The following is a 230,686-nucleotide window of genomic DNA, read 5'->3' as shown; positions in this document are numbered from 1 at the left end:
AATTCAGTATAAAACCGTTTGGAGCGCGGGTAATCGGAGGCGATGATGGCGACGTGATGGATGCCGGAAATGTGCATGTGCAGTCAGGGAAATAGTGAGCAATGGTGAACATCGGTGATCTGCCCATACTATACCCTGTGACCTGCCATTTATTGACCAAATCCGCTCAGACCCAGCAAGGCTCCCGCTGCCAGCACCCACAGCGGATGTACTTTGCTTTTGAACGTGATCAGCGCACAGGTCCCGGCGATCAGCGTCAGGCCCCATGTGTGGATTGACGCTTCGGTTATCAGCGAAGCGCTGGCCGCCACCAGGCCGACCGTCATCGGCACCAGCCCGGCTTGCACAGTGGCGCGCCAAGGCTTGTCCTTGAAGCGCTGCCACAGATGCAGCACGACCCCTGTCAGCAATGAAGAGGGGCCGAATTTGGCCAGTGTGGTGACCAGCACGCCAGGCCAGCCGGCCACATGCCAGCCGACCAGCGTCACTATCATCATGTTCGGCCCCGGTGCGGCTTGCGCCAGCGCGAACATGGCGCTGAAATCTTGCGCCGACATCCAATGGTGGATATCGACCACCTGCCTTTGCATTTCCGGCAAGATGGTATTGCCGCCGCCGAAAGCCAGCAATGATAGTTGGCTGAAAATAGCTGCCAGAGAAATTAATGTGGCGCTCATGATGGCAGCTTCCAGGTCAGCAGCACGCTGAGCGGCGCCAGCACCAGCATGGTTGGAAGCAAGGGCAGCCGCAGCAGGGCGATGGCGACGAAAAACAGGCCGGCGACGAGCAGCGGCACCGGCTTTCTCAACAGCGGCAGCAGCATCTTTAAGCCCATTGAAATCAGCAAGCCGGAGGCGGCGGCCGCCAGGCCGGCAAACAGATGTTGTATCTGTGCGTCGTTCTGGAAGTGCTGGTAGATCACACCCAGGCCGATCACGATCGCTGAAGGCGCCGCAATCAGCCCCAGCAGCGAGGCGAGGGCGCCGGGCACGCCGCGAAACTGCAAGCCGATCGCCACTGCCAGGTTGATGATATTGCCGCCTGGGAGAAACTGGCAGAGGCCGAGCAATTCCGTGAATTGCTCGGGATTGAGCCAGCGGCGCTGCTCGACAATCATGCGCCGCGCCAGCGGCAGCACGCCACCGAAGCCGATCAGGCCTAGCGAAAGGAAGCCGATGAATAATTCGCGGGTGGTCGGCGTTGCGTTGACCGTGCTTGTGTCGCTGAGGAGTGTTTCGGTAGTCATGATTGGCGTCTGGTTCGGTTGCTGAGACGGTTGCTGCGGTGCTTAAACGTGGGCGACAATGAACAGCCGTTTGAATGGCAGCAGCGTGATGCCGTTTTCGCGTTGCGGGTAAGCCGTACGCATCTTCTCCGCATACGCGGCGCGGAAGTCCTCGCGCCGGTCATCCGGTATGGCCTCCAGGTAAGGCCTTAAACTGGTGCCGGCGGCCCAGTTGGTGACTGCATCGTCGCCGCGCAGCGTGTGCAGGTAAGTGGTTTCCCAGATATCGAGCATGGCGCTGCGTGCGCGCAACATGTCGTAATAGTCCTCCGTGCTCAGGATTCCCGGTTGCTGCCTTATTTTGCTCAGATAAGGCGCGAACGCTGGTGATTGCGCCAGTTCCACCTGCATTTGCCGCAACGGCGCATCTTGCATGGCCGGCATTTGCAGGGCCAGCCAACCGCCGGGCCGCAGGAACGACAACAAGCGCGGAAGCAGGGTGGGGTGGTCGGGAAGCCATTGCAAGGTCGCGTTCGAATAGATTACATCCAGCAAGTTATCCGGCTGCCATTGATTGAGGTCAGCCTGGAGGAAGCGGCATTCCGGCACTGCTGCAGAGGCCGCCGCCAGCATATTGGCGGAGCTGTCGACGCCGAGTACGTCGGCGGCCGGCCAGCGGGCTTTCAATAACGCCGAGACGTTGCCGGTGCCGCAACCGAGATCGACCACATGCCGGGGCTCTTGCTCGGGAATATATGCCAGCAGATCGAGCGCCGGCCGCAGGCGTTCATTGCCGAAGCGCATATATTGTTGAGCATCCCACATGTCTTTATTTGAGTCGGAAGGCGTTGCTGTCGAAGTAGTCATGTTGGTTCCTAGTATTTGTCACAAGGCGATGTGTCAGGATTAACGTGAGCCGGTTCAGCTTAAATTTGTCGCCAAGGCTGAAGGACCAGTGAAAATTGATTCGATAGACGCATGTTACAGAAATTTTAAGATGGTACAAATCGACTTTTTTACCGGCAGCTTGTGATTTATAATCACAAGCATGTCTCGTACACTTCCTCCTCTGCAAGCGCTGCGTGCCTTCGAAGCCGCTGCCCGTTTTGAAAACTTCTCGGCTGCGGGCGAAGAACTCCATGTGACCCATGGCGCGGTCAGCCGTCAGGTGGCTTCGCTCGAAGCCTGGCTCGGCATGCGGGTATTCCATCGTATCGGCAAAAGGGTGCAGCTGACCGAAGACGGCCGCCGCTACCTGCTTACGGTGCAGGCGGCTTTCGATAATATCGCCACTGCCACCAAGCTGTTGCGTGAATCCGGTACGGTACGCGTGCTGCATATCAATGCCTTGTCAACGTTCGCCATGCGCTGGCTGTTGCCGCGCCTGAGCGGCTTCCAGCGCTTGTATCCGGGAGTGGAGCTGAAGTTGTCTACCTCTACCTCGCAACAGCCGTTGGGCGGAGCGGGAGAACAGTTCGATGTCGCCATCCGCCGCGGTCCCGGCCACTGGCCAAATTGCGAATACGGGGAGTTCCTGGAAGAGAGCGAGTTGCCGGTTTGCAGTCCGGCGCTGCTGGCTAGGGCGCCGATCCGGGTTGTCGGGGATCTCGCGGCACATACCTTGTTGCATTCGGATACCCGCCCGGATGCCTGGCCGAAATGGCTGGCGGCGGCGGAAATGGCGCCAGCCTTGTTCAAGAAAAAACAATCATTCGATCATTTCTACCTGACCTTGCAGGCCGCTATCGACGGCCTCGGGGTGGCGCTCGGTCCATTGCCGTTGATTACCGATGAGCTTGCCAGCGGCCGTCTGGTAACGCCTCTGGCGGAGCCCGTGATACGCGCCAGAAGCTACTGGTGGATAGTGGCGCGGCACCAGGCCGATCAGCCGTTGATCAAGCATTTTTGCGAATGGCTGCAGCAAGAAGCGAAACGTTGACGGTGCCGGTTCCTGCTGTACCAGCGTTTACGGCTTCGACGTCAATCTGGCTATCATTGCGCTCACCGCCGCCATTTGCGGACCGGCCTTTTGTGCATAGTTTGCGCCGGTATAACCCCACCAGTCCCAACAGTCTTGCGGATTGAATGGCGCGACCGATGCATTCACCTGCGGATATAAAACCACAATATTGTTGCTGTCGGCCCAGCTGTTGTAACTGGTCTTCTGATAAAAATCGTTGCCGACCGTTTTCGCCGACTGCGTACAGCCGTGGAACGCCACATGGATCTTGCATGCGCTTCCTTGCCTGCAGGCTTGTGGGATATAGGCGAAGGCCTCATCCGCCATGCCGGTTTCGGCGCTGGCGAATTCACTTTGCTTGAAAGCGATGAGTTGTCCGCCCAGATTGTTCGACGGCGGTTTCAACCGGCCGTAAATGTGTTGCAGCAACGCACCCGGCTGATCGTAGTTTTGCCCGCCAACCGAGCAATGACTGATATAGGGAGCGGCATTGGCGCCGCAGTCGTTGCCGAACGATGGTGTAATCAGGGCATGACCGGCCGGCAGCTGGTTCAGGTACAAGAGACTGGCATCTGGCACGCCGGCCTGTTTGAAAAAGGCAACAGCGCTATCGACGGCCTTTTGCAGCACCAGCGTATCCTTGGTGCCGCTGAACAGGTAGATACGCCGTTTGCGCAAATTTCCGACCGCGTCGATCAGTCCGAGCGCTGCAAAATCCTTAGCCGCAGCCAGCATGAGCGCCGGCTCTGGCGCAACGCCGGGAACCTGTCCCATGCAGATATTGGCATTGAGCAGGTTGCCGGCGGCACAGTAGTAGGGGCCGCCGGCGACCACCCCGGCGCCGATCACCGAAGCCGAATAGGCAACCTGATACTGGACGGCCATGAACGCGCCCGACGACAGGCCGGACACCGATGTCTGGAGCGGATCTGCCGCGAGCGCGGGCAACGGCACGGCGACCAGTTTCGAATCGGCCCGGGCGCGCCCACTGCAGGCGACGATCACGAGTAATAGTGCGGCAACAGCTAGAAATGCGCCGGGCCGCAAGGTGCTTCGCGGTTTCCCGCAATCATTGATGTTTCCCATTGCACTACCTCTTTGTGTGACCATCGTTTCGGATTGGATGCGGTACTTTATGAAATTTGTCTTCTAGATAAGATGTTCAAATTTGGATGGCAGCATAAATTGTATGAGTTGCATGGATAGCATTCCCCACATAGTGATGCATAATGGAAACATCCGTGTTGGATTCAGAGCGGATATATAAAAAATAAATGAGGAGACGATTCATGCGTTTTATTCAACTGATCCGGAAGTCAACATTGTTTGGAGTTGCATCACTCAGCCTGGCCCTGGCCGCTTGCGGCGGCAGTGACGATGCGCTGACGCCGCAGTCGCAGGCGTTTACCGCTGATGGCGGCGTTTCCGCGTTCTATCGATGGAACGGGACAATCCCGAGTACGCCAGGCGTATTGCTGCAGCAGGAGCCGTTGCCGGCGACCCAGGTGTTGCCTAATGCTGCACAGGGTATCCGGATTTTGTATAGCTCGACCGACGGTGACGACGGCAAGACTGCGAACTATGTTTCCGGTGACTTGCAACTGCCTAAAGGCCAGCCGCCAGTTGGCGGCTGGCCGGTGATTGCGTGGTCGCACGGCACCGTCGGTGTGGCCGACATTTGTGCGCCGTCATGGACCGGGCGCGATTCGCGCGATGTTGATTATCTGGACGCCTGGCTGGCGCAAGGCTATGCCGTGGTGTCTACCGATTATCAAGGGCTGGGGACGCCCGGCCTGCATCCGTATCTGCATGCGCGCGCGGAAGCCTACAGCGTGCTGGACAGCGTCCGCGCGGTCATCAAGAATTTCCCGCAACTTTCCAGTTCCGTGGTGATAGTAGGGCAGTCGCAGGGCGCACAGGGAGCCATCGCTACCGCCGCCTATGCACCTGCCTATGCGCCAGAGCTGAAACTGCTGGGGACGGTTGCTACCGGCGTGCCGTATCAGCTGGAAAGCGTGTTGGCCTATCTGAACGCGCTGACGGCGCAGGTTCCGACTACCGGCTTCACGTCCGTCCTGGGTACGCTTGAAGCCTATGCCTGGCTGGGATACGCCACTGCAGAAAGGGTGGTCCCGAATTTCCTGCTGTCGGATCACCTGACGGTCAAAGGCAAGGCGTTTTACGCGGTGGTGGCGAGCCAATGCCTGGGGCCGATCGAGGACAACATCAACCAGAACAAATTGGTGACTTCCGACGTGTTCAACGCTGATGTGACCACCTGGGCTACGCAGACCCTGCAATACTCAAACTATCCTACGGTCAAGTTCGCGGCCCCTGTATTTGTTGGCACAGGCACCCTGGATACGGATATTCCTACGGCGGTCCAGTATCTGTTCGCAAAAGATGCTTGCGCCGCCGGCAGCACTATCGAGCAGCATTACTATGCGGGCCAGACCCACGATAGTACGGTGCTGGCGTCACTGGTGGATTCACAACCCTTCGTGCAGAAATTGTTCGCCGGCCAGCCGATTACTTCGAACTGCGCCGCGCTGACGCCACCGCCCTAATGCGCCGGTTTGGCTACCAGGTCCATGCGCCGCTGCAGCCGCGCCTGGGCATCGGCGTCGCCTGCGGCTTTGGCCCGTTGCGACTGCACGCCCAGCCAGGCCAGCAAGGGACGGCGCCAGCCCTGGGCCGAGGCGGTTTCGGTCGCCGTCGCGATATCTGCAGGCGTCAGCCGGCCGCTTTGCAAGAGTGCGCCAGCGGCCACCAATTGTGATAACGGATCAGAGATTTCTCCCAACCCGCCAGTACTCACCACGGTTCTGTGTTGCGGCGGCAGCAAGCCGGCATCCAGGCCTTGCCATTGGCCGTTCAGGTAAGCGGCATAGCTGCGCTCGCCGACGTCGGCATCTTGCGCCAGCGGCTGGAAGCCGGCGCAGTTGTCGAACTCCAGGCTGGCGACGCGTGTAGCGCAGCGCGTCAGTTCGACCCGGGCTACCAGGTCAGGCCGGCCGGTACTGGCGACGGCGTTGCGGGCTCGGGCAAATTCCACATCGGCGACACGGGTGTCGCCAGTGAGGTAAGCCGATGAAAAGCTTTGCAGCGAACTGTAGGCATTGCCTTGCCAGTCAGGTTGCGGCGGCTGGCTGCTGCATGCGCTTAGCGTCAGGGTGAACAGGCCCAGCAGATAGCAATAGGAAATTTTCATGGCAGTTTGAGCTCTGTATTACGGGCGAAAGGCCATTTGCGATTGATTTCATCCACCAGTTGCGTCACTTTGCGCAAGCTGGCGTCGACTTCGGCGCGCAGCGCACCCAGGTCGTTGCTGGCGATGCGGGCATTGCTGCCTACCGCCTGTGCCTCCGCCAGCACGGCGTCGACTTTCTTCAAGCTGTTGCGGGCGTCGCTCAACACGCCGTTGAGCTGGACGATTGCGGCTTGTGCGTCGTCCATCACGCCAGGCTTGCCGCCAGGTTGGCCGAAAACGCGCTGGTCGGCCTTGGTCAGCAGGGCGTTGACGCGATCCAGTGTGGCGATGATTTTCTTGGCGTTTTCATCGCCGCCCAGTGCGCCGCCGAGTACGCCATACTGGCCATTCAGCCTGCCGGTCACCGCTTGTACGTTGGCCAGGCTGGTGCTCAGGCTGGAATCGGCGGCGGTGATGGTTTGGAGGTTTTCCAGCAATTCGCGGGCGGTCGCTACCAGTCGCGGAATTTCCGCGGCGGTATCGCCGCGCAGGACCGTGCGTTCCGAATCGGGCGGCAGCAGCGGATCGTCCAGCACGCCGCTGAAGGCACGAATCCGGGTATCGCCGACCAGTCCGCGTTCCAGTGTGAAAACGCTGGAAGTACGCAGCCAGCTGGCGTCTTTGCGCGGCACGTCGATCAGGATGCGGGCTTTGCCGTCCGGGCCCAGATCGATGCGCTGCACGCGGCCGATCGGGAAACCGGAGAAAGTCAGGTCCATGCCGACCAGTACGCCCTCGGAATCGTCGGAGATCAGCACCAGTCGCTGGGTGCTTTCAAAGACGCCGCGCGCGTACATCACATACAGCACGAAGCCGCAGACCAGCGCGGCCATCAGGGCCAGCAACAGCATTGCCTTGAATTCGACATGGGCCGGCGGCTGAACAGGAGGAGAAGAGTCGGGAGCGGAAGAGTCAGGAACAGGCATCATATTTTTTGCTCAAATGTATTTCACTGCCAATGCCCCGACCTCGATCAGGACCAGCACAAACAGCAGCCGCGTTGCACCTGGCTGCAAAGTGGAGGAAAGATTGACGTTGCGGCGTGCGCCTTCCAGGATCGCCGCTACCGGAATTACGGCGACCGCCATCCCGAATAGCAGCGTTTTTAACGCAAAACCGATCGTTACCACCGGATCGAAGACACGGCCGACGGTGCGCGTATAGTCAAGCAAACCCCACGGCGTCATTCCATAGACGTTCACGTAAGCCAGCAGCAGTACGATCATGCCGCTTACCGTGGCCAGGGTCGCCACCGAGAAGGCGCTGGCGATCACGCGCGGAACAAGGTCCAACTGCAATTGCACAATGTCGAACTTTGCCGAGTTTTGCGCCGCCACGGCAGTGGCTAGCGGCGAGCCAGCGGTATTGAACGCCAGCCCCGCGCGCAGCGCCACGAACAGGGCGGCGGACAACGGAATCAGTTCAAGCACCAATACCCGCACCACCATTTCCAGCGCATAACGCGACAGGCCGTAGCTGAGGGCAGTGATGATCACGATCCGGATCAGCACCAGGCTCAGCAAGGTCGACAGCAAGGTGAACCAAGGCAGGATTTGCCAAGTGCTGGTGTAGATGTATTTATAGGTGGTGCTGCGATTGGCGCGATGATAGGTCGATGGGGAAAATCCCATCACCAGCGCGATGCCAGTCAATTGCAGCGTGGACCACCAACTGCTTGCGGCGCGCATGAATGCCACAGCCCATTGTTCAGGTTTCAGGTAGCGGGAAGAAGTTGGATGCATGTGTTCCATGATAACGCAGCAGCTATGGCAACGGTCCCAGAGATTTAATCGGTAGACAATCTCCGGCCTGGACTGCGGAGATAACTGGTGCCGTTGGATAAAGGATAATTCGTTTATGATAAGGCTGTCCGTTCGTTCCCGGGCTTCATTTTACTGATTGGAGAGAAAAATGATGACACTGTCATTGCTGAAAAAAATCTCTGGCGTCGCCGGATTCGCGATGATTGGCCTGTTGGCCGTCAATCCTGCGCAAGCCCAGTCAAACGCATCGATCGACGCCGCCGTCGCCACTGCTTCGACTTGGGTTGCACTGGCTGACAGCAATCAAACCGAGCGCATGTGGTCGTCAAGCGGGCCAACCATGCAAAAAAGCATCAGCAAGGAAGACTGGCTGAAATACCTGGCAACGGTAAAGACGGAATTGGGAGCTTTAACCAACCGCCACTGGGAACAGATCGTTCATGTCACCAACCCGGCTGATTTGCCACCTGGCGAATATCTGAATGTCGCTTTTGCCTCGCGTTTCGTTAACGCGCCGGCGGTAGAGAAAGTCTCGCTGGTGCAATCTTCAGGCAAATGGATACCGATAGGCTACGTGATTACAAAATTCGTGCCCGCGCCTGCTGCGCCTCCAGCGCCGGCTCCAGCTGCTGCTGCGCCCAAATAAACGGAGCGAGAGAGCGGGAGGTCGGGATACGCAGAGTTAGCCCGATCTGCCGCTTTTGCTTTTTCATTGGATATTTGTCCGATGCCAAAAATCAGAATTCTTGGCCGGATAATCGGATCATCATTTCGCCGATGTCGAAAGTTCTTGCGGCAGGCGGCGCCATTTGCGGCGCAATTTTTTGAAGAGAAAAAATGCCGCGGCCCGCAAGTCGAAACGCTACAGCAGCCTGCCGATTTGCAATGCGGTTCGACTACGTTGGACCAGCGGCGAGACAGTCGCGAGCATAAACAATAAATAGCCCGCATAGACAATCATCGGTGCCGCCGGCGCCAACGCTTCATCTGGTCATCAGGCTGCGCCGCGGTAAGAGCTGATATCTGGGGTAACCCGCTGCGGTCCCTGCAACTGGACGGATGGTTTTTGCCTTTGCGTATCGGCGACTTTTTCTACGCCGTCTGCGCTAATGGCTTCAAGGAAAGACAACACGTTACGGTAATAATCAACGCGCATTTCCGCTTCGAGCAATTGTCGTTCCGCTTGATACAAGGCAAGGCGGGTATCGCGAAGTTCATTTTCAGCCAGCTTTTCAGGCGTCAAAATATACTTCGTCGCCAGTCTGTTAAGCCATCCCATGTCGGCACCTCTTATGTATGGAGACGATTTGATCTTAAATCGTTCTGTACTCGGAAAGCTGATATTTGACATGATTTAACTATATTGTTGCGCAATTTCCACGCGTATATTTACGGGGAACAACAATAAATAACTTGCGGGAAAATATTCTGGAAAAATCAAGAGCGGTACCGCACATATGCGTGCGATTTGCGAGCCGTCGCGCGAATTTGTCACGCGGATTCAATGCATCATCAATTAAAAACAATCGTCATTGCAAATTTGGTTGCGTTGCGCTAATTCGTCCCGTGGCCATCGGACAAGATGCATCAGGTCTCACCGATTGAACGTCATTCAGTGCACCAGCAGTGGGGCATGGTAAGACTTGACGCGATCAAGCTTGGCCGCATACAGGTCATGATCATTGCGGGTCGTGCTGTTCTCCATCGCGATGCTTAAATGCTTTGCCGCCTGATCGATTTCTCCCAGCCGCAGACAGGCGATGCCCATCCAATATTGGAATTCGTGATAATACGGATCGCGTTGAATTTCCTTCGCGAATTGCAATTTTGCGGTCTTGTAGTCTCCCGCCCGCATCGCCACCATGCCCTGGTTGAATGCCTGGAACGGAGCTTCCGGCTGCAGGTGTGTCAGCTTCGCGCTCAGCGCGTTTGCCTCGCCGCTCCGTCCCAGATCGTTGAGGACATCGATCAGGTTGGATATGACGACGGTATTGTCCGGTTCGCGTTCAAGCACTTGCGCGAAGCTGCGCTCGGCCTGCTGGAGATTGCCGTGTCGCTCGTAGACCACACCCAGCGTATTGTATGAGGCAAGGAATGTGGGATCTTGCCGGATGGCTTCGCGCGCCCACCAGTAGGCATCATCCAGCTGATGCGAGGCCAGCGCTTCGGCGGCCTGGTTATTCATGTACATGGCGACGATGGTGTTTTCGCCGATATCCCGCCGGTCTTGTCCGGAAATTTCTTCCGGCGGCAGGAAATCAATAGTCAGCAAGCTGCTTTGGTCGAAGCGCGTACGGACGTCTGACAATTTTTTCCCGAGCGTGAGATTGACGTGTCCGCTCGCAAAATAGATATTTTCATTGCGCGTCCAGGATTGATCGATCAATACCCGCTGGTACTGGATGGGTAGTTCCAGTTCCTTGGCGAAAGCGGCGGTCATGATCACCAGCGACAGGCAATTGCCGGCGCGGGCTTCGAAGGTTTGTGCCGCATTGCGGGTGCGCTCGGAGTTGTAATCAAGTTTCAGCTGTTTTTTGTTGTACAAGGCGTCGAACAACCCCTGTTGCAAACCTTTGGTGTGCATCTGATAGGTCATTTCCTCGCTTTTCAGATACTGTTTCATGGCCGGGCTGAGCGCGAACACATCATCGACGCTGATGCGTTGCGAGGAAGCGGCGAATAGCTGATCGCTGAACAGGTTATCGGCCCGCGGCGCCTGTGGCGCAGAGATGCAAGAGGCCAGTATCAGGCAGAAAGGCAGCACTACCCAGTTTTTCATCTGAAGCCACCTATGAAATAAAGGCAATTCAGTATCGAGGCACACTCTGCAGTATAGGGGCACACTCTGCGTGCCGCCAGTCCTTACCTTTGCCTGATGTACTCAGGCGCACTCAGGCTGGATGCCCCATGATGTAATGTTCCAGCTGCTGAATGATGAACTGCTGTTCGGAGATCAGGTCTTTGACCAGGTCGCCGATGGAAATCAGGCCGACCAGCTTGCCGTCGTCAAGGATTGGCAGATGGCGCAAGCGATTCTCGGTCATCAACGCCATGCATTGTTCATTGGTGTCCTGCGGACGCACATACATGACCGAGCCGGTCATGATGTCGCTGACTGAAGTATCGGTCGACGAACGCCCTTTGAGTATCATCTTGCGGGCATAGTCGCGCTCAGTGACGATGCCGACAATTTCGCCTCCTACCGTCACCAGTAGCGCGCCGACGCTATGGTCAGACATCATCTTGATGGCGTCAAACACCTTGGCTTCAGGAGCGATGGTGTAAATAGCCTGGTTCTGCTTGCCCTTGAGAATTTGTGCGACGGTTTTCATCTGCGAGTCCCTTCAGCCTAACCTTGCATGAATGTTTCCCGGGTGTTCTTAAGTGAGAAAGTAGCCCTTTCGTATGCAAATTGCAAGGCTCTTCTGCGGGGCGCCGGCCATTGGCAGCCACTGACAATTCTAACAGTACAAAGAGGCTGGCTATTCCACTAATATTGCATTAAGGAAATTTAATTTAACCGACCGCCTGACGACGACCTGTGGCAGCACTGCACTGTCACGCCAGGGCGCTATCGCTCACAACCGCAGGTTTCACTATTTTTGAACATGGATTCGGTGGCTGCCTTGCGCTTTACTGCTGTACTGAAAAAAATACGTAACGCATTTACCGCAATGATCGCGCAGCGCAAATCAGATATGCGCCTGGCGATCTTTCTGTTCGCCACTGCGTTGATCGCCAGCATATGGGCGCTGACGTTATATGACGGTATTGAATATGACGGCATTGAGCGCGAATTCGCAAGCCAGGAGTCTGTGGTTAACCGGCAGGCGGCTTCGACTGATGCGGAGCAGGTCGCTATGCTTGATGCAACGCAGTCCGCTGGTCACCGGCTGGTGCACCAGCGGCGCGTCTATGGCATGGCGATGTTTGCCACAGGTGTGGTGTTGATATTCACCATGTTTATTTTGTTCCTGACAAATGGATTGATCAGGACGCGCCGCGCCGCAGCATTTTCGAATCAAGCGAAGTCGCAGTTCCTGGCCAACGTATCGCACGAGTTGCGAACGCCCCTGAACGGCATTTTGGGTTACGCCGAGTTGTTGCGGGAGGATTTAGCAGGAACTGACGAATGGCATTTCGCCCAGGCGATTCATGACAGCGGTACGCATCTGTTATTGCTGGTTAATTCCGTGCTGGATCTGGAACGCATCGCGGCAGGGAAAATGGAAGTATTCCTCGCAATGGAAAATCTGCGCGATCTGATGCAGCAGATTGTTGCGGGACATGCTTCCACGGCAATGCGGAAAAATATCGGTTTGCGGCTGGCGCTGAGCCCCGGCTTGCCGCATGAAATTGCCTGTGACCGCAGCAAAATCGTCAGGGTGCTCAACAATTTAATCCACAACGCCGTGAAATATACCAATCAAGGCGCGGTGACCGTACGGGTTTTTCCAAGCGGAGGCGTCCTGAAATTCAAAGTGATCGACACCGGTGAAGGCATTCCTGCCAGTTTTCAGAGTGCTATTTTCGAAAAATTCACTCAGGTGGACGGATCAGACTTGCGCTCGCAGGCGGGGAGCGGAATGGGCCTGGCGCTGGCCAAGGAGCTGGTGAAATGCATGGGGGGCACGATTGGCGTGCAGTCGCGTCCTGAACGAGGCTCCATATTTACTTTTACATTGCCGATGCAGCCAGCGCAGACACACAGGTGAAGGTACGATGAAAAACATACTGGTAGTGGACGACAATCCACTGAACAGCAACCTGGCCAAGGTGATCTTGACCCGGGCCGGCTATTCGGTGCATGTTCTTACCTGTGCTTCAGAGGCGCTGCACTACCTGAACAAAAATATTGTGGATGTCATTTTGACTGACATCGGCATGCGAGATATCAATGGCAAAGAATTTTGTCACATCGTCAAGAGCCGCCTTAATCCGTGTGCGCCGCGTGTGGTCGCGTATACCGCGTTCGCCATGGAGGAGGAACTGGCGTCGTTCAGGGCGGCTGGCTTCGACGCCATCGTGGTCAAGCCGGCATCGCGCGTGCAGATATTGGCGGCGGTGGATCCTGACTATGCGTTTTGAATATTCTCCCTGCTGCTCCAGCGATGCGTAGCGATATAAGGAAGCCCGGTCATGTTATCCCGCGCTTGTAGCCACTTTAGTCCCGAGATGTTCTTGAGGCACGCTTATCACGATAGCGCCGTCTGCGCGGAACTGTGCACGCTGTTCCTGCAGGTAGCAGGAGAGCAATTTGCGCGGCTGGAATCAGCGGTGCAAGCCGGGAACGTGGCCGCAACCACGCACGAATGCCATGCCCTCAAAGGTTCTTTGCTGATTTCCGGCGCGCATGCGGCAATCGGCATACTGGATCATATCGATGCCGAATTCAACCGACAGAAACTGGCGTGTGGATCGGTCCGTTTTGCAGAATTGAAAACCGAGATTGCCCTGACGATGGAAGATGTCAGGAATTTTCTCGCCCGAAGCGAACGGCCGGCCGCGCAGTGTTGACGACATGCTTGTGTTAATCCGGTCTGCGGCTTCTGATTTGTGCCGCAGCGGCAGGGTGACCCGAGAGCAGTTGGGCGGCATCGTCGATCAGACGCTGGGTCGGTATGGGCTTGGTGAATGACGCTGCCAACAACATGGCAAAACTGGTGGCGATCAGGACGCGATTGAATTCAGGTTTAGGCAGATTTTCAGCGCTGTGCACAAAGGCAAGGCAGACGGCGCTTCCGAGCAGCCAGCCGCTGAGCGCTTCGCTTATCGAATGGAACTGCAAAAGCACGCGCGAAACGCTGATCAGTGTGGCCAGGCACATCCCCAGCAATACAGCCCACCAGCGGGCTGCAGGAGCCTTGGGCAGCAGCGCAAGATAGAAAATGACCGGGATAATTGCAGCCGAGCGCATTGCGTGGCCGCTGAAGCCAGTGAAGTCGATCGCCTCTATGCCGATGCCCCAGCCGACAAATGCGATCTTTGATGCCGCGACCAGGATCAGGCCGCCGGCAAACAGCAGGCACCAATAGAGAAACAGGCGACGGGCGTCGCCGGTGATCAGCCATATCGCAATCGCGACGGCTGCCGGAAGCATGACATTACTGCTACCGATTTTGGTGATTTGCATCCATGTAAGCATAGGGATCACCGCCCGGGATATGGCGGGAAATACCGGTTTCCTGATGTGCGGCGATGCAGGATCATGCGCCTGCGTTCAGGCGGCTTTGGCGTGCCTTGCGCGCAGCGCAGCCACGCAAGAAGCCGCGCAGTTCTTCGAATACGATAGGTTTTTGAAAATACAGCACCTCATCCGGCAAGCCGCCGCGTGCTTCGAGGGCGTCTCTGCCAAGTGTGGTCAGGATGGCGATGTCGATATGCCGGAGTTCAGGTTTGGAGAGCACTGTTTTGACGATCTCATAGCCATCGATGCCTTCCATGACGATATCGAGCAGCAGGATATCGTATTTGCGCTGGGCGATCTCCATCAGCGCCTGGTAGCCGTTTTCACAGAAACTGATGTCGAGCGGAATATCCCAGGAAGAAATCTGCTTTTCATACACCTTCCGCTGCAGGGCATTGTCTTCAACAATCAAGGCGCTGAGCGTTGAAGACAATGAGCCTTTGTCTTCCAGCAGGTCGCTGCGCTCCGCCTTGAGTGCATCCACCGCCTCGCGCGGGATGCGTCGGTGTCCGCCCTGGGTCTTCCAGGCAACCAGGATTCCGCGTTCTACAAGTTGCTGGACTGAGGTGACGGAAATCCCCAGCAGGCGGGCGGCTTCTTGCGTCGTGACATCGCTTTGATTGAGTTTCACTGCTGGCATCGGGTAATTGATTCGGTTAAGTATTTTATCAAACTATGAAATGCCGATCATCCATAGCGGCGAATGGTTTTCGTGATTCCAGTTGCAATGAGCCCTCGCGCGCCAACCAAAGGCGCCAACCTGAATAACCGGTCCCAGGCCTCAGGCGACTCGCGCTCGCACACATAGTAAGTCCTCTGCGCTTGCCGCAACAACATATCAATGCTTGCAAGACATGCCTGGCAGCATTGGTCGCGGAATTCGTCTTGTTCGTCCGGCAAACGTTTTGGTGCAATGCAATTAAAAATCTCTATTAAATTCAATTTTAATTTGTTATATTTGGCAATGTAACGAATATATTGTTTTTGGTGATTTTATTTATTCCTTCCTGAACAGGCAAATGCTTCAGGCAAGGAGGCCGTCCATCCAAAGCTCATGTGCCAGGGGAAATTTCGTTTCCGATACCCCCGGTATTTTTCCCGGCGATTGCCGGGTGATTTTTACGTGTGGGTTCAATTGAATAAAACAATCGTCCTGTTACTCCTGTCCTTAGCGCTGAGCGGCTGCGCGCTGGCGCCCGGGATGCGATTCGATGCGCAGGGGGCGATTGATGCCACCGATCCGGATTCCAGGCCTGTGGTCAAGCCGATTACGCTCAAGCTGGTGCAGCAAGAGCGCGCTGAACGCTTGCAGCAGGCACAAGCCAACATGTCGTATTACCAGGCCTTGCTTGAAAAACCCGAACCCTATCGGATCGGCGTGGCTGACGTCCTGTCCATCATCGTTTGGGATCACCCCGAGCTGGTGGTGCCGAACCTGACCTACACGATCGGCGCCAGCGGCGCCGAAATAGCCAACGTCGGCCTCGCCGCGCAGACGCTGCCTGGCTATGCGGTGGGCAACGACGGCAATGTGCAGTTTCCCTACGTCGGCAGGTTCAAGGCCGGCGGCCTGACAGAGCCCGAAGCGCAGCAGCAATTGATGGCTTTATTGAAGAAATATATCCGCGATCCGCAAATTACCTTGCGCGTGATCGGCTATCGCAGCCGGAAAATTTATGTGGATGGCGAGGTGCGCAGCGCCGGCGTCAAGGCGATTACCGACGTACCGATGTCACTGGCGGAGGCGCTCAACCAGGCCGGCGGTATCAGTCCGTCCGGCGATCCCAGCCGTATCACGCTGACGCGTGACGCCAAAAACTATCGGATCAGCATTCCAGAATTGGCGGAGCACGGAATCAGTCCTTCCAAAATACTCTTGCAGAACGAAGATTTGCTGCGGGTCACGCCGCTGACCGACAACCAGATCATGGTAGCGGGTGAGGTGAGGGATCCGCGAGGAGTACCGTTGCGCAGCAATGGCCGCCTTACCTTGAGCGATGCGCTGAGCCAGGTCGGCGGCGTGCTGGCGGAAACCAGCGATCCGAGCGCGATCTACGTGGTGCGCGCGGCGCCCGACGGCACCATGCCGGAAATCTTCCATCTGGACAGTAAGTCGCCGGTGAGCCTGGCGCTGGCAGAAAATTTCGAGCTGCAAGCCAAGGACATCGTGTACGTCGACGCCCCGGGGCTGGTGCGTTTCAGCCGCATCATGGCGCTCTTCATCGGCAGTTCGACCAATGCGGTCAACTACCGGAATGCCGTGGACAAGAACAATTGATCAAATCCATCCTTATCGTTTGCATCGGCAATATCTGCCGCTGTCCCATGGCGGTAGCGACGTTCGCCCGGAAATTGCCCGGCGTGCAGATGAGCTCGGCCGGCATCTATGCCGTCGCCGGCGCGCCGGCCGACCCTTTCTCCGTAGAGCTGATGCGCCAGCGCGGGATCGATATCACAGCACACCGTGGGCAGCAATTACGGGCCTGGCACTGCGAGTCGGCAGATTTGATCCTGGTCATGGACAAGCTGCAGAAGCAGTTCATTGAAAAACATTACCCCACCACCCGCGGCAAGTTGTTTCGTCTTGGGGAGTATGGCCAGTTCGATATCTTCGACCCGCATCAACAGTCGCGCGGTGAGTTTGAACGCTGTTTAACGTTGATCGATCGAGGTGTCGACGAATGGGTGGCGCGGATAGTGGCAAGCCGGTCGCCGCATTCGTCATTGCGCCACGGCCCGGTACAGACCGCTGATTGACAAACCATATCATCACGAATTTATCAATGACCAAACTTACGCAGCCACTGCACATTACCGCAGGCAAGGACGACGAGCTGGATCTCGCGGCATTGCTCGATGTACTGGTCGACAATCGTCGGATGATCGCTATCGTGACCAGTGTTTTCTTCTTGATCGGAGCACTCTATGCGTTTCTGGGTACGCCGGTGTATCAGGCCGATATCCTGGTCCAGGTCGAAGACAATTCTGCCAGCGCCGCGGCCAGCAATATGCTGGCCGACATGTCGTCTATGTTTGATGTCAAATCGACTGCGGCTGCAGAGATTGAAATACTCGGTTCACGTCTGGTGGTTTCGCGCTCGGTAGACGCCTTGCATCTGTTTATCGATCAGAACCCGAAATACTTCCCTCTGATTGGCGGCTGGATTGCGCGCCACAATAAAAAATTATCGACCCCCGGATTGTTCGGCTTTGGCGGCTACGTATGGGGTAACGAGAGCATGGATGCGGACATTTTCAATGTGCCGCAGGTACTCGAAGAGAAAAAATTCAAACTCGAAGTGCTGTCGCGAGGGCGCTATCGGCTCACTAGCGGAGAATTCGATAATGTGTTTGAAGGCAGCGTCGGCAAGCTGGAAAAATTTACGGTTGAGGATGGCGATCTTACGCTAAGAGTCGCCAATATCAATGCCCGGCCCGGGGCAGTGTTCAGATTGGTTCGCAATGCAAGATTGAAAACCATCCTCGACCTGCAAGACCAATTGGTGATTGTTGAAAAAGGCAAGCAGTCGGGTGTGATCGGCGCCACCTGGGAGGGACCGGACGCGCGGATCGTGAGCGAAACACTGAACCAGATCGGCCAGCAATATGTGCGGCAAAACATCGAACGCAAATCCGCCGAGGCAGCCAAATCGCTGGATTTTTTGAACGAGCAGATACCAGAACTGAAAAACGAACTGGAGCTTGCGGAAGACCGGTATAACGCCCTGCGCAACAAACTCGGCAGCATCAGCATGAGCGATGAAGGCGCAATGGTGCTGAAAAAAGCAGTGGACACGCAAACCGAGCTGCTGGAACTCAAGCAGAAGCGCAAGGATCTGGCTATGCGCTTTGCCGAGTCGCATCCATCCTTGAAGGCGGTCGATGCACAAATCCAGGCCTTGAACGGCGAACAGGGAAAAGTCAACGGCCTGATCAAGCGTTTTCCAAACAATGAGCAGGATGTACTGCGGTTGACGCGCGATGTCACCGTCAACACCACGCTGTATACCGGGCTGCTCAGCAATATCGAACAGTTGAAGCTGGTCAAAGCCGGCAAGATCGGTAATGTACGGCTGGTCGATGTCGCCGCCTTGCCGGAAATTCCAGTCAAACCGAAAAAGCTGATCGTGCTGCCGGTTGCCTTGCTGCTCGGCTTGTTCGGCAGCATAACGGCGGCTTTTGTCCGCAACATGTTGTTTAGCGGAGTGACTGACGCCAACGAGATCGAGCAGCATACCGGCCTGAGCGTCTATTCGACGATTCCTCGCAGCGACGCACAGCTGGCGCTGAGCAGGCAGGCGAGAACCAGGCCGCACGAAGTGTCTTTGCTAGCGGTGGCGCAATCCAACGACCTGGCGATAGAAAGCCTGCGCAGCCTGCGTACCGCGCTGCAGTTCGCCATGCTGGAAGCAAAAAATAATATTGTGCTGCTGACCGGCCCGGCGCCTGGCGTCGGTAAATCGTTTATCGCGGCAAACCTGTCTGCGGTGGTGGCGTCGTCAGGCAAACGCGTGCTCCTGATCGACGCCGACTTGCGCAAGGGGCACCTGAATGAATATTTCGGCTTCGAACGCGACGGTGGCTTGTCTGAACTTGTGTCTGGCACCTTGTCCGTGTCGATTGCTATACACAAGGACGTCGTCGCGGGCCTGGATTTCATGTCGACCGGAAAATTGCCGCCCAATCCGGCAGAACTGCTCATGGCGCGTAGCGTCGGCGAGATGCTGCAAACCGTGGCCCGGCAGTATGACATCGTCATTATCGATTCGCCGCCGGTGCTTGCGGTGGCAGATCCGGCGATTCTGGCCGAGTTTTCCGGCACGACCTTTCTGGTGGCCCGCTCCGGCGTCACGAAAATCGGGGAGATCCTGGAAACGGCAAGACGTCTGGTGCAAAACGGCGCGCACCCGAAAGGCGTCTTGTTCAATGGCCTGGATCCCAATGTCGGCAGATATCGCTACGGCTCCAAATATGGGAGCTATCGCTATACCGCCTATTCATACAAGAAAGGCAAACCTCTCACTACCTGAAAGCCCCGCGAACCGGGGAGGGAAGGCATGAGAACAATGCTCGCTTAGCCGTTCTTTCTCCCAGGTTTCTACCGGCGTCAAATTGATGAAGCCCAAGCCATGAAAAAATTCAGCGCTTTATTCCAGGTTATTTTCGAACAGGCGATCTTTACTCTGTCATTTTTTTGCACCCAGACGTTACTGGCCAGATATCTGAGCGTAACGGGTTTCGCCTCGTTTTCTGCGGTGTATTCGGCGGTAATTCTTTTAAACATCATCCACGGCTGCACCGTGATGGAGCCGTTGCTGGTTTTCTCTAAATCGGATCATTTCATCAGCAAGTCGCTGTTAATGCAGTTGCACGTGCCGCTGGCCCTGGCCAGCATTCCGGTAACGATATACCTGATAGTGCATATCCCCAACTCGCCGCCGTACTTTGTGCTGGCGCTGGTACTCGCGTTGACCGGCTTCATCGCTTACTGGACCGTGCGCTCCATCGCTATCCTGGAAAACAAGAGTCTGAAATCGGTCATTCCGGCGCTGTCGCAGTTTGCCGGCGTCTGCCTGGCAATTGCCCTGATTCCAAAGAACAGTCCATATCAGCTGAATGAAGTGTTGATATTCCTTGGGTTGCCGTTGCTGCTTGCGAGCAGTCTGATTTCCCGCGGCATGTCGTTAAAGAGCGAACAAGTCGGCAACTCGCCACTTGAAAAAACACCTTGGCTGAGTTTTGGGCTGAACAACACCTTCAGCCAGATCCTGGTGTGGGCCATGACGCATGGTCTGGTGATTTTTTACATGTCGCGCCAGCAGGCAGAACTGGCTGCCAATTTCCGCGTTGTGATGACCTTGGTGCTGCCGGCGCAATACCTGAATATCGCCATTTCCAACTACCAGCTTCCCAGGTTGTCGCGTCTTGCGGAGGAGCGATCAAGCAAATTTTCGGCGATGGCGCGCACCTTTGTACTGGTCACGCTGGGATTCAGTCTTCTCTATAGCTTGCTGATGTGGGCAGCGGGGGAGTCGCTGGTGGGACTGCTGTTTGGCATCAAATACGCCGGCCTTAACATGCGCGACTACGTTTTGTTTCCAGTCATTTTCGCCGCCATCCAGGGGGGACGCACAGTCTTGAAGGCGCTCAGGCTGACGCACTACGCCAGCTGGGCGGTCGCGGTCGGCTTCCTGTTTTTCCTGTTCGCCTTTTTCCTCAACGGCAATCGCTCGATCAGCAACGTCTTGATTCCCACGGTATTCGGCTTGGGGGCGGCCGCAATCATCATGTTTTACCAGATCAAGAAAAGTCTAAAGGCCATCTATTTATGAAAATCGTGATTTGCGCAGTACCGTATAGCCCGAATCTGGGCGACGGCGTGATATATGAAAACATCCGGCAGTTGCTCACCGAGCTGGCGCCGGCGGCGCATATCAGCGCACTCGATATTGCCGGGCGCGATGGCTATGACGCCTCTACCTTGTCCAGAAGGCCTTTAATCAACCGCGTGCCAGGACGACTCCGACCGTCGGTTGTTTGCGCTTATTTTTGCTTGCAATACTGGTGGCGCTGGCGTCATAAATGGGCCGAGCAGCTAGCTGACGCCGATCTTATCGTGGTTGGCGGCGGGCAGCTGTTCATGGATGCGCACTTGAATTTCCCGATCAAGCTGTTTCTGCTTTCAAGAACCATCAGGGCGATAGGGAAACCGGGAAAGGTGGCCATTTTTTCAGTGGGCGTATCGAAACGGATGTCCAAGATCGGCGCCAACCTGTTTCAGCGCGCTGTCAGGAATATGGCGCCGATGCGTATCAGCGTTCGGGATTTGCTGTCGGCGCAGCACATGAAAAAATATCTGGCGATCGATGGCGATGTTTGCATTACCCCTGATCCGGCGATTTATTCGCAGCGGACTTTTGCCCAAAGCGGCCTCACGGCGCATACGGGAAATGTGCTCGGCATTTGCATTTCCTGTCCGCTGGAAGTCAATCACGGCATCAAGAGCGAGGCGGCATACGGCCTGCAAATTTCAAGGTTCTTCGAGAATCTGGCGCGCCAGGCGATGGCGGCCGGCTACGTCGTCAAATTGTTTACCAATGGCGCTCCCGAAGACGAAGCATTCAAGGACGCGCTGGCGGCAGGCCTTGGTATGCAGCAGATCGTCAATATGGCGAGGGCAAGTGCGCCGGCCGAGCTGGTCGCCAACATCAGCACCTGCGACTACATCATCGCGCACCGCTTGCACGCCAGCATCGTCGCCTATGCCTTGGACATACCTGCGATCGGGCTTAACTGGGACGTCAAGGTCAAATCTTTTTTTGAGCTGATCGGCCGCAGCAGGTTCTTCATCTCTTCGCCGATACCGGATGTGGAAGATACGCTCGATCTGCTCAGTCACGCCCGCGAGTCATGCGCCGGCACGGGCAGGGCGCGACTAACGCTCAGGCTCAAAAAGGAAGTATCGGCGTTGCTGAATTCCTCCGTTTATCAAGGATCTGCCGCAACTACGACGCTCTGGACAGCCGTCAACGCCGATTATGAAAAAATTATATAGCACGCGCATCAATCCGGAGATGCGTGTCATCTGCGCGATTTTCCTGTTGCTGCTAAGCGGCCTGATCTATTTTTATCAGCGGGTTTTTCTCCCTGATTATTTCTTTATCGATGAAAAGACCATCACCGATTTGATCAGGTATACCGATCTCGATATCTCGCTGCAGGATTCGTTTACCAGCACCGCCATGGTGTATGCCGTGATTGGGCCGGAATGGTCGCAGATTCTGCTGCTGCTGGCGACTGGGGCGGTGATTGTCTACGTATGCAAGAGATCTTATCGGCTGATTGATCTGCTGTTTGCGTTTCTCCTGATGCTGTCGTTCGCACTTTTCAATCTTAAATTATCGAAGGAAGTCATCGTCATTGTCCTGAATCTGGTGGCCTGTTCGGTATGCGCCATGCAGCTGTCGAACCGCAAGAAGATGATGATTATCGTTTCCCTGTACCTGCTCTATGCATGGAAATTCCGTGTGTACTACGCCGTCATCGCCGTCTTGATGCTGGCCCTGCATGTGGTAGCCGGCAGCCGTGGCAAGCTGCGCGTTTGCCTGATCGTCGGAATGCTCTTGCTCTGTTGCGCCATACCGGGCGATTTCTGGGACCAGTTGCAGCAGGCGCGCGATGTCGCCAATGCAAATCGAGAGGGCTTGTCCGACTCCAAGACGATGTTCACCAATTTCCTGGCGCCCAGCGGCGTGCTGACGGTGCTCCCGAACGCCTTGTTCGCGGCCATGCGCTTTTATTTCGCACCGCTGTTTTCTGTGCGCGCGCAGGAAATCATCCTTTCCTCGACGCTTTGGCTGCTGACCCTGGTCATGTTCAAGAGAGGCAATCGCAGTCACCCCTTGTTTCTATTGGTAGCCGCCAATTTTGTGATCCAGACTTTTTTCGAGCCGGATCTTGGGTCGTTCTTCAGGCATCTGAGCGCCTACGCCTTTTGTGTTTTCGGAATCAGATATCTCGCGCCGGATGATGAGAACCCGTCACCGGAACCGATCGCACCAGGCCAAGCTGCTTTTACGAGGAGATTTGAATGAATCGCACGCGACCATTGCACATCCTGAACGTAGCCGAGACCATCAAGGGGGGGATTGCCACCTATCTCGATATGCTGGAACATTTCAGTGGCGATTTCAATTGCAATTTCGAATACCTGATCCCCGCCGCGCAAGCGGACCAGATTGCTTCGAAGCGGATTCAGCCGCACGCCTATTCGCGTAAAGGCTTGGGGCCGTTGCTACTGGCGGCGGCAATCGTACGTCATGCCAGGCAGCGCAAACCGGATGTGGTCTACGCGCACAGCACCTTCGCCGGCGTTGCGTTGTGCCTGGCCAAGCCATGGCTCTCCCGCAATACAAAGACAGTGTATTGCGCGCATGGCTGGGCCAGCTTCCGCGATCGTAGCAAGCTGGTGATAGGGCTGAGCCGGATTATCGAGCGGTGCATGTCTTACATCCCTGATGCGGTGGTGAATATTTCCCGTCACGAGCACGAGATCAATCGCAAACACGGCTTTTCCAGGAAAAACGTGTTGATTCAAAGTACCGTACTTGACAGGACTTGCCCGCGTGAGACGCAGCTCCAGTCCGGTGAGCAATTGCACATTCTGTTTGCTGCCCGCCTGGACTGGGAGAAAGGCTACGATATCCTGGTCGAAGCGATCCATATCCTGCAAAAAAGCAAACCGGATTTTGTCTATCACATCGTAGGCGACGCTGTCCTCGGTAATCTCAAGATCGAGAAGATCGTCGCCGGCAATGTGCACTACTATGGTTGGGTCGATCATGCCTTGATCGACAGTTTCTATGACCGCGCCAACGTATTCATTGTGCCTTCACGCAACGAAGGATTCGGCTTGACCGTGCTAGAGGCATTCCGCAGCGCAGTGCCGGTGATCGCCAGCGACCGTGGCGCCTTACCAGAGATCGTTGAACATGCCGTGAACGGTCTGGTGTTCAATTGCACCGCAGCCGATCTTGCACAGAAATTGCATGATCTGGATTTACCCACCTTGCGCCGATACGGCGACGCTGCGCGCCATGCTTATCAGGAGAAATTCGCGCCGGCCAGGTTCGTGGCCAGCTACCAGAATTTGTTCGAGAAGTTGCGAACCACCATATAAATTCTATCGTTTCTTGCTGCCGCAGCTGTTATTTTCTATTGAGGAGCGCACATGAAGGCAGGTATAGGTTTTTCTCTCAAGGTGCTGGTGCTTTGCATGTTCGCCGGCGCTCGCGCCGAGGCACTTGAACTGGACAATATCCCGTCGCTCTATCCGACCGCCATCAGCATCCAGATCGATCCGGCGCGGATATCGGAAAGGGATTTGCAACTGATCAAGAAGGCGGGTTTTGAATATGTGCGTTTCGGCGTGCGACCACCGATTGCCGCCATTTCGGGTAGAAATCCTGATTACGCCGGCTTGCTGCTTCGCCTGCGTGCTGTACAGCTCAAGCCGATCCTGACGCTATTCGGTGGTCCGGACGTATGGGGCGAGCAAAGTTCCGCAGTCGCCAGCCGCCAGAAGGCCAGCCAGTCTGCCAGTTCTTTTTCAAATTTCGCCGTAGGCTTCATGGGGCAGCATCCTGATCCCGATATTTTATGGGAGCTATGGAATGAACCCGAAATCACGACTTTTCTGAAACCTGAATTATTGCGCCCGGGATTGGTGCCTTCGGTGCAGCAAATCTGCAGCGCTTTGCAAAGCCAGGGAAGTTCTCATCCGTATAAAGTGTTCGGCTTCGGTTTCTCAAAAATGCCACATGCCAACTCCAGTTCTCCCTACGATGAGTTACTCGATGTATCACTGAAAACCTGCCTGAGCGGCATCTCCATACATCCCTATCGCCAGAAGCCGGAGTCGTTGATCGGTGATTTCGCGGAAATCCATCAGGTGATGAACAAATATGAGAGAAGCAGCGCGCCGGTGATCGCCTCGGAGTGGGGGTATTCCAGCGTCGCCCCCACGCGCGATCAGGGCGAACAGGCCTTGTTGGTGTTAAGGGAATATCTTTCCAGTGTTTTTGTCCGGTTGTCATTGCTGAATATTTACGCCTGGAAGGATGCAGGGCATGACTCAAGCGCGATTGAGGACAACTATGGCCTCGTCGATGTGGATGACCAGCCGAAACCGGCTTTGTTAGCCATGCAGCATTTGCTTTCCAGAATCGGCCAGACGCAACTGCTCTCGGCCAAGGCCAATGGCAACGACTACCTGCTGACGCTGGGCAGTCAAGCTGCAACAAAAGAAAGGCGTACGGTGTATATAGCATGGAGCGGGGCGACACAGGGCGGGGGGATTTACCGGTTCGCCAGAAATGGCGCCAAGACTTGTGTCATCAGCGAGTTTCTGCCTGGGCAGGTCGACAGGGCGTGCCCCGCAAGTGGCGAGACGGTGGAGCTGAAGGCGGGCCCGGCACCGCTTGCGCTAACGCTTTCGTTCTAGAGTGCGCAAGGTCTGGCGGGACCGGATGGCTCAGCCGCGGGCATCAATATGCAGCGGCGCCGGTCCAACCCCTGAAGGCGGTCCAGACCAGGATCCGGAAATCCATCAGGAACGACCAGTGCTGGATATAGTACAGGTCAAACTGGACGCGCTTTTCCATCTTGTCTACGGTGTCGGTTTCCCCCCGGTAGCCGTGGATTTGCGCCCAGCCAGTGATCCCCGGTTTCACCCGATGGCGCACCATGTACATTTCCAGCAGCTTTTCATAGAGTTCGTTGTGTTCCAGCGCGTGCGGCCTGGGGCCGATGACGGACATGTCGCCCAGCAGCACGTTGATGAACTGGGGCAGCTCGTCCAGGCTGGTGCGTCGTAAAAACTGTCCGATCCGGGTTATCCGGGGATCATTGTGCGTGGCTTGCGTTATCTTGTTGTGTTCCTGATGCAGCTTCATGGTGCGGAATTTATAGACCATGAATTTTTTTCCGTTGAGGCCGAGCCTTGCCTGTTTGAAGAATACCGGGCCGGGAGACGAGTATTTTATGCAAACTGCGATGATCGCAAACAGCGGCGCCAGGCACATCAGTGCCGCCAGAGCGAACAATTTGTCCAACAGATGTTTGACGATGGCGTGTACGCCACTCGGCGCCGGGCGATTTAGTTCTACCGCTGGAATCCCCAGAAAATTGACGGCCTGGTTGCTGAGCATTTGTATTCCCGATGTGTCGGGCACCCAGCGAATATCCACCAGCGTGTTGCGCAGGCAGTGCTGCAGTTGTTTCAACTGAGGCGCGGCGCTCATTGGCAAGGTGATCCAGATTTCATGAATATCATGTGACGCCACATAGTGATGGATCTGATCGTAGCCATGGATCTGGTCGATGGCGGGGTCTTGCAATTTGTTCGCTTGTTCTCTGGTTGCGACAACGGCGCGCACGTCATAGAGCGCGGCGGCATTGCGCAGTGCGCGCCTGTGCATTTCCTGGCCAGTGGGACCGTAGCCGACAATTACTATGCGCCTGCTGTTAAAGCCACGCTTGCGCAGGTGGCAGGCCGAGGCGTAGGTCAGCAGCCGATGCAGGGCCAGGAAAGCGATGCTGATCAGATACCAGTACACCAGCCAGCGCCGCGACAATCCGCCCACGCCATGAATCATGAAACTGAGAAAATATCCCATTAACAATATGGCGCCCCAGGCAGAAGCCAGCCGCGTAAAAAGCATCGGCATTGACCATTCTTGCCACGATGTGTACAAATTCAGTTTTGAAAAAGTCAACACGCCAAGCGCGCAACAAAAATACAAGAGCACCAAGTGGATCGGAGCCGTTGTGGTCAGCGCCGAATTGAAATGGAAGTGGCCGGCCAATCGGGCGGTGGCGCTTAAGATGAAGGCGTCAACCAGCCATTGCGGCAGTTCGAACGCAAGAATCCGTTCAAACACGATCAAAGGTTTTGAGTTTGCCATGGCTTTTAGAGAAAAAATCCAATAAAAAGGCGCTTGATTTCTTGGGCGCAAACCCATGCCAGGCTCTTTACCGAAGAGCTAGATTCCTGTTTGGCATGGAGCGGTCGCGATGTCGCTGGAAGTTTCACGCATTAACGTGACCGGCGATTTTTGTCGCCAGCAGTGGAAAAATAACTGCTGGCAACTGATGACTCATCATAAACGCCTAATTCGTTAACTTCAATGAATTTAACGAATTTAATGAATTATGTTTTGTTAAATTACCGGAGCGATAGGCGGAAATAAAATGGCGCGCTTTATGAACGAATTGGGTGAATTGGATTTCCTTGTCACAAGGGGCTCTAACCTTGGATTTCTTCATTGGCTACGCCAGATGGATTGGCTCTAAATCAGAATTTTTGACGAAGCAGCGCCAAGCGCGGCCAGGGTTTAGCCGCCGTGGTGTAGACTTTCGACACCTGACCATTTCCTATACGGAGCACACATGAAACGAGTAACCGGTATCGGCGGGATCTTCTTCAAGGCCAAGGATGCGGAAGCCATGCGCGCCTGGTATAAAACCCATCTCGGCATTGATGTACAGGACTGGGGAGGTGCGTCGTTCGACTGGGTGGGAGATGACGGCAAGCCGGCTGGCGGCTCGACGATCTGGAGTGTCTCCGCGATGGAGAGCGACAATTACGCACCCAGCACCGCGCCGTTCATGATCAACTACCGTGTCGCCGACCTGGATGCACTGCTGGACGCCTTGCGTGCGGAGGGTTGCAATGTGATCGGCAATAGCGAGGCATCGGAATATGGCAAATTCGGCTGGGTGCTGGACCCGGAAGGCAACAAGGTTGAGCTGTGGCAGCCGCCGTCCGGGCAGTAACGCGCAGCAACAAAACACTGCTCAAATACCGCGGGTGAACGGCGATCGATGAGCACTACTGCTTTGCCGGATAGCGGCAGAGCAGTGATTTAGGGAAAGGCTAATGTCTCGTCTTTCCCGATAAAATTTTTCCCGCGCGCGCCTTGCATCGCCCGGTTCACTATTTGCCGTGCCTCTTCGGGGGCGACGCCGTAGTCGGAAAAATCGGTCTTGACGTCCAACTGCTGGAGAAAATCGCGCAGCCGCTGCTCCGCGTCGTCACGGCTCAAGCCAAACGCCTGTTGCAGCACAACGTCACGATCCGCTTGCGCGCCCCAGGCCATGCGCAACACCATCGGCAGCGTGAAAGAGCAGGCAATTCCGTGTGGCAGCCCATATCCGAGCGTCATTTCATAAGAAATGGAATGCGCCAGCGCGGTCTTGGTGTTGGAGAATGCCAGGCCGGCCTTGAGGGCTGCGAGCGCCATCGTCGAGCGCAGCGCCTGGTTGCCAGGATCGTCGACCAGCGCCGGCAGGCAAGACAGGATGTCCTGGATCGCTGAAACTGCATAGGTGTCGGAAATCGGGTTGGCGTTGACATTCCAGACCGATTCCAGTGCATGCGACAACGCATCCAGTCCGGTGGAAATCGTGACCTGCAGGGGCAGCGTCAACATCAGCTGCGGATCGACCAGCGCCGCTTGGGGCCAGGTGCAGTCCAGGTGCAAGGAATACTTCTTCTGGTTGGCCGCGTCCCAAATCGTAGCCCAGGGCGTGACTTCGCTGCCGGTGCCTGCGGTGGTCGGGATGGCGACCAGTTTCTTTGCCTTGGGTGGAGTGAACGGCTTGCCATCTGCGAGTAGCGCCAGCAACTCCTGGAAACTGCCACTGACAGTACCCACCAGCAGCGCCTTGGCGGTATCGATCACGCTGCCGCCGCCGAGCGCCACCACGATGTCGCAGGCTTGCTCTTGACGCCAGAACTGCTCGTACATCGCCGCTAGTCCGGCAACATCGGGATTGGGCTGGATATCATCGATGACATAAGAGAGGCGGTCGCCCAGCAACTCAGTCATTTTAGCGACCAGTCCGAGCGTGCGTGCTTCAGGGAAAGTCACCAGGACCACTTTTCCCGCGCCAAGAATTTGCGGCAGATCCTGCAGGCAACCGGCGCCAAAATGGATGGCCACCGGGTTATGAAATCGTTGCGACATTGCTGTTCCTTGTTTCGACCAACTCCGAGCTGCATGCTCAGTCAAGCCGGGGAAGTTATCACAAACGTTTTACCGCACAATGACAGGAATCCGTCGGCGGCTTGTTTTTTTAAAAAGCCTGTGGTTTTGGGGCCGTGATGGGTAGAATCTATGCAGAGTACAGTTCGAAAGAAGTTAACCATTTAGCTATTCGAAGGAAAATCATGCATAACGCCGCAGCAGAGAAAAAACAGCAAAAGCTGACAGAAATGGTCGAATTCGCGCGTGATCGTTTGCCGCCGGAAGTGTTTGCAACCATGCAACCATTCCTGGCTGAATACTACTCACAGGTTGGGGAAGAACAGATTTTGAGCCGCGACATCGCCGATTTGTATGGCGCGGCAGTGGCGCATTGGCAATTCGGCCGGCATTTCACGACCGGCGCGCCACGGGTGCGGATCTATAATCCGCGCGTCGACGAGCATGGCTGGCAATCTGGCCATAGTGTCATCGAGATCGTCAATGACGACATGCCTTTCCTTGTGGACTCGGTCAGTACAGAGATCAATCGCCTGGGCCTGACCTTGCACGCAGTGATTCATCCAGTGTTCCGGGTCTGGCGCGATGCCGGCGGCCAGGTTGAAAAAATCCAGCGCGCCAGCGAACCCGCCAACAAAGGTAACGAGCAGGCCCGCCTGGAATCGAACATTCATATTGAAATAGACCGCTGCACCGAAGCTGCGCGAATGGAGGAAATCCGCGAGGGCGTGCTCAAGGTGCTGGGCGATGTCCGTGCCGCAGTGGAAGACTGGCGTCAGATGATGGCCGCGGCCAGCGGCGCGATTGACGATTTGAAAAAGCAAGATAACAGCGATGCCGCGCTGAAAGGCGAAATCGCCGAAGCGCGCGCTTTCCTGGAATGGATGGTGGACGACCATTTCACCTTCCTCGGCTATCGCGATTACGAACTGATCGTCAATGCCGGCGAAAACTATCTGCAGGGCGTGCCCGGCTCCGGCCTTGGGATATTGCGCGATAGCTTGCGCGTTTCGGACGGCGCTGACATGACCAAGCTGCCGATCAGCGCGCAAGGCATCATTGATGCGCAATCGCCAATTTTCATCACCAAGGCGAATTCGCGCGCCACCGTGCATCGTGCAGGTTATCTCGATTATGTCGGCGTCAAGCGCTACGATGCAGCCGGCAAGGTGATCGGCGAACGCCGTATCGTCGGTTTGTACACCTCGACCGCGTACATGGTGCCGACCAACGAGATTCCGCTGGTGCGGCGCAAAGTCGCCAAGGTGCTGGAGCGCGCCGGCTTTGTGCCGAAGGGACATTTATCCAAAACTCTGGCCACTATCCTGGAGCAATTTCCGCGCGACGAGCTGTTCCAGATCGATGAAGATGAGTTGTACGACACCGCCACCGGCATCTTGCGGCTGGAAGAACGCCAGCGCACCCGCTTGTTTGTGCGGCGCGATGCGTTCGGCCGTTACGTATCCTGCCTGGTGTTCGTGCCGCGCGACCGCTTTAATACCGAGTTGCGCGAGCGGATCCAGGTCTTGCTGCTGGAAGCCTTCAACGGTACCGGCATCGAATTTACGCCTTTGCTGTCGGAATCGATGCTGGCGCGGATCCAGTTTACCGTCCGCACCGAACCTGGCACTGTCACCGACATCAATGTCGAGCAGCTGGAAGCCCGCATTGTGGCAGCTACGCGACGCTGGCAGGACGACATGGCGGAAGCCTTGCTGGAGCAGCGCGGCGAAGAGCAGGGTACCAGCCTGCTGCGGCGTTATGCGACTTCTTTCCCGGCCGGTTTCCGTGAAGATTACGCGGCGCGCGCTGCAGTGCACGATATCGTCTTGCTGGAGGCGGCGCAGCAGAATACCGGCCTGGCCATGAGCTTGTACCGCCCGATCGAAGCCACGCCGGCGTCCTTGCGTCTGAAGATTTACCGCGCAGGCAAGCCGATGGCCTTGTCGCAAAGCCTGCCGATGCTGGAACACATGGGCGTCAAGGTCAATGAAGAGCGGCCTTACCGCATCGAATTACAAGACGGCGAGCCAGCCTGGATCCACGATTTCGGCATGCAGACGGCCGATGACAGCGAAGTGGAGATCGATAGTATCAAGGGTGTTTTCGAAGATGCTTTTGCCCGCGTCTGGAGCGGCGAAGCTGATAACGACGACCTCAACCGCCTGGTGCTGCGGGCCCGGCTTAATTGGCGCGAGGTGACAATCTTGCGCGCTTATGCGCGCTATCTGCGGCAAGTCGGTTCGACGTTTAGCAATGCTTATATCGAGCAGGCGCTGACCGCCAATCCGGCGATTGCACGCAAGCTGGTGGAATTGTTCCTGGCGCGCTTCGACCCGGCGCAAGCCAAAGGCGCGGGCGCACAGGCTAAAGTCGACAGCTTGTTGAAACAGACCGAAGAAGCGATGGACCAGGTCCCCAATCTGGACGAAGACCGCATCCTGCGCCAGTTCCTGGGCGTAATCAGCGCCACCTTGCGCACCAATTATTTCCAGCGCGGCGCCGATGGCCAGCCGAAACCATATCTGTCGTTCAAGTTCGATCCGTCCAAGGTGCCGGGACTCCCTGCGCCCAAGCCGATGTTCGAAATCTGGGTCTATTCGCCGCGCTTCGAAGGCGTCCATCTGCGCGGCGGAAAAGTGGCGCGTGGCGGTTTGCGCTGGTCGGACCGGCGCGAAGATTTCCGTACGGAAGTGCTGGGCCTGGTCAAGGCGCAGATGGTCAAGAATGCGGTGATCGTACCGGTAGGCTCCAAGGGCGGTTTCGTGCTGAAAAATGCGCCCCCGGCCAGTGATCGTGATGCTTATCTGCGCGAAGGCGTGGCGTGCTACCAGAATTTCCTGCGCGGCTTGCTGGACCTGACGGACAACCTGGTCGACGGCAAAGTGGTGCCACCGCAAGACGTGGTGCGTTACGACCCCGACGATCCTTATCTGGTGGTGGCGGCCGACAAGGGTACCGCAAGTTTCTCGGATTACGCCAATGCTGTTTCTGCCGAATACGGCTTCTGGCTGGGCGATGCCTTCGCTTCCGGTGGCTCGGTCGGTTACGATCACAAGAAAATGGGGATTACCGCTCGCGGCGCATGGGAAGCCGTCAAGCGCCATTTCCGCGAAACCGGCCTGAATACGCAGGAACAGGATTTTACGGTGGTCGGCATCGGCGACATGTCGGGCGACGTGTTCGGCAACGGTATGCTGCTGTCGCGCCATATCAAGCTGCTGGCAGGCTTTGATCATCGCCATATTTTCCTCGATCCGACGCCCGATACGGAGGCCAGCTTTGCCGAGCGCGAGCGTTTGTTTGCATTGCCGCGCTCCAGTTGGACCGATTACAACAGCAGCCTGATTTCGAGCGGTGGCGGGGTTTTCCCACGCACCCTCAAGACGATCGCGCTGACGCCGCAAGTGCAGGCGATGCTGGGTGTTACGGCAACCGAGCTGGCGCCGACTGAACTGATCCGCGCAATCCTGCTGGCGCCGGTCGACCTCTTGTATAACGGTGGCATCGGCACCTATATCAAGGCTACGCGCGAAACCCATGCCCAGGTTGGCGACCGCGCCAACGATGCGATCCGCGTCAATGGCGCCGAGCTCAATTGCAAGGTGGTGGCAGAGGGTGGCAATCTCGGTGCGACCCAATTCGGTCGTATCGAGTTTGCGCAAAAGGGCGGGCGTATCTGTACCGACGCAATTGATAACTCGGCCGGCGTTGATTGCTCGGACCATGAAGTAAATATCAAGATCATGCTCGGCCTGATAGTGAGTGAAGGCGAAATGACCGAGAAGCAGCGTAACAAGTTGCTGGCGGAAATGACGGAAGAAGTCGGCTTGCAAGTCCTGACAGATAACTATTACCAGACGCAGTCCTTGTCGGTGGCGGGGCGGCGTGCCGCCAGCCTGCTGGAGCCGGAAGCGCGCCTGATCCGTTTCCTGGAGCGCGCCGGCCGGCTCGACCGCGTTGTTGAGTTTTTGCCGTCGGAAGAAGAATGCGCCGAACGCAAGACGGCCAGGCAAGGATTGGCGGCGCCAGAGCGTGCGGTGCTGATGGCGTATAACAAGATGTGGCTCTATGAAGAGTTGCTTGCATCGGCATTGCTGGCCGATCCGTTTATCGCAAGTTCGCTTTCTTCTTATTTTCCGCAACCGCTGCGTGCGCGTTACCCCGACGCCATGCGGCGACATCCGCTGGCGCACGAAATCATCGCCACCTATCTGGTGAACACTCTGACCAACCGAGTCGGCGCCACGTTTGTCTACCAGCTGGCGGATGAGAGCGGCGCCAGCCCAGCCGATGTGGTGCGCGCCACGGTGATTGCACGCGAAGTATTCGGCTTCGAGGAAATCTGGCAAGACATTGATGCGCTCGATAACCAGGTGCCGGATGCCTTGCAGGCGCAAATGTTTATCGATGTCGGCGGCTTGATCGAACACGCCAGTTTCTGGTTCCTGCATCGACATGCACAGGAAGCGTCGATTGAAGCCACGGTGGCACGCTTCCGTCAGGCCGCCGACCAGTTGGGGCCGCAACTGGTCTCGCTGCTGGATGCTTCCGACGCAGATGCACTCAAGGCCAAACGCGATGCCTTGATACAAGCCGGAGTGTCTGAGCAATTGGCGCGACGGGTGGCCAGCGCCGAACTGATCGGCGCAGTGCTGGACATCGCCGAAGTGGCAGCTTCTACCGGTCGCAGCCTGGAACTGGTCGCGACCGTTTATTTTGCGCTCGATCTCAATCTGAATTTCGGTTGGATGCGCGAGCGGGCCAATGCCTTGCCGGTGGATTCGCATTGGCAGACCCTGGCGCGGACGGCACTGCAAAGCGATCTGACAGGCTTGCAGCGTGCTTTGAGCGCAAAGGTAATCCAGCTATCGCCTGCGCTGGAGCAATCGCAAGACATGATTGAAGCCTGGCAGGCTGCCAGCAGGACGCCGCTGGAGCGCTATCGCCGCTTGCTGACCGATTTCCGGATGGGCGGTAATGTCGACCTGGCCATGTTATCGGTGGCGGTGAGGGAAATGCGGTCGATTGATGCCGCAACCAACTGAAATATCGGGGAGAGCGATGCAACTGCGCGTACAGCCTGAGGCTCTTTCTTCGTTTTGAACAGACAGGTACAAAGGGGACGTCATGCCATCCATTTTGTTCGAGACCGACCGTAGCATCTGCACTATCACGATGAACCGGCCACACAAACGCAATGCGGTCGACCGTTTGATGGCCGACGAGCTGCATCAGGCGTTTGAGCGTTTTGAAGGCGACGCCTCGCTGAAGGTGGCGGTATTGACTGGGGCCGGCGGCAATTTCTGCGCCGGCGCCGATCTGACCGCCATTTCCGATCCGGCTTTGCGCAATGAGCTGGATGCCGATGGCGGCGGCAGCGGTCCGATGGGGCCGACCCGCATGGCGCTCTCCAAGCCGCTGGTTGCCGCCATTAACGGCTGCGCGGTTGCCGGCGGACTGGAGCTAGCGTTGCTTGCCGATCTGCGGGTAGCCGATGACGATGCCGTATTCGGCGTATTTTGCCGGCGCTGGGGCGTGCCTCTGATAGATGGCGGCACTGTGCGTTTGCCACGGTTGATTGGCATGGGGCGGGCGTTGGACTTGATCCTGACGGGACGGCCGGTGGCTGCGGCGGAAGCGTTGGACATGGGGCTGATCAACCGCAGTACGCCGGCTGGCGGAGCGCTGCTGGTAGCGCAGGATCTAGCGCGCCAGATTGCGGGTTTTCCTCAGCAATGCATGCTGACCGATCGTCATTCCGCATACGAGCAATGGGATTTGCCGCTGGCTGAAGCATTGCGGCGCGAGGGCGCACACGGCGTGCCGATCGTGTTCGGCGAGGGTGAAGATGGCGCATCGAGGTTCACGCTTGGCGCCGGCCGGCACGGCCGTTTCGTTGGTTGAATACTATCCAGAAGAGCCGTGCCTGTGCCCCAGTTTGAAACGGGTAAATTTTTCAATCAGCGCAGCGCCGTCGCTCATCAGGAAGTTCTCGAAGGCGATCGCCACCGGCGGCAACTGCTTGTTCTGACGATGTACCACGTACCAGTTCAACATCGCCGGAAAGCCCTGGACATCCAGCACCACCAGATTGCCAACCTGCAGCTCCAGGCTGATTGTATGGACCGAGAGGAAGCTTACCCCCATGCCGGCGATCACGGCCTGCTTGATGGTTTCAAAACTCTTGATCTCCATGGCGACCTTGATCTGTTCAATTTGCTCGCCAAAACTCTCCTGCATCGACTGCCAGGTATCCGACCCACGCTCCCGCACGATAAACGGTTCACGCAGCAAACGGGTTCTTGAAATGTTTTTACGGGTGGCCAGCGGATGCTCGGGTGAGGCCACGATAACGTAAGGATGGGGCGCGAATGCTTGCCGGATCATGCCTGCATCTTCAGGTGGCCGCACCATGATCGCCAGGTCGGTCAGGTTGTCGTGCAGGTTGCGCAGCAGTTCTTCGCGATTATGGACAGTGAGCTTGAGGCTGACATTCTCACGGCTGCGCTGGAATTCCGCCAGCAACCGCGGGAAAAAATAATCGCCGGCGCTGATCACTGCCACATTCAACCTGCCGCCGGCGACTCCTCGCAGTTGCGCCATGGCGTCTTCCGTCTCGCGAAACTGCTGGATGATTATCCGGCCGTGCCGCAGCATCTCAATGCCGGCGGCGGTCAGGTAGATTTTCTTTCCCAGCTGTTCAAACAGCGGCATGCCTGCATGTTCCTCAAGCTGTTTGACTTGCAGCGAAACCGCCGGCTGGGTCAGATGCAATTCTTCCGCCGCGCGCGAATAGCTTAGATGGCGTGCCACCGTTTCGAAGGTTTTCAGTTGTCGCAAAGTGGCGTTTTTCATTCTGCTTGCGCATCAACGCATAAGTGATTGCTAATCGTTTTACGTAAAAACTTTAACTGTTTCCGATCGCAGAGTTTCCCTACCATGGTTTCACATCTGCAGAGCGATGCGGATGAATCCAAGCGCTGACGCGCTTCACCTGGAGGAAAACCATCATGGCTAGCATCACGATCGATCCGGCTTTTATTGTTCCATCCCTTGCCCCATCCGAAGAAGCATCGCTGTTTGCTTACAACGCGGCCTTTTACGAACTTGGCCTGAGCTGGCATTGGGATGCCGATACCTATAACTCTTTGTTGGCGCATTGCGCCGGCAAACACTTGGTCGGCGCTTATGTCGAGCTGCATCAGCCGCATTTGCTGACTGCCTACGACGCGGATTTTTTAATCGGTGCAATTGAAAGCGCCAGGATCCGTTGCCTGGAAAAGCTCGATGCTTGCGGTTCCCGGCCAAGTCTCAACGTGAACTGGGCTGAAGTTCAGCGCGCCGAAATCGGTATCTGAATAGTAGCCGCTATTCGAGGCATGCAATCCACCTGGCGCGGCTAAAAATTCCGCAATCTTGACCGTCGTCAAGGTTCCTTGCAACAAGTCCCCGCACAATCAGGCCAGCTTATCTTGTGCGCCATAGCTGTAGCTTCAGCTGATCATCGGTGATTTCCATGAGAGAAAAAATGATAAGGCATTGGCTGAGTTTCATGTATCAGGACCATATCCGCTTTGGCACGCTTGAGGATAAACGCATCCAGCTTTGGGATGGTTCCATGTTTGAACATCCGGAGCCAAGCGGCGTTTATCTGAATGCCGGCGAAGTCGATCTGCTGACGCCGACGTCACCCAGCAAAATCCTGGCGCTATGGAATAACTTCGGCGCGCTGGGCGCCAAGCTGAACCTGTCGCGGCCAGAGGAACCCCTGTACCTGATCAAGTCGCCAAATTCATATCTGAAGCCGCAAGGAATCATTCGCCAGCCCGCGTCCGGAGGCAAGGTGGTGTTTGAAGGCGAACTGGGAATCGTGATCGGCAAGACTGCCAGGCAGGTCTCTCAGGCGGACGCGGAACACTATATTTTTGGCTATACCTGCGCTAACGATGTCACTGCGGCCGACGTCCTCAATCGCGATCCGTCGTTCGCGCAATGGGTGCGCGCCAAAGGCTGCGATACCTTCTGTCCTTTCGGGCCAGTGGTGGCCAGTGGCATTGATCCCGGCACGCTGAGAGTCAAGACCATATTGAATGGTGAGTTGAGGCAGGACTATCCGGTCAGCGACATGCTGTTCTCGTCCGCGCAACTGGTCAGCCTGATATCCCACGACATGACGCTGTACGCCGGCGATGTGATTTTATGCGGCACCTCTGTCGGCGTCGGCTCCATGAAACCAGGCAGCACGGTGGAGATCGAGATTGAAGGCATAGGAAGATTAAGCAATCGCTTTGAATAGCCAAGGCAAGGCTTCCCGGATTTCTTATTTCAACTACGGAGCAATCATGAAAATCGCAATTGTGGGAGCGGGAGCGATAGGCGGCTATGTCGGCGCCAAATTGTCGCTGGCGGGAGAGGACGTGACCTTCATGGTGCGCGGCGCCAATCTCGAGGCTATTCGTCGCAACGGCATGAAGCTGATCATGGAAGACGGTTCAGAGCACGTCGCCGGCCAGGTCAATGCAAGCGATGATTATCGGCAGGCAGGCCGGCAAGATCTAGTGATACTCGCACTGAAGGCGCATCAACTGGAAGCGGTGAGCCACGAGTTGCACCATCTGTTGGGGCCGGAAACCGCTATCGTCACCATGCAGAACGGTATTCCATATTGGTATTTCTACAAAACCGGCGGCACGCTGGAAGGCAGCCGTTTGAGCATGGTGGACCCGAGCGGTGCGATAGGCGAAAAGATCCCGCCGTCGCGCGTCATCGGTTGCGTGGTATATCCGGCTTCCGAACTGGTCGCGCCTGGCGTGGTGCGCCATTTCGAGGGTGAACGCTTTCCTTTGGGCGAGCTGGACGGTTCTCACAGCGAACGCGTATTGCGCATTTCGGCGTCCTTCACCAAGGCCGGTTTCAAGGCGCCTGTGCTGGATGACATCCGCTCCGAAATCTGGCTCAAGCTGTGGGGCAACCTGAGTTTCAATCCGATCAGCGCCTTGACGCACGCAACCCTGGTTGATATCTGCCAGTTTTCCTTGACGCGCACACTTGCTGCGGCGCTGATGACGGAGGCGCAGACGATTGCACACAAGCTTGGCATCAGTTTCCGCGTGCCTTTGGACAAGCGCATCGCTGGCGCCGAGAAAATCGGCAAGCACAAGACGTCGATGTTGAAAGACGTGGAAGCGGGCAGGGCGCTGGAGATCGATGCGTTGGTGGGATCTGTGATTGAGCTGGGACGCCTGACCGCAACGCCGACGCCGCAGCTGGATACGGTCTACGCGCTGGTGAAGTTGTTGGGAAAGACTTTTGAAGAAGAGCGCGGACAGTTGCAGTTACGGCGGGTGGCATAGCAGAAAACTAAGAGACTGTTGTAAATTTAACCTGGCGTTGTTGCTTCTCCTGGTCGTACTACTCGTACTGTCTTCGTCGAAGCGCCTAGCCATCTGTGTTTGCAATAGCCTCTAAATCCGCCAGCGGCGCACAATCTTGACCGGCGTCAAGGAATGGTCTGGAAAAGCACCGCAAAATCAGGCATCGCACCCTGCGTGCGCATTGCCGAAATCCCGTCAGCTGTCGCAACAGATAAAAATATAAGCAGCCTAAAATATCAGGAGACAAGACGCATGGAAACCAGTAATTCCAAGAGTGCCGCTAATCGGTGGATTCAACTGATTATCGGCATCATCTGCATGGGCTTGGTCGCGAATTTGCAGTACGCATGGACCTTGTTCGTGACGCCGATGGATGCCAAGCACCATTGGGGGCAGGCGGCGATTCAACTGTCATTCTCAATTTTCATTGTGACCGAAACCTGGCTGGTGCCGATCGAAGGCTGGCTGGTCGACAAATTCGGGCCTCGCCCGGTGATTGCGGCAGGCGCGATTTTTGCCGCCGCCGGCTGGGTGATCAATTCGATGGCGACCAGCCTGTTCGAGCTGTATGCGGCGGCGATTATCGCCGGCATCGGAGCCGGTTGCGTGTACGGCACTTGCGTCGGTAACGCGCTGAAATGGTTTCCGGATAAACGCGGCCTGGCGGCGGGCATGACGGCTGCGGGTTTTGGCGCCGGCGCCGCCGTGACAGTGATCCCGATTGCCAACATGATCCAGAGCTCCGGCTATGAACGCGCTTTCCTGTTTTTTGGCATCTTGCAGGGCGTCTGTATTTTCCTGCTGGCGATGCTGATGGTCAGGCCGGCGCCGCCGAAAGGGATTGTGGTGTCGAAAAAACTCACCATGACCAAGATCGACTACAAGGCCGGACAAATGATCAGGACCCCGGTGTTCTGGGTGATGTACCTCATGTTCGTGGCGGTGGCAGCAGGCGGTCTGATGGCAACGGCGCAACTGGCGCCGATCGCCAAGGATTTCGGTATCGCCAAATTACCGATCACCTTGCTTGGCGTGACCTTGCCACTGCTGACCATGACGCTCTCCATCGACAACTTGTGCAACGGTTTCACTCGTCCTCTGTGCGGCTTTATTTCAGACAAGATCGGTCGCGAAAATACCATGTTCATTGTCTTTGTCGGCGAAGGACTTGCTTTGCTGGGCTTAATGCAATACGGCCACAATCCCTATGCATTCATGGTGTTCGCCGCCCTGATATTCTTGTTCTGGGGCGAGATATTTTCCATTTTTCCAGCGATTTGCGCCGACACCTTTGGCAGTAAATATGCATCGGGGAATGCCGGTACGCTATACACCGCAAAGGGAACGGCGGCCTTGCTGGTGCCGCTGACTTCTGTGCTGTCGGCAGGTGGTGCCTGGGATCGGGTCTTCATCATTGCAGCCGCTATTACCATCGTCGCCGGTCTCTCCGCCAAGTTGGTATTGGCGCCGATGCGCAAGCGCTGGGTGGAAAAGTCGGTGCCGGAGGTCGTCGTTGCACCAGTGGCGGAGAAGCGCGTCAACGGTTCTTCGGTGATTGAACACTCGGCTTAGGTTGGCTATTCTGTCATCTTTTAATCACGGCGACGTTGTGCGGCATACGCGCCTCTGCTCAGAATGTTATAAGAAGGCGACATAACTTGATTCTGGTGCGACGCAGAAATTTTGCAATACAGTTTGCCGCAAGAACCGCATTTAAACCATGAGTACAAACAAAAACAGCCAATCTGAGATTGACTGTCTTGTACTGCGCTTTACATGCGGTGGGTCGGTGACGCTACCGCATTGGCTGCTGCCGGGAAATTACATGCCCCAGGTATAGGCAGCGTTGGCCTTGTCGCTGCTGCTTTCCGCATCAAGCGATTCGCGCAAGCTGATGCCGAACACGACAGCGGCTACAGCGTAGGCAATGCCTGCCACTTTTGCCGAAAAACCTGTACCGTTCGCGGAGGTGAAGCTATTGGTTGCTGTAGTCATGGAGATGCTCCTGTCAAAGTAAAAATCTTCTTATGCTGCTTTGCATTATAGAGTTTGAATATTAATTCTTCTAATGACATTATCCGATAACTGGTATGTCACTTGTCAATATCTTGCGCTGCAATATAAGCAGACAGGCGCGGAATACAACACCATGGCCGCAATCGGTGCGGTTAGAACGGGGATGATTTCACAGGTGCAATTTGGTTATAGGACTAGCCGCTGATGTTCATGCGCTGGGTATGGGTCCATTGATGGTCGTAGTCCGAAACCGTCGAATTGTAGGTGCCGTACGTCATGCCTTCGCCCGGCCAAGGGTTCATGATATAGAGGTAATTCACACCATTCACGGTCTCATAGCCGCGGCCGACCATGATATGGCCGCCGCCATTGGTCCAGCCGTAGCGCATGACAAATGGCCGGTTGGCGCCGATGTCACTGACCACATGCGCCCATGACAGATAGTTTGTCAAGGCAGTATTCGGCACGCCCCAGGCGTTGAGAATATCTTGCACACTGCCGTTTCCGCCATACATGCTGTTGGGCTGATTGGCCTGGCTGTTCCAGTTGAAATTGTTGTTGCCGCAGGCGTAATTGATGCCAAACGCCCAGTTGACGATACTGCACTGGCTTGGGCTTTTTTTGTAGAAATTCAGAACTGCTTTACTGGCGCCGGCCCAGCACCATTCGCTGTGTTCTTGCGTGGTCAGCGGGACATTGATTGTTTTTGATTCGGCGAATCCGATTGGCGCCAGCAAAAAAAGGCCGATGCTAATGATCACGCGGCTGGAGATTCTTTTCACATTATTCACGTTAACTCCTGAAAATATACTTCAGATTATTTAGTCGACGCTGCCGGACAGGCAGGCTAATGACAACAACTGCCGTCAATACGATTCAACGGAAGTTAGCGATATTGGCCTTCACTGCTGCGCGCAATGGTTCCACGAACTGGCTTGCATCCAGCAAACCGCTGGTTGCTGCATCGGACGCATTGCCGGCTTTGTTGGCACGCTGTTGCAGCAACAGTGTTTCCCGGGCCGACTGCAGAGGCGCGAAGCGGGCTGTTGCGCCATTGTTTGATCCAACTTCGAGAAAGTCGGAGCGGGCTTGATATATCCGTATGAAGCGCAGGTTGGAATGATCGGCATTGCCATGGAAGCGCGTCAGCGCATCCACATCCTTGGACAAACCTGCAGCGCCATAGGCAACGGTTTGCCATGTGCCGTTGACCTTTTCCACGGTCACCAGGCCAATCGGGCGCTGATTGCGGTTGATGATAAAGCGCCAGGTCCCGGTTGATTTTGCCATGGCGCTGAAGTCGCTACGGCCCGCCAACAGATCTTTCGGATCGACCGTGTAGACCGGAAAGCCGTAGCCGATACTGGCGTCTTTCAGATCCTGGACATCCGTCACGTCGAGTGGAAAGCCTTCAGGCAAGCTGCCGGAATGCGCTTGGATCTGATATTGCACGAATTCCGCGAAACCGCGGCTGGCAGCAGCGCTGGCATCGTTTCCTTCGGTTTTCTGGAGTTGCTGTGGCGTTTGCGTGAGACTTGCTTGTGCATGGAGCGGCGTTTGCATGGCCAGCAAGGTGGCGCTGAACAGCAGCGCCTGGACGACAGGTTTTACGTGCATCGTTGATTTCCTCCCATTTGTGATCGACAAATTTCCTGGAAAAGCGCGCTGACTCGGTCTTTGAGCACTACTAGGGCGCAAAGGAAAATCGCCAGCGGCTCCACCAATCTACGATGGCGTAGCAGGGATAAACAGCTGTCAGAGTTGACAGCCTGTCAGGGTTGCCGGGGTGCGGCGGAAGGGCGGAAGGGTGTATGAGGGCTTAAATTTTTCCCTGATGCTTCAATCTGCTCAAGGTTTCCGCGGAGATGTTGAGATAGGTCGCCAATTCCTTTTTAGGAATGCGGTCATAGAGCTCGGCGTGTTTGCGTAAAAACCTGTGCACGCGGCCGGGAGCATCCAGCAGATGCAGGGTAATGGTGTGCGCCATGATCTCGCTCATCAGGCGCATCACTTCATATTCAAAGGTTTGTTTGAGCTGGGGATGGCGCTCCATGAAGGCCGCCCATTGTTGCAATGACAGTTTGGCAACCCGCGCCTTGGAGACGCAGACGATGCTGTAAGGCGCGGGGGTTTTCAGACGCCAGGCGGCGTAGCTGGTCTCCATGTCGCGCTCGTCGGCAAAGCGCAGGATCATTTCCTTGGCTTGCTGATTGGTGACGACGCGCTTGAGTATGCCGTCGAGGATGAAATATTGCTCCATTTCATGTACGCCCTGGCGCAGCAGGATTTCGCCTTTGCCGCCATCCACCACGATCAGCTGGGATTCCAGCTCAAGCATTTCGCTTTCGCTCAATGCCTTCAAAACATTATTTTGACGCAGTTGCACGCGAATGATGTTTTTCTCTGAGTGGTTTTCTATGAGGCTCATGTAAGAAGTTCAACGATAGTCGGCGACGCTAGGGATCCCCGAAGATGATGCGGCAAAACTTGACCGAGGTCAATGAAGAGTAGAGGGCCCAGTAGCTAAGATGGCATCAAGCAGTGCAACAAGAAAACCCAAGAGACAACCGACAACAGGAGGAATGATGGCAGCTGTGATATCCGAGCCGAAAGTGGCAACCAGTACGACCGCTGACGATACGCTCAAACGCAAGAGCCGGGACGCCGGCGTGGTGTCCGGCGGTCATCTGGTCGCCCGGGCGCTGAAGAACGAAGGTGTGGACACCATCTTTACCCTGTGCGGCGGCCATATCATCGATATCTACGACGGTTGCATCGACGAAGGCATCCGCATTATCGATGTCCGCCATGAGCAGGTTGCGGCCCACGCCGCCGACGGCTATGCGCGCCAGACCGGCAAGCTGGGCGTGGTGGTTACCACCGCCGGCCCGGGTTGCACCAACGCCGTCACCGGCATTGCTACCGCTTTTCGCTCGGAAAGCCCGGTGCTGCATATCGGCGGCCAGGGCGGTATCACCCAGCACATGATGGGATCGCTGCAAGATTTGCCGCATACAGAAATGATGCGGCCGATCACCAAATTTTCTGAAGGTGTGCGCTCCACGGAACGCGTGGCCGACATGGTGTCGATGGCGATCCGTGCGTGCTTTGCCGGCGCGCCTGGTCCGGCTTACCTGGAAATCCCGCGCGACGTGTTGGATCGTGAAATCGAGATTAGCAAAGCGGTGATTCCGGCCGCCGGCCAATATCGCGCTTCAGTCAAATCGCTGGGCGACGTTGCCGATATCGAGAAGCTGGCCGATATCCTGGTGCAGGCGGAACGTCCTGTGGTGCTATACGGTGGCCAGGTCTGGTCTTCGCGTGGCCACAAGGAGGCGATCGACCTGGTGCGCGGCCTGGATATTCCGGCCTATTTCAACGGTGCGTCGCGCGGTTTGCTGCCGCCGGGAGATCCGCACCACTTCGACCGTACCCGCCGCGAAGGTTTCGATAAAGCCGATGTGATCCTGATTGTCGGCACACCTTTCGATTTCCGCATGGGTTACGGCAAACGCCTTGGGCTCAACGCCAAAGTGATCCAGATCGACCAGGATTACCGTACCGTGGGCAAGAATCGCGATATCACGCTCGGACTGGTGGGAGATCCCGGCACCATTCTTGGCGCAGTATTGCAAGCCGCCAGCGGCCGCATCAACAAGGGTGCCCATGAAAAGCGGCGTGCCTGGATGAAGCAGCTGCAGCAACTAGAAGCGACCGCCACCGAAAAGCTGATGCCGCTGTTCAAATCAAACAGCTCGCCGATCCATCCTTACCGCGTGGCCTATGAAATTAACGAATTCTTGAACGATGACACCATCTACATCGGCGACGGCGGCGACGTTGTCACGATCTCGGCGCAAGCAGTGCGGCCGCGTAATCCGGGGCAATGGATGGATCCGGGTGCGCTTGGCAGCTTGGGGGTCGGCACCGGCTTTGCAATTGCAGCGGGCCTTGCCAATCCTGAGAAGGAAGTGATGTGCTACTACGGCGATGGCGCTTTCAGCATGACTTCCTTCGACATGGAAACCGCCAACCGCTTTGGCGTGCCCTACATCGCTGTCATCGGCAATAACTCGGCAATGAACCAGATCCGCTACGGCCAGCTGGCCAAGTACGGCGAAGAGCGGGGCAACGTCGGCAATCTGCTGAGCGATATCCCTTACGGAAAATTCGCCGAGATGCTAGGCGGTCATGGCGAAGAAGTACGCGATCCGGCGCAGATCGCCGGCGCTTTGCAAAGGGCGCGCGACGCCGTGCGCAAGACACGCCGTTGCGCCGTGGTGAATATCTGGGTCGATCCTGCCGTGTACGCACCGGGAACCATGGCGCAAACGATGTACAAATAAGCCGGCCGGATAGGAATGAACGACGCTGAACAATGCATTAGATCAATCAGAACAGGAGTTTGAAATGAGCAAACCACTAGACGGCATTCGTATTATCGATTTCACCCACGTCCAGGCAGGCCCGGCATGCACGCAATTGCTGGCCTGGTTCGGCGCCGACGTGATCAAGGTCGAGCGCCCCGGCTCGGGCGATGTCACCCGTTCCCAGCTGCGCGACATTCCCGATGTGGATGCCCTGTACTTCACTATGTTGAATAGCAACAAGCGTTCGCTGACTCTGGACACCAAAAAGCCGGAAGGCAAACTGGTTCTGGAAAAACTGATCAAGGAATCCGATGTGCTGGTGGAAAATTTCGGCCCGGGAGCGCTGGATCGCATGGGTTTTTCCTGGGAGCGTATCAACGAACTCAATCCGAAGATGATCGTGGCCTCGGTCAAAGGTTTCAGCGACGGCCACCATTACGACGATTTGAAGGTCTACGAAAATGTCGCCCAATGCGCTGGTGGCGCTGCGTCTACTACCGGTTTCTGGGATGGTCCGCCAACTGTCAGCGCAGCCGCTCTGGGCGACAGCAATACCGGCATGCACCTGGCGATCGGCATCCTGACTGCGCTGATTGGCCGCGACAAGACTGGCAAGGGCCAGCGGGTAGCGGTCTCGATGCAGGACAGTGTTCTCAACCTATGCCGCGTCAAGCTGCGCGACCAGCAACGGCTGGATCGCCTCGGTTTCCTGGAAGAATATCCGCAATACCCGCACGGCACCTTCAGCGACGTGGTGCCGCGCGGCGGTAACGCCGGCGGCGGCGGGCAGCCGGGCTGGGTGCTCAAATGCAAAGGCTGGCAGGAAGATCCGAATGCATATATCTATTTCACGATCCAGGGCCATGCCTGGGCGCCGATTTGCAAGGCAATCGGCAAGGAACAGTGGATAGACGATCCGGCCTATAACACGCCGAAGGCGCGCCAGCCGCACATCACTGAAATTTTCGATACGATCGAAGCCTGGTTGCAGGACAAGACCAAGTTTGAAGCCGTCGACATATTGCGCAAATTCGATATCCCTTGCTCTCCGGTGCTGACCATGAAAGAACTGGCGAATGATCCATCACTGCGGGCCAGCGGCACCATCACCGAAGTCGATCACAAGGAGCGCGGCAAATATCTCACCGTCGGCAGTCCGATCAAATTCTCCGACCTGACGCCGGAAATCACCGGTTCGCCGCTGCTGGGCGAACATACCGACGAAGTCTTGGCCGGCCTCGGCTACAGTGCGGGACAGATTGCGGAATTGCATAGTGCGCAGGCGGTCTGAACATGCTGTAATGAACGTCGGATAGGCAGGAGGGGCGGCGTCCATGGCGGACGCCGTCTTTACATTTGTATCACTTGACTTGGATAAGGAGTACGACCATGAGTACTGCAATCGATCTCGGGCAACTGGTGCAAGCCGTCGGCGATGCCATCGTGATTTCCGACGCCAAAGGCGCCATCACTTTGTGGAATCCAGCCGCGCAACGGATGTTCGGTTTTACCAGTGAAGAAGCGTTGGGAAAGTCGCTCGATTTGATTATTCCGGAACGCCAGCGCCAGCGTCACTGGGATGGCTATCAAAAAACCATGGATACCGGAATCACGCGCTACGGCAATGATGTGCTGCGCGTGCCGGCGGTGCACAAGGATGGCCACACTTTGTCGATCGCGTTTACCGTCGCCTTGTTGTATACGCCCGAACATAAGGTGGCGGCTATCGTCGCCGTTATCCGCGATGAAAGCAGCCGCTTTGCCGAGGACCGCGCCTTGCGCAAACGCCTGGCGGAACTGGAGGCCAGGGTAGCGGCGCAGGCGACTGAATCCAGCTAAGATCGTACAAAACAGTACCGGCGACACGGTGAAAACGATAACGATAAACAGGAGATTTACATGAGCAAAGCACTGGATGGCGTGCGCATTCTTGACTTCACCCATGTCCAGTCAGGGCCGACCTGCACTCAACTGCTGGCCTGGTTCGGCGCCGATGTCATCAAGGTCGAGCGGGCCGGCGAGGGCGACGCGACACGCGGCCAGTTACGCGATATTCCCGGCGTCGATAGTTTGTACTTCACCATGCTCAACCATAACAAGCGTTCCATCACGCTGGATACCAAGAACCCCAAGGGCAAGGAGGTGCTGGAAACCCTGATCAAGGAGTGCGATGTACTGGTAGAGAACTTCGCACCGGGTGCGCTGGATCGGATGGGCTTTAGCTGGGAGCGTATCCAGGAATTGAACCCGCGCATGATCGTTGCCTCGGTCAAGGGCTTCGGCCCCGGCAAGTACGAAGATTGCAAGGTCTATGAGAACGTCGCCCAGTGTGCAGGCGGCGCAGCGTCCACGACAGGTTTCGATGATGGCCCGCCGATGGTCACTGGCGCCCAGATCGGCGATAGCGGCACCGGCCTGCATCTTGCGCTTGGTATTGTCAGCGCTCTGTATCAACGTCATGCCAGTGGCCGTGGCCAGAAAGTGCTGGCGCCGATGCAAGACGCTGTGCTTAACCTGTGCCGCGTCAAGCTGCGCGACCAGCAACGGCTGGAACGTGTCGGCAGCATGCAGGAATATCCGCAATATCCTGACAGTAAATTCGGCGAGGCCGTACCGCGCGCGGGCAATGCTTCCGGCGGCGGCCAGCCCGGATCGATCTTGAAATGCAAAGGCTGGGAAACCGACCCCAATGCTTACATTTATTTCATCACCCAGGGCGCGGTCTGGCCGGCGGTCTGCAAGGTGATCGGCGAGGAGGGCTGGATCACCGATGACGCCTACGCGACGCCAGCGGCGCGGCTGCTGCATCTGAAGCCGATCTTTGCCCGCATCGAACAATGGACCATGACCAAAACCAAGTTCGAGGCGATGGATATCCTGAACCAGTACGATATTCCCTGCGGTCCGATCCTGTCGATGAAGGAAATCGCTGAAGAGCCATCGCTGCGCGAGACAGGCACGATTGTAGAAGTCGATCATCCGACGCGCGGCAAATATCTGACGGTAGGCAACCCGATCAAGATGTCGGACAGCCCGACCGAAGTCACCCGTTCCCCTTTGTTGGGGGAGCATACCGAAGAGGTGCTGGCGCAACTCGGTTATGGCAAGGATTACATCGCGCTGTTGCGCGAAGAGAAAGTCATATAAGACAATTCCGGGCTTGAGCAGCCCCTGTTTTATCGCATTGATACGCATGGCAGCGCAATTATTACTGCTGTTATCCAATTTTGTTTATGGATATACTCCCCCTCGTCGCCTTTGATTTAACATTTCAAATAATCAAAATAGGGGGAGGTACATGTTGCTGAAATCAATTGTAAGAACTTCACTGTTTGCGGCATTGCAACTGGGGCTGGTGCTGCAAGTGTCAGCTAAGGACGCTACTCAGAATGCAGCGACGCAGGACAGTGTCGCCAATACGGCCGTCTCCACGGCAGTAGTGAGCGATGCCGATTTTCCGGCCGCAGGTAAAGCGGTTGAAGTGGTGTTTGGCGACGCGATCATTGATTTGAATTTCAAGGATCTGACTACGCTGTCAATTTTTTGCCGGTCCGGCATATTCAAAGGCATTACCGAAACAGTGCAATACACGGCGGTCAAGATCCGTCCCCAGGTCTACATGGTGTATTGGCATGAGCCGGAATCGAAGCTGAATGTGGTGCATGTGGAAGACTTTGAACATGGCACGGTGTACACGAATGTCACCTATCCTGATGGGAAATTTGTTCACTTCAAAGGCACTATTAAAATTGTCGGGAACGCAAAATAACTTTTGCAAGACAATCGGTTTATTGCTGTTAAAAAAGAGCTGCTCTGGACTAGCCGGAGCAGCTCTTTTCTTATGGGGAAGGTTAGGGTCTAAGCAGTCTGAAGCTTGGAGTGCTCAAGCAGGACAATCTCCTGTGCGACGCTCCAGGCATCGTTGGCGGCGTTTTTCCTGCCGGCGACATGCGCTGCGAGCGTGGCGCCGTCGAGCAGCATGACTATTTGCCGCGCCAGTTTCATGGCGACGGTTTTCCCGACCAAGGGGTCCAGTAGGTTCTTGATAAGGTCGGTCAGGCCTTTTTTCTGACTGGCGGCAGTGCGCAAGATGGCGTTGTCGGAGCCGTGGAATTCGGCGGCGGCGGCGGCAAACATGCATCCGGTAAAGTTGACCTCGCGAAACCATTTGTCGTGCCACATGAACACGCCGTGCAGTTTTTCCATCGGTGTATCGAATTTTTCGAGAAACAGGGAAAGCGAACTCGCGCACATCTCCATGCGTTCTTGCAATACCTCGACCACCAGTTCTCTCTTCGACGGGAAGTATTTGTATAACGTCATCTTGGCTACACCTGCCTCCGCCAGGATGCGGTCTATGCCCACTGCATGGTAGCCATCTTGGGAAAAGAGCCGGGTTGCCGTATCAATAAGTATCTGTCGTTTTTCTTTCATACGAGTCATTGATTTGAGGTGGTGGTTACATTACTAGACATGCAATAAGCCGATAGCACACAACATGGCAAAGCGACTGCCGGACAAAGTCTGTTGCAATCGGTACGATATACAGCACAGTATATTAGCTCAGTATTTATTGTCGCTGATGCAAGTTAATTGCCGGCAGTCAAAATTGGCTGAAAACGGCATAAAACGGTGCGGAACAGCTATCATTGGCGTTTATACCAGATTCTGATATTTCAATTATATGACAGACCTGTCTGTTTAAATTTAAGATATTATAAAAATTTTGTGGGGGCGTGCTTCAGCCGCTTGCATAAAAATAAAGGGTGGCAATGGCAGTCACGGCTTAAACACTATTCTGAGGAAGTTACATGAGTTATTCAACCGTAGCTAATTCGCAAACCACAGAAGTGGTTCATGGAGCGAATCTTCATCATGACGTCTATGAAAGCATCCGGCGGCCGGATCTCGATCTCCCCCTTGATACGATTGTTTCTTTCCTGGTAGCAGATCCAGAACTTGAAAATCGCTTCGACAATGACCGCGAACTGTTCAATCTCTTAATGACAAAAGTCCGTTCGACTCTGGCGACGGCGCTGGCTACAAATGACGATGATGCACTTTGCGTCGTGCACCGGACACTGTTCGTTCTACTGGATATGCATGTGGCGTCGGCCACCAGTTTTGCTGCAGCCAACCAATCCAATCATTATCTGCAGCAAATGCGCAATGAAATCGAGCGGGCCTGGCTGGCTTCCAGCGATTCTTCGCCATTGGCGCGTATCGGGGCCAATATGCCGCTCACCGATGCCTTGCGCGCTCTCTGGAATGAGCACACGGTCTCCAATCATCCTTTGTTCGACTATCTGGAAACTACCGCTTCGCATGGACAGTTCGTCGATTTTTTCCGCAGCGATGCAGCGCTCAATATCCGTTTCTTTGACCTGATCGCGTTGATTCTGGTTGGCTCCGACGAAATCACCCGCAAGGAACTGGTGCAGAATTTGTGGGATGAGTCGGGTAACGGTAACTCCACCAGAAGCCACGTCAACCTGTTTCGCAAGCTGCTGGATATGGTCGGCGCTGATAACGTTGAAGACAATCATGCCTCATCGCTGGGCTGGCAAGGCCTGGCGGGGCACAACCTGTTCATGCTGACCTGCCTGCAACGCAAGCATTACTTCAAGGCAATCGGCATCATGGCGATCACTGAATTGCTCGATCCGCGCCAGTATGAAAAGCTGGTGCATGGCTGTCATCGCATCGGCCTGGGCAAGGACGGTGAAGTCGACTACTACAAGGAGCACATCAGCATTGATATCGTCCATGCGCAAGGTTGGCTGGAAAACGTGATTGTGCCGCTGGATGCGAAGTATCCTGAAGCGCGCGGTGAAATCCTGCAAGGCGCGATGTTGCGCCTGAATACCTGCCAGGACTACTACGATGCGTTGCTTGAAATGCTGCAAACACATTCTTCAGTAGTGCACCAGGCTTAATAAACCCGTAGCGTGGCATCAAAGCAGGGCCGTCAATGAAGTAATTTCATTGACGGCTTTTTCTTTTATTCTTTTACTCTCTTGCGTTCTCGCCTTCAGGCCCGGATTGGCGCGCCGAGTCAAATCGGAAATCGCATTTCGATCTGCAAAAAAACAATAAAATAGCAGTTTTGTTAATGAAAATGAAATATCAAGGAGCGGTGCCGGATTGAAGCAATGCTAAAATTCTGAATAGAATCATATGCTTGCAGAAAGCACCTGGAGCCGTGGGAAAATACGCTGTTGCATCGGCCTGACTTATGGTCGAATAGCGAGCTGGACAGTTGGTTTCTACCGACATATTCGATATCGGATACGTCAAAGTATGTATATTTTAATAATACAGCCAAGATGGCAAATGGGCTTGCAATTCTGGTTGCAATGAATGTTTTGCAGTTAGTGTTTCGCAATGAATGTTTTTAATTAATGTTTTTAAAACAGGAGATAGCATGAGTCAGGTTAAATATACGGTTGAGCATGAATGGTTGCGCGTCGAGGCTGACGGCCTGGTCACGGTCGGTATCACCGACTTCGCGCAAGGCCACCTGGGCGACCTGGTGTTCGTGCAATTGCCGGAAGTGGGCGCCGAACTGGCCAAGGGCGATGAAGCAGCAGTGATCGAATCGGTCAAGGCCGCAAGTGAAATCATGATGCCGGTTGCCGGCGTGGTGACTGAAATTAATGAAACATTGGCCGATGAACCAGGCAAGATCAACGAAGATCCTCTGGGCGCGGGCTGGTTCTTCAAGATGAAAGTGAACGACGCGGCTGAGTTGAACAGTTTGATGGATGAAGCGGCTTACGCTGCCATGATCAAAGGCCAGGCTTAAGCACCACGCAATTTTACTGTTCACAATTGAAGGAAGCACCCATGACACAATCACGGCCTGCTCTTGAAGATCTGGCGCAACACGCCGATTTCATTGAACGCCACATCGGCCCGGATCACACCCAACAAAAGGCCATGCTGACGATGCTCGGTTTCGATTCCATCGAAGCATTGATCAATAAAGTAGTCCCCAGCGCCATCCTGGAGCGCAATCGGCTCGCGCTAGGCGCACCGCGCAGCGAAGCGGAAACACTGGCGGCGCTGCGCCAGATCGCTAGCAAGAACCAGCTATTCAAGTCGCATATCGGCATGGGTTACTACAACTGCCATACACCGACCGTCATCTTGCGTAACCTGCTGGAAAATCCAGCCTGGTATACCGCGTACACGCCGTACCAGCCTGAAATTTCACAAGGCCGTCTGGAGGCGCTGCTGAATTTCCAGACCATGATTACCGACCTGACCGGGATGGAAATCGCCAACGCCTCTTTGCTGGATGAAGCCACGGCCGCGGCGGAAGCGATGACGTTCTGCCAGCGCCTGTCCAAGAGCAAGAGCAACATATTCTTCGTTTCGCAAGACTGCTACCCGCAAACCATCGACGTGCTGCGCACCCGCGCCGCGCCGATCGGCGTCGAGGTAGTGGTTGGCGATCACAATAAAGACCTGGAGCGGCTCGACTGCTTCGGCGTGCTGCTGCAATATCCGACATTAAGCGGTGAAATCCACGACTACGCCGACACCGTGCGCGTCGCGCATGGCAAGCAAGCGCTGGTTGTGGTCGCGGCTGATCTGCTGGCCTTGACGCTATTGACGCCACCGGGCGAATTCGGCGCCGATGTGGTGATCGGCAGCGCCCAGCGTTTCGGCGTGCCTCTCGGTTACGGCGGCCCGCACGCAGCGTATTTTGCAACCCTCGATACCCACAAGCGCGTGATGCCTGGCCGCCTGGTCGGCGTCTCCATCGACAGCCGCGGCGAGCCGGCTTACCGCCTGGCGATGCAGACCCGCGAACAGCATATCCGCCGCGAAAAAGCCACCAGCAATGTCTGCACTGCGCAGGTGCTGCTGGCGAATATCGCCAGCATGTATGCGGTTTACCATGGCCCGCAAGGCTTGAAAACGATTGCGCAGCGCGTGCATCGTCTCACCGCCATCCTGGCTGAAGGCTTGCGCCAGCTGGGGCACGCAATCCCGGTCGCCAGTTTCTTCGACACTCTCACTGTGCATACCGGTGGCCATACCCAGGACGTTCATGCGGCGGCGCGCAGCCAGATGATCAACCTGCGTCCGATTGACGACGGTAATGTCGGCATCGCTTTGGATGAAACGACGACCCGCGCCGATGTCGAAGCGTTGTGGAGTATCTTTGCGATCGGCAAGCCATTGCCGGCATTCGACGCGTTGGAAGCCAGCGCCGCCGAGAAGATTCCGGCCGCACTGGAACGCAGCAGCGCCTATCTGACGCATCCGGTATTCAACAGCCATCATTCCGAAACCCAGATGCTGCGCTATTTGCGTGCATTGGCAGACAAGGACCTAGCGCTGGACCGCAGCATGATTCCGCTGGGTTCTTGCACCATGAAGCTTAACGCCACCACTGAAATGATTCCGGTGACCTGGCCTGAATTCGGCTCACTGCATCCGTTTGCGCCGCTCAACCAGGCTTTGGGCTACCAGCAACTGGTGAACGACCTGGAGCAGATGCTGTGCGTGTGCACCGGTTACGATGCGGTATCGCTGCAGCCGAATGCCGGTTCGCAAGGCGAATATGCCGGCTTGCTGGCAATCCGCGCCTATCACCAGAGCCGCGGCGAAGGCCAGCGCAATATCTGCCTGATCCCGAGCTCCGCCCACGGCACCAATCCTGCTACCGCTCATATGGCCGGCATGCAGGTCGTTGTGGTGCAGTGCGACGAGCAGGGCAATGTCAATGTCGGCGACTTGCGCGCCAAGGCTGACCAGCATGCTGGCGACCTGGCTGCGCTGATGATTACCTATCCGTCTACTCATGGCGTGTTTGAAGAAGCGATTGGCGAGATCTGCGAAATCGTCCACGCACACGGCGGTCAGGTATACATCGACGGCGCCAACATGAATGCGATGGTCGGCCTGTGCGCACCGGGTAAATTCGGCGGCGACGTTTCTCACCTGAATCTGCACAAGACTTTCTGCATTCCGCATGGCGGCGGCGGACCGGGCGTAGGCCCGATCGGCGTCAAGAGCCACCTGGCGCCATTCCTGCCGGGCCATCGCATGATGGAGAGCGGTATTGCGCCGGTATCCGCGGCGCCGTGGGGCAGCGCCAGCATCCTGCCGATTACCTGGGCCTATATCACCTTGATGGGCGCCCAGGGCCTGCAGCAGGCCAGCGAGATTGCCATTCTCAATGCTAACTACATCGTGCACCGTCTGGCGCCGCATTATCCGATCCTCTACACCGGCAGCAACGGGCTGGTGGCGCATGAAGGCATCATCGACCTGCGGCCGCTGAAGGACAAGACCGGTATCACGGTGGAGGACGTCGCCAAGCGTCTGATCGATTACGGCTTCCACGCACCGACCATGTCGTTCCCGGTCGCCGGCACATTGATGATCGAGCCGACCGAAAGCGAATCCAAGGAAGAGTTGGACCGCTTCTGTGACGCCATGATCGCCATCCGCGAAGAAATCCGCGCAGTCGAAAACGGTGACATCAAGGCAGAACAGACAGCCTTGCGCCATGCGCCGCATACCGCGCAGGACCTGACTGACGAATGGTCGCGGGAGTACTCGCGCGAGCAGGCGGTGTATCCGCTGAAATCGCTGCGCAAGGATAAGTACTGGCCGCCGGTCGGACGTATCGACAATGTGTACGGCGACCGTAACCTGGTTTGCTCCTGCCCGCCGATGTCGGACTACGAGTAATACCAAGCCGGTCTGGCGGAATACATGTTCGCCAGACCGGTGTTTTACCGTTACCGACACCGTACGATACGGACCGTACTACACGGCGCGTACCACCATCAAAAGGACAATTTCTCATGAGTGATACCAGCAGCGCGGCAGCCTCGGCTCGCACCGCGCTTTATGATTTGCATCTGGAACTCGGCGCCAAGATGGTGCCGTTTGCCGGCTACGACATGCCGCTGCAATACCCGAGCGGCATTCTCAAGGAACATAAACACACCCGCGCCGAAGCCGGGCTGTTCGACGTTTCGCACATGGGCCAGCTGCGCCTGAGCGGGCCGGATGCCGCGGCGGCGCTGGAATCGCTGGTGCCGGTCGATATCGTCGACCTGCCAGCCAACCGCCAGCGTTACGCCGTATTTACCAATCCACAAGGCGGTATCCTGGATGACCTGATGGTCAGCAACGGCGGCGATCATCTGTTCCTGGTGGTGAACGCCGCTTGCAAGCAGCAAGACACCGCGCATTTGCGCCAGCACCTGGCTGGCCGTTGCGAGATTGAAGAGCTGACCGACCGCTCGTTATTGGCTTTGCAGGGCCCGGCTGCGGCAGCAGTGCTGGCGCGTCTGGCGCCTGAATCTGCAAATAACCCTGCAAAAATGGTCTTCATGCAAACCGGCAAAGTAACGCTGGCCGATGCCGAATGCTTCATCAGCCGTTCCGGCTATACCGGCGAAGATGGGTTCGAGATTTCCGTACCAAACGCCCAGGCTGAAAAGCTGGCGCGCTTGCTGTTGGCGCAGCCGGAAGTGGCACCTATCGGTCTCGGCGCGCGCGATTCTCTGCGCCTGGAAGCGGGCCTGTGCCTGTATGGTCACGATATGGATGTGTCGACCACGCCGGTTGAAGCCAGTCTGACTTGGGCCTTGTCAAAGGTGCGGCGCGCGGACGGTGCACGCGCTGGCGGCTATCCGGGCGCAGCGCAAATCGAACAGCATCTGGCGCAGGGTGCGAGCCGCAAGCGGGTCGGGTTGTTACCGCTGGAACGCATGCCGGTACGCGAAGGTGCGGAACTGGTGGATGCCGACGGCAAGGTGATCGGCAAGGTCACCAGTGGCGGCTTCGGGCCAACGCTGGATAAGCCGGTGGCGATGGGGTATGTCGAGGCGGCGTTCGCCAAAATCGGCACGCCATTACATGCCATGGTGCGTGGCAAGGCGGTGCCGGTCGAGGTCGCCGCCATGCCGTTCACGCCGGCGCGCTATTTCCGCGGGTAGTCCAATCAGTCAAATCACGAAGAAACCGTGCGTGCCGTCCGCGGCCAATTGGGCTACCAGGCCGTATTCCCAGTCCAGGTAGGCTTGCATCGCGGCGACCGGATTGTCGGTGCCTTCATATGGCCGGCGATAGCGGTCGATACGGGGCGACGCCAACGCGGTTTCTCCGGATTCCAGCGGCAATCCGGCGGCAATCCATGCTGCCGTGCCGCCTGCTAGTACAAAGACAGGACGCTCGGTCAACTGTTTCAGGTCGCCTGCGGCATAACCCGCCAGCAGGCTACTGCCACAGGTCAAGACATAACGTTGCGCGGATGGCGTTTGTTGTAGAGCCGAGGCCAGTTGCGAACGCAGTGTAAAGCGAGCGCCGGGAATGTGCTGTTTGACGTAGTTGGCGCTGCTGGTGAAGTCGAGCAGCACGGTGCCGGCGCTGTTAGGGTCGTTATCCTTTAACCATTCAGCAAGCTGAGCGGCGGCCACCGATTCGAACGGCGGGGCTGGCGGCAATGCCTGCCGTGGCAAGCCGGCCTCACTGAAATCTGCCTTCTGCAATCCGTCCAGCACATGGACTTCCCAACCCATCTGCGCCAGCCATGAGGCGCTCATGTTGGCGCGGACACCATCATCGTCAGCTAGCACGATGCGGCCGCCGCGCACTGGCGCCACGTGATCTGTTTCTTGTACCAGCTGACCGCCGGGTGCGGAGCTGAAGCCAGGCAAATGGCCAGCTATATATTCCTCCGGCGTGCGTACGTCAAGGCAATAGGTAGTGCGGCCGGTCTCTTGCTGCCAGCGCGCTGATGCCGCGAGATCGGCCCGGCCGACTTTCGCGCGATCTGCGACTTGCCTGGCGGACGCTACTGCCTGGATATGCTGTTCAGATCCTGTCTCGGCGTGCACGTGATCTGAGAATCGCTGCGTTTTCCCGTGTTCCAGTTGCTGTCCGGCTAAGGTCCAGCCTATCGTGCCATTGCGCAGGGCGCTGACTGGATTCGGAATGCCGGCGTTAATCAGCGACTGGCTGCCGATGATGCTGCGCGTGCGCCCGGCGCAATTGACGATCACCCGGGTTTCCGGGCGTGGGGCCAGCGCGCGTACCCGCAACACCAGTTCGGCGCCGGGCACGCTGATCCCGCCGGGGATGCTCATTGTGTTGTATTCCTCGAAGCGGCGCGCATCGAGCACCACCACGTCTGCCTTGGCATCTAATAAAGCTTTGACTTCAGGCGCCGACAAAGAAGGCGTATGACGTTGCGATTCAACCAGTTCTCCAAAGGCTTTGCTGGGCGCGTTGACGTCGCGGAAAATCTCGCCACCGGCATCGCGCCAGCCTTGCAAGCCGCCTTCAAGTAAATGTACGGCGCTATAGCCGAGTTGCAGCAAACGCTGCGCGGCTGGCAACGCTAAGCCTTCGCCATCGTCATAGACGACGATGAGAGTGTCGCGGCGCGGGATCCTAGCGTGGGTTTCCAGTTCAATCCGCCCCAGCGGCAGGTTGGCGGCAAACAGCGGATGCGCTTCTGCAAATGGCGCCTCTTCGCGTACATCCAGCAAAGCCAGTTCCTTGCGGGCCAATAGTGCAGCGCGGATTTGCGTGACGGAGAGGGTGGCGAAGGAAGTAGCTATTTCTTTGTCGATGGTGGTGGTCATTGGTTTTTCAGTTCGATGGAACGGTCCCAGATGTTCGGCAGATGGGAGTTGGAGTAGCCGGAAATAAAGGATTTGCGGCTGCCATCCTCACCATACACCGAACGTTTTACCGCGCCGATGTTGGCGCCATAAACATGGATGCTGACCGATACGTTATCCGCAAATGCATTGCGTACCTGATGGATATCGCCGACGGTCGGCGATACCGCCTCAACCGTGCCCGGCAACAGCTTGACCGGCTCTCCATCCGGCCGCAAGCGGCCATCGGCAGACGATTTGTAGGCTTGCGAATATTCGGCTCCGCGCAACATGCCGATCAGGCCCCATACCGTATGATCATGGATGGGTGTCGTCTGTCCCGGCCCCCAGACGAAACTGACAATCGAAAAACGTTCAGCCGAATCGGCGTGCAGCAGATATTGCTGGTAACGCTCGGGTTGGGCCTGTGTATAGACATCCGGCAGCCAGTCGTCCACTGCGATCAGTTGTTGCAGCAGTGCACCGCCTTCGTGTAGGAGACGGGCTTCGGGCGGCCGCTCGTCGAGCAGCGCCGCCAGGGACCGGATAAAAATGCGGAGCCGGCCAGGATTGGGGGAGGGAAAAATGTTTGACATGCTTGGCTTTGTGTTCAGTGATGCGCGGTGGGAGATTGACGCTCTCGACATTCTAGTCGATGACGCAGGAAACGCGCTCTAGAGAGATGCGCCAGGCCGGTTCGAATCCACGCTGCGCTATCGGTTTCTTGTCCAGTAGCGGCGTCACGGCGCTTAGCCGAGAATCAGTTATTGAGAAAAAACTATTTATCCGCACGGATTTTCAGGCCGGCACGTCGCCTTCGACGGTGGTCCGGTAAAGGGTACGGCGCAGATGCTGCGGTGTGATGGCAGCGTAGTGGACTGTGCTGCGATTATCCCAAAACACCATGTCACGCGCACGCCATTGGTGGCGGTAGACGTTCTCGGGACGAATCGTGTGTTCATGCAGGAAGCGCAGCAAGGCATCGCTTTCATCCTTGGGCAAGCCGATGATGTGCGACGTAAAACCCTCGCTGACAAACAGCGCCTTGCGACCGCTTTCAGGATGCACGCGAATCACCGGATGTTCGACCTCGGGCACTTCGTCGATCTGCTTTTGCGTCAGGTCGGCGCGCCAAGGGGATAATTTTTGCAAGCGGCGATAGCGGTAAACGTAGGAGTGGACCGCACGCCGGCCTTCCAGTAGTTGCTTGACATCGGCGGGCAACGTGTCATAGGCATTGAACATATTGGCGAACAGCGTATCGCCTTGTTCAGCAGGTAATTCCTGCGCATGCAGCAACGAGCCAAGGCTGGGCTTGGGCATGTACGACAGGTCAGAATGCCAGTCGGCGCCTGCATCCACCAGGCCAATCGGCTTGCCGTTTTCGACGACATTGGAAACGATCAGAATCTCGGGGTGGCCGTGCAGGTGAAAGTGGTTCAGCACATGGACTTGCAGCGATCCAAAGCAGCGACTGAACGCGATGTGCTGCTCCGGCGTAATGCGCTGTTCGCGAAATACCAGCAGGCCATACTTGACCAGGGCCGAGCGGATGCGCGCCAGTTCTGTTCCGGACAGCGGCATGTTGAGATCCAGGCCGGTGATTTCTGCGCCCAGCGGGCCGCGGACAGGCTTGATCTCGAACTCTTGAGAGGAAGCGACGGCCGGGCTTGGTGCATCAATGACAATAGACATAAGATGGCTTTGGTAACGAAACGGGTGCATGGCTGTTGCAGGCTGCGCTTGCCAAAAACAACATTACACTCGCTTCAGGGCAGTTGCCGCAAATAATGGATTCGCATATCCATATACCTCGTCTTACAAATTCACAAATGGCGCTAGCGCTTTGCCGACACCAGCGAAAACATGGCGCCCTGCGGATCGAAGCCCTGGACGATCCAGCTGCCGCCGGGAACCTGGTGCGGCCCCATGATGATCTTGCCGCCGCCTTCGTTGACGCGCTCCACGGCGGCGTCGATGCTCGCGACATTAATGTAATAGAGCCAGCACGGCGCAGGCATGTCTGGCATCTTGGTCATCATGCCGCCAACCGCCGGGCCGCCGGTGGAGAAAGTCTGGTACGCGCCCATTGGCCCCATGTCGATCGCTTCTTCCTTGCTCCAGCCGAACAGGCCCGCGTAGAAGGCGAAGGCGCTTTCCTGATCGCCGGCATGCAATTCGTGCCAGCCGATATGGCCAGGCGCGTCGGGTGCTGCTGGCGCTGGCTGGGCATCGCTATTGCCTTTGAAGAGAAAGAAACCGGCTCCGTGCGGATCCGCTGCCACGGCAAAGCGGCCGACGCCGGGAATGTCTGTCGGCGGGCGGCGGATAGATCCGCCTGCTTTAGTTACACGGGCCGCGTAGTCATCGACATCGCTGACCGCGATATAACCCATCCAGCAAGGTTTGGCGCCCATGGCGCTGGCTTCTTCCGGAATTGCCATAAGGCCGCCGACCATGATGGCTCCGGCCGAAAGTACGGTGTAAGCGGGGCCGTCCATGCCGGCGTCCTGCATATTCCAGCCGACTACGCTGCGATAGAAGGTTTCAGCGGCCTTGGTGTCGCTGGTCATGACGTCGTACCAGACGAATTTTGAGGGTTTTTCCTGGTTGCTCGGCATATCGGCTGATTCCTTTAATTGATGTCGATGGTGATGGCATGAGCATACATGGTCAAGCAGGTCACCGCTTCTCGGCGCGCGTCATTGCCCATCTGTGTAGTCGATAGAACTACCTTATACCAAGTGTCTGCCATGTTAAATGGCGAAAATGCAAATGATGAAATTGTCGTGCCCTATACATAAATATACAAAGGAAAACTACCAAGTTTTCCTTTGTATCTGCTAAAGTGGGGACATTCACCGAGCCCGCACGTTAAAACCATGACCACTCAAGAACAAGCAAACAATCCCGAAGCCACGCGCGCAGCCGTCATGGCCGGAGAGTTGCGCGTCCTGCTCGGCCAGTTGAGCCGGCGGCTGCGCGAACAGAGCCATGCGGGAGATTTCACAGGCTCGCAGAAGTCGGTATTGCTCCGGCTGGAGCGCGACGGTCCCGCAACGGTCACCACGCTGGCGCGTGCGGAAGGCGTCCGGCCGCAATCGATGGGCGCCACCGTGGCGACGCTGGAAGCAGCGGGGCTGGTGAGCGGAGCGGCCGACCCGGCCGACGGTCGCCAAACCATTTTGTCGCTGACCGAAGATTGCCGCGAAATGTTCAGGGTCGGCCGGGCGGCGCGAGAGGACTGGCTGTTCCGCGCCATCCGCACAAAATTTGCAACGGCGGAACTGGAACAGCTCGCGGCCAGCGTCGAATTGCTGAAGCGCCTGGCCGAAGCCTAGCGCACATTATCTATTGCAGCCGTTATCCGGCGCGCAATCCACGTACCTGAAGGAGAATCTCATGGCAGTCACCATTCTTGATCCGAACACCGCGTTGATCCTTATCGATTTGCAGCAAGGCATTCTCGCTTTGCCTATCGTCCATCCGGTCCAGCCGGTGGTGCAGCATGCCAGCGAACTGGCGGAGGCGTTCCGCCGGCATAGTGCGCCGGTAGTGTTGGTGACTGTCACCGGCGCTGCGCCAGGGCGAAACGAACAAGTGCGCAACAACGGCGCGCTGCCGGCCAACTGGGCCGAACTGGTGCCAGAAGTGAACCAGCAACCGCAAGACCATACCGTCAGCAAGAAGACCTGGGGCGCATTCACCAACACCGGCCTCGACCAGCATCTCAAACAACTCGGCGTGACTCAGGTCGTTATTGCAGGTGTCGCTACCAGCATCGGCGTCGAGTCGACCGCGCGGCAGGCGCAAGAACTGGGCTTCCACGTCACACTGGCGATTGACGCCATGACCGATCTTAACCTCGATGCCCACGTTAACAGCATCACGCGGATTTTCCCGCGGCTGGGCGAAACCGGCAGCACCCAGGAGATCATCGCGCTGCTGGACCGCAGCCGCGCATGAACGCGCCGGCGATCCGGATTAACGCCAAGCCAGCGCCATGATGACCGGTACTTTTCGCTCGCTGAACGGGTTCAATTACCGGCTGTGGGCTGGCGGCGCGCTGGTGTCCAATGTCGGTACCTGGATGCAGCGCACCGCGCAAGACTGGATCGTCCTGACCCAGCTGACGCACAATAATGCGACTGCGGTGGGTATCGTCATGGCATTGCAGTTCGGCCCGCAGGCATTGCTGCTGCCGTTGACCGGTTTCGCCGCAGATCACTTCGACCGTCGCAAACTACTGATTGTCACGCAGGCCGCGATGGGCGCATTGGCTTTGGGGCTGGGCATCCTGACTGTCGCCGGCGTAGTCCGGCTATGGGAGGTATATCTGTTTGCGCTTTTGCTGGGCTGCGTCACCGCCTTCGATGCACCGGTGCGCCAGACCTTCGTTTCGGAGCTGGTGGCAGAAAGCGATCTGTCGAATGCGGTGGCATTGAATTCCACTTCATTCAATGCCGCACGCATGATCGGTCCGGCCATCGCAGGCGTTCTGATCGCTGTGGTTGGCGCCGGCTGGGTGTTCCTGATCAATGCGGCCTCGTTTGCCGCAGTGCTGGCGTCACTCAGCATGCTACGCATCGGCGAACTCCATCTGCGGGCCAGGGCGGCGCCGGTCCGTGGCAGCCTGGTTGCTGGTTTTCGCTATATCTGGCAGCGGCCTGACTTGAAGGCGATCCTGCTGATGTTTTTCCTGATCGGCACCTTCGGCCTTAATTTTCCGATTTTTATTTCAACCATGTCGGTCAGCGTGTTCCATGCGGGCGCGCATCAATACGGTTTCCTGTCGTCGATCATGGCGCTGGGATCGGTGACCGGCGCGCTGCTGGCTGCGCGGCGCGAGAAGCCGCGCATGGCTTTTTTGCTGGCGGGAGCGGCGGTCTTTGGCGGCGGAGTGACGCTGGCGGCATTGATGCCCAGCTACGGGTTGTTTGCCGTCGCCCTGGTGATCATCGGCGTGGCTGCGCAAACCTTCACCACTACCGCCAATGGCGCGGTGCAGCTGTCGACCGAGCCGGCCATGCGTGGACGGGTAATGGCGATCTTGCTTGCGGTGGCCTTGGGCGGTACACCCCTCGGCGCGCCGGTGATCGGCTGGGTCGCCGATACCTTCGGCCCGCGCTGGGCATTGGGCGTCGGCGCGCTGTCCGGCTTTGCGGCGGCGATGGTTGGATTGCATTACCTCATGAAGTACCGCCAGTTGCGGGTGCGTATTGTCGGCGGACGTCTCCGTTTCAATACCGGCTGGCCCGATCCCATGGCTACGCTGGTGCCAGCCGAGTCGCGTGCAGCCAGGCAGGAAACGAGCTAACCGCGCTGGCTCAGCTCAAGGCGCCTCGGCGCAAGCGGCTGACCCAATCCAGCAAGGCATCCGGCTCGTCTGCAATCTCGGCCGGCACTTCATAGTAGCTGCCCACTGTCACCGTTTTTTCCTTGGTAGCGTAACGGAATGGCTGACAGCCGCGCGCCTCGAACGCTGGGCGACTTCGTTCATCCACACGCAGATACAGCGTACCCTTGATGACAAAGGCAAATTGCAGCTTGTCGATACTCAACCCGGCGCCGCCGAAAAAACGGGATACCGTAATTTGTCCCAGAGGGGCAAGGAATTCGGCCAGCTCCAAGGCTCTGGCGCGTGCTGTGTCTGTACTCATGGTGTCCGCCGACTAGCTGATCTGATGAAACAAACTGCCAAAAATAGTGCGGGAATTATTGCATATTGCCTTATTTAGAGTTGACGCTTTGCTCTGCACCGGGCTGGTAACCGTCATTCAAGGTTTTCAGAAACGCCACCATGTCCTTGATTTCATCCGCATTCAACGCAGGCGCATCGCCGTGCTTGCGGTCGAATGGCGCATCCACGACATCGACATTTTTCTTGTATTGCGGCGGCAGGTCGTCGTACTTGTCGATGCTGCCGTCCTTGCGCTTCGGATACCATTTGCCGGGGTCGGTTTCGCGTTCCACGTAAAAATGCAGCAGATCGTCGAGGTTCTTGAACACGCCGTTATGGAACAAAGCGCCGCGCGTGGCGCTGTTACGTAGCGTCGGGGTCTTGAACAAGCCACAGTAGGACGCTTGCTTCTTGTAGTTGCTGCGCATGGGACCGCACAAGCCGAGGTCGTAGTGCTTCGGATCACGATTGGCCAGCAAGTCCTTGTTGCGCGGACCGGCCAGCGCTTCGAACTGGTAATCGGTAAACGCCGGCGGAAACATGCCGTCGCGTGAGGGCTTGTCGATATGACAGGAGGCGCAATTGCCCTTTTTGGGACCGTCGAACAGCTTGAGGCCGCGGCTTTCTTCCGCGCTCAGCCTGGCCTGGCCTGCCAGATAGTAATCATATTTGCTGTCATAGGGATGAAAGCTCGGATCTTCCATCTGGAAGCGCCCGAGGGCAAACAAGGCTTCGCTCAGCGCCAGGCCAGAGTTATCGAACACATTGGCGCCGAACAGTTTGCGCAAATCTTCCGCATACGGCGCTCGCCGCAATTTTTCCAGCAGTGCTGCGGCGCTCTTGTTGTCCATTTCATTCGGGTCGAGGAACGGCCCTTGTGCCTGGTTCTGCAAGGTGTCGGCGCGGCCGTCCCAATCCAGGCCGCCCATCGGTACATTGGCTTCTGCCGCCAGCAACGCGGCATCAGGCTGGGTGCTCTTGGCCACAGCGGCAACCTTGATGTCGGTCGTTGTGGCTGGCGCCGCATCGACAGCGTCGCTATCCGGCATCGATTTGTTGGGGCCGATGGTGAAAGTCGGCGTGTGTTCCAGATAGCGCAGCGAAGGCACGGCGCGCAAACCCTGGCGATCAAGCTTGGGGCCGCCCAGCTGCACCGCCAGGTTATTCGGCGGCGCGTAGGCATGGTCTGGGCTGTGGCAGGAAGCGCAAGCCAGTTTTCCGGAGCCGGACAAGGAGGGGTCGAAGAAAATCTTTTTGCCGAGCTGGGCGACTGCGCTTAACGTAACCGGATGAGCGACGCCGGGGGCAGCCTGGTAGGTGGGAGCCACGGGAGCTACGGGCACCATTACAGGAGGAGAGGCAGTCGTCGCCGACGCAGATGGCGTGGCGCGGTCGCAGCCGGCCAATGCCAGCAACAGGCTGGGAGCTGCTAACAATAAAGTGGGGTAGCGTTTCATCAAAGCTATGGTAAGCGGCAAATTGAGGAATATCTGCGCAGCTATAAAAAAGTGTCGGCGGCGCTGCGCAAAAAGCACAGCACCGCCGCAGACTATGGCTTGAAACAGGCGTTATCCGCCTGGCTGCTTACATTGGCAAGCCGGTAGAGGTATTGAGATTCAGCTTCGGTGTGCTGCCGCCGTTGGTGAAGTCGAACATGTTCTGGATCGAACCGGCGATAGCGTCGAACGAGCCTTGGCCGATACGGGCGCCACCGAGCCAGTTGTCTTCAACGAAGCGCAGTACCGAAGACTGGTCGGTCACGGTATGGTCGACGAAATTGGCTTTTGCATATGGCGAAACCACCACCAGCGGCAAACGTGGACCATAACCGCAACGGCCTTGCACCGGCGTGCCGTTGATGCCATTCAATGGCGTGCCGCTGCCGCAAGTGCTGGCGCCGTTCAAGGTGTCGGCTGTCGAAGTCGAGCCATTGACGATCTTGCTGACGTGGTCGTACCAGCCGTCGGAATCGTCATACGCCATGATCACGACGGTATTGGCCCAGTCTGGCTGCTGTTGCAAGAAGTTGACCACCTTGGTGATAAACGCTTGCTCATCCAACGGGTTTGAATAGCCTGCGTGGCCATCCTGGTAACCCTGGGCCTTGAGGAAGCTGACCGAAGGGAAATTGCCGGCAGCGACCGCAGTGAAGAAGTCGTTGGTGTCGTACTGGTGGTTGGCGCCGCCGTCATTGCTGGTGCCGATTACCGCCACCGAACTAGGGCGGACATGTTTCGGGTTGGCTGTCGACGCGTAGTACTGGAATGGCTGGTGATGCGGAATGTAGTCGGCTGTGTAGCCGTTCAGCACTGTCGAAAATGAACTGCGGGCGCAGCCGGTGGTGCCGTTTGCGTTGGTTGCAGTCAGGTCGAAACCGCCTTCAAACCAGCCCCAGCTGACGTTTTTCGCATTCAGCAAATCGCCGATGTTCTTGCCGCTCATGGTGCTGGTGCTGGTCGTCGAGGAACAGGTATCCGCGGACGGATCGATATCGCTGATCATCGTTTTGCCGCCCTGGCCATCGGCAATCAATGCCGTGCTATTGGTGCCGACCACTTGCGTCACGCCGTTGGTCTGGCCGGAAATCAGATTAAGCGCGCCAGGGGTCGATGGTCCGAACTGGGTATCGAAGGAGTTGTCGCTCATGGCGAAATGCTGGGCATAGTTCCACAGGGCCGTGACGGTATTGCCGTCGTAGTAACCCATCACCAGGCCCTTGGTATAGAACGGACCGGTGCCGGTGCCGCTCGAAGCGGTGCCGGTATTTTTCGGGAACAGGTCCATGGCGCCTCCGTTGTAGGCGTTCTGTTCTGCGGTGTAGCCGTGGTTCTGGTCGGCGGTCAGCGCTTGCGAACGGTCCAGGCGGAACGGGTTGGCCGCGCCGGTGCCGTTGGCAGTGTTGGTCGAGTTCGGATTGGCGGTCAGCAGGGCTGGCGTCAGACCGGCCACGGTTGGCGTGCCGCTGGCGGCGGTGAATGCCGGTTCGCCCGTCGGGTTGGTGGCGTTAGGGTAAGTGCCGAAGTAATGGTCGAACGAGATGTTCTCGCCGAAAATGACCACGACGTGTTTGATCGGGGTCGCTGTCGCCAGCGCGTCTTGCGCGCTGACCGGTGTCTGCGTCAGGTTGCTGCTGCTGCCGGAGCCGCTGCAGGCTGCCAGGCCGGCCAGGAACAACGCCGCCGGGATGGCTTTCATCATATTCTTATTCATGCTTTCCTCTGGTGTGCTGGGTGTTTGCTACGTAACTGCGAGCGACGATAGCGCAGTTATATTTCAGCTCCGTGACGGAAAATTTGGTGTGGGAAGCCTGCGACGGTGCGCATTTCCGCTGCCTTTGGCGATTTTCTGCGCAAGATCGGTGCAAACGGCCATCAGCCAAAGCAAACCAGCTTCAGTGGGATGCTTACGAGAGGTTCATACATTCCTTTTCACAACTTGCGTCGTCACAAATTGTTACACTATTTATGCTAAAAAATTAATAAAACAACAAACTGTGCGATCCGGAAAGACGATCCGCGCGCAATCGCCAACAGCTTTGGCGTGAAATGAAAAAAGCGATATGCCGTCAAACGGCGTACAGTACTGTTCAGAGGCAAGCCGGTCTTGCCCGCACCACCAGGTTGTCGCGGTTTGTAGCAAAGCAGATATTGCTAGCCATCATCTACGACGGTACAAGGAATGAGGCTGCAGTATTTATCCCGTGGGTCCACATGGAGGAGATAAGCATGCCAACAGTCTTTAACCTGAATGGAAAGAAGGTATCGGTAGAAGCTGAGCCTGATACGCCGTTGCTGTGGGTGATTCGCGATGAGATCGGCCTGACCGGCACCAAGTTCGGCTGCGGCGTTGCCTTGTGCGGCGCCTGTACGGTACATCTGGACGGCCAGCCGGTGCGCTCTTGCCAGACCCCGGTTTCGGCGGTGGCGTCAAAAAAAGTCTCGACCATCGAGTCGCTCTCCAAGGACAATTCCCATCCCCTGCAAAAAGCCTGGATCGCCCATGACGTGCCGCAATGCGGTTACTGCCAGTCCGGGCAATTGATGAGCGCCGCGGCGCTGCTGGCCACCAACAAGAATCCGAGCGACAGCGATATTGAAAACGCCATGAGCGGCAACATCTGCCGTTGCGGAACCTATAACCGCATCCGCGCCGCCATCAAGAGCGCTGCCGCCGAAATGCGGAACAAGGCTTGAGGAGACTGAGATGACGACTACTCGACGCGATTTCCTGAAGACTTCCGCCATCGCCAGCGGCGGCCTGACGCTTGGCATCATGTTGCCCGGACTGCTGGACGAAGCGCAGGCGGCCGGTACGATCTACACTCCGAATGCCTGGGTGCATATCGCCGACAACAGTAGCATCACGCTGATTTCGGCCCGCTCCGAGATGGGACAAGGTGTCTATACCGCGCTGCCCATGCTGATCGCCGAAGAACTCGGGGTCGACGTGCGCAAAGTGAAAGTGGCGATTGCGCCACCCAATGCGGTGTATACCAATTCACTGCTTGGCGCCCAGATTACAGGTGGTTCGACTTCCGTACGCGATGGCTGGGAAAAACTGCGCATCGGCGGCGCCCAGGTGCGCACCATGCTGATCAGCGCCGCCGCCAGCAAGTGGCATGTCGATGCGGCTTCGTTGCGGGCAGAAAACGGCATGGTGCTTGGTCCGAACGGGAAGAAGGCCAGCTTTGGCGCACTGGCTGAAGCTGCTTCCAAGCTGCCGGTACCGACAGACGTGCAATTGAAAGACCCGAAAGATTTCAAGATCGTCGGCAAGGCCACCAAGCGTCTCGATACTCCAGCCAAGGTCAACGGCAGCGCTGTCTATGGTATTGACGTCAAACTGCCGGGCATGGTGTATGCGTCGCTGGAGCAGTGTCCGGTGATCGGCGGCAAGGTGCGCAGCTTTGACGGCGCCAAGGCGCGCGCAATGCCGGGCGTGATCGATGTGGTGCAGATCGACGATGGCGTGGCGGTGGTGGCAAACACCTACTGGCGCGCAAAAAAGGCGCGTGAACTGCTCACGGTCGAATGGGATGAGGGCCCGGTCGCCAAGCTGGACAATGCCGTCATGATGGCCGGCATACGCGCTGCCGAAAAAGATGCAAAGGTAATCAGCATCAAAAAGACCGGCGACGCCGCAAAAGCCATGCAAGGCGCGGCAAAGACCATCAGCGCCGAGTACCAGTCGCAACTGCTGGCGCACGCCACCATGGAGCCGCAAAACTTTACAGCCGATTTCCGCAACGGCAAATGCCTGGTGATCGGCCCGACCCAGTACCAGCAGGGCGCACAGGGTGCGGTGGCCAAGGCGCTCGGCCTCAAGCCGGAAGACGTGGACGTGCAAACCACTTTCCTGGGCGGCGGTTTCGGCCGCAGGCTGGATGTCGACTTCATCGTCCAGGCGGCGCAAATCTCGAAGGCGGTCGGCAAACCGGTCAAGCTGCTCTGGACCCGCGAAGACGACACCACGCATGATTTCTACCGGCCGATGGCCTTGCATCGCATGAAGGGCGGTTTCGACGCCGATGGCAAGCCGGTGGCGCTGACCTTCCAGCTGACCTCGCAATCGGTGACCCAGCGCGCCTTCGGCCTGCCCAAGGATACGCTTGACCCGTTCATGGCGGAAGCGGCGGTGGTCGGTTATGGCATTCCCAACATGGCGCAGGACCTGATCATCCATGACGCCGGTTTGCGCGTCGGTTACTGGCGTTCCGTCAGCCATGCGCTGAATGCGTTCGCCAATGAAAGTTTCATCGACGAGATGGCCGCCGCGGCAGGCAAGGATCCTTATGCTTTCCGGCTGTCGTTGCTGGATCAGCAGCCGCGCTTCGCCAATGTGCTGAAGCAGGCGGCGCAGAATGCCGGCTGGGGTACGCCGTTGCCTGCCGGGCGCTTTCGCGGCATCGCCTTGATGGAAGGCTACGATACCTATATGGCGCAGGTGGTTGAAATTTCCATGCACGACGATCATGAAATCAAGGTGCATCGGGTAGTCGTGGTGGCCGACCTCGGACATATGGTCAATCCGGATACGGTGGAAGCGCAACTGCAGTCGAGCATTGCCTTCGGGCTGTCGGCAGCGCTGGGAGGGCAGATCACGCTGGAAAAAGGCCGGGTCCAGCAAACGAACTTCGGCGATTATCCGGTGGTACGGATGGTGGATATGCCGAAAGTCGACGTCACGCTGGTCGCCAGCACGGAAAAACCGGGCGGCATCGGCGAACCGGCTACGGCGCTGATCGGCCCGGCGGTGGCGAATGCGGTGTTTGCCGCAACCGGAAAGCGGGTACGCAAGATGCCCTTGTCGCCCGACAACATCAAAGCCGCCTGACCGGCATTGGCTGTGTGGCTGTGAGCAAGCCTGCATTGGCGCAGGCTTGCTCAAGTCCAAATATGGCAGTCTGAAGACAAATTCTGAAGTGCAATAATTGCTTACAATTGTTCACGCGCCAGATACAAAAAGCTCCCCCTTGCAATCAGCGATTTACATGATGCATGTCTAATGCCTACTAATCATCGGACACTGACGATCTAGTGGCATTCGGCCGTCGAATTAATCGCATAGGGTAAATGGCGTGGGTAAAATTTTGTCGGACCGGGCGGGCTCAGGTTTCCCGTTCAGGACAGCTGCATTCTGGCTGGGATTGGTGTTGCTGGTGGCCGTTGCCGGCGCTGCTTATTACTGGTGGGCCAGTATGCGGGCCAAACCGCAGTATGTGACGGCCGGAGTGACGATGGGCGACATCGAACGCTCCGTCAATGTCACCGGCTCAATCAATCCACGGGTAACGGTGCAGGTCGGTTCGTATGTGTCGGGCACCATCAAGTCGCTGTCCTGCGACTACAACACCGAAGTCAAGGCCGGCCAGATCTGCGCCAAGATCGATCCGTCGACGTTCCAGGTGATCGTCGACCAGAATGCAGCGCAACTCAATAGCAGCCGCGCTCAGTTGCGCAAGGACCAGGCGGCGCAGGCGTACGCCAAAGCGGTATTCGAACGCGATGGCAAGTTGCTCAAAGACGGTATCGTGGCTCAGGAAATCGTCGATAACGACAGCAATGTATTCAAGCAGGCCAGCGCCCAGCTGGATCTGGACCAGGCCGCGATTGTGGCGCAGGAAGCGTCGCTCAAATCGGCCAAGGTCAACCTCGGTTATACCGATATTGTCTCGCCGGTGACCGGCACTGTGCTGACCCGTAGCGTCGATGTCGGGCAGACAGTCGCTTCCAGCCTGCAAACCCCGACCTTGTTTTTGATTGGCAAGGATTTGACCAAAATGCAGGTCGACGCCAATGTAAGCGAAGCCGATGTCGGCCGCATCAAGGAAGATCAGGACGTGACCTTCTCGGTCCAGGCCTATCCCGAAAAAACCTTTGAGGGCACGGTGAAGCAGATACGCCGCGGCCCGATCACGGTGCAGAACGTGGTGACCTACGATGTGGTGGTCGCGGTTGATAATCCGGAATTGCTGCTGTTTCCGGGAATGACTGCGGATGCAGAAATCGTCACCGATTCGCGAGAAAACGTGCTGCGGATCCCGCTGGCCGCGATACGGTTTTCACCAGAGCGTGCTGATCGTGGCGGCGATGCCGGTTATGTCCGAAGCGGTAATCGCGATGGCGATCACGCCGGAAATCACGCTGGCAAAGACGGAGCCATCCGGCGCGATGTCGCTAGCGCATGGGCCAGCCGTAATCAGGGTGGCGCGCAAGGCGAACACCGGCGTGGGGACCGTAACAGTATCGCTGATCAGGCAGGCGAGCAGAAGGGCAAACAGGATAAGCAAGATCAGGCTGAAGACAAGCAGAATGATTCTGAATCGACGGCTGCGCAGGAAAAATCCGCGGCATCGCACGGAAAGCACGCCAGGGTCTGGGTCTTGCGCGACGGTGCGCCGCATCTGGTGCGGATCCAGACGGGGCTCGACGATGGCGACCTGGTGGAAGTGATCAAGGGCGACCTCAAGGCCGGCGACAAGGTCATCGTCAAGGAAGTGCGCCCCGTTGAGGCCAAGAGCACGCCGGTGCAATCGCCGTTCGCTCAGTCCGGCGGCCGCCGTGGCGGGTTCGGGCGGTGATGAGCGCGAACCTGAACGCCGGCGTCGCACCAGGCAGACAACCCGACCTGGTAATCGACGTTCGCAACCTCACCAGGACCTACCAGCTTGGTTCGCAGGAGGTACACGCTTTGCGCGGCGTCAGCCTGGCGATCGAACGGGGCGAATTCGTCGCTATCATGGGCGCGTCCGGCTCCGGCAAATCGACCCTGATGAACCTGATCGGCTGCCTCGACCAGACGAGCGGCGGTACTTATTTGTTGGAGGGCGTAGATATTGCTGCGCTGGACGAACAGGCGCTGGCCAAGATACGCAGCCGCCGCATCGGTTTCGTGTTCCAGAGTTTCAACCTGCTGCCGCGTACCACGGCGGCCGAGAATGTCGCGTTGCCGCTATTCTATTCCGGCCTGCTGGCCGACGGCGCGCATCGGGTACGGGAAACATTGGCTTTGCTGGGGCTGGGCGAACGCCTGGATAACCGTCCCAATCAGTTATCAGGCGGGCAACAGCAACGGGTGGCGCTGGCACGGGCGCTGATCAATCAGCCGGCGATTTTGCTGGCCGATGAACCGACCGGCAATCTCGACTCGACCACTGCCAACGAAATCATGAACACCTTGCGCGACCTGAATCGCGAGCAGGGCTTGACCGTGATCCTTGTCACGCATGAACAGGAAATGGCGGATTTTGCCGACCGCATCATCACTCTGCGCGACGGTCTGGTGCTCTCCGATATACGCAAAAACGACGCGCCGACGCTCGTCAAGGGAACAACGCAACCATTGCCAACTGAAGCAGCATCTTCCGGTTTGAGCCTGGCAGAGCTGTTTTCTTTCCTGTCGATGGCCTTCATTGCAGCCTTTAGCGCCATCGGTCGCAACAAACTGCGCTCGGCGCTGACCATGCTCGGTATCTTCATCGGCGTTTGCGCGTTGATCATCATGCTGGCGGTGGGCGAGGGCGCACGGGCGGCGGTGCAGGAACAACTCAAGAGTCTCGGCACCGACCTGCTGATTGTCTTGCCCGGTTCTTCACGGGGCGGTGGCGTGCGTGGCGGTTCGGGTAGCGCTTCTTCCCTGAAAGTAGCCGATGGCGCCGCCATTCTGGAGGAGGACCCGGCGGTGGCGGTGATCAGCTATGTCAACCGGCAGTCGGCGCAGGTCGAAAACGGCGACGAGAACTGGTCGACCAGCGTCCAGGGCGTCACTCCGAGCTACCTGGCGATCCGCAACTGGGGGCTGTCGGCCGGCAGGCTGATCAGCGAGACAGACGAGCGCGAGGGCCGCACCGTCTGCATCCTTGGCCAAACCGTGGTGGACAACCTGTTCGGCGAAGGCCAGAACCCGATCGGCGCCACCGTCATCGTAAAAAACGTGCCGATGGAAGTGATCGGCGTGCTGGCGGTCAAGGGGCACTCAGCCTCCGGCCAGGATCAGGATGACGTTGCGCTGATTCCTTTCCGTACCTCACAGGTAAGGGTGCTGGGCGTGGCGCAGCCTTCGGTGGCGATGACGCAGGGCGGCACGGTCTATCCGGCGCCGCCCAATCCGTTCAACATTCAGGCCAAGCTGCAAGGTTTTGTGCAGACCATGTATATCCAGGCGCGCGGCGCCGATCAGGTCAAGGCTGCCTTGGAGCAGGTGACGCAGACACTGGAGCGACGCCATCGCATCAAGCCTGACCAGAGCGACGATTTCAGCGTGCGCGACCTGACCGAGATTGCCGAAGTGGCCGATGAAAACAGCCGCGTGATGGAATTGCTGCTGGCGGCGATTGCGTCGATTTCTCTCCTGGTAGGTGGCATCGGCATCATGAATATCCTGTTGGTGTCGGTCACCGAGCGTACCCGGGAAATCGGCATCCGCATGGCCATCGGCGCGCGCCGCTTCCATGTGCTGTTGCAGTTCTTGATCGAGGCGACGTTGCTGAGCCTGATCGGCGGCGGCGCCGGCGTGCTGGCGGGTATCGTGGCTTCCAAGGTCATCGCCCACGTCGCCGGCTGGCCGACACTGCTGCATACCAGCATCATCATCGGCGCCTTCTGCTTCTCGGCCGGCATCGGCATGTTCTTCGGCTTTTATCCGGCGCGCAAGGCCTCGCTGCTCAACCCTATCGATGCATTACGTTATGAATAGTCATGAATAAGCAGGTTTTTATCATTTCCGGGGTTGTGTCCTCGGCAAAGCGCCGTGGCGTCGGTGGCTTGCTGGCGGGGTTGGCGTTCGGTTTGGCCGGCTGTACCGCAGGGCCGGATTTTGTCCGTCCAGCTGCGCCGGCCTTCAGTACTTACGACAACGATCAGGCGCCTGCGGCCGGCTCGGCCAATCCCTCGCTCGCCGTGGTCGGTGCGGGGCAAACCTTGCCGGCGCAATGGTGGGAGTTGTTGCAAGCACCGGCATTGCCGGCTGTTCTGGATCAGGTGGTTGCGGCCAACCAGACCCTGGCGGCGGCCCGCGCCACACTGGCGCAGGCGCAAGAGGGTATCGTGCAAGCGCGCTCTACCTGGTTTCCGGTGCTGAGCGTCGGCGCTTCCGCCGGGCGCAGCATTTCCGGCAACGGCGGCAATCAGTATACTTTCCGGCCTTCGAGCACGGCCACCAACCAGTTCTCGCTTGGTCCGCAGATCAGCTATACCTTCGATATCGCCGGCCAGACCGCCCGCACCGTGGAACAGGCCAAGGCCAATGCGGAAGACCAGCACTACCAGCTGGCGGCGGCCTATCTGACGCTAACCAGTTCGGCGGTGACCCAGGCGATTACACTGGCGACTTCGCAAAAGCTGCTGGCGACGACCGAAAGCCTGATCAAGAACGATGAAAAGAATATGGAACTGGTGCAGAAATCGTTCCAGATCGGTACGGCGGCGCAAACCGACGTGCTGACGGCGCAGTCTCAACTGGAGAACGATCGCACCCAGCTGCCGGCCTTGCACCAGCAAATCAGCGTGGCGCGCCATGCGCTGGCGGTGCTGGTCGGGCAGGCGCCGTCGCAATGGCAGACGCCGGATTTCGATTTCGACAGTTTCAAGATGCCGCAAACATTGCCGGTCAGCCTGCCATCGGAACTGGTGCATCAGCGTCCGGACATTCTTTCGGCTGAGGCCATCTTGCATGCTGATAGCGCCGCCATCGGCATCGCCGCCGCGCAGTTGTATCCAAGCCTGACGCTGTCGCTCTCGGATAGCTATCAGTCGACGCTGATCAATACACTGTTCAATACCGTAAACCGCTCGCTGAGCGCCGCCACCAGCGGCAACTGGACCTTGTTCCAGGGTGGCTCGCTGGCGTCGCAAAAGCGCGCTGCCGAAGATGCCTACGATGCCCAGCTGGCTACCTACAGGCAAACCGTCCTGACTGCTTTCGGCCAGGTCGCCGATGCGTTGCGGGCCATCGACAACGATACCGAATCGCTCAGGCTGGCGCAGAACGCCATGACGATCTCGACCACCTCGCTGCGCCTGCAGCGCGCCAGCTACAGTGCCGGCAAATCGAATGTGCTGCAGCTGATTACCGCCGAAAACGCCTATGCCCAGGCCAGTATGAACCTGGTGCGTATGCAAGGGCAACGCCTGCAGAATTGTGTAGTGCTGTTTGCCGCGCTGGGCGGCGGCTGGGAAGGCAAGGCCGGCATCGGCCTGCCTGCGGATAAGCCTGCGCTGTAGGCAGGCTTGGCGAGCAATGTTGGTCAGACAGCCGGCATCTTGCGGAAAGCGATCGCCAACCGGTTCCAGCTGTTGATGGTATTGATGGCCAGGCTCAGGTTGACCATTTCAGCGTCGTTGAACTGGGCGCGCACCAGGTTGTAGTCTTCATCCGGCACATGGGTCTGGGCAATCAATGTCAGGGATTCGGTCCAGGCCAGCGCGGCGCGTTCACGTGCGGTAAAGAACGGAGTTTCGCGCCAGGCGGTGACGCCATACAGGCGGCGCTCGGTTTCACCGGCCTTGCGGGCGTCCGCAGTATGCATGTCGATGCAAAATGCGCAGCCGTTGATTTGCGAAGCGCGCAGTTTCACCAGCTCCAGCAGCGATGGTTCCAGTCCCAGCTTGTTGACTGCGCCTTCCAGAGCAATCATGGCTTTCATCACTTCTGGCGAGGCTGTGTAGAAATCGATACGTGCTTCCAAAATACTCTCCTGTGCATTGTTAAGTTGGCAAGTTACGTCGGTAAGAGACTGTATGATAGGGGGCGCAGGCAGGCCTGTGGATAACCAATTCGGCGAAAAAACAGGAGACCACTGGCGGCCAAATTTGCACTGGCTGCGCGGACATGCTAAAACGCTGGGCTGCATCTGAGTTGTATTTGGGCACAGATGTTCATCTGTTTTGTGCTGTGGAGCAGTTATGGAATTACATGTCGTCATCGACGGGGACAAAGACCTGGCGGGCCAGATTTACCGGCAAATCAAGGAAGCCATCCAGGCAGGTCGGTTGGCGGCAGGCGAACAAGTGCCTCCATCGCGTTTGCTGGCCCAGCAGCTCAAGGTGTCGCGCAAAACCGTGTCGGAAGCCTATGCACGGCTGACCGTCGACAAGCTGCTGGTTGGACAGATCGGTAGCGGCACTTTTGTCAATGAGGTCAATGTGCAGGGCCCGCCGCGCGCCCGGCAGTTTGCCAGCAAGGACTTGGCCGGCGCCGCTGCCCTGAAAACCTGGCTTGGGCGCTCAGTTCCGCTGCCGCCGCCGGGATCGGAGCGGCGCTCAGGCTATGATTTTGTTGGCGGCGGCGCAAAGGGTCATTTTCCGGTGAGCGAGTGGCGCCAGTGCGTCCTGCACGGCTTGCGCAAAAGCCAGGCCGACCGCAGTTTTTATTCTTATGCGGAAGGCTTGCCAGTATTGCGCGAAGCTATCGCCCGCCATACTTCGTTCGCACGCGGCGTACAGTGCGTGCCGATGGATGTTTTGGTCACCAACGGTGCGCAGCAAGCCATTGATCTGATTGCCCGTGTTTTGCTGGAGCCTGGCTGCACGGTGGCGGTCGAAGATCCTGGATATCCAACGGCGCGCATGGCGTTCGCTAGCCAGGGCGCCAACATCGCCAGCATTCCGGTGGATGACGAAGGCATGATCGTTGATCAGATTCCTGACCGGACGCGCCTGATCTATGTCACCCCGGCGCATCAATTCCCGCTCGGCATGCCGATGAGCCTGGCGCGCCGCAAGGCGTTGTTGAAACGCGCCAGCGAGCTGGGTGCGATCATCATCGAAGACGACTACGACAGTGAATTCCGCTACGAAGGAAGGCCCACCGATTCTTTGCAAAGCATGGATAGCGAAGGATTGGTGGCGTTTGTCGGGACTTTTTCCAAGAGCATGCAGCCGGAATTGCGCCTCGGCTACCTGATTGCGCCGCCGGCGATCCGCGAAGCGGTGGCCATCGCCAAGCATTTGTCCGACTGGCATGCGCCGACCATGCTGCAATGGGCGCTGGCCAAATTCATCGATGACGGCTATCTGCAGAAACACATCCGGCGCTGCCACGCGATCTATGCCAGCCGCCGCGCGCAATTGCTGTCGCGCTTCGCTACCGACCTGGCGCCATGGCTGCAACCGATCGCCGCTACGGCCGGCTTTCACATGACGGCGCTGACCAGGTCGGATATCGACATTCCCTTGTTGCTCAAGCTGGCGCGGCGGGTCGACGTCGGCCTCTATTCCACCGATGTCTTCTATCACGAGATTCCACCCACGCCGGGCTTGTTCTTTGGCTATGGTGCTATTGAAACCCTGGATATTGCGCCGGCGCTGGACAGGGTCAAGGCGATTCTGACGGAAATAGCTTAATCAGATCCATCGTGATGCGCCTTCCCCTCAGCATGTCGTTGATAACGGAAAGGCGCAGCGAGCACGTTGTCAGGAAACCACCGGTTTTAGCGTATTCACCGCGACATTGATCGTGGTTGCGATGGCTGCCGGATTGGCGATAGCACCGGCAGCCGTCAACGTGCGATCGACCTTTTTGAACACCACCGTAAACGCGTCCGGCGTTACCGTCACCGATGCATATCCTTGCGCGTCATGATCGGCCAGCACCAGATCGGGATTGTTCAGCTTGAATACCGTATCGAACACCGCAGGCGAAGAAACCAGCGCCGCGCGCGGGTCGTTGGCCGGCAGGCCTGATTTCACATAGCTGTAGAAGGAGGAACTGCTGATGCCGGCGGTTACAAAATCTACCAGCACCGGCACGCCTGTAGTCGGATCGGGGCCGCGCACCACGCCGCACTGGTAGGCGTGCAAATCACCTGTGATGGCCATGACGTTCTTGATGTTGTTGTTTGCCAGGAAGCCCATCAGGTCGGCTTTCTGGGTTGGGTAGCCATCCCATGAGTCGCAATTGGCGATCAGCTTGGGATTGCTGTCGACCGGCGCCAGCGGAGCGACCGGATCAATCCACAGGCGGTTGAGCATGACTTCGTTGCCCCAGACTTTCCAGGTTGCAGTGGAAGTTTGCAGGGTGTTTTTCCACCATGTGGTCTGGTCGGCGCCAAGCATGGTCGGCAGTTGATTCTGATGCGCGGCCGCGTACTGCTGTTCGGCGCTGGCGAGCGTGGCCTTGTCGACGAAATAGCGCACGCCGATCGGGCTGCTGGTTTGCGACGCGCTGCTTGTCTGGCTGGTTTGCCAGCCCACCGGATGCTGGGTGCGGTACAAGCGCTCATCGGTCATGACCAGATGCACTAGCTGGCCGAAGTGGAAATCGCGGTAGATGCGGATATTCTGGAAGGATGGATTGTTCAGGTCGAACGAGACGTCGCCCATGTCGACCGGCGTGTATTCGAACCATGCCTGGTTGGCTACGCGCCGGCGCGATAACTGCTCGGGGTTGTCGAGCGTATAGGTTTCGTGATCCTGCCAGCTGTCGTCTGTGAATTCGTGGTCGTCCCAGATGGCGATCAAGGGGAAGGCCTGATGCAGCGCCTGCAGCCGCATATCGCCGCGATAGGTGCGGTACAGCGTGCGGTAGTCCGCTAGCGTGGTGGCGTAGTTGCCGCCGGCTTGCAACGGCAGCGGCGTGCCGTCGGGCAGCTTGATCGGCGGGTGTGCGCTTTCGACCGAGCCAGCCTGATAGGCGGCGCCCACTGCTTCGTAGATGTAGTCGCCCAGATGCACGATAAAGTCGAGGTCGGTCTCTTGCGCCATCAGCGCTAAGGCGCCCCAGTGATTGATCGACCAGTCCTGGCAGGTGAAGTAGGCAAAGCGCACGCGGCTGTTGCTGCTGCCGGCGGAAGGAGCCGTCTTGGTCTTGCCGGACGGGCTGGTGTCGGTGTCGGCGACGAAGCGGTAGTAGTAGGTGGTGGAGGGCGACAGACCGGTAATCTTGGCGCGTACGGTGTTGTCGTAGACCGGATCGGCGCTGAGCTGGACTTGCGCCGCCATTTGCTGGAAGCCGGCATCGGTGGCGACATCTAGCCGCACATTGATGCTGATTGCGCCACCGGCGGCAGGTATGACGCGGGTCCAGAACACCGCGCTGGTGTCGCGTGGATCACCGCTGGCTACGCCTTGCGGGAATGTATATGCGCCGCTTTTCCCAAATGATGCATCTCCGCTCCCGCCGCCGCAGCCAGCCAGCGTGCCGGTGGCAGCCGCTACGGTAAAAAATGTAGTGCGTTTGATAAACTCCCGACGATCCATTGTGTCTCCCTCTATTTTTTGTATTTAGAAAATTTTTCAGCTATCGGCGTTGTGCAGCTGGCTTTGCGCTGCGACGCCTGGTGTCCGTTCGTATTCAGGCGGCCCCCAGATATGTTTCAGGCGTTCGGTCGGTTTGCCCGGCTTGCCTACGTCTTTCCACATATCGATGAATTCGTGGAAGTTAAGCGTCAGCAAGTTGTGGCTATATACCTGCCGCTTGATGCCGTAATCAACGGCTTCCTGCTCTTCCACATAGGTGCCGAACAGGCGGTCGAAGACGATCAGGACGCCGCCATAGTTCTTGTCGATATAGCAATCGTTGCGGCCATGATGGGCGCGATGGTTGCTGGGCGTATCGAATATGTACTCCAGCACCGGATGCAGCTTGCCGACGCTTTCGGTGTGGATGAAAAACTGGTACACCAGGTCGCAAGCGTAAAGAATGAACACCACGGCTGGATGCACGCCAAGCAACACCAGCGGCATGAAAAACAGCCACCAGCCCGTAATCGGATACAGCATCGACTGCCGCATGGCGGTGCTCATGTTCATGTGCTCGCCGCTGTGATGCACCACATGGGCGGTCCAGAACCAGCGCACGCGGTGACTGCAGCGGTGGAACCAGTAGTAGCAAAATTCGACGGCAAGGAATATCGGCAGCAGGGTCCAGGCGTTGATGGGGATCGTGAAAAAGCGATGGCACCAGAACCAGAAAACCGCCGCGCCGACGAACAGCACGTGCACCAGCAGCTCGAAAAGCTGGTAGCTGCCGCCCAGATTGACATTGGTGAGGATGTCTTTCCAGTAGAACTGACGCCGGCCGCCGCGCTTGCGCATGACTTGCCATTCGATGGCGAAGCCGACCAGGAACAGAGGCGTCATGCCAATCAGCACCACCTGCTTCCACTCTATGTGCGCGCCGAAGGTGGCTTCCATCCAGCCGATCAGATCCATCATGAAGTACCGCTCCGTGTACAGTGTCGATTTGTTGCATATTAGGACTGGGGTTGCCGAAAGGCTTGACCGCGCCAGACAATTATTTGACAATTCTCGCCATGTCTCTCATCACACCGGTCCAGCCGCTTCGTGGCGTCGTGCCTAGCACCTACGTCAGGCTGCTGTATGAATACCTCGAAAAACAAGGAGTGGCGGCGGCCGCCTTGCTGGGAGTGGCAGCGCCGGAAGCAGCGGATCGTGGCTTGCAGCGCTACCCGGTGACGCGCTGGCAAGCGCTTCTGCAACGTGCCGCCGAGCATTTGCACGATCCCTTGCTTGGCTTGCGCCTGGGCCAGAGCATTACGCCGGCCCATTTCGGCGTAATGGGCTATGTGTTGCTGGCTTGTCCCAATCTGGGCGCAGCGCTGGCCCGCACGCTGCAATACCAGCGCCTGCTATACGACGTCAACCCGATGCGCAGCGCGCTGGAAGGCAGCGACCTGCTGCTCGAATGGGGCGTCGACCAGGGCCGCCCCGGTCCGCTGGTGGATGAATGCGCCATCACCGCGCTATTGCAACTGGCGCATAACGCCACTGGCCGCCGCGTAGTGCCGACCCAAGTCTGCTTTGTGAATCCGACGCCGGTCGATAGCAAACCCTATCGCGACTGGTTTGGCTGTCCGGTACTGTTCGACCAGCCGGTCACTTCCATCCACCTCCCGCAAATTTTGCTGGCTTTGCCGCTGCGCCAGCCGGATACGATTCTGCTCAATGTCTTGGAGCGGCAAGCCGAAGGTTTATTGGCGGAGTTGCCCCCTACGGACGACTTCGAACTGGCAGTGCGGCGCTGCATTGCACGCCTGATCCGCGAAGGACAGGCTGAACTGGAACTGGTGGCGAACGAATTGCATGTATCGGCGCGCACCTTGCATCGCCGGCTGGAAGCCAGCGGGATCAATTTCAGGGAGTTGCGAGAGAGTATCCGTCACCGCCTGGCCGAGCATTATCTGGCTGACCCGCGCCTGCAACTGGCGGAAATCGCCCAGTTGCTGGGCTATTCAGAGCAAAGCGCTTTTACCCGCGCATTCCGGCGCTGGAGCGGCTGTACGCCGTACGGCTATCGGCAGCGTCAGCCGGTTCCCCTCGGCGAGATACCACAAGTTTTGGTTTGAACGCTTCTTCCAAATGAAGCATGGACAGGCCCCAATCTTGTCGTTTTCAGACAAAAACCTGACGTAATACATTAAATAAATTAAATCATCAGTAATCAATAATGCATTGATTATTAATGGTTTGTTTTTGAATGTAATGTCGCCTTTTGCTCCGATTCCTTGGCGGTCATGAGGACGTAACATAAAAAATATAGCCTGTCGGCAAATTTAACCATGACCTCCCGGAGAACCATATGGCGCAAAAGAGCAGACGTGACTTCCTGGCCTTGACGGCTAAAACGGCCGCTGCTGCTGCCGCTGCAGGCGTTTTTCCTGAAACGATCCGGCAAGCGCTGGCGGTGCCGGCAAACTGCAAGACCGGCACGATCGCCGACGTCGAACACGTCGTGATTTTCATGCAAGAGAATCGCTCTTTTGACCATTATTTCGGCAAGCTGGCCGGTGTGCGCGGCTTCGGCGATCCACGCGCCATCTCGCTGCCAAGCGGACAGTCGGTGTGGTATCAGCCGAACGGCAGCTCTTACGTGCTGCCTTACCATTTCGATGCGAAGGGGACCAACGCCACGCAAGTCGGCCTGAACCATAGCTGGAAGGGTTCCGAGACTACCTGGAAGAACTGGGACGCCTGGGTGCCGAAGAAAACCGCCTACACCATGGGCTACTTCGACCGCGGCGACCTGCCTTTCTATTATGCGGTGGCGGACGCATTCACCATCTGCGACGCTTATCACTGCTCGATTTTCGGTCCGACCGATCCGAACCGCTTCTATGCCTTGTCCGGTACTGCCGGCGACAACATCACCGGGCTCAATGACGGCAACCTGTACAACGCCAATCCGATCTATAACGGCGACATCAACAACGACGATATCAGCGCCGCAACCACTGCCGCCGCGCCTAACTGGAAGACCTATGCGGAAGTCTTGCAAGCCAACAACGTCAGCTGGAAGGCTTACCAGGAGTTCGACAATTATGGCGACAACTATCTCGCCTATTTCAAGAATTTCCGGGTCGAAAGCGACGGCAGCCGCCTCAAGACCAGTTCGCCCTTGTATCAGAACGGCCGGGCGTTGGCGGACGGTTCAACCCAGGCCAACACCGCCGGCACCAAGGGTGATTTGCTGATCAAGGCCTTCAAGCGCGACATCGATGGCGTCAACGGCAAGACAGCGCTGCCGCAGGTTTCCTGGATTTTTGCGCCTTATGAATATTGCGAACATCCGGAGGCATCGCCAAACGCCGGCGAAGATATCGCCTCCCGGTTGCTGGGTGCGCTGGCAAGCAACCCGGAAGTATGGTCGAAGACGGTGTTCCTGATTAACTATGATGAAAACGACGGCTTTTTCGATCACGTGCCACCGAATGTTCCGCCATTGAACGCGGACATGGGCCAGACCACGCTGGCTGACCCAACGGTAGGCGAGCTGTACCAGCAAGTACCGAAAGGACTTGGGCCACGGGTGCCGATGCTGGTGATTTCGCCATGGAGCCGCGGCGGTCGCGTCTGCTCGCAGCTGTTTGACCACACCTCGGTGCTGCGCTTCCTGGAGGAATGGCTGGTAGAGGGCCGCGGCCTGGATCGCGACAAGGTTACCTGTAAAAACATTTCGCCATGGCGCAGGGCAGTGTGCGGCGATTTGACATCGGCATTTGATTTCAAGACCCCGAACAAGGCATGGCCGCAAATTACACCAGCGGCGCCTTACCATAAGGTCGATTCGACGGTAAGCGCCACGCCGCCGGCCGTGCAAACCTTCCCTGTTCAAGAGTTGAACCGCGGTCCACGACCGGCCTGCCATTTGCCGTATCAATTGCATGTCGATGCGCAGTACGCCGCACAATCCGGCCATCGCGAACTGTCGCTGACATTAGGCAATACAGGCAAGGCCGGCGCCGCTTTCATCGCCTATTCGAATCTGCGCCAGGACGGGCCGTGGCATTACACGGTGGAAGCCGGCAAGGTCCTGCGCGACGTCAAACTCGCCAACTGGACAGGCGACCAGTACGAATTGCGCGTACACGGCCCGAACGGCTTCTTCCGGGAGATCAAAGGCAGCTTTGCTGTCGCCGGCGCAGTAGCAGCGGCCAAGCCGGAAGTCCAGGTGCGCGACGACTATGAACGTCATGCAATCACCCTGGTATTATCCAACCACGCCGGGTCGAAACCATGCACTTTCACGATCACCGCCAACGCCGGTCCGTCGAGTGGTTTCCAGGGCTCTTATCCGGTGGCGGCAGGTCGGGTGCTTAGATTGATGGTGCCGCTCGGTGCGGCCAAAGGCTGGTATGACTTCAGCATCAAGGCAGATTCCGACGCAAACTTTTTACGCCGCGTCGCCGGCCACGTCGAAAGCGAAGCCCGCAGCTGGACCGATCCTCAAATCGGCGTAATTGCGCCATCGACACTGTCGACGGCGACGCCGCGCATACGCCAGGGCAGCAATATCGTATTCAACTACAGTACTGCGGCCCAAAAGCAGAATGCGCGCAACTGGATCGGCGTGTTTCCAATCTCCAGCACAGTACCTGACCAAGCCGGCTACAAGACCTATAGCCTGTATGAGTATGCCACCGCGCTCAATGGCCAGGTAACGCTCAAGACCCAGGGGCTGGCGGCAGGATCCTATAAGGTATGGTTTCTCGCCAACGATGCTTATGCTGAACAGCTGGCCGGTCCGGTTGTGTTTACCGTGACGGCCTAAGGTTGAGCGGGGCGCTGTTCGGGCCGCTTCGCGGTCGGTGCAATTGCCCCATACATTGCACCCCGAAACGGCCGGTCAGCTTGTCGTGGAATCCGCCCAACGACTGAAAGGCCGGCGGGGCGGCGCCTTACTCCCTTTCTGTGTCAGGGCAAACAGGGTATCGGTCTGTCCGCAGTTATCCCGCTCGGGGAGGGCATGCGCTGCAGCTTGGGTGAGCTTGTGCCATGATTGGCGTGCCAACGAATGCATCAATCAGTTTGCCGCCTATGAATGGCGACTTTGAGCCTGGCTACCAAAAGGAAGAAATCATGACATCCAAGATCGTCAAAATCCCCGGCCCCGATCATCCGATCTCGATCAAGGCGAGTCCATCGCGCATCGTAATTACCCTTGGTGGCCATGTCATTGCGGATACGCGCAAAGCATTGACGCTGCAGGAGGCAAACTACCCGGCTGTGCAATACGTGCCGAGGGAGGATGTCGATATGGCCCTTCTGCAGCGGACAGAGCATGCGACCTATTGTCCTTACAAGGGCGATTGCTCCTATTACAGTATTCCGGCCGGGGGCGAGCGCTCGATCAATGCTGTGTGGTCCTATGAGGCCCCGTATGCGGCAGTTGACGCTATCAGGAATCATCTTGCGTTCTATCCTGATCGGGTCGACGCGATTGAGGAACGTCAGGTTTAAGTTGAAAAACGGCGGCTGGTTATATTTTAATGGGTTGTACCGGCACAATGCCTGGCCGCGTAACAAGTGCGCCAGTTCAATCATTGCGAGGGTGAAGCAATTCAGCGACTCCGCAATCGCTAAAGCTTGCGCCGCCGGATGAGCTTGCCGCTGCCGAATCGCTGCCTGGCCGGGGTATTATTGGTAAATTTCAATTCGGACAACTCGGCCTGCGTAGCTTCTACACGTTTGTTGGCATCTGCAAGCGATTCTTCAATGGCGCCTAGCCGGCCTCGCGCGCCTGACAAGTCATTTTCCAGTGCAGCTATTTTTTCACGATAGGCATGCGCAGCAGATTTTCCTTCGGCTTCGACTCTGGCGAATTCAGCCTGCCATCGTTTTGCTTCGCCACGCGCCCGGTCGATTTCAAGCAGGCTGTGCTTGCGCAGTCCATCTAGCTCAGCCAGGCCCGCCGCATGCTCTTCGGCCTTGCGCCCCAGATCTGCGATCAAACCGACGATACGTTCATCTTTTACCAGCAATATGGCACGCTGTTCGGACAGGCTTTCTTCCAGGCGCTTGATCTGTTCGTCACGGCCAAGCAGGGCGGCGTTGGCAATCGTCAGCTTGCCCTTGATCTCATTGGCGATCTCGATGGCCGCCAGCGTGTCTTCCTGCGCCAGGTCGATCAGCTTTTCGCTTTCGATTTTTTCTGCCGCCAGCGATGCGCGTTCCGCAGTGAGGGAGTCGTTCGCAGACTCCACAGCAAAACGCCACAAGTCGCGGGTGAGGGCGGCCACAGCATCGGGCAGGTCGGCTACGCTCTTGTCTCGTTTTAGCTTAAGCAGATCGGCGTACCACTCGCTGATGTCCTTTTGTACATCGCCGTCCGAGCCTTTCTTGGCGCCGGTCGTTGCGATCGTCCATTCGCGCACCAGGCCGATAGAGGGTTTTTTTCCTTGCGCGGCAAGGGCGTCGCAGGCGGTCCAGCTGAGATTTTGGCGGTCGGACATGATTTTTCCTCTAAAAAGAGCATTAACCAGGATATTTTACGCAAATTTCCGATTTTGGTAATTTAAATTACGTAAATTAATAGTAATTAAAATTACGTATTGATAAATTTACTCGAGATTACGTTAATAATCTCGAGTATGTTGATCGCCGTGATATTCTGATGCTTTTCCAGGAAATACTCTGTTTTTTCTCTCTTTTTCTTCGCAACAAAGCTGCTTATGAATGGTTTCGCGCTGATAGATCTGGATCCGCTGGATAGAACCGCTCAGGCAGCCGAGCTGACTTTGGATCTGTTCGCCGGCGGCGAGCCGGAGCCGCTGGTGGCGGCGCGCTCAGACTCGGAACTGGCCCGGGCCTTTTTGTACAGCAGCGAGCTGTCTGCAAATTCAATCAAGAGTACAAAAAAAGAGCTCGGACGCTTTCTGTTGTGGTGCCAGCATCACGGCAAGATGCTGTATCAACTGCATATAGAAGACTTGATCGCCTACAAGGCTTTCCTGAAAGATCCGCAACCGGAGGGGACCTGGGTTTCGTTCACAAAATGGCCGCGGAATGACGAACGCTGGCGGCCTTTTTCCGGGCCGCTTGGAGACCCGAGTGTTCGGCAGGCTTTTCGGGTCGTGAAAGCATTGCTGGAATTTGCCAAGAATGCCGGTTACCTGCGGCGTAACGCCGGCGCGCTGGTTAAAAACGTCAAGACAACGCGCGATGCAAGGGTGACACGCTATTTAAGTCCGGATGCCATTGGGTATGTACAAGCGAGCCTCGATCTGCTGCCCGCGACAACGCCAACCAGGATCAAGGCCAAGGCGCGAGACCGGTTTTTATTTGTGAGCTACGTCGCAACCGGCGCACGGTTATCTGAGTTGACTGCCGCAAAAATGGGGGCGATGTATACCGAAGGGGACGGACGCTGGTGGCTCGACGTCATAGGCAAAGGGTCAAAGCCACGCAGATTGCCGGTGACGCCCGACATGCTCGACGCGTTCCGGGAGTATCGCAAAGCATTTGAACTGGCGCCCCATGCAACGCGCGACGACGCCACGCCGTTGGTGCTTGCCACCCGTGGACAAGTGCTCGCAGCAGTCACAGACGAAGCTGCATCGAATGCAATGAAATCACTGTTTTGGGCCGCAGCCGCCTTGGCGGAATCGACGAGCGACGCGGATAGCGCCTCGGCCTTGCGCCAGGCATCGGCGCATTGGTTGCGGCACACGATGCTCACCACGCACGCGAACAACAACGTCTCGCTGAAGGCGCTGCAAGATACCGCCGGCCACGCCAATATATCGACGACGGCCGTCTATCTTCATAAGAGCGATAAAGAACGTCATGACGAACTGATGGGATCACTTAATCGCAGCCGCAACAGCTAATTCGCAACTGACAACAACCGGCCCGGCTATTTAAAGCGGTAGCTGATCGTGACGAAGGCCATATCTTCCGTCTTGCGGTTGACGATCGGGCTGTCACTGACGGCGCTGCCCAGCCATTTTCGTTTAAGCGTCAGGTTTGCCACCAAGTGCTCGCTGAGCGGCGTTTCCAGGCTCAGGCTGAGAATCGGATTGGTGGAAGCGCCTGCCTGATAGGCATGGTAGCCGCTGGCGGCCGATTCGGCTGGCGTCACGCCGTAGAAATAATTGTTGTAGCTGCTGCTGCGGTGCTCTACGCCGGCTTGCGGATAGAACGTGACCGGCCCAAGTTTGAATTCAGCGGCATAAATGGCTTCCAGCAGCGTGCCATGCGATTTGTTCATATCAAAAAAGCGTTCAGGAAAAAAGCGCCGAAGGGCGTTTCCTGGTACGTGCCGATACCGAGCGGCACGGAATTCGAGCGCTTATTGATGCCATTCTGGGCGTCGATGCCATCGAAATTGACCCGTCCAGCCAGTTCCAGGTAGCCATCGCCGATTTTGAAAGTCTTGACGCCAAAAGTGTCAAGGCGCGCAAAAAAGCGCTGGTAATCAAAATAGGCATAGGGCAGCACGTTGGTCTGCCTGCTCTTACCGAGATAGTTGCGCGGGGTATTGAAGACGCCAAGCCCCAGGTCACCGCTGATGTGGTCCGGAAAGTCGGATTGTGGCTGTGGCGGCGGGGCTGACTGTGCGAAGGCGTCAGCGCCAATCATGAGGGAAAATAGGGAAAGAGCAAGCAAGCCTGGTTTTGTCATCGTGGTTCTTCGACTAATCTGGGGTGGCGATAAAACGCCAATCTTACACGGACTTGCTATCCGGGAAGATGAAGGTTTGACGTCAGGGACGCCAAACCATGCCCTACATGCTCACAATGTCGAAGGCAATTTCGCCAGGTAACGCAGCCCCGTGATGCTGGGGAAGAAGCAATAGGCGCCGCCGCGCGTGGTAATGGTGCGGGAAAAGCCTTCCAGCAGCGTGTTGCCGGAACCGTGCGGGCCTTTTCCTGCCAGGGTAAAAGAGCTGTCCACCGGATCATTGATTCCCAGGAAAACGTCATGGCCAGTAATATTACTGACCGCATTACCGTCATTTGATCCGCCAGGGCCGGTTGCGGCTTTCACAAACAGGTATGTATCGTTCCAGTCCCTGGTCACGAATTCGAACTGGTTGAAGATGCTGGCGTTGATAAAGTAGCCGGTCAGGCCGCGCGGCGCATTGACGGGATGTTGTGGGTCGTAAGCGGGCCCGTAAGGCATGGCGCGCCGTACAATCCGATGGTTGGTGCTGCCGCGGGTGCCACCGCCGTTGACGTCGCCGTTGCGCGGATTGTTGCGTCGGATATGTGAACCTATCGGGCAGGTCAGGCCCAGGGTGTCGTCGCTTGGCGCTACGCCGGTGACATAGTTGAAATTGTTCAATTTCGATGGCGGCAAGACTTCGCCCGGCGCGTCCGGCATCAGCTCCAGGGGGTTGCCGTTGCGCCAGCGCCCGCATATCTTGGCCGCCAGCATTTCAGTATCAAGTCCGGTTTGCTCGGCGTATCGGGCGAGTATGGCGTCGAACCCGGCGACATCCTGCTCCAGGATACGAAACGCCGCGTAGCTACTGTTAGTCGACAGCTCGGGCGGCGATACCGTGTAGCTGCCATTGATTTCGTTCTGGTAGCCAAGCAGGAATTCACCGGTCTTGACCGCAGGCTGATCGTCCGGCGCTTCACGTTTGGTCGCCGGGGCGCCGATCACGGTTGGCTGCGCAATGCTGTCGCGATAGCCGAAATGGACTTTGTTGTCGGGCAGGGCATGCGCATCCTGCGCGTACAGTTCAGTCATGCAGCCGTTGAATGCGGCGCGCAACTGGGCCGATATCGATTCCAGTACCTCTGCCGATTCCGTCACCCACAGGCTCAGCAGTACGTGCACCTTGGCGCCGTCCTGCAATCCGCCTATCCAGTTTTGCGGCGCGCTGGAGCCAATGTCGCCGACAGCCTCTGCGCTGGCGGAATTGGTCGCGCCAAGCTGGAACGAATGGTCAAATGTGGCGAGTTGCTTGGCGTTGATGCCGAGCCTGGCCAGGCCGGGGCAGGTAAAGCTGATGTTGAGAAAGCAAGGCGGCTTGGGCTGGATGTGCCTGGCCGTGGTTATTTTCGGCAGGCCGTTGCTGCCGTCGACTAGCGCGCCGATCAGCCTTCCCGCGGCCTGAGGATTCGTGATGGAGAGAATGAAGTGACGCGCCATGTCGACGCGATAGCCGCGCAGAATGGTGCCTTGTACGTCGTCGTAATCGATTACAGGATCGGCCATGCTGTTGCTCCCGGCGTTGAAATCAGATTGGAAGGCGCATGAGAGCGGCGCAACGCCGGTTCTCATGCAGGGCGTAGCGATGGCAAAAATCAGAATGCGGCGCGGATCTGCTGCACTGTCTGCGGATAGGCCGCGTACAGCGTATTGTTCGGAACGTGTTGTGAAGCATCGTTGACGGTAATGTAGGCCTGGAATGCCGCGACATTGCTGGCCACCGGGATCAGCGCAGCCCCGCCGACGACAAATGACAGCAGCTTGTCGAACACGGGGCCCAGTTGCCCGACAAAATCACTGATATATGAATTGAAATTGCCGTCGTACTCGGTGACGACGCCGATCAGCAGTGTGTTGGACGCAGCGCCGGTGGGCTGCAGGTTGGGTTGCCCGCGGTCCAATACCAGAAAGCGAGCGAAGTGGACTGTGCCGATCGTATTGAGGGCGTCGTCGATTTTTTGACTATTGCCTGCCAGCGCAGTGGCAATTGTATCCAGGCTGGTTCCAGGGATGACGGGCATCATCAGCGTGAGTGGACTGGTCATGTGAATTCCTTTTTTGGTTGTGGGTGGGAATAGCAACGAGCGTGTGCCAAAGCGACCAAAGATTGATGTGCAACTGAAACAGCAAAGCCGGTGTGCGGCGACAAGTGTTTCCAGATCCGCTGCGGATTTGCGGCTACCGTCGAAGTGTTATGTTGCTTCAGTGAAATTATCGACGGTAACAGATGGTGCATCCATTAAACATTCACCTCAAGCTGTCAATAGTGAGAGTGGACAGCCTGAAAATACCCTGAATAAATCAAGCCGCCGTGCGGCCATGACCTCTATTTTCATAGGGAAGAGCGATTTTAACTATTGCCACCTGTCACTTTTTATAGGATGGCAAAACGTTTTTTTTCAGATATATCTATTGGACATTCAAAAACCGCTGCGCCCGACTGCTTGTCCAGCCTGCATTGTGTTTTTCTCAAGGCCACGTGGCAGCCAGACGCCGGAATCGTAACGTTGTCCAAATGGGAGAGACAGATGGTGAATAACCTTGGAAAGGCATCAACACGCTGGGCGCGCGACTATGTTTTCGATATCTTGAGCGAACTGGGCATCCACTATATTTTCGGTGTGCCGGGGACCAATGAAATCCCGATCATCGACGGCGCTTCGTACCCGGAAAACGAGGTGGAATACATAGAATGCCTGCATGAAAACATCGCACTCGGCGCTGCCATGGGATCGGCGCGCATGACCGGCTTACCCGGGGTGCTGGTGGTGCATGTGACGCCCGGCATTGCGCACAGCATCGGCAATCTGTTCAATGCCGCGCGCTCGCAAGTGCCGCTGGTGATCCTCTGTTGCCAGCAGCAAAATGAATTGGTGACCCAGGAACCCTTGCTGGCGTCCAACCTGGTCGATCTGGCCCGGCAATACACCAAATGGGCGCATGAAGTGCGCGCCGCCGAAGAACTGCCGCTGGTCCTGCAACGAGCCTTTAAAGAAGCGATGGCGGCCCCGAACGGTCCGGTTTTCGTATCGATTCCGTGGGAATTCACCATGCGCGAAATCGGCCCCGATGACCGCATCAAGGGCGTCACGCGCATTTCGCCGAATTTCACGGGCGACCCGCAATCGATCGCGCAAGTCGCGTCGGCGCTCAAGGAAGCAAAAAATCCGATCATCATTGCCGGCGATGCGGTCGGTTACGCTGACGCCTGGCCGGAAATACAGCAGCTGGCAGAGTTGATCGGCGCCCCGGTCATGCAACAAACCTTTAGCAGCGTGGCTAATTTCCCGAACGACGACAGCCATTGGCAAGGCGAGCTGCCGGGTACACAGAGTGGCGTGCAAAAAGTATTCCGGGATCACGACGTCGCCTTCCTGTGCGGTTTCAGCAACCAGGCGCAGATCACGATCTTCAAGTATTCGGATGGCGCGTTGATTCCGCCAAGCGTCAGGCAGGTTTACCTCACTAACAATGTCTGGGACATAGGCAAGAATTATTTTGGCGAAGCGGCGGTATTTGGCGGCATCAAGGCAACGCTGCCGCTGATCAATGCGCTGGTGGGCAGCGCCCCCTCTGCGGAAGCTGCCGCACGCAATGCAAAACTGGACACGCTGGCGGCGCAGCGGCGAGTGCAGTGGGATGCGTACTTTGTCAAAGCGCTGGCGGCGCCGAATATCATGGCGGTAGTGATCGCCCAGGCGCTGCGGGAAGAAATCAAGCAGCGCAGTCTGGATAAAAAATTCGTGTACGTCCATGAAGCGGTGTCCGATCCTGCGCCGTTCCAGTACCTGTTGCCTTTCGGGACCAAGGGCGCGGCGCCGATCAGCTACTACTGCGTTGGCGGCGGTTCGCTGGGCTGGTCGATGCCGGCCTCGCTCGGCATCAAGCTGAGCGGGCAAGGCTGGCAAGCAATCGATACCGAGTTTGTGGTGAATGCAGTGGGTGACGGCTCGTCGCTGTTTTATCCGCAAACCTGGTGGACTGCGGCGCACCGCAAGCTGGCGGTACTGTACATCATCACCAACAACCATGAATACCATACGCTGCAAAACGGTTTGCAGCAGCTGGTGGCGTCGTATGGCAGCGCCCCCGGCTACGAATGGCATCCCAAGGATAACAATACCGATCCGTCCTACTTGCGCATACAGAGTCCGGTGATGGATTTTGTCGCCATCGCCAAAGCGCTGGGCGGCCTGTCCGGCGAAGTGGTGACGACGCCGGAGCAGGTGAAGGGGGCGGTGCGGCGCGGCATGGATCATGTTTTGCATCAAAAGCAGGCTTATATCCTTGACATGCGCACCGACCAGAATCCGCCGCCACCGCCTAACCTGGCCGCCAACGCTGGCACCCAATCCGGAGCGCCGCTGCAGCCTGCTTTGAACGTGTTCCATCAGCAAAGCACCTTACTTAATGCCAATGCCGCCAATGCCGCCAGTTCAGGCGACAACGACAATACACCAGTGATTTTCTAGGGACGTCGCAGCCAATGTAGTACTCGGGCAAGCCTGGGCATGTGCATGATTTGAACGGTGGGCTCCCGAGATTCGTTTTTCCACTTACTTACAATAAAAAGGATTACGTATCATGGCAGATGAAAAAATCGATATTGCTATCATCGGCGGCGGTGTTTCCGGCGTATATAGCGCATGGCGGCTGAAGCAAGCCAATCCAGGCAAGAAAATAGTCGTGTTTGAAGCCAGCGACCATATCGGCGGACGCTTGTTGTCCGTGGTGCCGCCCGGCATTCCCGACATGGTGGCGGAACTGGGCGGCATGCGGATATTGCCGAAGGTGCAGCCGCTGATTACCAATTTGCTGAAAACGCTCAACCAGCTGCTGCCTGATACTCAACAAATTACGACCTATCTTTTCCCGGTCGATGAGCCGCAAAACATCGCTTATCTGCGCGGCGTCTATCTGCGTTTGTCTGATTTCACGGCCAAGCCAGATGAAGTCCCGTACCGGCTCGGTTTCCCGAACCATGGACAGAGCGCCGGGTCCGTCGTGATCAACGCCATCGAGCAGCTCGTGCCAGGCATTACCAATCCAGACCTGACCGAAGACCAGCGCCGCGACATGGCCCAGCAAGCCAGTTTTGCCGGAAAACCGCTGTACCAGCAGGGGTTCTGGAACGTGCTGATGCGGGTATTCAACGGCGAATCGTATCAATACGCGCTGGACGCCGGCGGCTATGATTCGACCATGAGCAACTGGAACGCCGCCGACGCCATTCCCTGGTATCTGTCCGACTTCGGGGTCGCGCCGGTCTACAAAGGGTTCACCAAGGGTTTCCAGGAAGTGCCGCTGACCCTGGCCAGGTTGTTCGCCGATGCGGGCGGCGAAGTCCGCTTGAACAGCAGCGTGTCGGCGTTGCGCAGCCTGGACGGCGCGGTGGAGTTTCATGTCGACGGCAGGTCGGTGGCGGCTGGTTCGGTGATTCTGGCCATGCCGCGCCGCGCACTGGATCTGCTGGCCGACAGTAGCCCGATCCTGCAGGAAATCAGCGGTTTGATCGCGTCGGTCACGCCGCGGCCCCTGTTCAAATTATTTACCACCTATACCAATCCCTGGTGGCGCGCCGCTGGCTATACCAAGCCTGACGGTAGCGTCGTGGCGGTGGAAGCAGGGCGCAGCGTGACCGATATTCCAGTCCGGCAAACCTACTATTGGCCAAAGAGCGATGGCACACCCGCAAAGACCGGTCCGGCCATGTTGCTAGCGAGTTATGACGATGGCGACAATACCGGGTTCTGGGACGGCCTGCGGCCGCAGCGGCATCAGCATAAGCCCAAGGGGCAATATGTGGCCAAGGTGAACGAGCCGTTCATCGCCGAACACCGGAAGCCGAACCTGGAGCTGACATGGGACCAATACCAGGCGCCGTACCGCATGGTGACCGAAGTGGCGCGCCAGCTGTCGACCATGCATGGCTTGAGCTATACGCCGAAGGTGCAAGAAGCCTGCTTCCGCGACTGGGGCGATGATCCGTTCGGCGGCGGCTGGAATAGCTGGAACATCGGCGTTAAGAGCTGGGAAGTGAAACATAAAATCGTCCAGCCGCTGGGCCAGCAGCCTTTGTATATTTGCGGCGAAGCTTATTCCGATGCGCAGGGATGGGTAGAGGGAGCGCTGCAGACGGCAGACCTGATGCTGGCGAAATTCGGCCTCAATGCATTGAAGGGCTAAGTGTGATGGCGAGCCGCGCTTGCATGGACTAGCGCGGCTCGCGTATCACAGCTCACATATCACAGCTCGCTCATCACAGCAGTTTTTCACCGAGGTGTTGAACTGCCGTCAAACAAGCGTATCTGCTTGCCAAGGTTTTAATGCATGGTCCAGTCGGTCACTTTGATGACGGCGGCATCCGCATTCTTGAGATCGGTTTCGCCTTGATTCAGCAGGGTGCTCCATTCTTTCACGCGGTTTTTCCCATTTGGCGGCTGATTGTACTGGTGAGTGTCGACGATCTTGCTGCGTTGCGCATAAAAGCTGGTCATGAAGGTTTTTTCATCGGTGCTTTTACCCGAGCGCGACAGGACGCCTTCCAGCGTTCCGGAGTCGCCGCTGGCACCCTGGTTCAAGGCCGTATCGACAAACGAGCCGATGGTCAGCGCCGTCGTGAAACCGCGCTGGCGCGCCTGTTGCAGGCTGTACTTGATGTAGACGTTGTAAAAGGTGCGCCACATGGCTTCGCGCCATGCGGCGTTGTTTTGCAGCGCCGCGATCTTCTTGTAGAAATCAGCCTTGCTGTCGGTGATGTTCAAGATCGCGCCTTGCATGTTGCCATGCGCGCCGGCGCGCGCCAGGCCGCCTGCGATCGAAGGATTGGCTGCACCGCTGGCGGCGTCGAATTCCTTGAACAGCGCCGGGCCGTCCGGACCTCCATCGTTAGGGCCGCCGGTGGTAGCGCCAAAAATCCCAATGGTATAACCGCGGTCGTCATTGATGTTTTCGCAGTAACCGTAGTACTTGGTCCAGTCAAGGGAGTCCTGTTCCGGCTTGTTGATCAGCTTCATGATGTTGTCCCACTGTTCGCCGTCAAGACCGGTATTGGTCTTCAGGAATTGCAGCGTGGCCGGAGAGAAGTTCGCATCGTGACCGTTGGCCGCGGCTTTGGTTTGTTGGCAGCTGGCGCCGGTCACCCATGGTTGCGCCGCAGTTCTGGCGCCGCTGCTGCTGGCCGGATTGTTTCCCTGGGTCCAGTAGGCGGCGCTGTAGTTGACGCCGTTGTAGCTGACCTTGTTGCCTGCGGTGTAGACCGCACCGTCCACCCAGGCAGCGTCGCAGGGTGCGATCCTGGCATCTAGCCTGGCTTGGTGGCCCGCAGCCAGGCCGTGCGCGCTGGCGTTAAGGGACAAAGCCAGCATGCCGCAGGAAAGCAGCAGGTATGTCGATACTTTCTTCATGGGTAAATTCTGCAAAATATTCTCCAGATAATGAATGATGTCGTGGTTGATAAATTTTATTGAGGCAAACATTTGTCAACTACAACAATCCCCGAGAGATAAACCCACGTCTTTCTTTATTGTGCAAACCGGACTGGGCTGGATAAGACGTTGGCGCTATTGCCATATTATTTTTTTTGCCGCTCAAAGACCCAGCGCGGAGATGAACTTGTTGGTGTAGCTCAGCGTTCCTGCCTTACCGTAGTTATTGCAAGTGTCGGAGGAGTTGTTGTCTGATTTCGCCGGGGCACAGTCCCTGTCGCGTGCGAAGGCCCAAAAATGAACGCCGCCCAGCTTCTTCGCCAGTGCATAGTTGGAGACGGTAACGGCATCGGCCAGGGTGAAGGTTTCGTCGATGCTATCGTTACCGCCTATCATCGGCGTCACTTCGATCTGGCTGTATGGCACTTTCCAGTGGTTGTGCAGGCTTTCGGCGGCGCTGACGGTCGATTGGCCCATATCGCATTTGCCGCTGCCATTCAGAGTACACAGTGAGGAATTTTCCTGGCCTGAATCGGCAAAATCCATCGTCATCAGGTTGACCGTGTAATTCTTCAAGCCGTAATTCTGGATTGCCGTCATGACTTTTACACCCATATCCCCCAAGCTCTGGCTTTCATTGCCGCCGTCTGTCGCCAGCGTGAAGCTGTAGCGCAGGTTCGGATAGGCCGCTTGCGCTGCAGCAACGCGCGCAACCAGGTTGTTGATGTCGCTTTGGGTTTGGGTGTTCTCGATATCGAAGTCGATGCCGAGCAGGTTTGCGCTGTAGTAGGTTTTGATGAATTTCGCGAAATTGGCGTCCGAGGTACAGGTGAAGTTGGCTCCGGCGCCACCGGTCGAGACGATGTACTTCTTGCCGGCGCTGACAAAGCTTGCCACATTGGCCTTGGCAAATGCCGCCGCCGATACGCCGTTCCAGTTTTCGCTGCCGCAACTGCCAGTGGCAAATGCCCAGGTTACTGCGTTCAGCTTGGCTGGCATGGCCTTGAGCAAGGTTTGCGAGCTGCCGGTCACGGCGGTGTTGAGCTGATCGCCGCCGGTGTCTCCGGAGTAAAAATAAGGGCTGTAGATGAGGCCGGTGAAGGAGGGGGGCGTGGACGAACCGCTGCAAGCAGTTGGTTGCCAGTACCAGGTGCTGATGGTCGGGTCGGTGCCGTCGCTACCGCTGCTGCCTGCGTTGACTTCTTTATAAAACAGACCGTTGGCCGGGTATCGGACGATTGCGCCCGGTGCGTAGTTGATCCCGTCGGCCCAAGTACTGTACTGGCAACTGGCGGCCGCTGTCTTGCTTAATACCATGTTTGATGCTGTGCTTAATGCGGCCCGTACGCCGACGGTGCTGCCCGCAGTGGAATCCTGTAAGCCTGCGCCATGCGCAGTGAAGGCCGCGGTTGAAAGACAGATTGCCAAGCCTTTTATCATCTTCAGTTTCAATTTCTTCTCCTGGGTAGAGTGGAGCGGCTGGCGCAGCGGGTGCGCTGCCCGGAGCCGCCGGGTGAAATCGTGAAAAAACTGTAGCCAGCAACCGGATATCCAGCGAATCCTCGGATGCCAGGTGCATCTGAATGAATGCGATAAATTTCCCACGGGAAATATCTTGTTACGAACTGTAGGGATCCGAAAAGTGAATGTCAACCTGTATCAAAGTGGTATTGGCAAATAAAAAAATCACATTGATCCGGAATTTTCAAATGCGCCTGCAAACCATTGTTTGCATTGGTTTTTATTTAACTCGTAGGACCTGTTGTTTTTGCAAGTGGCCTTATCGTAATTTTTGCTGGGAATGGAAAAGGTGAGGGAAATAACTGTGAATTTCCGAAGATCGTGATTAAGTGGTTTTGGAAAATGCATCAATAGAAATTTTCTAATTGTTTTTCCAGCAAGTGATCGCATGACCTGTTTGTCGGGGTTGGACTAGCGATTCCAAGCCTTGAACTATTTGTTAAATCTTGCCCTGTGCCCATTTTTATCAAGTCGGAAACAATATTCGATTTTTTCGATTGTTGACAGGTAAATTTTCCGTTTTTCTTTTGATTTTATGACTCATATACTTCCACTCAACAACTTTTACATACGAAGTTGGAGCGCAACATTCCTATTTTTTGAATAAGTTATGGTTGTCGAAAAATTCGCACATATTTTTAACAGAAAACCGTAGTGCCATATCGGCGCTGCACATGCTGTCCACGCATTTCGCTCATATATCTTGCCCCTGATACAGGGATAAATTAACTCTCAGATGGAGTTTCAAATGAAAAATCCGAAACATGAATTGCTCACCCCCGATAACTGCGCATTGATCTTGATCGATCATCAACCCCAGATGACCTTTGGCGTCGCCAATATCGATCGTCAACTGTTAAAAAACAATGTATTGGGACTCGCCAAATCGGCTAAGCATTTCAAGGTGCCGACGGTGCTGACTTCGGTCGAAACCGAGAGCTTTTCCGGTTACATCTGGCCTGAATTGCTGGATGTATTTCCCGGCCAGCGGGTGTTCGAACGGACCAGCATGAACACCTGGGATTCGGAGGAGGTAAAGGCCGAACTCAAGCGTATCGGCCGCAAGAAGCTCGTTATCGCCGCGTTATGGACAGAGGTTTGCCTGAATTTTCCGGCATTGGAAGCCATGGACGATGGCTATGAAGTTTATTTTGTCGAAGATGCCTCCGGGGGCACCTCCGTGTCCGCCCACAATCTTTCCATTCAACGCCTGATACAAGCGGGCGCAGTGCCCGTGACATGGCAGCAGTTTTTGTTGGAAATGCAAAGGGATTGGGCCAAAAAGGAGACTTACGACGGCACGATAAAAATCGTTCAGGAGCACTCCGGAGCGTATGGAGTTGGCGTCGAATACGCCAAAACCATGGTTCACAAGATGCCGCCAACTCGCAAGAACGAAGCCTGATACCGGGCGGTGAAAGGAAGAGTATTCATTCGAGGAAGGATGAATACTCATGCCGGAATATTGCTATGAAATAGCTAAAAAAAGCCCGAGCACAGACGAGGAATCCATTGTGAAAATATATGTTGTTTCAGCCCTTACCGGGGTATTGGTTGGCATCATTTACGCCTTGCTGAACGTGAAGTCTCCAGCGCCCCCAGTGGTTGCCTTGCTGGGATTGCTCGGCATGCTCTTGGGGGAGCAGGTCGTTCCGCTGGCAAAGCGCCTTATTTACAAAGAAGAAGTGAACGTAGCGTGGTTCTCCGGTGAATGCCTGCCCAAGATCACAGGAGTATCGCGTCCCTCCGGACCTGTTCTCGAAGAGAGCAAGGATAAGAATTCGGTCGGGTAAGCGCTACGCACCGTAGCGGCCCAATATCGGCACTGAATCGGCTGCGATATTTTCGACCTGTCATCAGGAGACAAAAAATGTCCGTAACAATCAACACAGGTCCGCGCTGGCGAATCATTCTGGAGAAGCCTTTATGGCATTGGCTGGCGTTGCTTTTGCTGTGCTCTGCCTATCTGCAGGGCGGCATCGACAAAGCCTTCGACTTCAATGGCGCCTTGGCTGAAATGCAGCATTTTGGCCTCGCGCCTGCGGCGCCGCTGGCTATAGCTACGATTATCGGCGAGTTGGGCGCTTCAGCACTGATATTGACCGGCGTTTACCGTTGGTTCGGAGCGCTCTATCTGGCATGTTTTACATTATTCGCAACGTTCATCGCCAACCGTTTCTGGGAATTGAGCGGGCCGGAACGTTTCATGACGGCCAATTCCTTTTTCGAGCATCTTGGATTGACCGGCGGGTTTCTGCTGGTGGCGTGGCTTGACCTTAAATCACGCGAAGCGACGCCGGTTGCGGTTCAGCGATAGATTCTTACTTTCTATTCAAGGAATTCAATCATGCAAATTTCTTCACTGTATCGCCGCATCATTACCATTAGCCTGGTCGCGACAATAGCCTGCGGCTTCACCGCTCCGGTATCGGCCAAAGCCGTCGCCAAGCCCGTCGCCGCTACAACCGAGGTCTTTGTCGGGCCACAATATGACACCACTCATGTGTATGTCTCCAACGACGATATTGACGCATTCGTCAATAGTTTCATCGCCACATTTGGTGGAAAAGCCTCGCCGCGCGCGGTCTTTACGGTAACGCCGACGCCGAGCAAGACGGCGTCGCAATATGTGCAGACACCTGTCGGCATGCTGTCAGTGTTCGCCTTCCAGACACCGATTCCCTACGGCTTCGGCGAGGAGCGCACCGGCTATCTGGTTACCGATATCGATGCTGCCGTGAAAGCAGCTACCGCTGCCGGCGCTGACGTCACGGTGGAGACATTCGACGATCCGATCGGCAAGGATGCATTGATCCAATGGACCGGCGGCCTCAAGATGCAGCTGTACTGGCACACCAAGGCGCCTTCCTACGCGCCGCTGGAATCGGTACCCGATAATCGCGTCTACGTATCGCGCCTGGCCGCAGATAAATTCGTGTACCAGTTCGTCAAATTTTCTGGCGGCAAAGTCGTGGCCGATGATCGGCAGGCCGATGGCGGCCAGATCGGCCGTCCCGCAGACAAGATTCGCCGTATTCACATCACCTCGGGCTTCGGCAAGATGACGGTGTTCGCGACTGATGGCAAATTGCCCTATCCGTTTGGCCGCGAGACCACCGGCTACGAAGTGAGCGACCTTGCCGCAACTATAGCCAAGGCGACTGCGAACGGCGCCAAGCTGCTTTCGCCTGCCTATAAGACGGACTCAGGCAATAGTGCAGTGGTGCAGTTTCCAGGAGGGTATGTCGCCGAGATTCACGATGCCGCAAAATAGCCGTATTAGCCGTATCAATGGACGCCAGCGCAGCAAGGTTAGTCGTGGCTACCTGCTGGCGCTCATCGCAGGATGCATTGCGGCGCAAGAAACCCCGGCCCAAGAGGCGGAATCCGGGACGGGGGCGTCTTGTGCGGTACAGCGGCCCGCGATTAATTTCAACCGCTGGAATGAAAACTGGGGCGTCCTGGCTGATCCTTGCCTCCCCAGAAAACCATTCGACGACCTCAAATACATCCCCTTGTCCAGTGATGGGGTTTCCTATCTGTCGCTTGGCGCCGGTCTGCGTGAACGTCTGGAAACTGTCAATTCCGCATTGTTCGGCATCGGTACAGGGCATCCGGACTCGTATGTGATCCAGCGCGCGCAACTGCATGGCGATCTGCGTCTTGGCGAGCATGTGCAGGTGTTTGCCCAGCTTGAGGATGCACGGCCTTTTCAGAAGAATACGGTGAGTCCGGTGGACAAGAACCCGTTGGATGTCGAGCAGGCATTCATTGTCGTCACTGAAAAGGTTGGCAGCGATACATTCAAGGCGCGCATCGGACGGCAGGAAATGGCGTTCGATCTACAGCGCTTCATCTCCGTACGGGACGGGCCGAATGTCCGCCAGTCCTTCGATGCCCTTTGGGGTGACTGGGAAACAGGGAGCTGGCGCACCATCGCCTACTTGACGCATCCGGTCCAGAATCTCGACGCTACGACGTTCGACGATGTATCAAACCGTCATCTTGCTTTCAACGGCATACGTATCGAGCGCAAGCATATCGGCCCGGGCGACTTCTCGGCCTACTATTCCAGGTACAGCCGCGATGGCGCCAAATTCCTCGACGCCAGCGGCGACGAACGGCGTGACGTTGTCGACGTTCGCTATAACGGTGCTGTCGAGCGGATTGATTGGGACGTCGAGATTATGGGGCAGGGCGGGCGCGTCGGCGACAAAGCCATCTCCGCCTGGGCGCTCGGTTCGCTGGCCGGGTATACATTTTCCGGCCAGCCCGGGAAGCCGCGCCTAGGCCTGCAGTTCGACCTGGCCTCGGGAGACCGTCATCCGGGCGATGGCCGGATCGGCACCTTCAATCCTCTTTTCCCAAACGGCTACTATTTCACGCTGGCCGGCTTTACCGGATACAGCAACCTGATCCACGTCAAGCCATCCATCACATTCAAACCGGCCGACACAGTGACGGTACTGGGCGCACTCGGCCTGCAATGGCGGGAAACCGTAGCCGATGCAGTCTATGCGCAAGGTTCAGTGCCGGTGCCAGGCACCGCCGGTCAAGGAAGCCGCTGGACCGGGATGTACGCACAGCTGCGTACCGATTGGGCTGTTAGCGCAAATGTCGTCGCTTCGGTGGAGGCGGTGCATTTCCAGGTGGGCGACACAATTCGCCAGGCTGGTGGCCGGAATGCTGACTATCTTGGAATGGAGTTGAAGTTTGGTTGGTGAAATTTAGTCAGGCATGGAACAAAATGCAGAACATTTATGTAACCATGCCTACTAAATTACTCAACATAGAGATCCAGATCACACTATGCACCGCTACAAACGGCTATTGACTGTTGTCCTTTTCCTCGCACTGCTATTCGCCTTATTTCAAATCCTGGGCCTGAGAGAGCACTTTAATTTAGTGTTTCTTCATCAACAACTCGTGGACAATAAAATCCAGGGCTTACTGCTCTTTGTCTTGCTGTTTTCCCTGGGTAATCTGATCCAGATACCCGGATGGATATTTTTAGGGGCGGCGGTGCTCGCCCTGGGCAAAGTCTGGGGTGGTTTGGCAACCTATATTGCGGCGCTCATCTCCTGCGTCTTCACGTTCCTGACAATACGCTACATCGGTGGCGATGGAATGCGGGAGCTGAAAAACCGCTATGCAGTGAAGATATTTCAAACCCTAGATACGCATCCGATTAAATCCATCGTTTTGTTAAGAATATTATTCCAGACGATTCCAGCTCTGAATTATGCGCTGGCTCTGTCGGGGGTGAGGTTCTATATGTATCTGATCGGGACAGTTCTCGGCCTGCCATTGCCGATCATGTTGTACTGCATTTTTTTTGATTACATTGGTAAAGCGTTGCATATCGTTTAAGCCGCCATTCGAAGTCTCCGGTCCCCCAATCAAGACCGGGTGAATTTTCTTTGCAATATGTACCTAAAGATGATGGGGAGGGGAGGCAGCGTTTTTCGCCATCAAAGCGCCTTTGCCCGGCATACCCCATCGCCAAGGAGAATGAAATGCACTTTGCTCTTACCATCGGTCCATTGCGCGGCCTTCTAACATCCCAGATAACGCCATGATTGCCAAACGCTTGCGGGTGCATGGGTTGGTGCAAGGTGTCGGATTTCGTTTCTCTGCGATGCATGAGGCCAGGCAGTTAGGCGTCAACGGCTGGGTGCGGAATCGACTGGACGGCAGCGTAGAGATCCAGGTCGAAGGCGGCGCCGACGCAGTCAACGCGATGATGCGCTGGGCCGCGCACGGGCCGGCTAGCGCAAGAGTGGTGCGGCTCGAAGTCCGCGATGAAAAATTGGAAGGGTGCAAAGATTTTAGCGAACACGCTACGTACTAGCGAGCTGGCCGGGCCGGCTTATTCTGATACCGATTGGTGTAGAATCGGAGCTCCTTTGCATTCCGTGAAAATGAAATGGTGAATATTCATGTCAGAAATCCCAGCTTGTTTTTCGCGGCGCGCTTCAGCTTTTTCAAGATAAAACCGCCAGTAGCGCCAATGTGCCGAGCTCTCTTGTCATGACAAAACTATGAACACGATGGTGCGCGCGGGGGTTCTTACCGGCTACTTCGAGGTGGCGCGGCAGATCGGATTCAACCCGCGGACTGTGTTGCCAAAATTTGGATTGACCCGCACGCTGCTGGAAAACCGCGACCAGCAGATTCTCTTGGATAAGGCAGTGGGTATGCTGGAAGCCACGGCGCAAGAGTCTGGTTATATGGGCTTTGGGCTGCACATGGCCGAGTTGCGGCAATTGGCTGATATGGGCGGTGTGAGTCTGGTGCTGGCCCACCAGCGTAACCTGCGCGATGCCCTGCAGACCACCATTCAGTACCGCCACCTGCTGAACCCGTCCCTGGCACTGTTCGTCGAGAACGCTGGCGATACGGTCATCATTCGTGAAGAAATCGTGACCGACATACCCGTGCCCACACGACAGGCTACCGAACTCGCAATCGGCGTGATGTTTCGCCTTTGCGTGACCTTGGCCGGAACGCAATGGCATCCGCGCAGCGTCAACTTCACACACGACGCGCCTGCCGATCAGCAATTGCACCGGCGCTTTTTCCGATGCCCCGTCGTTTTTGGCAGTGAATTCAACGGCATCGTCTGCAACGCCTCGGACCTTGACCTTGCCAACCCCATGGCGGACCTCGCGATGGCCGGCTACGCCCAGCGGTTTCTGGAGACGATTCCGAGAGCCTCCGAAGCGTCCATCCTGATGGAAGTACGCAAGGCCATCTATCTGCTGCTACCCATGGAGCGTGCCACGATTGAACAAATCGCCCAGTCCCTTGGAATGAATGTGCGCACTCTGCAGCGACGCCTGGAAGATGCGGGGGAAAGTTTCTCTGGCCTCATCAATGGCGTACGCCGCGACCTGGTGGTGCGCTACATGGAGAATCCGCGCTACTCCGTCGGACGGATCGCGGCACTGCTGGGTTACGGCGCTCCAAGCTCGTTCACGCGGTGGTTCATTTCGCAATTTGGCGTCGCGCCGGCGGTGTGGCGAGTAAAAAAGGGCTGGGCGACAACGGACCGTCGCCTTAAACAACCTCATTAACGCTTGCGTTGGGCGACTCTGATGCGTCTTGCGCTACGCGGATACGGTTCGACCGTCGTCAATGTTCCAGCATCTGGATGAATTGCTCGGCCTGCGGCCACTCGCCAAAACCGGAAGCAGGATTGAGGTGACCTACCGCGCCGACATTGACTAACTCGCTGCCCCAATCGCGCGCCATTTGCTCTACGCTACCCAGGGAGGCGAGGGGATCGTTGGTGCTGGCAGCTACAATGCTCCTGAAAGGCAATATTTTGCTTGGCATCGGCAGCCAGCCATTGGCTTCCAGTACCTCCAGTGCAGGGTAGCCAGGAGGCAGCGGCGCTGCAAAGTCCGGCGGCGCCGCCAGCAAGGCGCCTTGAATGTCTGCGGCGTACTTTTGCGCCCAATGCATCAACATGACGACCCCGCCACTGTGCGCCACTACAATTACCGGCCCGTCAATCGTTCTCATGGTGCGTTCAACGGCTTCCACGCGGGCTTCGCAACTCAACTTGTCAGTTTCCAATGGTGGTACTGAAACCACCTTGCGCGCTACGGAGAGCTTGGTTTCCAGATGTGTCTGCCAGTGATCGGCAACGTGATCACGCAGGCCGGGTACTATCAGAATGGTTGGTTTTTCTTGCGTATTCACGCCTACCTCACTTTATTGGTGGCAGCTTCAAATCTGCCGAAAAAACGATTTCACCCGTTATCGGGACAGCTGGTCTAAACGTGCTGACATTTACCCGCCGCATGCGCAGTCGTGTTTTGGTCTGCATCCAGGGCAATGCCAGATACTGGAGCTGCATCTTTGTCGTAGCTGCGTGCAGCGGCCATGAAGAACACGGCGGCCAATATGCTGAATGCAGGAATCATTGCCATGGCTTGGTGCAGGCCCCATATGTCGGAGAGCGCCCCCACGAGGAAAGGCCCCACGGCAAGACCGAGCAGATTTTGAAAAAGCGACAGCACGGCCGCACCAGTGGAACGTACGCCCGGATGGACGACGTCCATGAGCACGCCAACCACGACACCGACCGAACAGGTCATGAAAAACCCGCCCGCGATGATCAGCTTGAGTTGTGTAGATCCGTCTAGCGGCGCATTGAACGCATACGCCAAAATCGCCAGCGACACCAGGCACAGCGCGCTCAGCATCGGCAATTTGCTGCCGGGGCGGCGAATGGACAGCCGATCAATTACCACGCCCCACAGGAAGCCGCCGAACGCACCCGCCAAAATCACCAGGGCCGCTTGTTTCCCCGCTTGGTCCGGTGCAATTCCATGAAAGCGGTTAAGGTAACTTGGCAGCCATGACCAGATGGCCGACACCACCAGCACTTGCATCGCTTGCCCAATACAGATCCACCGCAAGGTGGGCGTGCGTGCGAGGGTACTGAAGATGTGTTTGAGCGTGCCACCGATGGACTGCGTGACCTGATTGAGCTGGGGCGTGAGTGTCACCGTTTTGTAGTCGCGCACTAGCAAATACAGCAAAGCCAGCGCCAGCCCCGGCACACCTACCACGCCGAAGGCTGCTTTCCAGCCCCACTTGGCGGCGATCACGCCACCCAGCACCACCCCGAACACCGAGCCCAGAGAAGCGGCAGCAAACAAGGCTCCCATCAGTGCGCCGCGCATCCGCTTTGGAAATACGTTGGAAAGCAGGGCAGAGCCCACTGAACCGTAACCCGTTTCACCCAAACCCACCACCGCCCGCGCCGCGAACAGTTGCGCGTAGTTACCAGCGAACATGCAGTAGATGGTAGCCAGGCTCCAGGTGGTGGCCATGACAACAATGCTCTTGACGCGGCTCAGCCGGTCTGCCAGCAACGCCACCGGGATGCCCCCCATCGCCACCACGATGGAGATGATGGAAACCAGGCCGCCCAATTGCTTGTCGCTCAGGTTCCACGCCGCCTTGATATGCGGGAAGAGCGACACGATCACTTGCCGGTCCATGTAATCGAACAGCATGAGGGCGAAGGTCATGGCAAACGCGAACCATGCTTGCTTTTTTCCGATCAGGTAGCCGTCTTCCGGGGGCGACCCGGTATTGGTCAATGGGGGCATCATTTTTTTGTCTCCTGCTTTTTATAATGAGGACATACGCAAAATTGCGCCAGCGGCCTTATACCACCTTGCATCCTTGCCGCGCAGCTTCACTGTCTGCGTCGGCATGCCTTGCTGGCGGAACGTTGCGAAAGTCTGGATAGTGTGACGTCAGGCCGTCTTGCGCAAGAAGCCCTGATGGGCCCCGTGGCGGTTCGGCGCGAAGCCATTGGCCAGCAGGCTTTCTTCCACCGTATCGTAGAAGACGCCGATTTTGCTGATCTCGCGCGCCTGCTGAGCTGTCGCTATCTCGCGACCGAATTCACGCGAGATGCGCACCAGTTGCTCAATCTGTGCAACGGTCGACATTTTTCCCGTTTGCGCCTGGTTCCAGATATTGTCCTCGATACCACAGCGTACATGCAGGCCCATCGCAATGCCCATCATGTTGACCGGCAGCACGTTGCGCATCGAGCTCTCCACTGTGACCACCGCACCGTCCGGTACGGCACGCATGAAGTTGGCCAGAGTGTAGATGTTAGGCACGTCCATGCCGCCGCCGATCGCCACCCAGTTCATGACCAGCGGGCCATTGTAGATGCCACGGCGCATCAGCCGCTCTACCGAGTCGAAGCTGTTGCTGTTGTAGCACTGGAAGGCGCTTTGGATGCCTGCGGCCGTCAGACGACGGACGTGCTCTTCCACCCAGCCCGGCTGCGCCGGCACAGTCATCTCCTTGTAGGCGTTGTAGACGTCAGGGTCTCCCATCGAGGTGCCCTTGGTGTCTTTGTAATCCCAGTGCTCGACGACGTTCATCTGTGAGGTGTTCACCGTCACCGTCACCTGATCAGGCTTGGGATCGAGTTCGGCCAGCATATGGCGCGTGTCGTCGCTCAGCCACTTGGCGGCGGCGCCTTCCGATTCCGGCGCGAAGCTGATCGAGCCGCCGACCTGAATGATCATTTCTGGCACGGCCTTGCGTACACCGGCGATCAGTTCGTTGAACTTGGACAGGCGCTTGCTGCCCTTGCCGTCGAGTTCGCGCACATGCAGGTGCAGCACGGTGGCGCCGGCGTTGTAGCAATCCACGGCTTTCTGGATCTGCTCGTCCATGGTGAGCGGAATGTCCTCAGGAAAGTCGGAGGGCACCCACGACGGTGCATAGGGCGCGGCCGTGATGATCAAGGGTTGCTGGTTTTCGGTAAAGAGGTGGCCGTCAAGGAAGTTCATGGGGTATCTCCAAAAAATGATTGATGTGTAGGAACGTCAGAAAGGCTTGGTGCCAATGATTCCGGCACGTTCCATCTTGCGGTGGCAGGGGGGGTAGTCCATCACTGCGTAATGTTGGGTGGCGCTGTTATCCCAGATTGCAATGCTGTTGGGTGACCAGCGCCAGCGCACTTGAAATTCCGGGATATAGGCTTGGCTGATCAGATAACGCAACAGCTCAGGCGCTCCAGGGTTGGCATCCTGGCCATAACGCACGCGTGCCGGCGTGTGAAAATTGGTGAAATGCGTGGTGAAGGCGTTTACATACAAAATCTTTTCACCGGTCTGCGCGTGGGTACGCACCACTGGGTGCTCTGCGTCTGGAAATTGCGCTTTGAGGGCCAGGCGTTTTTCAATCGGCATGGCCGCGCCGAAGCTGGCTTCGATGCTGTGGCGCGCGCGCAGGTCTGCAATTTGTGTTTTGACATGCTCTGACAGATTTTCATAGGCCAGCACCATGTTGGCCCACATGGTATCTCCGCCAACTGGTGGACACTCGAGACAGCGCAACACAGCACCGAACTGGGGTGCTTCACGCCAGGTGGCATCCGAATGCCAGGCGTTCTCGTAACGGTCCGCAGGCTGCTCCGGGGTTTTGTAGATACGCACCAGGCCGGGGTGGTCCGGATCGCTTCCCACTACCGGATGGTCTTCCAGTTCGCCGAAGCGGTGCGCAAACGCCAGATGGTCGGCGCGGCTGATATTCTGGTCGCGCAGAAAGAGTACCTTGTGCCTGAACAGGTTAGCCTTGATTTCGGCGAAGAGTCCGTCATCGCGCGCCGCATCGCCCAGATTCACGCCGATCAACTCGGCGCCAAGGGCGCAGGTCAGTTGTTCAACTCGCATTTTTGTCTCCTCGCATGAGGTTTAAATGATGAAGATGGAGGACCCGGTGGTCTTGCGCGACTCCAGGTCGCGGTGTGCCTGCACGGCGTCCTGCAGCGCGTAGCGCTGATTGATCTCGATCTTGATGCGGCCGGCTTCAATGTGGTCAAAAATTTCATCTGCCAGCGCCGCTTTTTCTGCCGGGTCGGCAATGTAGTCGGCCAGCGCAGGGCGTGTTATGAAGAGCGAGCCTTTCATCGCCAGGAGCTGCGGGTCAAAGGGCGGGATGATGCCGGAGGCGGTGCCCACGCAGATCATCAGGCCTCGGCGCTTGAGTGAATCGAGCGAGGCGTTGAACGTGGTTTTGCCCACGCTGTCCATCACCACGTTGACACCGACGCCGCCCGTGATTTCTTTCACGCGCTTGGCCACGTCCTCATGGCTGTAGTTGATGGTGTGGTCGCAGCCATGGGCACGCGCCACGGCAGCCTTTTCTTCGGTGGACACTGTGCCAATCACCGTCACCCCCAGCAACTTGGCCCACTGCGAGACGATCAGGCCGACACCTCCGGCAGCCGCATGCAACAACAACGTGTCACCAGCCTGGAACGGATAAATGCGACGCATCAGGTAGGCAGAGGTCAAACCGCGCATGGTCATGGCCGCCGCGGTTTCAAAAGAAATGGCATCCGGCAGCTTGATTAGCGGTGCCGCTGGTACGAGGCGCTCTGTGCTGTAGGCGCCCAGCGTGTTGATGAAACCGGTGTAGGTGACGCGGTCGCCCACCGCCACGTTGGTCACGCCGTCGCCCAGGGCCAGCACCTCGCCGGAGGCCTCTACGCCGATACCATTGGGCAAGGGGATGGGATAAGTGCCATTGCGAAAGTAGGTATCGGCAAAATTCAAGCCTACCGCCGCATGGCGCAGGCGGACCTGTCCTGGGCCGGGGTTGCCCACCTCAACATCTTCGTACCGAAGAACGTCGGGACTGCCGGTTTCGTAAAAGCGTACTGCTTTGACCATTTTGTGTCTCCTGCGGGTTGTTTGTTGTTCGTATATTGATACGTGAACTAAATATAGGAGAGCCAGGCCGCAATCGCTTCACATTTGACGACATGCACTTCACATTTGACGACAAAATATCGTTTCCAGTAGGGATAAATTACCACGCCTCAAAGGGCAGGACATTACGGAGCCGATTTGTGCTCCGTGCAGAAAGTAACGACTTGGATAAGTGGCGGAGGGCCGTCCCGCTTAACACAGCAATACGCCGGGATAGCCCGTTTCATGGGGACTCTCGCTAAAAACGCTGTTCCCCGAGTTGTACCCGTTGCCAACACCGTTTCCGGCAAGTGCGTGTCTCACGGATATGGATGAAATGTATTCCAGATATGAGTGAATAAAACCCGGCTGTCATGAAATGCAAAATTGGCGTCATGAAATGAAAAGTAATTGTCGTTAAATGAGAAGCGCCGGTTTTTTCAATCCCTTAAATTTTGCACTAGCCGATTAACGCCTTTAACAATAAATAAACAGGAGACAGGCCATGGCCAAAGCCATGCGTTTTTATGCAGCCACAGGTCATGAGGACCTATGCTACGAAGATGCCGAAGTCGGCAGTCGTGGGCTGGAAATCCTTGTATTGCGGCCATTCCTGCTCATGGGGGTAGCGTCGGCCAGCAACGACTCGGGAGCGCAGGCATGACATCAATACTGGATATCGACGTCACGTTCGACCTGGTCTGCCCCTGGTGCTTGATCGGCAAGCGCAACCTGGATCGCGCACTGGAATCCGTGCGCAAGAGTTATCCGGGCATCATGGTTCGTATTCACTGGCATGGAGTGCAACTGTTGCCAGACGTACCGTCAGATGGGGTGCCTTTTGCCAGCTTTTATGAAAAAAGGCTAGGGAGCAAGGCAGCGGTGCGTATGCGCCAGGCCCAGGTGAGCGACGCGGCGGAGCGTGCCGGACTGACGATCAGGCTGGATCGTATCTCCTTGTTTCCCAATACAGGCAAGGCTCATCGTCTGCTGAAATTCGCTGCAAATAGTTGCGATACGACGCAATATGAAGCGTTGCTGGAACGTCTGTTTGCGGCCTATTTTGTCCACGGGGAAAACATCGGCGATGAAGAAACACTGATAAAAATTGCGCAAAGCTTCGGTTTGAGCCCGGATAAGCTGAATTCATGGCAGCACGAAGACGCAGCGTCCGATATCGGCCAGTCAACGCATTCCGGCGTGCCATTTTTTGTTTTCAATCAACGATACACCTTGGCGGGAGCACAACCGCCAGAGACCCTGTTCTCCTTGATGCAGACCCTTATCGAAGTGGAGTTTGAGCACGACACGTTAATTCCAGCTACCGCTTAAGGTCCATCTGGCGCGGAGGGAACATAGCCCCGCGTCTGCTTTCGGCGAATGGTCCAGTTCGATTGAGTAAGAGTCCTGAAGGATGAAGCGGTTTTTTGACGACGAAGCACCCGGACAGGCGCAGACCGGTCCGGTTTATAACTACCAGGAGACAAAATGAAGTTGAAATTGATAGGCATGACAACAATGATTCTGTGTGCTGGCGCGGCACAGGCGCAAACTTCGGTGACGCTGTACGGCGCGATCGATACAGGCCTTATGTACCAGAACACCACGGCCGCCAACTTTAGCCAGAAGACGCCGGATACCGGCACCACTTTCCGCTATAAGGATGCCGGCATGTACGCCAGTACCTGGGGTATGAAAGGAAGCGAAGACCTGGGCGGTGGTTATCACGCCAACTTCAGGTTGCAAGGAGCGTTCAACAGCGGCTCGGGCGCTGTTGGTCTGCCGGATACCACCGGCACCGTCGCGGTATTCAACCAGGTCACCAGCGTTGGCCTGTCCGGTCCCTTCGGCTCGGTCGATGTGGGTCGCCAGTATGCTGCGATGGCCTGGGCGCTGGTGGACACCGATGTGCGAGGCGCTGAATATTTCGGCAGTGCTTTCACGGCATGGATAGGCATGAACACTGTCGCCGGCTGGCTAGGCAGCAATACCAACGGTGCGGTCGGTGCGGTGTATGACAGCAACGCGATCATCTACAAAACGCCGAATTTCAACGGTGTCACGCTCAGCCTGGAGTATGCGCCGGGCGAAGTCGCGGGGAACAACACTGCCGGGTCGCGCGAATCGGCCGTATTGCAATACGTAAACGGTGGCTTGCATCTGTCGGGAGTTTATTACAACGCCCATGACACCAATCTCACGCCAGCCAGCCCCGCGCCAAGCGGCGTCGACAATAACCGTTTCATCCAGCTGGGCGCACTCTATGACATGGGTTCGTGGATCATGTCGGCCTCGTATAGCAACGGTAAGACGAAGTCCCTGGCGCCGTACAGTTCTGACATCGATATGTATTCTGCCGGCCTGGGCTATCATTTCTCGCCAGTGTTCAAGATCACAAGCGGAGTTTATTATCTAAAAGATAAAAATAATTCACTCAATAAATCGACATCCTATGCGCTCGGGGCCGAGTATCAGCTCTCCAAGAGGACCACGTTGTACGGCGATGTAGGGCGCGTCGACAACAAGGGTAATATGAACCAGACGCTCTCCTACGGTTCGCCGGTGGCGCAGGGTCTGGCGACCACCGCAGTCATGCTCGGGATGCGCCACACGTTTTGATCCTTGGCTGTCATCGTTGGCAGACCCGCGTAACGAAGCCCCCATCGCCGGCCGTTTGATGGTGATGGGGGGGGTAGGTGGATTGCAAAAGAAATGCTGTTTGTAATGAAGGAACTGGCAAACCTGGATCAAGTCGCCGCAGTGCAGGGCGTTGTTTAGGCGAGAGCCAAAGGAGAAAATGATGCAACGAGAAGTCGTGGTAGTTAGCGGTGTACGTACCGCCATCGGGGATTTCGGCGGCAGCCTGAAAGATTTTTCACCAACCGAGCTTGGTGCTGCCGTCGTGCTCGAGGCGCTGGTCCGCGCGCAAGTCTCGGGAGACGAAGTGGGTAACGTCGTGTTCGGCAATGTAATCCAGACCGAACCCAAGGATATGTATCTGGCGCGCGTGGCAGCGCTTAACGGCGGCGTCGCCGAACATGCGCCGGCGCTCACGCTCAACCGCCTGTGCGGCTCCGGCCTGCAGGCCATTATCTCTGCCGCACAAGGCATTTTGCTGGGCGATGCCGATATCGCCATTGGCGGCGGTGCGGAATCCATGAGCAGGGCGCCGTTCATATCGTCCGACATGCGTTTCGGTGCGCGCATGGGCGACTCGCGCTTGATCGACATGATGCTGGGCGCTTTGCACGACCCATTCCACGGGATTCACATGGGCGTCACCGCAGAGAATGTCGCGCAGAAATATGGTATTTCGCGCGAAGAGCAGGACGCCCTGGCGCTCGAATCCCATCGGCGCGCAGCGCATGCGATCGAACAAGGCTACTTCCGCGACCAGATTCTGCCGATCAAGCTGAAATCGAAAAAAGGAGACATCCTGTTCGACAAGGACGAGCATGTACGCAGTCACTCGAGCCTGGACGATTTCACCAAGCTCCGTCCGATCTTCACCAAGGAAAACGGTACTGTCACTGCGGGCAACGCGTCGGGCATTAACGATGCCGCCGCTGCGGTCGTCCTGATGGAACGCAGCGTCGCTGAACAGCGCGGCCTGAAACCGCTGGCGCGCCTGGTCTCCTATGCCCATGCGGGCGTCGATCCGAAATACATGGGCATCGGTCCAGTGCCGGCGACACGTAAGGCGCTCGAACGCGCCGGACTCACGGTCGCCGATCTCGATGTGATCGAAGCCAACGAGGCGTTCGCTGCTCAGGCATGTGCTGTCACAAAAGAGTTGAGTCTTGATGCCGGCAAGGTAAATCCAAACGGCTCGGGCATCTCGCTTGGCCACCCGATCGGCGCCACCGGTGCGCTGATCACGGTGAAGGCGCTGTACGAACTGAGGCGCGTTGGCGGTCGTTACGCACTGGTGACCATGTGCATAGGTGGCGGCCAGGGCATTGCCGCCATATTCGAGCGGATGTAAGCGTCGCAATGATGGCGGGGATTTGTGCAGCAAAGCCGATCAGCTTCGCTCAGTATGAAACCCTGCGCTATCGTCCGGACGTCAAGCGGTCCGGATCGAGATAACGTTCGACAAGGCGAGACCAATACGCCGCGCCAACCGACAGATTCTGATCGTTGAAGTCGTAGTGCGGGCTGTGCAAGGTCTTTCCTTGATCGGCCGGACCGTTGCCCAGGCGGAGGAAGCAACCAGGACGAGATTGCAACATATATGCAAAATCCTCGCTTCCCATCAGCATATCCATGTTGTCGTCCACCGCGTCCGGCCCAACCAGTTCCCTGGCGACCTCAATGGCAAAGCGCGTTTCTTCATCGGTATTGGTGACAACCGGATATCCTTCGACATAATTGATCACGGCTTCGACGCCAAAACTCCGGGCCTGCGCAATCACGAGCGCGATGATCCTGTCCTTCAGCAAAGCGCGTACTTCAGTGGAAAATGAGCGTACGCTCAAGCGCAGTTCGACCTGATCGGGTATGACATTGGGAGCTTCTCCCCCCGCGAATTTCCCGACCGTGATCACGGCCGCTTTCGTCGGGTCGATATTGCGCGACACAATGGTCTGCAATCCCATCACAATGCTTGATGCGGCGACGATAGGATCGTGCGCGAGATGTGGCCTGGCCGCATGGCCGCCCTGGCCGACGATCTTGATATACACCCGGTCGCCAGCCGCCATGAAAGCCCCGGAACGGGACATGAAGCTGCCGGCAGGCTTGCCAGGGTGGTTATGCAGGGCAAACACGGCGTCGCATGGAAAACGCTCGAACAGTCCTTCGGCGATCATCTGTTTTGCACCGCTGTCGAAGCCACGCTCTTCCGCCGGTTGAAAGATCAGGTTCACCGTGCCGTTGAATCGCTTTGTTTGGGCGAGATGCTTGGCGGCCCCCAATAGCATTGCCGTATGTCCGTCATGACCGCAGGCATGCATTCTCCCGGGATTCTTGCTGGCGTACGCAAACGTGTTCGCCTCGCAAATCGGTAGCGCATCAAAGTCTGCCCGAATGCCGATCGAGCGGCTGCCGCCGCCGACTGTGAGCGTTCCAACTATTCCTGTTTGCGCGATGCCACGGTATACCTGATAACCATATGCCTGCAACTGATCGGCCACGAGATCGGAAGTCTCGTATTCGGCAAAGGCCAGTTCGGGATTGCTGTGCAATTGTTGGCGCAAGTGTGCGAGATCCGCCTCCTGATGCATGAGGTCGGTCAGTGAAGTAAAGGGCTTGGATGGCATGAAAACCTCAATAAGCGATTTAAGCGATTGACGAAAGAGGGCGGTCGCGCCGGCAGTACGCGTATAACCCGTGCCTGGGCACAGCATGTACTAAGAATCAGAAGGGGCCCCAGTGGATGAGAACGCCTGCGATCAGGGTGAGAATGCAGATAACGCCCCATAGGAAGATGAGCGGCATGACGAAACGCACCCATTGTCCAAAGGGAATGCGTGCGGTGGCGAGCACGGCCATCAACACCCCGGATGTCGGATTGAAGCAATTCATGATTCCTTCACCCAAGAGCACTGCTTGCACCGTGACCTGGCGCGTCAGATGAAGAGCATCGCCCAGCGGTGCAAAAATGGGGATCAATGCCGCCGACTCGCCCGATCCTGATGAGATCGCGATATGCATGACGGCAGCGCTCAGGAACATGCCGATGGCGGCAAGGATAGGGTGGAGTGGCGCCAGTATCTCGGAAAGCAGGTTGACCATTGGATCGAGAATCTTGCCGTCGCTCAGTACGGTCGAAATGGCGCGGGCAAGACCGACGATCAGCGCCCCATGGATCAGTTTCCCAGACCCTGCCAGAAATTCGTCTGCGATCTGAGTCGGCCCCATCCTGCAAATCAGGCCGGATCCGATGGCGATGATCATGAACATCGAGATCATTTCAACCTCACCCCAATGCAGCTTTACTGCACCAAAAACGAAAGTGCAGAGAGCGAGGGTGGAAAATGCGATCGCGGTGGTTTGCCGCCGCGTCAGCTTCGCACCGGGCTCCATGGGAGCCGTCGCGAGAGCATCGTTTTCGGTGATCAAGAATGTCGACGCATGCGGATTTCGCCGGTACGCCCGGACGTTGGCAATGAGAAACCCGATTGTCGCAATGACAAAGAGCAGGTATACCACGGCGCGAAATCCGATGCCGGAGAACATGGGCAGTTCGGCCAGACGTTGCGATATCCCTGTCGTTGCCGGATTGAGGACGGCGCTGTTGAAGCCCGAATAGGTCCCTAGGTAGATAAAGGCCACGCCAAACACAGCGGGTAGCCGCAATGAACGCGTGATCAGGAGGCCCAGCGGCACGAACGCGACCACCGAGTTCGTGACGACTCCTACCGTTCCCAGCAACGAGAAAATGATGCAGACGGTGAAAATAACCGAGGCATCCTGTACGTTTGATCCGGTACCGATCCGGCCAAGCGCAGCCTTCACCGCCCCGGTCTTCTCCAAAATGGCAAGGGCGCCGCCGGTAAACAGAATCAGGAAGATAATCGGCGCGGAAATGATCAAGCCATGTGCAATGGCGACGAAGATCGCCCCAGGACCAATCCCGCTTTGGGGCACGCGCTTAAGGCTGTGCGGAACGACAAAACTGATGCCGTTCTTGACCACGCGATCGAATTCGCCCGCCGGGATGATCCATGTAGCGATGGCTGCCAACAGCAATACCGCGAAAAGCAACACATAGGGGCTGATTGCTACGTGCGCGCCTTTCTCTCTTTCGCGCATGGCCGCAGCCACCTTGTCCGACGTAGTTCTGCTCGAATCCATTCTGTCTCCTCCTGTTGCTTCCGGGTAGTCACGGCAGACCAGCGAGCTGTAGCCGTCCGCTGATCGACAACCCCGCCGTGCCTGACGACCCTTTGACAAAGGTCATTCCGCGTATTTGAATGCCGCTGAATATAAACCGAAACCGAGTTCAAAACAGATATCTGAACCTGCTAGAATGTTGCGTCCGGCGCAACAGGAGATGGCGATGTCTATAGAAGATGAAGATATTAGCGAGCGAACAATCGAGTACTTGCGCGCAGTGGAGAAACATGGGGGCATGCGCCAGGCCGCTGTGTTTCTGGGGGTGAACGTGTCGACTATCAGCCGGCAGATTGCGGCGACGGAACGCCGTCTGAGACTGGCGCTGGTGTCGCGGCGGGGGCGAAGCATCTCGCTCACGCAAGTCGGGCTTGCCACCGTTGAATATGGTCACGAACGAGAGCGCCATGCGAAACGCTTTCGCGCCCAGATCGCCGAATACCGCGATCTCAGGCGCGGGCATGTCACGGTGGCGGTTGGCGAAGGCTTGGCCGGCAGCTTGATTTCAATGGTGATCAAGCGTTTCCATCAGAAGTACCCGGATATTGGCATGCACATCCGTACGGGGCCGCTGCCGGAGTTGATTCGCATGGTGCGGGACGACGAAGCCGACATCTGCGTCTCCATCGGCACTTCACAGGATGCCCTCTTGAACGCGCGCTTGTTCCAGCGTGAACCGTTGTGTGCAATCCTGCCCGTCGGCCATCCCCTGGCTTTGAGAACCTCTGTACAGATCGAAGAACTGGTACACGAGCCGCTCATCTTCATGACGGACAAATTCGCAGTCCAGGGTTATATCAATGCCATGTTCTGGGACGCCGATCTGAGCGTCTCGCCCATGTTTACCTGCGATCTCTTCACCATCGCGTCATCGCTGGTGGCGCAAGGGATGGGCGTCGCATTCATGACGAAGCTGGCGGCGAAGGAGAGGGTGGACGCAGGGCTCGTGGCAGCTGTGCCTATTCTGCACCCCATCGCTAATACGTTCGATCGCTATGTGGCGACTCGCGTTGGACGAAAGCTCAGTCCTGCTGCCAATTTCCTGTTGCGAGAAATTGTGAACCTCATGTCTTCCGTCTAGGAAATGATCTGGTTGCGTGTCAGGTTTAGATAGATCGGACCATGTCGGAATACCTCGATGAGTTTGGCAGGCGAGGGTGGGGCTATGGATGGTCGGACAATACCGATTAGCGAAGCACTACAGGATCTGGCGGCGACGAACTTTTCCATTTCTCCACCGGCCAGACCGCAGTCTATTCCGTGCTTATGAAGGCATGGAATCGAGAAACACATAGAGCGCCGCGATCTTGCCATCGCGTACGATGATCACATCTACGCCTGTATATTCAGGTGCTTCGCCGCGCTGGCCAGATCCCCAGGCGAGCCGGCCAGCGTTGTGGAGAGCCTGAGGTTCGCCATGCGCGGTGTACACGAAATGCGGGTGAGTCGCGCGGAGATCACCGGCAAATTTGTCGAGGGCTTCACGCCCGGTAAATGCACCTGGCGGTACATACAGCGCACAGTCTTCGGTAAAGAGTTCGTTGATTGCCGCACGCCGGCGAGCGGCGTCGCCCTCGCCAAAAACTTCCTGCAGATTGCGACGAAGCAGTTCGTGAATACGGTCATTCATGAGATTTCTCCTTAGAGGCTTTTGCAAACACACCTGGCGTTGTTGTTTCTCCCAGACGTACCAGTCGTACTAGTCGTACTGTCTTCGTCGGAACGCCTAGCCATCTGTGTTTGCAACAGCCTCTTGGTCAGTGATGGTCAGTGATTTAGATTCAAAAGAAACGTGTTGAAAAGCAATCCATCCTCAGTTCGCCCCCAGGACTGGTTTACGCGCGGTCAAACTCGCGAAGCGGGCGTCCAGGCTCCATGCGCCAGCGCCAAAGGCAGTGATCTGCAGCAGGCCGCCAGCCATCATCACGTTCTTGAGAAAATGGATCATTTGGTTCTGGTCTGCAAAGTTATTGTGAAAGAAGAACGCTGTCCCCAAACTGAATACAGCCATCACTAGCGACGCCAGACGAACTTGGTAGCCCGAAAGTAACAGGCCGCCGCCGCCTATTTCGATTAACACTGCAACGATGTACGCAAGCGTCGGCGCGGGTAGCCCGACGGCCGAAATGTAGCCAACCGTCGCGGCGTACGCGCCTAACTTACCCAGTCCGCTCATCAGAAACGGCGCACCGATCAGGATGCGGCCCAGTAGAGGTATAAATTTATTGCTTTCCATAACAATCTCCTTAAATGAAAAAATGAAAATGCTTCGGTGGATAGAAAAAGTAATTCTTAGCCGGCTTCCACCATTACCAGCTCAGAATCTTCGAGAGCCGACACATCGACAGCGTCAACGTTCGTGATTACAGCCCCGTCCAGCGCACCCATGAGCGCACCTTCAACTTCGATTCGCCCCGAGGCAACAACGAGATACACGCTGCGAGACGGATCAATAGGCTGGCGAACACTTTCGCCGGCCTTGAGCGTTGCACCGAGCAGGCGCGCATTTGCCCGAATCGGCAAGGCCTCCTTGTCGTCGGCGAATCCGCTGGCCAGCACGGCAAAACGTCCGGAACGGTCACTTTTCGGGAATGTCCTGGTACCCCATTGAGGCTTGCCGCCGCGCTCTTGCGGCAGCAACCAGATTTGATAAATCCTGAGCGGCACATCGCCTTTGTTGAACTCGGCGTGGCGGATGCCAGCTCCTGCGCTCATTACTTGAATATCCCCAGCCTGGATCGTTCCTTCTGAACCCAGGTTGTCGCGGTGCCCGAGCACGCCTTGGCGGACGTAGGTGATAATTTCCACGTCGCGGTGCCCATGCTGGGGAAAGCCGCCGCCAACGGCGATCTCATCGTCGTTCCAGACGATTAGGGAACCCAATGCGCCATGTGCGGGATTACCCTCGGGACTGACCTGAAAGTGATATCCGGCGCGCAACCAGCCGATGTCGGCTTTGTCCAGCGATTCCCAGCGTCGATGCGAAATCATGTTTTTCTCCTGAGTGACCGGCCCTCAAGGGCCGGTGGAACGGACGGCGTGCTTATCGAGCAAGCGCCATGGTTTTTTCGATAGCCTTGACAACAGCTGGCCGCGCCAAAATCTCTGCGTACCAGCGGTTGACGGATGGAAATTTGTCGAGAGATACCCCGACTGCCTGGTGGCGCCAAATCCAACCGAAGTGCGCAATATCTGCGATGCTGTACGTATCGCCCGCGACATATCGGTGATACTTCAGACCGTGATTGAGCACCCCTAAAACCCTTTCGACCTCCGAAAGCGCCCTTGCTTGGGCTTCGGCTTGCGGCGACGATTGGATCGCGATTACAAATGCCTGCAGGAACGCCGGACTGACGCCGGACGCATGAAAGAACAGCTGCTCAAAGACCTTGCCTCGCAAGGAAATGTCTTTCGGAAGAAGTTGCCCACTCTTTTCGGCGAGGTAAACCAGAATCGCCGCAGACTCGCTCAGCACGACATCCGTGCCTTCAAGAATGGAGCGGTCGACGAGAACCGGCACCTTCTGGTTGGAATTCATGGCTTTGAAAATATCGGTCTTCTGCTCGCCTTGGCGCAAATTGACAGGGATGAGCTGATAGTCGAGCCCCATCTCCTCAAGCGCGATCGGCACTTTGAGACTATTGGGCGTGGCATATGCGTGAACTTTTAGCATGGTTAATTCCTCCTTAGGTTGCAAAGTCGGTGATGGCGTGAACCCATAGAGGCAATATTAGGATCGCAACGATCGTTTGCATATATCCTGTTTTGCAAAGAATCATTGCTCCAGATAGAATGATCGGAACAAACTTTGACGGTGTGACTCTTGTGGACCAAATCTCAGATCTGAATGATCTTCGCCTTTTCGCCGAAGTGGTCGAGCGCGGCAGCTTCACCGCAGCCGGACGCAGTCTCGGCCTGCAGACGTCGAAATTGAGCCGGCGGGTCCGGGCCTTGGAGGAGGAACTCGGCGTACGTTTGCTCAATCGCACCAGCCGCAGCCTGTCATTGACAGAAACCGGCCGTCAGTTTCACCAGCATTGCCTGGCGCTGGTTGCCGAATCCAAGGCTGCCAAGGAGATCGTGGACCAGACGCGCGCCAAGCCACAAGGCACCGTTCGTATCAGTTGTCCGGTAGGACTGCTGAACTCCGGTATCGCCGAGATCATTTCCCAATACACGCTAGATAATCCGCAGGTCCAGGTACTGATCGACGCAACCAATCGCCGGGTGGAAGTCATCGAGGAAGGCTTGGATTTCGCGATTCGCGCGAGGCAGCCGCCTTTGGAGGACACCGACCTCGTGGTGCGGCACCTGGGATGGTCGACCTTGGTTCTGGTTGCCAGCCCAAGTTTGATTGAGCAACATGCAGTCCCGGCATCGATCGATTCGCTGAAGGACTGGCCGACGCTCGCCATGGCCAACAGCAGCGAGCGGTATATGTGGAATCTGGTCGATGCCGGTGGACAAGCATACTCGTTACTCCATAAGCCGCGATTGGCGACAGACGACATGTCCAGTCTGCGAATTGCAGCGACGCTAGGTGCTGGCGCGGTCATGCTGCCAAGGGAGTTTGTGGGCGATGACGTGCAGGCGGGTAGATTGCGGATATTGTTGCCGCACCTTTCCTCAAGGGCAGGTCTTGTGCATGCGATTTTCCCTACGCGCAGAGGGATGGTTCCTGCTGTGCGCCACTTGCTGGACGCACTTGCTAGCGGATATGAGAAGCTCAGCCAAAAGTGGCCGCATGCAGGACAGAAGTAGCTGCCCGGGCTTGAAGATCAAGCCCGGTACACCAGGAATGGGCTATCCAAGAATCTGGTCAAAAGATATCGAGTGCGGAGCGAGTAAAACGCTCGATGAACTGCATCAATTCGTGCGCGGCGGTGGCGGCCCCGTTACTATCGCCTTCTGCGATGGCGTTCAGGACTTTGGAATGCAACTCGGCGCCTTCGACGTAAGCTCGATTCTGCTCAATATGAAAATACCAGAATCGCCTTGACTGAGCGTGGATTGACTGCATGCTGGTGACCAGCATGCTGTTGTGTGTTGCGAGAACTTCCGCCTCGTGAATTTCACGGCCAACGTGAATCCAGTCATCCATGTTTTCCCGCTCGGCAGCATCAATCATTGCTTGCGCAAGTCTGCGCAGATTGGTACGTTCCCCCGATGTCGCGCGTAATGCGGCCGACCTGGCCATCAACTCTTCAAGGGGCCGTCTGACTTCCAGCAGTTCCAGTTGTTGCCGGATATCTATGCCCGAAACCAGCGTGCCGCGGCGCGGCAGCATTTCCACAAATCCGATTTGCCGCAGCCGCTGGAGAGCTTCTCGTATCGGCGTGCGTCCCATGCCTAGTTCGACCGCAAGCTGTACTTCCGAAATCATCGATCCGGGCGGGAGGCGACGTGTGACGATCATTTCTTCAATCTGGCTGAATGCCACATCGGTCAGCAATAGCTCGGGTGAATTCGGCGTTTCGGATTTGGGATTTTCTTTTATTGGAAGGTCATTGTTCATCGCGGCATTTTACAGTGTTGCGTCAATTCCAGCATGCCTCGTTATACTCAAAAACGGGACATCTGTCCCGTTTTTGAGCTTCAAACAAATATTAGTTTTGCAATAGTTCTTTGGCCATTACACTTTTCTCATCAGAGGATTCGGTGCTGGCTCGGGGCGCACGCACAAAAAACGCCACCGCCAGTGCACCTGCCAAGGCGACGCCGCCGCTAAGAACGAATGCGCTGGTGAAAACCTTGGTCCACTGCACCAGGAACCCGGTCAATATGGGGGCAAGAATGCCTGCGGTGTTGGCCAGCAAGTGCATGAATCCGCCAACGCCGCCCATGCGCCCAGGTTCGACCGTATCCAGAATAATCGCCCAGTACACGCTAAGTGTCAGATTCATGAAAAATACAGTGGTGGCCATCAAGGCAACCGCCGCACCGACACTATCGGCGGTGCCGGCTAGCGCCACGCAGGCAGCGGCAATTAGCAGACCGCCGACGATCACGATCTTGCGTGATTTCAGGGCATTTCCGGTCCAGCGGAAAATCAGGTCGGAAATGAAGCCGCCTAACGCGATGCCAATAAAGCCAAGCACCCACGGAATCACGTTCACGATACTCATCGAAGACAGGCTCAAGTGTCTTTCCATCATCAGGTAGCTAGGGAACCAGGACAGGAAAAAATACAAAATATAGGCATAGCCAAAATACGCGAGCGAGGTTGCCAGAATCGTCGGACTCTTCAAATACGCCATCAAAGGCATGTTGGGGAGTACTTCAGCGGTATCGCAGGGGGATTTTTCCGATGCCGGCAATTTTCCGGCACCGCGAATCCAGCGGTTTCCTTCTGGCCGGTCGGAGGAGAATATCGTCCACATCAGCACCCATAGCAAGCCAACCACACCGATGATAACAAAGGGTATGCGCCAGCCCCAATGGACAGCCATCAGTCCGATCACAGGTCCTGCAAGTGCGGCGCCCAGTTGCAGGCCCGAATTGGCAAATCCAACCGCGGTAGTCTGTTCCTTGCGATCGAACCAGCCACTGATTATCTTGTTGATACAGGTGGCCAAGGGACCTTCGCCAGCGCCAAACACGACCCGGATAACCAGCAGGCTGAGGAGGCCGGAAGCAACCGCCGTCAGGCTGCAGAAAATCGACCACAAACCGATCGCTACAATCAGCACCCGTCTTGCGCCAAAACGGTCGGCCGCCCATCCGCCGATAAAGCAAAACAGAGCATAACCTACAAAAAATGCGCTGAAGACGATGCCTAGATGTGCCGGATCCAAATTAAACTCTTTGGCGATTAATGGTGCGGCAACCGAGAGTGCTGCACGATCAAGATAGCTGATCATGCAAGCAAGGAATAACATGAAAACTATAAACCAGCGGAATTTCATCTTTGTCTCCTCCGGGGCCGTTATGCCGGCCCGTATATTTTCCTGCCAATCCGTCGGGCAGGGATGTGCGAGTTACCGGAAGCGGCGCGAACATCGCGCAAAGCAGGCCCCCATGCTGAGTACTGCTTTACCGGTAATTTGTCTCGATATGTGATTTGCCGCGACAGCAAATCCTTTCTTCAGAACTGACTCCTAGCCTGAACGCTTCGATTAAATACCTCCGCCCGGTGCAGGATCAAATAACGAAGCATCCATCAGTGGCAGCGGATCCAGGATATGGTGTGGCGCGAAAGCCATATGGTCGAGGATGTCCCGCTGCAGGTCGGCGCCGGGGGCAATTTCAATCAGCACCAGGCCTTCCCGGGTCACTTCAAAGACGGCGCGTTCGGTGACGATCAGGGCAGTTTGACCTACGGCAACTCCCTTTCCTACCGAGTAAGTGATGCTTTGCGCCGTATTGACGAACTTGCTGACCTTGCCTTCTTGACGAATCGTCATGCATCCGCCGTCGTAGCCGATGTCCAGGCCGCCGGTGGTAAAAGAACCGGTAAATACCAAGCGCTGGGCATTTTTCGCAATATCGATGAAACCACCGGCGCCTGGATTGACCTTGCCGAATTTGCTGACATTGACGGTACCGTGCGAATCGTATTCGGCGAATGCCAGGGCGGCGAAGCGACACAAACCGCCATCGATCACATCGAATTGCGTGACGCCGTCGATCAGCGCTTGCGGATGAAGATTGGCGGAGAACTGCCAGCCATTCATCACGATTCCTCCATATGAACCGTGTTCGGTTGTGAACCAGTAGTCGTCCGAACCTGTTTCCGGATCGATCAGTCCCTGTTCAGCCATCACCAATGGTACATCCGCAGCTGCGCCAAAGCCGAAAATCGACAGCTCATGTTTACGCACTTCCATCGCAGCACGGCGAGCAATCACCTTGTCCGGCCCGAACGGGATCTCGGGCAGACCGGTGCGGGGGCCATTCGGATGCAAGTAGGCATCGTTGTATGGCGTATCGGTACTCATCATCATGTCCGGCTCTACTACCAGCGTATCGACAAACATGCCTGGCAGCCGGATGGCGGTAGCCAGACGCTCGCCGCGCGGTACGATTCTGCGAACCTGCGCAATTACCTGGCCGCCGCTGGCCTTGGCCGCAAGAGCCAGCGCCAGGCTGGACGACACCAGCGGTTCATCTTCAAAGGAAAGATTGCCGAACTCGTCGGCGCTGCTGGCGCGAATGATGGCGACGTCTACTGACCAGGTCGGGTAGAACAGCAACTCTTCGCCGTTCAGGCGAATCTTTTGAATCAGATTATCTTCGCAACAGTTGGTAAACTTGCCGCCGCCATTATCCGGATCGGCGTAGGTGCCGAGTCCTACCCGCGTGATATAACCCGGACTCTTGCGAGCCACCTCGCGCAACCAGTGCATGGAGGCGCCAATCGGCCATGAATACGCCTCAATCCGATTTTCCTGGATCAGTTGCATGAGCGCCGGGCGCTTCCCGGTCCGTGGATCGACCGGGTTGATGTAGGATCCCGAAACAATCCGTTTCATCAATCCTTCCTGGGCAACGTGGTCCATGCCGCGGATATCAACCGCATCTCCGGTTCCGCATGGAAAATAAAATGTCAGATTGCGCGGCGATGCGGTTTCTCGGAAACGCTTGCCAAGCGCCGATAACGTGGCATCCGGAACTACCCAGCCGATCACGCCGACGGATGCGACGGTTTGTCCATCCTTGATGGATGCTACTGCTTGCGCTGCAGATAATATTTTGCTCACGATTTCACCTTGAATTTTGAGAGAAGGGCTTGTGCAGTGCCGCCTTCGCAATTGCTTGCAAAATGTTGGGTCGCCAGGCGATCGAGCCGCTCTCCATCGTGAGTGACAAAAGGCTCGAAGAAGCGTTTTGTTGAAGTAATCGCCTCGGCAGGCAATGCGGCCAGCCGTTGTGCCAATGCCAGTGCATCCTGATCGGCGTTGCCTGCTTGCGTCAGGTAGTCTGCAACGCCGAGACGGTGTGCTTCATTACCGTCGATCGGGTCAGCGGCCCAGGTAAGAAGCCGCGCACGGACCGCGCCGACACGTGCAAGCAATGCTTGAAGTCCCCATGGCGGCAGCCAGCCGTTCGGCACTTCGGGAAGATGCCATCGCGCGTTTGAAGCGGTAACCACGACGTCGCAGGAAATGGCGAGAACAAAGCCGCCGCCAAGTGCAAAACCTTCTACAGCGGCAATCACCGGCTTGGACAGCCCGGCAATTGATCGCGCCACTTCGGCGGTCACCAATTCTGAATCGCACATCTCTTGAATCGACATTGTGCTTAATTCTTTCAAGTCGCTGCCGGAGCAGAAGGCCGGTGCGGCGCCAGACAGGACAATTGCCCGAACAGCAGGATCCCTGTCGGCTGCCTGCAGTGCATCTTTCAGTTCTTCGATCGCCTTGCTGTCGAGTGCGTTACGACGCGCTGGACGATTCAGGGTCAGGTGACGAACTTGACCGATGTTGTTAATGATCATTAGCAATTTCTCCTTTGATATTGATTAATCTGTGTTATTTAAAACAACTGCGCACCGTTCTTTTCGAGTGCTTCGCGGATTTCCTGGGGATCTACGGTGCGCGGTTCGATTTTTTGTCGAACAGCAAGAGATGCGGCATGCCCAATCGCATGGCCGTAGGAAAAACATTGGGCGGTAACGCGTGCCGATGCCACTGCCTCGTGTTCCGCTGAGAGGCATCGCCCAGCCACCAGCAAGCCTTCGCCACGCGTGGGAACGAAGCAGGAGTAGGGCACTTCGTAGTAGTCGTCCATAATCCATTCGACCTTCGGCCTGGCGCCACTGTGCAGTTCAATTGGCCAGGGAGAACGTGCGATGGCGTCGGAAAATTTGCGCGCCGCCAGTACATCGTTGTTCATCAGTTTCGTGACGCCCTCGATCTGCCTGGTCTGGCGTACACCGACCTGAACACCGGTGTCGTTGATGAAGGCGTTTTCGCATCCGGTAACATATTTCTTGAAGAACTCGGCATATGCACTCACCTGGCGCCGGCCATTCAGTTCTGCATCGGTGAAATCGCGATAGAAAAGCGGATTGAGCTCGCGGCCGTCATCGCCAGTTATCCGGGTGCAATTGCACAGCAGCTCGCCTGGGCGCGTGGTCGGAAATAGCCAGATTTTCGAGCGGGGAAGGTTGTCGCCTGCCGACTGGCGTTCACGTATCAGTGCGGATACGGCTTCGCCCATGATCGTGTCGTCGCCATAAGTTGCGGTAAAACGTTCGACGTCCACGCCAAGCAGGCGAAAGATCATGGTGGGATTCTGTACGTGTCCATGGTCGCCGACGAAGCTATCAAATCCCGCCATCGCCACCAGGTCGGCGTCGCCGCTCGCATCAATGGTTACTTGGGCGCGAATCGTCAACGGACCTTGCTTGGTCCATGCCTGGACGCCTTCGACGCGCTCTTTGCCGTCGAGCAGAGTGCCGATGGCGACAGCATGAAAGATCACCTGAACACCGATTGCCATCAGCAGCGCGTCCGCAGTATCTCGCCATACCAGCGGATCATGGACGCGCGTCCACGTTTTCCCGTAGCGCAATGGGGGACCGAGTCCTCCTCGGTCCTCCAGCATCTTGCAGAACTCTTCAGCGAAGCCAAACACTACGGTTTCTGGTTTCGCGCCGATCCGATCTGTTGCCAAATACATCCCACATACCGTGCCTGACAGTCCCGCAACAGCCCCCCCTCCACAAAAGCCGTAGCGTTCCAGCAGCACCACGCGCAAACCCTGGCGCCGGGCGGTGACCGCCGCTGCAACTCCCGCTGCGCCACCGCCTATCACCAGGACATCGCAGTGCAGGTCCTTAACTTTTCTAACGTCAATTGCCCGGTCATTCATCTGTTGCTCCTTGTCGTCATCTGATATGTCAGATGTCGACAATACTAGGACGAGCAAAATGAACTGTCAATAGACATCTTGAAAAATCTAAAATCAAGTGGATTGCACGGGAGGATAGCGAGGGGGACTCTATGAATTTTCTCTTGGGCCGGTGAGCGTCATCACTGGTTCAAGACACGTTATTGTCAAATAACTACCAAGCCGACAGTGAGTAAAATTAATCGAAACTATTACGCAATAAATATATAGAGCTGACCAAAAATAGTTCGAGATTTGGGCGTCGGCAAAGCGGATGACCTTATAGGGCTTTGATTATTTTCATAGTGTCGCCTCGTCCTGTCGTAAGCCATGTTTTAGGCGGAGTGTGCGATTTATATTTAACTGCTCAATAGTCTTGTCGCGTTGGTCGTCGAGAACAGGAATGATGCGCCGCCTTGAACTGACTCAGCAAGCCGCAGCCAAACGGATGGGCATTACCCAGCCGAAGGTTTCCGACATGATGCGCGGCGACTTTACTAACTTGCCCGAGCGGAAATTGATGGATTGCCTAAATCGACTTGGCGATGACATTGAGATTAGAGTAAAACCCGCATAGCATCACTCGAACATTTGATGTTGGCTGTCGTCTGAAAATGAACAAGATCGATACGAAAAACCGGGACGTAACAAAATCCTGCGTGAATTTGTTTGCGGAGCCCGGTCTCTGCCAACCGAGCGCGCATGCATTTAAAAGAAGCTTTCAGAAAAAGGAATAGGGCGTCGCACTGTCGCTGCAGCAAGTGACATAGTCAATTCCGTTTTCACGGAGATTATTGCCGGCCGCAAGCATCGGATTCGCACCAGGACTAGATGTCATATTCTGGTCGTCAACGAGGAGGCGGCCGCTGACCATAACAAAACTACGGCAGTGCCGGCCCGTGCATACAAAACCACCTCACTTCCCGTTTTTATATTGGAAATGGGGTTGCTGCTCATGGCATGGCGACTTGCAGTAATGGGACTATTCATGAGGTGAAATCTGGAAAATTTTATTACAGATCTTGTTCAATGACGCTCTCGTGGCACAAAGCCCACTTTGCCTTGGCCTTCAAACGTTTAATCTGATACTCGGCTTTTGAAGCTGATGATCTATCCGGATACTCAATACTCTTCAATAGTCGAAGAGGGCGGTGCGATTTTGTGTATTTTGCTCCTTTACCGCTGACATGCGCAGCATAACGCGCTTGTACATTCACTGTGATTCCGGTGTAGATGGAGCCATCCTCACACTCTATTAAATAAAGATGCCACGCTGTATTTTCGGTTGCGACGTCATTCATAGGTGTAGCAAGTCGCATTGAGGCATCGGACGTGGATGTGTACGGAAACAGACGTTTATTTTTCCCATGGAATTTTATTTGAAAACAATTGAAAAATGACATTTTTTGACATTGGACCGTATGAGGTCACTTCGGCAATGATATTGCTGTTAATAGTGATTTGGAGATTTTCAAATGGAAAAATATCTGGACGATCCGATACTTGATGAAAGTATCCAGAGAATTTTGGGATTGGCGACTCTGTCACTGTATGGTGAATCCGTCGAGTTTGCTGTTGAAAAAATCGTCAACACTATGAGGCGTTATTTAGTACTGACGAAGTCGGGTGATCCCCTAAAGAATCTGAAGCGCTATAAAAACAGCTTGGTGAATCTGGCGTTCGATGTGCATCCCTGTATGCCGGATTATCAGCGCACCATTGCATATGCCGCTTCGCTCATTGTGGTCGATGAAGTTGTCGCCACCAGCATGACGAAATTTACGCAAGTAACTACCGATCAGTAAGAAGTCCAAGCTATACGGCACGAATCAAAGCTTGACCCCTAGATGATTTCTACCGGCACCTGCTTCATGCAGATTTTTAGAGAAAACGAAAGCTTCATTCAAATAACCAGATTAGGCTGGCGTAATTGAAAAATATTAAAATGACTGCCATCCATCACGCAGAGACTGTCCCGTATTCGTCAAATATTCATACTGCGTTGGCAGTACTGGCGAAGACGGATTTATGGCGTTATAGCTATGCGCCACCATTGCATCGGCTACTTTGGCGTGCGGGAATTCAAGTTCCACCACCTCATTTAGCTACCATTGTGTCGAATGTTTGTTTATTTTCCCCTTGGCTTTGTATCGTATGGGGTACGTTCACTTGGTATGCATTTTTCTCATCAAGTGGCGTGCCGCTTATTTTTTTTGTGGTTGTGGCCTTATTCACAGGTGTGGCTTGCGGCTTTGGTTTGGCGATCTTGTATCAGGAATCCTCCCGCAAGCGCGGTTTGCCAGTGTGGGCCGATATCAAATGGATAGCTCATCAGCGCGTGCTCAATGATTTGCAAGATGGACTAGCAACACATCCCGAATTAACGTTAGACCGGTAGCACTAAAACCTAGAAAAGGCCGGGCTGGATAGCGATATCCAGGCCATTTTTTTCGCCACCTTTTCTTCCAATCCTTCCAGATGTACACGGGAGATCCGCGTCACCCTCCGCAGAGCCGACCGATAGCTGGTTTTCATTCTGGATCGTCCTAAGGTATTTGACGGTTCGCAGTTTGCTAAACATCACCGTCTTCTGCCGTCTGATTCGCCTCTGCTTGCCGTGCAGGTTTTTGCGCTGCTGCGGGCAGCGTAGCTGGTGTGATTCAACGCACGCTGGCCGGCTATTCTTTGCGTCCGCAATATCCGGGCAATCTTGCACGTGATATCGCACCGCGAGTCACGTTGTAGTTTGACTTACTGCAGCCGAATATCTGAATCCAGCTGTTTGCCGTGATTGTTGTCCAATTTATAGATTTCGACTTCGGTGGTGCCTTTGGCGATGAAATCCAATTGCTTCGCTGCGGCGTAGGAGACATCAAGGATGCGTTTTCCAGTATATGGGCCGCGGTCAGTTACCTGGAGTATCACTGTCTTATTGTTACGCAGGTTGTGTACCAGCACCCATGTTTGCAACGGCAGGTTTGGATGCGCCGCAGTCATCGCATACATATTGTAGCGTCCGCCGTTGGCCATTTTATGTCCCTTAAAACCTGCACCGTACCAAGATGCCTTACCGCGCTCAATGAAAATACCGAGGCTGGCAGGTGGGCCGACATCGCTATCAGGATGAGTATCTTTGCTCGGCATCTCCAAGCGTCCTGGCGATAGACTCGACAAGCTATCGGACGCCGGTGGAAGCCACAATTCGTGATCGATAGGCTGCTTGGGAAGTGAGCTAGCTGCAGATATACCACCTGAAGTCGCTGGCGTACTTATCGAAAGCGCAGTCACTTTGTCAGCATCTATCGTTGAACCGGTCGAAGTAACAGCGCAAGCTGCCAACAACCATATGAGGCAGGTATAACCAGATAAGCGTATGGAGTAGCGAACGGCACCATATATATAACAACTTGCCTTCCGTAGCCGCAGCCGAACTTCGAAAATAGGAATTAACATTTTCGGAGTCTAACATCGCTTAATTATCAATTTTGTTACAGATTGTGAAGCCACATTATTGTCGATACACAGGACCAGTTTTCGATGTCACCGAGAAGGAAGTCGTCAGAGGACGCAGTCCAAGAATCAGCAGCACGCTGGCCCGAAGGTGGCGCCAGGAAAGACAAAGCAATGAACTTTGGGATGGCAGACGCGATAGACGGCGGAACGACGCCGATTAAACAAAATGAGCAACAAGGAAAGATGCCATTTATGCAGATTGTGCTGAGGCAACTAATACGCATACCAGTTGTTTAACGCAACATCCAGTAAAAGTAAACTACCACATCTTCGCATAATTTGTATTATGTAAAATAAAGAGTGCCGCCACTTAGTAAATAATTAATGCCCACGTGCAACCAAGCATGCGGGCATTTTTTATAACTAGAGGGAAATAACAATATGCTGTATCCGAACAAACGCTACGGGAATCCTGAGGAACTGAAATACTGGGCAATGGGCATACCGCTCAATCAACTGGCCCACCGGCTACGCCGGAGCGAACGATGCATCAAAGACTGGCTGACTGGCAGAGAAAAAATACCGTTCTGGGTACCGGAACTGCTCCGGCTTCAAAACATGGAGCATGAACACATCATGTGGCAGATGGGGATCGCGCCACTACGCAAGAAACTTGGACTAGTCGATAACGGCCAGATCATCCTGCTTCCAGCGCTGAAACCGAAAAGCACAGCCCCGGAGGTTCGTAAAGACATCACTGAGATGACGCTAAAGCAAGCAAACGTCTAACGCTCTGGGCACGCAGATTGATAAGCTCTCAAGCGCTGATCATACGACAGCTGCATAGCACGCCGTAACACAGCAGGCTGAGGTAGCTCAGAATGCCGATCTAGAGCAGCCTTACGCTCAACTAGATCGGCTTTAACTTCAGAGCAACGCTCAAACTGTTTCGATTGATCAGATTGAGCAAGCATTCTAGCGAACTCATCATCTCGACGTTTAAAATCGCCTGTCTGAGCATTCGCAAACAGGCACACAAGAGAAAAACTGAGACACCAAGCACCACGCATAACATTCCCATTCGCTGTAACGAAAAAGTTATTTTATAGCAATACTCAGAAAGGACACAGATTTACCGGAGGCCCAGACCTTGGCGCTGTAGCCAACCAGACCGTTTGCAATGCGTTGTTACACCATGTCTGCACACCATCGAGGCCGAATTCAGCAGCCACAGCAAAGGCTGTTTGGACAGCACCGAGCATGTCCGTCGAGGAAATACGCCATGTGTTCACCTCTGGCAGCACAATCCCCCTGGAGCGAAAATACCGCTTCTGATTGATGTCGCGGCAGTCCATCTCCTTTGCCACATACTTGGCAATATACGCAGCTAGCTTGTGCGCACCATTCCTGCCGAAGCCGAATTTGTGTGGGTCACGAACGTTAGCCTGCCCCATTTGCTGGCCGGTCTGACCGAGGCCGACTATGGATTGCCAGATCGAGCGCAGGAGGGTGTATGACTGGCGACCATGGACCGCCACATGAAAGTGAATTGCGCCCCGCTCTTGCTGCTCAATGACCGCGACATAGTGAAAATCTTTGACCTTACCCACACGCCTGACGAACGCCTTGAAGTCTTTCAGCGCCCTATCACGGTCCGTCATGTTTTCACGGTACGTTAGCGTAACAAGGCGGTCAGCGTTTATCTCCTTGCAGCACAAGCGCACATTCTTTTTTGCACGACGACCAGCATCAGCCTCATTGCGCTCACGCTTCTCAGACGTACCACGCTTTGAGACCGGCAGCGGCAGCATTTCACGGCCTATGAAGTGTTTTTCCTTGGATATCGTTATTTCCTGCTGGCCGTTGGCAAAAATACGCTGACGAGCTGTATAGCTATCCTGCCAGCCGTTGCCGTCATCAGACCACCAGTGTGGTTTTTCTTGAGGGGTTGTAACGAAAGAGCTTGACGACTCAATTGAATCGAGGTGAAATTCGGTCATACGGTACTCCAGCTGTAACTGGTTTATCGGTGGCCCCGCAGTGTTTCGATCACTGCGGGGCTTTTTTATGTCTGCTGCAAAAATCTGAACTTCTGAAAGTCAACTTCATTTGCCTATCGGCTGAAACCCCTTTGTTTGCCTTGTGTTCTTAAGTGTCCGTAATACAAGTTTAGCGGCGCTTCGCGCCGCCGCAACCTCACCCCGCGCGAGCGGGGGGCAGCGTTATGCGGCCTCGCTACACACCGCACCTCTTCAACTACAACCCAACGTCAAAACCGTCATCAGTGTGAGCGAGGGGTTATTACGTGATGCACCTCTACCCTTCCCCACCGCCTGCGGACTGCACGACTAAAAATCCCCCTTGCGTCGCCTTGTCGCGACTACCTGCACTTGCACAGAACACCAGCTATAAAAACCTTTGGTCTTGCTCAGATGGGGATATTTTGCCCTGCGGGCCGTCTCTACTCACCAACCGTGACAGACCTGGTGTGACTCACCCTGGCCAAGTCACAGGCGCCGAGTCACAGTGACCCACCGACCGCCAGTTGCACCAGGTCAGTCACACTTCGACGCTGCACACGCTTACGGCAAGCAGGAATGGCATAAATAGCCTTACCCTCAACAGGACGACCACAACCACAACCACACAACCGGACCGCATCAGGCGAAGACGCACGCAAGATCGCACGAGCCAAGGCTCTCGCCATATTTACAGGCACGCCATTACCAACAGCGCGATACCTAGCAGATAAAGTCAACTGATCAAGCGAAGGAGCCTGAGTTAAACCTTGAAGACCGCAAAATTTTTCCCAGTCACGACGACCCATCTGAGCACCCTCAGAAGCTACGCAACAAGGCTGGAAAGTCGTTGACTTCGGACCACGAGGAACAGTGATAACCAAACCATCGCGGTGACCAAACTGAAAATGGCGGTGCCGATTCTGGTCCAAACCAACCTCTCGAGCGTTCAAATCAATACGTTGGTGCGAATAGCCATCAATATGAAGATCAGGAACCCCGGGGACATTTTCCATAAGCCACCAGTCAGGCCGGGACTCACATACAACGCGCTCAAACTCTCTGATCATCTCCAATCCGTAACCAGTAGGAGCGCTACGACGCGCTTTAGAAAAATCAGGACAAGGCGGACCACCGAACACACCATCGAAACGACCTGGAGGAACATGAAAAGCACGAATATCGCCGCCAAACAGAGGATCAGGACCACGAACAACAGAAAATCCCTCCTCCTCGAAACCGCGCCCAAACAAATCAATACCGGGGAAAAGAGAGAGCAATAACTGTGACCGAGCGCCTGTGACACGCGCCGGCTGAGTCACACCAGGTCTGTCACACTGTGACTGAGCTGGTGTGACGAACCCTGGACCAGTCACACCAGGTAAGTCACAGGTGAAGATATCGTGCAATGACCTCATCACTACGAGCCATCACGTTTATTACGTGAGAGAAAGCGGCGATAAACAAGCAAGCGATGATGCACACGCTCAAGAACACAGGTCAAAGGCCGAGCAGACATCAGGCCCATCACGAACCCAGCGCCACCTACATACAGGCCCAACAACTTGAAAGCCTGCTGCAAGTCAGCAAGAGAAATTTGCTCCATCATTTTGTCCCCACAGGGCGACCAGTACGCTTACCAAGGATGCCGTAACCATCCTCAGTTTCAAACGACACCACAGACGGTCCAGAAACAGCCACAGAACCGTTTGGCGAGACAGGTCTTGCACCGGCATCAGCACGAGCAAGCAAGGGTTCAGAACGCCTGTTATTACCGCCCTTGTCGTCAAAATCAACGAAGTAGCCACGAGCAACGATGTCGCGACACAGCAGGTCCGGCACGTTCATTGGCGTTGCTTGCTGGGTGAAACAACTGCATTTATCGTGATTCGAAATGCAAGCGGCCGGCACTGGCGCCGTAACCGGTTTGGTCACCTCATCATAGGCAGGAGCAGTTGCCGGAAGCCCTGCCACACGCGGGGAGCGCATGAACACGTATTCCTTAGCATCAGCCGCAGGGTCTAGGTATTTTTTGCCGTCAGTCGTCGTTTGCGAAGGTGCCTTAGTAGCTGTATCAGAGCCAGAATTAGCATGATTTTTATCCAGTGAGTCCGATTGATGCTTCATATACTTGACCGCCGCCACGACACTGCCAACACCAATAGCGAGTAGCAACGGAATCATATAAACGATTTTCGGGATACGTTTTTTGATGTTGTGTATCTCAGCGCTTTTGTAGAGATTGAACACGTCTTTGGGATAGGCGTAACCACGCTGCAACGCAGTCTTGAGGGACGCCTTTGAATCAGGGTCGCCGCACTTCGTCCACTCAAACAACGTCGCGCGATTCAGGCCGAGAACACGCACCACATGAATGTGCCGGCTAACGAGTTTGCGAACGTTCGGGTCAAGCAGGCCGGGGTGCTGCGTAACAAGAATACCGTCATGGCCGAGCTTGCGATGCACTTCAAAGTAACGAACATTCGGAGGCGGCGTTTTGGTGGAAGAGCGAGGCGGGAAGACACGCTGGCACTCATCGATGAACACGACAGCGCCTTTTGGCAAATCGATCAACGGCGATATCTCACGCTCCATCAGCAAATCGCCGCCGGTAACTTGTTCGTTAGGGTCAAGAGCAGTGAAAGGCAATTTCAGTTCCGGCACACCTGACACATACAGAGGACGCGGGACCATCACGCCATCCACCTGGTGCATGAATTCCTTGCTGCGAAGCAGATCGATAGCCATCAGCGATTTACCCGAACCGACAGCGCCAGTAATGAGCAGATAAGGCATTACGACTTCCCCTTTGTCAGTGTTTTTGTGAGAGAGCCAGAAGCAGACAGACCGGACAGCGTAAGCCGCATGACGACAGCGGATAGCCCTATGTTGATGACGATGCCAAAACCGAACAGGCCCATCAGGTCCATCACAGGACCAACGTTTGCGAGGTTCTGAAAAATGAACGCTCTCACCTGAGTGACCAGCGCAGAGACGCCGGTAAAGGTCACCGCGCCAATCGCCAATGCGGCCAACACACGATAGACAAGGTTTTCAGCGACAGACACCAGCACACCGGCAATCAGTGGGCCAAGCCAAAGGACGATAGGCATATCAGACTCCCCCGTAGACAAAAATGAGCGCAGTGAAAGCTGCGACGGCAATGAGAATTGGTTTCAGAATGGCGGCAAAGCCGCATATAGCATCGAAAGGAATGTTGAAAGAGCCGCCCATAGGCAGCGCCACAACGGCAGGCGCAGGGCAAACACCACGGATTGAATCGGAAGTGTCAAACATCGAGACATTGACCGTAGTGGCGTTTTTAAAAGGGTCTTGAACGTTATCAGTGCCATCAATCGCAGCCTGCCCGACCTGAGTCAACTTGTTAGGAACAGCGTTACCGCAGTATTCAAGCTGCTGTTGACGCAAAATTGCACACTGAATTGCATCACCAGTACAGGCCGATCCAACGCCAGAACCCGAACACGCCGCACCTGTCACTTGAGAGTTTTTGCACACATTCAGTTCTGGATGGAGCTTGCACAGATCATTTTTATTCTCATCAGGATTACCGTCGCTTTTACCAGCATTGCCGGATGGAGTATTGCCAGTGTTCTGGCTCGTAGTGCAAGTCTTACCGCCATCCGTACCAGTGGTACACGTCGTAGTATTTGTAGTCGTACTGCCATCTGTATTTGAATTAGACGTAGTGCCCTTGGTCGTAGTCGATCCATCTGGATTCGTCGTAGAGGTCACAGCGCCGGTTCCAGTGGTCTTGTCTGGCACGATAGGAGACGTTCCACCGCCAGAACAAATTCCACCACCAGCAGCATCTGTACCAACGTTCGACGTACCAGCGGGACAGCCCTGATTAGTCGGATCACCCATAGGCGAATTGCGCGGAATCGTTGGTCCATCCGGCGGAGAAAACGCATCGTGATAGCTAACCGATTGACCAGTCTGAATACCAGTGAAATCACAATACAAACTATATGGCATCGTGTCACTTTCACCCCTAGAGTAACAATCGATAGGCGTCACATTAGACAAAGCACAGCCGCTATCATCACTAGGAATAGGCCGCTGAGACTTATAGCCACCAAACTTATTCGGATTCATGGTCGCGGTTTGCTGAGAGAAATTAACAACCGTTCCAGCTGTACAAATAGGAGCAGCGCCGACGCGAATGAGGCGATCAATCACGCCGTACGACTTATCAGCCGTGTTTTGCTGGTAGCAATCGGCATGAGTATCATCAATCGATACGATTTTCAAAAACACAAATATCGGATTATGAATATTCGCAATCACAGACGCACAAGCAGCCGAAGGCGTTGCTCCCGACCCAGCATGCTGCGACCCCGACCAAGAATATCCGGCCGCGTGAGACGGCTTATGCACGCACATCATCACCAGCGAAATGCACACGCCGACAAAAATTCGCTTGAAAATGCTACTCATGAAAAGAGAATCCAGAACGCACCGGCATAAGCGATAAAAACGATGTATCCAGCCATGATGTTTTCCAATCGGATAAAAAAAAGGGACGAGGCGCAAGCCCCGCCCCACGGCCACACAGAAACCGAATTAACGGCTCTTGATAAAACCCATCAGCGACTGGTACGCAGCAGGAGCAGCCGCGATAGTCATCTTGGCGACGCCGATCAGCGCGATAGCAGCCAGACCGCCCATGATGTAAGTCACGACAGCCGACACGTCAGGACCGCCGTCAGCATGCGCCAAGCCGGTAGCCGACGCGGTTACAGCGATCACAGTGGTGGCGGCAGTAGCGCGATTAAGCTGTTTAGCAGCCAGAGCACGCAAAAATTCAAGTTTCGATTTCATGGGAATTTCCTTTAGTAGAGATGAAGAAAGTAAGATGTCGGAAAAGCCACGCAGCACCCCAGAGCAGTGCCATAGCACCAGTGATTTGCATGGAATCGGCCACCGACAACGGCACGAATATGGAAGACGTGTACTCGACATAGCCGACAGTGCCGGTACACACCTGAGATGAAGCCGCACCCACCACACTGACATCAGGGACAGTGTCTTGTGTACAGGTGAGCACGTAGACGGTCATTTACCACTCCCCTGCCATGCCGCCAGCCAAGCTGATCGTGAGAAAAATAATCTCACCGGCAAGCACTGAAACCACGGCCGCATCACGCAACAGATCGAGCTGAGACTTGACAAGGAAGGAGGTCATAATTAAGCCGCCTTAGGAGCCTGAGAAACGTTTGCAGCAGGCTTAGGCTCAGCCACCAAGGTCATGACCGCAACAGCAGACTCGACGCGTTTTTGCTGCGAAATGGCAACCTCAAATTCAACGTCATACAGGCCCGGCTTGATGTCCATGTACTGCTTTGGGAGCAACAACTCGCCAACCAGCGGAACAACAACGCCCTCACCGTCAACCTTATGAACGATGCATTGCGCCATGCGCATGTCGTAGTCGTTACCAGTTTTTTTCGAACGGCCTGCATTGGTTACAACGTGTAAAACTTGGATTCTGCTTTTCATGGTTTTCTCGCCTCTAGACGGATTAAATGGATGTGCTATTGTTTACTCACTAGCAGATTTCTACTTAGCCGAAATCGGCTAAGTGAGTTCATATTAGCTGAATTCGGCTAATCAACCAATGAAAGATTTCTATGAATTACGCTGATTTAATAGTGAAAGCATTGGATGGTGCATCCATCAATGCAAAAGCGAAGGAGTGGGGAGTGCCACAGAAAACACTGGAAAGCTACGCAAAAGCCAAGACCCTACCCGACTACGACACAGCGCTGATGATGGCAAACGCGGCAGGCATCGGAATTGAAGAAGCATTCAAGATGCTGGCGAAAGAGGCGAAGCTACGAAAAAAGAATGCTAAACAGATCGCAGCCGCTGAGAAGATCAAGAAAAATTTTAATGCCCTTGCATCGTATGTCCGCACACGGTTCAGCCACAGCTAAACGTGACGATGCAAGGTAAGCGCGGCACTCTTTGTATTATGTAAACTAACATATCCAGCAATATCGTCTGTTTCTCTTGGTCAGTGTCTGAAGCAATTCCCTGATGACAGGCGCGACAACTAGTAGTATTGCCGGTATCGACTTCAGCAAATCAAATACCGACGGGTTCTCAACCAGACTTGGCACATACGGCTGACTGGGCGGTATTGTAGAGACGCACGAAGCTGGCGTTCACAGTGAAACACTGTCATACACATGGGCTATTGATGCGATCTCCAGTTAAGTAATGTAATTAATTGACACTCATTCCAGTGGTGTGACACATCCGCACTAGCAGAGGAACACCTATCTTCTTGCAACCCCGACGAATATGACTGGTAGTTGATCCCGCAACTACTAGTTTTCTGCCTAGGCCGGCATCTGTTCTGACACTTAGTAGATTTTTCAAAGCGTCCAGCAGTCGATGGATGTCATCACGATTCGCCATGAATAGACGGATCATTGCTCTGTGTGGCGTCGCTAAAACACGCTAACTGGCTTCCCTGCCCTTCCGGATTCAGCGCACTGAAAAATGATACTGTCCTGAGCCAGCCTGATAGACCGTATAACTGTCCTTCTCATAAAGGAATTGCGCACCATCCCCTTTGATCTTCCGCTTTTTCAGAGTAGGAACCCAGATTTCGGCATCAGTATTGACCGGGATGCTTGCGTCGAGACTTAAATGCTCCCCGTCTTCCATCCAACGAACTTCTATCGGGCCATACGGTGAGTCATATCGACTATTGGCATTACGCACCTTATCATCGGGACTAGGTCTGATGACGATCTTCTGAAAGCCTGGGCTACCAAGACGTATTCCTGCTATGTTTTGGTACATCCACTCACCGACGGACCCATATGCGTAGTGATTAAAGGAATTCATACTCTCGTCCTGAAACGCTCCGTCTGGCTTAATCGAGTCCCATCGCTCCCACATCGTTGTGGCACCTTTATCGATCTGGTAACCCCAAGAAGGAAAGCTGGTCTGTAGAAGCAGTCGATAGGCGACATCCGTATAACCGTTTTCCGAAAGCGCAAACAGCAGCTGCGGCGTGCCAAGGAATCCAGTGGCTAAGTGCCAGTCTTTGTTTTTTATCAGGTCGACTAAGCGGTCGGCAGCTGACTTTCGCAATGAAGTTGGTAAAAGATCCATAGATAGAGCCAACACATAAGCAGTTTGGGTATCACTTACGAGTTTTCCGTCCGTAAGGACGAAGGAGCTATTAAACGTATTACGGATTTTTGCGAATAACTCTTCATAGGGAGCTGGATCCTTTCCCAGAATGCGTGCGGCCTTAGCAACAATTGCGGCACTATGGGCGAAAAATGCTGTGGCGATTAAGTCTTTAGGTGTTTCATCGTTGATATTAAGCCAGTCCCCATATCCAGTTTCAGGCCTCAGATAGTCGGTGCTGTTTTCTTTCAGATACAAAAGCCATTTCGTCATGGCATCAAAATTCTGTTCAAGTATTTGTAGATCCCCGTAGCGCTCATATAGGATCCACGGGACTGTTACACCAGCATCCCCCCAACCTGCTTCGGCTTCGCCTATGCCAAGCCCGTCCACATTTGGCGCTACATTCGCAAAGGCTCCTTTAGGTGACTGAGTATCCCGAAGATCGGTTAGCCATTTGCTGAGAAATCTTGCTGATTCCATATTGTAAGTTGCTGTCCCAGCAAAAGCAGCGATATCACCGGTCCATCCAAGTCGCTCATCGCGCGCCGGAGTATCCATCGGAGTCGATAGAAAATTACCGCGCTGGCTCCATGTGATGTTGCTTTGCAGTTGGTTCAACATCGGCACATTGGTTGTGAAGGACATGGTGAAGGGCGCGGCGGTATGCAATACGCGACCGATAATTTCTGGTTGAATATCAGAGCCCGTCACTTCGACATAACGGAAACCATGAAAAGTAAATGACGGCTCAAAAACCTCAACACCCATTCCTTTCAAAATATAAACATCAGTCGCTTTTGCTGTGCGAAGATTGGCAGTGTATAAGGTGCCGTCGCTATTTAGTACTTCTGCGTGGCGAATCGAAATCACTTGCCCCGCCTTTCCCGAAACGCGTAATTTCACAGTTCCGACCATATTTTGGCCCAGGTCAAAGATGTACATGCCAGGTTTTTTCTCGGTGATTGCCACCGGCTTAAGTTCGCGCTCAATACGGACGGGGGGATCGACCTGGGCAACTAGCCGAGTCCTCACGTCCTGCTTGACCGCAACAACCTTCCATTCGGTATCATCGAAATTTGGTAAACTCCATCCGGGAGTTTCGTTGCGAGCATCGTAGTGCTCTCCCATAATGAGGTCAGAATAAACGATTGGTCCTATCTTGCTCTTCCAGCTATTGTCGGTAACTATCCGTTCAATGCTGCCATCTGAATAGCTCAATTCCAATTGGCTTAAAAGATATGGCATGGGTCCATATTGACCAGGGCCAAACGATCCAATGTTTCCTGCGTACCAGCCTGGTGCGAGAGTGACGCCGATAGCGTTTTCCCCGGGGTGAACAAAATCAGTGACATCATAGGTTTGGTACTGGACGCGCTTGTTATAATTGGTCCACCCGGGCGCAAGGAAGTCGATTCCTACCCGATGCCCATTGATCTCCGCCTGATACAATCCAAGCGCAGTCACATATAATCTGGCAGCCTTGATTTCTTTAGTTGCCAAGAATTCCTTACGCAACTGCGGGCTAATATCTTCTTTGGTTTGCGAGGCCGTGACATCCCAACGGATCTTGCGATTTCCTGCGGTTGGTTTGCCATCAGCATAGGCTTTACCATAGCTATAGCCCCCTCTATCGTAACTCCACCACCCAATCTGGCCAGTAGGATCAGACTCCTCAAGATAATACTTGCCAGGCAAAGCAGGCTTGTCAAGTTTGAGTGTCGCCCATGCGTTGTCAGGGTGATTGTCAAAGCGCTGACTTGCTATCAAATGACCATCCGGCCCTCCCAAATACAATGAAAGAGTCATACCGGAATTCGTTGTGACAAATGTAGGGATGAGCGCAGCAGCCGAAGTAAACGGTTTGTCTGAGATGAAGCTTTGCCCCTGCGTCCGGCCTTGCGTGAGTAGCGCAGGTACGTTGTATTTGCTCAGCTCGGTGGGAAGTGCTAGAGGGCGATCAAGTCCGATCCATTGAGCATGCCAATCCTGCTCCGACAATAATCCCATTTCCCACCATGACGGTTTGCTCCACGCAGAAGTATGTCCGTGAGAATCCCACACCCGAACAGTCCAATAATATCTAGTCCGTGATAGTAACGGGGGCCCGCCATACGGCACTAATACCGACTGATCCGTATCAACTTTTCCGCTATCCCAAATGTCTGGCCGTGCAAGTAATGGCAAACTCGACGCCACTTTTACTTGATAGGCACTCTGCTTTTGATTACGTTCATCGGAGCCGAGAATCCAACTCAGTCTTGGTCTCGGATTGTCAATGCCAAGGGGATTAGAGCTATATTCGACTGATGTACTCGTGATCAAAACGCCTTCTTCTTCGGGAAGGTTGATTGCTAGGCAAAGCGAATGCACGGCCAAAGCAACGATGGCCACGATCAAATTTTTTATTTTCATATATACAGAATTTGGAGCAAATCTGTAGCGAATATAAGCGGCAGTTATGCTGCCATTTATGACACAGACTTATATGATAGATGTTCAATAATGCAGGTGATCCATACGGCGGAGCTCCCTCGGGCAATACAGTTTACCTCTTCTGGTGGAGGTATTGTAACAAGATATATCAAATTCGAAGCAGCCACTGCAATGAAAAATTTCTATACCACGAAAAATCACGAGGCCACAGATTAGGTTGGTAGTGGTACCCCATTCCATCTGGAAAGACGGTTCGTAAAGTTATATCGGTTAGTCACTACAGTCATTAGCGGTGTACCGCGTGCCTTTGATAAGATTCAGATTCTCCAAGGTCACACAAACAGACTCTGCTCCCCTGCTTAACGCTTTTCGCCAGAAACATCTATCGTGACGCGACGATCTGGTTGCAGGCAATTGATGACCGCTGCCGTTCTCCCTGTCTCGCATTGCGTAATCGGCTGGCTGGCGCCCAGGCCTTGGACACTGAATGCACCGGGTTCAATTCCCTGTCCCACCAGATAATCGCGCACGGTGGCGGCGCGCGCCAGCGAAAGCGTCTGGTTCGATTCTGGCGAACCGATACGGTCTGCATAGCCGGTCACCACTATCTTGCTTAAACTCACATAGCGAGATTTGATTTTGGCAGCCAGATCACCCAAGGCGGTCCGACCGGACGGCAATATGGTGTCCAGGCTGGATTTTGCGAACGGAAACAAGGTGTCTACGGAGAGAGCAAATTTTTCCTGACCCGCGGCGAGGGCTACCGGTGCAGCGACGGCTTCGGGTGCAGCTGGCTGTTTCAAGAAATCCGCGCAAGCCGGGTCTTTCCAGTACGTGGCCTTCACCAGCTTGTGGTCATCGAATTGCACCTGGTATTGGCATCTGACAAATTCATAGCCTTTTCCGGTACGGAAGTTAAAAATATAGTTCCATTGACGGACTCCAAATACGCCTTCGCTAAAATGCGGTTCCTGCAACAAGGCATACATCTGGTTCTTGCTTAATCCAGGGATAACCTGGCGCAGATTGTCAATGTTGACGAATGTGCCTTCTTTCAGTGACGCGCTGTCAGCATCCGGGAATTTCACCGTGCCGTCGTCTGCTGCAAGCGCATTGATGCTCGCAAATGCCAGGCACATGCCGCCTAGCAGGCCTATTATTTTGTTGTTCATTTTATTCCCTTCAATGGCTCTATGTTTGCAGCAGAGTGGCTCCCACCACCCTGCTGCGTGAAGTGTCAACCGCAAAAACAGATGGCTACCATTGATAGCCCGCAGAGACAACGCCGCCCGTCTGCCCCGCACTGCTGCTGGTGATCGCCGCCTTGTATACCCATTTGTTATTTTCAGAGATCGTAGATAACCCCAGGGCAAGTCCGGTCTGCCCTTGCCAGCGGCTGCCGGCCACAGCCACCATGCTCTTTCCAGGACCGGTCGGCTGCGGCAAGCCTCCTGCAGCCATCGCCGCCGCAATGCCGCCCGTGGCAGTTCGGTTGTTCTGATCGATTTGGCTCTGCAGTTGATTAACTTGCTGATTCGTGTACAGATTAGCTTGCGTCACAGCGCCTGCGACGCTTGAGTTCAACTGTCCGACATTGATAGCATCAGTTGCATTAACCCCCGCTGCGACATTCGTGATAGTGCGTTCATTGCCAGCGGAACCGACTGAGACGCTATTTGCCTGGTTGGCCACCGAATTGGCGCCTAACGCCACCGAATTGTTCGCCGTTGCCTGAGTCCCGGCCCCAACCGCAGTAGCGTTGGGGGCTGTGGCAGAGGCCCCTGCACCGGTAGCCGTTGTGGCTGCAGCATTCGCCACAGCGCCCTGACCAGTGGCAGTCGAGTTCTGGCCGGTAGCAACAGCATTGGTACCTACCGCAAGCGAATTGCTGCCTGCGGCTCCCACGTTGCCGACAAAGCTGCTACCTTCGCTGGATGTCACCGGCGCCTTGCCGCCTGCGTTGTTGATTGTCGTCGACAGACCTCCCAGAGTACTGTTAGTGGTGCTGAGTCCGGTGGACAAATTCGAGATGTTGGTGATCGCGGTATTCAGTTCGCTGGCTACCGAATATAACTGGCTACCATTCACTGCGTCGGTGCTGGTTGCCGTGATCTGGCCTGCCGCCACGTTCGTCACCTGGCGCGCCGCGCCGGCAGAACCGACGCTGACCACGCCGACTGGCGTACTACCAGCGAAGGTGCCGAAGGTAGTCATCCCCACTGTCACGGAACTCACGGCGACCGCCGCTGCCGTCGTCGCATTGGCGCCCAGCGCCACCGAATTGGCGATGCTGGAAACTGCGTTGGGGCCGATCGCCACGCTATTGGCGCCAACCGCAATGCTGTCCGGATCGGTGGAGTTGGCATGGAAATATTTGATGCCTCCACCGTTATTGATATTGTTGATAGTATTGCCAATGTTGTCCACCGCAGTGTTGGTCGCGCTCAACTGTGAACCGTTGACGGCATCGGTGCTTGTGGCGCTGAGCCGGCCGGCAGCAACATTCGTGATGGTACGTTCGTTGCCTACGCTGCCTACGCTGACCGTTGACGTCGGTGTGGCGCCGGCAAAGTTGTAGGTGGTGCCATTGATTACCGCACTTGGCGCCGCTATCGCTGCTGCCGTGACCGAACCCGAACCCAGCGCCACATCGCCAGCATTGTTAGCCGTTGCCGTATCGCCGAAGGCTAATCCACCGGCAGCTTTTGCCATTGAGTTGTTACCCAATGCGACAGCGCCCTGTCCGACCGCACTGCTGCTGTTCCCCAGCGCAATCGCGCCCTGACCGGTGGCCGTGTTATTCGCGCCCATCGCCACTGCCCCTGTTCCCGTCGCTATGTTCGGATCACCAATCGCTACCGCGCCGTTGCCGCTGGCGGTATTGCCGACGCCGATCGATACAGCCTGACCGCCAGTCGCCGTCGCGCTTTGGCCGATGGCGATTGCACCGGTTGAATTTGCGATTGCACCGGTTCCCTGAGCAATAGAATTGCTACCTGTCGCCTGTGCACCCACTCCCAGTGCAACCGTATTCACATTGCCAGCCGTCGCATTCTGACCAACCGCGATTGCACCGTTCGCGCTGGCGGTAGAACCATCGCCCATCGCTACCGCACTCGCACCCGCCGCCGTCGCATTCGTGCCTGCAGCCAGCGCGTTGACGCCCGTCGCACCGTCATTGTTATAGTTGCCTTGTTGCGTGCCGTTGTCGTTCACACTGTAATAGTGTGTCTTTGCGGCATTGATTGCCGTGGAAGTCGAAGTCGACAACGCCGCCACATTGCTATTGGTCGTACTCAAGCCCGTCGATAACGACGTAATGCCAGTCGATAGCGATGTGACGTTGCTATTGGTCGTGCTCAACCCTGTCGACAAGGACGAAACATTGCTGTTCGTCGTGCTCAGGCCCGTTGAGGTTGAGGTCGACAAACTATTGATCGCCGTATTCGTGGCAAACAACTGCGAGCCGTTGATCGCATCCGTACTCGTCGCCGTTACCTGGCCCGCCGCCACGTTGGTCACCTGGCGCTCAGAACCTGGCGCACCGACGCTCACCACGCTCGCCGGGGTCGTGCCTGCATAGTTGTACGTTACGCCACCAATCGCCCCCGTAGCCGTCGGATTTGCCGCAGCTGTCACCGAGCCGGAACCCAGTGCAACCGCATTCGCATTGCTCGCCGTCGCGTTCTGACCCACCGCGACTGCACCGCTCGCGCTGGCAGTCGAACCGTCACCCACCGCTACCGCGCTGGCGCCTGCTGCCGTCGCATTCGTGCCTGCAGCCAGCGCGTTGACGCCCGTCGCACCGTCATTGTTATAGTTGCCTTGCTGCGTACCGTTGTCGTTCACACTGTAATAGTGTGTCTTTGCGGCATTGATCGCTGTGGAGGTCGAGGTCGACAACGACGCCACATTGCTATTGGTCGTGCTCAGGCCCGTCGATAGCGACGTAATGCCAGTCGATAGCGACGTGACGTTGCTATTGGTCGTGCTCAAGCCTGTTGATGTCGAAGTCGACAAACTATTGATGGCCGTATTCGTGGCAAACAGCTGCGAGCCGTTGATCGCATCCGTACTTGTGGCCGTTACCTGACCTGCTGCCACGTTAGTCACCTGGCGCTCAGAACCCGGTGCACCCACGCTCACCACGCTCGCTGGGGTCGTGCCTGCATAGTTGTACGTCACGCCACCAATCGTCCCTGTCGCCGTCGGATTTGCCGCAGCGGTCACCGAGCCGGAACCAAGTGCAACCGCATTCACATTGCCGGCCGTCGCATTCTGACCAACCGCGACCGCTCCGCTCGCGCTGGCCGTTGAGCTGTCGCCCACCGCTACCGCGCTGGCGCCCGCCGCCGTCGCATTCGTGCCTGCAGCCAGTGCGTTGACACCCGTCGCGCCGTCGTTGTTGTAGTTGCCCTGCTGCGTACCGTTATCATTCACACTGTAATAGTGTGTCTTTGCGGCATTGATCGCTGTGGACGTCGAGGTCGACAACGACGCCACATTACTATTGGTCGTACTCAAGCCGGTCGATAGCGACGTAATGCCAGTCGATAGCGACGTAATGCCAGTCGATAGCGACGTGACGTTGCTATTGGTCGTGCTCAGGCCTGTCGACAGCGAGGCCACATTGCTGTTGGTCGTACTCAGACCCGTTGAGGTTGAGGTCGACAAACTATTGATCGCCGTATTCGTGGCAAACAGCTGCGAGCCGTTGATCGCATCCGTACTTGTGGCCGTTACCTGACCTGCTGCCACGTTAGTCACCTGGCGCTCAGAACCCGGTGCACCCACGCTCACCACGCTCGCTGGGGTCGTGCCTGCATAGTTGTACGTCACGCCACCAATCGTCCCTGTCGCCGTCGGATTTGCCGCAGCGGTCACCGAGCCGGAACCAAGTGCAACCGCATTCACATTGCCGGCCGTCGCATTCTGACCAACCGCGACCGCTCCGCTCGCGCTGGCCGTTGAGCTGTCGCCCACCGCTACCGCGCTGGCGCCCGCCGCCGTCGCATTCGTGCCTGCAGCCAGTGCGTTGACACCCGTCGCGCCGTCGTTGTTGTAGTTGCCCTGCTGCGTACCGTTATCATTCACACTGTAATAGTGTGTCTTTGCGGCATTGATCGCTGTGGACGTCGAGGTCGACAACGACGCCACATTACTATTGGTCGTACTCAAGCCGGTCGATAGCGACGTAATGCCAGTCGATAGCGACGTAATGCCAGTCGATAGCGACGTGACGTTGCTATTGGTCGTGCTCAGGCCTGTCGACAGCGAGGCCACATTGCTGTTGGTCGTACTCAGACCCGTTGAGGTTGAGGTCGACAAACTATTGATCGCCGTATTCGTGGCAAACAGCTGCGAGCCGTTGATCGCATCCGTACTTGTGGCCGTTACCTGACCTGCTGCCACGTTAGTCACCTGGCGCTCAGAACCCGGTGCACCCACGCTCACCACGCTCGCTGGGGTCGTGCCTGCATAGTTGTACGTCACGCCACCAATCGTCCCTGTCGCCGTCGGATTTGCCGCAGCGGTCACCGAGCCGGAACCAAGTGCAACCGCATTCACATTGCCGGCCGTCGCATTCTGACCAACCGCGACCGCTCCGCTCGCGCTGGCCGTTGAGCTGTCGCCCACCGCTACCGCGCTGGCGCCCGCCGCCGTCGCATTCGTGCCTGCAGCCAGTGCGTTGACACCCGTCGCGCCGTCGTTGTTGTAGTTGCCCTGCTGCGTACCGTTATCATTCACACTGTAATAGTGTGTCTTTGCGGCATTGATCGCTGTGGACGTCGAGGTCGACAACGACGCCACATTACTATTGGTCGTACTCAAGCCGGTCGATAGCGACGTAATGCCAGTCGATAGCGACGTAATGCCAGTCGATAGCGACGTGACGTTGCTATTGGTCGTGCTCAGGCCTGTCGACAGCGAGGCCACATTGCTGTTGGTCGTACTCAGACCCGTTGAGGTTGAGGTCGACAAACTATTGATCGCCGTATTCGTGGCAAACAGCTGCGAGCCGTTGATCGCATCCGTACTTGTGGCCGTTACCTGACCTGCTGCCACGTTAGTCACCTGGCGCTCAGAACCCGGTGCACCCACGCTCACCACGCTCGCTGGGGTCGTGCCTGCATAGTTGTACGTCACGCCACCAATCGTCCCTGTCGCCGTCGGATTTGCCGCAGCGGTCACCGAGCCGGAACCAAGTGCAACCGCATTCACATTGCCGGCCGTCGCATTCTGACCAACCGCGACCGCTCCGCTCGCGCTGGCCGTTGAGCTGTCGCCCACCGCTACCGCGCTGGCGCCCGCCGCCGTCGCATTCGTGCCTGCAGCCAGTGCGTTGACGCCCGTCGCGCCGTCGTTGTTGTAGTTGGCTTGCTGCGTACCGTTGTCGTTCACACTGTAATAGTGTGTCTTTGCGGCATTGATCGCTGTGGACGTCGAGGTCGACAACGCCGCCACATTGCTATTGGTCGTACTCAAGCCCGTCGATAGCGACGTAATGCCAGTCGATAGCGACGTGACGTTGCTATTGGTCGTGCTCAGGCCTGTTGATGTCGAAGTCGACAAACTATTGATGGCCGTATTCGTGGCAAACAACTGCGAGCCGTTGATCGCATCGGTGCTCGTCGCCGTCACCCGGCCCGCTGCCACGTTCGTTACCTGGCGCTCGGAGCCCGGCGCACCGACGCTCACCACGCTCGCCGGCGTCGTACCGGCGTAGTTGTACGTTACGCCGCCAATTGCCCCCGTAGCCGTCGGATTTGCCGCAGCTGTCACCGAGCCGGAACCCAGTGCAACCGCATTCGCATTGCTCGCCGTCGCGTTCTGACCAACCGCGATTGCACCGCTCGCGCTGGCGGTCGAACCGTCACCCATCGCTACCGCACTCGCACCCGCCGCCGTCGCATTCGTGCCTGCTGCCAGCGCGTTGACGCCCGTCGCACCGTCATTGTTATAGTTGCCTTGCTGCGTACCGTTGTCGTTCACACTGTAATAGTGTGTTTTTGCGGCACTAATCGCTGTGGAGGTCGAGGTCGACAACGAAGTTACGTTGCTGTTGGTGGTGCTCAGGCCGGTCGACAGCGAAATGATACCGGTCGAGGTGGAAGTCGACAGTAAAGCGACGTTACTATTTGTCGTACTCAAGCCCGTCGACAGCGACGTGACGTTGCTATTGGTCGTGCTCAAGCCTGTCGACAGCGAGGCCACATTGCTGTTGGTCGTACTCAGGCCCGTTGAGGTTGAGGTTGACAGGCTATTGATGGCCGTATTCGTGGCAAACAGTTGCGAACCGTTGATTGCATCTGTGCTTGTCGCCGTCACCTGACCTGCTGCCACGTTCGTCACCTGACGCTCGGAGCCCGGCGCACCCACGCTCACAACACTCGCCGGCGTCGTGCCTGCGTAATTGTACGTCACACCGCCTACAGTCCCCGTCGCCGTCGGGTTCGGCGCCGCTGTAATCGAACCATTCCCCAGCGCCACGTCGTTCGCATTGTTTGCTGTCGCTCCCGAGCCCAACGCCACCCCGTTAGCACCCTTCGCCGCAGCGGTATCGCCCAACGCCAACCCACCAGCGACCGACGCCGTACTGTTGTTACCCAGCGCGACCGAACCCTGGCCGATTGCATTATTACCGCTACCTATTGCAACGGCGCCATTGGCAGCAGTAGCGCCACCTGTATCGCCAGCTGCAATGTTATTTGCCCCCATCGCTACAGCACCTGTACCATTCGATACATTCGGATCACCGATCGCCACAGCACCATTCCCCGTGGCCTTTTGACCGCGGCCGATTGCCACTGCACCGCCTGCAGCAGTGCTGGAATTGGCAGTCGTGCCGGAAGAACCTATCGCGACGTTTTGCCCAGTCGCGCCACTAACTGTGCCATCACCCTGCGCAATGCCGAATGCACCGTTTACTGTGGCGCCGCGCCCCACTGCTATGCCTGAAGTAGCAGCCGCGACAACAGATGACTGGCCGCCAACTGCAACTGCATTCTGCGCCGCTGCTACCGCACCTGCAGTAGCATTCGCGCCGATTGCCGTGGCGCCTGCGCCAGAGGCCGTGGCGCCATTCCCCGCAGCAAGGCTGGCAGCCGCACTCGCGTTCGCGTTCATGCCAAGCGCGGTCGCATTGGCGCCAGAAGCATTAGCGAGTCCGCCCACCGCAGTTGTTCCGCTAGCCAATGCATTAGCATTATCGCCATATGCTGTCGCTGACGCGCCATTCGCGTGCGCAGCCGAACCCATTGCCGTCGCAGCACCTGGGGCCACAGCCAAATCGAGTGGATTAATGCCTGCAAAATTACCAACATTTGACGGGTTACTTTTCTGAAATATGTAATTACTTCCAGCTCCTTGTGCGCTCGCTGCAGCACCGAATGCTTGGTCTTGGCTATTAGACGCAGTGGAATTCGTGCCAATACTCGTCGCTTCAAATGCCAGCGCCCTCGCTGCTGGCCCAAGCGCGACAGAAAATGCACCGTTAGCTAAAGGTTTGACACCGTTAGCCACCGCTCCAATCGCTACGGCGTCCTGATTATTTGCATTGGCCCCGTTCCCGATGGCAATACCACTGAGGGCATTCGCCGTCGCGTTCAATCCCATTTGTAGCCATTGCGCACCACCAACAATAAAGCCACCTGGCGCATTCATTCTGATCAAGCCAGTAGCACCGTTCGTTCCCATATTGCCAAGACTGATGAAGGCGGCACCATCAGATGCATTACCTTCCGCGAGAATCAGACCAGAACTCCCATTACATTGATCTTCAAAGCCATTGCTTACAACTGCTGCCCCCCACGCAGCTGAATTATTTGCTGATCCGACATAATTACCGGCCGATGTACAAGATATTACAGATCCGGCCCACGCAACATTGACCATACTTCCCATAAGGAAGATAGATGCAATACATCTAACAATCGGTTTCACAAGAAAATTTTGCCCTATCACGTCGGACAATCTAGTCGCCTGGAACCTACAGATATTAGTCTTTCCTTTTCCTTTGCTCTTCGCCAACTCGCCAACCACACAATAGTCACCAGTGACTTTGCTCCAGATAATTCGATAAACTTTATTCATGATTGGCTCCTGGCCAGAAATATTAATAAAAATACAATTTTGTAGCCAGTCGCATGATCGCCACAGTGCTACACAAAAACAAACAGAGACGGATAATTTATTTTTTGGCTGGTGCGGCTATCACGCCGGACTGATAGCCCACTGGGGTCCAGTGCTCGCTCGACCAAACAAGCGACACCTTTTCCCACGCCGGTGCATTGACATAGCCGGACAAGAAAGCGACGCTGGCCAATTCGCCTTGAGGCAAGCTAGGGTTGTCGATCTGATGCCCCATCGCTTGCCAAGTGCGCAGCTCGGGCGGCGGTCCTAGCCGGCTGCGCATGTTTCGATATATTTGATCCAGGCATTTTGTTCCGACTGCCGTTTCATCAGCGCGCCGCTTTGTTCCCACATTTTTCCGACCTGATTTTTGTCGGCCAAAGTAAGCCATTGTCGAGCCACTTCGATAGCGTTATCGGCGGATACCGTTTGCACTGATGTGCGGCCTAAAACATGATGCCGAATACAAATAAAAAAGTGAGTGCAACACCACGACTGACAAGCACAGATGGAAATAAATTGGGTCTTACGATAGACCATTGTTTCTCGAGAAAAACGTTCATTTTGATTACCTTGCTTTTTGAATGATTGCCGCATGGAATGATTTGAAATGAGCAATCAAACCATTGCATCGAAAATCGCCGCTGACTTTTACATATGAGAAAGTTAATCTAATAATGTAAAAATAATCAGATGGGTGAGAATATATATGATAATTTTTTAACATGTACATCGCTCAACAGTGATTAACTAAATCATCAAGAAGTCGTAAGCATTTGTTGTTTTCGTGAGCATTTGTTCATTTGTTGTTTTTAAATGAAAAGAAAATACATTTAGTGGCGCTATATGTTGACCACACATCGAAGGAAACGGGTTTCCTGGCGGAAATTACACGCACTTCGCAAGAGATAAAGGCAGATGGGGCAGATCGCTCGATGAGGAAGAAAGAAATTGCTTTTCGTCGATGCAAAGTCACTGAAAGTTGGCAACGATCAATTGACGAAAATCATTGATCGCTGAACTCCGTTTTCTCAAAAATCAGGCAGGTCACATGCTCTCAATGAGAGCGTGTTGACCTTCCCCCTTCTAAGTATCCCAATGTAAAGTTAGTGACTGAGCTGATGGAGAGCGAGTCATGAAGAAATCGAGATTTACGGAAGAGCAGATCATTGGAATCTTGAAGGAATCCGATGCGGGCATGAAGGTGGCTGATTTGTGCCGCAAGCATGGTATTTCAGACGCGACGTTTTACAACTGGCGCAGTCGATTTGGCGGCATGGAGGTTTCGGAAGCCCGGCTACTCAAGGCGCTTGAAGAAGAGAATCTGAAGCTCAAACGTTTGGTCGCTGATCAGGCCTTGGACATTCTCGTGCTGAAAGATGTTTTGCAAAAAAATAATATCGCCCGTGCAGCGTAAAGAAATCGTAGAGCGGGTCATTACGCAATACGATTTGTCTGAGCGGCGGGCCTTTATCGAGCACCGCAATTTTCATAGATTTCTCGATACCAGCAAGCAAAAAGCACACAAGCGCTGTTGCTTATCAAAATTATTTATTTATTCTTGTTTTGAGTTGCTGATGCAGTTTCAATTTACGTTGCTACGTACCCTACAGGAACCCATTGTCCTGAAATTAGTAAAAGCGATTTTTTCTATAGCCACTCCCCAGGTGGCAAATCGGTCAGGCATCGTAATGCGTACCAGTTGGACCCATTGTCGACCGTTGATTATTTCCATTTCCTTCCGTACTGTTGCAGTTAATTTTTTAAGAAAGAAAATTAAGTCATTGTTCTCTTTCAAGAATGGAGAAATGTGGGGATTAACATCAATTCTTTCATGTGACAATCGCATAAATTGTGGTTGAAAAAACGTTGTGACATCAATGAGACTCTCTTCACTTACGTCTCTCCCACGACTTCAATCTCAACCCGTCTATTAGGTTGCAAGCATTGCACGAGTTGCGGCGTAATTTGCTGACCTGGACATTGAATTACCGGCTGCGATGCTCCGGCGCCGTACGCCCGTATCAATTTATCGTCCAGTCCTTGTTGCGCCAAATATTTACGAATCGTCTCTGCCCGTGCCTTTGAGAGCGTAAAGTTGGCTGTCTCGGTACCAATCCGATCCGTGTGTCCTGTTACAACTATATAACTCAAATTAACGTTTTCCTGTTTAATTTTAGCAACCATGCCATCGATTTTTTCGCGCCCTTGGGTAGTCAAATCATTGAGGTCATATTTCCCAAATGCAAATAACCCATCCGACGAAAGCGTGACACGCTGATGGTATGACTTATCAACAGTGGGAACTACGGTTACGGCGGCGGCTGAGCTAATGTAGTTATTACAGTCAGGGTTTTTCCAGCGCGTAGACGTGACACGATCGTCCGAATCGTAGTTAACTCTGAATTGACAAGTCACATATTCATTGTCTTTCCCAGAATAGAAATTGAACGCATAGTTCCAGACATGTACTGCAAAAAGTCCTTCGCTAAAATGAGGGTTGCCAATTTCCAAGCGCACCTGATCCTTGCTTAAGCCAGGCCTGATGCGCTTGACGTGATCCGGGCTCACAAAATCTCCAGTCTTCAAATATGAACTTTCCAGTGATGGGAAATTCGATTCATCAGCGTCATCAGCGATCGCGGTAAAACACGTGATAGAGAGTGCGAGCACACACACAAATCGCCAAATAGTATTAATTGAGAGAGGCATCATCACTCCTTGGTAAATTGATCAGATTGATCAGAAAGCAGATAAGACGCACTTGTGCGCCTATCCCCATATGTATTTTTACTCAATGAAGCACTCCTGAGATACCGACTCGTGCTGCTACACCACCATAAGTTGTGCCAGAAATTCCGCCCGAGATGCTCCATTGAGCATTGTCTGAGGTTCTACGCAACGATATACCGAGTGCACTTTGGTTTTGGTAGTAACCGACACCTGCGGCGTACGTCCATTTTCCCGGTACATATGGCGCACTTTCCAACGACATTGCCGCGGCTACACCGGCATAAGCCTTCTTAGCGACATCGTTAATGTTGTTCTGCAATTGCATTGCAATTCCATTGGTGTATTGGTTGGCTTGCGTTACCGCATCACCTAGGCCAGAGGTCAACTGTGACACATTGACGCCGTCGGTAGGGCTCACACCAGCGGCAACGTTCGTGATGGTGCGTTCATTGCCGGCGGAGCCGACTGAGACGCTATTTGCCTGGTTGGCCACCGAATTGGCGCCTAACGCCACCGAATTGTTCGCCGTCGCCTGGGTCCCGGCCCCAACCGCAGTAGCGTTGGCGGCTGTGGCAGACGCCCCTGCACCATTCGCCGTTGTGGCTGCAGCATTCGCCATAGCGCCCTGACCAGTGGCAGTCGAGTTCTGGCCGGTAGCCGTGGCATTGGTACCTACCGCAAGCGAATTGCTACCTGCCGCTCCCACGCCGCCGACAAACTTGCTGCCTTCGCTGGATGTCACCGGCGCATTGCCGCCGGCATTGTTGATTGTCGTCGACAGGCCTCCCAGAGTACTGTTAGTGGTGCTGAGTCCGGTGGACAAATTCGAGATGTTGGTGATCGCGGTATTCAGTTCGCTGGCCACCGAATATAACTGGCTGCCATTCACTGCGTCGGTGCTGGTTGCCGTGATCTGACCTGCCGCCACGTTCGTCACCTGGCGCGCCGCGCCGGCAGAACCGACGCTGACCACGCCGACTGGCGTACTACCAGCGAAGGTGCCGAAGGTAGTCATCCCCACTGTCACGGAACTCACGGCGACCGCCGCTGCCGTCGTCGCGTTGGCGCCCAGCGCCACCGAATTGGCGATGCTGGAAACTGCGTTGGGGCCGATCGCCACGCTATTGGCGCCAACCGCAATGCTGTCCGGATCGGTGGAGTTGGCATGGAAATATTTGATGCCTCCACCGTTACTGATATTGTTGACAGTATTGCTAATGTTGTTCACGGCGGTGTTGGTCGCGCTCAACTGCGAACCGTTGACGGCATCGGTACTTGTGGCGCTGAGCCGGCCGGCTGCGACATTCGTGATGGTACGCTCGTTGCCTACGCTGCCTACGCTGACCGTTGACGTCGGTGTGGCGCCGGCAAAGTTGTAGGTGGTGCCGTTGATTACCGCACTTGGTGTCCCTACCGCTGCTGCCGTGACCGAACCCGAACCCAGCGCCACATCGCCGGCATTGTTAGCCGTTGCCGTATCGCCGAAGGCCAGTGCACCGGCAGCGTTTGCCATTGAGTTGTTACCCAATGCGACAGCGCCCTGCCCGACCGCACTGCTGCTGTTCCCAAGAGCAATTGCGCCCTGACCGGTGGCCGTGTTATTCGCGCCCATCGCCACTGCCCCTGTTCCCGTCGCTGTGTTCGGATCACCAATCGCTACCGCGCCGTTGCCGCTGGCGGTATTGCCGACGCCGATCGATACAGCCTGACCGCCAGTCGCCGTCGCGCTTTGGCCGATGGCGATTGCACCGGTTGAATTTGCGATTGCACCGGTTCCCTGAGCAATAGAATTGCTACCTGTCGCCTGTGCACCCACTCCCAGTGCAACCGTATTCACATTGCCAGCCGTCGCATTCTGACCCACCGCGACCGCACCGTTCGCGCTGGCGGTAGAACCATCGCCCACCGCTACCGCGCTGGCGCCTGCTGCCGTGGCATTCGTACCTGCAGCCAGTGCGTTGACACCCGTCGCGCCGTCGTTGTTGTAGTTGCCCTGCTGCGTACCGTTATCATTCACACTGTAATAGTGTGTCTTTGCGGCATTGATCGCTGTGGACGTCGAGGTCGACAACGACGCCACATTACTATTGGTCGTACTCAAGCCGGTCGATAGCGACGTAATGCCAGTCGATAGCGACGTAATGCCAGTCGATAGCGACGTGACGTTGCTATTGGTCGTGCTCAGGCCTGTCGACAGCGAGGCCACATTGCTGTTGGTCGTACTCAGACCCGTTGAGGTTGAGGTCGACAAACTATTGATCGCCGTATTCGTGGCAAACAGCTGCGAGCCGTTGATCGCATCCGTACTTGTGGCCGTTACCTGACCTGCTGCCACGTTAGTCACCTGGCGCTCAGAACCCGGTGCACCCACGCTCACCACGCTCGCTGGGGTCGTGCCTGCATAGTTGTACGTCACGCCACCAATCGTCCCTGTCGCCGTCGGATTTGCCGCAGCGGTCACCGAGCCGGAACCAAGTGCAACCGCATTCACATTGCCGGCCGTCGCATTCTGACCAACCGCGACCGCTCCGCTCGCGCTGGCCGTTGAGCTGTCGCCCACCGCTACCGCGCTGGCGCCTGCCGCCGTCGCATTCGTGCCTGCAGCCAGTGCGTTGACGCCCGTCGCACCGTCATTGTTGTAGTTGCCCTGCTGTGTACCGTTGTCGTTCACACTGTAATAGTGTGTCTTTGCGGCATTGATTGCCGTGGAAGTCGAAGTCGACAACGACGTCACATTACTGTTGGTCGTGCTCAACCCTGTCGACAGTGATGCCACGTTGCTGTTCGTTGTGCTCAAACCTGTTGATGTCGAAGTCGACAGACTATTGATCGCCGTATTTGTGGCAAACAGCTGCGAGCCGTTAATTGCATCCGTGCTCGTGGCCGTCACCTGACCTGCTGCCACGTTGGTCACCTGGCGCTCAGAACCTGGCGCACCGACGCTCACCACGCTCGCCGGCGTCGTACCGGCGTAGTTGTACGTCACGCCGCCAATTGCCCCTGTCGCTGTCGGATTTGCCGCAGCGGTCACCGAGCCGGAACCCAGTGCGACCGCATTCACATTGCCGGCCGTCGCATTCTGACCAACCGCGACCGCTCCGTTCGCGCTGGCGGTCGAACCATCGCCCACCGCTACCGCGCTGGCGCCTGCCGCCGTCGCATTCGTGCCTGCAGCCAGTGCGTTGATGCCCGTTGCGCCGTCGTTGTTGTAGTTACCCTGCTGTGTACCGTTGTCGTTTACACTGTAATAGTGTGTCTTCGCGGCACTGATTGCCGTGGAAGTCGAAGTCGACAACGACGTCACATTGCTATTGGTCGTGCTCAAGCCCGTCGATAGCGACGTAATACCAGTCGACGCTGAGGTAGACAGTGATGTGACGTTGCTATTCGTTGTGCTCAGGCCTGTCGACAGCGAAGTGATACCGGTCGAGGCGGAAGTCGACAGTGATGCCACGTTGTTGTTAGTTGTACTCAAGCCCGTTGATGTCGAAGTCGACAGACTATTGATCGCCGTATTCGTGGCAAACAGCTGCGAGCCGTTGATTGCATCCGTGCTCGTCGCCGTTACCTGACCTGCTGCCACGTTGGTCACCTGGCGCTCGGAGCCTGGCGCACCCACGCTCACCACGCTTGCCGGCGTTGTGCCTGCATAGTTGTACGTCACGCCGCCAATCGTCCCCGTAGCCGTCGGATTTGCCACAGCGGTCACCGAGCCGGAACCCAGTGCAACCGCATTCGCATTGCTCGCCGTCGCGTTCTGACCAACAGCGACTGCACCATTCGCGCTGGCGGTCGAACCATCGCCCACCGCTACCGCGCTGGCGCCTGCCGCCGTCGCATTCGTGCCAGCAGCCAGTGCGTTGATGCCCGTCGCGCCGTCGTTGTTGTAGTTACCCTGCTGTGTACCGTTGTCGTTCACACTGTAATAGTGTGTCTTTGCGGCACTGATTGCCGTGGAAGTTGAAGTCGACAACGAAGTTACATTGCTATTGGTCGTGCTCAAGCCTGTTGATAGCGACGTAATACCAGTCGACGCTGAGGTAGACAGCGATGTGACGTTGCTATTCGTTGTGCTCAGGCCTGTCGACAGCGAAGTGATACCGGTCGAGGCGGAAGTCGACAGTGATGCCACGTTGCTGTTAGTTGTACTCAAGCCCGTTGATGTCGAAGTCGACAGACTATTGATCGCCGTATTCGTGGCAAACAACTGTGAGCCGTTGATCGCATCCGTGCTCGTGGCCGTTACCTGGCCTGCCGCCACGTTGGTCACCTGGCGTTCAGAACCTGGCGCACCGACGCTCACCACGCTCGCCGGGGTCGTGCCTGCATAGTTGTACGTCACGCCGCCAATCGCCCCTGTCGCGGTCGGATTTGCCGCAGCTGTCACCGAGCCGGAACCCAGTGCAACCGCATTCGCATTGCTCGCCGTCGCGTTCTGACCAACCGCGACCGCTCCGTTCGCGCTGGCGGTCGAACCGTCACCCATCGCTACCGCGCTGGCGCCAGCTGCCGTCGCATTCGTGCCCGCAGCCAGTGCATTGATGCCCGTCGCGCCGTCGTTGTTGTAGTTGCCCTGCTGTGTACCGTTGTCGTTCACACTGTAATAGCGCGTCTTCGCGGCACTGATTGCCGTGGAAGTCGAAGTCGACAACGACGTCACATTGCTATTAGTCGTGCTCAAGCCCGTCGATAGTGACGTAATGCCAGTCGACGTCGAAGTTGACAGCGAAGTCACGTTGCTATTTGTGGTACTCAAACCTGTCGAGGTCGAGGTCGACAGCGAAGTCACGTTGCTGTTGGTGGTGCTCAGGCCTGTCGATGTCGAAGTCGACAGACTATTGATCGCAGTATTCGTGGCAAACAACTGTGAGCCGTTGATTGCATCCGTGCTCGTGGCCGTTACCTGGCCCGCCGCCACGTTGGTCACCTGGCGCTCAGAACCTGGCGCACCGACACTCACAACGCTTGCTGGCGTTGTGCCTGCATAGTTGTACGTCACACCGCCAATCGTCCCTGTCGCCGTCGGATTCGACGCAGCTGTCACCGAGCCGGAACCCAGTGCAACCGCATTCGCATTGCTCGCCGTCGCGTTCTGACCAACAGCGACTGCACCATTCGCGCTGGCGGTTGAACCGTCACCCACCGCTACCGCGCTGGCGCCTGCTGCCGTCGCATTCGTGCCCGCAGCCAGCGCGTTGACGCCCGTCGCACCGTCATTGTTGTAGTTGCCCTGCTGTGTACCGTTGTCGTTCACACTGTAATAGTGCGTCTTCGCGGCACTGATTGCCGTGGAAGTCGAAGTCGACAACGACGTCACATTGCTATTGGTCGTGCTCAAGCCCGTCGATAGCGACGTAATACCAGTCGACGCTGAGGTAGACAGCGATGTGACGTTGCTATTCGTTGTGCTCAGGCCTGTCGACAACGAAGTGATACCGGTCGAGGCGGAAGTCGACAGTGATGCCACGTTGCTGTTAGTTGTACTCAAGCCCGTTGATGTCGAAGTCGACAGACTATTGATCGCCGTATTCGTGGCAAACAGCTGCGAGCCGTTGATCGCATCCGTACTCGTGGCAGTCACCTGACCTGCCGCCACGTTGGTCACCTGGCGCTCAGAACCCGGTGCACCGACACTCACCACACTCGCCGGCGTCGTGCCGGCGTAGTTGTATGTCACCCCGCCAATTGTCCCTGTCGCCGTCGGATTTGCCGCAGCGGTCACCGATCCGGAGCCCAGTGCAACCGCATTCGCATTGCTCGCCGTCGCATTCTGACCAACCGCGACCGCTCCGCTCGCGCTGGCCGTTGAGCTATCGCCCACCGCTACCGCGCTGGCGCCTGCCGCCGTCGCATTAGTACCTGCAGCCAGTGCGTTGACACCCGTCGCGCCGTCATTGTTGTAGTTGCCCTGCTGTGTACCGTTGTCGTTCACACTGTAATAGCGCGTCTTCGCGGCACTGATTGCCGTGGAAGTCGAAGTCGACAACGACGTCACATTGCTATTGGTCGTGCTCAAGCCCGTCGACAGCGAAGTGATACCGGTCGAGGCGGAAGTCGACAGTGATGCCACGTTGCTGTTAGTTGTACTCAAGCCCGTTGATGTCGAAGTCGACAACGATGCCACATTGCTGTTGGTGGTGCTCAGGCCTGTCGACAGCGAAGTGATACCGGTCGAGGCGGAAGTCGACAGTGATGCCACGTTGCTGTTAGTTGTACTCAAGCCCGTTGATGTCGAAGTCGACAGACTATTGATCGCAGTATTCGTGGCAAACAACTGTGAGCCGTTGATTGCATCCGTGCTCGTGGCCGTTACCTGGCCCGCCGCCACGTTGGTCACCTGGCGCTCAGAACCTGGCGCACCGACACTCACAACGCTTGCTGGCGTTGTGCCTGCATAGTTGTACGTCACACCGCCAATCGTCCCTGTAGCCGTCGGATTTGCCGCAGCTGTCACCGAGCTGGAACCCAATGCAACCGCATTCGCATTGCTCGCCGTCGCATTCTGACCAACCGCGACCGCTCCGTTCGCGCTGGCGGTCGAACCATCGCCCACCGCTACCGCGCTGGCGCCTGCCGCCGTTGCATTCGTGCCAGCAGCCAGTGCGTTGATACCCGTTGCGCCGGTGTTATTGTAATTTCCTTGTTGCGTACCATTGTCGTTCACGCTGTAATAGCGCGTCTTCGCGGCACTGATTGCAGTGGAGGTCGAGGTCGACAACGAAATGACATTGCTATTGGTCGTGCTCAAGCCCGTCGATAGCGACGTGATGCCAGTCGACGTCGAAGTTGACAGCGAAGTCACGTTGCTGTTGGTGGTGCTCAGGCCAGTCGAAGTTGAAGTCGACAGCGATGCCACGTTGCTATTCGTTGTGCTCAAACCTGTTGAGGTTGAGGTCGACAGCGAAGTCACGTTGCTGTTGGTGGTGCTCAGACCAGTCGAAGTTGAAGTCGACAGCGATGCCACGTTGCTATTCGTTGTGCTCAAACCTGTTGAGGTTGAGGTCGACAGCGAAGTCACGTTGCTGTTGGTGGTGCTCAGACCTGTTGAGGTCGAGGTCGACAGCGATGCCACGTTGCTGTTCGTTGTGCTCAGACCTGTCGAGGTCGAAGTTGACAACGAGGCCACATTGCTATTTGTCGTGCTCAGGCCCGTCGATGCAGAGGTTGACAGGCTATTGATGGCCGTATTCGTGGCAAACAGCTGCGAACCGTTGATTGCGTCCGTGCTCGTCGCCGTCACCCGGCCCGCTGCCACGTTCGTTACCTGGCGCTCGGAGCCCGGCGCACCCACGCTCACCACGCTCGTCGGCGTCGTACCCGCATAGTTGTACGTCACACCGCCTACAGTCCCCGTCGCCGTCGGGTTCGGCGCTGCTGTAATCGAACCATTCCCCAGCGCCACGTCGTTCGCATTGTTTGCTGTCGCCCCCGAGCCCAACGCCACCCCGTTAGCACCCTTCGCAGCAGCGGTATCGCCCAACGCCAACCCTCCAGCGACCGACGCCGTACTGTTGTTACCCAGCGCTACCGACCCCTGGCCGATTGCATTATTACCGCTACCTATTGCAACGGCGCCATTGGCAGCAGTAGCGCCACCCGTATCGCCAGCTGCAATGTTATTTGCCCCCATCGCCACAGCACCTGTACCATTCGATACATTCGGATCACCGATCGCCACCGCACCATTCCCCGTGGCCTTTTGACCGCGGCCGATTGCCACAGCACCGCCTGCAGCCGTGCCGGAATTGGAAGTCGTGCCGGAAGAGCCGATCGCGACGTTCTGGCCGGTCGCGCCGGTAACAATACCGTCCCCCTGTGCTATGCCAAAGGCGCCGTTGACTGTGGCGCCGCGCCCTATCGCAATGCCTGAAGTGTTTGCCGCGGCGACAGCTGACTGGCCGCCGATGGCGATCGAATTTGGCGCCGCGGCCGCTGCGCCTGCGGTCGCATTCGCGCCGATTGCCGTGGCACCTATACCGGAGGCAATGGTAGCGGCGGCGCCTGTGCCGCCCAATGCAGTCGCGTAATTCGCCGTAGCGCTGCTGTTAGTGCCTAAGGCTGTTGAACTGGTCCCTGTAGAACTAGCCCCGACGCCGATGACGATGGCGCCCGTTCCGGTGGCGGTCGTGCCGTTATTGCCTATGGCGATGGCATTGGTGGCGGTAGCGGTGGTCTGGCCGCCGATTGCAGTAGAGTCCTGGCCAGTAGCCCCCGCCTGCGTCCCGACCGCAAGACTATCGCCAGTGTTGGCGACAGGTGAAGAAGCAACGGCCCCTAACCCGATCGCGATGGCGCTGGCACCAGTGGTGGCGCTAGCTTGATATCCAATCGCGATATCGCTGGCCGCCGACGCATTGGCGTAGGCGCCGAGAGCCACCGAATTCGTGCCTGAGGCCGCAGCCCCCCTGCCGAAGGCGGAAGCATTGATGGCGCTAGCAATGGATAACGCCCCGACCGCGACGGAATCGGTGCCGCTAGCATTGGCTTGCGTACCGACCGCTGTCGCAACACTTCCTGCTATGCTCATAAAACCCAATGCCGTACCGTAGTCCGCGGTGACCTGAGTACCCGCACCGAACAAAGTTACGGCAAGATGATTATTTCCAGTGGCTCCGCAACCGGCAACCGTTGAGAAATAACCGTTGCCGTCAGTCTGATAATTCGTAGCCGCTAAGCCAGGCGCCGTAAAGGTCGTACCATCTGCACCTGTGTAGGTGGGGCCACAACCAGAGCCGGCGGAGTTGTAGATCGTACCGGCATATCCAGACATAGGCAGTGCCATGGCCAATGCAATTATCAGAGCTTTTAATTGGAATAATCCCCCTGTCAAGGTGCCGGGTGGAGAAAACATCGACGATTCCGCAGCACGGCCTTTTCCCCGTGTTTTCGCCAACTCACCTACTACACACAATTGACCTGTGGATTGACTCCATATAACTCTGAAAATTTTATTCATTTTGATCACCTTGCTTTTTGAAGGAATGCCGCATGTAATGGTTTCAACCGAGCAATGAAACCATTGCATCGAAAATCGTCACTGACTTTTACATACGAAAACATTAATCAATAAATGTAAAAATGATCAGATTGGTCGTAATGTATCTAATAATTTTTTATTTGTGACACAATTAAACAATGCTTAACTAAATCATCAGGAAGCCGTAAGCATTTGTTGTTTTTGAATGAAAAGAAGATACATTTCGTGGCGCTATATGTTGGCCACACATCGAAGGAAGCGGGTTTCCGGGCGGAAATTGCACGCACTTCGCAAGAGATAAAGGCAGATCGGGCAGATCGCTCGATGAGGAAGAAAGAAATTGCTTTTCGTCGATGCAAAGCCACTGAATATTGGCAACGACCGATACCTTGCCAATCTCGTGTTTCAAGCTGTCGAAAGAGCTCCCGTTCTCAGTTCAGCTTTTGCTTTTGCTTTTGTTTTTTCGGAAGATAAAAAAACACTTTTTCATGCACGGAAGGATATTCTGGATGTTGCTTAAGCGGCGCGTATTCCAATGCGTTCAGTAAGATTGGCAATGATCCACAACCCAGGCTGGCGGCTTCCTTTACCCGTGCCATTGCCTCGTCAACCAGCCCTAGAGCGATCAAGGCTGCCCCATGCATTACACGGGTGCCGGCATTTTCCTTCGATTGCGCTGCAATAATTTCCAATGCACCGGTACGATCACCGCAACGTGCAAGTGCGTAGGAAATCATTCCGGATGCGCCTGCCCATGATGAGCGGGTTACCGCCAATTGACGCGCTGCATAGGCAGTTTCAGGCTGTGGATCCATCAATGCCAACGTACTCAACAGATACATATAGGCTTGTGGACTTTCTGGATGCGATGTATAGGTGCTACGGGCTTGCGCCACAGCGCTTACCGGATCTCCGCTAGCAAGAGACGACGCGCGCGCTAGCATCACGGATATATTTGGCGAGAATGGATTCAGTTCGCGAGCAGTATCAAACGCGTCTACTGCTTCAAGTGGGGCATTGATTGCCAATAAATGCTGGCCGTAATGAAAATAAGTGAGAGCGTCATTGGACGACATGCGCAACGCTTGCTGATGCCTGAGCCGAGCTACATCGAAGTGCCACTTGCTGTCAAGCAGATGCGCTATTTGCGATTGCAAACCTGGCGTCTGAGGCGCAGCAAGATGCATCGATTCCAGCAACGCCAGGCCATCGTCGATCAATGATTGCTCCACTTCCACGCCGTAATTAATTTTGTCGGCCATGCATTGTGCTAACGTCAGTTTTGCGGCCATGTATCCAGGCGCCTGGGAAATGACCTTTATCAGTATTGATTCTGCCTGGGTAAGCGTTTCCAATGAGCAATGAGCGAGCAATTGTTGCGCGTAATTGCAAGCCTCCGCCAATGCGGGTTGAATTCTTGCCGTTTCAAGCATCCGAGAATGTACGGATGGCGGCGAAATCTTCGGGGGATTCGCTTGATCAGGCAAAATTATCGCGCGATATCCTCGACCGTAAAGAGAGTCGATCTGTATCGTGCCTAAATGGGAAAGCATGCGCCGCAGTTGTGTTATGCAGCGTGCGAGACTTTCATCTGACATGTGACCGGCCCATACACCGTGGGCAAAATCCTCTTTTGAAACGGTTCCCGGCCACGCTTGAAGCAATAGTCGAAAAACACCGCGTTCCTTCGGAGGAAAATAGAGCAGAGAATTTTTGTAGAAGATTAAACCGTCTTGATCTACCTTGAATCCCACGGAGACCGGATCTATATCCGTCGTTCCGCGATATCGGGTCTGCATGTTTATTTTTTCTACAACTGTTGACATAGTTCTGCTCTTTCTGCAAGCCACGAGAAAGCGGGCAATCAATAACGAGTACTAAGATCGATGGATTAACATTTTTCGCGGGAATATTTTCATCTGACTGTTTCTTAAAAGATGCGTCAAAACAGCCATCGTCAAAATGATCAGAAAGGCATAAGGATGCGTCTCTCTTTTTATCATTCATGCATCCCCGATGCAGCATACTTGCTGGTTTGCATCGAAAGGGGCAACCACGTGCAGGCCACGGTTCTCCAATATGGTGAGTACCCAGCCTGGCTTTGTTAGAGGCTGTTGCGAACACACCTGGCGTTGTTGCCCTTGCAGGGCGCGCCAAGGCTTGCAAGCCCGGGCCGTTCCACAGGCGGACGACAATGTCGTCTGAAATTCCTGCTACACTCTCCTGGCCGTACTGCTCGTACTGTCTTCGTCGGCGCGCCCAGCCATCTGTGTTCGCAACAGCCTCTTAGATATTCGTGGATCAAGCAATCTCTCTTGCATATAATTTTTTGTGGTTTCTTCTATACAGTCGCCATTCCCTGCGCTGCGAATACAAATCAGCGTAATCGGCAATCTCGGTCAGCATCCGCAACAGGTCGGGATCCTGGATCCTGCTTTGGAGAAGAAACCGCCAGAAATTACTCTCAGTCCAACGGCGGAACCGCATATAAGTTGCATTCCATTTGCCGAATTGTGGCGGTACGCTATGCCACAAAGCCTTGTTCGACACTACCCATAAAATGGCTTCGATGAACAGGCGATTGTCCTTGGCGCACATACCGGGGCCACCTGGTCTTCCGATCAAGATCGGCTCCAGCTGCGACCATTGCTCATCGCCCAGTTTCAATTCATATTCTTGTATCTGATTCATTGGAAGACTTTACTGAAAATTTATCCCGGCAATAAAATATCGCCAGCTTGAGACGTATATTTCACGCCGTCGCTACCCGGAGCAACACCTAGTCAATACGAGTACTCCAGATACGCTTGCACTTCACTCTTCTCCAACCACCTCGACTTCAACGCGCCGGTTTGGCTCCAGGCAGGTCAGCAACGCTGTCGTCTGCACTGCGCCTGGGCACTGCACCAGCGGCTGTCTGCCGCCTAGCCCGGCAATGCGGATAATCTTGGCGTCAATGCCGTACTGAGCCAGTAATTGACTAACTGCGTCGGCACGCGCCAGCGATAGTTCTATCTTGTATGAATCAGAACCGAGGCGATCGGTATATCCCGTCACGACCACGTAATAGAGGCGCCTGAAGTTGCGTTTGATGTCAGCCGCAAGATGCTCAACTTTCAAACGCCCTTCAGGCCGCATATCATTCAAAGAACTGCCTTCTGCACCAAACAAGCCATCTGTTCCCAAGGTCAATTTCTGCGGCGCTATTGCTGCCCTGGCGGGGGGGGATTCGACCGGCGGCGGCTCGACCAGCAATGCGCAATCCGGGCTGCGCCAATACATGCCGTTGACGCGTACACTCCCGTCGAAACGCACCATGTATTGGCAGGTCACATCCCCTGGCCCCTTATCGGTTCGAAAATGAAAAACATAATTCCACTCCCGTACGCCAATAACGCCCTCACTAAAATGCGGTGATCCTAGTAATTCACGGACCTGGTCTTTATCCATGCCAGTCCGCATCGCGCGCAATGCCTCGATGCTGGGAAACGAACCATTCCGCAATGTCGCGGAACCTGGATTAGGAAAGTCCTTGTCCTTGGGCGCTGCAAGACTGGCCGGCTCTCGCGACATGTCTGCCAGGCCTAAGCCGGCACAGCCGGCGAGCAGGAAAGTACCCAGGATCGCTGCGGAAAACAATAACGACTTTATCGCCATCCGCGAGATTGCAGACCGTCCTTGACCAACCATGATTTATCTCCTGAAATTGCCCCACTAGCCCTGACATTTTCAGCTTGACGATACTGCTAGCCGCCTTGTCTTGAGTTTGCATGGAGCCTATGTTATTAAAGAAAAAGTCCAATGAGCGCATTTTGCGAGAATTTATCAGAATCGAATTCTGCTTTATGATGACATCGGACTGCAAAAATAACGTAAACATGGCGTGACCCGCTAGTCCAGGGTGAGCGGGCTACAGATTCTGACAAATTCTCGCGAGATAACCATAATGGCTGCCATGTTTTGTATGATCCTCTACCCGACGCAAGAAGCAATAGCCGACGATTTTTTTCCGTGACAGATTTCGATGACCAGGAGTTATCTTTAAACAACTCGAGACCTTGCTGCATGACTGAGATTAGTATGTATTCATTTCATGCAGTGTTGCTGGCTACAATCATGGCAGCGGCCTTTCTTCACGTACTTCTTAACTGACTCCGCCACGATGCGCATCGCCGTACTTGAAGACGAACCAAACCAGATGGAATATCTGGTGCATACCCTCGAAAACCAGCTTGCGCTGGACGACGAGAACGTCTCATGCGTGACGTTTGAACGCGGAGAAGCATTGCGCCGGGCCCTGCGACGCGAAACCTTCGATCTGCTGGTGCTGGACTGGAACGTGCCCGACCTTGACGGCGTCGAACTGCTACACTGGCTGCGTCAGTATCAGCAAAGTGAAACGCCGGTGATCATGCTTAGTTCGCGCTCATCGCAGCACGATGTCGCCAACGCATTAGGTATAGGCGCCGACGACTATATTGTCAAACCGCTGCGGCCACTGGAACTGGCCGCCCGGATCCGGCGCCTGTTGCAGCGTAATCGCCCGCGCCCGACGAAATCTCTGGAGCGTTACGGCAACTGGATATTTGACCGGCCATCGTCCAGCGTCAGCGTCGAGCAGGATGGGGAAAAACAGCACTTCGAACTGACCGAGCGCGAATTCAGACTGGCGCTCGCTTTGTTTCGTAAGCTGGGCCAGGCTGTTTCACGCGCCTATCTGATGGAAAGCATGGGGCATGACGGCGAGCTGTCGACCCGTGCGCTGGACAGCCAGATTTATCGCTTGCGCGCGAAACTGGGTTTATATGCTGCCCGCGGCTTACGCTTGCAGACTGTTTATGGCCAAGGCTATCGACTAGAATCAACCGATGACAACCACCACAATGAAGTTCCACCTGCTGTTTGACCGATCAGGAAGAGCCATGCCGGCTGCGGTCCCGGCCTCTCTCCGTAATCTGTTGCTGTTGTTATTATTGATCACGCTGGCGGGCCAGGCCTTCGCGCAGCAAGGCCAGACCCATGTGGTGCGTCCCGGCGACACTTTGTGGGATATCTCGCGTCAGTATGAGCAATCGCCGCTGCACTGGCGGCAAATACAAAAGGACAATGCTGTGCAGGTTCCGGAACATCTGAAGCCGGGCCAGGTGCTGATGTTGGGCGGTAATGTGGCGATAGTGGCGGAGCTGACCGGCTCGGCATGGCTCACGCGCGGTAACGCGGCACAACGGCCGCTGGCGCGTGGCGCAGGGGTGCAGGCAGGCGATGTGCTGGTCACGGAACACGACGCATTTTTAAGCATGACCCTGGCGGATGGCAGTCATGTTGTAGTGCCGTCCAGCAGCGCTCTTAAGGTACTGGTGATCAACGGCCAGGTAGTACGCTTCGAGTTATTGAGCGGACGTATGGAATCGCATGTCGAAAAGCAGAACGGCAGGCACTTCGAAATCCGCACTAAATCGGCAGAGCTCGGCGTGCGCGGTACGCATTTCCGGGTACGCGACGAAGACAATGTCGTCGCGGTTGAAGTCATCGAAGGCAAAGTGGCCGTCGACGAGCTAGCGGCAGATCCGCGCAACCTCTTGGTCGGCGTAGCGCACGGCTCATTGCTGTCCGGTAGCGAAGCCTTGCAATCGCACCAGCTCCCGGCTGCGCCTGAGCGCCTCGAAAGCGCAATCGATGGCGACATCCTGGTCGCGCCGCAAGCGGATGCGAGCGGTTACCGTCTGCAGCTCGCGCGGGATGATGGTTTTCTGCAGCTGGTGCACGAACAGCGCTCCATTCTGCCCCGCTTCACCCTGCCCGATACGCTGGCGCCGGGTTTCTATCATCTGCGCCTCACTGCGTTCGACAAGCGTCAGCTAGAAGGCTTGCCCAGCGACAGCACCGTATATGTCGCCGCCAGCGCCTCGCGGCGCAGCGGCGCCGAGAGCCTGGGGGACGGCCGCTACAAAATACGCTGGCCGGGGCGTTCGGGACAGACATTCAGGTTTGAACTGGCCCGCACAGCGGCATTCAGTCCCTTGCTGGCCCAAGATCCTGCTTTTTATGGCACCACCGTTACGGTAGGGCCTTTCGTCGTACCAGGGAAATATTATTGGCGCAGCACGGATATCAGCACCGGTGCGGCGGACTCAGCCGCCGCGTTATCTTTTAGCGGCAGCTTTGAAGTACCTGCTCCCTAGTCGCCGATGAAACATCGCTTCCTGATCGAATTGGTGCTGATTGCCTTGCTGCTGCCGCCGCTCATGATGTGGCTGGGCCAGCGACCGGGACTGGTACAGGCCGACCTGGCGATATACGATAGCTTGATCAAGTTTGATATGCATGAACCGTCGCACGATATCCTGCTGATCGGCATTGATGAACGCAGCCTGAACGAACTTGGCCCCTGGCCGTGGTCACGCAGCCTGCATGCGCAACTACTGCAACGCCTGTCTGCGTATGCACCGCGCGCCGTCTTGCTTGATTTGTTCCTGGACCGGCCCGGCGCTACGCCTGAAGCTGACCAGGAACTGGCGATGGCGATGCGAAAGCTGCCTGTTTTTTTGCCGCTGCACTATGTCGAACTGGATGACAACACGGCTGACGCTGCCCGCTTCAGGCCACCGCTAGCCGAGTTTGCACTCAACGCCAAAGGGATTGGGCACGTCCAGCTGACTCCCGACACCGACGGTATCGCCCGACGTCTGTTTCGCCAAGAAGGCGTCGCCGGCAACCTCCAGCCATATGTCGGTGAACTGATCGCGTCGAACCGCCGCACGTCAGCTGACACCCTATTGGAACCACCCAGCGCCGTTGGCTGGCAACGACGGGGACCATTCGGCTTCTCCCTTGCCGGCAAATCCAAGACTTATCGTACCGTGCCCTATGTCAGCGTCTTGCGCGGCGAAGTCCCGGCAGAATTCCTGCAAGGAAAAATCCTTCTGATCGGCGCCGTGAGTGGCTCCGGCCTGGACAATGACGTGCCGGTCGCGGGCGTAGGGCCGCAGGCGCGCATATCAGGTCTGGAACTGCATGCGAACGCAATCGATATGCTTCAGCAAGGTCGCGCAATCACTTTTGCGCAGGGACCGCCGCTAATGGCATGGACCTTCTTTCCAATCCTTCTGGCGCTCCTGTTGTTTCTGCACACCCCGCGCAACGCCCTGTCCTTCGCCTGCTGCGTCGCTTTGGGCTGGCTGCTGCTGTGCGTGGTCAATCTGCTCTGGAGACATTACTGGTTGCCACCTGTCGCACCGATACTTGGCGTGGCCATAGCCTATTTTCTTTGGAGCTGGCGCCAACTCAATGCGCTGCTGCTATTTTTTGGGGAACGGGTCGGCACCCTCAATGCTATCCCGGCCGGTGCTTTTGAGCCTGCGCCTGGCGCTATGTCATCGGCGCTGCATACCGTCGAAAGCCAGACGCAGGCACTAGACCGTGCGATCGACAGATTGTCTCAAATGCAAGTTTTGCTGAGCAAAGGGTTGTGGCAAATGCCGGTCGCTGTACTGATCTGCCAGGACGACGGCAGTATCAGCCAAAGCAACGCCGCTGCGCAACTGCTGCTGGCGCCTGCATTGACACCGTCGGATGTGGCACATGATCCGTTGCGCGGGCGCAGCTTGCCAGCATTGCTGCATGAAATCGCCAGCAGCCGTCCGCAACCGGAGATTCACTGGTCGCAGGCGTTCAGCGGTGAATACACCACTGAGCAGGGCAAGGTGTTCCGGCTGCGTATGGCGCGGCTTGATAGCAACGATACCGTCCCGCGCACCTGGCTGGCGGTTCTCCAGGACTTTACCATCGAGCGCCTGACACAACGCAAGCGCGAGCAGTGGCTCAGCTTTGTTTCCCACGACCTGCGCAGCCCGCAAGTATCGATCCTGAGCCTGCTGAATCTTTACGAACAGCCCGGATCCGGTATCGGCGTCGACCGCCTGGTCCACGATATTCGACGCGAAGCGCAGCGTACACTAGGATTGGCCGAAGGTTTCATGGACCTCGCAGAAGCCGAATCCGGCGACTACCGTTTCACAGAGACCCAGGCTGGCGCCATTATGCTGGATGCCGTCGACCAGGCTTGGTCTTACGCGAAAGTGCGAAGAATAACATTGGAACCGGAACTGGGCGAAGATAATTGTCCAATCCGGGTGGATCAGGTGATGCTGGCGCGCGCTCTGCTTAACCTGCTCAACAATGCAATTCGGCATAGTCCGCCGGACAGCACGGTCCGCCTTGGCATAGAGGTGGCGGTCGATACTGCCGAAGTCGTGCTGACAGTGCGCGACGAAGGTGACGGAATCGAGGCAAAGAAACTGGCGCGGTTGATGTCGGGCTCGAATTCCACAGGTCACGCACATCGCGAAGATGGACCGCAAGCTGCTCGCAGTCGCGGCCTTGGGCTCTCCGTCGTACATGCAGTAGTCAAGCGGCACCATGGCTGGTTTGATGCGCAGAGCATCCCGGGAGCCGGCACAATTTTTCGGATTGGACTACCGTTGTTCGATGACGGGAGCCGAGAATAATTAAACAGCTACAGTCCTCACCTCTCGTGCAAACGCTTGCCTGGATCTAGTCAGGTCTCAAGCCTCAATCCTCAATCCTCAATCCTCAATCCGGCTAATCAGCGTAGCTATGCGCAAATATCTTTGCGTGCACGGCTGGATAGTCCGGATGCAGCTTGAGTAAGGAATTTTCCAATGAATTTACTAAAATCGGCAATGGGCCACAGCCATTATTGGCCGCTTCCTTGATCACTGCCATGGCCTCGTCAACACGCCCCATTTCAATCAAAGCTGCAGAATGCATCGCTCGAATACTGACATTTTCGCCTGCCTGCGATGCGATGACACCCAGCGCACCTGCCGAATCATTGCAGCGAGCAAGTATGTAAGAGATCTTTCCTTCCCAAAATACTGCAGAGGGAGCCGACAGTAATATATGCCGGGCTGCATGAGCTATTTCTGGCTGTGGATCTTTTAGCGCCAGCGCACAAAGCAAATGTAAATAGGCATGCTGGTTATCTGGATACATGCGACATGTACTGCGGGTCTGCATGACAATGTCGGCTGGATCGGCGCCAGCAAAAGTCATTGCACGAATAAGCATCAGTGATAAATTCGGTACAAACGGGTTCAGTTCGATGGCACAACGAAACGCGGAGACTGCTTCGATGGGAGCATTGGTTGCCAACAAATGCAAGCCGTAATGGAAATGCGTGAGCATATCTTCTGGCGCAGCACATAAAGCCTGTTCGTGCATCAACCGAGCCTCGCCAAACTGCCATTTGCAATCAAGCAGGTGGGCTATTTGCGATTGCAGGCCTGGAGTCTCAGGCGCAATGTCCACCACTTGGTCAAGGATTTTCAGCCCGTCTTCAACCAGCGCAATATCGGCGTCCACGCCGCAGCTGATTTTGTCAGCCAGACATTGCGCCAGTATGAGTTTGGCGGCCATGTGGTAAGGGGCGCGAGAAAGCACAGCTCGGATCGTTGATTCTGCTTGCTGAAAAGCCGCTACCGATCGATTTTCGAGTAATTGTTGCGCATAGACACATGCTACTGCAAGTGCGGGATGAATTTTTGGTGTATCGGACGCGTAGCTTGCATTGAACTGTTGCGCTGGTTTGGGCGCAACCACTTTATCTGACAGAATTGTTAGGCGATAGCCTAATCCATATAAAGAGTCGATTTGTATGAGCCCAAAATGCGAAAGCGCGTGGCGCAGTTGCGTCACGCAGCGCGCAAGACTTTCATCGGACATATGCCCTGCCCAAATATGCTGCTTGAACTCATTTTTCGAAACCACTTTTGGCCATGCATGCAGCAGGAGCTTTAGAACACTTCTTTCCTTCGGCGGCAAATAAAGTGGTGATTCTTTGTAAAAAACAAGTCCATTGTTATCTACCGTAAAACCAGCAGATACAGGATCTATGTCAGGAATCTCGTGAGATGAAGTATGCATTTTTCATATTTCTATGATTCGCACATTTAAGCGATTATTTAATCCACTTATGCTTGCAATTCGGCTTGCTGCACCAATATTATGCGCTTACCTCATTTTGGTGCAAAGAGCGTGCCAACTAAAGAAATCAGTCCCAAAGAGGGAGGTATTTCGCATTCAATACCTCTATGACCGAGCAGCTAACAAATAACGAATAGGCTACTGAAGTACCCGCAATCGTCGGTACTTTTGATGGGCGCTACGTTACATGTAACGTAACGCTAATTCGTTTTTTTGTCCCCTCCAGAATTGTCTCTTCTTGTAGCTACATTGTTGCAGTTCATTTGGAACTGCGCTAGAGCAGATGTTGTTGCATTTAAATTATTTCCATTGAGTAATGTTTCTTCTGTGATACATTAACTAAAGAATACATATCGATGTTGACATGTATTCTTTTTTCTTTAATTGACACAGGCACTATTCACATTGAAAGGTCACAGCAATGAAGATTCTTATGAGCATCAAGAACAAGTTTGCACGGGAAAAAAGCCTGAAGGACTATGCTTGGTATATCTGGTATTGAGCCGCTGAGCCGTATCTGAATAACAGGTTACGGCGATGACTTACCCCGCGTCCGCTGCAGCTTCTATCGGTCCGACGGTCGCGGGACTCCCTATTTTAGAGATTATCGACAGATATGCTCACCACAGGCACTCGCACCACCGTCTTTGCTCCCAGACTCCAGGCTCTGTTGAACGATCATCGCGGCATCGACCTTCTCCGGCTGGATGCCAATACGGTAGGCGTCGCCGCTCCAGCGCTGATCGATCAGATCCTTAGCGCCAGGGCCGCGACCGAATTCGAGCGGCCGACTTTCAAACCTCTCCACGGCCGCTCTATCCCGCGCGACTATGCCTTGAAATCGATGCAAGCCATCGGTCGCGACGTGCGGACGGCGATGAAAAAGCAGCAACCTGAAAAGATCGATCTCTCCGGCGAATGGCCGCACGTCGGCCACGTCTTTCTACGTGATTTGATCCTCGGCGGCGACCCTTACCGCTTGCGTTTCTTGATGGATCGCATACTTGAATTGACGCCCAAACTGACCTGGGCGGTCATCGCCACCGGTGCGCTGACTTCTTTCAAGCTGCAGCCCGGAGCATCCGCCCTCGCAACTTTGACCGCCAGCGCGTCGACCTATGCCGATCGGCGTTATGCCATGGGCCTCTATCGACGCACTGCGGCTCCGGTATGTTTCACGATCTCGACGCTAGTCGCCAACGCACTCTGGCTAGGCGCGCCCTTCGACGACGCCATGTCGAACCGGAACATCCTGTATGAGGCCTTGCGACTGTTGCCGCCATCCTGGAACATCCTGCGCAACGCCTCCCCCGAGTACTGCGCCCTCGATTCTCGGATTGGCCCGGACGACGATGTCTTGATCTTGCCACTGGTCAGTCACCGCGACACGGCCCTCTGGGACGACCCTGAAGCGTTCCGCCCAGAGCGCTGGAACAGCCTCAACCCCGACGACCATCCTGGCTTTTTACCGTTCGGCCATGTATCCGAAAGGTGCTGGGGTCAGAACATGGTGATTCCCCTGGCGGAGATGCTGCTCAATATCCTGCGCAACGACGGCTTTGCCGTCAGCCCGCGGCAGACTGTCGCTACAGTACCTCTCGCCGGGCTTCTCGGCGTCTCGGAAGTCAAGATCAGCCGTAGGTGATGTTCGCGCCGACGAACTGTTGATTTGAACTGAAAGCTGACTCACTTCGCTGGATAATTTGCATCTTAAATTACCCCGCGATTACCCCGCGTTTTGACTGACTTCAAACGGCCGAGGCTTTTCATGATCTCTTTACCGAGAATCAAGCAGGATTGATCTGCAAATTGTTACTATCAGCATTCAACCAGCCCTGATAGAAGCCGTTCATCATGCCCAAGCCCGCTGTTCGCGCCCTCACCTCCACGCTGCCAAAGGCGCTGCCCGACGCTTTTTTTGATCGCGACGCTCAAGTGCTGGCCAGGGATCTACTCGGCAAAGTCATCCGCCACCGGGTCGGCGAATTGTGGCTCAGCGCCCGCATCATAGAAACCGAAGCCTATTATCGCGACGAAAAAGGCAGCCACGCGTCGCTCGGATACACGGAAAAGCGTAAGGCTTTGTTTCTGGATGGCGGCTACATCTATATGTATTACGCCCGAGGTGGAGATTCCCTTAACTTCAGTGCCCAGGGCGCAGGCAACGCAGTACTGATCAAATCCGCACATACGTGGACTGATGAGTTGAGCGGGTCGGCGAGCCTGGCGCAGATGCAATTGAACAACCCTGACGCTCAAGGCCGTCCACGCCCTTCGCACAAGCTGTGCGCCGGGCAAACTTTGCTATGCAAGGCACTGGGTCTGAAGGTGCCTGTATGGGACGCCAAACGCTTCGATCACGCAGTACTGCTGGTGGAAGACACAGGCCCGGTGCCGGACCATATCATTCAAACCACGCGCCTGGGCATTCCCAGGGGACGTGATGAACACCTGATGTACCGCTTCGTCGATGCGGCCTATGCGCCTTATTGCACGCGCAACCCGTTGCGCCGGGGACAGGTCGAGGGGCGCGATTACTTTTTGCTGTGAGCGTCACTTGAAATGAGCACCAGCGTCAACAGGCTGATCACAAAAGCTTCAAGGTAGCGAAAACCGCATTTTTGCAGTCACAACCCAAGGAGATAAAATGCTCAAATTCCTAGCTGGCGTCATTGGTGTAATCGCACTGGCACAGCCAGCCGCGGCGCAGGTCCAGCCGTTTCCACCGGCATTTCGTACGCAGGAAATCCAGACCGACGGCGCCACACTTCACGTTCGCGTTGGAGGACACGGTCCGGCCGTAGTGTTGATCCATGGCTTTGGAGATACCGGCGACATGTGGGCTCCCCTGGCAACTGAGCTAGTTCGCGACCACACGGTTATCGTGCCGGACCTGCGCGGCATGGGGCTGTCATCGCATCCTGCCGACGGTTACGACAAAAAGACGCAGGCCGCAGATATCCGGGTCGTCCTTGCCACACTCGGCGTTGATCATTCCGCGGTCGTCGGACATGACATCGGCACGATGGTTGCCTATGCCTACGCCGCCCGCTATCCGGACAAGACAGACCGGTTGGTCGTCATGGATGCGCCGGTTCCGGGCATTGCACCCTGGGATCAGATCGTACGCAGCCCTGCACTCTGGCATTTTTCGTTCGGCGGCCCTGATGCGGAAAGGCTGGTGGCTGGCCGTGAACGTATCTACCTCGACCGATTCTGGAATGAGTTCGCAGGTGATCCCTCCAAAATCAACGAGGCAACGCGAGTCCACTACACGGCGTTCTATGCCCTGCCCGGCGCCATGCACTCTGCATTTGCACAATTCCTCTCAATTCCCAAGGATGCCGAAGACAACAAGATATCGATGACAACCAAGCTGCCTATGCCGGTGCTTGCAATCGGCGGTGCGAAATCGTTTGGCGCGAACGAAGCCGTCGTTATGCGTAACGCTGCGGTGAACGTGACCGAGCTTGTTGTGCAGGATTCGGGGCACTGGCTCATGGAGGAGCAGCCGCTTGTGACCGTCACAGCAATTCGCGGCTTTCTCAATCCCAAAAAATAGTATTCGAGAGCCGTGATAAATGGGGGCAAGCTATCAACCAGCCAAGTTACTCATTTCTTTGCTCCAGGTGGTTGCCCCCTACTACTGCATTGTATTAAAGTATTACATCACTTTTATGATGTAATTCATTGTTTTTAAAAATATACATGATGTTAGGGACTGTATGTCTTGGCCGCGTTCTGGAAAACGAAGCACGAATGACCCAGAAAGCTAAAACTGGCATAACCCTATTGCACGTCGGTCAACAACCTTGTTGTACTATGGCTATCACAACAAGGGGCAACATGAAAAATCCGCTATCAATGACCATCTCACTGCTGCTGGCAACTGGAATTGTGGGAACAGGTATCTATGTCATGTCGAGATCAGTTTCAGACATATCGCCAAAAGTCGGCGCAGCAAAAATGGCTGGAAAAAGCGAGAACCTAACTGTCGAGCATTTCAAGCCCGACGCTAGCGGAACAGAGACCATGGAAGCACATCCGGCTTTGTCAAGTGGAATAGTGAAATGCGTTGAAAACGGCAAAGCCACCTATAGCAACCAACCATGCGGGACAAACTCAAAAACACAATTTGTGGACCTGCATGATACGCATGGCGTTGTCTCGCCAACCGCAGAACAGGTTGCCGCAGCCGACCGGCGGATAGAGGCCAGAAAGTACGAAAGTGGACCCAGCGTGGTAAGCAGCACTTCGACAGCCCCCCAAAGAAACTACTTTACCTGCGCCGCACTTTCAAGCCAGATAAATAGTATCGACGAAGCGACGCGAAACCGCATGGATGCATATCAGATGCAAGAACTGCGAATACAGCGCTCGGCAGCAAGAACACAACAATACCGGCAAGGATGCTGATCTAAAGAATGATCAGGCCTGAACCAGTTCGGGCTGAGCAGAAGCCTGCCAAGCCGCAGCAAAGGCATGCGGCTTTATATGTCGCAGTAAGGATTCGGGCAGCTCGACCAGTCCGCGCTCTATCGCAACGCTCACAGCCTCGGTCCGACAGCCTGCGTCCAGCTTGGACATGATTGACTGAACATGGGTTTTTACGGTGCCAACGGCGATATCCAGGCCACGGGCGATGGATTTGTTGCTCTGTCCTTTGGCGAGTAGCTGTAGCACCTCACCTTCTCTGCCCGTTAACATATCGCGCTCGGCCACTTGCGCCAACTGTCGCAGGACGGGAGCGCACATGTAGTTGCCGCCGCACGCTAGTGCGCTAATGCTCGCCAGGAGGTCGTGAACCGGGGATGTGGTCAGCAGAAAACCGTGGATGCCGTGTTCCAGCGCCATCAGAATAGCGTGCTCGCGTACCTGTGACGTGATGACCAGGATCCTGGCGGACTCAAGGCCATGACCAGGAGAAAAGTCTCTTCGCCCCTCGGCAAGTTTCGTCGCGGTAAAACTATCGGCTATGACAACATCGATTTTTCGGTGCACCGAGATAAGTTCTGCGTTAACAAGCTCGATATCCGGCTCTTCCGCTAGCGTCGCATTTACTCCAGCCTGAAGTAGCGGCGCTGCGAGGCAAACCAGTACGGCAATCCGTGTTTTGTCCCGCTCATGCATTTCGCTCCCCTTCTCGGTTATTCATGGCAGATGGTTATATCTCCATCTTTACCAAGCGACGGCGAGAAGTCGAGTTATGCATTGTTTGCTTTTGCGAGTTACAGAAAATGGTGAGCGCCAAGAACCTCAGACAACAAACATGCTTTCCATGCCATAGATGCAATTCGACAATGGAGGTCATCGCCGAGCTCTGACCAAGAAGGACTTACACCAGAAGGCTGCGCGCCAACACCAGGTCTTGTGATACCTCATCACCTGCGTCAATCAGGTATGGCTGAAGTATGCGATGTGCGTCCTCGGTACGGTCGACGCCGATTAAATGCTGGGCAAGGGAGACCGCCGCCCTGACCTCGCCCGATTTAGCGCCCTGAGAGCGAGCCAGTCCGATAGCTTCGAGATAACTTTTTTCAGCTTCATCGGGACGACCTGCCGCCGCGAGACAATGTCCACGTGCCGCAAACAGTTCGGGCATGCGCAGGAAATCTCCCTCGGTACGGATGAGCTGCTCCACCTCATCGCACATCCCAAGGGCCGCGGCATGCAGCGACATGGCGGAAAGCCCCCTTGCCACTATGACCAGGGAAAGAGAGGTCACTAACTCATACCGGCAATCGTGAAGCACTTCGACCGCGCTTTTGATGCGTTCAATACCTTCGTTGACGCGTCCCCTGGCAATCAGAATCTGGCCACGCGTGATGCTAACGACATTGAGGTACGGGATAAGGGAATGGCATTTAGCCACACGCTCCACTTCTTCGACGATATCGTGCAATCGGTTGACATCACGGCCCCAAACGAACACCGAACCTGCCCAGATAAGCGCAATGCAATACGTGACCGCATGCCCGGAGTCGCGTGCCTTCTCCATGGTCTCGCCGGCGATGGCCCTGGCTTTTGAATAGTGGCCGGTGAGCCACAGGCCGCGCGCCAATCCGCACAACGCCAGGATGTGGAAGTCGAAACCAAGCGTTGAAGTGGAAAAGGAAGAGGCGCCCGCTCCGTAAGAAATGCAATCTTCCCAGTGCCGATGTGCTTCGTTGAGCTTGCCAACAAGTTGAAGCGCCATGCCCAGAAGCGAGTTGACGGTGGCCTGCAACTCCGGATCATCGAGTCCGGGCAGGAGAGATTCGGCCTTTCTGGCTGTCGCCAGTGCATCGGTATATTTCCCTTCTCGATGCAGCAGAACCACATAACCGTTTAACAAGTGGAGAGTGCTGCGCACATCGCCCAGGTGTTCGGCCACCTCCAGAGCGCGGGTAAACGCCCTGGCAGCATCGCCACCTCTGTTCCCGGTCGAATAAATCAATGATTGGCCAAGCGCACCTTGAAGTTGTACTTCAACGTGCGAGCCCAACAACGATGGGGGGAGCTGCAACAGGGCAGCTCGCGCCCAGCGTGCACACTCGTTAACCTGAGACAGTTGCAGCAGCAGTGGACAAAGTGCAGCTGCGAGCCTGACCGCCCCCGCCGTCCGGCCGCCGTCTCGAAAATGCAACTCTAACGCCGCGCGCAAGTTGGGCAATTCCGTTCGCATAACATTGAGCGCCTCTCGTTCCAGGTTTTGCGTCAACCATTGCTGCGCCCAGGCATCGAAGTACATGGCAAATCGCTGGCATACGTCTGCCTCTTCCTCTAAATCAGACAGTTTTTTCCTGCTGTATGACTTGGTTGTGTCCAGCATGCTGTAGCGAAGCGCAGGGCCGCCCGCATCGACGGTAACCAATGATTTTGACACCAGGCTGGCAATCAGCTCAATGCCAACAGTCCTGTCGCAGTCAGAACAACACACCGCGATAGCTGCGTCGAGAGAAAAGGTGCCAGCGAATACCGAGAGTCGGCGAAGTAGCTGCTTTTCGTCGTCATTCAGCAGATTAAAGCTCCAGTCGAGCGTCGCGTTGAGCGTTTGGTGACGCGGAACGGCGGTGCGCCTTCCATGCCACATCAACCTGATGCTTGCATCGAAATGCGAGGTGATGGCCTTCAAGCCCAGGGCTTCTATTCGCCCAGCCGCCAGCTCGATAGCCAATGCAATGCCTTCCAGTTCGCGGCAGAGTTGCGACGCCAGAGGGGCATCGCTATCCTTCAGCTCAAATCCGGAACCGTTTGCGGCCGCGCGCTCTACGAACAGTTTGACCGCAGGATATGCCAGCGCTGATGCGGCGGTCGTTCCTTCGCCATCCGGCGGGAACCGCAGTGGTTGCAGGCGATAGACAAACTCCCCGTGAGCGAGAAGCGGCTCGCGGCTGGTCGCGAGAACGTGAACTTGAGGGCAGCCGCGCACCACCACTTCGGCAAGCTCCGCAGCTTCGCCGATAACGTGCTCGCAGCAGTCCAGAATGATGAGCGACTTCCGGTCCGACAAGTGTGCTTCCAGGGCGGATAAATCGTCTAAGCGGTTCTGCAGTCCGACAGCGCTAGCCACGGTCGCACGTATCAGTCCAGCCCCGGAAGTGGCGGAGAGATCGACGAAATGCACATCGCCGTCAAAGTGCATGGCCGCCATCTGGGTCGCGGCGATTGCCACGGTTGTCTTGCCGATGCCGCCGGCGCCGACAACCGACACAAACCGGCGCTGCAGCAGATTGCCGACGAGCGCACGCACCTCCTCGTCGCGTCCGAGGATGGCGGTCGCCAGCGCCGGCAAAGGTTTTACAATATTTGGTGACGCCGGCCTGATCTGAGCCGCCAGCTCCTGGCGCTCAACGCGACCAATGAAGGTATAACCCTTGTTGGCCGTATTGACGATGTAGCGGGTGCCGCCTCCCACGTCCCCGAGGGCCTTGCGTACGGCGACCATGTGAAACCGGAGGCTGCCCTCCTCGACCACCATGCCCGGCCACACGCGCGCGATGAGTTCCTTCTTGCCGATTGTCTCGCCGGCGGATTCCACCAGTACGACCAATATATCGAGCGCACGTCCTCCGAGCCGGACCGGCACGCCATCCCGCTCTAATAGGCGTTCGGATGGCGACAGCGTGAACGGGCCGAAGGCGGCGCGCCACTCTGTATGTAGTCTGGATTCACGGTGCATCTCGGTTCGGCATGGTATGGCTGGGTTAGTCACCTGGAATTCGTATTCTAGCCGACGCATGTTGCTACCCGCCAATTTTTCTGACGTCTGGTTCGGACTGCCCTTGCCGCGTCACCAGGATAAGGAGCCGCGCGATTTTTCCTTCGCAGAAGGAGAAAATAAAGTTCAGAATCAAAGGGTCAGGCAATCCGGTTTTATCGAAATCGCCCCCAACTTGAGCCGAAAGAATGATGTCGCCGAAGTGCTTTCTCGCTCCCAGGACTTCCATGCAGAATCGTTCGCCCACGATTTCGCGGCGAACCCAGTCCTCAATCGCCGCTTTGCCCCAAAAATCGCGCAACTGATCGTTTACGTGCGCATCCTGCTCGAAAAGGTCGACCAGGCGGCCGGCATCAAAGTCATTGACCGCCTCCACAAAGGAAACAACGATATCGCCAGCGATACCGCGCCAAGCTTGCGAACGTTGATTCGGTTGGACCATGATTTTTCCCGGAGCCTACATTGCCGTCGTGAGCTCAACCTTATCAAATTTAACGCAGCCAGTTGTTATACCTTGTTAGTACTTGGCACGGGGCGCCTTGGATATCTGCTCTATGCCAAAAGACATAGCCAATCTGGGCGATGGATATTCTGGCACCCTGCATCAAACTATGGTCGTGCGATTGACCTCGAATAGCTGTAAAGAACGCGGGGATGCACGTCCATTAATCTTTTTAGATGAGGTGTCAAATGCAAGCAAACTCTTTGTCTTCCTGGCGTACCATGCTCGGCGTGCTGGGCTTTTCTTCGCTGACTCTCGGTATCATGGCGCAAAGCCCTGCCGCCGCTGCCGAACGCGTCAACAACGTGGTGCTGGTCCATGGCGGCTTCGTCGACGGCGGTGGCTGGGAAGCCGTGTACAAGCTCCTGAAGGCCAAAGGTTACAATGTCAGCATCGTCCAAAATCCCACGACGACGCTCGCCGCCGACGTGGCTGCGACCAAAGCCGTGCTGGATACCCAAGACGGCCCGGTAGTCCTGGTCGGCCACTCGTACGGCGGCGCAGTCATCTCTGAGGCCGGCAACGACGCCAAAGTCTCGCGCCTGGTCTACATTGCGGCGTTTGCCCCGGACAAGGGCGAATCTGTTCAAAAGCTCATTGCCAATCCCTCTCCTGGTGCTCCGGTGCCGCCTATTCTTGCGCCGGTTAACGGCTTCCTGATGCTGGACAAGGCGAAATTCGCGGCTTCGTTCGCCGGCGACGTGAAACCGGAGCGCGCTACTTTCCTGGCCAACGCGCAAGTGCCGTGGGGCGTAGAAGCGCTGGGCGGAGAAGTAACTACAGCCGCATGGCGCACCAAGCCGAGCTGGTACCTGGTCACCAAGGACGACAAGATGATCCCGCCGGACGCGCAGCGCGCGATGTCCAAACGTGCCAGCGCCACGGTCGTTGAAACGCCAGGCAGCCACGCCATCTATGAGTCTAAGCCAGAGACCGTGGCGGCTCTCATCGAGAAGGCAGCTACGTTCCAGCATTAAGCACAAGGCGCAATCTGCAAAACGCCCTTTTGACTTCGGTCCAAAGGGCGTCTTTCCTAGAGTTGAGAATTAAGTCCATCAACGAGAAACGATATTTTCCGTAGAAAGGTCAGGAACAAGCAAGCAGACCTTTAGCACACCGGTCAGCCAGTCCGCGAATACCTGAAACTTGCGTGACAAATGCCGGCGATGCGGATAGAGCAAGGTCATCGGCATCGGCGCCGCGCGATAATCTCGCATCACTTCGACGAGTTCGCCTGCGACCAGATGTGCTTTTACATCATAAGCGGGAATCTGGATCATCCCGAGCCCTGCCAGGCAGCAAGCGATGTACGCCTCAGCGCTATTAACGGTAACGCGGGAGGATATCAATAGCGTGCGTACCTCCCCTTCTTCAAGCCATTCCCAGGGATGTACACGGCCGCTTGATGGCGACGCATAGTTGACTGCCAAATGTCCGCCAAGATCCCCTGGAGACAATGGCGTGCCATGCATTGCCAGATAGGAGGGACTGGCGACATTAATGAGAGGCAGGCTGCCGATCGAACGGGTCACGAGGCTGGAATCGTGTAAAGGCCCCACACGCAGCACGCAGTCCAATCCGTCCTCCACCAAATTCACCGCCCTGTCCGTCATTCCGATGTCGATATCGATGTCGGGATAGAGAGCAAGGAATTCCGGTAGCGCTGGAGCGATGATGAGCCGCCCGATACGGCCCGGCACGTCGATCTTGAGATTGCCGCTGGGCTTGATTGAGGTCTGTCGGAACAGGTTCTCGGTTTCCTCGACGTCGGCGATTACCCGCAGGCATCGCTCGTAGAAGGCCGCACCGTCTTGGGTCGTTGAAACCTGCCGTGTCGTACGGTGCAGAAGGCGCGCGCCAATCCGTGCTTCCAACTCCTGGATCGCCGCAGAGACAGATGAGCGTGGCAAGCCGAGCGTATTTGCAGCGCGGGTGAAGCTTGTGCAATCGACCACGCGCACGAAGATACGAAATAGATCAATACGGTCCAAGTGCGCCCCAGAAGATGTCGCCGTCAACTCAGCGCCAGAAGGCGCCTCAATAAGTAGATCACCCGTGTCAAATCACTTTTGCTGACTGGTGGCGTTCCCGGTTCAAAGTGATTTTGGTGGCTAATTGTTCGTTATTTCTGACATGTGTAGCTAGAAATAGCATCTTTATATCGTCATTTTAATCGATATCATTTTAATAACCCAAGAGGCCCGTCTTGTGGCATCTGGAAACCGGAGAGTCAAACCATGAGTAAACACGCGATCAAAGGCAAGACAGTTCTTATCGCAGGCGGTGCGAAAAACCTGGGCGGATTGATTGCCCGGGATCTTGCCGCACAAGGTGCCCGAGCGATTGCCATTCATTACAACAGCGCTGCCAGCAAGGCAGAAGCGGATGCAACTGTCGCTGCTATCCAGGCCGCCGGGGCTGAAGCGGTTGCGTTTCAGGCTGACCTGACTACCGCTGGCGCGGTCGAGAAGCTATTCGCCGATACCATCAGCGCCATTGGCAAACCAGATATCGCTATCAATACCGTCGGCAAAGTGCTGAAGAAACCTTTCGTGGAAATCAGCGAGGCGGAGTACGACGAGATGACTGCGGTGAATTCAAAATCTGCCTTCTTTTTCATCAAGGAAGCCGGCAAGCATCTCAACGACAACGGCAAGGTCTGCACATTGGTGACCTCGCTTCTCGGCGCCTACACACCGTTCTATGCCGCTTATGCCGGCACCAAGGCGCCGGTAGAGCACTTTACCCGTTCCGCTTCCAAAGAATTCGGTGCGCGCGGGATCTCTGTGACGGCGATAGGCCCAGGTCCGATGGACACACCGTTTTTCTATCCGGCCGAAGGCGCTGATGCGGTGGCCTACCATAAGACAGCAGCCGCACTGTCTCAATTCTCAAAGACTGGCCTGACCGATATAGAAGACATCGTGCCCTTCATTCGCTTCCTCGTTTCCGATGGCTGGTGGATTACCGGACAGACTATTCTCATCAACGGCGGCTACACCACCAAGTAATTTAGAGGCTGTTGCGAACACACCTGGCGTTGTTGCGTTGGGGCGGCCATCCGCTCCTAGCCATACCGCTCGTACTGTCTTCGTCGGCGCGTCTAGCCATCTGTGTTCGCAACAGCCTCTTAGCAAGCATTGACTGCGTGCGCTCCGCAGCTTCTCTGGTGAGCCGCGCTTGTCTTTGTCTGCGCGTGGCGCATCGGGTATCTGCCGCCCTATTCCGCACGTAAAGCCGTTGCGACCGGTAATCGGGTGGCGCGCCATGCCGGCATGAAGCCGCCAATGAGACCGATCGCCAGAGCCAGCAGCATGCCCTGCCCCATCAATGCAGGCGTAACGCGGAAGTCGAACGCGACCTGGCTGAAGTTTGCTCCAAGCGTCGCTGCGGTATAGCCATTGAATATCAGGTAAGCCAAGGCCGCACCGATGGCGCCGCCGATAAAAGCCAAAAAAATGGCCTCCAGCAAGACCGAGATCATGACAGGCATCGCGCCAAAACCGATCGCCCGCAGAGTGGCAATCTCGCGGCTGCGCGTCGAGATCGCGGCGTACATCGTGTTCAATGCGCCAAATACTGCGCCGATCGCCATGATCAATCCCACTGTATAGCCGAGGATACTGATTAGCTTGCTCATCGCCTCGGACTGCGACGCAAAGTATTGTTTCATCGTTGAGACCTTGACCTGCAGCCGCGGGTCGGCAGTGAGAGCGTCTTTGAACGGCGTCAGCGCCGCATTGTTTTCCAGGGCAACACTGACCGACTGGTAGCCGTCGCGGCGATATGCGCTCTGTACAACTGCTGCGTCCGCCCATAACTCGGATTCATTCACGCTGCCACCGGCTTCGAAGATGCCGACCACAGTCCAGTCGGCATCGCGAAATGCAAGCCGCGATCCAAGTTTCAATCCCTTGAATTGCGCCGCTGCCTGTTTGCCGACTATGACTTCACGCGTGCCGAAAGTAAACAAGCGGCCTTGTACTATCTTCACTTCGGGCCGTAAAAGAAAGGCGCCCGGTTGTACGCCGCGCACCGCGGCGTTTGCCAGCGTACCGGTACTTGCCTTCGGTAAGTCTGCGATGACCAGGAGTTCTGCCGCGACAATCGGTTTGCCGTCGGGGCCGCGCCGTACGCCCGGAGCGCCACCGATCACGTCTGCCTGCTCGCGACTTAAACCGCTGGAAAGTTCAGAAGTGGCTCCGCTACGCATCACTATCGCACGGTCTTCATAACCGGCTTTGCCTAGCGTGGCGCGAAAGCCCGCTCCCATGGATAAAATCGCCGTCAGCACGCCGACTACGCCGGCGATACCGACCACAATCACCAGCGAGGGGCCGAGCCGCTGGGGAACATTTTTCAGGTTCATCCAGGAAACTTGCACAATTTGACTTAGCCAGGCGAGCATCGCGCTTACTCCTCAAAACCTACGAACGGCAATATTATGCCCTTAAGGCGTCGACAATCTTGAGACGCATCGCCTTGAGCGCAGGCGCGAGTCCGACCAGAAGTCCAAGCAAGAATGCGAATAAGAAACCTTCGGCGACAACCCGCCAGCTTACCCGGGTGATTCCGAAGCCGGATAACGATTCTTTCATCGCATCGATGGCGAACACCGCCAGCAGCAGGCCGATCGCCGCGCCGAGGACGGACAAAAGCAATGACTCCAGCATGACCAGCCACCATACCGCCTGATTGGAAAATCCCAATGTTTTCAAGATACCCAGCTCAGGAATGCGTTCGCGCAGCGCCTGGGACATGGTGTTCCCGGTCAATACCAGGATCGTGAAAAAGACAGCGCCGAGGATGGCGCTGACGATGAGCGCAATATCGCCGAACTGCTTGGCGAAGCCTTGTGCAAACGCTTGTTCGGTCTGGGTTTTTGTCTCATGTCCGGAATTGTTGAATTTGGCGTCGATCGCCTTGCCGACGGCATCCGAGTGCGAACGATCATCTATTTTCACCAGAAACCAGCCTATCGTTCCTTTGCCATATTGGCGCGCTTCGTCGAAATAGTCGTAGCGGAACAGCAGCGCCGAATCGCCATTGGCCAGATCTTTGGTGTTGTGAAAAGTGCCGACAATATCGAAGGTCCACGTCAGCGAACCGTCTGTCTTCGGCCAGATATCGGCCAGAAGCGGTACTTTGTCGCCGACCTTCCAGTTCATTTGTTTGGCCAGTGTTTCACCGACCACTGCGCCAGTGCGATTTGCGTTCCATGCGGCGCGCGTCTCCGGGCTCATTTGAAGTTCCGGCGCAATTTTCAGATATTCGTCCGGTACAACCGGGAACACCGCGAAACGCGCCGGTTTGTCTTGATAACTGCCGCCGAACCAGCTTGCAAACGCCACCGCCTTGACCCCCGGCACCGCTTCGATTTGCTGCTGAAAGGCGATCGGCAGCATATCGATGATCGAATATTTCGAATTGGTGATCATGCGGTCGGCATCGGCGTTGTCCGCACCGCCATTGAATGCTTGGCTCACCGCCTGCAACAATCCGAACAACAGGAACGCGACGATGATCGATAGCAAGGTAAGGATCGTGCGGGCTTTCTTGCGAAACAGGCTGGCCCAAATAAGCGAGAAATATTTCATGATAGCCGGCGTTTCACGCGACAGGATCGGTGACCAGCGTGCCCTTGTCCAGATGGACGATGCGACTGGCATACTCTGCCGCCTTAGGGTCATGCGTGACCATGATGATGCTCTTTCCGTGTTCGCGATTGAGGAGTGTCAATAGCGACAGGATTTCATCAGCTGACTTGCGGTCCAGATCGCCGGTCGGCTCGTCGCACACCAGCAACTGCGGGTCGGAAACGATGGCGCGCGCTATTGCCACGCGTTGCTGCTGCCCGCCCGACAATTCGCTCGGTTTGTGTTTGCCGCGATCGGCCAGGTTGACCAGTTGCAGAGCGATTTCGGTATTGCGACGGCGTTGCGCCGCAGGCAACTTGGTGAGCAGCAGCGGCAGCTCGACGTTCTTTTGCGCAGTCAGCATCGGCAGCAAGTTGTATGACTGGAAAATAAATCCGATGTGATTTGAGCGCCAGTGCGTGAGCTTGTTCGATCCCATCTGGTCGATACGATTGCCGCCGACTTCGATCTGGCCGCCGCTAGGCGAATCGAGTCCGCCAATCAGATTGAGCAGCGTTGTCTTGCCCGAGCCGGATGGCCCCATCAGGCAGACAAAATCACCCTTGGGAATATCCAGGTTAATGCCATGTAATACTTCTATTTTTTCAGCGCCGCGCTGATAGGTTTTGACCACGTCGCGAATTGAAACGAGAGTTTCCATATTCATCATCCTTGATCTGAAATCAAAACGAACAAATCAAAACAAACGTCAGGGCGCGCTTCCTTCGGCCGGCGCAATATGTATCTGTACGCCGTCGGCCAGGTTGGGAGATGGCGATACTACCACCGTTTCACCGGCATTCAAGCCGGCCAGCACCTGGCGGTCCTCACCCATTGAACGCCCTACCTTGAGCGCGCGGCGTTCAATTTTTTGTTCAGGGCCGACTACAAACGCAACCGGCTTGCCATCGCGCTCACCGATTGCGGTCGCCGGTACGCGAACCCCTTCGTTGATATCCGCTCCGGTCGATTGCGCCGCGTCTCGAAAGCTCACTTTGACGCCCATTTCCGGAACGATACGCGGATCCTTCACCAGCAAGGCGATGCGTACCTTGACGGTTGCCTTGCTACGGTCAGCGGAGGGAATGATCGCAATCACCTCGGCTGGAATCTTCCAGTCAGGATAGGCGTTGAGGATCGCATCCACTGGCATTTTCGACAATACGCGGCCAATATAGGCCTCGTTCACGTCGACCTCGATTTCAAGCGAATCCATGTCGACCAGGGTGCCAATGCCGGTGCGGGTGAAACCCCCGCCCGCAGAGAGTGGAGAGACGATTTCGCCAGGTTGGGCCGCCTTGGCGATGATCACCCCCGAAAACGGCGCGCGTATCACGGTATTGTCGACCCCGTCAGTGGCAACGCGCACCTGATCGGTGGCGACCTGTATGTTTCGTTGTGCGGTATCGAGCTGCGATAGCAGCGAATCGCGTTGCGAAATATACTGGTCCAATTGCGCCGGCGCGACGAATTTGCGCGCGACCAGCTCCTGATAGCGAACGACATTTGCTTCGGCCAGCTTGAGTTGTGCGCGCAGGCTGCCTATCTCGCTCTTTGCAACCGATAATTGGGAATCGGCCAGCGCGCGCTGGGCATCGGCGTCGATCGGATCGAGCGTTGCCATCACTTCTCCGGCCTTGATGTGCTGGCCTTCTTCGATCATGACCTCTTTCACCTTGCCGGTGATTTTCGAAGAGACCGTCGCCATGCGCCGCGCGGTGACGTAGCCGGTAGCATCCAGCACAGATGCGTTGGCGCCGATTTTGGTCGCAACCGCAGTATGAAACTGCGCGACTGGAGTCTTGATATGCGTCCATGCCGCATAGGCAGCCGCGACGAGCAAAACGGCTACGCCAAGGCCGACCCACAGCGCGGTTTTCCGAGGCGTCTCCGACGGCGTACGGTCGATGCGAAGCTTGTCGAGCAATTCCCGGCTATTTTCCGTCATATGATTCGTCGATTCACAAGGTCCTGGTGTTTTTGCATGACACTCCTTGGAACAGCTATTTGTGCAAATTCTATATCTTTTTCTTGGATGCAACTGCGGATTTTTCTAGGGCAGCGCGAGTGGCTTCTAGCAGGCTGAGTTCTCAGATTACATTATTTTGATGCCATAACGTATTGTTTTAAAATAATTTTTGTTCGATTTCCATACCGCGAACGCAGCTCTACATCGGCGACTATTGCTGAACAAGATGGCAACATGAATGCTTAAATTTCTGGTTCAGGCAGTCGTATCCCCCAAGCGGCCACCAGACTCTGTCACCAAGCTCACCAAGCATTAAGAGGCTGTTGCAAACACACCTGGCTTGCAAGCCAGGTGTGTTCCGCAGGCAGATGATAGTGTCGTCTGAAACCCCTGCTACACCCTCCTGGCCGTACTACTCGTACTGTCTTCGTCGGAGCGCCTGGCCATCTGTGTTTGCAACAGCCTCTAAGTACAACTGTTAACGCGGTGGCGCGCATCAAAGCAGCTCAGCGACGACGGCAATCCGACAAATCTCAGGCGTAGCGCTATTTCCGACTGCTGGTCAGGAACTGCTGTAGTCGCTCGCTTTTAGGCTGCTTAAATACCTCGCTAGGATGCCCTTCTTCTTCGATGCGCCCTTGATGCAAGAACACCACGTGGTTCGATACATCGCGTGCGAAGGCCATTTCGTGCGTCACCACTACCATGGTGCGCCCTTCTTCGGCCAGGGCCTGCATCACCTTCAACACTTCACCGACCAATTCCGGATCGAGCGCCGAGGTCGGTTCGTCGAACAGCATCACGTCCGGTTCCATCGCCAACGCTCGGGCGATCGCCACGCGCTGCTGCTGGCCACCCGAAAGATGCGACGGATAACTGTTTTCCAGGGTTTGGGCCAGGCCGACCTTTGCCAGGTATTTGCGGGCCCGAATCTTGGCCTCGTCGCGGCCTACGCCTAACACGTGCATCGGCGCCTCGATGATGTTCTCCAGCACCGTCATGTGTCCCCATAAATTGAAATGTTGGAAGACCATGGCCAGTTTGGCGCGCATTTTCTGCAATTGCCGTGGATCTGCAGCGCGCAGCGCGCCCTTCTTATCCAGCTCGGTGCGAATTTCCTCATTATTGACGACAATGCGTCCTGCACAGGGCTGTTCAAGGAAGTTGATACAGCGCAGGAATGTACTCTTACCGGATCCGCTGGAGCCAATAATGCTGATTACATCCCCCGCCTTGGCTTTTAACGAGACCCCTTTGAGCACTTCATGCTGACCATATTTCTTGTGCAGGTCATCCACGGTTAATTGATACATAGTCATTCTCTCCAATTCAATCAATGCCCCTGAGGCTTCAAAAAGGCTAGCCAGCGCATTTCACAGCGGCGGAACAGCCATACCAGGGTGAATACGATCACGGCATACAGCACGGCGGCAATACCGAACGCGTCAAACGAAGCGTAGGTTGCCGCGTTCACGTCACGGGCGACTTTGAGGATGTCGGGCACCGTCGCGGTAAACGCCAGCGAGGTGGAATGCAGCATCAGAATGATTTCGTTGCTGTAGTAAGGCAAGGCGCGACGCAGCGCCGACGGCAGGATGATGCGGCGGTACAGCGTGAATGTAGACATGCCGTAGGCGCGCGCCGCCTCAATCTCTCCATAGTGCATTCCTCTGATCGCCCCGGCGAGAATCTCGGTGGTATAGGCGCAGGAATTGAGGGCGAAGGCCAGCAGCGTGCAGTTGATTCCTTCACGGAAGAAGGCGCCCAGCAACGGCTGGTTGCGCACTACATCCAGACTGTATATCCCTGTATATAAAATCAGCAGCTGGATATAGAGCGGCGTGCCGCGGAACACATAGGTATAGAACCATACCGGCCCGCGAATCCAGCGATGACGGGATACCCGCGCTACCGCCAACGGTACTGAAAGCACAAAGCCGATACTGACGGAAGCAACCAGCAGCCACAAGGTCATGGCGACGCCGGTCAGACGATAGCCATCGCTCCACAGATAGGCTTTCCAGTATTCTTGCAAAATGTCGATCATAGGTCCGCTTTCCTGACGCCTGCGGAATAACGCCGCTCTAGCCATAACAAAACACCGCTCGATACCGTGGTGATAGCGAGGTAGATCAAGCCGCCTACGATGCTGAAGAAAAACAGCCGCATCGAGCTTTTGCCGGCATCCTGCGTCGCAGTGATAATGTCAGCCAGGCCGATGATCGAGACCAGGGCGGTCGCCTTGATCAATACCCGCCAGTTATTGCCTATACCGGGCAAGGCGAAGCGCATCATCTGTGGAAACAGCACACGGCAGAATACTTTCCATGGCGTCATGCCGTAAGCCATGGCCGCCTCGATCTGGCCACGCGGCACCGTCTGGAATGCGCCGCGAAACGTCTCGGTGAAATAAGCACCATAAATGAACCCTAGCGTGATTACCCCTGCGAAAAATGGATTGATATCGATCTGATCCGTGTGTAGCGATTCGGTGAGCTGGTTCAGCAAGATCTGCAAGCTGTAGAACAGTAGCAGCATGATCACCAGATCCGGAACGCTACGGATCAAGGTCGTGTAGGCAGTTGCCAGATGACGCAGCGGGCGGTGACGGGACAGCTTGGCGGTAGCACCGATCAAGCCGATCAGCACCGCCAGCAGCATCGAAAGCAATGCCAGTTTGATGGTTTCCAGCGCACCTTCAAGAATGAGCGGACCAAAGCCCATTAAAAACATGTCCTGCCTCCTTTTAAATAAAATAGGACTTACGCAAAACCGCCCTGGCCGCGTTGCATCTCGTAGCCGACCATTCGTACTGTCTTCGTCGATGCCCTTGCCAGGCGCATACCCGCCTGCATGCGGGTATCGTGGCGCAGGCGGACAGCATGCTGTCCGAATTCCCTGCTACTCCCTTGCCAGGACGATTTCTCGTAAGTCCTGTGAAATTCGCCCGCTAAATCCATTTTTGGCAGCGATTGTTGCGTTCATTTATGTTGTTTAAGAACCGGCCACGTCTAGTACAAGATTTGTACTGGACGTGGCCGGTTTTAAAATGAATGCTGGATGCCGAAATCGACCGCATTGATGGAATCGCCGGAATCTCCGGTCTTTGTGCGGGCGGCGTCGGTGTACAGGTAGGTCCGTTTGGAGAGGTTGTACCAGTAGCCAATCGAGGCTTTTTTGTCGGATGCATGGCCGTCTTGCCTGACCTGCGCGTAACCGGCTTTCACATTGCCGGGACCGGCAACGACGTCGGCACCGACGCTCCAGCCCCTGGTCTTCGGATTCAGTGTCACGGTTGCGCTCTGGTTTTGCTGCGAGTACGAAGCCATCAAGTTGGCCGAGCCAATCTTGTAGGAGCCGGCCGCTTGCCAGAACTTGGTGCTGAGCGCGTTGCGCTCATAACCGAGCATTGCGGAAACAGGGCCGTTGTTATAGGTGCCGGACACCGATACAGGGTTGACCGGCAAATCGGTGGTAGCGATGCCAATCGGCTCTCTGCTTGCGACAGTCGCGTTCAGTTGAAATCCACCCATCACTGGCGTGTTGTAGAACAAGGCGTTGGAGAAGCGATTTGCTGAGTTCGACGGATTAAACGGATCCGAGTCGTAGTTCGCCGTCTGAAAATTGATCAGCGAACCCACTGTGTTGGTGAAAAACGGATCATAGTCCGCATTGGGATCTTGCACTGCAGTCAAACCTCGCCCCAATCGGATGGTGCCAAACGCACCGTTCAGGCCGACACGGGACTGTCCCTGAAATAGAGGACGCTGGCCATTGTTCTCTAACGCGCCGGTACCAGGCTCAAAGCGCATTTCCAATTGAAACAAGGCAGAAAGACCGCCTCCCAGATCTTCCGTTCCCTGAAAGCCAAGAACGTTGTTTGCGCCGCGGTCAAGGATCACTGCGTCATGGCTTTGCTTGATTGCGCCAATATCCATCCGGCCGTAAATGGTTAATGCAGTTTGTGCGTGCGCCACGTCTGCAAAGGTGGCGATTGCAGCAAACATGGGTAAGAATTTCTTCACTATCGTGTCTCCCGGAGTTGTTTTTGTCAGGACTTACGCAAAATCCCACCAGCGGCGTTATGCCTCCTGGCTGTACCTTCGTACCGTCTTCGTCGGCATGCCTTGCTGACGAAACGTTGCGTAATCCCTGTTTGTTATTTTTTTTAAAAAAAAGCAGGCATATTGCGATGCAATAGCGGCAGCTGCCCAGCTCCACTGTTCTGCCTGGCTTACTTCTAGGCTTACTTCTAGGCTTACTTCTAGGCTTACTTCTAGGCTTACTTCTAGGCTTACTTCAGGTCTGGCTTCAGCTATTACTTTGCGCCGTAGACATCGAAGTCAAAGTACTTCTTGTTGATCCGGGCGTAAGTACCGTTGGCGAGGATCGTAGCGAGAGCCTGGTTCAAATCCTCTCGCAAGGCCACGTCTTTCTTGCGCAAGCCGATGCCATCCCCGAGGCCGAAAAACTTTGGATCCTCCAGAGCCGGACCAGCGAACATGAAATCCTTACCCTGCGGCTTATTGAGAAAGCCATCGCTGGCTGCAATCGATGCCTGCAACGAAGCATCCAGACGTCCAACAATCAGATCCTCGTACACCTGGTCCTGGCCTTTGTAGGCAATCACATCGACACCGGCCGGCCGCAAGACAGCGAGGGCATAGGCTTCCTGGCTAGAACCCTGCGCCACGCCGACACGCTTGCCTTTCAGGGATTCTGCAGTCGGCAACAAATCGCTCCCGCGCTTGACGACCAGTCGTGCCGGCGCATTGGAAATCTTGTTGGTGAACGCAATCTGTTCCATGCGTTTTTGATTGATCGTCATGGATGAGGCGATGGCGTCGAATTTCTTTGCCAGCAGGCCCGGAATCATGCCGTCAAAACTGATTTCAACCCAGGTGCATCGAGCGCGGAGCTCGGCGCAAAGCGCTTCGGTAATCTCGACGCCAAAACCGGTGAGCTTGCCATCTGCGGTCTTGAATTCCAGCGGCGGATAGGTCGGATCGATACCAAGCTTGATCTCCTTGCCAGACCAGTCTGCGGCGTTGACGGAACCGGAAATGGCCAATAAAGCGAGCGAAACTGTCGTGATGATTTTTTTCATGAAATGTCTCCTTAGATTTATGTGTACTGCCCGACTGCTATCTGCGTAGCGATGTTTTATCCTTGCTTCTGCTTCTGCTTCTGCTTCTGCTTCTTCCCTTCCCTGTCGGGACAAGAAGCAATCCTGTGTGTGCCCGCGTGTGCAGGGTCAGACCAAAAAGCGCTCGGCCAACTTGACCCAGTAACTCGCCCCGATTGCCAGGCAGGTGTCGTTGAAGTCGTAACCCGGGTTGTGCAGCGTGCAGCTGCGTTCACCATCGCCGTTGCCGATGGTGATGTAGCTACCGGGACACCTCTCCAACATGAAGGCAAAATCTTCACTGGCGGTAAAAGGGCGAAGATCGTCGATTAATCCGGCATCACCAACCCATTCATGCGCCACTTTGCGGGCAAACCGGGTTTCGGCTGGATGGTTGACCAGAACCGGATGACAGCGGAAATAGTCGATCTCGGCGCGGGCGCCAAAGCTGGCCGCCTGGCCATGCACCAGTTCGGTAATCCTGAGTTCAAGCAAATCACGCACTTCGGCTGCGAGTGCGCGAACGCTCAGAGACATCTCGGCCGATGGAGGAATGACGTTGGATGCAACGCCGGCGTGAATCGAGCCAACGGTGATGATCGCCATTTCTTGCGGGTTGACGTTGCGCGACACGATGCTTTGCAGCCCCATCACAATCGATGAGCAAACCACCACCGGGTCGATCGCCTTGTGCGGTACCGCGCCATGTCCGCCTTTGCCGACCACCCGTATAGTGACGGTGTCGGCGGAGCTCATGAACGGGCCACTCAAAAAACCTAATTGGCCAGCCGGATAGCCTGGCACGTTGTGCATCGCAAATACCGCGTCGCAAGGAAATTGCTCGAATAAACCGTCTTCCAGCATCTTCCGCGCGCCTCCCAGCCCTTCTTCTGCGGGCTGGAAAATCAGGTGAAGCGTGCCTGAAAACGAGCGGGAACCAGCAAGATGCTTGGCTGCCGCCAGCAAGGTGGCGGTATGGCCGTCATGGCCGCAGGCGTGCATCACCCCGTCTATCCGGCTCGCATATGGCAGGCCAGTCGTCTCCTGGATTGGCAGCGCATCCATATCGGTGCGCAACCCAAGCGAAGGACCAACGCCGTTTTTCAGCGTCCCGACCACTCCCGTCCCGCCCAGACCACGCGTGACCTGGTAACCCCAGCTTGTCAGAAGCTCCGCAACCAGTGCGCTGGTAGCAAATTCTTTGAAACCGAGTTCAGGGTGGGCGTGGATGCGGCGGCGAATTGCGATCATGTCTTCCTGGATGGCCGCAATTCCGGGCAGGACAAAGGTGGCATTCATCAATGGATTCCTCGGTAAGATCAATCAGACTGTATCGATGGCAAGGCGATGCACCTTTCGATGCCGCCAATCGCCAAATCACAACGTGGAGCCGATCTTAGTCAACAATGTATGCACTCGTAAGCCGCAATTTCGTTATGATGACAACCAAACGTTGTCACATGAGGCGCAAATTGAAACTGCATCAAATACAAGCAATGGTCGCCAGCGCCGAGACCGGCAGCATACGGGGAGCGGCCCGTTCGCTAGGCATCTCGCAGGCCGCCGTAACGCGGGCGTTGCGTGAGCTTGAGGCCGCCCAGCAACTGCCGCTGCTGATACGCAGCCCCGCCGGCTTAAGTTTCACGGAGTATGGAAAGGTGCTGCTTGCGCACGCCCGGCTGGTGTTGAACCAGCTGCATCAGGCGCAGAGCGAACTGGACCAGCTACGGGGTCAAGCCGAGGGACGTCTTTGCGTCGGCATTACACCTTGGGTCATGCTTACCTTTCTGCCTGAGGCGGTATTGCAATTCCGACAGCGCATGCCGGAGGTGCGGCTCGAATTATTTGAAAGTTTGATGCCGGTTGCCCAACCGTTATTGCGCGACGGGAGTATGGATTTTGCAATCGGGCCGCTGCTACCGTCGATGGCGGCCCAAGAGTTTACTTGCGAAGCTGTGCTCAATTACGAAACGACGGTACTGGTACGGCGCGGTCATCCCCGCCAAAAAGCCCGATCGATCCATGATCTGCTTGACCAGGACTGGGTGTTGAATTACGCCCCGGACGGGTACGATGCGCTGATGGATTATCTGTTTTGGCGGCATGACGCCCGCATCGATGAAAAACGCATCGTACTAGCACAATCCGTGACGATGCTGCAGTCAATGGTCGAGCATGCCAGCATGTGCACCTGGTGCCCCACCATTTTGAGCGTCGTTCCGCCTTTTCATGATCGCGTGGTGGCGGTACCGCTCATTGAACAGTTCGAACCCCGACAACTCTGCGTTATCACGCGCCGCAGCAGCACCCTCAGCCGCGCAGCCGTCTGTTTTATCGATTGTCTGCTACAGGTTATCCGTCGCCATTCCCGCTCTGCGAAAAAAGAAGACCAACAATTGTTCAATACGTTAACTTTGCTGGTTTGAATTGAGCCGGGTTGAACGCGCCTCGTTATATACAGGTGCAACCGCTGCCCTGCGCCGCCTGAATTTACTCTCGTCTTTCGCTTGGTACAAGTGATCTTTTTGATATCAACAAAAATACAAATTGATGCCTTAGCTTCTGCACCAAAGACTTAATTAGGACTAAAATTGGTCTTTGCAAGAAATCAACGGAGCTTATGTCATGAAATTTTCTACTCAGGTAAAGCCCATCAGCTATCTCAAGAGTCACACCGCTGAGATCGTCAGGGACATCACTGAAAATCGCGAGCCACTGTTGATTACACAAAACGGTGAAGCCAAGCTGGTCGTGATGGATGTGAAGAGCTATGAAGAACAAGAAGAAACACTCGCGCTACTGAAAATCCTGGCTCTTGGCAATCGTGAAATTGAACAAGGAAAATTTCGAGATGTTGAAGACGTGTTTGCCGATTTGGACAAGGCAGATCGCTAATGAGTGGCAAAGTGAAATCCGCAGCAACGTTCAGAGTTGTGCTTCTTGATTCGGCAGAGCAAGACCTCAAAGAACTAAAAATCTATGTCATCAAAAATTTCTCGCTAAAAACGTGGCATAGCACTTTCGAAAAAATAAAAGAAGCCATTCGGAACTTGCAGCACTTTCCACAGGCAGGACTCATTCCAGACGAAATTGAGAAACTTAACCTGACGCAATATCGTCAAGTGTTGTCTGGCATGAATCGCGTTATTTACGAAGTTAGGCAAGAGACCATTTATGTTCATGTCGTTGTAGACACGCGCAGAGATATGAATGCATTGCTGACACGGCGATTATTGCGAATCAGATAATAGTAAAAAATTTATACAATGGAGGTCGTCCCAGAAAAGTGACGTGCTCAACGACCAAGGCACGGAGATCCGCCCAAATTAGTGGAGATCGCATCGCATTGGGATCACGTAGACAAATTTCGTTTTGGCACTCCACATCTTGTTGCTCCTCGGGATAGCCTCGAAAGTGGAGCTGAACATCGGCGGCTTGTTGTCATCAATCATCGTTCCATTCCGTAGTCGTGTGGTCGCCACCTTCAGTATCTTGACAGGTTGAACACGGCGCATGCCGAGCCGAGAACTACATCAAGCCCATCTCGGTGGCGTATTTATACAGGTCGACATCGCGCTCGATACCCAGTTTTTTCATGGCGTTCATCTTTTGCGAGCTGACCGTCTGCTTGCTGCGGCTTAACCGTTCGGCGATTTGATTCACCGTCAATCCGGAAACCAGCAGGCGTACTATTTCCACTTCCCGCTTGGTGAGTTTGCTCGTTGTGCGGCCATCTGCCTGGCCGATTCTCAGCGCCTGCACGATCGTATTCATTGTCGGAGAAAAGTATTCGCCGCCTGAATGGGCAATATGGATGGCCGGAACTAGATGGGAAGAATCATCGGATTTGCTGACCGCGCAGCGAATATTCACGGTGAGCAAGGTTTGCAGCACGGCGGGATTATCCATCATCGTCATGACGACAATGTGGATGTTCGGATAGCGCCGCTGAATAAACTCGAAGAGCGCGAGACCGTCGCCGTATTCGCCCTGAGGCATCGCATAGTCGGTGACAAGTACATCGCATGCCTGCTGGTCGAGCAGTTCGATGAGCCCGGTGGAGTTTCTCACCGCGCCTACAATTTTGATGGTCTCAATTGCAGCAAGCTCTTGCTTGATACCTTTGAGCACCGCTGGGTGGTCGTCTGCGATGACGACACGTATTGAGAACGAATCCATACCCTGCCTATTATCCCGAGTGATTGTTTGCTTTTTATAGCAATTTAAAATTTATGTGAAGAAATACTGTCAATGTTACTTTATTTTTGAAACCGAAAGTCCCTGTCGCTCCCAGCACTCCCGCATCTCCCGCTTGCGCAATGGCGATGCAAAAATAAACTGATTCATCGCACGCGTGAAATGCTTTGCCTCCGTATCGGAAAGACGGGAGTAGCCGAGTAAAAGCTGGGCAATTTTTGGCGATTGTTCCTGTTTCATCTTGCTATACCTGTCTGTAAATATTTTTTTGGTCTGACAGCGATCTCATCCTGCAACAAATATATAGGGGATCGGATGTAATGAAAATTAGACAAGTATTAAAACTAATAGAAGTTAATAAGGACTAGTCCTAAAGAATTCAAAATGAGGACTTTTTTTAAAATAAATCCAGCTATTGTATAAATACAAAGTTAAACTCATTTTCAGGAAAAATACTTGTCACAACCCAATGCCATTCTCAGTCAACAATAAAGACTTACTCCAAAGCGCCGGCAGAGTTGCTGCGTCTGTAAAGAAATCAAGCGTACTCTGGCTGCTCAACCGCTATCAGCGCGGTTTGTTGCGGGGTGGCGCCATTGCGTTGACCATCGCCATCCTGGCCGCCAACGCCTTTGTGATATGGTCCTACGTCAAGGACTACGTTGCTGATGCACACTACGTTTACCTGACATACAAGAATGCGCTGCTGATCGATATCGAGACCAAGAACGCGGCAATCCGCCGTGGCGCGATTTACTCTGAAATGCTGTGGTCCGACTCCCCTCAACAGAATGCGCAGGTGATGCGTGATTTTTCCGAACATGGCGGTCGTGTCGTGCTGCAAGCCAGCGACAAAGTAACTCCGCAACTCGCCCTGGCGCAGATTAGCGATGCGCGGCCGACGGCTTCATTCGCCAAATACCTGTCGTTCGCCGAAGAGTTGGGCTATCCTAGCACCGTTAGCGCACGGCAGCGGAAAATACCGCTGAACGCGTATTACTACAATCCGGATCACACGTTTCTTTCCATCCTGCCGGCTCCCGCCGGTGATCCGCTTAAAATGACCGGCGCCAGGAATGTCACTGAACTGATTGATCGCATCGCACCCGATATCGGGGATCCACGCAGCTCTCCGGTAGTACGAGGCTTCCGCGAACCGCATCGTATTATCTGGCTGCCTGTCTCACGCGATCCGTTTACCGGTGAATACGTTTTCAGAGTGGTGCAACCGATGTTTGACGACAACGGCCACCTTTTCATGACGTTTGTCAGCGCCTTGCCAGCCAAGTTCTTGACGGATAAATTCCATCAAGAACCTTACGACGGCAATTTCATGATCCTTGACGAGAGCGGCAAGACCATCGTCAATGCATGGCATGATTCGGTGGTCGAACCGGGCTTGAGCCAGCGCATCATCGATTCCAAAAGCTGGCAGAAAACACTCAATACGCCCGACTATTTCTATCACGACGGCGATTTCACCATCAGCGAATCGCTGTCGGATACCGGATGGGTATTGGTTTATGCCTCTTCATGGCGTACCTTGCTGGTAGCACTTCTACCTAAATTGCTTCCTTCTTTACTCGGCACGCTGGGGCTGATCACCCTGCTCTGGATTTTCGTGCTGCTGTTCGACCGCAAAATTCTCATGCCGCTGTTTCAGCGTTCGCAACGTGTGTTTGAAAGCGAAAACCTGAACCGCACCATCATTGACGCGGTACCGGTAGGCTTGAGTTTATTGTCGATCCGCAGCGGCGAGACCTTGCTGCAAAATGAAACGATGCAGTCCTATGACAATCCAAAGCATCCGCTGCACAGGCAATTCCTGAGTTTATATTGGGACATGCAGAAGTCCTCGGACGGCACGTCACTCAAGCAGGCGAAGGACCATACTCTTGCAGTCACATTGGCCGATGGAACAACGTCGCATTTGCTGGCAAACCTGGTCAAGACCAAATATCAAGGCGCAGAGGTACTGCTCTGCAGCTTTTCCGACGTCACCACGCGCAAGCGCCTTGAAGAAAAACTGGACGAAGCGCGTGCGGCCGACGAAGCTGCCAACCAGGCCAAGGCAGCCTTCCTGGCGACCATGAGTCACGAAATACGGACGCCGTTGAACGCGATTCTCGGCAATCTCGAACTGCTGGAAAGATCGCCGCTGAGCAACATGCAAGCCGATCGTCTGCGTACTATCACCTCTTCCTCCATGTCCTTGCTCGACATCATTAACGATATCCTGGATTTTTCCAAGGTCGAATCCGGCCAGATGACGCTGGAAAATATACGCTTCGACGCCATCGATACGGTAGAACAAGCTGCAACCATCTTTGCGCCGCTGGCCGACGCCAAGGGCCTCAATCTTTTCTATACGGTGGCGCCGGATATGCCGCGCTTTTATCTAGGCGATGCCACCCGCCTGGGCCAGGTTTTACTGAATCTCCTGGGTAACGCCATCAAATTTACGGAGAGCGGCAAAGTCACCATCGATTTGCAGCATCATGCCGAGGCAGACGGGATGCCATCGATGCTGGTAATCAGCATCAGCGACACAGGAATCGGCATCAGTGAAGCGCAGCAGCGTGAACTGTTTCAGGCGTTCGCGCAGGCTGACAAGTCGATCACCCGCCGTTTCGGTGGAAGCGGCCTTGGTTTGGCGCTGTGCAAGCGACTGGTCGAACTGATGGGCGGCACGATCACAGTAAACAGCCGCCTCGGGGTGGGCAGCACCTTCAGTATTCATCTGCCGTTGCTGGCCGATACCGAAGACCTGCCTTCCAACACTGTTTTTCCGGTAACGCCAACCCTTTTCATGCTGTGCTCCGCACCGGAATGGCGGACGGCCATTAGTGCGCATCTGGCGTATTGGGGTACGCATGTGCAGCTTCTTGAGCATCCTCAGGAAATGCCGGCAGCCGCCCTGCCACTACTCATTTTCGGCGACTCCCGCCCCTGGAGCGTTGCCGATGAAGACCGCGCGCGCGAACGAGCTTCACGCGTCATCGATGCGACCGAAGATGGCCCCAGGGTCGCTGTCACGAACGGCAAGCACAGCGTCGTCTCCTGCTATTGCCTGCAAGGCTTGCACGAGGCCATCACCGGCGCTATTACACCATCAACAAGCGCAGGCAGCATTGCAGAGAGCAACGCAAAAAACAATCCTGCGGTGGATGGCATACAGGCGGTACAGCGAGTGCGCGTACTGGTGCTGGAAGATAACAAGGTCAATCTGGCGCTGATTCGGGATCAGCTCAATGCGCTCAACTATCAAGCCGATCTGACGAACAACGGCAGTACCGCGCTTGATCTGTTCGAGAAAAACCAGTACGACATCGTACTGACCGATTTGAGCATGCCAGGCATGAACGGCTTTGTCTTTACCAGTTTCTTGCGACGCCGCGGAGCGCAATTGCCGGTCATCGCCATCACCGCACACGCCACTGCTGAAGAACATAATCATTGCAAAAAAGTCGGCATCACAGATGTGTTGCTGAAACCGATGTCCCTCGACGAGATTGATGGCATGGTGCGCAGATATGTGATGCGCAGCACTGAAATGGCGTCTCCGTCCTTGCCCAAAACAGGCAAACCGCAACTCGATGCGGAATGGTTGCAGTTATTGCGATCAAGTACGGAAGAATCTTTAAGCGAGATTGATCATGCCCTGTCGGCGCGCAATGTCCAGGCTGTGCTGGAGCAACTGCATTCGATCAAAGGCGCGTTTTCCATGGTGCATGAACAGACCGCGGTCACGGCCAGTGCGCAGCTGGAACAGCTTGGCAGAATTCCCGACCTGGCCGCGCTGAGCGACGCACTTCCTGCGTACAAGGCGTTGTTGAACGATGTGCTGAAAAAACTGGGCGGGTAAAAACCTTGTCGGCAAGTGGTGGAGGGATGTGCGCGCCGAGCACTTTGGTTTCGGCATGTGCCACATGCGTATTCTTAGCTATGCCGCGATGCGTTCGATCTTTGGCCGTTTGATCTTGCCAGCCTGGTGTAAGTCGTACTGCAACTGCATCCCTGCCCACAGCTCAGGACTGGTGCCAAAGGCTGCGCCAAGACGATAAGCCATGTCAGACGAAATCCCGGCAGCGCCAGTCACAATACGTTGAAGTGTGACGCGACCAACACCAAGACGTATTGCCGCGTCCGTCACCGTCACATCACCCAGGTACTCTCTCAATACCTCGCCAGGGTGCGGCGGATTGTGCATACGAGTCATATTGAACCTCCGTAAAATTTCAGTGATAGTCACGGTAGTCAACAAGAATCGCGTCCATACCTTCACACCAGCGAGGCGACAACCCTGATTCTGACTACTGGTAGCTCATGGTGAACGTGGCGCGCCCCTTCACTATTCCGCCGGATACCGGGCCGTCGGCGACGTATTGCGCGCTAAACGGGATGTTCAACGTCGCAGCCGACGGACCGACATACCATTGGTTCAGATTGCCGGGGGCGCGCGAATCGGGGCCGTAGCGGAGCGGCTTCCCGTTTCGCGAGATGCGCAACTTCACACCCTTCGCCGTCGAGTCAGGGGTCAGCGTCAACAGGTCGCTCGTGTTTCCCGGGTCGGTCATATCGGTTAGGGTCATGTAGACGCTCGAGCCAATCTTGCAGTTCAGCCCGATGTTGAAGCCAGTGTCCCCCGCGGTAGCGCCCGCATAACTCAGGTCGCCCGTGCTGATGTTCGGCAGGCGCACCGGAGGCGCTGACGAGTTCGTGACAGTGCAGCTCTGCGGCATTGGTTTAATGGATCCCCCCGATGTTGCAATAACGAGATATAAATATCTGTACTGGTCTGGATAATTCCTATCGAAAATCCTGACTTGAGATATGGGTGGCCTTGAATCATTTGGCATTTGTTTTATGTTGTAAATGCCATCACTGAGCTTTATCAGCTCAATTTTTATCCTGAAAGACCCGGAAGCCGGATTGGGTGAAGTAATCGGCGGCGCCCATTCTTGGATAGAGCCGGTCACGGGGTTCATTACCTGACCCGTATCCATGTTGGTTATGCGAAAACCTGTGTATTTATAAAGACCTTCATAAACAGTATTAATCTGCCCGACCCCCGGAAACTGCGTTGGCAAACGCAATGAACCGAGGAATTGCAAGCTAAATCCCCCCATACCGCTCGGATTGGCCGGGCATTCGTAGGGAAGAATCATTGTCGTCGTTGCAATTGCAGATCCGTCTGGTGCATCATGTGGAACGACAATGCTGCCGAAATTGAACATATCGCCCGTCATATTTATGTGATTTGGGAAATTGCACACGGCCACACCATATGCGGAATGATTGACGCCAATCCACGCGACTCCGACGAACATAAATAAACGCAATAGGCTAATCAGGCGTTTTTTTGCTTCATATTTCATCTGTATTTCCCTCCATTCAAAGCGACGGCGCTTGCCTCGCCGCGTGTGCCGTTTGCGATAGTCACTGTCAGCGTGCCGGGGGCTTCCATGCCCCTAATGAACAAATGCCCACCTTGCTCCACTGTCCCAACATACTTGTTGATAGATATCTTCATTGGAATTCCTTGGTCTAATGGGACAAAGGTCCCCAGGTTAAATTACGATCGCGCGGCTGAAATCAGGACTGATCCTGAATTGCTGCGACGTCTTGTGTGTCGGGTTGGCGGTCGGACGTAGCCGCATGTTCCAGCGCCGCTTCTCCATCGGCGCGGCATGTCGCCTCAATGCGCTGAAGATTTTCCGATTTCGCACGGCTTTGGCGCACTGGCAGGTCGTAGGCGATCCGGCACATTGATTCGGACCCGTTGCCCCAACTGACCGTGAGATGTCCTTTATCCTGCAGACCGCGCACGAACATTTTGCTGGCCTGCCCGACTGTGCCGATATTGTTGCCTTCCTCGTCCAGCACCGAAGCGCCAAACGGCAGCGGCGCACCATCTGGTTGCGTGGCATGAATTACCGCTGAGCGTCCCGATTCGGTCTCGAACTTCATGAAAACGACGGAACCGGCGCGCGGTGCAATCTGCTGGCTCGTCGCCTTCAGTTCCACGTCGGTGGACAAGCCTTTCGGGTCCAGTTCGATCACGTTCAGGTTGTACGGTGTGAGGTAAGGCACAACGGCATAACCACGGCCATCCAGACTCAGTCCTGATACGTTAATGACCCGCGCGCCTTCGGCTTCCTTCGCTTCGACGACGCCGATGGTCTCGCCCACCGGCTGCGACAATGTAACGCCTCCAGGATGTGCTACCACCGCGCCGCGCACGCCAAACGATCCCTGCGAATAGCCGCTGCCGCTGCTGACCGAACCCGAAACGTCGGCATAAGGCGTGTGGTAGGCTGCATTTGCGCTACCGCTCGATGTACTAGCCGCTCCGCCACCGCCGCTCGCATGGTTTGCGCTGACGCCATAAGAGAAAGCGTTGCTCACGCCTGCCGCGCCGGAAAGCGTGGCTTGCATCGACCGGCCGCCATTGCTGGCACGCGACATATTGGTGCTCAGCGTCACTGGGTGCTCCTTACCCAGCGGGATGCTCAGGGTCGCATAAAACTCCGTCCCCATGGCGCCGGAACTATCGCGCTGACGCGATGCGGAAACACTATAGTTAACGTTCTTGTAGGTATTGCTGTAGCCGACTGAGTAATTCACGTCCGTGCCGCTACGGTTCCAGTACTTGACGGTAGAACCTGTCAGGTACATTTGGCCGCCGCGCTCGCCCAGGCCCTGGCTAAGCGAGATCTGGGCCCTGTCGCGCTGGCGCAATACGGTCGCGGTATTCCTGCCGCCTGCCGCAGCGTCGCGCGTCCTCATCGCATCGTTCAGCGAGAAATAACCGCCGGTCGAATAGCGATAGGCTGCCACAGTAAAATTGGTCTGGGTTTCCTTGACCATTTTGCTGAAGCTGATGCTGGTGCTGGTGCCGTTGAGGCTGCCCTGATCCGGAATGCTGGTGTGCGATTGCGTCACGCCGACGCCGACCGCACCCGCCGGCGTATTGAACGCCCCGCCAACCACCGCAGCGGCATAGCCGGCCGAACCCGTGATGCCGGCATAACCGGTCATCAGGTTGGACAAGCCGCGTTGCCAGGTGCCTTGCGCAAAAACCGGCCTGTTCGACAAGCCCGAATCACGAATTTGCCCGGCGGTGGCGCTGAAACGATTGACGCCAGGGCGCAGCGACAACGGGACGGCCGCATAAGGGACAGAGAAGGAATGTGTTCTGCCATCGGCTTCGAGCACGGACACATCCAGGTCGCCGCCGTAGCCGGTGGCGTACAGATCGTCGAATTCAAACGGCCCCGGCGCCACCGTCGTCTCATAAATAACGGTACCGTTTTGTTTGATAGTGACCTTGGCGTTGCTGCTCGCTACACCACGCACCGTCGGCGCGTAGCCGCGCATGGAATCGGGCAGCATGCGGTCGTCCGAGGCGATCTGCACTCCGCGAAAGCCGGTGGAATCAAACAGCTCGCCGCTGGTGTATGCATCGCCGATGACAAGCTGGCTCTTCAGGGCCGTCAGGTCACGCTGCACATAGGTGGTGATGCTCTGGTATTTCCGTGTGCCGTCGGCAGCCCAATTGAAAGAGCCGTTATGGCGAAAGCGCCATTCGTCCACATTAAAGCCGCCATTCAACCCCAGGTGATAAGTATTTTGCGCGCCGCCAAACTGCTTGTTGTTGTAGCGATACGCGTTGAAGTCATAACCGAGAATGCCGGCATTCACGCCGGAATCCCAGTATTCCGGGCTGACATAGCCACGCGCAGTGCGGCTCAAGGCAACTTGCGGCATGCTCAGGTCGAGCCGTTGCTCGCCGAAATCGAAGGTTGCAAAAGCATCGCTGACGATCTCGGCGATGGGCAGACACACACTGGCGTCCGCCAGTTGCATGCCGATCTCTGGCGGCAGCTTGGTCACGGCGACGCCGGCCTGCTCAAGGGCTTTCTTATTGAAGCAAGGCTGCGCATTCGCCAACCCCACCTGCTCCTTGAAGGGAAGCTGCATACGGCCTGCCCAGTTCTGATTCACGAACACATCAACGCTGTAGTTGCCCGGGACCACGTTGTTGCCTTTTTCAAAGCGCGACAAATCAACGGCTTTACCGCTGCCGGCTGGCAGGAAGCCACTCTCAAACTCCACCTGCGCCACTTGCAGCGATTCAGCCTGACCTGCCTGCGCGTAAGCAACCGTCTCGATCATCGAGAAAGCGGCCAGGATCAGCACGCAGAGTGGCTTGAGCTTGAATGGTGGTGTTTGATTTGAGTGTTTCATTTTGTTGAATACCCTGACTATGTGACTGCTTTTTGTGGAGATTCCGTGCAACTCTCGCTGTGCCTGATGGAGCAAGATCAAGTGTATTTATTGCGGTGTATCGCAACAATTAGACGCGTCTGATAACCCGAACCGCTAACATAGGACTTGTACGAAAGCGTGCTTCTACCCACCCGAAATTATTTAATTTGGAATTAAAAAAACTCGTCGGATTCGACTTCAGGCTGCCCGCGTGAATTTGTCTTCTTATTGGTAATGGTGAAGCGATCCCAATCGACGTCTTTTGAAAAAGACCGCGAATAACGCTGATAACGTCGTCACGCGGGAGCATTGCATTTCAGATTTGTGGGGGAAATGCGCAAAAAAATGAGCAAAAAAATTCCCTGCCGCCTCACGAGGGAGGCAGCATGCTAGCCAGAGTGGCCCTGGCTTTTACTTCAGTGGACTTAGTGGACTCAGTAAGTTACGTCGGACGCTGGCGCATTGCCGGCGTTATTGCGTCACTGCCTTGCCTTTGACGCCAGCGCCCCAATCGTTGATGGCGTTGTAAAGCACTTCTGCGCCTGCTGCAGGCAGCGCGGTCAAATCAGCGATGTTAAACAACTCCGATTCACCGGGCTTCACAAACCCGCTCCCTGCATCGAATGTTTTATCGCCGATCTTCACATCCACATTGCCCAGGTTCACGAAATAAGGCGTTGGATTACTCGCCTTTAACTGGTAACCCTTGCCATCGGCAGCATGGACCACTTGCCACGTCACTTTGGCCGGCGACTCTTCGGCCTTGCCCGTCAACTCTTGCGGCCGGAACATGATCTTGATACGGGTACGAAATGCCAGCTGAATCCGGTTCGCATCGGCTTCTGCTGTCGGCTTTGGCGGAATTTCCAGTACATTGAGCCAGAACAGTGTTTCCTTGTCCTTGGCGAGCGGCTCTTTCGTATACATCAGGCGCAAGGTCTGCCCTTTTTTTGGGTCCAGGCGAAACATGGTTGGCGTCAAGGTGAACGGCACGTCGATCGTGTCCGGAGATGCATCGGCGATGCCCTTGTCGATCCACGTCTGCACCAGCGCCGGCGCCTTGCCGTCGTTCGTGACCTTGATGGTTACCTCCCGCTCTTGAGACGGAAAAACAACCCGTGTACCTGCTATGACCACACTCGCTTGTGCATGTGCAGCGAAGAAACCTGAAGCCATCGCGGCCACCAGCATGACTTTTTGAAGGACTTTTTTCATCGTGTCGCTCCTGAATAGAAATGATTGAAAAATTCTTGAACTCGCTTCAGAAGCAGCCTCTGCCACGGCAAGGTCGAAGCTGCTTGAAAATACGGCAAGAAATACAGCAAAAAATACAGCAAGAACGCCCGTTGACCCTTCCCTCAGCAGAGAAGGATCAACTGAGGTTTTATCGATTATTGATACATCATCGTGTAGTTAACGCGCGTTCTAACCCTGCCTTCTGTTGTGCCGCCCGTCGATTCATATTGCGCGTAGTAGTTCAGCTCTGCAGCGCCAGCTGTTGAGATGCTAACAACTTGCGATTTTTGCGAACCGACTGCCGCAGCTGCATCGATTGACGCAAATGCGTCGGTCAGCAGACCGATTTCAACTTTGGTGGCGCCACCGGTATCAACTCTCAAACGACCGGTATCTTTATTCACTGTTGGGCCTGGTTCAAAGTACGTGGCCACCTGGCCGCCGGTCGGTGAGCAGTTGGTCAGCTTGATGGTGAACGGGGTACGGCCAGCCCAGGTGCCTGCAACTGCCAGTGTTCCAGCCGATACAGTCGGCAAAGTGACTGTAAAATTTTTGTTACCGCCGTTGATGGTGCAAGTTTTTGATGTGATGTTACCTTCGATGCTGATTTCACCGTCAGCCGCATAAGCAGCAGGAGCAAAAGCGACAAAGACGGAAGCAGCGGCGATAGCGGCAACGATAAGATTCTTTTTCATTTAGAAAATACCTTAAAAATAAACAATGAAATTAACTTAAACAAAGTTAGATGAAATGCCTCACGAGCGAATGCCACTTCTGATGTGACCCCAGCCTTCGCTGGGCTTCGATACGGCAAAACTGAGTATATTTATGGCGGCATGCCATGACAATTAGACAAGTCAGGAAATGGCCACCGGTAGAGTAGGACTGATCCTAAAACAGATAAACTTGCGTGGATTTGCGCGAATCGTTCTCGACATCGCTTCAGAAGCAGCCTCTGCCCCGCGAGGTCGAAGCTGCTTGAAAATACGGCAAGAACTATGCTGAACTTTCCCTCACCAGAGAAAGGTCAACTGAGACTTTATCGATTATTGATACATCATTGTGTAGTGAACGCGCGAGTTAGCGATACCAGCTGTTGCTTCGCCCTGCGATTCATATTGCGCAAAGTAGTTCAGGTCTGCCTTGCCGCTTGCGATCTTAGCAATTTGCGAATTCTGCGCAGCACCTTCTGCACCTGCCTTGATAGGTGCAAATGCGTTGTTCAGCAGACGGATTTGAACGTTTTTGGCGGTGGAATTGTCATCAGAAGCATCCACGATCAGAGCACCGGTCCCTTGGTCCACTGTTGAACCTGGCTCGAAGTACGTAGCCACCTCGCCGGTGTCCGGCGAGCACTCAGTCAGCTTGATGGAGAACGGAGTACGGCCAGCCCAGGCGCCTGCTTCTGCCAGTGTGCCAGTTGCTACAGGCGGCAAAGCGACTGTGAAATCGTTGTTAGCCTCGCCGCCGTTGATGACGCAAGTCTGTGCCTTGACGAGACCTGTGAACTCGATTTTGCCGTCAGCGGCGTGAGCAGCAGGAGCAAAAGCGGCGAAGGCGGAAGCAGCAGCGATAGCGGCAACGATAAGATTCTTTTTCATATAAACACCTTATAAAAATAAAAAATGAAATTAACTTGAGCAAAGTTAAATGCAATGCCTCACGAACTAATGCCACTTCACTTCTGATGTGGTCCCAACCTTCGCTGGGCTTCGATGCGACATGAAGAAGTATATTTATTACATCGACCCATAACAATTTGACAAGTCAGATAGTTGCAATGGGTAATGTAGGACTAGTCCTAAATATAAAAATCGTTGTGTGTTTTTTTGCAGAGTTGGTCTTGTCTTGTTGATCCAGTCGCCGCTGTCAGCTCAACTTTTTGGCGACGTTCCATCCAGGCTATTGCCAGAAATGTGAACAAATGATTCACGGGTCATCAAAGACTCGCAACTTGGATACAATCAGCGCTCCAATAGGAGACACCGCTGTTATGAACCCGGATGGAATCGCCCTTGCCTGCCCACATTGCAGGCACACCGTTACTCAACTTGCCCCGGGAGCGCGTCCGATTCAGGACCAGAGGGTCAATTGCACTTCCTGTAAACGGGCAAGTAAGCTGGCGAAATTGACGACTAGCGACGGCAACACGTTTCAGATGTATATGCGGGAGGTAGCCGCCAATGTTACGTCGGCGAATCGCGTAACAACGACCAATCCGGCCGGAAAATCAGCCTGGTCAGGCTCGATGTAATCCATTGATTCACTGATTCACTTTCATTCACCAAGGAAGCCTGTCATGAAGCTCTACTACAATCCACTCTCCACCTATTCGCAAAAGACGCTGATCGCCCTCTATGAAAAAGGCGTTGCATTCGAACCGGAAGTAGTCAGCCTGATGTCGCCGGAAGGCAAAGCGGCTTATGCCAAGATCTATCCGATCGGCAAGTTGCCGTTGCTCAAGCCGAGCGACGATCACATGATTCCGGAATCGACCATCATTATTGAATATCTGGAAGGTCACCATGCAAGCGGTACTCAGCTGATCCCAAATGACGTGGACGCAGCACGCCAGGTGCGCTTCATCGATCGCATGAGCGATCTGTACCTGGGCAATCCTGCAGGCACCCTGCTGTTTGAGCGCTTTGGCTTTCAGAAATACAGCGAGGAAGAACTGGCGAAGGCTAGCAATTATCTGCGCATCACGTACGAGCATTTCGATAAGCGTCTGGCAAATCAAGACTGGTTGTGCGGTGAGTTCTCCATGGCCGACTGCGCAGCCATTCCTCCACTCTTTTATTGTCAGGTCGTTGCCCCGTTTGCCGCCTACCCCAACATCGTGCGTTACTACGAACGCGCCAGGCTGCGTCCAAGCTACGCCCGCGTCATGGAGGAGTTTGTCCCGATCTGGGAAGGCATGCTGCTGGCGCAGAACAAGTCCGCGTAAGCTGCCGAGCCTGCCATGCGTGTCGATGTATGCACAGAGATCTTCATCGCGCGTGCGCGTGATGAGGTATCGGCTTATGCTGCCAATCCAGACAATGCTCCATCGTGGTATGTGAATATCAAGGCGGTGGAGTGGCAATCTGCTCCTCCGCTCAATGTTGGCGCACGCATCGCTTTCGTTGCCCGATTTCTTGGCCGGCGCTTGCGCTATACCTATGAAATTATCGAATTTGTCGCCGGCGAGCGGCTGGTCATGCGCACAGCCCAAGGGCCGTTTCCTATGGAAACGACCTATATCTGGGCATCAACTCTGTTTGGCGGCACACATATGACTTTGCGTAATCGCGGCGAACCCACCGGCTTTTCAGCATTGATGGCCCCGTTCATGGCCAAGGCGATGCGACGAGCCAATCTTGCCGACCTGGCTCGCCTTAAAATTTTGCTGGAAGAGCCTGGTTCGGAAAGCGCTTAGTCGCACAAAAAATCACACAAAAAATAGTTCAATAAGCGGGCGCTGTGCGGTTACTTTACGTATTCGACTATTTCCTCGTTGCGTAGCATCAGTTGTTCAAGCCGTGCGCCTTCCACCAGCGCATGCAGGCAATGGCTGACCTGGTCGATGCGGATATCCGAGCGTGAAAGCGTGCATCGAACGCCTCCCACTGCGGCCAGCCCGACGGGCATGGCGAACACGTCTTCGGGAAAAACAATCAAGCGCGACATGAACCGCATTGCATCAGACCAGGACGCGGCGTAGCGCGCCGCGCGTTCGGAGTCGCCGATGTCTAGCGCTATTGCCCGGGAAGCGGCAACGCCCTCGGCGATGAAACCGGTGTTGAAGCTTGGCTCGTCCGGACTTAAGTCTTCGAGAAAGGCGCCGTTCTTCACCAATTGCTGCTGAATACCCCAATCGGTCGCTTTGAAAGCCAGCTCCGCCATCTTGGGATCTGCTGTGATCCGGTGCAAGGCTTGCAAGCCTTGCGGCAACCAGCCGGCCGATCCCCAGCTCGGGCAAGTATTGAAACGGTGTGCATACCAGGAGATCTGCGCATCAAGCGAAGCCGGCAACACTGTAGGATCTACGATCGCGAAGCGTCCCAGTGCGGCTAGCGTTGCGCCTGGAAAATATTCGTGATCGTCTTGCAGGTCGAGTCGTTTGATTGGCCTGCCGATACGGCCGTCCACACGCAGCATGCCACTGAGGCGGCGGGCAATTGAAAGCGCCGCGGCGCTTGCGCTCAGCGCTGGATGGTCGGCAACTGCGCGTAGCAATACCGCGTCGGCCAGCGAGCCACCGGTCCACCCGGGCAGTATCAGCGCTCCGTCCCTGACATGCACGAGGCAGTGACGTAATCCAGTCTGCGCGGCGTTGCACCAGGTGCGTTCATTGAGTAAGCTCCCTGCCAGATCCAGCGCCATCAATGCATGAATTGCCCTTGCCGCTGTGCCGCGCGCTTGCGCTTCACCGGAAACAGGCAGCAACAAGTAACGCGGCATGCCATCGACATCCAGCGAGCCGGCGATATAGCTGCCAAGCAGGCGAATCAGCGCGGCGGCATCTGCGCACTTTTCGTCATCCGCAGAACGGTCCGGAAAGCCGAAACGCATTGGCCGCCCCCGCCCCTCGAATTCCGTCCATTCGGCGCATTGCAAAGTGCGCCATTCTGCTTGCCTGGTTTCTGCAGCCGTTTCGGCGTGCGCCAGTTGTGCTGTTGTGCGCACAAAAGCTTCGCGTGACAGGTTGTTATAGGGCAAGGCGCTTGGCAACAGGATTGTCGTCCGACCTGCGTAGTCGATACAGAGCGCGTCCAGCCCGCGCCGCAGCTTGCGCGCCACCATTGAGATCGGTGCCGCCCCTAACGGCTCCGGGTGATGCAGGACAGAGACAACGATTGTGCAGCTTGCAAGGTTTGTATTGCGCTCTAATTCGCGTGAATCACGTGATTCGCGTTTCAGTCTTGGGTCGGCAAGAACTTGCGCTACTGCCTCGCGCAGTCCTGCACCCAACGCTGGACCGTTGCAAAGACCATAACCAATCAGCCCGGAATGGTACAGCCGCACGGCGACGCCTGCGATGGCGCATGGTATGGCGCTATCCTGCAAGTCCGCCGGTTCTACGCTGCCGGGCGTGAGCGCCTGTGCAAGTAATCCCCGGACAAACGCAACGAGGCGATGGCCCAGCGCTGCATTGCGCCACCAACTGGTCTCGTCATTTTCGCGGGTACCATACGGCAGCCAGCTTTCGCCCGGCTCGATATATTTATGCACGTCGTGGCGGAATATATCGTGCGGCTCGTTGCGTACGATACCGGCATTGGTTTTGCGCGCGTGGCGATATTGTTCGACGTCGCTGATGAACACCTCGGTATTGGGCAACGCGCCGCCGCGTTTCATCGGGAAAACACGGCTTTGTGCGACGATCCCATAACGGTCGAAATCCAGGTAACGCGGTGCGATCGATTCAAGGGCGGAAAAGAAACTGACGGCAATTTTCAGCTGCGCCAGATTCTGTATGGTGATCTGACCATTCGCCACACACAATGTGTCGATGGTGGCGGCAATTACGTCGCTGCATGGCTGCGCGGCAGCAGGATTGAAATGCCAGAATCCGCTGCGGGCGATGCGATGTTCGTTGGCCCGCTCACGAAAGCTCACAAACACGCCGCCCGGATCTTCATAACTGCGATCCATCGATCGTGGCGCCAGCGGTGCGACGCCTGTGGTCAGATAGGTGGTTGCGGCGAATCGCGCCAAGGCTGCCGGATGCAAGCCTTCCGGGGCCGGCACGCTGCCGGTTGGCGGCGCATAGGGAGGCAGTGGGTGCGGGAGGGTGTGCGCCATGCCGAGATCAGACCAGATGTCGAAGATCGCTTCCGTGCGATAGCCGTTGGCGTTCGCCCAATCGAAACCGCCGCGATGTGGAAATTGCGCAAGCACAATCGCGCCCTCCACCTCCGCGCCTTCGTCTTCGATAGCGCGGATTGCTTTGCCGAGCGACGTGCCGGAACTGATGGAGTCGTCGATGATCACCACCGGTGCGTGCTTGTCGAAAGGCCCTTCTATCCTTCGGCACGAGACGTAGGTCTTGCGTTGCTCGCGGATGCATAGTCCGGTATAGCGCCCCTCGCCAAGCAGCACGCAGGCCGACAGCAACGGCATGCCCGTGTAGCCGACGGTGGCCAACTGGGTCGAGCGGAAACCCTTCAAGCGATCAAGAATGCACAACGCCGCCAGCCGCAATCCTTCCTCCGTCAGCGTTGAATTCCAGCTGTAAAACGCCCAGGGCGCGAGCGTGCCGTCGCGATGGCGGATCGGTTGTTCCGCCGAAGCGACTAAAATTCCATGCTCGCGCAAATGCTCCGCCAGCGCCTCGCGTTTATCGTTCATGCATGCCGAAGCTAGCGATTTACCGCGTGTTAACTTTGGCGTTCAATGCCGCAATACTGGTTTCGATGGCGCTCAGGCGCTGCGTGAAGGCAGCCAGCGTCTGCGTCAAACCGGAAAGCACCTCTGGAGGCAGCTCTGCGATTTCGGGGCGTGGATGAAAAACGCCGCCCCCGCCGCCTTCCCCGCCTTCAGGTAATTCGTTTGGCCAGCCGCCGCGGAAAAGTGCCTCCAGATGCGTTGGCAATTCATGAATATTGGGGTTATGCGCGCCAAATTTGAGCTTACTAGCAAGAAACTGGGATTCCAGGGAATGCACCCGGTCACGCAGGCGGAACAGCTCGGTTAAGGCTTCGCGACCAGTTCCAAAGCTGGATGCCACCGGCAACTCGGCGGGACCAGGAAAATGCGGCGGGCGATAGACGCCGCCACCGTTATCCGTGGGGCCTGCTGGTAATTCTGCAACGACACTTTTGTCAGGCATGTCATATTCTCCCAATAGGGGTACATATCAACAACACTGTTTAGTGCAAGCAAACTCGGTCATTTGCTTGTCCTAAGCCTAGGGGAAAATCCGGTGTTTTCAACTGTCAGATTTGATAGTTGGCAGGAGGCCATGGAACATGCCTGGGAGACAAGGAACGGGCGTTTCTCCGGTCCGAAATGCCAGAGCCGACCGCCCCCGGGTCGCTTATTTGCTTCCCGGCGGCTAGCTGCTTTTCAATCAAGTTTTCAATCAAGAACTGGCATGGAGAGATGTGTCTCAGTTATCAGCGATTTTCCGGGCGTTGCTATTGCGCTGGTTTTTAACCCAAAGGAAACGAGAGAACTGGTCGATCCTGCCTGTCGCTTTGCCGATGGTGAAATCCGCCCCCATCATGTTGTTGTATTGCTGCGGCAAGAACTCTGCCAGGAATAGATAGCCGCCTCTGACCATGGTGGTCGGTGCACTGTTGCCTGCGCCATCGCTGCCATTGATTCTTCCCGCATAGTCTTTCGGCCCGCGCGTCACCACATCGACAAAGGTATTGGCGAATTTTGTCATCTCCAGACTTGTGATGCCGTAGCGGCCGGTCGCATACGCCCGGTAAAAGCCGGCTATATCGAGACTGCCGTGGTTGTTGTCTTCGCCGCTTCTGTCGGGCAAGGTATAGCCCCAGTCATAGACATCGTTGCCCTTCTTGCTCTTATACGAGGTCACGCCTGTCGCAAAAAAAGAAGCGATGCTAGCGCTGACAATGGCGTTGTATTTTGTGGCCCTGGCCGGGTCGTCGCCAAGAATTTCATGGCAGGCGGCCAGGTTTTGCAGGGCGTAGTTGAACATCATCTGCTGGTTCCACGGTACCGGCAGTCCGGACTTGTAAGGCGATGCGGCCGAAAAATAATACAGGTTGCCACGCGTGAGGTTGAGCAAGGATTTGAAAATGTGCCGGTCCAGGCTGTAATCGGCTTCGGTCACATATTTTTTTGCCCGGCTGTAGTAGTCCGCGCCATAGTTTTTCGGATCGCCGCTGCCGACTTTCAGGTGCCAGATCGATGGCGTCGCCAGGATCAGTCTGGCGCAGTAACCGAGGTGTCCGACCGGATCGCCTTGCTCGCCGCCAGTGCCGATCGGCGTCGTGGAGAGATCGTTCGGCCAGACCGGATCTATCCTACCGGTCCAGATCTTGTGCTGGCCGACCGGCGCCGGCGCCAGGTCGTTACGTTCTGACAGTACGCTGTCGCAAAACACCAGCATTTTGTCGAGGACGGTACGGTCGCCGTTGATTTCATAGACCAGCCCCATTGCCTTGGTCTGCTCACCGCTGGCGCCCTGGGCCCACTGGTTGCCAATGTTGTCTGTCGCAGGCACCAACGGCTGGATATACGACTTGAAGGAAACCATCTCCTTAGCTGTGACCGGCCCACTGAAGCTTTCGACAACCATGCCGGGGCTGGCGGCGAGATTAGCCGTATAAGCGACTGCGGGAAGGATTGCGGCGCATGCGAACAGGCCGGACAGCATATTTTTCAGCATCGATTGTTTTCTCCGATTGATAGTCAGCACGCTACAGAAACCGGCAAATAAGTAATACACCGGTTGTCCATTCCGAGCTGGATCCAGGTTAAGCCGTCCGTACTCGAACAGGATGCATTAGATGTTTCCAAAAGAAAACATTATCGCACTATATATAGTTCAGAGAAATCCGGGCAAAAATAATGAACACGCCATCTATTGCCCTGCTGGTGTTGTCCCGAGATTGCGGAAAAAATAGCGGACGACGCTCGGATTGGGTTGTTGCTAAAAATTCCAGGTTGAGCGAAGATAAAAACCCGCAAATTCAGGATGCTATATGAGACCGAAATTTGATCGTTTTGGCGTACCTGACGAAAATTTGCGGGCAGCTGAAGAGTCTGTAAAAAAACCAAACAAATATGAGCTCCACGCATATGTCCCTACGCGACATGAAGTGGCAACTCTCGGGGTGAAGGAAATCACCAATATTTTGACTGGATGGATGTGTCACAGTCCGGTGGAGATTATTCCAAGCCGTGCTCAAATAACTGAAGTAAAGCTGGTTTTACAGGAAAGACCTGACGCTACCCAGCTGTCCAAATTAGTGGCTATGTGTGATCACTACGTTCGAGGAGATTGAATGTTATGTGTTCTGCATACTACGCCAGCGTGGCAACAACAACGTGATGAAATTTCTAGCAGGGTGAGCATGCTCCCCACCCTGCTACATCATAAAAATCTCAGTAATGCATGTCAAAAATTAACGTGCGAAATCTGAAGTGTTCTTGATGAAGGTATTCAGATTGGCAATGTTCAGACTACCGAAGCCTGTAGTTGCGTCCCAACCTATAGCCGCCTGACGGCCATAACCAGATACGCCATTATTGCCAGAAGTCACGTCATGCAACAGCGACGAGTTAGTTGATAACTTAAAGTATTTGTAAAAACTCGCAGCAGGAAAACCTAATCCATTATTGTTGGCCGATTGCAAACGTGCCCAGATGCCGGCAAAAATTGGAGCGGCGATGCTTGTGCCACGGAGAGCTACGCTTTGACCGTTCATCGTTATGGAAAACCTCGCAGCATCAAAAGCAATGTCCGGCAGACCGCGAGTAGCTGAGTTGCCGATGACCCCAGCCTGCCAGGCGGGCGCCGGCTCATAACTGCTAAAGCCACCGCCAGTAGCCCACAAGCGCTGCGTGTAATCATAACCACCCTGAGTGCCATAGCTTCCGATCGTGCTCAGCCCATCGTTCCAGACCGTTTCACTGCTATACGCCCCCGCTGATGTGTACAAGGTAGTCCCGCCAACCGCAATCGCGGAGGAAGAGTTCGCCGGCCAGCTGACATCATAGGCAGCTGGATTTGCTGCAACGCCTGGCGAGCCCGAAACATAGCTGGTTTGGCAGTTATAGGCTCCGGCATCGCCTGCTGCGATCGAGAAAGTCTGACCTTGCGCAATAGCCTGTTTGAACACTTGGTCTGTAGCCGCCATGATCCCACTGACATTGGCTCCTGATTCGCAACCGCCAATCGACACGTTGATTACTTTGGCCTGGTTGTCAGTCACCGCTTTGTTGAAAGCAGCAGTAAGGCCGTTGTAACTAAAATCCGGGGACGCATAGAATATCATCTGTTTCACCGCACCACCGGCAGATCCGACAATAGCCTGGCTATCCAGACTCCATTCATCCTGCCCACTCGTGTCGCTATAATTGCTGCCCACCGGACCGGTTTGTACAACATTGGTATTTACACTGGCAAGCTGATTATTCGTGGTAAATGTATTCAAATCGGCAAGCGTCGGAACCACACTTCCTACGACAATAATGGCAACTGTCGTATTGGCCGCCGTTGGCGTGCTACCGGCGTTGTAGATTGCGGATAACTGCATCGGAGCGGGTGTTGCCTCGATTGGACTCGCATTTGGCGTTGCTGTTGCCTGAGGTGTCACACCAGCTTTTGCGTTGGGAAGTAAGGAACTGTATTTATGCGCAATCTCAACGCTTTGCAGTCCAAGAACCGCGTTAACAATGCCACCCAACGCTGAGGGCACTTGCGCTGCATCTGTATTTGCAAAAACCTTTCGGCCGTTATGCTGAAAGCTCTTCAACCCAGTGTGGAAACCGTTCTGTACTGTAGCTGCCGTGCCGTCGGCCGATATCAATTGCCGATTGTCTGAAACCACGATATTGATGAAACCCGATTTGCGCAGGTGCGCAACCACTGTGGCCACGTCTTTTTCCGTGGGAGCATATTTTTCTGCGAACTGAGCTGGTGTCAGGAATTTGCCATAGGACGCGGTGCCAGGCGTATGCTGGTCCTTCAGAAACTGGTCCAGCATTGCTTCGTTATGCAAATTCAAACTGACGGTGACATGTACCGGTTCGCCTTGCGCCAGCGGCACTGCTGATTCCGCCGGCGTTACTACGTTGGCACTGGCCGCCAGGATTTTTTGCTTGGCTATCACATGTGGCAAAAACGCTTGGGTTTTGGTGCCGACCCACGTGTCGTTGCTTGTAGCAACGGCATGTACGGACATGGATACAAGCGCCAGAGACAATGCAACTGACAATGTCGAAGCCTTGCGGACAGCAAAATTTTCTACTTGTTTTTTCGAGTACATATGCTTACTCCTCCTGATTGGAACAAACAAAGGACGCCACAGCCCCGCACGGCAATCAGCAATGTGGGTTGAGGGACGCTAGGATCTGCATCACCTGCCGTGATGCAGTGAATAACGGATGTCAGTCCGTTAACGGGATGGCGGCAGCGCTAACGCTGTCTGCGCCGGAAATTGGAGGGCGGTGGCATGGCGGCTTCGTCTGAAGACGCGTTCGGGGGAGTGAGAATTTGATTGAGTCTGGTGCGAATCATCTTGCTTTCCCTTTTGAGGACTAACTGCAGCATTTACTCTTTTGAAGTAATAGCGTGTAAAAACAATATTCACATTTCTATTTTTTTGCGCACTGACCACAAGAAAAATATCAGCGCCAGCTTCAACAATGATTGCATTCGAATTGCATTCAACATCACAGCCTAGACAGGTCTGTACAGTCACTGCGAGTAAATAATATGACGGTTATTTCCAGATGTAAACGAAGCGTGCTTCATCCATTTGACATTCAATAAATGCCATTGGAATCAAATGCAATACCGCCAAATGTTACGCATGAGTTTTTCCAAACCTCCATTACCAAAAAGAGTGCAATTGAAATGTCTAACTGAGTAAACCAATGTTCAATTTCTGTTTATCGGCGTTTAAAATTTTTTGTATCGCTTTGTAACCGATCTCAAAATACCTGACGCTGATTTTGGCAGGTCGCCTTGTTCTCATGCGCCGAAGACGGTTCTTTCTCCCTTCCAACCGTTGCAGCCGGCTTCTGGTAGCATGTCGGACACCTAGGCATTGACATCTGATACGGAGAGAAACACCCATGAGCGTGACCACTAAATGGATAGACATCGAATCTGGCGACGGTACGTTCGGCGCTTACCTGGCTATCCCGCACACAGGCAAGGGCCCGGGCATTGTGCTGCTACAGGAAATCTTCGGCGTCAACGAACACATTCGCTCGGTTGCCGAGCAATATGCCGCCGACGGCTATATGGTGCTGGTGCCAGACCTGTTCTGGCGCGTCGGGAAGCACATTGAACTGGCCTATGACGACGCCGGCTGGAAGCGCGCGGTCGAACTGATGAATGCGACCGACGTCGCCAAGGCGCTGGCCGACATCGCGCTGACCGTTGCTGCGCTGAAGACGCAGCCCGGCCTGGAAGGCAAGATGGCGGTGATCGGTTATTGTTTCGGCGGCATGCTGGCGTATAACACTGCGGCCAACGGCTTGGTGGATGCGGCGATTGCCTATTACGGCGGCGGCATCCAGAACCAGCTGCAACGCGCCGACGAGATCACGGTGCCTCTGCTCATGCATTTCGGCGCCGCCGACAAGCACATTGCGCTGGACGCGGTACAAAGCATTGCCGAACGCTTCGAAGACAATGATGATGTAGAAGTCCACGTCTATCCAGGCGCGGAACACGGCTTCAACTGCTCGCACCGTTCCAGCTATAACCAGCGCGCAGCGGCGGAGGCGCATGGCAACTCCCTGACTTTCCTGAGTGATCATCTGTAACAAGCACCTGTAGCATACATATATAACAAGCTCCTGTAGCGCCTGTTTGACGGCGGCCAGATTCGGTCTGCGCCGCCGCTCTTGCAACATCGATAGCCCGCGACGGTTAATGCTGCCGAGGCCAATGTTTATATCCCTGATAACTTTGCAGGAATATTTTCGTAGCACCACAATATTCCTTGTTGTCAAACGTCTCCAGTGCCATGAACCCAATATCCCCCACCCTACCCGCGCAGTTCTCCCGCTACCAGAAATTTGTGGTCGGGATGCTGGCCTTCCTGCAATTTGCAGTCATCCTTGATTTCATGCTGATGTCGCCGCTGGGCGCGGTGATCATGCCGGCCCTGGCAATCAGTCCGAAGCAGTTTGGGCTGGTGGTTTCTGCCTATGCTTTCAGTGCCGGCGTCTCGGGGCTGCTGACGGCGGGTTTTGCCGACCGCTTCGACCGCAAGAAGATCCTGTTGTTCTTTTATACCGGTTTCATCGTCGGTACATTGTGGTGCGGCCTGGCGCAAAGCTTCGAGATGCTGCTGCTGGCGCGTATCGTTACGGGACTGTTCGGCGGCGTCATCGGCTCTATCGTGCTGGCGATATCGACAGACCTGTTTCCACCTCAGATGCGTGGTCGCGTGATGGGGCTGATCCAGACTGCCTTCGCCGCCAGCCAGGTGCTGGGCATCCCTGTCGGCCTGTATCTGTCCAACCGCTGGAACTGGCATGTGCCGTTCCTGGCGATGGCCGGTCTCGGCCTGTTCGGCGGTCTCTTCGTGGCCTGGCGCATGCAGCCTGTCGCCGCGCATCTTGGGCTGCCGCAGGAACATAGCCCGTGGATGCATCTGTTCCACACGCTGACGGAGCGGCGTTACCTGATGGCCTTCGCCACGACTTCGCTGCTGACCACCGGCGGTTTCATGCTGATGCCCTTCGGCAGCGCCTATGCGGTCAACAACCTCGGCATCGGCCTGCATGACTTGCCGACGGTCTACCTTGTCACCGGACTGTGCACCATCTTCATTGGACCTATGATCGGCAAGGCCGCGGACGCCTTCGGAAAATTTCGGGTGTTCATATTCGGCACGGCGCTGTCGATCCTGATGGTGTTGATCTATACCCACCTGGGGCCGACCTCCTTGCCGGTCCTGATCGTCGTCAACTCCGTTTTGTTCGTCGGTATCTTCTCGCGCATGATTCCTTACCAGGCGCTGGTGTCGTCGGTGCCTACGGCGACCCAGCGCGGCTCGTTCAGCGCCATCAGCGCCTCTATCCAGCAGCTGTCCGGAGGCATCGCATCAGTCGTTGCCGGTCACATTGTCACAATCGGGGTGGATGGCAAGCTGCAGCACTTCGACGTGCTCGGCTACGTGCTGGTGGCAACCTCGCTGACAGCCTTGCTCCTGCTCTGGCGCCTTCAGCGTAGCATCAGCAACACGGCGGCGCTCCAGGGAGCAACCGCTCTTTAATTTCAGTAGCAAGATTGAAACAGGGCGGCTAGCAATTAATCGCCCTGCTCCTCCATCACCTGCAATGAAGAGCAAAAATATCCGTCTGCAGCAAAAAAATATTGAAATATTAATTAAACGTAGAAATACGAATTAAGCGTTGAAAACAAAGGGAACAAAAAGCAACGCCACCCTGAAACTGCATTAACGCGGTGATACCAGTTCTCGGTATGATTGCGTCAATGATGAATTTTCAAAGCCTAAAGTTCCGTATCATCGCGTTGGGCGTTACGCTAGTCGTCCTCGGTATCGGTTTGCGCCTTGTTTTTGCCCTGCCTTTCGCACAAGACCAGTTGCGCGATCTGGCCGCATCCCAGCAATTGTCGATTGCTTCCTATATTGCTCACGATATCGACCACAGCATCGTCGCGCGCCAGACGCTGATTGGTGAACTGGCCGGGATATTACCGCCCGCTTTGGTGCGGCGCCCGGACGAACTCACTGCATGGCTAAAGGAGCGAGAGCGCCTGAATCCGCTATTCAATGGCGGACTGCTGGTGATCCATCCCGATGGCAATGGCACGCTGGCAAGTTATCCCGCTGCGACCGGTCGCGAGGATCTGGATTTTTCCGGGCGGGAGTGGTTCCAGGCGGCCTTGAAGGCCGATGCTCCGGTAATGAGCCGGCCGCAGCGTGAGCAAGCGGGCGGCGATCCGATCATTATCATGGCCGCGCCGGTACGCGACGCCAGCATGCGTGTCGTTGCCGTGCTGGCGGGCGTGGCGTCGCTTGATGCCCCCGGCTTTCTCGATCGACTGCAAGAAAACCAGCTTGGCGCGACCGGCGGTTTCTTGCTGATTTCGCCGGCGGACAAGCTGTTTGTCGGCGCCAGCGACCCTTCCATGATACTCAAGCCGACTCCTCCGCAAGGTGTGAATTTGCTGCACGACCGCGCCATGGCCGGTTATCGCGGCGTCGGCGTCACCGTCAATGCGGAGGGTGTAGAGGAATTATCGGCCATGGCGAGCGTACCCAGTACCGGCTGGTTCGTCGTCGCCCGCATGCCGACGGCGGAGGCATTTCGTCCTATCGCAGCGCTACGCGGTTTCTGGTTGAAATCCACCCTGCTGGTTCTGGTCGTTACCTTGGCGATCTTGTTGTTCATGTTGCCACGCATACTGCGTCCGCTCACCGAGGCTGCGCAAGCCATGCGTGAAATGGCTGACGGCGAGTTCGAGCTGCGACCCTTGCCGGTGCGACGCAATGACGAGGTTGGCAGCCTTGCGCTTGGCTTTAACTATCTGGTGGCGCGCCTGAGAGAGAAAGAAGCTGCGCTCAGGGCAAGCCAGGACCGCATGGAATTCATGGCGCATCACGATGCATTAACCGGTTTGTTTAATCGGCCGATGCTGGAGGATCGTTTGCAACAGGCTGTGGCGCGCGCCGAACACAACGGCACGCGCTTCGCGCTCTTGTTTTGCGACCTCGACGGCTTTAAGCCAGTCAACGACAGATACGGCCACAATGTCGGCGATGCGGTGCTGGTTCAAGTTGCTACGCGCTTTTCCGAAGGGCGCAGGCAAATCGACACGGTGGCGCGCCTGGGTGGCGATGAGTTCGTGATTTTGCTCGCAGACCTCGACGATGCGCACCTCGATGCGGTTAGCGTGGCGCGGCATTATCTGGCGACGATCGGTGCTCCTTACGATGTCGGCGGCATTACTTTCACCTTGAGCATATCGATTGGCATCGCCTTGCCGCAAGGCCCCTCACTCTCCGGTTCGCAGATATTGTCGCAAGCGGACATGGCGATGTATCAAGCCAAACGGGCAGGCAAAAACCAGTTTTGTCTGTTTGACGAGGAGACCGGAGATTGTGTTGCTGAACCATCCTCTGCCGCACAAGCGCTTGATGTCCCTACGCGCGCCGCCTGAAAATGGGCCAGCCACGACCGTTTAAGCTTGTAAGGGCTTGAGATCTCCCAGCAGCGTCGGCACCAGCTCGGAAACGGTGGGATGAATGTGCATTGCGCGCTGGATAGTCGTGTAAGGCGCGCCGGCATACATGATGTCGAGAAGCGAATGGATCACCTCATCGCCCTCAATCCCGAGTAGCATCGCACCAAGGATTTTCCTGGTCTCCGCATCCACCAGCACGCTCATGTATCCCTGGGTTTCACCGCGTTCACGCGCGCGCCCTACCCTTGCCATTTGCATGGTGCCGACCAGCGCCCGGCGGCCGCTGGCGATTACTTCGCGCTCGGTCATGCCGATCCTGGCAAGCGGCGGGTCGATGAACAGCGCATAGGCCGGGATACGGTCGGCGACGCTGCGCGATGCATGATCGAGCAGATTGGACGCCACAATTTCATAATCGTTGTAAGAGGTATGGGTAAAAGCGCCGCGGCCATTGACGTCACCCATGGCCCAGATCCCGGCTACGCTGGTGGATAGCTTGTCATCCACCACGATATAGCCGCGCGCATCGGTCTGGATGCCGGTTGTTTCCAGGCCGAGATCACCAGTATTGGGGACGCGGCCAGTCGCCAGCAGCAAATGCGAGCCCGATATCTCGTGCAGAGTCTCATTGTCGTCCACCGTCAGCACCAACGCGCCGTCGCGCTTTTCGACACGCTGGATCCTGGCAGCGAGCTTGATGTGTATACCTTCACCTTCCAGTATGTCTCGGATGCGTGCCGACACCTGCTCGTCTTCACGGCCAATCAGACGCGGGCCGCCCTCTATCACAGTGACCTCGCTGCCGAAGCGGCGATACATTTGGGCGAATTCCAGTCCGATGTAGCTGCCGCCGACAATCAGCAAGTGCTGCGGCAGGAAATCCACCTCCATCATGCCGGAATTGGTCAGGTAGTCGATCTCTGTCAGGCCCGGCAGATCAGGTACCGCGGCGCGGCCACCGACATTGATGAAAATTTCATCCGCTTCCAGCAAGTCACCGTTGACGCGTATCGTGTGTGGTCCCTCAAAGCGGGCATGTCCCTCGATCACCGTCAGGTTTTGCGTGTTCCTGAGCCATGTGGCGACGCCTTCATTGGATTGCTTGACGATCAAATCCTTGCGCGCTTTGACGAGCGCCATGTCGACATTTACGGGGCTGTCGATCAGCACACCGAATTCGGCGCTGCGCCGCGCCATGTGCGCCACCCGAGCGCTGGCGATCAGGGTCTTGGTCGGTATGCAGCCGTTATTGACGCAGGTGCCGCCAAATCGCTTGCGTTCTATGATGGCGGTCTTGCGGCCGGCTTGCGCCAGCCGTACCGCCAGGGATGGACCGGACTGCCCGGTGCCGATGACAATTGCGTCGTATCGCTGGTTCATGTGTCCTCCGCCTTCGCGTTGATCAAAGGAAGTTGCATCATGCAGATTGCCGCTGAGAGATAACGCAATCCTGCGCTACCTCTTTACTATCACCCATTCTACGTGCAAAGACGATATTGAAAACCATGGGCGCGTCATTATCGAACGTCAGGAACAGCCCGGCCTTGCCGGCATATGGCCAAGCGTCCGATACGCCCCAGTGTCGTGGCACATCGGGCAAAGCCGTTTCTCGCCAAGCGGGTGTAGACTTCTATTCAAGCATACAAACGGACGCGTATTATGAAAGTTGCTCTCGGACAGTTTGCCGTCAGGCGGGAATGGCAGGAAAATGTAAAGACTTGCATCGATTTGATGGCGCAAGCACAACAGGCCGCCGCTGATCTGCTGGTGTTGCCGGAAGGCGTGTTGGCGCGGGACATTGCCGATCCCGATATTGTGCTCAAGTCGGCGCAACCGCTGGACGGTCCGTTCGTGACCCAGCTTCTGGCCGCCAGCCGTGGTTCTGCCCTTACCGTGGTCATGTGCGTCCACGTCCCGGCCGGGCATGAACGGGTCTTCAACCTGCTCATCGCGATGCGCAACGGAGAAATCATTGCGCAATATCGCAAACTGCATCTGTACGACGCGTTTTCCGTGAAAGAGTCGACCAACGTCAGCCCCGGCGATGCGATTCCTCCTTTGCTGGAGGTTGCGGGTCTCAAGGTTGGCTTGATGACTTGCTACGATGTCCGTTTCCCAGAACTGGCGCGCCGCCTGGTGCTGGACGGCGCCGAGTTGCTGGTTCTTCCATCCGCCTGGCTCAGAGGACCGCTGAAGGAAGCGCATTGGGAGGTACTGGTTACCGCTCGGGCATTGGAAAACACCTGTTATGTCGCTGCTGCCGGCGAATGCGGACCGCGCAATATCGGCAATAGCATGGTGGTAGATCCCCTGGGAGTGGCCGTGGCGCGCGCCGCAGAAGGACCGGCGCTGATTTTCGCCGAGATCGACCCGCTGCGCATCGCCTATGCAAGGAGTGTTTTACCGGTGCTTGAAAACCGCCGGTTTGAAACGCCGCAGCTTTCGTAAGATTATTGATATGCAAACAGCGGAGCGGTAAAAAGCAATCGAAAGCTGCTTTAAAAAGCCGGTCTCTGACAACCGGCACTGTATCTCCATCTCCTCTGGAAATGCGAAGCGAGTGGCGTAAAAGCCACATGCCTTGCACATCATGGATTGTTCGTCATTCCCCTGTAACGACAGCAGGCTAGTCTCTCGCACGACGACTTTCCGTCCCCTGTTTCCTTCCAAAGGTCTTTGATGAACAAGCATTCGCATCCCGTAGTGCGCCGTAAATCTGCGCGCATCGCTTTCGCTGTTTCCGCGCTTTGCGCCAGCTTGGCCGGCGGCCACGCAGCTGCACAAACTGTTGCTCAAGACGTTAGCGCTACCACTACCGGCGGAACAGAGGCTGCGCCGGATAAAGACGGCGGCCAGATAACCACCGTCGAAATTTCAACACGCAAGACGCGTTCAACGGTATCCATGAGCGGCAATGAAATCCAGAAAATCCTGCCTGGCGTGAATCCTCTGAAGGCATTGGAAACGCTGCCTGGCGTCAGCTTCCAGACGGCCGACCCTTGGGGCAACAATGAACAGAACCTGTCGCTGTTCGTGCATGGCTTCAACGGCCAGCAGCTCGGCTACACCATGGATGGCGTGCCGCTCGGCGACCAGCAGTACGGTAACTACAACGGCTTGTCGCCGCAACGCGCCGTCACGAGCGAAAACGTGCGCAGCGTGGTCCTGTCGACTGGCGCCGGCGATCTGGGCACGGCATCCACCAGCAACCTGGGCGGCACCATCGACACCTTTTCCAGCGATCCGCTGCAGAAGTACAACGTCAACGTCCAGCAAACCGTCGGCAGCCACAATACGTCGCGAACCTTTATCCGTGTCGATACCGGTGAATTCGGCGATGGCAACAGCGCCTATTTTTCAGCGCTGCACCATGAAGCCCGTGCCTGGGATTTCAACGGCCGCCAGAGCAACGACCAGTTCAACGCCAAATTCGTGCACGATAGCAGCGCGGGCAGGCTGACCCTGTTTGCCGATTATTCCGACAAGACTGAACCCAACGAAGATTCGACCGTGCATGTGGCAGGCGAAACCAGCGCGCCCTACACGCGTTCCTTCCTGTACCCGAATTTCGCTGCGGCGCAAGCGTATCTGTCGCCGACCGGAGCCACGCCGGCGGCCGATGGCAACAACTACCACAACTATTACAGCGATGCGCAGCGTACCGATTTTTTGACCTACGCCAAATACGAAGCCAATATCAGTCCTGATCTGACCTGGACCAACCAGATCTATTTCCATCATGACGATGGCGTCGGCGTGGTTGCCGGCCCGATCGGCGTGGCGGGCTTGCCGGCGCTGTTCGCGGTGTACTATCCGAACCAGAACCTGAAGCAGGTCTTTGGCAATTCCGGCTACGCCACCCGCACCACCGAATACACCATCAACCGCGACGGCTATATCTCGACGCTGCACTGGGACCTTGGCAACCATCAGATCGAGACCGGTATCTGGCTGGAGCACAACCGTTCGGAGGCCTATCGCCGCTGGTACGCCTTGGATGTCAACAATCCGAGCTCGCCTTACACCCGTCCATCGAATCCGCTGATTACCCAATATGGCAGCGGCATTGACAACAAGGTGGCCCAGTTCCACTTGCAGGATGAATGGAAATTGCGGCCGAACCTGGCGCTGCAAGCCGGCTTCAAGTCCAGCCTGCAATTCGCCGACGGCCAGTTCCCGGTGCAGGAAGCGCCGGCGGCAATCGGTAACGGATCGCAAGCCTTGCCGGTCGGGGAAATCGTGACCAAGAGCTGGTTCCTGCCGGGTGTGGGTGTGCGCTGGGATTTGTCGAAACAAGACCAGATATTCGCCAATATCCAGAAGAACATGCGCCAGTTCGTTACTTACGGCGCAGGCGGCGCATCGCCATGGAGCCTGGCCAGCCAACAGGCGTTCGACCTGTTCAAGTCCACGGCCAAACCGGAAACGTCGATTACCTATGAGCTAGGCTTGCGCGATACGCGACAACTGGACTGGGGCGTCGTCAAAGCATTCGACGGCCAGATCGACCTCTACCATGTGGATTTCAGCAACCGCCTGCTATCGATCAGCCCTACTCCGGTCATCAGTTCGATCATCGGCGGTAACGCTATTTTGGCCAACGTCGGCAGCGTCAAAACCGATGGCGTCGACCTGGCAGGCACCCTGCACTTCGGCAACAACGTCTCGTTCTACGACGCCATCTCTTACAATCACTCCCAATACGAAGACAACTACACGTCGGGCACGAGCGTGGTGCAGACTGCGGGCAAGACTGTGCCAGGGGCGCCTACCTGGATGAATAAATTCGTCGCCACTGCGACCGTGGCCGGAGTTGAAGTCCAGCTGATCGGCGATTTCGTCGGCAAGCGTTATGCGACCTATACCAACGACTTGCATGTCTCCAGCTATTTCCTGATGGGCTTGAACCTGTCAGGCAAGCTGCCGTACATGGGTAGTTTGCTGAAAAATCCGCGCTGGAATTTCAACGTGGCCAACCTGGCTAACCGCCAGGGGGTATTGGAAGTAGTAGTCGGCGCCGCCAGCGGTACTTACAACACCTATCCGATTCCGCCGCGCCAGGCTTTTCTCACTTTGAAGGCTGATTTTTCATAAATCCGGTTGATGGGTCTGCATGCTGGGCTTTCTTCTGGAAAGCCCGGCATGCACAAGCGTTTTTCACCTGGCGATCAAGATGCCGCATCAGCCGACAGTTGTTGTTTGGAGCGTCCGCCCGACAATAGCTGAATCACAACCGCGACCGCAACATTGAGCAACAGCGCCAGAAGACCCGTGTAGACGGTATAACTGTCGCCGCCGAAGTGCAAGGTATGCACAGGCTTGATGCCGTCCGCATAGGCAAGCCAACTGCCACCGGCAATACCCACCGCCCAACCGGCGAGCAAGGCATTCGGTCCGAACCAGCCGAAGAATAGCCCGAAGACCACGGCAGGAAAGGTTTGCAGGATCCAGACGCCGCCCAGCAGTTGAAGATCAAGCGCGAACTTGGTCGGCAAGAAAAGAATGAACACTACCGCGCCGAGCTTGACCGCCAGCGAAACGATCTTGGCAACCTTGGCCTCGCCGGCGGGCGTGACCTCCGGATTGACGTACGGTTTCCAGAAATTGCGGGTGAACAGATTGGCTGCGCCGATCGACATCACCGCAGCCGGCACCAGCGCGCCGATGGCGATAGCCGCAAACGCAAAGCCGCTGAACCAGCTTGGAAACAGTGCATTGAACAGGGCCGGCACTACGTCGTTATTGTTTTCCACCTTGATATGCGCTGCATATGCCATGAAACCCAGCAAGGCGATCAGTCCAAGCAGCACGGTATAGGCTGGCAGGAAAACGGCATTCTTGCGGATGGTGTCGGCGCTCTTGGCGGCAAAAATACCGGTCAGCGTGTGCGGATACATGAACGCCGCCATGGCCGAACCCAGCGCCAAGGTGGCAAACGGCAGGATTTGCGCAGATTTCAAGGTCAGCCCGGTTGCACCGCCTTTGGCGGCGAAAGCATCGCTGGCGGAAGCGAACACCACGCCGTACCCGCCCAGTTTCATCGGCACCAGCACCACTGCGACGAGGACCACGATATAGATCATCAGATCCTTGACGAAAGCGATCAGCGCCGGTGCCCGCAACCCGGCCGAATAGGTGTACAGGGCCAGTATCACGAAGGCCGCCAGCAATGGCAGCTCGCCGCTGATGCCGAGCGCCTTGATCACGACTTCCATACCGATCAGCTGCAGCGAGATGTAAGGCATGGTGGCAAACACGCCGGTCAGCGCAATCGCGAATTCCAGCTTGCGCGAGGAGTAGCGCCCGTAGACGACATCGGCAGCGGTCACATGACCCGCCTTATGGGCGGCATGCCAGAGCTTGGGCATGATCACGAACACGATCGGATACACCAGGATCGTATAGGGCAAGGCGAAGAAGCCGTAAGCGCCCACCGCATAGACCAGCGCTGGGACGGCAATCACGGTATAGGCGGTATAGAAATCGCCGCCGACCAGAAACCAGGTGATCCAGGTGCCGAAGTTACGGCCGCCCAGGCCCCATTCATCCAGATGCTGCCCCTTGTTGCTTTTGCCGCTTTGCCAGCGCGAGGCCCAGAAACCCATCACCGTGACGAGTGCGAAGAAAAATACAAAAACCGACAGCGCGGTCCAGTTGATCTGGCCATCCATTATTCGACTCCCTTTTTCAGGTCGTTGCGATAGACCAGCCAGATGATGAGCGCAGTCAACGGCACCCAGAGAAATTGATACCAGTAAAAGAAGGGAAAGCCGAACAAGGCGGGCAATTCATGGTTATAAAATGGCACCCACAAAAGGCCGATGAAAGGTAATGCTAGTAAATACCGCATGGACCGACTCCTTTTTGACCTGGCAAAATGTTTTATTCGTTTTTCGGAATTTGCCAATTTTCACCGGGGAGGCTTTTCATCGCACCGCGAGTGAATGCGCCGGTATCGTCCAGGGCAATGCCGGCCAGCAACGGATCTCATTATAATACCGTCGCCGATCCTGGGTTTTGTCCATGATATCGGCCCCGTGCCTTGCCCGCGCCGGGCATTTTAGGATAGGCTTGTAGCCGCCCTTTCCCACTTTTAGAACAAAGAGAACACCGTCAACTATGGATATGCCATCTCACCAGCTCACCATGACCATACTGATGTCGCCCGATATGGCTAATTTTTCCGGTAACGTCCATGGCGGCGCCATTCTCAAGCTGCTCGACCAGGTGGCGTATGCCTGCGCCAGCCGCTATGCGGCGCAATACGTGGTGACCCTGAGTGTGGACCAGGTCACTTTCCGCCAGCCGATTCATGTCGGCGAGCTGGTCAGCTTCCTGGCCAGCGTCAACCACACAGGCACTTCATCGATGGAAGTCGGCATCAAGGTCGTGGCCGAGGACATCCGCACCCAAGTGGTGCGTCATGTGAACAGTTGTTTTTTCACGATGGTGGCCGTGGATCACGAACGGCGGCCGATCGCCGTACCACCGTTGCGG

Annotated in this window: 191 protein-coding genes and 5 pseudogenes (2 of these 196 only partly in view); 88 read left to right on the top strand and 108 right to left on the bottom strand. The window is 55.9% G+C overall.

The window, feature by feature from the left end; translation table 11 throughout:
• The 4 genes from gloA2 to LT85_RS13190 form a co-directional block, all read right to left on the bottom strand.
• Window positions 1-77, bottom strand: partial view of an SMU1112c/YaeR family gloxylase I-like metalloprotein gene (gloA2, locus tag LT85_RS13205; RefSeq protein ID WP_172656979.1) — the 5' end (the start) only. It extends 310 nt beyond the left edge of the window; the window shows 77 of its 387 coding nt (coding positions 1-77); the start codon lies at window positions 75-77; its stop codon lies off the left edge, out of view.
• Window positions 78-149: 72 nt separating this feature from the next.
• Window positions 150-677 carry a chromate transporter gene (locus tag LT85_RS13200; protein WP_038489431.1) on the bottom strand — a complete coding sequence of 176 codons (528 nt, stop codon included), beginning with the start codon at window positions 675-677 and terminating at the stop codon, window positions 150-152.
• Window positions 674-1,246 carry a chromate transporter gene (locus tag LT85_RS13195; protein WP_038489428.1) on the bottom strand — a complete coding sequence of 191 codons (573 nt, stop codon included), beginning with the start codon at window positions 1,244-1,246 and terminating at the stop codon, window positions 674-676. Before LT85_RS13195 ends, LT85_RS13200 begins: the two co-directional genes overlap by 4 nt.
• A gap of 42 nt (window positions 1,247-1,288) precedes the next feature.
• A complete protein-coding gene (locus LT85_RS13190) occupies window positions 1,289-2,092 on the bottom strand; it encodes a methyltransferase domain-containing protein (RefSeq protein WP_081992362.1) in 804 nt (267 codons plus the stop codon).
• Between the two features lie 181 nt (window positions 2,093-2,273).
• Here LT85_RS13190 and LT85_RS13185 point away from each other — a divergent pair, with 181 nt between their 5' ends.
• Entirely contained in the window at window positions 2,274-3,164 is an 891-nt protein-coding gene (locus LT85_RS13185; RefSeq protein ID WP_038489423.1) for a transcriptional regulator GcvA, read from the top strand.
• Window positions 3,165-3,191: 27 nt separating this feature from the next.
• Here LT85_RS13185 and LT85_RS13180 read toward each other — a convergent pair whose 3' ends face one another.
• The gene (locus LT85_RS13180) at window positions 3,192-4,271 is read right to left on the bottom strand and encodes an extracellular catalytic domain type 2 short-chain-length polyhydroxyalkanoate depolymerase (protein ID WP_052135154.1); all 1,080 of its coding nucleotides are present in this window, start codon (window positions 4,269-4,271) and stop codon (window positions 3,192-3,194) included.
• 203 nt (window positions 4,272-4,474) lie between these two features.
• Between LT85_RS13180 and LT85_RS13175 the strand changes: the two genes are divergently transcribed.
• Entirely contained in the window at window positions 4,475-5,752 is a 1,278-nt protein-coding gene (locus LT85_RS13175; protein ID WP_052135153.1) for an alpha/beta hydrolase, read from the top strand.
• On the opposite strand, the gene LT85_RS13170 is transcribed toward LT85_RS13175, so the two are convergent.
• The 3 genes from LT85_RS13170 to LT85_RS13160 are packed head-to-tail and all read right to left on the bottom strand — an operon-like array spanning window position 5,749 to window position 8,177.
• The gene (locus tag LT85_RS13170) at window positions 5,749-6,396 is read right to left on the bottom strand and encodes a hypothetical protein (protein WP_038489420.1); all 648 of its coding nucleotides are present in this window, start codon (window positions 6,394-6,396) and stop codon (window positions 5,749-5,751) included. The genes LT85_RS13175 and LT85_RS13170 overlap by 4 nt on opposite strands.
• Window positions 6,393-7,364, bottom strand: coding sequence for an MlaD family protein (locus LT85_RS13165; protein ID WP_038489417.1), 972 nt, complete (start codon window positions 7,362-7,364; stop codon window positions 6,393-6,395). Before LT85_RS13165 ends, LT85_RS13170 begins: the two co-directional genes overlap by 4 nt.
• A 9-nt stretch (window positions 7,365-7,373) precedes the next feature.
• The gene (locus LT85_RS13160; RefSeq protein WP_038489414.1) at window positions 7,374-8,177 is read right to left on the bottom strand and encodes an ABC transporter permease; all 804 of its coding nucleotides are present in this window, start codon (window positions 8,175-8,177) and stop codon (window positions 7,374-7,376) included.
• A gap of 169 nt (window positions 8,178-8,346) precedes the next feature.
• Between LT85_RS13160 and LT85_RS13155 the strand changes: the two genes are divergently transcribed.
• On the top strand, window positions 8,347-8,844 hold the full coding sequence (locus LT85_RS13155) for a DUF4019 domain-containing protein (RefSeq protein WP_038489412.1): 498 nt from the start codon (window positions 8,347-8,349) through the stop codon (window positions 8,842-8,844).
• Between the two features lie 348 nt (window positions 8,845-9,192).
• On the opposite strand, the gene LT85_RS13150 is transcribed toward LT85_RS13155, so the two are convergent.
• From LT85_RS13150 to LT85_RS13140, 3 genes are all read right to left on the bottom strand, one after another.
• Window positions 9,193-9,549 carry a hypothetical protein gene (locus tag LT85_RS13150; RefSeq protein WP_253273540.1) on the bottom strand — a complete coding sequence of 119 codons (357 nt, stop codon included), beginning with the start codon at window positions 9,547-9,549 and terminating at the stop codon, window positions 9,193-9,195.
• A gap of 261 nt (window positions 9,550-9,810) precedes the next feature.
• On the bottom strand, window positions 9,811-10,977 hold the full coding sequence (locus LT85_RS13145; RefSeq protein ID WP_038489407.1) for a tetratricopeptide repeat protein: 1,167 nt from the start codon (window positions 10,975-10,977) through the stop codon (window positions 9,811-9,813).
• Between the two features lie 112 nt (window positions 10,978-11,089).
• Window positions 11,090-11,530 (bottom strand): CBS domain-containing protein, encoded by a 441-nt coding sequence (locus LT85_RS13140; RefSeq protein ID WP_038489404.1) that lies wholly within the window; start codon window positions 11,528-11,530, stop codon window positions 11,090-11,092.
• A gap of 276 nt (window positions 11,531-11,806) precedes the next feature.
• Between LT85_RS13140 and LT85_RS13135 the strand changes: the two genes are divergently transcribed.
• The 3 genes from LT85_RS13135 to LT85_RS13125 are packed head-to-tail and all read left to right on the top strand — an operon-like array spanning window position 11,807 to window position 13,715.
• Complete coding sequence (locus LT85_RS13135) at window positions 11,807-12,913, top strand: sensor histidine kinase (RefSeq protein WP_052135152.1); 1,107 nt, start codon at window positions 11,807-11,809, stop codon at window positions 12,911-12,913.
• A 7-nt stretch (window positions 12,914-12,920) separates the two neighbouring features.
• On the top strand, window positions 12,921-13,286 hold the full coding sequence (locus tag LT85_RS13130; RefSeq protein WP_052135151.1) for a response regulator: 366 nt from the start codon (window positions 12,921-12,923) through the stop codon (window positions 13,284-13,286).
• Between the two features lie 51 nt (window positions 13,287-13,337).
• Window positions 13,338-13,715: an Hpt domain-containing protein gene (locus LT85_RS13125; protein ID WP_156117518.1), complete on the top strand. Its 378-nt coding sequence runs from the start codon at window positions 13,338-13,340 to the stop codon at window positions 13,713-13,715.
• A gap of 13 nt (window positions 13,716-13,728) precedes the next feature.
• Here LT85_RS13125 and LT85_RS13120 read toward each other — a convergent pair whose 3' ends face one another.
• Entirely contained in the window at window positions 13,729-14,331 is a 603-nt protein-coding gene (locus LT85_RS13120; RefSeq protein WP_052135150.1) for a phosphatase PAP2 family protein, read from the bottom strand.
• Window positions 14,332-14,404: 73 nt separating this feature from the next.
• A complete protein-coding gene (locus LT85_RS13115) occupies window positions 14,405-15,025 on the bottom strand; it encodes a response regulator (protein WP_038489398.1) in 621 nt (206 codons plus the stop codon).
• Window positions 15,026-15,520: 495 nt separating this feature from the next.
• Between LT85_RS13115 and LT85_RS13110 the strand changes: the two genes are divergently transcribed.
• The 8 genes from LT85_RS13110 to LT85_RS13075 all read left to right on the top strand — a co-directional run bounded on the left by LT85_RS13110 (window position 15,521) and on the right by LT85_RS13075 (window position 25,387).
• Complete coding sequence (locus LT85_RS13110; protein ID WP_052135149.1) at window positions 15,521-16,663, top strand: polysaccharide biosynthesis/export family protein; 1,143 nt, start codon at window positions 15,521-15,523, stop codon at window positions 16,661-16,663.
• Window positions 16,660-17,142 (top strand): low molecular weight protein-tyrosine-phosphatase, encoded by a 483-nt coding sequence (locus tag LT85_RS13105; protein WP_052135148.1) that lies wholly within the window; start codon window positions 16,660-16,662, stop codon window positions 17,140-17,142. The genes LT85_RS13110 and LT85_RS13105 overlap by 4 nt, the downstream gene beginning before the upstream one ends.
• Before the next feature lie 26 nt (window positions 17,143-17,168).
• Entirely contained in the window at window positions 17,169-19,415 is a 2,247-nt protein-coding gene (locus LT85_RS13100; protein WP_052135147.1) for a polysaccharide biosynthesis tyrosine autokinase, read from the top strand.
• Window positions 19,416-19,514: 99 nt separating this feature from the next.
• Window positions 19,515-20,717 carry a hypothetical protein gene (locus LT85_RS13095; protein WP_038489396.1) on the top strand — a complete coding sequence of 401 codons (1,203 nt, stop codon included), beginning with the start codon at window positions 19,515-19,517 and terminating at the stop codon, window positions 20,715-20,717.
• Window positions 20,714-21,940: a polysaccharide pyruvyl transferase family protein gene (locus tag LT85_RS13090; protein WP_052135146.1), complete on the top strand. Its 1,227-nt coding sequence runs from the start codon at window positions 20,714-20,716 to the stop codon at window positions 21,938-21,940. The genes LT85_RS13095 and LT85_RS13090 overlap by 4 nt, the downstream gene beginning before the upstream one ends.
• On the top strand, window positions 21,924-22,979 hold the full coding sequence (locus tag LT85_RS13085; RefSeq protein ID WP_038489393.1) for a hypothetical protein: 1,056 nt from the start codon (window positions 21,924-21,926) through the stop codon (window positions 22,977-22,979). The genes LT85_RS13090 and LT85_RS13085 overlap by 17 nt, the downstream gene beginning before the upstream one ends.
• Entirely contained in the window at window positions 22,976-24,064 is a 1,089-nt protein-coding gene (locus tag LT85_RS13080) for a glycosyltransferase (RefSeq protein WP_038489389.1), read from the top strand. Before LT85_RS13085 ends, LT85_RS13080 begins: the two co-directional genes overlap by 4 nt.
• 51 nt (window positions 24,065-24,115) lie before the next feature.
• Window positions 24,116-25,387 (top strand): hypothetical protein, encoded by a 1,272-nt coding sequence (locus LT85_RS13075; RefSeq protein WP_052135145.1) that lies wholly within the window; start codon window positions 24,116-24,118, stop codon window positions 25,385-25,387.
• A 43-nt stretch (window positions 25,388-25,430) separates the two neighbouring features.
• Here the strand turns inward: LT85_RS13075 and LT85_RS13070 are convergent, their stop codons facing one another.
• Window positions 25,431-26,849: an undecaprenyl-phosphate glucose phosphotransferase gene (locus tag LT85_RS13070; RefSeq protein ID WP_038496112.1), complete on the bottom strand. Its 1,419-nt coding sequence runs from the start codon at window positions 26,847-26,849 to the stop codon at window positions 25,431-25,433.
• A 484-nt stretch (window positions 26,850-27,333) separates the two neighbouring features.
• Here LT85_RS13070 and LT85_RS13065 point away from each other — a divergent pair, with 484 nt between their 5' ends.
• Window positions 27,334-27,720 (top strand): VOC family protein, encoded by a 387-nt coding sequence (locus LT85_RS13065; RefSeq protein ID WP_038489387.1) that lies wholly within the window; start codon window positions 27,334-27,336, stop codon window positions 27,718-27,720.
• Between the two features lie 89 nt (window positions 27,721-27,809).
• Here LT85_RS13065 and psrA read toward each other — a convergent pair whose 3' ends face one another.
• A complete protein-coding gene (gene psrA, locus LT85_RS13060) occupies window positions 27,810-28,913 on the bottom strand; it encodes an iron-containing alcohol dehydrogenase PsrA (protein WP_038489385.1) in 1,104 nt (367 codons plus the stop codon).
• 203 nt (window positions 28,914-29,116) lie between these two features.
• Here psrA and LT85_RS13055 point away from each other — a divergent pair, with 203 nt between their 5' ends.
• Window positions 29,117-33,979, top strand: a complete 4,863-nt coding sequence (locus LT85_RS13055; protein WP_038489382.1) for an NAD-glutamate dehydrogenase — start codon at window positions 29,117-29,119, stop codon at window positions 33,977-33,979.
• An 82-nt stretch (window positions 33,980-34,061) separates the two neighbouring features.
• On the top strand, window positions 34,062-34,838 hold the full coding sequence (locus LT85_RS13050) for a crotonase/enoyl-CoA hydratase family protein (RefSeq protein WP_038489380.1): 777 nt from the start codon (window positions 34,062-34,064) through the stop codon (window positions 34,836-34,838).
• Between the two features lie 3 nt (window positions 34,839-34,841).
• Here the strand turns inward: LT85_RS13050 and LT85_RS13045 are convergent, their stop codons facing one another.
• A complete protein-coding gene (locus tag LT85_RS13045) occupies window positions 34,842-35,789 on the bottom strand; it encodes a LysR family transcriptional regulator (protein ID WP_038489376.1) in 948 nt (315 codons plus the stop codon).
• A gap of 155 nt (window positions 35,790-35,944) precedes the next feature.
• Here LT85_RS13045 and LT85_RS13040 point away from each other — a divergent pair, with 155 nt between their 5' ends.
• The 4 genes from LT85_RS13040 (at window position 35,945) to oxlT (ending at window position 39,880) form a co-directional block, all read left to right on the top strand.
• Complete coding sequence (locus tag LT85_RS13040; protein WP_038489371.1) at window positions 35,945-36,292, top strand: hypothetical protein; 348 nt, start codon at window positions 35,945-35,947, stop codon at window positions 36,290-36,292.
• A gap of 170 nt (window positions 36,293-36,462) precedes the next feature.
• Window positions 36,463-37,230, top strand: coding sequence for a fumarylacetoacetate hydrolase family protein (locus LT85_RS13035; RefSeq protein ID WP_081992356.1), 768 nt, complete (start codon window positions 36,463-36,465; stop codon window positions 37,228-37,230).
• A 46-nt stretch (window positions 37,231-37,276) separates the two neighbouring features.
• Entirely contained in the window at window positions 37,277-38,287 is a 1,011-nt protein-coding gene (locus LT85_RS13030; RefSeq protein ID WP_038496110.1) for a 2-dehydropantoate 2-reductase, read from the top strand.
• A 273-nt stretch (window positions 38,288-38,560) separates the two neighbouring features.
• Entirely contained in the window at window positions 38,561-39,880 is a 1,320-nt protein-coding gene (oxlT, locus tag LT85_RS13025; protein ID WP_038489365.1) for an oxalate/formate MFS antiporter, read from the top strand.
• A 249-nt stretch (window positions 39,881-40,129) separates the two neighbouring features.
• On the opposite strand, the gene LT85_RS26600 is transcribed toward oxlT, so the two are convergent.
• The 4 genes from LT85_RS26600 to LT85_RS13010 all read right to left on the bottom strand — a co-directional run bounded on the left by LT85_RS26600 (window position 40,130) and on the right by LT85_RS13010 (window position 42,752).
• Window positions 40,130-40,303: a hypothetical protein gene (locus LT85_RS26600; protein ID WP_156117517.1), complete on the bottom strand. Its 174-nt coding sequence runs from the start codon at window positions 40,301-40,303 to the stop codon at window positions 40,130-40,132.
• 215 nt (window positions 40,304-40,518) lie between these two features.
• Window positions 40,519-41,115, bottom strand: coding sequence for a C39 family peptidase (locus LT85_RS13020; RefSeq protein WP_253273539.1), 597 nt, complete (start codon window positions 41,113-41,115; stop codon window positions 40,519-40,521).
• Window positions 41,116-41,200: 85 nt separating this feature from the next.
• Window positions 41,201-41,941: a hypothetical protein gene (locus tag LT85_RS13015; protein WP_052135144.1), complete on the bottom strand. Its 741-nt coding sequence runs from the start codon at window positions 41,939-41,941 to the stop codon at window positions 41,201-41,203.
• A 202-nt stretch (window positions 41,942-42,143) separates the two neighbouring features.
• Window positions 42,144-42,752 carry a Crp/Fnr family transcriptional regulator gene (locus LT85_RS13010; protein WP_038489361.1) on the bottom strand — a complete coding sequence of 203 codons (609 nt, stop codon included), beginning with the start codon at window positions 42,750-42,752 and terminating at the stop codon, window positions 42,144-42,146.
• Between the two features lie 154 nt (window positions 42,753-42,906).
• Between LT85_RS13010 and LT85_RS13005 the strand changes: the two genes are divergently transcribed.
• The 5 genes from LT85_RS13005 (at window position 42,907) to LT85_RS12985 (ending at window position 48,463) form a co-directional block, all read left to right on the top strand.
• Entirely contained in the window at window positions 42,907-44,670 is a 1,764-nt protein-coding gene (locus LT85_RS13005; RefSeq protein ID WP_437177270.1) for a thiamine pyrophosphate-binding protein, read from the top strand.
• A 64-nt stretch (window positions 44,671-44,734) separates the two neighbouring features.
• Entirely contained in the window at window positions 44,735-45,985 is a 1,251-nt protein-coding gene (frc, locus tag LT85_RS13000) for a formyl-CoA transferase (RefSeq protein ID WP_038489355.1), read from the top strand.
• 98 nt (window positions 45,986-46,083) lie between these two features.
• The gene (locus LT85_RS12995) at window positions 46,084-46,533 is read left to right on the top strand and encodes a PAS domain-containing protein (RefSeq protein ID WP_038489352.1); all 450 of its coding nucleotides are present in this window, start codon (window positions 46,084-46,086) and stop codon (window positions 46,531-46,533) included.
• Between the two features lie 60 nt (window positions 46,534-46,593).
• The gene (gene frc / locus LT85_RS12990; protein WP_038489349.1) at window positions 46,594-47,841 is read left to right on the top strand and encodes a formyl-CoA transferase; all 1,248 of its coding nucleotides are present in this window, start codon (window positions 46,594-46,596) and stop codon (window positions 47,839-47,841) included.
• Between the two features lie 151 nt (window positions 47,842-47,992).
• Complete coding sequence (locus tag LT85_RS12985) at window positions 47,993-48,463, top strand: MoaF-related domain-containing protein (protein WP_216595012.1); 471 nt, start codon at window positions 47,993-47,995, stop codon at window positions 48,461-48,463.
• A gap of 89 nt (window positions 48,464-48,552) precedes the next feature.
• Here the strand turns inward: LT85_RS12985 and LT85_RS12980 are convergent, their stop codons facing one another.
• Complete coding sequence (locus LT85_RS12980) at window positions 48,553-49,128, bottom strand: TetR/AcrR family transcriptional regulator (RefSeq protein WP_038489345.1); 576 nt, start codon at window positions 49,126-49,128, stop codon at window positions 48,553-48,555.
• Window positions 49,129-49,505: 377 nt separating this feature from the next.
• On the opposite strand from LT85_RS12980, the gene LT85_RS12975 reads away from it, so the two are divergent.
• The 4 genes from LT85_RS12975 to gcvT all read left to right on the top strand — a co-directional run bounded on the left by LT85_RS12975 (window position 49,506) and on the right by gcvT (window position 55,664).
• The gene (locus tag LT85_RS12975; RefSeq protein WP_052135143.1) at window positions 49,506-50,630 is read left to right on the top strand and encodes an iron-containing redox enzyme family protein; all 1,125 of its coding nucleotides are present in this window, start codon (window positions 49,506-49,508) and stop codon (window positions 50,628-50,630) included.
• A 488-nt stretch (window positions 50,631-51,118) separates the two neighbouring features.
• Window positions 51,119-51,499 carry a glycine cleavage system protein GcvH gene (gcvH, locus tag LT85_RS12970; protein ID WP_038489342.1) on the top strand — a complete coding sequence of 127 codons (381 nt, stop codon included), beginning with the start codon at window positions 51,119-51,121 and terminating at the stop codon, window positions 51,497-51,499.
• A 41-nt stretch (window positions 51,500-51,540) separates the two neighbouring features.
• Window positions 51,541-54,405: an aminomethyl-transferring glycine dehydrogenase gene (gcvP, locus tag LT85_RS12965; protein WP_038489339.1), complete on the top strand. Its 2,865-nt coding sequence runs from the start codon at window positions 51,541-51,543 to the stop codon at window positions 54,403-54,405.
• Window positions 54,406-54,521: 116 nt separating this feature from the next.
• Complete coding sequence (gene gcvT, locus LT85_RS12960; RefSeq protein ID WP_038489336.1) at window positions 54,522-55,664, top strand: glycine cleavage system aminomethyltransferase GcvT; 1,143 nt, start codon at window positions 54,522-54,524, stop codon at window positions 55,662-55,664.
• A 9-nt stretch (window positions 55,665-55,673) separates the two neighbouring features.
• Here gcvT and LT85_RS12955 read toward each other — a convergent pair whose 3' ends face one another.
• The 4 genes from LT85_RS12955 to LT85_RS12940 form a co-directional block, all read right to left on the bottom strand.
• Window positions 55,674-57,314: a rhodanese-related sulfurtransferase gene (locus LT85_RS12955; protein WP_052135142.1), complete on the bottom strand. Its 1,641-nt coding sequence runs from the start codon at window positions 57,312-57,314 to the stop codon at window positions 55,674-55,676.
• Window positions 57,311-57,928: a cysteine dioxygenase gene (locus LT85_RS12950; RefSeq protein ID WP_038489335.1), complete on the bottom strand. Its 618-nt coding sequence runs from the start codon at window positions 57,926-57,928 to the stop codon at window positions 57,311-57,313. The genes LT85_RS12955 and LT85_RS12950 overlap by 4 nt, the downstream gene beginning before the upstream one ends.
• Window positions 57,929-58,130: 202 nt before the next feature.
• Window positions 58,131-59,027 carry a TauD/TfdA dioxygenase family protein gene (locus LT85_RS12945; protein WP_052135141.1) on the bottom strand — a complete coding sequence of 299 codons (897 nt, stop codon included), beginning with the start codon at window positions 59,025-59,027 and terminating at the stop codon, window positions 58,131-58,133.
• A gap of 143 nt (window positions 59,028-59,170) precedes the next feature.
• Window positions 59,171-59,953, bottom strand: coding sequence for a VOC family protein (locus LT85_RS12940; RefSeq protein ID WP_038489333.1), 783 nt, complete (start codon window positions 59,951-59,953; stop codon window positions 59,171-59,173).
• A gap of 261 nt (window positions 59,954-60,214) precedes the next feature.
• On the opposite strand from LT85_RS12940, the gene LT85_RS12935 reads away from it, so the two are divergent.
• The 3 genes from LT85_RS12935 (at window position 60,215) to LT85_RS12925 (ending at window position 62,649) form a co-directional block, all read left to right on the top strand.
• Window positions 60,215-60,673 (top strand): MarR family winged helix-turn-helix transcriptional regulator, encoded by a 459-nt coding sequence (locus tag LT85_RS12935; protein ID WP_038489331.1) that lies wholly within the window; start codon window positions 60,215-60,217, stop codon window positions 60,671-60,673.
• Window positions 60,674-60,734: 61 nt separating this feature from the next.
• Window positions 60,735-61,298: an isochorismatase family protein gene (locus tag LT85_RS12930; protein ID WP_038489329.1), complete on the top strand. Its 564-nt coding sequence runs from the start codon at window positions 60,735-60,737 to the stop codon at window positions 61,296-61,298.
• A gap of 40 nt (window positions 61,299-61,338) precedes the next feature.
• Window positions 61,339-62,649 (top strand): MFS transporter, encoded by a 1,311-nt coding sequence (locus LT85_RS12925; RefSeq protein WP_038496095.1) that lies wholly within the window; start codon window positions 61,339-61,341, stop codon window positions 62,647-62,649.
• A gap of 10 nt (window positions 62,650-62,659) precedes the next feature.
• Here the strand turns inward: LT85_RS12925 and LT85_RS12920 are convergent, their stop codons facing one another.
• The 3 genes from LT85_RS12920 to LT85_RS12910 all read right to left on the bottom strand — a co-directional run bounded on the left by LT85_RS12920 (window position 62,660) and on the right by LT85_RS12910 (window position 66,222).
• Window positions 62,660-62,992, bottom strand: coding sequence for a TfoX/Sxy family protein (locus LT85_RS12920; protein ID WP_052135140.1), 333 nt, complete (start codon window positions 62,990-62,992; stop codon window positions 62,660-62,662).
• 70 nt (window positions 62,993-63,062) lie between these two features.
• Complete coding sequence (locus LT85_RS12915; protein ID WP_052135139.1) at window positions 63,063-64,469, bottom strand: cytochrome-c peroxidase; 1,407 nt, start codon at window positions 64,467-64,469, stop codon at window positions 63,063-63,065.
• Window positions 64,470-64,596: 127 nt separating this feature from the next.
• On the bottom strand, window positions 64,597-66,222 hold the full coding sequence (locus LT85_RS12910; RefSeq protein ID WP_052135138.1) for a phospholipase C: 1,626 nt from the start codon (window positions 66,220-66,222) through the stop codon (window positions 64,597-64,599).
• A gap of 515 nt (window positions 66,223-66,737) precedes the next feature.
• On the opposite strand from LT85_RS12910, the gene LT85_RS12905 reads away from it, so the two are divergent.
• From LT85_RS12905 to LT85_RS12885, 5 genes are all read left to right on the top strand, one after another.
• Complete coding sequence (locus LT85_RS12905) at window positions 66,738-67,205, top strand: (2Fe-2S)-binding protein (protein ID WP_038489327.1); 468 nt, start codon at window positions 66,738-66,740, stop codon at window positions 67,203-67,205.
• A gap of 10 nt (window positions 67,206-67,215) precedes the next feature.
• Window positions 67,216-69,345, top strand: a complete 2,130-nt coding sequence (locus LT85_RS12900; protein ID WP_038489326.1) for a xanthine dehydrogenase family protein molybdopterin-binding subunit — start codon at window positions 67,216-67,218, stop codon at window positions 69,343-69,345.
• A gap of 244 nt (window positions 69,346-69,589) precedes the next feature.
• Window positions 69,590-71,092, top strand: coding sequence for an efflux RND transporter periplasmic adaptor subunit (locus tag LT85_RS25430; RefSeq protein ID WP_052135137.1), 1,503 nt, complete (start codon window positions 69,590-69,592; stop codon window positions 71,090-71,092).
• Window positions 71,092-73,206 (top strand): ABC transporter permease, encoded by a 2,115-nt coding sequence (locus tag LT85_RS12890; protein WP_052135136.1) that lies wholly within the window; start codon window positions 71,092-71,094, stop codon window positions 73,204-73,206. The genes LT85_RS25430 and LT85_RS12890 overlap by 1 nt, the downstream gene beginning before the upstream one ends.
• Window positions 73,207-73,208: 2 nt before the next feature.
• A complete protein-coding gene (locus LT85_RS12885; protein ID WP_052135135.1) occupies window positions 73,209-74,732 on the top strand; it encodes an efflux transporter outer membrane subunit in 1,524 nt (507 codons plus the stop codon).
• A gap of 23 nt (window positions 74,733-74,755) precedes the next feature.
• Here the strand turns inward: LT85_RS12885 and LT85_RS12880 are convergent, their stop codons facing one another.
• On the bottom strand, window positions 74,756-75,196 hold the full coding sequence (locus tag LT85_RS12880) for a carboxymuconolactone decarboxylase family protein (protein WP_038489323.1): 441 nt from the start codon (window positions 75,194-75,196) through the stop codon (window positions 74,756-74,758).
• 217 nt (window positions 75,197-75,413) lie between these two features.
• Between LT85_RS12880 and LT85_RS12875 the strand changes: the two genes are divergently transcribed.
• Window positions 75,414-76,853, top strand: coding sequence for a PLP-dependent aminotransferase family protein (locus LT85_RS12875; RefSeq protein ID WP_038489320.1), 1,440 nt, complete (start codon window positions 75,414-75,416; stop codon window positions 76,851-76,853).
• 69 nt (window positions 76,854-76,922) lie between these two features.
• Here the strand turns inward: LT85_RS12875 and LT85_RS12870 are convergent, their stop codons facing one another.
• Together LT85_RS12870 and LT85_RS12865 are read right to left on the bottom strand one after the other, a co-directional pair.
• The gene (locus LT85_RS12870; protein WP_038489317.1) at window positions 76,923-78,707 is read right to left on the bottom strand and encodes an alkaline phosphatase D family protein; all 1,785 of its coding nucleotides are present in this window, start codon (window positions 78,705-78,707) and stop codon (window positions 76,923-76,925) included.
• A 36-nt stretch (window positions 78,708-78,743) separates the two neighbouring features.
• Complete coding sequence (locus LT85_RS12865; RefSeq protein WP_038489314.1) at window positions 78,744-79,664, bottom strand: sterol desaturase family protein; 921 nt, start codon at window positions 79,662-79,664, stop codon at window positions 78,744-78,746.
• Window positions 79,665-79,762: 98 nt separating this feature from the next.
• Between LT85_RS12865 and LT85_RS12860 the strand changes: the two genes are divergently transcribed.
• The 3 genes from LT85_RS12860 to LT85_RS12850 all read left to right on the top strand — a co-directional run bounded on the left by LT85_RS12860 (window position 79,763) and on the right by LT85_RS12850 (window position 84,206).
• On the top strand, window positions 79,763-80,815 hold the full coding sequence (locus LT85_RS12860) for an AraC family transcriptional regulator (protein ID WP_052135530.1): 1,053 nt from the start codon (window positions 79,763-79,765) through the stop codon (window positions 80,813-80,815).
• 233 nt (window positions 80,816-81,048) lie between these two features.
• Window positions 81,049-83,517 carry a phosphocholine-specific phospholipase C gene (locus LT85_RS12855; RefSeq protein WP_052135134.1) on the top strand — a complete coding sequence of 823 codons (2,469 nt, stop codon included), beginning with the start codon at window positions 81,049-81,051 and terminating at the stop codon, window positions 83,515-83,517.
• A 308-nt stretch (window positions 83,518-83,825) separates the two neighbouring features.
• On the top strand, window positions 83,826-84,206 hold the full coding sequence (locus LT85_RS12850) for a DUF427 domain-containing protein (RefSeq protein ID WP_038496077.1): 381 nt from the start codon (window positions 83,826-83,828) through the stop codon (window positions 84,204-84,206).
• A gap of 119 nt (window positions 84,207-84,325) precedes the next feature.
• On the opposite strand, the gene LT85_RS12845 is transcribed toward LT85_RS12850, so the two are convergent.
• Window positions 84,326-85,198: a DNA-binding protein gene (locus LT85_RS12845; RefSeq protein ID WP_038489311.1), complete on the bottom strand. Its 873-nt coding sequence runs from the start codon at window positions 85,196-85,198 to the stop codon at window positions 84,326-84,328.
• A 219-nt stretch (window positions 85,199-85,417) separates the two neighbouring features.
• On the opposite strand from LT85_RS12845, the gene LT85_RS12840 reads away from it, so the two are divergent.
• Window positions 85,418-86,575 carry a tyrosine-type recombinase/integrase gene (locus LT85_RS12840; protein ID WP_038489308.1) on the top strand — a complete coding sequence of 386 codons (1,158 nt, stop codon included), beginning with the start codon at window positions 85,418-85,420 and terminating at the stop codon, window positions 86,573-86,575.
• 26 nt (window positions 86,576-86,601) lie between these two features.
• Here LT85_RS12840 and LT85_RS27560 read toward each other — a convergent pair whose 3' ends face one another.
• From LT85_RS27560 to LT85_RS12825, 4 genes are all read right to left on the bottom strand, one after another.
• On the bottom strand, window positions 86,602-86,955 hold the full coding sequence (locus tag LT85_RS27560; protein WP_367379768.1) for a MipA/OmpV family protein: 354 nt from the start codon (window positions 86,953-86,955) through the stop codon (window positions 86,602-86,604).
• Window positions 86,952-87,368, bottom strand: a complete 417-nt coding sequence (locus LT85_RS27555) for a MipA/OmpV family protein (protein WP_367379767.1) — start codon at window positions 87,366-87,368, stop codon at window positions 86,952-86,954. Before LT85_RS27555 ends, LT85_RS27560 begins: the two co-directional genes overlap by 4 nt.
• A gap of 111 nt (window positions 87,369-87,479) precedes the next feature.
• On the bottom strand, window positions 87,480-88,913 hold the full coding sequence (locus tag LT85_RS12830) for a Dyp-type peroxidase (RefSeq protein ID WP_038489305.1): 1,434 nt from the start codon (window positions 88,911-88,913) through the stop codon (window positions 87,480-87,482).
• A gap of 89 nt (window positions 88,914-89,002) precedes the next feature.
• Window positions 89,003-89,452, bottom strand: a complete 450-nt coding sequence (locus LT85_RS12825; protein ID WP_038489303.1) for a hypothetical protein — start codon at window positions 89,450-89,452, stop codon at window positions 89,003-89,005.
• A gap of 483 nt (window positions 89,453-89,935) precedes the next feature.
• On the opposite strand from LT85_RS12825, the gene LT85_RS12820 reads away from it, so the two are divergent.
• Window positions 89,936-91,879, top strand: coding sequence for a thiamine pyrophosphate-binding protein (locus LT85_RS12820; protein WP_081992353.1), 1,944 nt, complete (start codon window positions 89,936-89,938; stop codon window positions 91,877-91,879).
• A 112-nt stretch (window positions 91,880-91,991) separates the two neighbouring features.
• Window positions 91,992-93,593, top strand: coding sequence for a flavin monoamine oxidase family protein (locus LT85_RS12815; protein ID WP_038489300.1), 1,602 nt, complete (start codon window positions 91,992-91,994; stop codon window positions 93,591-93,593).
• Window positions 93,594-93,730: 137 nt separating this feature from the next.
• On the opposite strand, the gene LT85_RS12810 is transcribed toward LT85_RS12815, so the two are convergent.
• Together LT85_RS12810 and LT85_RS12805 are read right to left on the bottom strand one after the other, a co-directional pair.
• Window positions 93,731-94,813, bottom strand: coding sequence for a chitosanase (locus LT85_RS12810; protein WP_216595011.1), 1,083 nt, complete (start codon window positions 94,811-94,813; stop codon window positions 93,731-93,733).
• A gap of 183 nt (window positions 94,814-94,996) precedes the next feature.
• Window positions 94,997-96,286: a glycosyl hydrolase family 18 protein gene (locus LT85_RS12805; protein WP_253273538.1), complete on the bottom strand. Its 1,290-nt coding sequence runs from the start codon at window positions 96,284-96,286 to the stop codon at window positions 94,997-94,999.
• An 817-nt stretch (window positions 96,287-97,103) separates the two neighbouring features.
• Here LT85_RS12805 and LT85_RS12800 point away from each other — a divergent pair.
• The 8 genes from LT85_RS12800 to LT85_RS12765 all read left to right on the top strand — a co-directional run bounded on the left by LT85_RS12800 (window position 97,104) and on the right by LT85_RS12765 (window position 103,431).
• Complete coding sequence (locus LT85_RS12800; RefSeq protein WP_038489297.1) at window positions 97,104-97,760, top strand: hydrolase; 657 nt, start codon at window positions 97,104-97,106, stop codon at window positions 97,758-97,760.
• Window positions 97,761-97,869: 109 nt separating this feature from the next.
• A complete protein-coding gene (locus LT85_RS12795) occupies window positions 97,870-98,148 on the top strand; it encodes a DUF1427 family protein (protein ID WP_038496069.1) in 279 nt (92 codons plus the stop codon).
• Between the two features lie 77 nt (window positions 98,149-98,225).
• Window positions 98,226-98,672 carry a DoxX family protein gene (locus tag LT85_RS12790; RefSeq protein ID WP_081992351.1) on the top strand — a complete coding sequence of 149 codons (447 nt, stop codon included), beginning with the start codon at window positions 98,226-98,228 and terminating at the stop codon, window positions 98,670-98,672.
• A 30-nt stretch (window positions 98,673-98,702) separates the two neighbouring features.
• Window positions 98,703-99,629, top strand: coding sequence for a glyoxalase (locus LT85_RS12785; protein ID WP_038489295.1), 927 nt, complete (start codon window positions 98,703-98,705; stop codon window positions 99,627-99,629).
• On the top strand, window positions 99,616-101,079 hold the full coding sequence (locus LT85_RS12780) for an alginate export family protein (RefSeq protein ID WP_038489292.1): 1,464 nt from the start codon (window positions 99,616-99,618) through the stop codon (window positions 101,077-101,079). The genes LT85_RS12785 and LT85_RS12780 overlap by 14 nt, the downstream gene beginning before the upstream one ends.
• 85 nt (window positions 101,080-101,164) lie before the next feature.
• Window positions 101,165-101,725, top strand: coding sequence for a VTT domain-containing protein (locus LT85_RS12775; RefSeq protein WP_038489289.1), 561 nt, complete (start codon window positions 101,165-101,167; stop codon window positions 101,723-101,725).
• A 205-nt stretch (window positions 101,726-101,930) separates the two neighbouring features.
• Window positions 101,931-102,206, top strand: coding sequence for an acylphosphatase (locus LT85_RS12770; RefSeq protein WP_038489286.1), 276 nt, complete (start codon window positions 101,931-101,933; stop codon window positions 102,204-102,206).
• 190 nt (window positions 102,207-102,396) lie between these two features.
• Entirely contained in the window at window positions 102,397-103,431 is a 1,035-nt protein-coding gene (locus LT85_RS12765; protein ID WP_038489283.1) for an AraC family transcriptional regulator, read from the top strand.
• A 58-nt stretch (window positions 103,432-103,489) separates the two neighbouring features.
• On the opposite strand, the gene LT85_RS12760 is transcribed toward LT85_RS12765, so the two are convergent.
• The 5 genes from LT85_RS12760 to LT85_RS12740 form a co-directional block, all read right to left on the bottom strand.
• Window positions 103,490-104,062, bottom strand: coding sequence for an RBBP9/YdeN family alpha/beta hydrolase (locus LT85_RS12760; RefSeq protein ID WP_038489280.1), 573 nt, complete (start codon window positions 104,060-104,062; stop codon window positions 103,490-103,492).
• A 74-nt stretch (window positions 104,063-104,136) separates the two neighbouring features.
• Window positions 104,137-105,486, bottom strand: coding sequence for an MFS transporter (locus tag LT85_RS12755; protein WP_052135133.1), 1,350 nt, complete (start codon window positions 105,484-105,486; stop codon window positions 104,137-104,139).
• Window positions 105,487-105,633: 147 nt separating this feature from the next.
• Window positions 105,634-106,692: a 3-keto-5-aminohexanoate cleavage protein gene (locus LT85_RS12750; protein ID WP_038489278.1), complete on the bottom strand. Its 1,059-nt coding sequence runs from the start codon at window positions 106,690-106,692 to the stop codon at window positions 105,634-105,636.
• Window positions 106,693-106,728: 36 nt separating this feature from the next.
• The gene (locus tag LT85_RS12745; RefSeq protein ID WP_038489275.1) at window positions 106,729-107,577 is read right to left on the bottom strand and encodes a TauD/TfdA dioxygenase family protein; all 849 of its coding nucleotides are present in this window, start codon (window positions 107,575-107,577) and stop codon (window positions 106,729-106,731) included.
• 21 nt (window positions 107,578-107,598) lie between these two features.
• Window positions 107,599-108,579 carry a quinone oxidoreductase family protein gene (locus LT85_RS12740; protein WP_038489272.1) on the bottom strand — a complete coding sequence of 327 codons (981 nt, stop codon included), beginning with the start codon at window positions 108,577-108,579 and terminating at the stop codon, window positions 107,599-107,601.
• Window positions 108,580-109,102: 523 nt separating this feature from the next.
• Here LT85_RS12740 and LT85_RS26595 point away from each other — a divergent pair.
• From LT85_RS26595 to bktB, 4 genes are all read left to right on the top strand, one after another.
• The gene (locus LT85_RS26595) at window positions 109,103-109,261 is read left to right on the top strand and encodes a hypothetical protein (protein ID WP_156117516.1); all 159 of its coding nucleotides are present in this window, start codon (window positions 109,103-109,105) and stop codon (window positions 109,259-109,261) included.
• A complete protein-coding gene (locus tag LT85_RS12735) occupies window positions 109,258-109,929 on the top strand; it encodes a DsbA family oxidoreductase (RefSeq protein ID WP_038489270.1) in 672 nt (223 codons plus the stop codon). Before LT85_RS26595 ends, LT85_RS12735 begins: the two co-directional genes overlap by 4 nt.
• A 156-nt stretch (window positions 109,930-110,085) precedes the next feature.
• The gene (locus LT85_RS12730) at window positions 110,086-111,216 is read left to right on the top strand and encodes a porin (protein WP_038489268.1); all 1,131 of its coding nucleotides are present in this window, start codon (window positions 110,086-110,088) and stop codon (window positions 111,214-111,216) included.
• A 181-nt stretch (window positions 111,217-111,397) separates the two neighbouring features.
• Window positions 111,398-112,582: a beta-ketothiolase BktB gene (bktB, locus tag LT85_RS12725; protein ID WP_038489266.1), complete on the top strand. Its 1,185-nt coding sequence runs from the start codon at window positions 111,398-111,400 to the stop codon at window positions 112,580-112,582.
• Between the two features lie 67 nt (window positions 112,583-112,649).
• On the opposite strand, the gene LT85_RS12720 is transcribed toward bktB, so the two are convergent.
• Together LT85_RS12720 and LT85_RS12715 are read right to left on the bottom strand one after the other, a co-directional pair.
• On the bottom strand, window positions 112,650-113,858 hold the full coding sequence (locus LT85_RS12720; protein ID WP_038489264.1) for a M20 aminoacylase family protein: 1,209 nt from the start codon (window positions 113,856-113,858) through the stop codon (window positions 112,650-112,652).
• Between the two features lie 97 nt (window positions 113,859-113,955).
• Window positions 113,956-115,395 (bottom strand): YfcC family protein, encoded by a 1,440-nt coding sequence (locus tag LT85_RS12715; RefSeq protein WP_038489261.1) that lies wholly within the window; start codon window positions 115,393-115,395, stop codon window positions 113,956-113,958.
• Window positions 115,396-115,600: 205 nt separating this feature from the next.
• Here LT85_RS12715 and LT85_RS12710 point away from each other — a divergent pair, with 205 nt between their 5' ends.
• Entirely contained in the window at window positions 115,601-116,515 is a 915-nt protein-coding gene (locus LT85_RS12710; protein ID WP_038489258.1) for a LysR family transcriptional regulator, read from the top strand.
• Window positions 116,516-116,698: 183 nt separating this feature from the next.
• On the opposite strand, the gene LT85_RS12705 is transcribed toward LT85_RS12710, so the two are convergent.
• From LT85_RS12705 to LT85_RS12690, 4 genes are all read right to left on the bottom strand, one after another.
• Window positions 116,699-117,064, bottom strand: coding sequence for a nuclear transport factor 2 family protein (locus LT85_RS12705; protein ID WP_038489255.1), 366 nt, complete (start codon window positions 117,062-117,064; stop codon window positions 116,699-116,701).
• Between the two features lie 183 nt (window positions 117,065-117,247).
• Window positions 117,248-117,670: a DoxX family protein gene (locus LT85_RS12700; protein WP_038489253.1), complete on the bottom strand. Its 423-nt coding sequence runs from the start codon at window positions 117,668-117,670 to the stop codon at window positions 117,248-117,250.
• A 56-nt stretch (window positions 117,671-117,726) separates the two neighbouring features.
• Window positions 117,727-118,425 carry a pirin family protein gene (locus tag LT85_RS12695; protein ID WP_038489251.1) on the bottom strand — a complete coding sequence of 233 codons (699 nt, stop codon included), beginning with the start codon at window positions 118,423-118,425 and terminating at the stop codon, window positions 117,727-117,729.
• A gap of 52 nt (window positions 118,426-118,477) precedes the next feature.
• A complete protein-coding gene (locus LT85_RS12690) occupies window positions 118,478-119,107 on the bottom strand; it encodes a glutathione S-transferase family protein (protein WP_038489248.1) in 630 nt (209 codons plus the stop codon).
• 152 nt (window positions 119,108-119,259) lie between these two features.
• Here LT85_RS12690 and LT85_RS12685 point away from each other — a divergent pair, with 152 nt between their 5' ends.
• Window positions 119,260-120,195, top strand: a complete 936-nt coding sequence (locus tag LT85_RS12685; RefSeq protein ID WP_038496063.1) for a LysR substrate-binding domain-containing protein — start codon at window positions 119,260-119,262, stop codon at window positions 120,193-120,195.
• A gap of 58 nt (window positions 120,196-120,253) precedes the next feature.
• On the opposite strand, the gene LT85_RS12680 is transcribed toward LT85_RS12685, so the two are convergent.
• From LT85_RS12680 to LT85_RS12660, 5 genes are all read right to left on the bottom strand, one after another.
• Window positions 120,254-120,949, bottom strand: a complete 696-nt coding sequence (locus LT85_RS12680; protein ID WP_038489245.1) for a GntR family transcriptional regulator — start codon at window positions 120,947-120,949, stop codon at window positions 120,254-120,256.
• A 91-nt stretch (window positions 120,950-121,040) separates the two neighbouring features.
• Window positions 121,041-122,339, bottom strand: coding sequence for an MFS transporter (locus LT85_RS12675; RefSeq protein ID WP_038489242.1), 1,299 nt, complete (start codon window positions 122,337-122,339; stop codon window positions 121,041-121,043).
• A 210-nt stretch (window positions 122,340-122,549) separates the two neighbouring features.
• Window positions 122,550-124,133 (bottom strand): CoA-transferase, encoded by a 1,584-nt coding sequence (locus LT85_RS12670; RefSeq protein ID WP_038489239.1) that lies wholly within the window; start codon window positions 124,131-124,133, stop codon window positions 122,550-122,552.
• Window positions 124,130-124,870 (bottom strand): enoyl-CoA hydratase/isomerase family protein, encoded by a 741-nt coding sequence (locus LT85_RS12665; RefSeq protein WP_038489236.1) that lies wholly within the window; start codon window positions 124,868-124,870, stop codon window positions 124,130-124,132. Before LT85_RS12665 ends, LT85_RS12670 begins: the two co-directional genes overlap by 4 nt.
• Window positions 124,871-124,908: 38 nt before the next feature.
• A complete protein-coding gene (locus tag LT85_RS12660) occupies window positions 124,909-126,249 on the bottom strand; it encodes an FAD-dependent oxidoreductase (RefSeq protein WP_052135132.1) in 1,341 nt (446 codons plus the stop codon).
• Window positions 126,250-126,673: 424 nt separating this feature from the next.
• On the opposite strand from LT85_RS12660, the pseudogene LT85_RS12655 reads away from it, so the two are divergent.
• Window positions 126,674-126,879: pseudogene (locus LT85_RS12655) on the top strand (helix-turn-helix domain-containing protein); the annotation flags it as partial.
• A gap of 401 nt (window positions 126,880-127,280) precedes the next feature.
• Here the strand turns inward: LT85_RS12655 and LT85_RS12650 are convergent.
• Entirely contained in the window at window positions 127,281-127,568 is a 288-nt protein-coding gene (locus LT85_RS12650) for a GIY-YIG nuclease family protein (RefSeq protein ID WP_038489233.1), read from the bottom strand.
• 174 nt (window positions 127,569-127,742) lie between these two features.
• On the opposite strand from LT85_RS12650, the gene LT85_RS12645 reads away from it, so the two are divergent.
• Window positions 127,743-128,072, top strand: a complete 330-nt coding sequence (locus tag LT85_RS12645; RefSeq protein ID WP_038489231.1) for a hypothetical protein — start codon at window positions 127,743-127,745, stop codon at window positions 128,070-128,072.
• 125 nt (window positions 128,073-128,197) lie between these two features.
• Window positions 128,198-128,665, top strand: coding sequence for a DUF6404 family protein (locus LT85_RS26895; RefSeq protein ID WP_172656918.1), 468 nt, complete (start codon window positions 128,198-128,200; stop codon window positions 128,663-128,665).
• Here LT85_RS26895 and LT85_RS27545 read toward each other — a convergent pair.
• Together LT85_RS27545 and LT85_RS12640 are read right to left on the bottom strand one after the other, a co-directional pair.
• Window positions 128,610-128,753, bottom strand: coding sequence for a phage virion morphogenesis protein (locus LT85_RS27545; RefSeq protein ID WP_156117514.1), 144 nt, complete (start codon window positions 128,751-128,753; stop codon window positions 128,610-128,612). The two genes, LT85_RS26895 and LT85_RS27545, sit on opposite strands and share 56 nt — an antisense overlap.
• A 265-nt stretch (window positions 128,754-129,018) precedes the next feature.
• Window positions 129,019-129,411 (bottom strand): septal ring lytic transglycosylase RlpA family protein, encoded by a 393-nt coding sequence (locus LT85_RS12640; RefSeq protein WP_052135131.1) that lies wholly within the window; start codon window positions 129,409-129,411, stop codon window positions 129,019-129,021.
• A gap of 750 nt (window positions 129,412-130,161) precedes the next feature.
• Here LT85_RS12640 and LT85_RS12635 point away from each other — a divergent pair.
• Entirely contained in the window at window positions 130,162-130,509 is a 348-nt protein-coding gene (locus LT85_RS12635) for a hypothetical protein (RefSeq protein ID WP_052135130.1), read from the top strand.
• Between the two features lie 326 nt (window positions 130,510-130,835).
• Here the strand turns inward: LT85_RS12635 and LT85_RS12630 are convergent, their stop codons facing one another.
• The 10 genes from LT85_RS12630 to LT85_RS12600 form a co-directional block, all read right to left on the bottom strand.
• A complete protein-coding gene (locus LT85_RS12630) occupies window positions 130,836-131,720 on the bottom strand; it encodes a rolling circle replication-associated protein (RefSeq protein WP_038489228.1) in 885 nt (294 codons plus the stop codon).
• A 521-nt stretch (window positions 131,721-132,241) separates the two neighbouring features.
• Window positions 132,242-133,018, bottom strand: coding sequence for a DNA cytosine methyltransferase (locus tag LT85_RS26035; RefSeq protein ID WP_172656977.1), 777 nt, complete (start codon window positions 133,016-133,018; stop codon window positions 132,242-132,244).
• 140 nt (window positions 133,019-133,158) lie between these two features.
• On the bottom strand, window positions 133,159-133,347 hold the full coding sequence (locus LT85_RS26585) for a hypothetical protein (RefSeq protein WP_156117513.1): 189 nt from the start codon (window positions 133,345-133,347) through the stop codon (window positions 133,159-133,161).
• Entirely contained in the window at window positions 133,344-134,534 is a 1,191-nt protein-coding gene (locus LT85_RS12620; protein WP_038489222.1) for a zonular occludens toxin domain-containing protein, read from the bottom strand. The genes LT85_RS26585 and LT85_RS12620 overlap by 4 nt, the downstream gene beginning before the upstream one ends.
• Window positions 134,534-134,851, bottom strand: a complete 318-nt coding sequence (locus LT85_RS12615; RefSeq protein ID WP_038489219.1) for a DUF2523 domain-containing protein — start codon at window positions 134,849-134,851, stop codon at window positions 134,534-134,536. Before LT85_RS12615 ends, LT85_RS12620 begins: the two co-directional genes overlap by 1 nt.
• A gap of 1 nt (window position 134,852) precedes the next feature.
• Window positions 134,853-136,199, bottom strand: a complete 1,347-nt coding sequence (locus LT85_RS26580; protein ID WP_156117512.1) for a virulence factor TspB C-terminal domain-related protein — start codon at window positions 136,197-136,199, stop codon at window positions 134,853-134,855.
• 126 nt (window positions 136,200-136,325) lie between these two features.
• Window positions 136,326-136,583, bottom strand: a complete 258-nt coding sequence (locus tag LT85_RS12605; protein WP_038489213.1) for a hypothetical protein — start codon at window positions 136,581-136,583, stop codon at window positions 136,326-136,328.
• Window positions 136,567-136,821 (bottom strand): hypothetical protein, encoded by a 255-nt coding sequence (locus LT85_RS26575; protein ID WP_156117511.1) that lies wholly within the window; start codon window positions 136,819-136,821, stop codon window positions 136,567-136,569. Before LT85_RS26575 ends, LT85_RS12605 begins: the two co-directional genes overlap by 17 nt.
• Complete coding sequence (locus LT85_RS27315) at window positions 136,822-136,947, bottom strand: hypothetical protein (RefSeq protein ID WP_301280462.1); 126 nt, start codon at window positions 136,945-136,947, stop codon at window positions 136,822-136,824. It lies immediately after the preceding gene.
• 2 nt (window positions 136,948-136,949) lie between these two features.
• Entirely contained in the window at window positions 136,950-137,261 is a 312-nt protein-coding gene (locus tag LT85_RS12600; RefSeq protein WP_038489210.1) for a hypothetical protein, read from the bottom strand.
• 131 nt (window positions 137,262-137,392) lie between these two features.
• Between LT85_RS12600 and LT85_RS12595 the strand changes: the two genes are divergently transcribed.
• Window positions 137,393-137,698 carry a hypothetical protein gene (locus LT85_RS12595; protein ID WP_038489208.1) on the top strand — a complete coding sequence of 102 codons (306 nt, stop codon included), beginning with the start codon at window positions 137,393-137,395 and terminating at the stop codon, window positions 137,696-137,698.
• Window positions 137,699-138,254: 556 nt separating this feature from the next.
• On the opposite strand, the gene LT85_RS12590 is transcribed toward LT85_RS12595, so the two are convergent.
• The 5 genes and pseudogenes from LT85_RS12590 to LT85_RS12575 all read right to left on the bottom strand — a co-directional run bounded on the left by LT85_RS12590 (window position 138,255) and on the right by LT85_RS12575 (window position 150,833).
• Complete coding sequence (locus LT85_RS12590) at window positions 138,255-141,305, bottom strand: glycoside hydrolase family 78 protein (RefSeq protein ID WP_216595010.1); 3,051 nt, start codon at window positions 141,303-141,305, stop codon at window positions 138,255-138,257.
• A gap of 401 nt (window positions 141,306-141,706) precedes the next feature.
• A complete protein-coding gene (locus tag LT85_RS12585; RefSeq protein WP_038489202.1) occupies window positions 141,707-142,519 on the bottom strand; it encodes an OmpA family protein in 813 nt (270 codons plus the stop codon).
• Window positions 142,520-142,604: 85 nt separating this feature from the next.
• Entirely contained in the window at window positions 142,605-149,606 is a 7,002-nt protein-coding gene (locus LT85_RS26570) for a YadA-like family protein (protein ID WP_052135129.1), read from the bottom strand.
• Between the two features lie 753 nt (window positions 149,607-150,359).
• A pseudogene (locus LT85_RS27540) lies at window positions 150,360-150,440 on the bottom strand (ESPR domain-containing protein); the annotation flags it as partial.
• 97 nt (window positions 150,441-150,537) lie between these two features.
• Window positions 150,538-150,833, bottom strand: a pseudogene (locus LT85_RS12575) (DUF4019 domain-containing protein).
• A 781-nt stretch (window positions 150,834-151,614) separates the two neighbouring features.
• Between LT85_RS12575 and LT85_RS12570 the strand changes: the two are divergent.
• Window positions 151,615-151,948 (top strand): annotated as a pseudogene (locus LT85_RS12570) (transposase); the annotation flags it as partial.
• A 427-nt stretch (window positions 151,949-152,375) separates the two neighbouring features.
• Here LT85_RS12570 and LT85_RS12565 read toward each other — a convergent pair.
• The 6 genes and pseudogenes from LT85_RS12565 to LT85_RS12545 form a co-directional block, all read right to left on the bottom strand.
• A complete protein-coding gene (locus LT85_RS12565) occupies window positions 152,376-153,194 on the bottom strand; it encodes an OmpA family protein (RefSeq protein WP_081992342.1) in 819 nt (272 codons plus the stop codon).
• Window positions 153,195-153,273: 79 nt separating this feature from the next.
• Window positions 153,274-161,994 carry a hypothetical protein gene (locus LT85_RS12560; RefSeq protein ID WP_052135127.1) on the bottom strand — a complete coding sequence of 2,907 codons (8,721 nt, stop codon included), beginning with the start codon at window positions 161,992-161,994 and terminating at the stop codon, window positions 153,274-153,276.
• An 81-nt stretch (window positions 161,995-162,075) separates the two neighbouring features.
• Window positions 162,076-162,168, bottom strand: a pseudogene (locus tag LT85_RS27675) (ESPR domain-containing protein); the annotation flags it as partial.
• 452 nt (window positions 162,169-162,620) lie between these two features.
• Window positions 162,621-164,015, bottom strand: coding sequence for a winged helix-turn-helix domain-containing protein (locus LT85_RS25945; RefSeq protein ID WP_081992332.1), 1,395 nt, complete (start codon window positions 164,013-164,015; stop codon window positions 162,621-162,623).
• A 475-nt stretch (window positions 164,016-164,490) separates the two neighbouring features.
• A complete protein-coding gene (locus LT85_RS25425; protein WP_052135126.1) occupies window positions 164,491-164,880 on the bottom strand; it encodes a transposase in 390 nt (129 codons plus the stop codon).
• 123 nt (window positions 164,881-165,003) lie between these two features.
• Window positions 165,004-165,879, bottom strand: a complete 876-nt coding sequence (locus LT85_RS12545; RefSeq protein WP_052135125.1) for an OmpA family protein — start codon at window positions 165,877-165,879, stop codon at window positions 165,004-165,006.
• A gap of 472 nt (window positions 165,880-166,351) precedes the next feature.
• On the opposite strand from LT85_RS12545, the gene LT85_RS12540 reads away from it, so the two are divergent.
• Genes LT85_RS12540 through LT85_RS12530 form a run of 3 tightly spaced genes read left to right on the top strand, consistent with a single transcriptional unit; the run spans window position 166,352 to window position 170,696 of the window.
• The gene (locus tag LT85_RS12540) at window positions 166,352-167,095 is read left to right on the top strand and encodes a response regulator transcription factor (RefSeq protein ID WP_038489193.1); all 744 of its coding nucleotides are present in this window, start codon (window positions 166,352-166,354) and stop codon (window positions 167,093-167,095) included.
• Window positions 167,058-168,371 (top strand): FecR domain-containing protein, encoded by a 1,314-nt coding sequence (locus LT85_RS12535; RefSeq protein ID WP_081992329.1) that lies wholly within the window; start codon window positions 167,058-167,060, stop codon window positions 168,369-168,371. The genes LT85_RS12540 and LT85_RS12535 overlap by 38 nt, the downstream gene beginning before the upstream one ends.
• Before the next feature lie 6 nt (window positions 168,372-168,377).
• Complete coding sequence (locus LT85_RS12530; protein WP_038489189.1) at window positions 168,378-170,696, top strand: CHASE2 domain-containing protein; 2,319 nt, start codon at window positions 168,378-168,380, stop codon at window positions 170,694-170,696.
• Between the two features lie 94 nt (window positions 170,697-170,790).
• Here LT85_RS12530 and LT85_RS25940 read toward each other — a convergent pair whose 3' ends face one another.
• A complete protein-coding gene (locus LT85_RS25940) occupies window positions 170,791-172,134 on the bottom strand; it encodes a winged helix-turn-helix domain-containing protein (RefSeq protein WP_081992327.1) in 1,344 nt (447 codons plus the stop codon).
• Between the two features lie 481 nt (window positions 172,135-172,615).
• Here LT85_RS25940 and LT85_RS27535 point away from each other — a divergent pair, with 481 nt between their 5' ends.
• The 5 genes from LT85_RS27535 (at window position 172,616) to LT85_RS12505 (ending at window position 176,610) form a co-directional block, all read left to right on the top strand.
• Window positions 172,616-172,696, top strand: a complete 81-nt coding sequence (locus LT85_RS27535; RefSeq protein ID WP_216595079.1) for a tryptorubin family RiPP precursor — start codon at window positions 172,616-172,618, stop codon at window positions 172,694-172,696.
• Window positions 172,697-172,810: 114 nt separating this feature from the next.
• Complete coding sequence (locus LT85_RS12520) at window positions 172,811-173,839, top strand: cytochrome P450 (RefSeq protein ID WP_038489186.1); 1,029 nt, start codon at window positions 172,811-172,813, stop codon at window positions 173,837-173,839.
• A 209-nt stretch (window positions 173,840-174,048) separates the two neighbouring features.
• Window positions 174,049-174,744: a DNA-3-methyladenine glycosylase gene (locus LT85_RS12515; protein WP_038489184.1), complete on the top strand. Its 696-nt coding sequence runs from the start codon at window positions 174,049-174,051 to the stop codon at window positions 174,742-174,744.
• A 97-nt stretch (window positions 174,745-174,841) separates the two neighbouring features.
• Window positions 174,842-175,756: an alpha/beta fold hydrolase gene (locus LT85_RS12510; RefSeq protein WP_038489182.1), complete on the top strand. Its 915-nt coding sequence runs from the start codon at window positions 174,842-174,844 to the stop codon at window positions 175,754-175,756.
• 284 nt (window positions 175,757-176,040) lie between these two features.
• Window positions 176,041-176,610, top strand: a complete 570-nt coding sequence (locus LT85_RS12505; RefSeq protein ID WP_156117508.1) for a hypothetical protein — start codon at window positions 176,041-176,043, stop codon at window positions 176,608-176,610.
• 12 nt (window positions 176,611-176,622) lie between these two features.
• Here the strand turns inward: LT85_RS12505 and LT85_RS12500 are convergent, their stop codons facing one another.
• The 3 genes from LT85_RS12500 to LT85_RS12490 all read right to left on the bottom strand — a co-directional run bounded on the left by LT85_RS12500 (window position 176,623) and on the right by LT85_RS12490 (window position 180,836).
• Window positions 176,623-177,324, bottom strand: coding sequence for a response regulator transcription factor (locus tag LT85_RS12500; RefSeq protein ID WP_052135124.1), 702 nt, complete (start codon window positions 177,322-177,324; stop codon window positions 176,623-176,625).
• 205 nt (window positions 177,325-177,529) lie between these two features.
• Window positions 177,530-180,355: an ATP-binding protein gene (locus LT85_RS12495; protein ID WP_038489178.1), complete on the bottom strand. Its 2,826-nt coding sequence runs from the start codon at window positions 180,353-180,355 to the stop codon at window positions 177,530-177,532.
• Window positions 180,356-180,419: 64 nt separating this feature from the next.
• Entirely contained in the window at window positions 180,420-180,836 is a 417-nt protein-coding gene (locus LT85_RS12490) for a hypothetical protein (protein ID WP_052135123.1), read from the bottom strand.
• 248 nt (window positions 180,837-181,084) lie between these two features.
• Between LT85_RS12490 and LT85_RS12485 the strand changes: the two genes are divergently transcribed.
• Window positions 181,085-181,873 (top strand): alpha/beta hydrolase, encoded by a 789-nt coding sequence (locus tag LT85_RS12485; RefSeq protein WP_172656976.1) that lies wholly within the window; start codon window positions 181,085-181,087, stop codon window positions 181,871-181,873.
• Between the two features lie 78 nt (window positions 181,874-181,951).
• On the opposite strand, the gene LT85_RS12480 is transcribed toward LT85_RS12485, so the two are convergent.
• A complete protein-coding gene (locus LT85_RS12480) occupies window positions 181,952-182,887 on the bottom strand; it encodes a LysR family transcriptional regulator (protein ID WP_052135122.1) in 936 nt (311 codons plus the stop codon).
• Between the two features lie 246 nt (window positions 182,888-183,133).
• Here LT85_RS12480 and LT85_RS12475 point away from each other — a divergent pair, with 246 nt between their 5' ends.
• Window positions 183,134-183,907, top strand: a complete 774-nt coding sequence (locus LT85_RS12475) for an SDR family oxidoreductase (RefSeq protein WP_038489176.1) — start codon at window positions 183,134-183,136, stop codon at window positions 183,905-183,907.
• A gap of 209 nt (window positions 183,908-184,116) precedes the next feature.
• Here LT85_RS12475 and LT85_RS12470 read toward each other — a convergent pair whose 3' ends face one another.
• From LT85_RS12470 to LT85_RS12420, 10 genes are all read right to left on the bottom strand, one after another.
• Entirely contained in the window at window positions 184,117-185,304 is a 1,188-nt protein-coding gene (locus tag LT85_RS12470; RefSeq protein WP_038489174.1) for an ABC transporter permease, read from the bottom strand.
• 34 nt (window positions 185,305-185,338) lie between these two features.
• Window positions 185,339-186,565: an ABC transporter permease gene (locus LT85_RS12465; protein ID WP_216595009.1), complete on the bottom strand. Its 1,227-nt coding sequence runs from the start codon at window positions 186,563-186,565 to the stop codon at window positions 185,339-185,341.
• The gene (locus LT85_RS12460; RefSeq protein ID WP_216595078.1) at window positions 186,507-187,199 is read right to left on the bottom strand and encodes an ABC transporter ATP-binding protein; all 693 of its coding nucleotides are present in this window, start codon (window positions 187,197-187,199) and stop codon (window positions 186,507-186,509) included. Before LT85_RS12460 ends, LT85_RS12465 begins: the two co-directional genes overlap by 59 nt.
• Before the next feature lie 42 nt (window positions 187,200-187,241).
• Window positions 187,242-188,480 (bottom strand): efflux RND transporter periplasmic adaptor subunit, encoded by a 1,239-nt coding sequence (locus LT85_RS12455; protein ID WP_038489171.1) that lies wholly within the window; start codon window positions 188,478-188,480, stop codon window positions 187,242-187,244.
• Window positions 188,481-189,046: 566 nt separating this feature from the next.
• On the bottom strand, window positions 189,047-189,814 hold the full coding sequence (locus tag LT85_RS12450; RefSeq protein WP_038489169.1) for an ABC transporter ATP-binding protein: 768 nt from the start codon (window positions 189,812-189,814) through the stop codon (window positions 189,047-189,049).
• Window positions 189,815-189,834: 20 nt separating this feature from the next.
• Entirely contained in the window at window positions 189,835-190,548 is a 714-nt protein-coding gene (locus tag LT85_RS12445; protein WP_038489167.1) for an ABC transporter permease, read from the bottom strand.
• The gene (locus LT85_RS12440) at window positions 190,545-191,234 is read right to left on the bottom strand and encodes an ABC transporter permease (RefSeq protein ID WP_038489165.1); all 690 of its coding nucleotides are present in this window, start codon (window positions 191,232-191,234) and stop codon (window positions 190,545-190,547) included. Before LT85_RS12440 ends, LT85_RS12445 begins: the two co-directional genes overlap by 4 nt.
• Window positions 191,235-191,545: 311 nt before the next feature.
• Window positions 191,546-192,526 (bottom strand): porin, encoded by a 981-nt coding sequence (locus tag LT85_RS12430; protein ID WP_038489160.1) that lies wholly within the window; start codon window positions 192,524-192,526, stop codon window positions 191,546-191,548.
• A gap of 293 nt (window positions 192,527-192,819) precedes the next feature.
• Window positions 192,820-193,608: an ABC transporter substrate-binding protein gene (locus tag LT85_RS12425; RefSeq protein ID WP_038489158.1), complete on the bottom strand. Its 789-nt coding sequence runs from the start codon at window positions 193,606-193,608 to the stop codon at window positions 192,820-192,822.
• 147 nt (window positions 193,609-193,755) lie between these two features.
• A complete protein-coding gene (locus LT85_RS12420; protein ID WP_038489156.1) occupies window positions 193,756-194,925 on the bottom strand; it encodes a M20 aminoacylase family protein in 1,170 nt (389 codons plus the stop codon).
• Window positions 194,926-195,098: 173 nt separating this feature from the next.
• Between LT85_RS12420 and LT85_RS12415 the strand changes: the two genes are divergently transcribed.
• The 3 genes from LT85_RS12415 (at window position 195,099) to LT85_RS12405 (ending at window position 196,874) form a co-directional block, all read left to right on the top strand.
• A complete protein-coding gene (locus LT85_RS12415; RefSeq protein WP_038496033.1) occupies window positions 195,099-196,052 on the top strand; it encodes a LysR substrate-binding domain-containing protein in 954 nt (317 codons plus the stop codon).
• Window positions 196,053-196,251: 199 nt separating this feature from the next.
• Window positions 196,252-196,521, top strand: a complete 270-nt coding sequence (locus LT85_RS12410; RefSeq protein ID WP_038489154.1) for a type II toxin-antitoxin system Phd/YefM family antitoxin — start codon at window positions 196,252-196,254, stop codon at window positions 196,519-196,521.
• A complete protein-coding gene (locus LT85_RS12405) occupies window positions 196,521-196,874 on the top strand; it encodes a type II toxin-antitoxin system RelE/ParE family toxin (RefSeq protein ID WP_038489153.1) in 354 nt (117 codons plus the stop codon). The genes LT85_RS12410 and LT85_RS12405 overlap by 1 nt, the downstream gene beginning before the upstream one ends.
• 280 nt (window positions 196,875-197,154) lie before the next feature.
• Here LT85_RS12405 and LT85_RS12400 read toward each other — a convergent pair whose 3' ends face one another.
• Both LT85_RS12400 and LT85_RS26565 read right to left on the bottom strand, forming a co-directional pair.
• Window positions 197,155-197,805: a response regulator transcription factor gene (locus LT85_RS12400; RefSeq protein ID WP_038489151.1), complete on the bottom strand. Its 651-nt coding sequence runs from the start codon at window positions 197,803-197,805 to the stop codon at window positions 197,155-197,157.
• Between the two features lie 75 nt (window positions 197,806-197,880).
• Window positions 197,881-198,063 carry a hypothetical protein gene (locus LT85_RS26565; protein WP_156117506.1) on the bottom strand — a complete coding sequence of 61 codons (183 nt, stop codon included), beginning with the start codon at window positions 198,061-198,063 and terminating at the stop codon, window positions 197,881-197,883.
• A gap of 229 nt (window positions 198,064-198,292) precedes the next feature.
• Between LT85_RS26565 and LT85_RS25420 the strand changes: the two genes are divergently transcribed.
• Window positions 198,293-201,688, top strand: a complete 3,396-nt coding sequence (locus LT85_RS25420; protein WP_052135120.1) for an ATP-binding protein — start codon at window positions 198,293-198,295, stop codon at window positions 201,686-201,688.
• A 78-nt stretch (window positions 201,689-201,766) separates the two neighbouring features.
• Here the strand turns inward: LT85_RS25420 and LT85_RS12390 are convergent, their stop codons facing one another.
• From LT85_RS12390 to LT85_RS12365, 6 genes are all read right to left on the bottom strand, one after another.
• Window positions 201,767-202,042 carry a HigA family addiction module antitoxin gene (locus LT85_RS12390; RefSeq protein ID WP_038489149.1) on the bottom strand — a complete coding sequence of 92 codons (276 nt, stop codon included), beginning with the start codon at window positions 202,040-202,042 and terminating at the stop codon, window positions 201,767-201,769.
• Between the two features lie 94 nt (window positions 202,043-202,136).
• Window positions 202,137-203,201 carry a fimbrial protein gene (locus tag LT85_RS25415; protein WP_052135119.1) on the bottom strand — a complete coding sequence of 355 codons (1,065 nt, stop codon included), beginning with the start codon at window positions 203,199-203,201 and terminating at the stop codon, window positions 202,137-202,139.
• A 217-nt stretch (window positions 203,202-203,418) separates the two neighbouring features.
• Window positions 203,419-206,073, bottom strand: a complete 2,655-nt coding sequence (locus tag LT85_RS12380; protein WP_052135118.1) for a fimbria/pilus outer membrane usher protein — start codon at window positions 206,071-206,073, stop codon at window positions 203,419-203,421.
• A gap of 492 nt (window positions 206,074-206,565) precedes the next feature.
• Window positions 206,566-207,309 (bottom strand): fimbrial biogenesis chaperone, encoded by a 744-nt coding sequence (locus tag LT85_RS12375; RefSeq protein WP_038489147.1) that lies wholly within the window; start codon window positions 207,307-207,309, stop codon window positions 206,566-206,568.
• Window positions 207,310-207,485: 176 nt separating this feature from the next.
• A complete protein-coding gene (locus LT85_RS12370) occupies window positions 207,486-208,025 on the bottom strand; it encodes a fimbrial protein (protein ID WP_038489146.1) in 540 nt (179 codons plus the stop codon).
• A gap of 351 nt (window positions 208,026-208,376) precedes the next feature.
• A complete protein-coding gene (locus LT85_RS12365; protein ID WP_038489144.1) occupies window positions 208,377-208,931 on the bottom strand; it encodes a fimbrial protein in 555 nt (184 codons plus the stop codon).
• Window positions 208,932-209,629: 698 nt separating this feature from the next.
• On the opposite strand from LT85_RS12365, the gene LT85_RS12360 reads away from it, so the two are divergent.
• Complete coding sequence (locus LT85_RS12360) at window positions 209,630-210,277, top strand: glutathione S-transferase family protein (protein WP_038489142.1); 648 nt, start codon at window positions 209,630-209,632, stop codon at window positions 210,275-210,277.
• Window positions 210,278-210,292: 15 nt separating this feature from the next.
• Entirely contained in the window at window positions 210,293-210,748 is a 456-nt protein-coding gene (locus LT85_RS12355; protein WP_038489140.1) for an SRPBCC family protein, read from the top strand.
• 50 nt (window positions 210,749-210,798) lie between these two features.
• Here LT85_RS12355 and LT85_RS12350 read toward each other — a convergent pair whose 3' ends face one another.
• From LT85_RS12350 to LT85_RS12340, 3 genes are all read right to left on the bottom strand, one after another.
• Entirely contained in the window at window positions 210,799-213,663 is a 2,865-nt protein-coding gene (locus LT85_RS12350) for a hypothetical protein (RefSeq protein WP_038489138.1), read from the bottom strand.
• Between the two features lie 19 nt (window positions 213,664-213,682).
• A complete protein-coding gene (locus LT85_RS12345) occupies window positions 213,683-214,144 on the bottom strand; it encodes a hypothetical protein (RefSeq protein ID WP_038489136.1) in 462 nt (153 codons plus the stop codon).
• A gap of 279 nt (window positions 214,145-214,423) precedes the next feature.
• Entirely contained in the window at window positions 214,424-215,677 is a 1,254-nt protein-coding gene (locus LT85_RS12340) for a hypothetical protein (RefSeq protein ID WP_038489134.1), read from the bottom strand.
• 316 nt (window positions 215,678-215,993) lie between these two features.
• Here LT85_RS12340 and LT85_RS26560 point away from each other — a divergent pair, with 316 nt between their 5' ends.
• Window positions 215,994-216,296, top strand: coding sequence for a hypothetical protein (locus LT85_RS26560; protein WP_156117505.1), 303 nt, complete (start codon window positions 215,994-215,996; stop codon window positions 216,294-216,296).
• Window positions 216,297-216,416: 120 nt separating this feature from the next.
• On the opposite strand, the gene LT85_RS12335 is transcribed toward LT85_RS26560, so the two are convergent.
• Window positions 216,417-218,282: a S53 family peptidase gene (locus LT85_RS12335; RefSeq protein WP_038489132.1), complete on the bottom strand. Its 1,866-nt coding sequence runs from the start codon at window positions 218,280-218,282 to the stop codon at window positions 216,417-216,419.
• 811 nt (window positions 218,283-219,093) lie between these two features.
• Here LT85_RS12335 and LT85_RS12330 point away from each other — a divergent pair.
• The 3 genes from LT85_RS12330 to LT85_RS12320 all read left to right on the top strand — a co-directional run bounded on the left by LT85_RS12330 (window position 219,094) and on the right by LT85_RS12320 (window position 223,165).
• Complete coding sequence (locus LT85_RS12330) at window positions 219,094-219,792, top strand: dienelactone hydrolase family protein (RefSeq protein ID WP_038489128.1); 699 nt, start codon at window positions 219,094-219,096, stop codon at window positions 219,790-219,792.
• Window positions 219,793-219,995: 203 nt separating this feature from the next.
• The gene (locus LT85_RS12325) at window positions 219,996-221,252 is read left to right on the top strand and encodes an MFS transporter (RefSeq protein WP_038489126.1); all 1,257 of its coding nucleotides are present in this window, start codon (window positions 219,996-219,998) and stop codon (window positions 221,250-221,252) included.
• Window positions 221,253-221,473: 221 nt separating this feature from the next.
• Window positions 221,474-223,165: a diguanylate cyclase domain-containing protein gene (locus tag LT85_RS12320; RefSeq protein ID WP_216595064.1), complete on the top strand. Its 1,692-nt coding sequence runs from the start codon at window positions 221,474-221,476 to the stop codon at window positions 223,163-223,165.
• A gap of 21 nt (window positions 223,166-223,186) precedes the next feature.
• Here the strand turns inward: LT85_RS12320 and LT85_RS12315 are convergent, their stop codons facing one another.
• Window positions 223,187-224,569 carry an FAD-containing oxidoreductase gene (locus LT85_RS12315; protein ID WP_038489124.1) on the bottom strand — a complete coding sequence of 461 codons (1,383 nt, stop codon included), beginning with the start codon at window positions 224,567-224,569 and terminating at the stop codon, window positions 223,187-223,189.
• Window positions 224,570-224,848: 279 nt separating this feature from the next.
• Between LT85_RS12315 and LT85_RS12310 the strand changes: the two genes are divergently transcribed.
• Together LT85_RS12310 and LT85_RS12305 are read left to right on the top strand one after the other, a co-directional pair.
• Complete coding sequence (locus LT85_RS12310; protein ID WP_172656975.1) at window positions 224,849-225,637, top strand: deaminated glutathione amidase; 789 nt, start codon at window positions 224,849-224,851, stop codon at window positions 225,635-225,637.
• 231 nt (window positions 225,638-225,868) lie between these two features.
• Complete coding sequence (locus LT85_RS12305; RefSeq protein WP_038489120.1) at window positions 225,869-228,283, top strand: TonB-dependent receptor; 2,415 nt, start codon at window positions 225,869-225,871, stop codon at window positions 228,281-228,283.
• A 74-nt stretch (window positions 228,284-228,357) separates the two neighbouring features.
• Here LT85_RS12305 and mctP read toward each other — a convergent pair whose 3' ends face one another.
• Window positions 228,358-229,860 carry a monocarboxylate uptake permease MctP gene (gene mctP, locus LT85_RS12300; RefSeq protein ID WP_038489118.1) on the bottom strand — a complete coding sequence of 501 codons (1,503 nt, stop codon included), beginning with the start codon at window positions 229,858-229,860 and terminating at the stop codon, window positions 228,358-228,360.
• Window positions 229,860-230,039, bottom strand: a complete 180-nt coding sequence (locus tag LT85_RS12295) for a DUF3311 domain-containing protein (protein ID WP_038489116.1) — start codon at window positions 230,037-230,039, stop codon at window positions 229,860-229,862. The genes mctP and LT85_RS12295 overlap by 1 nt, the downstream gene beginning before the upstream one ends.
• A gap of 269 nt (window positions 230,040-230,308) precedes the next feature.
• On the opposite strand from LT85_RS12295, the gene LT85_RS12290 reads away from it, so the two are divergent.
• Window positions 230,309-230,686, top strand: the 5' portion of a protein-coding gene (locus LT85_RS12290; RefSeq protein ID WP_081992321.1) for an acyl-CoA thioesterase. It continues 102 nt past the right edge of the window; only the first 378 of its 480 coding nucleotides appear in the window; the start codon lies at window positions 230,309-230,311; its stop codon lies beyond the right edge, outside the window.

It is taken from the genome of Collimonas arenae (assembly GCF_000786695.1).
GTDB lineage: Bacteria > Pseudomonadota > Gammaproteobacteria > Burkholderiales > Burkholderiaceae_D > Collimonas > Collimonas arenae_A.
The sequence above is the reverse complement of the archived record's forward strand: the minus strand, read 5'-3'. Positions and strand labels throughout refer to the sequence as shown.

Coding starts and splice junctions, on each gene's coding strand:
- LT85_RS13200 (WP_038489431.1), bottom strand. CDS start 677: ATGAGCGCCACATTAATTTCTCTGGCAGCTATTTTCAGCCAACTATCA.
- LT85_RS13195 (WP_038489428.1), bottom strand. CDS start 1,246: ATGACTACCGAAACACTCCTCAGCGACACAAGCACGGTCAACGCAACG.
- LT85_RS13190 (WP_081992362.1), bottom strand. CDS start 2,092: ATGACTACTTCGACAGCAACGCCTTCCGACTCAAATAAAGACATGTGG.
- LT85_RS13185 (WP_038489423.1), top strand. CDS start 2,274: ATGTCTCGTACACTTCCTCCTCTGCAAGCGCTGCGTGCCTTCGAAGCC.
- LT85_RS13180 (WP_052135154.1), bottom strand. CDS start 4,271: ATGGGAAACATCAATGATTGCGGGAAACCGCGAAGCACCTTGCGGCCC.
- LT85_RS13175 (WP_052135153.1), top strand. CDS start 4,475: ATGCGTTTTATTCAACTGATCCGGAAGTCAACATTGTTTGGAGTTGCA.
- LT85_RS13170 (WP_038489420.1), bottom strand. CDS start 6,396: ATGAAAATTTCCTATTGCTATCTGCTGGGCCTGTTCACCCTGACGCTA.
- LT85_RS13165 (WP_038489417.1), bottom strand. CDS start 7,364: ATGATGCCTGTTCCTGACTCTTCCGCTCCCGACTCTTCTCCTCCTGTT.
- LT85_RS13160 (WP_038489414.1), bottom strand. CDS start 8,177: ATGCATCCAACTTCTTCCCGCTACCTGAAACCTGAACAATGGGCTGTG.
- LT85_RS13155 (WP_038489412.1), top strand. CDS start 8,347: ATGATGACACTGTCATTGCTGAAAAAAATCTCTGGCGTCGCCGGATTC.
- LT85_RS13150 (WP_253273540.1), bottom strand. CDS start 9,549: ATGTCAAATATCAGCTTTCCGAGTACAGAACGATTTAAGATCAAATCG.
- LT85_RS13145 (WP_038489407.1), bottom strand. CDS start 10,977: ATGAAAAACTGGGTAGTGCTGCCTTTCTGCCTGATACTGGCCTCTTGC.
- LT85_RS13140 (WP_038489404.1), bottom strand. CDS start 11,530: ATGAAAACCGTCGCACAAATTCTCAAGGGCAAGCAGAACCAGGCTATT.
- LT85_RS13135 (WP_052135152.1), top strand. CDS start 11,807: ATGGATTCGGTGGCTGCCTTGCGCTTTACTGCTGTACTGAAAAAAATA.
- LT85_RS13130 (WP_052135151.1), top strand. CDS start 12,921: ATGAAAAACATACTGGTAGTGGACGACAATCCACTGAACAGCAACCTG.
- LT85_RS13125 (WP_156117518.1), top strand. CDS start 13,338: ATGTTATCCCGCGCTTGTAGCCACTTTAGTCCCGAGATGTTCTTGAGG.
- LT85_RS13120 (WP_052135150.1), bottom strand. CDS start 14,331: ATGCAAATCACCAAAATCGGTAGCAGTAATGTCATGCTTCCGGCAGCC.
- LT85_RS13115 (WP_038489398.1), bottom strand. CDS start 15,025: ATGCCAGCAGTGAAACTCAATCAAAGCGATGTCACGACGCAAGAAGCC.
- LT85_RS13100 (WP_052135147.1), top strand. CDS start 17,169: ATGACCAAACTTACGCAGCCACTGCACATTACCGCAGGCAAGGACGAC.
- LT85_RS13095 (WP_038489396.1), top strand. CDS start 19,515: ATGAAAAAATTCAGCGCTTTATTCCAGGTTATTTTCGAACAGGCGATC.
- LT85_RS13090 (WP_052135146.1), top strand. CDS start 20,714: ATGAAAATCGTGATTTGCGCAGTACCGTATAGCCCGAATCTGGGCGAC.
- LT85_RS13085 (WP_038489393.1), top strand. CDS start 21,924: ATGAAAAAATTATATAGCACGCGCATCAATCCGGAGATGCGTGTCATC.
- LT85_RS13080 (WP_038489389.1), top strand. CDS start 22,976: ATGAATCGCACGCGACCATTGCACATCCTGAACGTAGCCGAGACCATC.
- LT85_RS13075 (WP_052135145.1), top strand. CDS start 24,116: ATGAAGGCAGGTATAGGTTTTTCTCTCAAGGTGCTGGTGCTTTGCATG.
- LT85_RS13070 (WP_038496112.1), bottom strand. CDS start 26,849: ATGGCAAACTCAAAACCTTTGATCGTGTTTGAACGGATTCTTGCGTTC.
- LT85_RS13065 (WP_038489387.1), top strand. CDS start 27,334: ATGAAACGAGTAACCGGTATCGGCGGGATCTTCTTCAAGGCCAAGGAT.
- psrA (WP_038489385.1), bottom strand. CDS start 28,913: ATGTCGCAACGATTTCATAACCCGGTGGCCATCCATTTTGGCGCCGGT.
- LT85_RS13055 (WP_038489382.1), top strand. CDS start 29,117: ATGCATAACGCCGCAGCAGAGAAAAAACAGCAAAAGCTGACAGAAATG.
- LT85_RS13050 (WP_038489380.1), top strand. CDS start 34,062: ATGCCATCCATTTTGTTCGAGACCGACCGTAGCATCTGCACTATCACG.
- LT85_RS13045 (WP_038489376.1), bottom strand. CDS start 35,789: ATGAAAAACGCCACTTTGCGACAACTGAAAACCTTCGAAACGGTGGCA.
- LT85_RS13040 (WP_038489371.1), top strand. CDS start 35,945: ATGGCTAGCATCACGATCGATCCGGCTTTTATTGTTCCATCCCTTGCC.
- LT85_RS13035 (WP_081992356.1), top strand. CDS start 36,463: ATGATAAGGCATTGGCTGAGTTTCATGTATCAGGACCATATCCGCTTT.
- LT85_RS13030 (WP_038496110.1), top strand. CDS start 37,277: ATGAAAATCGCAATTGTGGGAGCGGGAGCGATAGGCGGCTATGTCGGC.
- oxlT (WP_038489365.1), top strand. CDS start 38,561: ATGGAAACCAGTAATTCCAAGAGTGCCGCTAATCGGTGGATTCAACTG.
- LT85_RS26600 (WP_156117517.1), bottom strand. CDS start 40,303: ATGACTACAGCAACCAATAGCTTCACCTCCGCGAACGGTACAGGTTTT.
- LT85_RS13015 (WP_052135144.1), bottom strand. CDS start 41,941: ATGCACGTAAAACCTGTCGTCCAGGCGCTGCTGTTCAGCGCCACCTTG.
- LT85_RS13010 (WP_038489361.1), bottom strand. CDS start 42,752: ATGAGCCTCATAGAAAACCACTCAGAGAAAAACATCATTCGCGTGCAA.
- LT85_RS13005 (WP_437177270.1), top strand. CDS start 42,907: ATGATGGCAGCTGTGATATCCGAGCCGAAAGTGGCAACCAGTACGACC.
- frc (WP_038489355.1), top strand. CDS start 44,735: ATGAGCAAACCACTAGACGGCATTCGTATTATCGATTTCACCCACGTC.
- LT85_RS12995 (WP_038489352.1), top strand. CDS start 46,084: ATGAGTACTGCAATCGATCTCGGGCAACTGGTGCAAGCCGTCGGCGAT.
- frc (WP_038489349.1), top strand. CDS start 46,594: ATGAGCAAAGCACTGGATGGCGTGCGCATTCTTGACTTCACCCATGTC.
- LT85_RS12985 (WP_216595012.1), top strand. CDS start 47,993: ATGTTGCTGAAATCAATTGTAAGAACTTCACTGTTTGCGGCATTGCAA.
- LT85_RS12980 (WP_038489345.1), bottom strand. CDS start 49,128: ATGAAAGAAAAACGACAGATACTTATTGATACGGCAACCCGGCTCTTT.
- LT85_RS12975 (WP_052135143.1), top strand. CDS start 49,506: ATGAGTTATTCAACCGTAGCTAATTCGCAAACCACAGAAGTGGTTCAT.
- gcvH (WP_038489342.1), top strand. CDS start 51,119: ATGAGTCAGGTTAAATATACGGTTGAGCATGAATGGTTGCGCGTCGAG.
- gcvP (WP_038489339.1), top strand. CDS start 51,541: ATGACACAATCACGGCCTGCTCTTGAAGATCTGGCGCAACACGCCGAT.
- gcvT (WP_038489336.1), top strand. CDS start 54,522: ATGAGTGATACCAGCAGCGCGGCAGCCTCGGCTCGCACCGCGCTTTAT.
- LT85_RS12955 (WP_052135142.1), bottom strand. CDS start 57,314: ATGACCACCACCATCGACAAAGAAATAGCTACTTCCTTCGCCACCCTC.
- LT85_RS12950 (WP_038489335.1), bottom strand. CDS start 57,928: ATGTCAAACATTTTTCCCTCCCCCAATCCTGGCCGGCTCCGCATTTTT.
- LT85_RS12945 (WP_052135141.1), bottom strand. CDS start 59,027: ATGTCTATTGTCATTGATGCACCAAGCCCGGCCGTCGCTTCCTCTCAA.
- LT85_RS12940 (WP_038489333.1), bottom strand. CDS start 59,953: ATGCCGAGCAACCAGGAAAAACCCTCAAAATTCGTCTGGTACGACGTC.
- LT85_RS12935 (WP_038489331.1), top strand. CDS start 60,215: ATGACCACTCAAGAACAAGCAAACAATCCCGAAGCCACGCGCGCAGCC.
- LT85_RS12930 (WP_038489329.1), top strand. CDS start 60,735: ATGGCAGTCACCATTCTTGATCCGAACACCGCGTTGATCCTTATCGAT.
- LT85_RS12925 (WP_038496095.1), top strand. CDS start 61,339: ATGACCGGTACTTTTCGCTCGCTGAACGGGTTCAATTACCGGCTGTGG.
- LT85_RS12920 (WP_052135140.1), bottom strand. CDS start 62,992: ATGAGTACAGACACAGCACGCGCCAGAGCCTTGGAGCTGGCCGAATTC.
- LT85_RS12915 (WP_052135139.1), bottom strand. CDS start 64,469: ATGAAACGCTACCCCACTTTATTGTTAGCAGCTCCCAGCCTGTTGCTG.
- LT85_RS12910 (WP_052135138.1), bottom strand. CDS start 66,222: ATGAATAAGAATATGATGAAAGCCATCCCGGCGGCGTTGTTCCTGGCC.
- LT85_RS12905 (WP_038489327.1), top strand. CDS start 66,738: ATGCCAACAGTCTTTAACCTGAATGGAAAGAAGGTATCGGTAGAAGCT.
- LT85_RS12900 (WP_038489326.1), top strand. CDS start 67,216: ATGACGACTACTCGACGCGATTTCCTGAAGACTTCCGCCATCGCCAGC.
- LT85_RS12890 (WP_052135136.1), top strand. CDS start 71,092: ATGAGCGCGAACCTGAACGCCGGCGTCGCACCAGGCAGACAACCCGAC.
- LT85_RS12885 (WP_052135135.1), top strand. CDS start 73,209: ATGAATAAGCAGGTTTTTATCATTTCCGGGGTTGTGTCCTCGGCAAAG.
- LT85_RS12875 (WP_038489320.1), top strand. CDS start 75,414: ATGGAATTACATGTCGTCATCGACGGGGACAAAGACCTGGCGGGCCAG.
- LT85_RS12870 (WP_038489317.1), bottom strand. CDS start 78,707: ATGGATCGTCGGGAGTTTATCAAACGCACTACATTTTTTACCGTAGCG.
- LT85_RS12865 (WP_038489314.1), bottom strand. CDS start 79,664: ATGATGGATCTGATCGGCTGGATGGAAGCCACCTTCGGCGCGCACATA.
- LT85_RS12860 (WP_052135530.1), top strand. CDS start 79,763: ATGTCTCTCATCACACCGGTCCAGCCGCTTCGTGGCGTCGTGCCTAGC.
- LT85_RS12855 (WP_052135134.1), top strand. CDS start 81,049: ATGGCGCAAAAGAGCAGACGTGACTTCCTGGCCTTGACGGCTAAAACG.
- LT85_RS12850 (WP_038496077.1), top strand. CDS start 83,826: ATGACATCCAAGATCGTCAAAATCCCCGGCCCCGATCATCCGATCTCG.
- LT85_RS12845 (WP_038489311.1), bottom strand. CDS start 85,198: ATGTCCGACCGCCAAAATCTCAGCTGGACCGCCTGCGACGCCCTTGCC.
- LT85_RS12840 (WP_038489308.1), top strand. CDS start 85,418: ATGAATGGTTTCGCGCTGATAGATCTGGATCCGCTGGATAGAACCGCT.
- LT85_RS27560 (WP_367379768.1), bottom strand. CDS start 86,955: ATGAACAAATCGCATGGCACGCTGCTGGAAGCCATTTATGCCGCTGAA.
- LT85_RS27555 (WP_367379767.1), bottom strand. CDS start 87,368: ATGACAAAACCAGGCTTGCTTGCTCTTTCCCTATTTTCCCTCATGATT.
- LT85_RS12830 (WP_038489305.1), bottom strand. CDS start 88,913: ATGGCCGATCCTGTAATCGATTACGACGACGTACAAGGCACCATTCTG.
- LT85_RS12825 (WP_038489303.1), bottom strand. CDS start 89,452: ATGACCAGTCCACTCACGCTGATGATGCCCGTCATCCCTGGAACCAGC.
- LT85_RS12820 (WP_081992353.1), top strand. CDS start 89,936: ATGGTGAATAACCTTGGAAAGGCATCAACACGCTGGGCGCGCGACTAT.
- LT85_RS12815 (WP_038489300.1), top strand. CDS start 91,992: ATGGCAGATGAAAAAATCGATATTGCTATCATCGGCGGCGGTGTTTCC.
- LT85_RS12810 (WP_216595011.1), bottom strand. CDS start 94,813: ATGAAGAAAGTATCGACATACCTGCTGCTTTCCTGCGGCATGCTGGCT.
- LT85_RS12800 (WP_038489297.1), top strand. CDS start 97,104: ATGAAAAATCCGAAACATGAATTGCTCACCCCCGATAACTGCGCATTG.
- LT85_RS12790 (WP_081992351.1), top strand. CDS start 98,226: ATGTCCGTAACAATCAACACAGGTCCGCGCTGGCGAATCATTCTGGAG.
- LT85_RS12785 (WP_038489295.1), top strand. CDS start 98,703: ATGCAAATTTCTTCACTGTATCGCCGCATCATTACCATTAGCCTGGTC.
- LT85_RS12780 (WP_038489292.1), top strand. CDS start 99,616: ATGCCGCAAAATAGCCGTATTAGCCGTATCAATGGACGCCAGCGCAGC.
- LT85_RS12775 (WP_038489289.1), top strand. CDS start 101,165: ATGCACCGCTACAAACGGCTATTGACTGTTGTCCTTTTCCTCGCACTG.
- LT85_RS12770 (WP_038489286.1), top strand. CDS start 101,931: ATGATTGCCAAACGCTTGCGGGTGCATGGGTTGGTGCAAGGTGTCGGA.
- LT85_RS12765 (WP_038489283.1), top strand. CDS start 102,397: ATGAACACGATGGTGCGCGCGGGGGTTCTTACCGGCTACTTCGAGGTG.
- LT85_RS12755 (WP_052135133.1), bottom strand. CDS start 105,486: ATGATGCCCCCATTGACCAATACCGGGTCGCCCCCGGAAGACGGCTAC.
- LT85_RS12750 (WP_038489278.1), bottom strand. CDS start 106,692: ATGAACTTCCTTGACGGCCACCTCTTTACCGAAAACCAGCAACCCTTG.
- LT85_RS12745 (WP_038489275.1), bottom strand. CDS start 107,577: ATGCGAGTTGAACAACTGACCTGCGCCCTTGGCGCCGAGTTGATCGGC.
- LT85_RS12740 (WP_038489272.1), bottom strand. CDS start 108,579: ATGGTCAAAGCAGTACGCTTTTACGAAACCGGCAGTCCCGACGTTCTT.
- LT85_RS26595 (WP_156117516.1), top strand. CDS start 109,103: ATGGCCAAAGCCATGCGTTTTTATGCAGCCACAGGTCATGAGGACCTA.
- LT85_RS12735 (WP_038489270.1), top strand. CDS start 109,258: ATGACATCAATACTGGATATCGACGTCACGTTCGACCTGGTCTGCCCC.
- LT85_RS12730 (WP_038489268.1), top strand. CDS start 110,086: ATGAAGTTGAAATTGATAGGCATGACAACAATGATTCTGTGTGCTGGC.
- bktB (WP_038489266.1), top strand. CDS start 111,398: ATGCAACGAGAAGTCGTGGTAGTTAGCGGTGTACGTACCGCCATCGGG.
- LT85_RS12720 (WP_038489264.1), bottom strand. CDS start 113,858: ATGCCATCCAAGCCCTTTACTTCACTGACCGACCTCATGCATCAGGAG.
- LT85_RS12715 (WP_038489261.1), bottom strand. CDS start 115,395: ATGGATTCGAGCAGAACTACGTCGGACAAGGTGGCTGCGGCCATGCGC.
- LT85_RS12710 (WP_038489258.1), top strand. CDS start 115,601: ATGTCTATAGAAGATGAAGATATTAGCGAGCGAACAATCGAGTACTTG.
- LT85_RS12705 (WP_038489255.1), bottom strand. CDS start 117,064: ATGAATGACCGTATTCACGAACTGCTTCGTCGCAATCTGCAGGAAGTT.
- LT85_RS12700 (WP_038489253.1), bottom strand. CDS start 117,670: ATGGAAAGCAATAAATTTATACCTCTACTGGGCCGCATCCTGATCGGT.
- LT85_RS12695 (WP_038489251.1), bottom strand. CDS start 118,425: ATGATTTCGCATCGACGCTGGGAATCGCTGGACAAAGCCGACATCGGC.
- LT85_RS12690 (WP_038489248.1), bottom strand. CDS start 119,107: ATGCTAAAAGTTCACGCATATGCCACGCCCAATAGTCTCAAAGTGCCG.
- LT85_RS12680 (WP_038489245.1), bottom strand. CDS start 120,949: ATGAACAATGACCTTCCAATAAAAGAAAATCCCAAATCCGAAACGCCG.
- LT85_RS12675 (WP_038489242.1), bottom strand. CDS start 122,339: ATGAAATTCCGCTGGTTTATAGTTTTCATGTTATTCCTTGCTTGCATG.
- LT85_RS12665 (WP_038489236.1), bottom strand. CDS start 124,870: ATGATCATTAACAACATCGGTCAAGTTCGTCACCTGACCCTGAATCGT.
- LT85_RS12660 (WP_052135132.1), bottom strand. CDS start 126,249: ATGAATGACCGGGCAATTGACGTTAGAAAAGTTAAGGACCTGCACTGC.
- LT85_RS12650 (WP_038489233.1), bottom strand. CDS start 127,568: ATGAATGACGTCGCAACCGAAAATACAGCGTGGCATCTTTATTTAATA.
- LT85_RS12645 (WP_038489231.1), top strand. CDS start 127,743: ATGGAAAAATATCTGGACGATCCGATACTTGATGAAAGTATCCAGAGA.
- LT85_RS12640 (WP_052135131.1), bottom strand. CDS start 129,411: ATGCCGAGCAAAGATACTCATCCTGATAGCGATGTCGGCCCACCTGCC.
- LT85_RS12635 (WP_052135130.1), top strand. CDS start 130,162: ATGCTGTATCCGAACAAACGCTACGGGAATCCTGAGGAACTGAAATAC.
- LT85_RS12630 (WP_038489228.1), bottom strand. CDS start 131,720: ATGACCGAATTTCACCTCGATTCAATTGAGTCGTCAAGCTCTTTCGTT.
- LT85_RS26585 (WP_156117513.1), bottom strand. CDS start 133,347: ATGATGGAGCAAATTTCTCTTGCTGACTTGCAGCAGGCTTTCAAGTTG.
- LT85_RS12620 (WP_038489222.1), bottom strand. CDS start 134,534: ATGCCTTATCTGCTCATTACTGGCGCTGTCGGTTCGGGTAAATCGCTG.
- LT85_RS12615 (WP_038489219.1), bottom strand. CDS start 134,851: ATGCCTATCGTCCTTTGGCTTGGCCCACTGATTGCCGGTGTGCTGGTG.
- LT85_RS26580 (WP_156117512.1), bottom strand. CDS start 136,199: ATGAGTAGCATTTTCAAGCGAATTTTTGTCGGCGTGTGCATTTCGCTG.
- LT85_RS12605 (WP_038489213.1), bottom strand. CDS start 136,583: ATGAAATCGAAACTTGAATTTTTGCGTGCTCTGGCTGCTAAACAGCTT.
- LT85_RS26575 (WP_156117511.1), bottom strand. CDS start 136,821: ATGACCGTCTACGTGCTCACCTGTACACAAGACACTGTCCCTGATGTC.
- LT85_RS27315 (WP_301280462.1), bottom strand. CDS start 136,947: ATGACCTCCTTCCTTGTCAAGTCTCAGCTCGATCTGTTGCGTGATGCG.
- LT85_RS12600 (WP_038489210.1), bottom strand. CDS start 137,261: ATGAAAAGCAGAATCCAAGTTTTACACGTTGTAACCAATGCAGGCCGT.
- LT85_RS12595 (WP_038489208.1), top strand. CDS start 137,393: ATGAATTACGCTGATTTAATAGTGAAAGCATTGGATGGTGCATCCATC.
- LT85_RS12585 (WP_038489202.1), bottom strand. CDS start 142,519: ATGAACAACAAAATAATAGGCCTGCTAGGCGGCATGTGCCTGGCATTT.
- LT85_RS26570 (WP_052135129.1), bottom strand. CDS start 149,606: ATGGGTTCGGCTGCGCACGCGAATGGCGCGTCAGCGACAGCATATGGC.
- LT85_RS12565 (WP_081992342.1), bottom strand. CDS start 153,194: ATGATGCCTCTCTCAATTAATACTATTTGGCGATTTGTGTGTGTGCTC.
- LT85_RS12560 (WP_052135127.1), bottom strand. CDS start 161,994: ATGGCACTGCCTATGTCTGGATATGCCGGTACGATCTACAACTCCGCC.
- LT85_RS25945 (WP_081992332.1), bottom strand. CDS start 164,015: ATGTCAACAGTTGTAGAAAAAATAAACATGCAGACCCGATATCGCGGA.
- LT85_RS25425 (WP_052135126.1), bottom strand. CDS start 164,880: ATGAATCAGATACAAGAATATGAATTGAAACTGGGCGATGAGCAATGG.
- LT85_RS12545 (WP_052135125.1), bottom strand. CDS start 165,879: ATGGTTGGTCAAGGACGGTCTGCAATCTCGCGGATGGCGATAAAGTCG.
- LT85_RS12540 (WP_038489193.1), top strand. CDS start 166,352: ATGCGCATCGCCGTACTTGAAGACGAACCAAACCAGATGGAATATCTG.
- LT85_RS12535 (WP_081992329.1), top strand. CDS start 167,058: ATGACAACCACCACAATGAAGTTCCACCTGCTGTTTGACCGATCAGGA.
- LT85_RS12530 (WP_038489189.1), top strand. CDS start 168,378: ATGAAACATCGCTTCCTGATCGAATTGGTGCTGATTGCCTTGCTGCTG.
- LT85_RS25940 (WP_081992327.1), bottom strand. CDS start 172,134: ATGCATACTTCATCTCACGAGATTCCTGACATAGATCCTGTATCTGCT.
- LT85_RS27535 (WP_216595079.1), top strand. CDS start 172,616: ATGAAGATTCTTATGAGCATCAAGAACAAGTTTGCACGGGAAAAAAGC.
- LT85_RS12520 (WP_038489186.1), top strand. CDS start 172,811: ATGCTCACCACAGGCACTCGCACCACCGTCTTTGCTCCCAGACTCCAG.
- LT85_RS12515 (WP_038489184.1), top strand. CDS start 174,049: ATGCCCAAGCCCGCTGTTCGCGCCCTCACCTCCACGCTGCCAAAGGCG.
- LT85_RS12510 (WP_038489182.1), top strand. CDS start 174,842: ATGCTCAAATTCCTAGCTGGCGTCATTGGTGTAATCGCACTGGCACAG.
- LT85_RS12505 (WP_156117508.1), top strand. CDS start 176,041: ATGAAAAATCCGCTATCAATGACCATCTCACTGCTGCTGGCAACTGGA.
- LT85_RS12500 (WP_052135124.1), bottom strand. CDS start 177,324: ATGCATGAGCGGGACAAAACACGGATTGCCGTACTGGTTTGCCTCGCA.
- LT85_RS12495 (WP_038489178.1), bottom strand. CDS start 180,355: ATGCACCGTGAATCCAGACTACATACAGAGTGGCGCGCCGCCTTCGGC.
- LT85_RS12490 (WP_052135123.1), bottom strand. CDS start 180,836: ATGGTCCAACCGAATCAACGTTCGCAAGCTTGGCGCGGTATCGCTGGC.
- LT85_RS12485 (WP_172656976.1), top strand. CDS start 181,085: ATGCAAGCAAACTCTTTGTCTTCCTGGCGTACCATGCTCGGCGTGCTG.
- LT85_RS12475 (WP_038489176.1), top strand. CDS start 183,134: ATGAGTAAACACGCGATCAAAGGCAAGACAGTTCTTATCGCAGGCGGT.
- LT85_RS12470 (WP_038489174.1), bottom strand. CDS start 185,304: ATGCTCGCCTGGCTAAGTCAAATTGTGCAAGTTTCCTGGATGAACCTG.
- LT85_RS12465 (WP_216595009.1), bottom strand. CDS start 186,565: ATGCCAGTCGCATCGTCCATCTGGACAAGGGCACGCTGGTCACCGATC.
- LT85_RS12460 (WP_216595078.1), bottom strand. CDS start 187,199: ATGAATATGGAAACTCTCGTTTCAATTCGCGACGTGGTCAAAACCTAT.
- LT85_RS12455 (WP_038489171.1), bottom strand. CDS start 188,480: ATGACGGAAAATAGCCGGGAATTGCTCGACAAGCTTCGCATCGACCGT.
- LT85_RS12450 (WP_038489169.1), bottom strand. CDS start 189,814: ATGTATCAATTAACCGTGGATGACCTGCACAAGAAATATGGTCAGCAT.
- LT85_RS12445 (WP_038489167.1), bottom strand. CDS start 190,548: ATGATCGACATTTTGCAAGAATACTGGAAAGCCTATCTGTGGAGCGAT.
- LT85_RS12440 (WP_038489165.1), bottom strand. CDS start 191,234: ATGTTTTTAATGGGCTTTGGTCCGCTCATTCTTGAAGGTGCGCTGGAA.
- LT85_RS12425 (WP_038489158.1), bottom strand. CDS start 193,608: ATGAAAAAAATCATCACGACAGTTTCGCTCGCTTTATTGGCCATTTCC.
- LT85_RS12420 (WP_038489156.1), bottom strand. CDS start 194,925: ATGAATGCCACCTTTGTCCTGCCCGGAATTGCGGCCATCCAGGAAGAC.
- LT85_RS12410 (WP_038489154.1), top strand. CDS start 196,252: ATGAAATTTTCTACTCAGGTAAAGCCCATCAGCTATCTCAAGAGTCAC.
- LT85_RS12405 (WP_038489153.1), top strand. CDS start 196,521: ATGAGTGGCAAAGTGAAATCCGCAGCAACGTTCAGAGTTGTGCTTCTT.
- LT85_RS12400 (WP_038489151.1), bottom strand. CDS start 197,805: ATGGATTCGTTCTCAATACGTGTCGTCATCGCAGACGACCACCCAGCG.
- LT85_RS26565 (WP_156117506.1), bottom strand. CDS start 198,063: ATGAAACAGGAACAATCGCCAAAAATTGCCCAGCTTTTACTCGGCTAC.
- LT85_RS25420 (WP_052135120.1), top strand. CDS start 198,293: ATGCCATTCTCAGTCAACAATAAAGACTTACTCCAAAGCGCCGGCAGA.
- LT85_RS12390 (WP_038489149.1), bottom strand. CDS start 202,042: ATGACTCGTATGCACAATCCGCCGCACCCTGGCGAGGTATTGAGAGAG.
- LT85_RS25415 (WP_052135119.1), bottom strand. CDS start 203,201: ATGAAATATGAAGCAAAAAAACGCCTGATTAGCCTATTGCGTTTATTT.
- LT85_RS12380 (WP_052135118.1), bottom strand. CDS start 206,073: ATGAAACACTCAAATCAAACACCACCATTCAAGCTCAAGCCACTCTGC.
- LT85_RS12375 (WP_038489147.1), bottom strand. CDS start 207,309: ATGAAAAAAGTCCTTCAAAAAGTCATGCTGGTGGCCGCGATGGCTTCA.
- LT85_RS12370 (WP_038489146.1), bottom strand. CDS start 208,025: ATGAAAAAGAATCTTATCGTTGCCGCTATCGCCGCTGCTTCCGTCTTT.
- LT85_RS12365 (WP_038489144.1), bottom strand. CDS start 208,931: ATGAAAAAGAATCTTATCGTTGCCGCTATCGCTGCTGCTTCCGCCTTC.
- LT85_RS12360 (WP_038489142.1), top strand. CDS start 209,630: ATGAAGCTCTACTACAATCCACTCTCCACCTATTCGCAAAAGACGCTG.
- LT85_RS12355 (WP_038489140.1), top strand. CDS start 210,293: ATGCGTGTCGATGTATGCACAGAGATCTTCATCGCGCGTGCGCGTGAT.
- LT85_RS12350 (WP_038489138.1), bottom strand. CDS start 213,663: ATGAACGATAAACGCGAGGCGCTGGCGGAGCATTTGCGCGAGCATGGA.
- LT85_RS12345 (WP_038489136.1), bottom strand. CDS start 214,144: ATGCCTGACAAAAGTGTCGTTGCAGAATTACCAGCAGGCCCCACGGAT.
- LT85_RS12340 (WP_038489134.1), bottom strand. CDS start 215,677: ATGCTGAAAAATATGCTGTCCGGCCTGTTCGCATGCGCCGCAATCCTT.
- LT85_RS26560 (WP_156117505.1), top strand. CDS start 215,994: ATGAGACCGAAATTTGATCGTTTTGGCGTACCTGACGAAAATTTGCGG.
- LT85_RS12335 (WP_038489132.1), bottom strand. CDS start 218,282: ATGTACTCGAAAAAACAAGTAGAAAATTTTGCTGTCCGCAAGGCTTCG.
- LT85_RS12330 (WP_038489128.1), top strand. CDS start 219,094: ATGAGCGTGACCACTAAATGGATAGACATCGAATCTGGCGACGGTACG.
- LT85_RS12325 (WP_038489126.1), top strand. CDS start 219,996: ATGAACCCAATATCCCCCACCCTACCCGCGCAGTTCTCCCGCTACCAG.
- LT85_RS12320 (WP_216595064.1), top strand. CDS start 221,474: ATGATGAATTTTCAAAGCCTAAAGTTCCGTATCATCGCGTTGGGCGTT.
- LT85_RS12315 (WP_038489124.1), bottom strand. CDS start 224,569: ATGAACCAGCGATACGACGCAATTGTCATCGGCACCGGGCAGTCCGGT.
- LT85_RS12310 (WP_172656975.1), top strand. CDS start 224,849: ATGAAAGTTGCTCTCGGACAGTTTGCCGTCAGGCGGGAATGGCAGGAA.
- LT85_RS12305 (WP_038489120.1), top strand. CDS start 225,869: ATGAACAAGCATTCGCATCCCGTAGTGCGCCGTAAATCTGCGCGCATC.
- mctP (WP_038489118.1), bottom strand. CDS start 229,860: ATGGATGGCCAGATCAACTGGACCGCGCTGTCGGTTTTTGTATTTTTC.
- LT85_RS12295 (WP_038489116.1), bottom strand. CDS start 230,039: ATGCGGTATTTACTAGCATTACCTTTCATCGGCCTTTTGTGGGTGCCA.